The 223,943-nt window shown below is 65.3% G+C and carries 232 protein-coding genes and 1 tRNA gene (1 of these 233 running past the window's edge); 130 read left to right on the plus strand and 103 right to left on the minus strand.

Annotated features, from left to right (window positions below; genetic code table 11):
* Positions 1-157: 157 nt before the first annotated feature.
* From zupT to M2299_RS02060, 3 genes are all read right to left on the minus strand, one after another.
* Positions 158-967: a zinc transporter ZupT gene (gene zupT, locus M2299_RS02050; protein WP_099843057.1), complete on the minus strand. Its 810-nt coding sequence runs from the start codon at positions 965-967 to the stop codon at positions 158-160.
* Positions 968-1,064: 97 nt separating this feature from the next.
* Positions 1,065-1,481 carry an energy transducer TonB gene (locus M2299_RS02055; RefSeq protein WP_025876723.1) on the minus strand — a complete coding sequence of 139 codons (417 nt, stop codon included), beginning with the start codon at positions 1,479-1,481 and terminating at the stop codon, positions 1,065-1,067.
* On the minus strand, positions 1,478-1,828 hold the full coding sequence (locus M2299_RS02060) for a 4a-hydroxytetrahydrobiopterin dehydratase (RefSeq protein ID WP_025876725.1): 351 nt from the start codon (positions 1,826-1,828) through the stop codon (positions 1,478-1,480). The genes M2299_RS02055 and M2299_RS02060 overlap by 4 nt, the downstream gene beginning before the upstream one ends.
* Before the next feature lie 90 nt (positions 1,829-1,918).
* On the opposite strand from M2299_RS02060, the gene M2299_RS02065 reads away from it, so the two are divergent.
* Positions 1,919-2,518 (plus strand): NfuA family Fe-S biogenesis protein, encoded by a 600-nt coding sequence (locus tag M2299_RS02065; RefSeq protein ID WP_025876727.1) that lies wholly within the window; start codon positions 1,919-1,921, stop codon positions 2,516-2,518.
* A gap of 10 nt (positions 2,519-2,528) precedes the next feature.
* Positions 2,529-4,283: a hypothetical protein gene (locus M2299_RS02070; RefSeq protein ID WP_280883763.1), complete on the plus strand. Its 1,755-nt coding sequence runs from the start codon at positions 2,529-2,531 to the stop codon at positions 4,281-4,283.
* Positions 4,284-4,403: 120 nt separating this feature from the next.
* On the opposite strand, the gene M2299_RS02075 is transcribed toward M2299_RS02070, so the two are convergent.
* Together M2299_RS02075 and M2299_RS02080 are read right to left on the minus strand one after the other, a co-directional pair.
* On the minus strand, positions 4,404-4,817 hold the full coding sequence (locus M2299_RS02075) for a barstar family protein (RefSeq protein WP_032978803.1): 414 nt from the start codon (positions 4,815-4,817) through the stop codon (positions 4,404-4,406).
* The gene (locus M2299_RS02080; RefSeq protein WP_134832821.1) at positions 4,814-5,272 is read right to left on the minus strand and encodes a ribonuclease domain-containing protein; all 459 of its coding nucleotides are present in this window, start codon (positions 5,270-5,272) and stop codon (positions 4,814-4,816) included. Before M2299_RS02080 ends, M2299_RS02075 begins: the two co-directional genes overlap by 4 nt.
* A gap of 220 nt (positions 5,273-5,492) precedes the next feature.
* Between M2299_RS02080 and M2299_RS02085 the strand changes: the two genes are divergently transcribed.
* The gene (locus tag M2299_RS02085; protein WP_005410310.1) at positions 5,493-6,104 is read left to right on the plus strand and encodes a superoxide dismutase; all 612 of its coding nucleotides are present in this window, start codon (positions 5,493-5,495) and stop codon (positions 6,102-6,104) included.
* A gap of 112 nt (positions 6,105-6,216) precedes the next feature.
* Here M2299_RS02085 and M2299_RS02090 read toward each other — a convergent pair whose 3' ends face one another.
* Positions 6,217-7,053, minus strand: coding sequence for an endonuclease/exonuclease/phosphatase family protein (locus M2299_RS02090; protein ID WP_025876740.1), 837 nt, complete (start codon positions 7,051-7,053; stop codon positions 6,217-6,219).
* A 162-nt stretch (positions 7,054-7,215) separates the two neighbouring features.
* On the opposite strand from M2299_RS02090, the gene M2299_RS02095 reads away from it, so the two are divergent.
* Together M2299_RS02095 and M2299_RS02100 are read left to right on the plus strand one after the other, a co-directional pair.
* A complete protein-coding gene (locus tag M2299_RS02095; protein ID WP_025876741.1) occupies positions 7,216-8,781 on the plus strand; it encodes an oligopeptide:H+ symporter in 1,566 nt (521 codons plus the stop codon).
* Positions 8,782-8,788: 7 nt separating this feature from the next.
* Positions 8,789-9,415 (plus strand): rhomboid family intramembrane serine protease, encoded by a 627-nt coding sequence (locus tag M2299_RS02100; RefSeq protein ID WP_025876742.1) that lies wholly within the window; start codon positions 8,789-8,791, stop codon positions 9,413-9,415.
* A gap of 58 nt (positions 9,416-9,473) precedes the next feature.
* Here M2299_RS02100 and M2299_RS02105 read toward each other — a convergent pair whose 3' ends face one another.
* The gene (locus tag M2299_RS02105; protein WP_162887673.1) at positions 9,474-9,635 is read right to left on the minus strand and encodes a hypothetical protein; all 162 of its coding nucleotides are present in this window, start codon (positions 9,633-9,635) and stop codon (positions 9,474-9,476) included.
* Between the two features lie 208 nt (positions 9,636-9,843).
* Between M2299_RS02105 and M2299_RS02110 the strand changes: the two genes are divergently transcribed.
* From M2299_RS02110 to cfa, 3 genes are read left to right on the plus strand one after another with little or no spacing between them, the layout of a single operon-like run.
* The gene (locus M2299_RS02110; RefSeq protein ID WP_280883764.1) at positions 9,844-10,146 is read left to right on the plus strand and encodes a GNAT family N-acetyltransferase; all 303 of its coding nucleotides are present in this window, start codon (positions 9,844-9,846) and stop codon (positions 10,144-10,146) included.
* 36 nt (positions 10,147-10,182) lie between these two features.
* Complete coding sequence (locus M2299_RS02115; RefSeq protein ID WP_280883765.1) at positions 10,183-11,064, plus strand: DUF3298 and DUF4163 domain-containing protein; 882 nt, start codon at positions 10,183-10,185, stop codon at positions 11,062-11,064.
* Between the two features lie 19 nt (positions 11,065-11,083).
* Positions 11,084-12,199: a cyclopropane fatty acyl phospholipid synthase gene (gene cfa, locus M2299_RS02120; protein ID WP_280883766.1), complete on the plus strand. Its 1,116-nt coding sequence runs from the start codon at positions 11,084-11,086 to the stop codon at positions 12,197-12,199.
* Positions 12,200-12,340: 141 nt separating this feature from the next.
* Here the strand turns inward: cfa and M2299_RS02125 are convergent, their stop codons facing one another.
* Entirely contained in the window at positions 12,341-14,509 is a 2,169-nt protein-coding gene (locus tag M2299_RS02125) for a M3 family metallopeptidase (RefSeq protein ID WP_080148431.1), read from the minus strand.
* 160 nt (positions 14,510-14,669) lie between these two features.
* Here M2299_RS02125 and M2299_RS02130 point away from each other — a divergent pair, with 160 nt between their 5' ends.
* Positions 14,670-15,149, plus strand: coding sequence for a glutathione peroxidase (locus M2299_RS02130; RefSeq protein ID WP_032978822.1), 480 nt, complete (start codon positions 14,670-14,672; stop codon positions 15,147-15,149).
* Between the two features lie 67 nt (positions 15,150-15,216).
* Here the strand turns inward: M2299_RS02130 and M2299_RS02135 are convergent, their stop codons facing one another.
* The 4 genes from M2299_RS02135 to M2299_RS02150 all read right to left on the minus strand — a co-directional run bounded on the left by M2299_RS02135 (position 15,217) and on the right by M2299_RS02150 (position 19,538).
* Positions 15,217-15,996, minus strand: a complete 780-nt coding sequence (locus M2299_RS02135; RefSeq protein ID WP_025876750.1) for a ferredoxin--NADP reductase — start codon at positions 15,994-15,996, stop codon at positions 15,217-15,219.
* 79 nt (positions 15,997-16,075) lie between these two features.
* Complete coding sequence (locus M2299_RS02140) at positions 16,076-17,947, minus strand: ABC transporter ATP-binding protein (RefSeq protein WP_025876751.1); 1,872 nt, start codon at positions 17,945-17,947, stop codon at positions 16,076-16,078.
* 208 nt (positions 17,948-18,155) lie between these two features.
* Positions 18,156-18,605: a carboxymuconolactone decarboxylase family protein gene (locus M2299_RS02145; protein WP_032978827.1), complete on the minus strand. Its 450-nt coding sequence runs from the start codon at positions 18,603-18,605 to the stop codon at positions 18,156-18,158.
* A 36-nt stretch (positions 18,606-18,641) separates the two neighbouring features.
* Positions 18,642-19,538 carry an RNA polymerase sigma-70 factor gene (locus M2299_RS02150; RefSeq protein ID WP_280883767.1) on the minus strand — a complete coding sequence of 299 codons (897 nt, stop codon included), beginning with the start codon at positions 19,536-19,538 and terminating at the stop codon, positions 18,642-18,644.
* A gap of 146 nt (positions 19,539-19,684) precedes the next feature.
* Here M2299_RS02150 and M2299_RS02155 point away from each other — a divergent pair, with 146 nt between their 5' ends.
* From M2299_RS02155 to M2299_RS02170, 4 genes are all read left to right on the plus strand, one after another.
* Positions 19,685-21,202 carry a fumarate hydratase gene (locus M2299_RS02155; protein WP_025876754.1) on the plus strand — a complete coding sequence of 506 codons (1,518 nt, stop codon included), beginning with the start codon at positions 19,685-19,687 and terminating at the stop codon, positions 21,200-21,202.
* 289 nt (positions 21,203-21,491) lie between these two features.
* Entirely contained in the window at positions 21,492-21,728 is a 237-nt protein-coding gene (locus M2299_RS02160; protein ID WP_227417103.1) for a hypothetical protein, read from the plus strand.
* Positions 21,729-21,742: 14 nt separating this feature from the next.
* Positions 21,743-22,087, plus strand: coding sequence for a hypothetical protein (locus tag M2299_RS02165; RefSeq protein WP_280883768.1), 345 nt, complete (start codon positions 21,743-21,745; stop codon positions 22,085-22,087).
* A 53-nt stretch (positions 22,088-22,140) separates the two neighbouring features.
* A complete protein-coding gene (locus M2299_RS02170; RefSeq protein ID WP_280883769.1) occupies positions 22,141-22,776 on the plus strand; it encodes a glutathione S-transferase family protein in 636 nt (211 codons plus the stop codon).
* A 49-nt stretch (positions 22,777-22,825) separates the two neighbouring features.
* On the opposite strand, the gene arsC is transcribed toward M2299_RS02170, so the two are convergent.
* The 3 genes from arsC to M2299_RS02185 all read right to left on the minus strand — a co-directional run bounded on the left by arsC (position 22,826) and on the right by M2299_RS02185 (position 24,929).
* Positions 22,826-23,167 carry an arsenate reductase (glutaredoxin) gene (arsC, locus tag M2299_RS02175; RefSeq protein WP_088101706.1) on the minus strand — a complete coding sequence of 114 codons (342 nt, stop codon included), beginning with the start codon at positions 23,165-23,167 and terminating at the stop codon, positions 22,826-22,828.
* Positions 23,167-24,321, minus strand: coding sequence for a phospholipase A (locus M2299_RS02180; RefSeq protein ID WP_032978835.1), 1,155 nt, complete (start codon positions 24,319-24,321; stop codon positions 23,167-23,169). The genes arsC and M2299_RS02180 overlap by 1 nt, the downstream gene beginning before the upstream one ends.
* A 122-nt stretch (positions 24,322-24,443) precedes the next feature.
* Positions 24,444-24,929, minus strand: a complete 486-nt coding sequence (locus M2299_RS02185; RefSeq protein WP_033831531.1) for a DUF456 domain-containing protein — start codon at positions 24,927-24,929, stop codon at positions 24,444-24,446.
* Positions 24,930-25,166: 237 nt separating this feature from the next.
* On the opposite strand from M2299_RS02185, the gene M2299_RS02190 reads away from it, so the two are divergent.
* Positions 25,167-25,376, plus strand: coding sequence for a cold-shock protein (locus tag M2299_RS02190; RefSeq protein WP_025876765.1), 210 nt, complete (start codon positions 25,167-25,169; stop codon positions 25,374-25,376).
* 88 nt (positions 25,377-25,464) lie between these two features.
* Here M2299_RS02190 and M2299_RS02195 read toward each other — a convergent pair whose 3' ends face one another.
* Positions 25,465-25,959 carry a glycine zipper 2TM domain-containing protein gene (locus M2299_RS02195; RefSeq protein WP_032978839.1) on the minus strand — a complete coding sequence of 165 codons (495 nt, stop codon included), beginning with the start codon at positions 25,957-25,959 and terminating at the stop codon, positions 25,465-25,467.
* A gap of 130 nt (positions 25,960-26,089) precedes the next feature.
* Entirely contained in the window at positions 26,090-26,524 is a 435-nt protein-coding gene (locus M2299_RS02200) for a cytochrome c (protein ID WP_025876769.1), read from the minus strand.
* A gap of 79 nt (positions 26,525-26,603) precedes the next feature.
* Here M2299_RS02200 and M2299_RS02205 point away from each other — a divergent pair, with 79 nt between their 5' ends.
* A complete protein-coding gene (locus M2299_RS02205) occupies positions 26,604-27,431 on the plus strand; it encodes a tRNA threonylcarbamoyladenosine dehydratase (protein WP_223486065.1) in 828 nt (275 codons plus the stop codon).
* 78 nt (positions 27,432-27,509) lie between these two features.
* On the opposite strand, the gene M2299_RS02210 is transcribed toward M2299_RS02205, so the two are convergent.
* Both M2299_RS02210 and M2299_RS02215 read right to left on the minus strand, forming a co-directional pair.
* Positions 27,510-28,280, minus strand: a complete 771-nt coding sequence (locus tag M2299_RS02210) for a TatD family hydrolase (protein WP_099843040.1) — start codon at positions 28,278-28,280, stop codon at positions 27,510-27,512.
* Positions 28,277-28,492 carry a DUF6116 family protein gene (locus tag M2299_RS02215; RefSeq protein ID WP_080148438.1) on the minus strand — a complete coding sequence of 72 codons (216 nt, stop codon included), beginning with the start codon at positions 28,490-28,492 and terminating at the stop codon, positions 28,277-28,279. Before M2299_RS02215 ends, M2299_RS02210 begins: the two co-directional genes overlap by 4 nt.
* A gap of 163 nt (positions 28,493-28,655) precedes the next feature.
* Between M2299_RS02215 and M2299_RS02220 the strand changes: the two genes are divergently transcribed.
* From M2299_RS02220 to M2299_RS02260, 9 genes are all read left to right on the plus strand, one after another.
* A complete protein-coding gene (locus tag M2299_RS02220; protein WP_025876774.1) occupies positions 28,656-29,495 on the plus strand; it encodes a glycine zipper 2TM domain-containing protein in 840 nt (279 codons plus the stop codon).
* 98 nt (positions 29,496-29,593) lie between these two features.
* A complete protein-coding gene (locus M2299_RS02225; RefSeq protein ID WP_280883770.1) occupies positions 29,594-30,136 on the plus strand; it encodes a GNAT family N-acetyltransferase in 543 nt (180 codons plus the stop codon).
* 178 nt (positions 30,137-30,314) lie between these two features.
* A complete protein-coding gene (locus tag M2299_RS02230) occupies positions 30,315-30,974 on the plus strand; it encodes a glutathione S-transferase family protein (protein ID WP_025876778.1) in 660 nt (219 codons plus the stop codon).
* A gap of 89 nt (positions 30,975-31,063) precedes the next feature.
* A complete protein-coding gene (locus tag M2299_RS02235) occupies positions 31,064-33,343 on the plus strand; it encodes a thiamine pyrophosphate-dependent enzyme (protein ID WP_280883771.1) in 2,280 nt (759 codons plus the stop codon).
* A 3-nt stretch (positions 33,344-33,346) separates the two neighbouring features.
* Positions 33,347-35,290, plus strand: coding sequence for an asparagine synthase (glutamine-hydrolyzing) (asnB, locus tag M2299_RS02240; RefSeq protein WP_280883772.1), 1,944 nt, complete (start codon positions 33,347-33,349; stop codon positions 35,288-35,290).
* Between the two features lie 66 nt (positions 35,291-35,356).
* On the plus strand, positions 35,357-35,917 hold the full coding sequence (locus tag M2299_RS02245) for an NAD(P)H-dependent oxidoreductase (RefSeq protein ID WP_033831525.1): 561 nt from the start codon (positions 35,357-35,359) through the stop codon (positions 35,915-35,917).
* A gap of 213 nt (positions 35,918-36,130) precedes the next feature.
* Positions 36,131-37,561, plus strand: coding sequence for a replicative DNA helicase (locus tag M2299_RS02250; RefSeq protein WP_025876786.1), 1,431 nt, complete (start codon positions 36,131-36,133; stop codon positions 37,559-37,561).
* Between the two features lie 152 nt (positions 37,562-37,713).
* Complete coding sequence (locus tag M2299_RS02255) at positions 37,714-37,926, plus strand: hypothetical protein (protein WP_059064625.1); 213 nt, start codon at positions 37,714-37,716, stop codon at positions 37,924-37,926.
* Positions 37,923-38,183 (plus strand): hypothetical protein, encoded by a 261-nt coding sequence (locus M2299_RS02260; RefSeq protein ID WP_032951933.1) that lies wholly within the window; start codon positions 37,923-37,925, stop codon positions 38,181-38,183. The genes M2299_RS02255 and M2299_RS02260 overlap by 4 nt, the downstream gene beginning before the upstream one ends.
* Before the next feature lie 28 nt (positions 38,184-38,211).
* Here the strand turns inward: M2299_RS02260 and M2299_RS02265 are convergent, their stop codons facing one another.
* From M2299_RS02265 to purB, 7 genes are all read right to left on the minus strand, one after another.
* Complete coding sequence (locus M2299_RS02265) at positions 38,212-38,622, minus strand: hypothetical protein (protein WP_099843028.1); 411 nt, start codon at positions 38,620-38,622, stop codon at positions 38,212-38,214.
* 163 nt (positions 38,623-38,785) lie between these two features.
* Positions 38,786-40,222, minus strand: coding sequence for a dihydrolipoyl dehydrogenase (lpdA, locus tag M2299_RS02270; protein ID WP_032951934.1), 1,437 nt, complete (start codon positions 40,220-40,222; stop codon positions 38,786-38,788).
* Positions 40,223-40,285: 63 nt separating this feature from the next.
* Positions 40,286-41,485 (minus strand): dihydrolipoyllysine-residue succinyltransferase, encoded by a 1,200-nt coding sequence (sucB, locus tag M2299_RS02275; protein WP_280883773.1) that lies wholly within the window; start codon positions 41,483-41,485, stop codon positions 40,286-40,288.
* 39 nt (positions 41,486-41,524) lie between these two features.
* On the minus strand, positions 41,525-44,356 hold the full coding sequence (locus tag M2299_RS02280) for a 2-oxoglutarate dehydrogenase E1 component (RefSeq protein ID WP_032978870.1): 2,832 nt from the start codon (positions 44,354-44,356) through the stop codon (positions 41,525-41,527).
* A gap of 187 nt (positions 44,357-44,543) precedes the next feature.
* A complete protein-coding gene (locus M2299_RS02285) occupies positions 44,544-45,446 on the minus strand; it encodes a GNAT family N-acetyltransferase (RefSeq protein WP_099843026.1) in 903 nt (300 codons plus the stop codon).
* 3 nt (positions 45,447-45,449) lie between these two features.
* Entirely contained in the window at positions 45,450-46,847 is a 1,398-nt protein-coding gene (locus M2299_RS02290; RefSeq protein ID WP_099843024.1) for a cupin domain-containing protein, read from the minus strand.
* Positions 46,848-47,509: 662 nt separating this feature from the next.
* Complete coding sequence (purB, locus tag M2299_RS02295; protein ID WP_033831519.1) at positions 47,510-48,877, minus strand: adenylosuccinate lyase; 1,368 nt, start codon at positions 48,875-48,877, stop codon at positions 47,510-47,512.
* Between the two features lie 289 nt (positions 48,878-49,166).
* Between purB and M2299_RS02300 the strand changes: the two genes are divergently transcribed.
* Positions 49,167-50,606 (plus strand): class II fumarate hydratase, encoded by a 1,440-nt coding sequence (locus M2299_RS02300; RefSeq protein ID WP_080148444.1) that lies wholly within the window; start codon positions 49,167-49,169, stop codon positions 50,604-50,606.
* A gap of 81 nt (positions 50,607-50,687) precedes the next feature.
* Here the strand turns inward: M2299_RS02300 and M2299_RS02305 are convergent, their stop codons facing one another.
* The 6 genes from M2299_RS02305 to M2299_RS02330 all read right to left on the minus strand — a co-directional run bounded on the left by M2299_RS02305 (position 50,688) and on the right by M2299_RS02330 (position 55,033).
* Complete coding sequence (locus tag M2299_RS02305) at positions 50,688-51,113, minus strand: hypothetical protein (protein WP_032951937.1); 426 nt, start codon at positions 51,111-51,113, stop codon at positions 50,688-50,690.
* Positions 51,114-51,220: 107 nt separating this feature from the next.
* Positions 51,221-51,823 (minus strand): DUF2884 family protein, encoded by a 603-nt coding sequence (locus tag M2299_RS02310; RefSeq protein ID WP_099843022.1) that lies wholly within the window; start codon positions 51,821-51,823, stop codon positions 51,221-51,223.
* Between the two features lie 30 nt (positions 51,824-51,853).
* Positions 51,854-52,738: a DUF2807 domain-containing protein gene (locus M2299_RS02315; RefSeq protein WP_025876813.1), complete on the minus strand. Its 885-nt coding sequence runs from the start codon at positions 52,736-52,738 to the stop codon at positions 51,854-51,856.
* Positions 52,739-52,761: 23 nt separating this feature from the next.
* Positions 52,762-53,787, minus strand: coding sequence for a hypothetical protein (locus M2299_RS02320; protein ID WP_025876815.1), 1,026 nt, complete (start codon positions 53,785-53,787; stop codon positions 52,762-52,764).
* On the minus strand, positions 53,784-54,674 hold the full coding sequence (locus M2299_RS02325; protein WP_032976317.1) for an ABC transporter ATP-binding protein: 891 nt from the start codon (positions 54,672-54,674) through the stop codon (positions 53,784-53,786). The genes M2299_RS02320 and M2299_RS02325 overlap by 4 nt, the downstream gene beginning before the upstream one ends.
* A complete protein-coding gene (locus M2299_RS02330; protein ID WP_012511573.1) occupies positions 54,674-55,033 on the minus strand; it encodes a GntR family transcriptional regulator in 360 nt (119 codons plus the stop codon). Before M2299_RS02330 ends, M2299_RS02325 begins: the two co-directional genes overlap by 1 nt.
* Positions 55,034-55,656: 623 nt before the next feature.
* On the opposite strand from M2299_RS02330, the gene M2299_RS02335 reads away from it, so the two are divergent.
* The 5 genes from M2299_RS02335 (at position 55,657) to M2299_RS02355 (ending at position 59,617) form a co-directional block, all read left to right on the plus strand.
* Positions 55,657-56,244 carry a glutathione peroxidase gene (locus M2299_RS02335; protein ID WP_025876823.1) on the plus strand — a complete coding sequence of 196 codons (588 nt, stop codon included), beginning with the start codon at positions 55,657-55,659 and terminating at the stop codon, positions 56,242-56,244.
* 96 nt (positions 56,245-56,340) lie between these two features.
* Entirely contained in the window at positions 56,341-57,318 is a 978-nt protein-coding gene (locus tag M2299_RS02340) for an FKBP-type peptidyl-prolyl cis-trans isomerase (protein ID WP_025876825.1), read from the plus strand.
* Between the two features lie 23 nt (positions 57,319-57,341).
* Positions 57,342-58,691 carry a UDP-glucose/GDP-mannose dehydrogenase family protein gene (locus M2299_RS02345; RefSeq protein ID WP_025876827.1) on the plus strand — a complete coding sequence of 450 codons (1,350 nt, stop codon included), beginning with the start codon at positions 57,342-57,344 and terminating at the stop codon, positions 58,689-58,691.
* Entirely contained in the window at positions 58,684-58,923 is a 240-nt protein-coding gene (locus tag M2299_RS02350; protein WP_025876828.1) for a SlyX family protein, read from the plus strand. The genes M2299_RS02345 and M2299_RS02350 overlap by 8 nt, the downstream gene beginning before the upstream one ends.
* A 10-nt stretch (positions 58,924-58,933) precedes the next feature.
* On the plus strand, positions 58,934-59,617 hold the full coding sequence (locus tag M2299_RS02355) for a DUF2058 family protein (RefSeq protein ID WP_032976315.1): 684 nt from the start codon (positions 58,934-58,936) through the stop codon (positions 59,615-59,617).
* A gap of 75 nt (positions 59,618-59,692) precedes the next feature.
* Here M2299_RS02355 and metH read toward each other — a convergent pair whose 3' ends face one another.
* Genes metH through M2299_RS02370 form a run of 3 tightly spaced genes read right to left on the minus strand, consistent with a single transcriptional unit; the run spans position 59,693 to position 64,463 of the window.
* Positions 59,693-62,377, minus strand: a complete 2,685-nt coding sequence (gene metH / locus M2299_RS02360) for a methionine synthase (RefSeq protein WP_280883775.1) — start codon at positions 62,375-62,377, stop codon at positions 59,693-59,695.
* Positions 62,378-62,431: 54 nt separating this feature from the next.
* Positions 62,432-63,526: a homocysteine S-methyltransferase family protein gene (locus M2299_RS02365; RefSeq protein WP_059064614.1), complete on the minus strand. Its 1,095-nt coding sequence runs from the start codon at positions 63,524-63,526 to the stop codon at positions 62,432-62,434.
* Between the two features lie 7 nt (positions 63,527-63,533).
* Entirely contained in the window at positions 63,534-64,463 is a 930-nt protein-coding gene (locus tag M2299_RS02370) for a metalloregulator ArsR/SmtB family transcription factor (RefSeq protein WP_032976312.1), read from the minus strand.
* A gap of 135 nt (positions 64,464-64,598) precedes the next feature.
* Here M2299_RS02370 and M2299_RS02375 point away from each other — a divergent pair, with 135 nt between their 5' ends.
* Both M2299_RS02375 and M2299_RS02380 read left to right on the plus strand, forming a co-directional pair.
* Positions 64,599-65,747: an acyl-CoA dehydrogenase family protein gene (locus M2299_RS02375; RefSeq protein ID WP_032976311.1), complete on the plus strand. Its 1,149-nt coding sequence runs from the start codon at positions 64,599-64,601 to the stop codon at positions 65,745-65,747.
* A 150-nt stretch (positions 65,748-65,897) separates the two neighbouring features.
* Complete coding sequence (locus M2299_RS02380) at positions 65,898-66,185, plus strand: hypothetical protein (RefSeq protein ID WP_059064613.1); 288 nt, start codon at positions 65,898-65,900, stop codon at positions 66,183-66,185.
* A 156-nt stretch (positions 66,186-66,341) separates the two neighbouring features.
* Here the strand turns inward: M2299_RS02380 and M2299_RS02385 are convergent, their stop codons facing one another.
* Genes M2299_RS02385 through M2299_RS02395 form a run of 3 tightly spaced genes read right to left on the minus strand, consistent with a single transcriptional unit; the run spans position 66,342 to position 71,451 of the window.
* Complete coding sequence (locus M2299_RS02385) at positions 66,342-69,515, minus strand: multidrug efflux RND transporter permease subunit (RefSeq protein ID WP_025876842.1); 3,174 nt, start codon at positions 69,513-69,515, stop codon at positions 66,342-66,344.
* A 14-nt stretch (positions 69,516-69,529) separates the two neighbouring features.
* Positions 69,530-70,795, minus strand: coding sequence for an efflux RND transporter periplasmic adaptor subunit (locus tag M2299_RS02390; protein WP_025876844.1), 1,266 nt, complete (start codon positions 70,793-70,795; stop codon positions 69,530-69,532).
* Complete coding sequence (locus tag M2299_RS02395; protein ID WP_099784744.1) at positions 70,795-71,451, minus strand: TetR/AcrR family transcriptional regulator; 657 nt, start codon at positions 71,449-71,451, stop codon at positions 70,795-70,797. Before M2299_RS02395 ends, M2299_RS02390 begins: the two co-directional genes overlap by 1 nt.
* Before the next feature lie 250 nt (positions 71,452-71,701).
* Here M2299_RS02395 and M2299_RS02400 point away from each other — a divergent pair, with 250 nt between their 5' ends.
* The 3 genes from M2299_RS02400 to M2299_RS02410 all read left to right on the plus strand — a co-directional run bounded on the left by M2299_RS02400 (position 71,702) and on the right by M2299_RS02410 (position 78,642).
* Positions 71,702-76,678, plus strand: a complete 4,977-nt coding sequence (locus M2299_RS02400; protein ID WP_280883776.1) for an NAD-glutamate dehydrogenase domain-containing protein — start codon at positions 71,702-71,704, stop codon at positions 76,676-76,678.
* Between the two features lie 199 nt (positions 76,679-76,877).
* Positions 76,878-77,651, plus strand: coding sequence for an NAD kinase (locus tag M2299_RS02405; RefSeq protein WP_025876850.1), 774 nt, complete (start codon positions 76,878-76,880; stop codon positions 77,649-77,651).
* A 46-nt stretch (positions 77,652-77,697) separates the two neighbouring features.
* Positions 77,698-78,642: a 5'-nucleotidase gene (locus M2299_RS02410; RefSeq protein ID WP_025876852.1), complete on the plus strand. Its 945-nt coding sequence runs from the start codon at positions 77,698-77,700 to the stop codon at positions 78,640-78,642.
* Between the two features lie 75 nt (positions 78,643-78,717).
* On the opposite strand, the gene M2299_RS02415 is transcribed toward M2299_RS02410, so the two are convergent.
* The 11 genes from M2299_RS02415 to asnS form a co-directional block, all read right to left on the minus strand.
* Positions 78,718-79,269, minus strand: coding sequence for a DUF2939 domain-containing protein (locus M2299_RS02415; RefSeq protein ID WP_280883777.1), 552 nt, complete (start codon positions 79,267-79,269; stop codon positions 78,718-78,720).
* Between the two features lie 73 nt (positions 79,270-79,342).
* Positions 79,343-80,029: a DUF2461 domain-containing protein gene (locus tag M2299_RS02420; RefSeq protein WP_100436572.1), complete on the minus strand. Its 687-nt coding sequence runs from the start codon at positions 80,027-80,029 to the stop codon at positions 79,343-79,345.
* Positions 80,026-81,465, minus strand: a complete 1,440-nt coding sequence (gene sbcB, locus M2299_RS02425; protein WP_280883778.1) for an exodeoxyribonuclease I — start codon at positions 81,463-81,465, stop codon at positions 80,026-80,028. The genes M2299_RS02420 and sbcB overlap by 4 nt, the downstream gene beginning before the upstream one ends.
* Entirely contained in the window at positions 81,465-82,832 is a 1,368-nt protein-coding gene (locus M2299_RS02430; protein WP_032976306.1) for an NAD(P)/FAD-dependent oxidoreductase, read from the minus strand. The genes sbcB and M2299_RS02430 overlap by 1 nt, the downstream gene beginning before the upstream one ends.
* Before the next feature lie 29 nt (positions 82,833-82,861).
* Complete coding sequence (kynU, locus tag M2299_RS02435; RefSeq protein ID WP_280883779.1) at positions 82,862-84,136, minus strand: kynureninase; 1,275 nt, start codon at positions 84,134-84,136, stop codon at positions 82,862-82,864.
* A gap of 167 nt (positions 84,137-84,303) precedes the next feature.
* Entirely contained in the window at positions 84,304-84,825 is a 522-nt protein-coding gene (locus M2299_RS02440; RefSeq protein ID WP_025876865.1) for a 3-hydroxyanthranilate 3,4-dioxygenase, read from the minus strand.
* 21 nt (positions 84,826-84,846) lie between these two features.
* Complete coding sequence (can, locus tag M2299_RS02445; protein WP_006376530.1) at positions 84,847-85,509, minus strand: carbonate dehydratase; 663 nt, start codon at positions 85,507-85,509, stop codon at positions 84,847-84,849.
* Between the two features lie 73 nt (positions 85,510-85,582).
* Entirely contained in the window at positions 85,583-86,221 is a 639-nt protein-coding gene (locus M2299_RS02450) for an FMN-binding negative transcriptional regulator (protein WP_280883780.1), read from the minus strand.
* Between the two features lie 9 nt (positions 86,222-86,230).
* Positions 86,231-86,545 (minus strand): hypothetical protein, encoded by a 315-nt coding sequence (locus M2299_RS02455; protein WP_025876872.1) that lies wholly within the window; start codon positions 86,543-86,545, stop codon positions 86,231-86,233.
* 7 nt (positions 86,546-86,552) lie between these two features.
* Positions 86,553-86,852, minus strand: coding sequence for a hypothetical protein (locus tag M2299_RS02460; RefSeq protein ID WP_006376524.1), 300 nt, complete (start codon positions 86,850-86,852; stop codon positions 86,553-86,555).
* Between the two features lie 33 nt (positions 86,853-86,885).
* A complete protein-coding gene (asnS, locus tag M2299_RS02465; RefSeq protein ID WP_012511556.1) occupies positions 86,886-88,280 on the minus strand; it encodes an asparagine--tRNA ligase in 1,395 nt (464 codons plus the stop codon).
* Positions 88,281-88,410: 130 nt separating this feature from the next.
* Between asnS and M2299_RS02470 the strand changes: the two genes are divergently transcribed.
* From M2299_RS02470 to zipA, 7 genes are all read left to right on the plus strand, one after another.
* Positions 88,411-88,749 carry an iron-sulfur cluster assembly accessory protein gene (locus tag M2299_RS02470; RefSeq protein WP_033831500.1) on the plus strand — a complete coding sequence of 113 codons (339 nt, stop codon included), beginning with the start codon at positions 88,411-88,413 and terminating at the stop codon, positions 88,747-88,749.
* Between the two features lie 93 nt (positions 88,750-88,842).
* Complete coding sequence (locus M2299_RS02475; RefSeq protein WP_280883781.1) at positions 88,843-89,385, plus strand: CbrC family protein; 543 nt, start codon at positions 88,843-88,845, stop codon at positions 89,383-89,385.
* A 201-nt stretch (positions 89,386-89,586) separates the two neighbouring features.
* Entirely contained in the window at positions 89,587-90,024 is a 438-nt protein-coding gene (gene rpsF, locus M2299_RS02480) for a 30S ribosomal protein S6 (protein WP_025876882.1), read from the plus strand.
* A gap of 11 nt (positions 90,025-90,035) precedes the next feature.
* Positions 90,036-90,266 carry a 30S ribosomal protein S18 gene (gene rpsR / locus M2299_RS02485; protein WP_002804494.1) on the plus strand — a complete coding sequence of 77 codons (231 nt, stop codon included), beginning with the start codon at positions 90,036-90,038 and terminating at the stop codon, positions 90,264-90,266.
* A 105-nt stretch (positions 90,267-90,371) separates the two neighbouring features.
* Complete coding sequence (gene rplI, locus M2299_RS02490) at positions 90,372-90,824, plus strand: 50S ribosomal protein L9 (RefSeq protein WP_025876905.1); 453 nt, start codon at positions 90,372-90,374, stop codon at positions 90,822-90,824.
* A 400-nt stretch (positions 90,825-91,224) separates the two neighbouring features.
* Positions 91,225-94,728, plus strand: coding sequence for a chromosome segregation protein SMC (gene smc / locus M2299_RS02495; RefSeq protein ID WP_025876909.1), 3,504 nt, complete (start codon positions 91,225-91,227; stop codon positions 94,726-94,728).
* A gap of 46 nt (positions 94,729-94,774) precedes the next feature.
* The gene (gene zipA / locus M2299_RS02500) at positions 94,775-95,512 is read left to right on the plus strand and encodes a cell division protein ZipA (protein WP_025876911.1); all 738 of its coding nucleotides are present in this window, start codon (positions 94,775-94,777) and stop codon (positions 95,510-95,512) included.
* A gap of 129 nt (positions 95,513-95,641) precedes the next feature.
* Here the strand turns inward: zipA and M2299_RS02505 are convergent, their stop codons facing one another.
* Positions 95,642-96,766, minus strand: a complete 1,125-nt coding sequence (locus M2299_RS02505; protein ID WP_280883782.1) for a pyridoxal phosphate-dependent aminotransferase — start codon at positions 96,764-96,766, stop codon at positions 95,642-95,644.
* 180 nt (positions 96,767-96,946) lie between these two features.
* Here M2299_RS02505 and ligA point away from each other — a divergent pair, with 180 nt between their 5' ends.
* The 10 genes from ligA to M2299_RS02555 all read left to right on the plus strand — a co-directional run bounded on the left by ligA (position 96,947) and on the right by M2299_RS02555 (position 110,972).
* Positions 96,947-99,418 (plus strand): NAD-dependent DNA ligase LigA, encoded by a 2,472-nt coding sequence (gene ligA / locus M2299_RS02510; RefSeq protein WP_280883907.1) that lies wholly within the window; start codon positions 96,947-96,949, stop codon positions 99,416-99,418.
* A 51-nt stretch (positions 99,419-99,469) separates the two neighbouring features.
* Positions 99,470-99,955 (plus strand): GNAT family N-acetyltransferase, encoded by a 486-nt coding sequence (locus M2299_RS02515; protein WP_025876917.1) that lies wholly within the window; start codon positions 99,470-99,472, stop codon positions 99,953-99,955.
* Positions 99,952-100,908: an EF-P lysine aminoacylase EpmA gene (epmA, locus tag M2299_RS02520; protein ID WP_025876919.1), complete on the plus strand. Its 957-nt coding sequence runs from the start codon at positions 99,952-99,954 to the stop codon at positions 100,906-100,908. Before M2299_RS02515 ends, epmA begins: the two co-directional genes overlap by 4 nt.
* A 134-nt stretch (positions 100,909-101,042) precedes the next feature.
* Positions 101,043-101,774 (plus strand): DUF3011 domain-containing protein, encoded by a 732-nt coding sequence (locus M2299_RS02525; protein ID WP_099843002.1) that lies wholly within the window; start codon positions 101,043-101,045, stop codon positions 101,772-101,774.
* 47 nt (positions 101,775-101,821) lie between these two features.
* Positions 101,822-102,886, plus strand: a complete 1,065-nt coding sequence (gene mtnA / locus M2299_RS02530) for an S-methyl-5-thioribose-1-phosphate isomerase (protein ID WP_099843000.1) — start codon at positions 101,822-101,824, stop codon at positions 102,884-102,886.
* 233 nt (positions 102,887-103,119) lie between these two features.
* Entirely contained in the window at positions 103,120-105,834 is a 2,715-nt protein-coding gene (gene gyrA, locus M2299_RS02535) for a DNA gyrase subunit A (protein WP_025876925.1), read from the plus strand.
* 130 nt (positions 105,835-105,964) lie between these two features.
* Positions 105,965-108,490 carry a membrane-bound PQQ-dependent dehydrogenase, glucose/quinate/shikimate family gene (locus M2299_RS02540; RefSeq protein WP_280883783.1) on the plus strand — a complete coding sequence of 842 codons (2,526 nt, stop codon included), beginning with the start codon at positions 105,965-105,967 and terminating at the stop codon, positions 108,488-108,490.
* 13 nt (positions 108,491-108,503) lie between these two features.
* Positions 108,504-110,009 carry a serine hydrolase domain-containing protein gene (locus tag M2299_RS02545; protein ID WP_280883784.1) on the plus strand — a complete coding sequence of 502 codons (1,506 nt, stop codon included), beginning with the start codon at positions 108,504-108,506 and terminating at the stop codon, positions 110,007-110,009.
* Positions 110,010-110,086: 77 nt separating this feature from the next.
* A complete protein-coding gene (locus M2299_RS02550; RefSeq protein WP_099844358.1) occupies positions 110,087-110,542 on the plus strand; it encodes a DUF4952 domain-containing protein in 456 nt (151 codons plus the stop codon).
* A gap of 46 nt (positions 110,543-110,588) precedes the next feature.
* Positions 110,589-110,972, plus strand: coding sequence for an energy transducer TonB (locus M2299_RS02555; RefSeq protein ID WP_165780902.1), 384 nt, complete (start codon positions 110,589-110,591; stop codon positions 110,970-110,972).
* 4 nt (positions 110,973-110,976) lie between these two features.
* Here the strand turns inward: M2299_RS02555 and M2299_RS02560 are convergent, their stop codons facing one another.
* The 4 genes from M2299_RS02560 to M2299_RS02575 form a co-directional block, all read right to left on the minus strand.
* Positions 110,977-111,369: a DUF3037 domain-containing protein gene (locus M2299_RS02560; protein ID WP_280883785.1), complete on the minus strand. Its 393-nt coding sequence runs from the start codon at positions 111,367-111,369 to the stop codon at positions 110,977-110,979.
* Positions 111,347-112,123, minus strand: a complete 777-nt coding sequence (locus M2299_RS02565; RefSeq protein WP_280883786.1) for a HipA family kinase — start codon at positions 112,121-112,123, stop codon at positions 111,347-111,349. Before M2299_RS02565 ends, M2299_RS02560 begins: the two co-directional genes overlap by 23 nt.
* 64 nt (positions 112,124-112,187) lie before the next feature.
* A complete protein-coding gene (locus M2299_RS02570) occupies positions 112,188-113,618 on the minus strand; it encodes an XVIPCD domain-containing protein (protein ID WP_033831487.1) in 1,431 nt (476 codons plus the stop codon).
* Positions 113,619-113,631: 13 nt separating this feature from the next.
* Entirely contained in the window at positions 113,632-114,138 is a 507-nt protein-coding gene (locus M2299_RS02575; protein WP_223486038.1) for a hypothetical protein, read from the minus strand.
* A gap of 759 nt (positions 114,139-114,897) precedes the next feature.
* On the opposite strand from M2299_RS02575, the gene M2299_RS02580 reads away from it, so the two are divergent.
* The 3 genes from M2299_RS02580 (at position 114,898) to M2299_RS02590 (ending at position 118,330) form a co-directional block, all read left to right on the plus strand.
* The gene (locus M2299_RS02580) at positions 114,898-115,233 is read left to right on the plus strand and encodes a hypothetical protein (RefSeq protein ID WP_025876944.1); all 336 of its coding nucleotides are present in this window, start codon (positions 114,898-114,900) and stop codon (positions 115,231-115,233) included.
* A gap of 155 nt (positions 115,234-115,388) precedes the next feature.
* Positions 115,389-117,851 (plus strand): prolyl oligopeptidase family serine peptidase, encoded by a 2,463-nt coding sequence (locus M2299_RS02585; RefSeq protein WP_280883787.1) that lies wholly within the window; start codon positions 115,389-115,391, stop codon positions 117,849-117,851.
* A gap of 155 nt (positions 117,852-118,006) precedes the next feature.
* Positions 118,007-118,330: a hypothetical protein gene (locus M2299_RS02590; RefSeq protein ID WP_100436557.1), complete on the plus strand. Its 324-nt coding sequence runs from the start codon at positions 118,007-118,009 to the stop codon at positions 118,328-118,330.
* A 12-nt stretch (positions 118,331-118,342) separates the two neighbouring features.
* On the opposite strand, the gene M2299_RS02595 is transcribed toward M2299_RS02590, so the two are convergent.
* The gene (locus tag M2299_RS02595; protein ID WP_280883788.1) at positions 118,343-119,326 is read right to left on the minus strand and encodes a hypothetical protein; all 984 of its coding nucleotides are present in this window, start codon (positions 119,324-119,326) and stop codon (positions 118,343-118,345) included.
* Between the two features lie 140 nt (positions 119,327-119,466).
* On the opposite strand from M2299_RS02595, the gene M2299_RS02600 reads away from it, so the two are divergent.
* The 3 genes from M2299_RS02600 (at position 119,467) to M2299_RS02610 (ending at position 122,198) form a co-directional block, all read left to right on the plus strand.
* Positions 119,467-120,435, plus strand: a complete 969-nt coding sequence (locus M2299_RS02600) for a DUF2268 domain-containing putative Zn-dependent protease (RefSeq protein ID WP_280883789.1) — start codon at positions 119,467-119,469, stop codon at positions 120,433-120,435.
* Positions 120,436-120,529: 94 nt separating this feature from the next.
* The gene (locus M2299_RS02605) at positions 120,530-121,276 is read left to right on the plus strand and encodes an SGNH/GDSL hydrolase family protein (protein WP_280883908.1); all 747 of its coding nucleotides are present in this window, start codon (positions 120,530-120,532) and stop codon (positions 121,274-121,276) included.
* A gap of 202 nt (positions 121,277-121,478) precedes the next feature.
* Complete coding sequence (locus M2299_RS02610; RefSeq protein WP_280883790.1) at positions 121,479-122,198, plus strand: hypothetical protein; 720 nt, start codon at positions 121,479-121,481, stop codon at positions 122,196-122,198.
* A gap of 15 nt (positions 122,199-122,213) precedes the next feature.
* Here the strand turns inward: M2299_RS02610 and M2299_RS02615 are convergent, their stop codons facing one another.
* Positions 122,214-122,759 carry a thioesterase family protein gene (locus M2299_RS02615; protein WP_080148474.1) on the minus strand — a complete coding sequence of 182 codons (546 nt, stop codon included), beginning with the start codon at positions 122,757-122,759 and terminating at the stop codon, positions 122,214-122,216.
* A gap of 69 nt (positions 122,760-122,828) precedes the next feature.
* Here M2299_RS02615 and M2299_RS02620 point away from each other — a divergent pair, with 69 nt between their 5' ends.
* Positions 122,829-123,407 (plus strand): TetR/AcrR family transcriptional regulator, encoded by a 579-nt coding sequence (locus M2299_RS02620; RefSeq protein WP_099784701.1) that lies wholly within the window; start codon positions 122,829-122,831, stop codon positions 123,405-123,407.
* Between the two features lie 12 nt (positions 123,408-123,419).
* On the opposite strand, the gene M2299_RS02625 is transcribed toward M2299_RS02620, so the two are convergent.
* Entirely contained in the window at positions 123,420-123,896 is a 477-nt protein-coding gene (locus M2299_RS02625; protein ID WP_280883791.1) for a hypothetical protein, read from the minus strand.
* On the opposite strand from M2299_RS02625, the gene M2299_RS02630 reads away from it, so the two are divergent.
* The 3 genes from M2299_RS02630 to M2299_RS02640 are packed head-to-tail and all read left to right on the plus strand — an operon-like array spanning position 123,895 to position 125,582.
* A complete protein-coding gene (locus M2299_RS02630; RefSeq protein WP_080148476.1) occupies positions 123,895-124,272 on the plus strand; it encodes a VOC family protein in 378 nt (125 codons plus the stop codon). The genes M2299_RS02625 and M2299_RS02630 overlap by 2 nt on opposite strands.
* Positions 124,269-125,018, plus strand: coding sequence for a hypothetical protein (locus tag M2299_RS02635; RefSeq protein ID WP_280883792.1), 750 nt, complete (start codon positions 124,269-124,271; stop codon positions 125,016-125,018). The genes M2299_RS02630 and M2299_RS02635 overlap by 4 nt, the downstream gene beginning before the upstream one ends.
* Before the next feature lie 48 nt (positions 125,019-125,066).
* Positions 125,067-125,582: a hypothetical protein gene (locus tag M2299_RS02640; protein WP_099842970.1), complete on the plus strand. Its 516-nt coding sequence runs from the start codon at positions 125,067-125,069 to the stop codon at positions 125,580-125,582.
* Between the two features lie 41 nt (positions 125,583-125,623).
* Here M2299_RS02640 and M2299_RS02645 read toward each other — a convergent pair whose 3' ends face one another.
* The 7 genes from M2299_RS02645 to hutI form a co-directional block, all read right to left on the minus strand.
* Positions 125,624-127,732, minus strand: a complete 2,109-nt coding sequence (locus tag M2299_RS02645; RefSeq protein WP_280883793.1) for a TonB-dependent receptor — start codon at positions 127,730-127,732, stop codon at positions 125,624-125,626.
* Positions 127,733-127,790: 58 nt separating this feature from the next.
* On the minus strand, positions 127,791-128,591 hold the full coding sequence (locus tag M2299_RS02650) for a restriction endonuclease (RefSeq protein WP_223486020.1): 801 nt from the start codon (positions 128,589-128,591) through the stop codon (positions 127,791-127,793).
* Between the two features lie 96 nt (positions 128,592-128,687).
* Positions 128,688-130,124, minus strand: a complete 1,437-nt coding sequence (locus tag M2299_RS02655; RefSeq protein ID WP_100436550.1) for a serine hydrolase domain-containing protein — start codon at positions 130,122-130,124, stop codon at positions 128,688-128,690.
* Between the two features lie 151 nt (positions 130,125-130,275).
* Entirely contained in the window at positions 130,276-131,943 is a 1,668-nt protein-coding gene (gene hutU, locus M2299_RS02660) for a urocanate hydratase (RefSeq protein WP_280883794.1), read from the minus strand.
* Positions 131,940-132,794 carry an N-formylglutamate deformylase gene (gene hutG, locus M2299_RS02665; RefSeq protein ID WP_032976262.1) on the minus strand — a complete coding sequence of 285 codons (855 nt, stop codon included), beginning with the start codon at positions 132,792-132,794 and terminating at the stop codon, positions 131,940-131,942. Before hutG ends, hutU begins: the two co-directional genes overlap by 4 nt.
* Positions 132,791-134,332 carry a histidine ammonia-lyase gene (gene hutH / locus M2299_RS02670; protein WP_280883795.1) on the minus strand — a complete coding sequence of 514 codons (1,542 nt, stop codon included), beginning with the start codon at positions 134,330-134,332 and terminating at the stop codon, positions 132,791-132,793. Before hutH ends, hutG begins: the two co-directional genes overlap by 4 nt.
* Positions 134,329-135,552 carry an imidazolonepropionase gene (gene hutI, locus M2299_RS02675; RefSeq protein ID WP_080148874.1) on the minus strand — a complete coding sequence of 408 codons (1,224 nt, stop codon included), beginning with the start codon at positions 135,550-135,552 and terminating at the stop codon, positions 134,329-134,331. The genes hutH and hutI overlap by 4 nt, the downstream gene beginning before the upstream one ends.
* Positions 135,553-135,619: 67 nt before the next feature.
* On the opposite strand from hutI, the gene M2299_RS02680 reads away from it, so the two are divergent.
* From M2299_RS02680 to M2299_RS02695, 4 genes are all read left to right on the plus strand, one after another.
* Positions 135,620-136,990 (plus strand): formimidoylglutamate deiminase, encoded by a 1,371-nt coding sequence (locus M2299_RS02680; RefSeq protein ID WP_280883796.1) that lies wholly within the window; start codon positions 135,620-135,622, stop codon positions 136,988-136,990.
* A gap of 28 nt (positions 136,991-137,018) precedes the next feature.
* On the plus strand, positions 137,019-137,747 hold the full coding sequence (gene hutC, locus M2299_RS02685; protein WP_099842959.1) for a histidine utilization repressor: 729 nt from the start codon (positions 137,019-137,021) through the stop codon (positions 137,745-137,747).
* 86 nt (positions 137,748-137,833) lie between these two features.
* Positions 137,834-138,016 (plus strand): type II toxin-antitoxin system HicA family toxin, encoded by a 183-nt coding sequence (locus M2299_RS02690; protein ID WP_099784683.1) that lies wholly within the window; start codon positions 137,834-137,836, stop codon positions 138,014-138,016.
* Positions 138,017-138,025: 9 nt separating this feature from the next.
* Positions 138,026-138,418 carry a type II toxin-antitoxin system HicB family antitoxin gene (locus M2299_RS02695; RefSeq protein WP_100436547.1) on the plus strand — a complete coding sequence of 131 codons (393 nt, stop codon included), beginning with the start codon at positions 138,026-138,028 and terminating at the stop codon, positions 138,416-138,418.
* A gap of 46 nt (positions 138,419-138,464) precedes the next feature.
* Here M2299_RS02695 and M2299_RS02700 read toward each other — a convergent pair whose 3' ends face one another.
* The 3 genes from M2299_RS02700 to M2299_RS02710 form a co-directional block, all read right to left on the minus strand.
* Complete coding sequence (locus M2299_RS02700; protein ID WP_223486009.1) at positions 138,465-139,481, minus strand: restriction endonuclease; 1,017 nt, start codon at positions 139,479-139,481, stop codon at positions 138,465-138,467.
* A 238-nt stretch (positions 139,482-139,719) separates the two neighbouring features.
* Positions 139,720-140,211 (minus strand): phasin family protein, encoded by a 492-nt coding sequence (locus M2299_RS02705; protein ID WP_025876984.1) that lies wholly within the window; start codon positions 140,209-140,211, stop codon positions 139,720-139,722.
* Positions 140,212-140,292: 81 nt separating this feature from the next.
* Positions 140,293-140,568 (minus strand): polyhydroxyalkanoic acid system family protein, encoded by a 276-nt coding sequence (locus tag M2299_RS02710; protein WP_025876985.1) that lies wholly within the window; start codon positions 140,566-140,568, stop codon positions 140,293-140,295.
* 125 nt (positions 140,569-140,693) lie between these two features.
* Here M2299_RS02710 and M2299_RS02715 point away from each other — a divergent pair, with 125 nt between their 5' ends.
* The 4 genes from M2299_RS02715 to aroA all read left to right on the plus strand — a co-directional run bounded on the left by M2299_RS02715 (position 140,694) and on the right by aroA (position 145,448).
* On the plus strand, positions 140,694-141,503 hold the full coding sequence (locus M2299_RS02715) for an FHA domain-containing protein (protein ID WP_025876986.1): 810 nt from the start codon (positions 140,694-140,696) through the stop codon (positions 141,501-141,503).
* Between the two features lie 235 nt (positions 141,504-141,738).
* On the plus strand, positions 141,739-142,824 hold the full coding sequence (gene serC / locus M2299_RS02720; RefSeq protein WP_025878758.1) for a 3-phosphoserine/phosphohydroxythreonine transaminase: 1,086 nt from the start codon (positions 141,739-141,741) through the stop codon (positions 142,822-142,824).
* A 51-nt stretch (positions 142,825-142,875) separates the two neighbouring features.
* On the plus strand, positions 142,876-144,066 hold the full coding sequence (pheA, locus tag M2299_RS02725) for a prephenate dehydratase (RefSeq protein ID WP_025878757.1): 1,191 nt from the start codon (positions 142,876-142,878) through the stop codon (positions 144,064-144,066).
* 74 nt (positions 144,067-144,140) lie between these two features.
* Entirely contained in the window at positions 144,141-145,448 is a 1,308-nt protein-coding gene (gene aroA / locus M2299_RS02730; protein WP_088100318.1) for a 3-phosphoshikimate 1-carboxyvinyltransferase, read from the plus strand.
* A 157-nt stretch (positions 145,449-145,605) separates the two neighbouring features.
* Here aroA and M2299_RS02735 read toward each other — a convergent pair whose 3' ends face one another.
* Both M2299_RS02735 and M2299_RS02740 read right to left on the minus strand, forming a co-directional pair.
* Entirely contained in the window at positions 145,606-146,175 is a 570-nt protein-coding gene (locus tag M2299_RS02735; RefSeq protein ID WP_025878755.1) for an energy transducer TonB, read from the minus strand.
* A 118-nt stretch (positions 146,176-146,293) separates the two neighbouring features.
* Positions 146,294-146,938 carry an energy transducer TonB gene (locus M2299_RS02740; protein WP_025878754.1) on the minus strand — a complete coding sequence of 215 codons (645 nt, stop codon included), beginning with the start codon at positions 146,936-146,938 and terminating at the stop codon, positions 146,294-146,296.
* Positions 146,939-147,051: 113 nt separating this feature from the next.
* Between M2299_RS02740 and serS the strand changes: the two genes are divergently transcribed.
* On the plus strand, positions 147,052-148,332 hold the full coding sequence (gene serS / locus M2299_RS02745) for a serine--tRNA ligase (RefSeq protein WP_025878753.1): 1,281 nt from the start codon (positions 147,052-147,054) through the stop codon (positions 148,330-148,332).
* A 201-nt stretch (positions 148,333-148,533) separates the two neighbouring features.
* Here the strand turns inward: serS and M2299_RS02750 are convergent, their stop codons facing one another.
* Both M2299_RS02750 and M2299_RS02755 read right to left on the minus strand, forming a co-directional pair.
* Entirely contained in the window at positions 148,534-148,884 is a 351-nt protein-coding gene (locus tag M2299_RS02750) for a variant SH3 domain-containing protein (RefSeq protein WP_033831455.1), read from the minus strand.
* Positions 148,885-149,014: 130 nt separating this feature from the next.
* On the minus strand, positions 149,015-149,602 hold the full coding sequence (locus M2299_RS02755; protein WP_059064575.1) for an NAD(P)H-dependent oxidoreductase: 588 nt from the start codon (positions 149,600-149,602) through the stop codon (positions 149,015-149,017).
* A gap of 122 nt (positions 149,603-149,724) precedes the next feature.
* Here M2299_RS02755 and M2299_RS02760 point away from each other — a divergent pair, with 122 nt between their 5' ends.
* Positions 149,725-150,717: a LysR family transcriptional regulator gene (locus M2299_RS02760; protein ID WP_025878750.1), complete on the plus strand. Its 993-nt coding sequence runs from the start codon at positions 149,725-149,727 to the stop codon at positions 150,715-150,717.
* A gap of 85 nt (positions 150,718-150,802) precedes the next feature.
* A tRNA-Ser gene (locus M2299_RS02765) sits at positions 150,803-150,892 on the plus strand.
* Between the two features lie 65 nt (positions 150,893-150,957).
* Here the strand turns inward: M2299_RS02765 and M2299_RS02770 are convergent.
* From M2299_RS02770 to M2299_RS02780, 3 genes are read right to left on the minus strand one after another with little or no spacing between them, the layout of a single operon-like run.
* Positions 150,958-151,173, minus strand: a complete 216-nt coding sequence (locus M2299_RS02770) for an AlpA family phage regulatory protein (RefSeq protein WP_100436544.1) — start codon at positions 151,171-151,173, stop codon at positions 150,958-150,960.
* Positions 151,160-151,471 (minus strand): hypothetical protein, encoded by a 312-nt coding sequence (locus M2299_RS02775; RefSeq protein WP_280883797.1) that lies wholly within the window; start codon positions 151,469-151,471, stop codon positions 151,160-151,162. Before M2299_RS02775 ends, M2299_RS02770 begins: the two co-directional genes overlap by 14 nt.
* A complete protein-coding gene (locus tag M2299_RS02780; RefSeq protein WP_280883798.1) occupies positions 151,468-152,058 on the minus strand; it encodes a hypothetical protein in 591 nt (196 codons plus the stop codon). Before M2299_RS02780 ends, M2299_RS02775 begins: the two co-directional genes overlap by 4 nt.
* A 269-nt stretch (positions 152,059-152,327) precedes the next feature.
* Here M2299_RS02780 and M2299_RS02785 point away from each other — a divergent pair, with 269 nt between their 5' ends.
* Positions 152,328-152,816, plus strand: coding sequence for a hypothetical protein (locus M2299_RS02785; protein WP_280883799.1), 489 nt, complete (start codon positions 152,328-152,330; stop codon positions 152,814-152,816).
* Positions 152,817-152,919: 103 nt separating this feature from the next.
* On the opposite strand, the gene M2299_RS02790 is transcribed toward M2299_RS02785, so the two are convergent.
* The 6 genes from M2299_RS02790 to M2299_RS02815 all read right to left on the minus strand — a co-directional run bounded on the left by M2299_RS02790 (position 152,920) and on the right by M2299_RS02815 (position 155,023).
* A complete protein-coding gene (locus M2299_RS02790; protein WP_280883800.1) occupies positions 152,920-153,132 on the minus strand; it encodes a hypothetical protein in 213 nt (70 codons plus the stop codon).
* Positions 153,133-153,219: 87 nt separating this feature from the next.
* Positions 153,220-153,462 (minus strand): hypothetical protein, encoded by a 243-nt coding sequence (locus tag M2299_RS02795; protein WP_280883801.1) that lies wholly within the window; start codon positions 153,460-153,462, stop codon positions 153,220-153,222.
* Positions 153,462-153,740 (minus strand): hypothetical protein, encoded by a 279-nt coding sequence (locus tag M2299_RS02800; RefSeq protein WP_280883802.1) that lies wholly within the window; start codon positions 153,738-153,740, stop codon positions 153,462-153,464. The genes M2299_RS02795 and M2299_RS02800 overlap by 1 nt, the downstream gene beginning before the upstream one ends.
* Entirely contained in the window at positions 153,737-153,952 is a 216-nt protein-coding gene (locus M2299_RS02805; protein ID WP_280883803.1) for a hypothetical protein, read from the minus strand. The genes M2299_RS02800 and M2299_RS02805 overlap by 4 nt, the downstream gene beginning before the upstream one ends.
* Positions 153,949-154,140 carry a hypothetical protein gene (locus M2299_RS02810; RefSeq protein ID WP_280883804.1) on the minus strand — a complete coding sequence of 64 codons (192 nt, stop codon included), beginning with the start codon at positions 154,138-154,140 and terminating at the stop codon, positions 153,949-153,951. The genes M2299_RS02805 and M2299_RS02810 overlap by 4 nt, the downstream gene beginning before the upstream one ends.
* 208 nt (positions 154,141-154,348) lie before the next feature.
* A complete protein-coding gene (locus M2299_RS02815) occupies positions 154,349-155,023 on the minus strand; it encodes a helix-turn-helix transcriptional regulator (RefSeq protein WP_280883805.1) in 675 nt (224 codons plus the stop codon).
* Between the two features lie 121 nt (positions 155,024-155,144).
* Here M2299_RS02815 and M2299_RS02820 point away from each other — a divergent pair, with 121 nt between their 5' ends.
* On the plus strand, positions 155,145-155,549 hold the full coding sequence (locus tag M2299_RS02820) for a hypothetical protein (protein ID WP_280883806.1): 405 nt from the start codon (positions 155,145-155,147) through the stop codon (positions 155,547-155,549).
* A gap of 4 nt (positions 155,550-155,553) precedes the next feature.
* On the opposite strand, the gene M2299_RS02825 is transcribed toward M2299_RS02820, so the two are convergent.
* Positions 155,554-155,763 (minus strand): hypothetical protein, encoded by a 210-nt coding sequence (locus tag M2299_RS02825; protein WP_280883807.1) that lies wholly within the window; start codon positions 155,761-155,763, stop codon positions 155,554-155,556.
* Between the two features lie 11 nt (positions 155,764-155,774).
* On the opposite strand from M2299_RS02825, the gene M2299_RS02830 reads away from it, so the two are divergent.
* The 38 genes from M2299_RS02830 to M2299_RS03015 all read left to right on the plus strand — a co-directional run bounded on the left by M2299_RS02830 (position 155,775) and on the right by M2299_RS03015 (position 185,277).
* Positions 155,775-155,954, plus strand: coding sequence for a hypothetical protein (locus M2299_RS02830; RefSeq protein ID WP_059064554.1), 180 nt, complete (start codon positions 155,775-155,777; stop codon positions 155,952-155,954).
* 83 nt (positions 155,955-156,037) lie between these two features.
* Positions 156,038-156,568, plus strand: a complete 531-nt coding sequence (locus M2299_RS02835; protein ID WP_279209090.1) for a hypothetical protein — start codon at positions 156,038-156,040, stop codon at positions 156,566-156,568.
* Positions 156,565-156,876, plus strand: coding sequence for a winged helix-turn-helix domain-containing protein (locus M2299_RS02840; RefSeq protein ID WP_280883808.1), 312 nt, complete (start codon positions 156,565-156,567; stop codon positions 156,874-156,876). Before M2299_RS02835 ends, M2299_RS02840 begins: the two co-directional genes overlap by 4 nt.
* Before the next feature lies 1 nt (position 156,877).
* Positions 156,878-157,771, plus strand: a complete 894-nt coding sequence (locus tag M2299_RS02845; protein ID WP_280883809.1) for a helix-turn-helix domain-containing protein — start codon at positions 156,878-156,880, stop codon at positions 157,769-157,771.
* Positions 157,761-158,432, plus strand: coding sequence for a hypothetical protein (locus M2299_RS02850; protein ID WP_280883810.1), 672 nt, complete (start codon positions 157,761-157,763; stop codon positions 158,430-158,432). Before M2299_RS02845 ends, M2299_RS02850 begins: the two co-directional genes overlap by 11 nt.
* Complete coding sequence (locus M2299_RS02855; protein ID WP_140227322.1) at positions 158,429-158,623, plus strand: hypothetical protein; 195 nt, start codon at positions 158,429-158,431, stop codon at positions 158,621-158,623. The genes M2299_RS02850 and M2299_RS02855 overlap by 4 nt, the downstream gene beginning before the upstream one ends.
* Positions 158,623-159,015, plus strand: coding sequence for a Ref family recombination enhancement nuclease (locus M2299_RS02860; protein ID WP_280883811.1), 393 nt, complete (start codon positions 158,623-158,625; stop codon positions 159,013-159,015). The genes M2299_RS02855 and M2299_RS02860 overlap by 1 nt, the downstream gene beginning before the upstream one ends.
* Entirely contained in the window at positions 158,987-159,496 is a 510-nt protein-coding gene (locus M2299_RS02865) for a hypothetical protein (RefSeq protein WP_280883812.1), read from the plus strand. Before M2299_RS02860 ends, M2299_RS02865 begins: the two co-directional genes overlap by 29 nt.
* Positions 159,493-159,807 (plus strand): hypothetical protein, encoded by a 315-nt coding sequence (locus tag M2299_RS02870; protein WP_280883813.1) that lies wholly within the window; start codon positions 159,493-159,495, stop codon positions 159,805-159,807. The genes M2299_RS02865 and M2299_RS02870 overlap by 4 nt, the downstream gene beginning before the upstream one ends.
* Positions 159,807-160,016, plus strand: a complete 210-nt coding sequence (locus tag M2299_RS02875) for a hypothetical protein (RefSeq protein WP_280883814.1) — start codon at positions 159,807-159,809, stop codon at positions 160,014-160,016. The genes M2299_RS02870 and M2299_RS02875 overlap by 1 nt, the downstream gene beginning before the upstream one ends.
* 118 nt (positions 160,017-160,134) lie before the next feature.
* Positions 160,135-160,785 (plus strand): hypothetical protein, encoded by a 651-nt coding sequence (locus M2299_RS02880; RefSeq protein ID WP_280883815.1) that lies wholly within the window; start codon positions 160,135-160,137, stop codon positions 160,783-160,785.
* A gap of 188 nt (positions 160,786-160,973) precedes the next feature.
* Positions 160,974-161,171 (plus strand): hypothetical protein, encoded by a 198-nt coding sequence (locus M2299_RS02885; protein WP_117311878.1) that lies wholly within the window; start codon positions 160,974-160,976, stop codon positions 161,169-161,171.
* A complete protein-coding gene (locus M2299_RS02890; protein WP_280883816.1) occupies positions 161,168-161,632 on the plus strand; it encodes a lysozyme in 465 nt (154 codons plus the stop codon). Before M2299_RS02885 ends, M2299_RS02890 begins: the two co-directional genes overlap by 4 nt.
* A complete protein-coding gene (locus tag M2299_RS02895) occupies positions 161,629-162,105 on the plus strand; it encodes a lysis system i-spanin subunit Rz (protein WP_280883817.1) in 477 nt (158 codons plus the stop codon). The genes M2299_RS02890 and M2299_RS02895 overlap by 4 nt, the downstream gene beginning before the upstream one ends.
* Positions 162,106-162,113: 8 nt before the next feature.
* Positions 162,114-162,446, plus strand: a complete 333-nt coding sequence (locus M2299_RS02900) for a DUF1064 domain-containing protein (RefSeq protein WP_280883818.1) — start codon at positions 162,114-162,116, stop codon at positions 162,444-162,446.
* A 162-nt stretch (positions 162,447-162,608) separates the two neighbouring features.
* Positions 162,609-162,899 carry a hypothetical protein gene (locus M2299_RS02905; protein ID WP_280883819.1) on the plus strand — a complete coding sequence of 97 codons (291 nt, stop codon included), beginning with the start codon at positions 162,609-162,611 and terminating at the stop codon, positions 162,897-162,899.
* A complete protein-coding gene (locus tag M2299_RS02910) occupies positions 162,899-163,225 on the plus strand; it encodes an HNH endonuclease signature motif containing protein (RefSeq protein WP_280883820.1) in 327 nt (108 codons plus the stop codon). The genes M2299_RS02905 and M2299_RS02910 overlap by 1 nt, the downstream gene beginning before the upstream one ends.
* A 164-nt stretch (positions 163,226-163,389) precedes the next feature.
* Positions 163,390-163,770: a hypothetical protein gene (locus M2299_RS02915; protein WP_280883821.1), complete on the plus strand. Its 381-nt coding sequence runs from the start codon at positions 163,390-163,392 to the stop codon at positions 163,768-163,770.
* Between the two features lie 3 nt (positions 163,771-163,773).
* A complete protein-coding gene (locus tag M2299_RS02920) occupies positions 163,774-165,444 on the plus strand; it encodes a terminase TerL endonuclease subunit (protein ID WP_280883822.1) in 1,671 nt (556 codons plus the stop codon).
* Positions 165,444-166,748 carry a phage portal protein gene (locus M2299_RS02925; RefSeq protein ID WP_280883823.1) on the plus strand — a complete coding sequence of 435 codons (1,305 nt, stop codon included), beginning with the start codon at positions 165,444-165,446 and terminating at the stop codon, positions 166,746-166,748. The genes M2299_RS02920 and M2299_RS02925 overlap by 1 nt, the downstream gene beginning before the upstream one ends.
* Complete coding sequence (locus M2299_RS02930; protein WP_280883824.1) at positions 166,735-167,472, plus strand: head maturation protease, ClpP-related; 738 nt, start codon at positions 166,735-166,737, stop codon at positions 167,470-167,472. Before M2299_RS02925 ends, M2299_RS02930 begins: the two co-directional genes overlap by 14 nt.
* Positions 167,473-167,539: 67 nt before the next feature.
* Positions 167,540-168,787: a phage major capsid protein gene (locus M2299_RS02935; protein WP_280883825.1), complete on the plus strand. Its 1,248-nt coding sequence runs from the start codon at positions 167,540-167,542 to the stop codon at positions 168,785-168,787.
* Between the two features lie 56 nt (positions 168,788-168,843).
* Complete coding sequence (locus tag M2299_RS02940; RefSeq protein WP_280883826.1) at positions 168,844-169,431, plus strand: hypothetical protein; 588 nt, start codon at positions 168,844-168,846, stop codon at positions 169,429-169,431.
* Positions 169,432-169,434: 3 nt separating this feature from the next.
* Positions 169,435-169,857 (plus strand): head-tail connector protein, encoded by a 423-nt coding sequence (locus tag M2299_RS02945; protein ID WP_280883827.1) that lies wholly within the window; start codon positions 169,435-169,437, stop codon positions 169,855-169,857.
* Positions 169,854-170,186 carry a phage head closure protein gene (locus tag M2299_RS02950; protein WP_280883828.1) on the plus strand — a complete coding sequence of 111 codons (333 nt, stop codon included), beginning with the start codon at positions 169,854-169,856 and terminating at the stop codon, positions 170,184-170,186. Before M2299_RS02945 ends, M2299_RS02950 begins: the two co-directional genes overlap by 4 nt.
* Positions 170,179-170,682 carry an HK97-gp10 family putative phage morphogenesis protein gene (locus M2299_RS02955; RefSeq protein WP_280883829.1) on the plus strand — a complete coding sequence of 168 codons (504 nt, stop codon included), beginning with the start codon at positions 170,179-170,181 and terminating at the stop codon, positions 170,680-170,682. Before M2299_RS02950 ends, M2299_RS02955 begins: the two co-directional genes overlap by 8 nt.
* A complete protein-coding gene (locus M2299_RS02960; RefSeq protein ID WP_280883830.1) occupies positions 170,679-171,041 on the plus strand; it encodes a DUF3168 domain-containing protein in 363 nt (120 codons plus the stop codon). The genes M2299_RS02955 and M2299_RS02960 overlap by 4 nt, the downstream gene beginning before the upstream one ends.
* 78 nt (positions 171,042-171,119) lie before the next feature.
* Positions 171,120-171,593 (plus strand): hypothetical protein, encoded by a 474-nt coding sequence (locus M2299_RS02965; protein WP_280883831.1) that lies wholly within the window; start codon positions 171,120-171,122, stop codon positions 171,591-171,593.
* 126 nt (positions 171,594-171,719) lie between these two features.
* The gene (locus M2299_RS02970) at positions 171,720-172,091 is read left to right on the plus strand and encodes a hypothetical protein (protein ID WP_223484740.1); all 372 of its coding nucleotides are present in this window, start codon (positions 171,720-171,722) and stop codon (positions 172,089-172,091) included.
* Positions 172,092-172,168: 77 nt separating this feature from the next.
* Positions 172,169-172,384, plus strand: a complete 216-nt coding sequence (locus M2299_RS02975) for a hypothetical protein (RefSeq protein WP_263291353.1) — start codon at positions 172,169-172,171, stop codon at positions 172,382-172,384.
* A gap of 147 nt (positions 172,385-172,531) precedes the next feature.
* Positions 172,532-174,355 (plus strand): hypothetical protein, encoded by a 1,824-nt coding sequence (locus M2299_RS02980; RefSeq protein WP_280883832.1) that lies wholly within the window; start codon positions 172,532-172,534, stop codon positions 174,353-174,355.
* Positions 174,356-174,389: 34 nt separating this feature from the next.
* A complete protein-coding gene (locus tag M2299_RS02985) occupies positions 174,390-175,121 on the plus strand; it encodes a hypothetical protein (RefSeq protein ID WP_280883833.1) in 732 nt (243 codons plus the stop codon).
* A gap of 55 nt (positions 175,122-175,176) precedes the next feature.
* Positions 175,177-175,344 carry a hypothetical protein gene (locus M2299_RS02990; RefSeq protein ID WP_280883834.1) on the plus strand — a complete coding sequence of 56 codons (168 nt, stop codon included), beginning with the start codon at positions 175,177-175,179 and terminating at the stop codon, positions 175,342-175,344.
* A gap of 66 nt (positions 175,345-175,410) precedes the next feature.
* Complete coding sequence (locus M2299_RS02995; protein WP_280883835.1) at positions 175,411-179,133, plus strand: phage tail protein; 3,723 nt, start codon at positions 175,411-175,413, stop codon at positions 179,131-179,133.
* Positions 179,134-179,142: 9 nt separating this feature from the next.
* Complete coding sequence (locus M2299_RS03000) at positions 179,143-181,980, plus strand: hypothetical protein (protein ID WP_280883836.1); 2,838 nt, start codon at positions 179,143-179,145, stop codon at positions 181,978-181,980.
* Positions 181,981-182,048: 68 nt separating this feature from the next.
* Positions 182,049-183,365 (plus strand): hypothetical protein, encoded by a 1,317-nt coding sequence (locus M2299_RS03005; protein WP_280883837.1) that lies wholly within the window; start codon positions 182,049-182,051, stop codon positions 183,363-183,365.
* 48 nt (positions 183,366-183,413) lie between these two features.
* Positions 183,414-184,346 carry an SOS response-associated peptidase family protein gene (locus M2299_RS03010; protein WP_280883838.1) on the plus strand — a complete coding sequence of 311 codons (933 nt, stop codon included), beginning with the start codon at positions 183,414-183,416 and terminating at the stop codon, positions 184,344-184,346.
* Between the two features lie 481 nt (positions 184,347-184,827).
* Complete coding sequence (locus M2299_RS03015) at positions 184,828-185,277, plus strand: BLUF domain-containing protein (RefSeq protein WP_280883839.1); 450 nt, start codon at positions 184,828-184,830, stop codon at positions 185,275-185,277.
* A 530-nt stretch (positions 185,278-185,807) separates the two neighbouring features.
* Here M2299_RS03015 and M2299_RS03020 read toward each other — a convergent pair.
* Positions 185,808-186,293 (minus strand): hypothetical protein, encoded by a 486-nt coding sequence (locus M2299_RS03020; RefSeq protein WP_227417096.1) that lies wholly within the window; start codon positions 186,291-186,293, stop codon positions 185,808-185,810.
* 270 nt (positions 186,294-186,563) lie between these two features.
* Between M2299_RS03020 and M2299_RS03025 the strand changes: the two genes are divergently transcribed.
* Complete coding sequence (locus M2299_RS03025) at positions 186,564-187,073, plus strand: hypothetical protein (RefSeq protein ID WP_280883840.1); 510 nt, start codon at positions 186,564-186,566, stop codon at positions 187,071-187,073.
* Positions 187,074-187,321: 248 nt separating this feature from the next.
* Here M2299_RS03025 and M2299_RS03030 read toward each other — a convergent pair whose 3' ends face one another.
* The 4 genes from M2299_RS03030 to M2299_RS03045 all read right to left on the minus strand — a co-directional run bounded on the left by M2299_RS03030 (position 187,322) and on the right by M2299_RS03045 (position 191,868).
* Positions 187,322-188,173: a DNA adenine methylase gene (locus M2299_RS03030; protein WP_280883841.1), complete on the minus strand. Its 852-nt coding sequence runs from the start codon at positions 188,171-188,173 to the stop codon at positions 187,322-187,324.
* A gap of 14 nt (positions 188,174-188,187) precedes the next feature.
* Complete coding sequence (locus M2299_RS03035) at positions 188,188-189,762, minus strand: AAA family ATPase (RefSeq protein WP_345782452.1); 1,575 nt, start codon at positions 189,760-189,762, stop codon at positions 188,188-188,190.
* Between the two features lie 139 nt (positions 189,763-189,901).
* Positions 189,902-191,080, minus strand: a complete 1,179-nt coding sequence (locus tag M2299_RS03040) for a site-specific integrase (RefSeq protein WP_280883843.1) — start codon at positions 191,078-191,080, stop codon at positions 189,902-189,904.
* A 377-nt stretch (positions 191,081-191,457) separates the two neighbouring features.
* A complete protein-coding gene (locus M2299_RS03045) occupies positions 191,458-191,868 on the minus strand; it encodes a hypothetical protein (RefSeq protein WP_162292033.1) in 411 nt (136 codons plus the stop codon).
* 282 nt (positions 191,869-192,150) lie between these two features.
* Here M2299_RS03045 and M2299_RS03050 point away from each other — a divergent pair, with 282 nt between their 5' ends.
* Positions 192,151-193,695, plus strand: coding sequence for a hypothetical protein (locus M2299_RS03050; RefSeq protein ID WP_280883844.1), 1,545 nt, complete (start codon positions 192,151-192,153; stop codon positions 193,693-193,695).
* A 22-nt stretch (positions 193,696-193,717) separates the two neighbouring features.
* Here M2299_RS03050 and M2299_RS03055 read toward each other — a convergent pair whose 3' ends face one another.
* On the minus strand, positions 193,718-193,978 hold the full coding sequence (locus M2299_RS03055; protein WP_202908367.1) for a hypothetical protein: 261 nt from the start codon (positions 193,976-193,978) through the stop codon (positions 193,718-193,720).
* 1,298 nt (positions 193,979-195,276) lie between these two features.
* Here M2299_RS03055 and M2299_RS03060 point away from each other — a divergent pair.
* The gene (locus M2299_RS03060) at positions 195,277-195,822 is read left to right on the plus strand and encodes an Imm57 family immunity protein (protein WP_108723611.1); all 546 of its coding nucleotides are present in this window, start codon (positions 195,277-195,279) and stop codon (positions 195,820-195,822) included.
* A 73-nt stretch (positions 195,823-195,895) separates the two neighbouring features.
* On the opposite strand, the gene M2299_RS03065 is transcribed toward M2299_RS03060, so the two are convergent.
* The gene (locus M2299_RS03065) at positions 195,896-198,649 is read right to left on the minus strand and encodes a UvrD-helicase domain-containing protein (RefSeq protein ID WP_280883909.1); all 2,754 of its coding nucleotides are present in this window, start codon (positions 198,647-198,649) and stop codon (positions 195,896-195,898) included.
* Between the two features lie 192 nt (positions 198,650-198,841).
* Between M2299_RS03065 and M2299_RS03070 the strand changes: the two genes are divergently transcribed.
* From M2299_RS03070 to M2299_RS03095, 6 genes are all read left to right on the plus strand, one after another.
* A complete protein-coding gene (locus M2299_RS03070; protein ID WP_280883845.1) occupies positions 198,842-199,576 on the plus strand; it encodes a hypothetical protein in 735 nt (244 codons plus the stop codon).
* A gap of 489 nt (positions 199,577-200,065) precedes the next feature.
* Entirely contained in the window at positions 200,066-200,473 is a 408-nt protein-coding gene (locus M2299_RS03075; protein WP_280883846.1) for a hypothetical protein, read from the plus strand.
* 109 nt (positions 200,474-200,582) lie between these two features.
* On the plus strand, positions 200,583-201,008 hold the full coding sequence (locus M2299_RS03080; protein ID WP_025878744.1) for a hypothetical protein: 426 nt from the start codon (positions 200,583-200,585) through the stop codon (positions 201,006-201,008).
* A 78-nt stretch (positions 201,009-201,086) separates the two neighbouring features.
* Positions 201,087-201,671 carry a hypothetical protein gene (locus M2299_RS03085; protein ID WP_280883847.1) on the plus strand — a complete coding sequence of 195 codons (585 nt, stop codon included), beginning with the start codon at positions 201,087-201,089 and terminating at the stop codon, positions 201,669-201,671.
* 136 nt (positions 201,672-201,807) lie between these two features.
* A complete protein-coding gene (locus M2299_RS03090) occupies positions 201,808-202,671 on the plus strand; it encodes a hypothetical protein (RefSeq protein ID WP_280883848.1) in 864 nt (287 codons plus the stop codon).
* 26 nt (positions 202,672-202,697) lie between these two features.
* Positions 202,698-204,023: an XVIPCD domain-containing protein gene (locus M2299_RS03095; protein WP_280883849.1), complete on the plus strand. Its 1,326-nt coding sequence runs from the start codon at positions 202,698-202,700 to the stop codon at positions 204,021-204,023.
* A 45-nt stretch (positions 204,024-204,068) separates the two neighbouring features.
* On the opposite strand, the gene M2299_RS03100 is transcribed toward M2299_RS03095, so the two are convergent.
* The 7 genes from M2299_RS03100 to M2299_RS03130 form a co-directional block, all read right to left on the minus strand.
* Positions 204,069-204,446, minus strand: coding sequence for an EF-hand domain-containing protein (locus M2299_RS03100; RefSeq protein WP_280883850.1), 378 nt, complete (start codon positions 204,444-204,446; stop codon positions 204,069-204,071).
* Between the two features lie 31 nt (positions 204,447-204,477).
* Positions 204,478-204,876 carry a hypothetical protein gene (locus M2299_RS03105; protein ID WP_280883851.1) on the minus strand — a complete coding sequence of 133 codons (399 nt, stop codon included), beginning with the start codon at positions 204,874-204,876 and terminating at the stop codon, positions 204,478-204,480.
* A 90-nt stretch (positions 204,877-204,966) separates the two neighbouring features.
* Complete coding sequence (locus tag M2299_RS03110; RefSeq protein WP_280883852.1) at positions 204,967-206,931, minus strand: MacB family efflux pump subunit; 1,965 nt, start codon at positions 206,929-206,931, stop codon at positions 204,967-204,969.
* On the minus strand, positions 206,928-208,118 hold the full coding sequence (locus M2299_RS03115; protein ID WP_280883853.1) for an efflux RND transporter periplasmic adaptor subunit: 1,191 nt from the start codon (positions 208,116-208,118) through the stop codon (positions 206,928-206,930). Before M2299_RS03115 ends, M2299_RS03110 begins: the two co-directional genes overlap by 4 nt.
* Before the next feature lie 136 nt (positions 208,119-208,254).
* Positions 208,255-208,677 carry a hypothetical protein gene (locus tag M2299_RS03120; RefSeq protein WP_280883854.1) on the minus strand — a complete coding sequence of 141 codons (423 nt, stop codon included), beginning with the start codon at positions 208,675-208,677 and terminating at the stop codon, positions 208,255-208,257.
* A 321-nt stretch (positions 208,678-208,998) separates the two neighbouring features.
* On the minus strand, positions 208,999-210,348 hold the full coding sequence (locus tag M2299_RS03125; RefSeq protein ID WP_280883855.1) for a HAMP domain-containing sensor histidine kinase: 1,350 nt from the start codon (positions 210,346-210,348) through the stop codon (positions 208,999-209,001).
* Positions 210,348-211,022, minus strand: coding sequence for a response regulator transcription factor (locus M2299_RS03130; protein WP_280883856.1), 675 nt, complete (start codon positions 211,020-211,022; stop codon positions 210,348-210,350). Before M2299_RS03130 ends, M2299_RS03125 begins: the two co-directional genes overlap by 1 nt.
* Before the next feature lie 211 nt (positions 211,023-211,233).
* Between M2299_RS03130 and M2299_RS03135 the strand changes: the two genes are divergently transcribed.
* The gene (locus M2299_RS03135; RefSeq protein WP_059064492.1) at positions 211,234-211,515 is read left to right on the plus strand and encodes a hypothetical protein; all 282 of its coding nucleotides are present in this window, start codon (positions 211,234-211,236) and stop codon (positions 211,513-211,515) included.
* A 57-nt stretch (positions 211,516-211,572) separates the two neighbouring features.
* Here M2299_RS03135 and M2299_RS03140 read toward each other — a convergent pair whose 3' ends face one another.
* Positions 211,573-213,714: a TonB-dependent receptor gene (locus M2299_RS03140; protein WP_280883857.1), complete on the minus strand. Its 2,142-nt coding sequence runs from the start codon at positions 213,712-213,714 to the stop codon at positions 211,573-211,575.
* Positions 213,715-213,787: 73 nt separating this feature from the next.
* A complete protein-coding gene (locus M2299_RS03145) occupies positions 213,788-214,432 on the minus strand; it encodes a TetR/AcrR family transcriptional regulator (RefSeq protein ID WP_099784633.1) in 645 nt (214 codons plus the stop codon).
* Between the two features lie 82 nt (positions 214,433-214,514).
* On the opposite strand from M2299_RS03145, the gene M2299_RS03150 reads away from it, so the two are divergent.
* On the plus strand, positions 214,515-216,050 hold the full coding sequence (locus M2299_RS03150) for an FAD-dependent monooxygenase (protein WP_280883858.1): 1,536 nt from the start codon (positions 214,515-214,517) through the stop codon (positions 216,048-216,050).
* A gap of 47 nt (positions 216,051-216,097) precedes the next feature.
* Here the strand turns inward: M2299_RS03150 and M2299_RS03155 are convergent, their stop codons facing one another.
* The 4 genes from M2299_RS03155 to M2299_RS03170 all read right to left on the minus strand — a co-directional run bounded on the left by M2299_RS03155 (position 216,098) and on the right by M2299_RS03170 (position 217,323).
* On the minus strand, positions 216,098-216,346 hold the full coding sequence (locus M2299_RS03155; protein ID WP_263929228.1) for a hypothetical protein: 249 nt from the start codon (positions 216,344-216,346) through the stop codon (positions 216,098-216,100).
* Positions 216,347-216,474: 128 nt separating this feature from the next.
* Positions 216,475-216,744, minus strand: a complete 270-nt coding sequence (locus tag M2299_RS03160; protein WP_025878728.1) for a hypothetical protein — start codon at positions 216,742-216,744, stop codon at positions 216,475-216,477.
* 144 nt (positions 216,745-216,888) lie between these two features.
* A complete protein-coding gene (locus M2299_RS03165) occupies positions 216,889-217,065 on the minus strand; it encodes a hypothetical protein (RefSeq protein WP_165780900.1) in 177 nt (58 codons plus the stop codon).
* Between the two features lie 9 nt (positions 217,066-217,074).
* A complete protein-coding gene (locus M2299_RS03170) occupies positions 217,075-217,323 on the minus strand; it encodes a hypothetical protein (protein WP_025878727.1) in 249 nt (82 codons plus the stop codon).
* Between the two features lie 177 nt (positions 217,324-217,500).
* Here M2299_RS03170 and M2299_RS03175 point away from each other — a divergent pair, with 177 nt between their 5' ends.
* Positions 217,501-217,788, plus strand: coding sequence for a barstar family protein (locus tag M2299_RS03175; protein WP_032976222.1), 288 nt, complete (start codon positions 217,501-217,503; stop codon positions 217,786-217,788).
* Between the two features lie 91 nt (positions 217,789-217,879).
* On the opposite strand, the gene M2299_RS03180 is transcribed toward M2299_RS03175, so the two are convergent.
* On the minus strand, positions 217,880-219,088 hold the full coding sequence (locus M2299_RS03180) for an MFS transporter (protein ID WP_099784627.1): 1,209 nt from the start codon (positions 219,086-219,088) through the stop codon (positions 217,880-217,882).
* A 78-nt stretch (positions 219,089-219,166) separates the two neighbouring features.
* A complete protein-coding gene (locus tag M2299_RS03185) occupies positions 219,167-219,619 on the minus strand; it encodes a phosphohydrolase (RefSeq protein ID WP_099784625.1) in 453 nt (150 codons plus the stop codon).
* Positions 219,620-219,741: 122 nt separating this feature from the next.
* Here M2299_RS03185 and M2299_RS03190 point away from each other — a divergent pair, with 122 nt between their 5' ends.
* The 5 genes from M2299_RS03190 to M2299_RS03210 all read left to right on the plus strand — a co-directional run.
* Complete coding sequence (locus M2299_RS03190) at positions 219,742-219,999, plus strand: hypothetical protein (protein ID WP_025878723.1); 258 nt, start codon at positions 219,742-219,744, stop codon at positions 219,997-219,999.
* Positions 220,000-220,035: 36 nt separating this feature from the next.
* On the plus strand, positions 220,036-221,715 hold the full coding sequence (locus M2299_RS03195; protein ID WP_032976218.1) for a type IV secretory system conjugative DNA transfer family protein: 1,680 nt from the start codon (positions 220,036-220,038) through the stop codon (positions 221,713-221,715).
* A 416-nt stretch (positions 221,716-222,131) separates the two neighbouring features.
* Positions 222,132-222,578 carry a hypothetical protein gene (locus M2299_RS03200; protein WP_025878721.1) on the plus strand — a complete coding sequence of 149 codons (447 nt, stop codon included), beginning with the start codon at positions 222,132-222,134 and terminating at the stop codon, positions 222,576-222,578.
* A gap of 89 nt (positions 222,579-222,667) precedes the next feature.
* Positions 222,668-223,756, plus strand: a complete 1,089-nt coding sequence (locus M2299_RS03205) for a type IV secretion system protein (RefSeq protein WP_140227289.1) — start codon at positions 222,668-222,670, stop codon at positions 223,754-223,756.
* Positions 223,753-223,943, plus strand: the 5' portion of a protein-coding gene (locus M2299_RS03210) for a TrbG/VirB9 family P-type conjugative transfer protein (RefSeq protein ID WP_280883859.1). The gene runs 589 nt beyond the window's last position; only the first 191 of its 780 coding nucleotides appear in the window; the start codon lies at positions 223,753-223,755; its stop codon lies off the right edge, out of view. Before M2299_RS03205 ends, M2299_RS03210 begins: the two co-directional genes overlap by 4 nt.

The raw sequence follows: 223,943 nt of genomic DNA on the forward strand, positions 1-223,943 counted from the left end.
CGGGGTCAGTTCGCGGGGGTGTCCGCGGCATGGATGCCGCGGCCAAGCCTCCAGGGACGGATTAACGGCGTCCCCCGCGAACTGACCCCGCCCGGGACCATTCAGAAAGGTTCGGGTGCCAGCCGCGAGGGGGCTCAGCCCGTTGGCCGGAAATCCCTCACCACTTGAACAGCACCAGGCTGATCGCCAGCGTACCCATGCCGGCCACCAGGCCATACACGGTTTCGTGGCCCTTGGCGTAGCGCTTGGCCGCCGGCAGCAGCTCGTCCAGCGCCAGGAACACCATCACACCGGCAATCAGGCCGAACACCCAGCCGAACGTGGCGTGGGACAGCGAGCCGGACAGCAGTACATAGCCGATCGCCGCGCCGACCGGCTCGGCCAGGCCTGACAGCAGGCTGGCGGCGAACGCATAGAACTTGTTCTGCGTGGCGAAGTACACCGGTACCGCAATGGCGATGCCCTCGGGAATGTTGTGGATGGCGATGGCGAAGGCCAGCGGCATGCCCACCGACGGGCTCTCCAGCGTCGCGAAGAACGTCGCCAGCCCCTCCGGGAAGTTGTGCGCGGTGATCGCCACCGACGTCAGCAGGGCGACCCGCTTCAGGTATTCGCGGCTGTTCTCGCGGAAGGCCGGGTCCTGCTTGTCCAGGCTGTCATGCGGGTTGGGAATGAAGTGGTCGATCAGCACGATCACCACCACGCCCAGCAGGAAGGCGAGGGTGCCGTAGGTGAAGCCGGTGCGCTCACCATAGGCCAGCGCAAACGAGGCGATGGATTTGTTGAGGATCTCCGACAGCGAGACGTACACCATCGCGCCGCCGGCAAAGGCCAGGCCGAAGGCCAGCAGGCGCGGATTGGGGCGACGCGAGAACAGCACCAGCAGGCTGCCGATGGCGGTGGCAAGGCCCGCAGCGAGGGTGACCGCCAGGGCGATCCAGATGTTTTCGTGGGGAATCTGCAGCATGTACCGACGCGTTCCTTGTCATCAAGCAATCGCCCCGGCACGGGCCGGGGCGGCAAAGGCGAGGCGGGCGTCGGCTGGCCTCGTCACCGGCAGGCGATCAGCCGCCGCGGCGCAGGCTTTCTTCGATGGCGAAGCACTGGTCCGGCTTGGGCTGCGGCGGGTTGAAGCTGACCGGCACCTGGATCGTGGCCGGCACGGCCTCGCCATTGCGGGTGGCTGCCTTGAACTGCCAGCCCTGCACGGCGGTCTTGGCCAGATCGTCCAGCTGCGGGTTGCCCGCGCCGGTCAGCAGGGTGACCTCGCTGGGTTTGCCGTCGGTGCCGATCACCACCTTGAAGGTGCTGGTGCCGCCCACGCCGGTGCAGGCCAGTTCCAGCGGATACTGCGGCGGCGGGGTCTTCACCGCAGCCACTTCGGTGGGTGCGGCAGCCGGTGCTGCCGGCGGTTCGGAGGTGCCGCAGCCGGCCAGGCCGGTCACGGCAAGCAGGGACAGGCTCAGCAATCGCACGTTCATTTCAGTTGCTCCGTCAGGGCCGAAGTCTTCGCTGCGCAGATGAAGTCGTTCTCGCTCAGGCCGCCCACGTCGTGGGTGGAGTAGCGGACGACGGCACGGTCGTAGTGGACGCCGAGGTCCGGGTGATGGTCCTCGCCGTGGGCGATCCAGGCCAGCGCGTTCACGAAGGCCATGGTGGCGTAGTAATCCTTGAAGCGGAACGTGCGCACCAGCGCCTGGCCGGCCTCGGCCAGCTCCCAGCCGGGAACCTGCGGCAGCAGTTCGGCCAGCCGGGCCTCGCCCAGCTTGTGGTCGCTGCCTTTGCGCGGCACGCAACGGGCCTGTGCCAGCGGAATCAGGTCGGCCATGGGTTCCTCCACCTCGTGTTGACTGAACAATGCGCCGGCCGGTGTATAAAACGAATGAGCGGCTGACGCCTACTTGGCTAGAATAGCCTGATGATCCAGATCTCCGACACTGCCCAGACCCATTTCCGCAAGCTGATCGAACGCGAGGGCGTGCCCGGCATGGGCGTGCGCTTGAGTGCGGTCGATCCTGGCACCCCGCGTGCCGACGCCCGGCTGGAGTTCGCCGAGCCGACCGATCTGCTCGGCGACGAGTGGGCGGTGGACTGTGATGGCTTCACGCTCTATGTCGACGCAAGCAGCGTTGGCTGGCTCGATGGCGCGGAGATCGACATCGTGCCCGGTACCGCTGGTACCCAGCAGCTGACGATCAAGGCGCCGCGGATCAAGGGCGAAGCGCCCGGCGATGCCGCCTCGCTGGTCGAGCGCGTGCATTGGGTGGTGGAAAACGAAGTCAATCCGCAGCTCGCTTCGCACGGTGGCAAGGTCGCCGTGCAGGAAGTCTCGGCCGACGGCGTGGTGCTGCTGCGCTTCGGCGGTGGCTGCCAGGGTTGCGGCATGGCCGACGTCACCCTCAAGCAGGGCATCGAGAAGACCTTGATGGGCCGTGTGCCGGGGGTGACTGCGGTGCGTGATGCTACCGATCACGACAGCGGCCACGCTCCGTATATTCCGCGCGGCAACGCCGCCTGATCGCCAACGCGTGCCTCTGCCCAGAGCCGAGCAACTCATCGACCTGCTGCTGGCGCGCCAGCAGCGACCGCCCATCCTCGAGAAGAGCACTGGCCTGCCGTACGGCTGGGCGATCTGGCTGCGGACGCTGACGCCGCTGCCGCGTCCGTTCCACGCGCGCGAGGTGATCGCAGTGCTGCTGCCGCGGCCGCTGCCCGGGCCTCCGGGGCGCGTGCCGGGGCTGGGGCCATGGGCGTCCCTGCGCCGCCTGTTCTGGCAGGACTGGGATCCGGCGCCGCGCGACCAGCGCTGGATGCGCTGGACCTCGGCACTGCTCAGCGCGTTGCTGCATCTGTTGTTCTTCCTGCTGCTGCTCTGGGTGGCGGTGATCCGCACGTCTTCGCCGGACGAGCAGGGCAGCGAGGGTGAGCGCGTGCAGATTGAATTCGTCGGCCGTGCTGCACAGGAAGGCGGCGGCGACCAACCCGGTGCCGAGGCGGCTGCCGCCGCAGAGGCCGGTGCCGCAACCGCAGGCCAGGATGCCGGAGCGGCGACAGCGCCCCGGCCGCAACCGTCTGCACCTGCGCCGTCTTCCACTGCCGCTGCCACGGCACCGACCGCCAGCGTGCCGCCGCCGCCCGAGGTGGAGCCGGCGCCGGTGGCCGCACCGCCGCCCTCACCGGTACAGGCCACCGAAGTTGCAGAGGCGACCGCCGAATTCGTGGTGCCGCCGGTCGCACTGCCGCGCACCGAGGTCAGCATCGTGCCTCGCGAAACCATTCCGACCGTGCGCGAGCGCAGCGTGCAGCCGGTACAGGCTGCGCCGATAGCAACGCCGGTACGCACGCCCGAGGTGGCAGTGCAGGCTCCCCGCGTGCGCGATGTACAGGTGCAGGAGCGCGAAATCAGCACGGTTGAAGCGCCGGTGGCGCCGCAGCCGATGCGCACCACCGACATCCAGGTACGCGTGCCGCAGCGCGACGTGCAGGTGCGCGAGCGCGAAGTGCAGGCGATGACCGATCCGCAGGTGCGCATGGCCACCGTCGCAGGGCGCGAGCCCACGGTGCGTGCGCCTGCCGGGCGCGAGGTGCAGGTGCGCGAACGGGAGGTTGCTGCCGCTCCGCAACCTGCCGCGTCGACTGCGGCAGGCAGTGCGACCACGCCGACGCCGGCACCCGCCGGCAGTTCGGCCCAGAACAGCGCCAGCGTGGCGCGTCCTGCGACGACCAGTACCGCCGCCGCACAGGCGGGCGCCCGTCCGGCACCGGCCCCGGGCAACTGGGCAACGCCCGCCCGCGGTGACGACTGGGGCGCCTCCAGCCGCAATCGCGACGGTGCCAACCAAGGCGCCGCGCAAACCAGTGCGGGCAAGGGCGATGGTCTGTTCAACGCTGACGGCAGCGTACGCGTGGCCGGCCAGGACGGGGCCGGCAAGGCCGAGCGTGGCGCACCCGGTGGGGCCAACGACGGGTGGAGCAAGGAGCGCATCGCCGAGTCCGGCAAATGGCTGAAGCGGCCGCCGTACGACTACACGCCTACCTCGTTCGACAAGTATTGGGTGCCGCAGGAATCGCTGCTCGCCGAGTGGGTGCGCAAGGGCGTCAAGGCAATGGAGATTCCGTTGCCGGGTACCAGCACGAAGATTTCCTGCGTGATCTCGATCCTGCAGGCCGGTGGCGGCTGTGGCCTCACCGATCCGAACATGCAGGACCAGCCGGCAGTGGCACGTCCGCCGCCGGATATCCCGTTCAAGAAAGAGCTGCAGGAAGATAACGGCAGCCGGTAGGGTGCCGCATCCACGCATGGCGTGGATCTACCGTGCATCCAGCTGCGCCGGGTAGATCCACGCCATGCGTGGATGATCCATGGGCTTCACGTGCATGCCGACCGGCCGGCCTCTACCAGGTCATTCGCTCTGTGACAGGAACACCCAGAACGGGACGTCGCGACCTACCCAGTCACGGCTGGCTTCATCCAGGATGTCCAGCAGCGTGTCGAACTCCTTGCCTGCACCGGCGCGCAGGGCATCGACGTCGGCCAGGAACAGCGCATAGCCATGGGCCGGCAGCCATTGCAGGTCGCGCAGGTTGTCAGACAGGGCATCCCAGTTGCCGCCGAAGCCGGCAGGGAAATCAAGCTGGGCGGCCAGCCGCGCCAGCAGGGTGCGCTTGTCGCCCACGCCCTCCAGGTCGATCCGGATCACCTTCAGGTCGGCATCGCGCATCGCTGCCGACAGCGCGCTGATATCGGAGCTGTCGATCGCGTAGACGCCGGCATTGTTGATGTCATGCAGGCCGAGGCCGAAATCATCGTGGCTCATGGGCGTTCTCCGGAGGCCGGTACGGTGAAGCTGCGGAACGACTCGTAGTGATCATCGGTGTAGTACCAGGCATCGGGCGGGTTGCCACCGGTGACGATGCGCCGCGCGCCGCGGTTGCCTGCACCGGGCGTGTCGACGGTGTACTCGCGGTAGTAGCCACGCGGGCGCTGTGGCAGCTGTTGTTCGCGGTTGCCGAAGGTGCTGCCGTCCTGCCGATGCGGGAACGGGCCGCCGCGCTGGATCAGCGCGATGGTCTGGCGGGCCTCGGCCGGAAGGAAGCCGGGCAGGCCGCTGTCGCTGTCGCTGTTGCTGCGCAGCGCCGGTGCGTTGGCCGCCGGAGTGCCCTGCAGGTCGGGCGCGAACTGCGGCGGCGGCGGCCGCTGCAGGAAATGATTGACGACCAGGCCGAGCAGCAGCAGGACGATGGCAGTGATCAACAGCCGGGGGTTGCGCATGGGCAGGAGCAGGCAAGGGTGGTGCGCCCACTGTAGCGCCTGCGCGCTGCACCCTGCATGAGGGCGCGCGCCGCGTCACCGCTGCGTAACAATTGCCGGCATGCTCACCTGCAGGACGCAATTTCCTTTACATCCCCCTTGGTAATCTGGAGGCCTGTCCCCATCATTCACCGCGCAACGCCCGACACCGTCGGGTGCCCTCGCAATCAGGAGATGCATCATGGCCTACACCCTGCCCAAGCTGTCCTACGCCTACGACGCGCTGGAACCGCATATCGATGCGGCGACGATGGAAATCCATCACACCAAGCATCACCAGACCTACATCAACAACGTCAACGCGGCGCTGGAAGGCACCGAGTACGCTGACCTGCCGGTCGAAGAACTGGTGAAGAAGCTGAAGTCGCTGCCCGAGAACCTGCAGGGTCCGGTGCGCAACAACGGTGGCGGCCATGCCAACCACTCGCTGTTCTGGACCGTGATGGCTCCGAATGCTGGCGGCAACCCGGTGGGCGACGTGGCCAAGGCCATCGACAAGGACCTGGGCGGCTTCGACAAGTTCAAGGACGCCTTCACCAAGGCTGCGCTGACCCGTTTCGGCAGCGGCTGGGCATGGCTGAGCGTGACCCCGGACAAGAAGGTCGTGGTCGAGAGCACCGGCAACCAGGACAGCCCGCTGATGGAAGGCAACACCCCCATCCTCGGCCTGGACGTGTGGGAACACGCGTACTACCTGAAGTACCAGAACCGTCGTCCGGAATACATCGGCGCGTTCTTCAACGTCATCGACTGGAACGAAGTCGAGCGCCGTTACCAGGAAGCGATCGCCTGAGAACGGTAGCGCCGGGCCATGCCCGGCGGCTTCAACAGAAGGCCGGGGGAGACCCCGGCCTTTTTTTTTGCGCATCGGTAGTGCCGGCCGCTGGCCGGCAACCTCATGGTTCTCATTCGGTGGTGGCAGCCACGTCCTGCAGCCGCAGCGTCGCCATCACGCCCAGGCGCAGGCCGGGCAGGTCGCCATCGGCGGGCAGCATGATCGCCTGCTGGCGGATGCCGCCGAAATGCTTGACCTGGAACAGCACATCCAGCCCATGGCCACTGGCGCCGCCGCCGCTGGCCGCCGGTGCGCCGGGATTGCGCCGGGCCGGCTGGAAGCCGGGCGTGCTGCGCACCAGCTCGACGGTGCTTGCGGAAAAATCCCCGGCGATCAGGCTCGGCATGCCCTCGGCCGTGGCGCCGATCCAGGTCATCAGGTCGCTGGTCTGATGCTGTCGGGCCGTGGCCTCATCCGGCTCCGGCCGCAGGCGCGCGACGTAGACGTTGACGTCGTTGTCGCCCAGCCGCAGGCGCATCATGCCGGCGGCACTGAAGGTGCCCGGCGGATGCAGCAGGGTGACGCCGTCCTCGCTGACCGGCAGCCGGCTGAGCATCGCGTTGCCATGCCGGACCGGCTGGCTCGGCGGGTCTGCGGTGACGAAATCGCAGCTGTAGCGCAGCCGGCTGGCCAACCAGCAGGCCGGGTTGCGCCCTTGCTGCTGCAGGACCTGCTGCACCGAGATCACATCCGGCTGCAGATCGGTCAGCAGCTGCAGCACCTGTTCGCGGCGCTGCTTCCATTGCCCTTCATCACGGCTGGGCAGTTCCAGCGCGGCGACGGTCAATTGCCGCACCTCCGTGGCAAGGCCGGCGGCCGGCGGCGCCTGCGGTCGTGCCAATGCAGGCACGGCCAGCATGAGGGCAAGGCAGCTGGACAGGATGCGGGCAAAGGGGAGGGGGCGCATAACGATAAGTTTACGCTTTTGCCGTGCAGGTTCCGTGACTTCCGGCAGGGCCGCACATGCCTGCCATGCTTTGGCGCGCCTGTCATGCAGCCCTGCAGCGTGCTTCGCACGCACAGGTTCCGGTACTCTTGCGCCTTTCGTTTTGCAGGAATGCCTTACAGGATGAGCCACGACGCAGTCGCCCCCATCGCCGGCCAGGGAAAGATGCCGCGCCAGATCCCGTACATCATCGGCAATGAGGCCTGCGAGCGGTTCAGTTTCTACGGGATGCGCAACATCCTGGTGCAGTTCCTGATCACCTCCCTGCTGCTGCAGGAAATCACGGCCGAAGGCCGTGCCGGTGAAGCCAAGGACATCATGCACAGCTTCATGATCGGCGTGTATTTCTTCCCGCTGCTCGGTGGCTGGCTGGCCGACAAGTTCTTCGGCAAGTACCACACCATCCTGTGGTTCAGCCTGGTCTACTGCATGGGCCATCTGTGCCTTGCGCTGTTCGAGGGCAGCCGTGGCGGCTTCTTCCTCGGGCTGGGCCTGATCGCGCTGGGCGCCGGTGGCATCAAGCCGCTGGTGGCCTCGTTCATGGGCGACCAGTTCGACCAGAGCAACAAGCACCTGGCCAAGATCGTCTTCGACGCCTTCTACTGGATCATCAATTTCGGCTCGTTGTTCGCCTCGCTGCTGATCCCGCTGGTGCTGAAGAACTGGGGCCCGCAGTGGGCGTTCGGTATTCCGGGCATCCTGATGTTCATCGCCACCTTCGTGTTCTGGCTGGGCCGCAAGCGCTACGTGCTGGTGCCGTTGCCGCCGAAGGACCCGCATTCGTTCGCCAATGTGGTGCGCACCGCGCTGACCACGCGGGTGGCCGGCCAGGGCCGTCCGGGCCTGGTGATCGCCGTGCTCGGCCTGGTGCTGGCGGTGGCCTCGTTCGGCCTGGTCGGCTCGCTCGGCATCGTGATCTGCCTGTGCCTGGCGCTGGTCTCGATCCTGGCAGGCATCGGTGGTGGCACCTGGCTGCAGCTGGACCGCGCGCGCGGCCAGCATCCGGCCGAAGCCGTGGAAGGCGTGCGCTCGGTGCTGCGCGTGCTGGTGATCTTCGCCCTGACCACGCCGTTCTTCTCGCTGTTCGACCAGAAAGCCTCGACCTGGGTGCTGCAGGGCCAGCAGATGCAGATGCCGAGCTGGTTCACCGCCTCGCAGATGCAGGCGCTGAACCCGCTGCTGGTGATGATCCTGATTCCGTTCAACAACCTGGTGCTGTACCCGGCCCTGCGCCGCTTCGGTTTCGAGCCCACTGCGCTGCGCCGGATGACCGCCGGCATCGCTTTCAGCGGCCTGGCCTGGATCGTGGTGGGTGGCATCCAGGTGGTGATGGATGGCGGCAATGCGATGTCGATCTTCTGGCAGATGCTGCCGTACGCGCTGCTGACCTTCGGTGAGGTGCTGGTCTCGGCCACCGGCCTGGAGTTCGCCTACAGCCAGGCCCCGCAGGCGATGAAGGGCGTGGTGATGAGCTTCTGGAACCTGACCACCACCATCGGCAACCTGTGGGTGCTGCTGTCCAATGCGGCCGTACGCAACGAGACGGTGACCCACCAGATCGCGGGGACCGGGTTGAGCGAGGCGGCATTCCTGATGTTCTTCTTCGCCGGCTTCGCCTTCATCGCGGCGTTGGCCTTTGGTTGGTATGCACGACGCTATCGTATGGTCGACAACTACCGCACCGCCTGAGCCTGACATGACCCCCGTCAATCTGCTGTTGATCGCCATCACCGCCATCCTGTCGTGGATGGCGTTCAACAACCGCAAGCTGGCCGACCGCCTGATCCTGTGGCCGCCGGCGGTGGATCGCCACCGCCAGTACGACCGCCTGATCACCTACGGCTTCATCCATGCCGACTGGTCGCACCTGATCTTCAACATGATCACCCTGTTCTTCTTCGGGGGGTTCATCGAGAGCGTGATGGTGCAGCTGACCGGCAGCTACCTGGTCTATCCGGCGTTCTACGTCGGTGCGTTGCTGGTCTCGATCCTGCCCAGCTACCTGAAGAACCAGAAGAACCCGAACTACCTCAGCCTCGGTGCGTCCGGGGCGGTGTCGGCGGTGCTGTTCGCCTTCATCCTGATCAAGCCGTGGTCGATCATCCTGGTGTTCTTCATCCCGGCGCCGGCGATCGTCTATGCCGCGTTCTACGTCGGCTACAGCATCTGGATGGACAAGCGCGGTGGCGATCGCATCAACCACAGCGCGCACCTGGCCGGTGCGGCGTTCGGCGTGATCTTCATGCTGGCCATGCAGCCGAGCATCTTCAGTCACTTCCTGCGCGAACTGTCCAACCCGACCTTCCGCCTCGGCGGCGGCTGAGGGTGGCCGGGGTCGGATCCACTGGATCCGACCCCCGGGGCTGCGGCCCCGCTCCGGGTCAGGCCCGGGTCTGCTGACCGTAGGTATCGAGCAGGCGGGAGAACACTTCCTCGCCGATGCTCTGGAACGCCTGGTCTTCGGTCTGTCCCTCCACGGCCAGTTGCAGCAGGCCCTCCAGCAGGGCGTGATCGGTATCGGATTGGGAATCGCTGGGGTGCATCACGGGCCTCCACGGCAGATCGCTTGGTCAACTGTCGCAAGGGGCATGCCAGGCTGGCGCACCCCTGCAGAGGGGTTAGCGGCCGGTTGGTCTGAAGCTTGAGGGCAACAACTGACGCAACGGGCGCAGACTTGTCCCTGTTCAGACTTCACGCGATCATGGCGCCCGCGTGCGCACCATCCACGCAGTCGCCGCAGGAGACAGTCCCATGGCTTCGGTCACGCCCCCCGGTCTGGCTTACGAGGTCGAACACGATCAGGTCAACCACCGTTTCACCGCCCGTGTGCGTGGGCAGGTGGCACTGTTGGAGTACCAGATCAAGCGCAGGCGGATGTTCATCACCCATACCGAAGTGCCCGAGCCGATCGCTGGCCGCGGCATTGCCGGTGAGTTGACCCGGGTCGCACTGCGTTTCGCCCGTGAGCAGAAGTACAAGGTGGTGCCGGCATGTGCCTATGCCGAGGCCTTCCTGCAGCGGCACGAGGAGTACCACGATCTGCTTGTGGGCTGAATCCAGCGGGCCACCCTTCAGCCAGGGCAGGCGATGATGCATGAACATGAACAGGGGATCCCGATGAAGATTGGAAACAACCGGCCACTGCACGCCAGCGTGCTGGCCGGCGCTATGGGCGTGCTGTTGCTGGCCGGTTGCCAGCGCGAGAACGAGGCGGCTCCGGCCACCGATGCCGCACCTGCGGCCGAAGCCACCGGCACCGCCGAGGCACCCGCGGCGGAGGCGCCGTTGGATCTGCGCGATGTGATCGAGAACAACGAACGTGAAGTGGTTGGCATCAGCTACCCGGCGGGCATCGATCGTTATCCGGGCCTGGCACGCGCGCTGCAGGCCTATGCCACCTCCGCCCGCAGCGATCTGCAGCAGGCGCTGGACGGGCTGGGCAACGACAAGCCGACCATGCCCTATGAGCTGTCGCTGAGCTTCGAGAAGCTGCTGGAGACGCCGCAGCTGGTGGTGGTCAGTGCCGACGGCAGCCGCTACACCGGCGGCGCCCATGGCGAACCGCTGGTTGCTCGTTTCGTGTGGCTGCCGGCGCAGCAGCAGATGCTGAGCGCCGAGAAGCTGGTGGCCGATGCCAAGGGCTGGAAAGCGATCAGCGATTTCGTCGCCGACCAGCTGCGCGAGCGTGTGGCCACCCGCCTCAGCGGCGAGGACATGGACCCGTCGCAGCTGCAGGAATCGCTGCGCAATGCCTCGCGGATGATCGCCGACGGCACCGGTCCGCAGGCCGACAACTTCAGCCAGTTCCAGCCGCTGACCGACGACAAGGGACAGATCACCGCGCTGCGCTTCGTGTTCCCGCCCTACCAGGTGGGTCCATACTCGGACGGCACCCAGACCGCCGATGTGCCGGCTTCGGTGTTGTTGCCACACGTGGCCAAGGACTACGTGGAGCTGTTCGCACGCGGGTAACCGTAGACGAGGAGGTGACGTGGATACAGGGTTGCAGGAGCGGGTCACCGGCCTGCTCCACGAGGCCGGGGTCCATATCGATGGAACCCGGCCGCAGGATATCCAGGTGCATGACCCGCGCTTCTTCGCGCGGGTCATCGCGCACGGGTCACTCGGCCTGGGCGAGAGCTACATGGACGGCTGGTGGGATGCCAACGTCCTCGACGAGTTCCTGTACCACCTGATGCAGGCGCACCTGGACGAACGGGTGCACGGCTGGCGCGAGGTGGCCGACGCCTTGAAGGCGCGCCTGTTCAACCTGCAGTCCGGGGCGGGCAGCTACGAAGTCGGCCGCCGCCACTATGACCTTGGCAATGACCTGTACCAGGCGATGCTCGGCCAGCGCCTGGTCTACAGCTGTGGTTACTGGCGCAATGCCGACGATCTGGATGGCGCGCAGGAAGCCAAGCTGGACCTGGTGTGCCGCAAGCTGGCGCTGCGTCGCGGGCAACGCGTGCTGGACATCGGCTGCGGTTGGGGTGAGGCGCTGAAGTTCGCCGCCGAGCGATACGGTGTCAGTGGCGTGGGCATCACCATCTCGCAGGAGCAGGCCGACTTCGCCCGCGAGCTGTGCGCTGGCCTGCCGATCGAGATCCGGCTGCAGGACTATCGCGAACTTGACGAACCTTTCGATGCGATCTTCTCGATCGGCATGTTCGAACACGTTGGCGACAAGAACTACCGCCGCTTTTTCGACGTGGCCCGGCGCTGTCTCTCGCCGCGGGGACTGCTGCTGTTGCATACCATCGGCAGCAACATTTCGCGTCACCGCACCGATCCGTGGATCGCCCGCTACATCTTCCCCAATTCAATGCTGCCGTCGGCGGTGCAGATCAGCCGGGCGTTCGAAGGGCGTTTCGTGCTGGAGGACTGGCACAACTTCGGTACCGACTACGACCTGACGCTGCAAGCCTGGCGGCGCAACGTGGAAGCGGCGTGGCCACGGCTGGACGCACGCTATGACGAGCATTTCCGGCGCATGTGGCGGTTCTATCTGGCCGGATCGATGGCCAGCTTCCGCTGCCGGCATGCGCAGCTGTGGCAGCTGGTGCTGTCGCCGGAGGGCGTGCCCGGGGGATATGTGGCGCCGCGGTGATCGCCAGGAATATCCATGCATGGCGTGGATCTACTGGGATCACGCAACCCTGCGGTAGATCCACGCCATGCGTGGATGGCGTACAAAAAAACCGCCCGGTCTCCCGGGCGGTTTTCGTTTCACGCTATGCGGTGCCGTCGATCAGTTGCCGGTGCCGGTCAGGCCACGCTTTTCCAGCAGCGGTTCGATCTGCGGCTCGTGGCCGGCAAAATCGCGGAACAGCTGCATCGCATCCACGCTGCCACCCTTGGACAGCAGGGTCGCGCGGAAGTGGTCGCCGTTCTTGCGGCTCAGGCCGCCGTTGTCGCGGAACCACTTCTGGGTGTTGGCGTCGAGCACTTCCGACCAGATGTAGGCGTAGTAGCCGGCCGAGTAGCCGCCCATGATGTGGCTGAAATACGGGGTCTTGTAGCGCGGCGGCACCGGCGCGTAGTAGATGCCGTCCTTCTCCAGCGCGGCGCGCTCGAAGGCCATCACGTCCTTGGCGGCCGGCACCTGGTCCGGGCCAATCTGGTGCCAGCGCTGGTCGAGCATGGCGGCACCGAGGTACTCGGTGGTGGCAAAGCCCTGGTTGAACTTGGCCGCGGCCAGCACCTTGTCCAGCAGTGCCTGCGGCATTGCCGAGCCGTTCTGGTAGTGCTTGGCGTAGTTCTTCAGGATGGCCGGATTGTCGGCCCACATCTCGTTGACCTGCGAGGGGAACTCGACGAAGTCGCGCGGCACCGCGGTGCCCGAGAAGTACGGATACTTCACGTTCGAGAACATGCCGTGCAGGGCATGGCCGAACTCGTGGAAGGTGGTGCTCACTTCATCCCAGGTCAGCAGGGTCGGCTGGCCGGCCGGCGGCTTGGGAATGTTCAGGTGATTGGCCACCACCGGCTTGAAACCGGTCAGCTTGGACTGCGAGACGTACGAGTTCATCCACGCACCGCCGCGCTTGGAGGCGCGTGCGTACGGGTCGAAGATGAAGATCGCCAGCTGGCTGCCGTCGGCATCGAACACGTCATAGACGGTGACGTCATCGTGGTAGACCGGCAGGTCGGTGCGCTGCTTGAACGTCAGGCCGAATTCCTGGTTGGCGGCGAAGAACACGCCGTTCTCCAGCACGTTCTTCATCTCGAAGTACGGCTTCAGCTGCGATTCGTCGAAGTTGTACTTGGCCTGGCGCACCTTCTCGCTGTAGAAGGCCCAGTCCCACGGCTCCAGCTTGAAGGTCGGCTTGCCGGCGGCCTTCTGTTCCTGGTCGATCATTGCCTGCAGGTCGGCGGCTTCGCGCTTGGCGTTGGCCACCGCTGCCGGGGCCAGCTTGCCGAGCATCGCATTGACCGCTTCAGGGGTCTTGGCGGTCTGGTTGGTCAGGTTGTAGGCGGCGAAGTTGGCAAAGCCCATCAGCTTGGCCTTGTCGGCGCGCAGCTGCATGATGCGCGCGACCAGCGCGGTGTTGTCGAACTCACCGCCGCGGCTGCCGCGGGTGGTGGACGCTTCGTAGATCTTCTGGCGCAGGGCACGGTTGGCCAGGTTGGTCAGCGGCGGCTGGCCGGTGGTGTTGAGCAGGGTGATCACGTACTTGCCGTCCAGGCCACGGGCCTTGGCGGCTTCGGCGGCAGCGGCGATCTGCTCCTTGGACAGGCCGTCCAGTTCCTTGACGTCGTTGACGGTGATCGCCGAAGCGTTCACTTCCGACTGCACGTTCTGGCTGAACTTGGTGCCGAGGTTGGCCAGCTCGGCGTTCATTTCCTTCAGCTTGGTCTTGTCGGCCTCGGACAGCTTGGCGCCGGCGCGCACGTAGTTGTCGTAGTACTTCTCGACCAGGCGCACGCCTTCAGCGTCCAGGCCCAGGGTGGTGCGGCTGTCATACAGCGCCTGGATGCGTGCGAACAGCTTGCCGTTCAGCGCGATCGCATCGCTGTGCGCGGCGAACTTCGCCGAATAGTCGGCCTGCAGCTTCTTGCGGGTGTCGTTGGTGTCGGCGCCGACCAGGCTGAAGAACACGGTGGTCGCGCGGTCCAGGGTGTCACCGCTCTTTTCCAGGGCGATGATGGTGTTGTCGAAGGTCGGCTTGGCCTTGGTGTTGGCGATCGCCTCCACTTCCTTCAGCTGCTGCGCCATGCCGGCGTCGAAGGCCGGGGCGAAGTCGCTGTCCTTGATCTTGTCGAACTGCGGGAAATGCAGCGGCAGCGGGCTGTCGGCGAAGAACGGATTGGCCTGCTGGGCATTGGCAGCGGCGGCCGGGGCGGCGGCGCTGGCCGAATAGGCGGGCAGGGCAAGGCCGAGGGTCATGGCCACGGCAAGGGCAAGGCGGGTGGTCAAGGTCGATACTCCGGTAAGGCAAACAAGGGCCCGAGGGTAACCCGGCCCGGCGCGCCCGCACTTGTGTCAAAAGGCATGTTGGCAAAGCCGCCCCGCAGCAGGGCCACCCCCCTGGGTGGCTGCCCGGGTACCATGCAATCACCGCCCACGGCCATCCGCCATGACCACTGCCTACGATTTCAGCTTCCGTGACCTTGAAGGCCAGCCGCAGGCGTTGGCGCAGTACCAGGGCCGTCCGCTGCTGCTGGTCAACGTGGCCAGCCGCTGTGGCTTTACCCCGCAGTACACCGGGTTGGAACAGCTGTGGCAGGACTATCGTGATCGCGGCCTGGTGGTGATCGGATTTCCCTGCAACCAGTTCGGCGCGCAGGAGCCGGGCGATGCCGCGCAGATCCGCCAGTTCTGTTCGATCGATTACCCGGTCAGCTTCCCGCTGTCGCAGAAGATCGAGGTCAATGGCGAGGGTGCCGACCCGCTGTGGGCATGGCTGTCGCAGCAGAAGCGCGGGCTGCTGGGTATCGCCCGCATCAAGTGGAACTTCAGCAAGTTCCTGGTCGATCGCCAGGGCCAGGTGGTGGATCGCTATGCGCCGACCACCAAGCCGGAGCAGCTGCGCGGCGGCATCGAGGCGCTGCTCTGACCGGTAGCGCCGGGCCATGCCCGGCGACCGATATCCGCCGGGCATGGCCCGGCGCTAACGAGGCGGCTTATTTCTCGACGAACGCGCGCTCGAACACGTAGTGCCCGGGCGTACCGATGCGCGGCGAAGTCTGGAAGCCACGGCTGTCCAGCACGGTGCGCAGGTCGGCCAGCATCTGCGGGCTGCCGCAGATCATCGCGCGGTCGTTTTCCGGGCTCAGCTCGGGCAGGCCGAGCGTGCGCTGCATCTCGCCGCTTTCCATCAGCGAGGTCAGGCGGCCCTGGTTCGGGAACGGCTCGCGGGTCACCGCCGGGTAGTACAGCAGCTTGTCGCCGACCATTTCGCCCAGGAACTCATGCTCGCGCAGTTCCTTCTCGAAATAATCGCGATAGGCCAGGTCCTTTTCGTAGCGCACACCGTGGCACAGGATCACCTTGTCGAAGCGCTCGTAGGTCTCCGGGTCCTTGATCACCGACAGCCACGGCGCCAGGCCGGTGCCGGTGCCCAGCAGGTACAGGTGCTTGCCCGGGTGCAGGTCGCTGATCAGCAGGGTGCCGGTGGGCTTCCTGCCGACCAGCACCTTGTCGCCTGGCTTGATGTGCTGCAGGCGCGAGGTCAGCGGACCGTCCTGCACCTTGATGCTGAAGAATTCCAGCTGTTCTTCCCAGTTGGCACTGGCGATGGAGTACGCGCGCAGCAGCGGCCGCGCATCGGTCTCCAGGCCGATCATCACGAACTGGCCGTTCTCGAAGCGGAAACCGCTGTCACGGGTGAGGGTGAAGCTGAAGTAGGCGTCGGTCCAGTGGCGGACCTCAAGCACCGTTTCGGCGCCGAAAGCGGAGGACATGGGCGTATCTATCGGAAGTCGTCGGGACAATTCTATCTCAAATGAGACAGGTTCTCATTAGGCGGAACGAGAGGCGTTCTCAGCGATAACCGGCCGCTTGCAGTTCGAACAGTTCGGCATAGCGGCCGCCCTGTGCCATCAGCTGCTCGTGTGTGCCGCTGGCTTCGATCCGGCCATCGGCCAGCACCAGGATGCGGTCGGCCATGCGTACTGAAGAGAAGCGGTGGGAGATCAGCACTGCCGTACGATTATCCGCCAATTCCCTGAACCGCTGGAACACCTCGAACTCGGCGCGGGCGTCCAGTGCCGCGGTGGGCTCGTCCAGAATCATCACCTGTGCATCGCGCATCCACGCACGGGCAATGGCGATCTTCTGCCACTGCCCACCAGACAGGTCCACGCCCTGCTGGAAGCGGCGGCCGATCTGCTGGTCATAGCCGCCGGGCAGGGCAGCGATCACTTCCTCGGCCATGCCGCGGCGGGCGGCATCGGAGATCCGCGCGCGGTCGTCCATCGCTTCGACCTGGCCGACACCGATGTTCTCGCCGGCGCTGAGGTTGTAGCGCACGAAATCCTGGAAGATCACGCCCAGATTGGCGCGCAGGTCGTCCAGGTCGTAGTCGCGCAGGTCGCGCCCATCCAGCAGGATGCGGCCTTCGTCCGGTTCGTACAGGCGTGCCAGCAGCTTGACCAGGGTGGTCTTGCCCGCGCCGTTCTCGCCGACCAGCGCCAGTACTTCGCCCGCGTGCAGGTGGAAATCCAGGTGGCGCACGGCCCATTGCTCGGCATCGGGGTAGCGGAAGCCCACGTCCTCGAACACGAAGCCCTCGCGGATCGGCTGCGGCACGCGCACCGCGTCCTTTCGCGAATGGATTTCCGGTTCGATCTGGAAGAACGAATACAGGTCGTCCAGGTACAGCGCCTGGCTGGCTACCTGCGAGAACCCGATCAGCAGGCCTTCCAGCAACTGGCGCAGGCGCAGGAAGCTGCCGGCGAGAAAGGTCAGGTCACCGATCGAGAAATCGCCACGCACCGTGCGCCAGGCGATATACGCATACGCGGTGTAGTAGCCCAGCGTGCCCAGCGCGGCCAGCAACGTGCCCCAGAACGCCCGCCGCCGGGCAAGCGCGCGGTTGGCCAGGAACAGTGCCGCCGACAGGCTGCGGTAGCGGTCGACCAGGAACCGGTGCAGGTTGAAGATCTTTACTTCCTTGGCCGTCTCCACGCTGGCACCGAGCTGGCGCAGGTAGTCCAGCTGGCGGCGCTCCGGCGTCCACAGGAAGTTGAGGCTGTAGCCGGCCGCATTGAAGTGCGACTCGCCGATGAAGGCCGGCACCAGCGCCAGCGCCAGCAGCAGGATCAGCCACGGTGCGTAGACCAGCAGGCCGACGGCCAGGCTGGCAACGGTGATCGCATCCTGCACCTGGCCGAACAGCTGGCTCATCAGGTTCATCCGGCCCATGGTCTGCCGCCGTGCGCGGTCCAGCTTGTCCTGCAGGTCCGGGTCCTCGAAATCCTCCAGGTCCAAGGTCGCCGCATGTTCCATCAGGCGCACGCTGGTGGCGTTGGCGAACAGCTCCGACAACAGCGCATCGGCGTAGCTGACCAGCCGACCGAGCAGGTCCGAGGCGATCGCCAGGCCGAATTCCAGTGCCAGCAGGCCGAGCAGTGGATTGAGCAGGCCGCTGGACAGCGCCTCGCCCATCGGCGGAAAACCGGCTCCGTGTTGGCTCAGGTGCAGGGCGGTATCGATGATCAGCTTGCCGACGTACAACATCGCCACCGGCAGCAGCGCACGGATCAGGCGCAGGCCGAGGCTGGCCAGGGTCAGCGCGCGGCTGGTCTGCCACACCTGGCGCAGGAACGGTGGCAGGTTGCGCATCGCCTTGAAGCGTTGGCGCAGGCTGGGTTTCTTGGCGCCGGCAGCGCCGGCAATGGGAGAGGCGGGCATGCCGCCATTGTGCGCGCCTGATACGTGCAGGTGGGGTCAGGGCAGCCGTGTGGCCGCACGGGGTCGGATCCCTTTGCTGTGCAAAGGGCTCTGACCCCATCGGCCCGAATCGGGTCAGAGCCCTTCGCAATGCGAAGGGCTGGACCCACCCGCATCCACGCATGGCGTGGATCTACCGAGGCCAGCGCGAGACTGGCCCCGCCGAGAATCACGGCAGCGGCGGGAGCAGCCCAGCCCCCAGCCGGTTCCAGGCATTGATCACTGCAATGCCCATGCTCAGGTCACTGATGCCTTTTTCATCAAAGTGAGGTGCCAGCGCATCGAACGCCGCCTGCGACGGTGCGCCATCGGTCAACCGGGTCAGCGCCTCGGCCCAGCCCAGCGCCGCGCGCTCGCGGTCGTCGAAGAACCGGCTTTCGTGCCAGGCGGGCAGCGTATCCAGCTTGCGCGGCTCGATGCCGCCCTTGCGCAGCGCCGTGCCGTGCATGTCCATGCAGTAGCCGCAGCCGTTGAGCTGCGAAACGCGCAGGAACACCAGTTCCATCAACGTCGGATCGATCGAACTGTCATGCACCGCCTTGCTGGTGGCCAGCAGGCCCTTGAAGGCCTCGGCGGCCAGGCGGGTGTAGGGAACGCGGGGAGAGGCGTGGTCGGACATTTTCGGCTCCACGGCGGCCACGGTGGCCGCCTTTCACTACAAGGACGCCGGGGTATCGCGGCGCGTGACAACCGCAGGCAGTTTTTCTGGATTGAGCACGCTGTAGAGATTGGCGATGCGGCCATCGACCACCTCGATGGTGGTGATCGAGTGCAGGTGGTCGCCTTCGAAACGCAGGATCGCCGGTTCGCCATTGACGTAGCCGAGCTGTGCCGGATGCGCCGCGCCGCGACGGGCGATGGCCCAGTACAGGCGGCCGATACGCTCGGCACCCCGCAGTGGTCGCACCGCTGCGGTGACCACGCCACCGCCATCGGAAACCAGCAGCGCGTTGGCATGCAGCAGCGCCTGGATGGCCTCGCTGTCGCCACGCTGGGAAGCGTCCATGAAACGCGCCAGCAGCTGCCGGTGCTGGCTGGCATCGGCATTGAAGCGCGGCCGACCAGACTGCAGGCGCTGCCGGGCCCGGTGCACCAGCTGGCGGCAATTGGCCTCGCTGTGGCCGATCAGCTCGGCAATCTCGCGGTAGTCGTGGTCGAAGGCTTCCTTCAGCAGGAAGGCGGCGCGCTCCTCCGGTCCGAGCTGTTCGAGCAGGGTCAGGAAGGCCACGGAGACGTCGTCGGCCAGCGCGTGCAGCTGCGCGGGGCCGGGCGCCGGGTCGGGTTCGAGGGTGATCGCCAGCGGTTCGGCCAGCCACGGCCCGACATAGTGGGTGCGTTCACGCTTGGCTGCCCGCAGCCGGTCCAGCCCCAGCCGGGTGGTGGTGGTCACCAGCCAGGCCTCGGGGTCGACGATGGCGGCCGCATCGCTGCCGGCCCAGCGCAGCCAGGCGTCCTGGACCACGTCCTCGGCGTCGCTGCGGCTGCCAAGAAGGCGGTAGGCCAGCGCCATCAGGCGTGGGCGGTGGGTCTGGAAGGCGGTTTCGGCGTTCATGTGGGCAAGGACGCGCCAGCGGGGCGCAGCGTGACAGAGGGCAGGTCAGATCTTGCCGGCCAGCGGCCGGCACCACCACCCCACGGTCGAGGGAGGGGGTAAAATGGGCGGATTACCCCCGCCAGCCTTCAGCAAGCGAGCAATCCGTGACATCGATCAAGCAGGAAGACCTCATCCAGTCCGTCGCCGACGCGCTGCAGTACATCTCGTACTACCACCCGGTCGACTACATCAAGAACCTTGCCGCCGCCTATGAGCGCGAGGAGTCGCCGGCAGCGAAGGAGGCGATCGCGCAGATCCTGATCAACTCGCGGATGTGCGCCGAAGGCCATCGGCCGATCTGCCAGGACACCGGCATCGTCACCGTGTTCCTGGAAATCGGCATGGACGTGCGCTGGGATGACGCCACCATGGGCGTGGAGGACATGGCCAACGAAGGCATCCGCCGCGCCTACCTGTACCCGGACAACAAGCTGCGCGCTTCGGTGCTGGCCGATCCGGCCGGCAAGCGCATCAATACCAAGGACAACACCCCGGGCGTGGTCAACGTCAAGGTGGTGCCGGGCAACACCGTGGAGGTGATCGTTGCCGCCAAGGGCGGTGGCTCGGAAGCCAAGACCAAGTTCGCCATGCTCAACCCGTCCGACTCGATCGTCGACTGGGTGCTGAAGACCGTGCCGACCATGGGCGCGGGCTGGTGCCCGCCGGGCATGCTCGGCATCGGCATCGGCGGCACTGCCGAGAAGGCGATGCTGCTGGCCAAGGAAGCGCTGATGGAGCCGATCGACATCACCGAGCTGCAGGCCCGTGGTGCGTCCAACCGCATCGAGGAACTGCGTCTGGAGCTGTACGAGAAGGTCAACGCACTGGGTATCGGTGCGCAGGGCCTGGGTGGCCTGACCACCGTGCTCGACATCAAGATCAACGACTACCCGACCCACGCGGCCAACCTGCCGGTGGCGATGATCCCGAACTGCGCCGCCACCCGCCATGCGCACTTCACCCTGGATGGCAGCGGCCCGGTGATGCTGGATCCGCCGTCGCTGGAAGACTGGCCGAAGCTGACCTACGACGCGTCCAAGGGCACCCGCGTGGACCTGGACACGATCACCCCGGAAGACGTGGCCAGCTGGAAGCCGGGCCAGACCCTGCTGCTCAACGGCAAGCTGCTGACCGGCCGCGACGCCGCGCACAAGCGCATGGTCGACATGCTCAACAAGGGCGAGGAACTGCCGGTCGATCTGAAGGGGCGCTTCATCTACTACGTCGGCCCGGTCGATCCGGTGCGCGACGAAGTGGTAGGCCCGGCCGGTCCGACCACCGCCACCCGCATGGACAAGTTCACCGAGCAGGTGCTGGCACAGACCGGCCTGCTGGGCATGGTCGGCAAGGCCGAGCGCGGTCCGGCCGCGATCGAGGCCATCAAGAAGCACAAGTCGGCCTACCTGATGGCCGTCGGTGGTTCGGCCTATCTGGTGTCCAAGGCGATCAAGGCGGCCAAGGTCGTCGGCTTTGCGGACCTGGGCATGGAAGCGATCTACGAGTTCACCGTGGAAGACATGCCGGTGACCGTGGCCGTCGATTCCACCGGCGAGTCGGTGCACAAGACCGGCCCGCGCGAGTGGCAGGCCCGCATCGGCAAGATTCCTGTCGTGGTGGAGTGATCGGCGCGGCGTCGACCACGCCCGTCCGATTTCAGAACGGCGCCCGGGTGGCGCCGTTCTTCGTTTAACGATTGCAACCGCGCGGCTTTGCTAGGGTGTGCACGTTGCCAGGCAAGGGAAGCTGTTTGTGCGTCAAGGAATACGCAATGTTTTCGCCGCAGTCGCCCTTGCCTTGATGGTGGGCTGCGCGCCGCAGTATTACGTCAAGCAACCCACCAGCGAGGCCGGCCGCGTGTGTGCAGCGGGGTGTACGCAGCGGCACATGCAGTGCGCGGGTCAGGCACGTTCGATGGCCGAGATGGCGCAGCAGAGCTGTCAGTCGGACAAGGAGCGCGTCATCGACAGATGCAGTGACATCGCTGACGAGAAGATGCGGCATCGTTGCGAGGGCGCACGTGGCGCCGGCGCATACTGCGCCACCGCAGCCAACACGCGCGCCTGCGATGCGACCCGGGCGCAGTGTGTACTCGACTGCGGCGGATCGGTGAGCGAAACCCGTTCTTCTGGCAGTCTTCCGGTCTATTGAACAAGGAGCGTCCTGTGAACCTGTTGCGTAGCCTTTCCCTTGTCACCCTGCTGGTCATGGCCGGCTGCAGTACGTCGTCCTCGTCGTATGGCGGTGGGGGCGGCTTCAGCGCCGGTGCCCAGTGCCAGATGCAGTGCCAGGCCAGCTATCGCAGCTGCATGGCCGAAGGCCAGGGGATCGGCAGCCGCCAGTCCAGCTGCGAGCAGCAGGTGGCACCGACGCCGGACCAGCGCTGCAAGGACATCGAGCATCCGGAACTGCGCCGTTCCTGCGAGTTGAAGGCGCGCGACTGCACGCTGCGCGCACCGATGATGGGCTGCGGCGAGCGTCGTGATACCTGCATGAGCACCTGCGGCTGACCACGCCGGGGACAGCGCGCATAATCAGCCGTTCCCCGCCCAGGACAGGTCCTATGCGCACCACCTTGTATGGTTCCACCAGCACCGCCTCGCTGGTGGTGCATTGGCTGCTGATCGAGCTCGGCATCGAGCACGAACTGGTGCTGCTCGATTTCGAAACGCGCGAGCACAAATCAGCTGCCTACCTGGCGCTCAATCCGGCGGGCAGGGTGCCGACCCTGTTGATCGACGGCCAGGTACTGACCGAGGCGGCCGCGATCGCGCTGTATCTGGCAGACCGTCATCCGCAGGCAGGGTTGTTGCCTGCCGTCGGCACGCCGGCACGCGGCGAGGCCTATCGCTGGATGTTCTGGTGCGCCAACACCGTGCAGCCGGCCTACCGCGCCTGGTTCTATCCGCATGAAGCAGCGGGTGGCGAGTGCATCGAGGCCGTGCGTACGATGGCCCGGCAGCAGTTGGAGGCGGCGTGGCAGCACGTTGCCGCACACCTGCAGGACGGCGGTCCCTACCTGCTCGGCGATGCGCCGGGCGTGGTCGATTTCATGCTGGTGATGTTGATGCGCTGGTCACGCAACATGCCCACGCCCAGCGACCACTGGCCGGTATTGAAGGCGTATGCGGATCGCTTGAAGGCGCGCCCGGCGTTCGCCGAGGTCTATCGCCGCGAAGGCATCACCGACTGGCGGTAACCCGTTCTGTAGAGCCGAGCATGGCTCGGCTCTACCAAAGCGGGGCGGGTTACAGGATCTCCAGCACCGTTTCCGGGGGCCGGCACAGGCGGGTGCCCTTCGCGGTGCGTACCACCGGGCGGTTGATCAGCCGTGGGTGGGTGGCCATCGCGGCCAGCAGGGCGTCGTCATCGCTTCCCTGCAGGCCCAGTGCGGCAAACTCGGGTTCCTTGCTGCGCACCAGCCCGGTCGCGGCCAGGCCGGATTCGGCCAGTACCTGGCGCAGCGTGGCCACGTCGGGCGGGCTGCCGAGATAGTCGATCACCACCGGTTCGAAACCGGCGTCGCGGATCAGCTTAAGCGCCCCGCGCGAGTTGCTGCACGCGGGGTTGTGCCAGATCGTCACATCCATCAGAACCACTCCAGCAGGGACACGCCCACGCCGACGTAGGTCGCCTTGTGGTTGTAATCGATCAGGCTCTCGCCATAGCCGTCGAAGATCTGCACATGGCCGCGCAGCAGGTTGCTGATCGGGAAGCCGTAGTCCAGCTGCAGCGCGCCGTGCGAGCGGTCACCGGTGCGCAGCGAATGACGTGCCATCAACGAGACCTCATGACCCTTGTGGTTCCAGGTCAGGGTCGCGTCGCCGCGGCCCATGTAGTCCTCGATGTCCGGGTTGTTGTCGTCGCTGCGGGTCTCGGGAATGCGGTACCAGGGACGCAGCACCAGTGCCCAGTTCTCGCGGTCGAGGCCGACGTTGAGGATCACCCGGTTCCAGCTGCGCGACAGCGGATCGGCACGGCCGTTGGACTGGTGGTTGAGGCTGATGCCGGTCATCCGCCCACGCCAGCCACCGATCGAGTAGCCGTTGCGGAACACCATCATCACTTCCGGCTCGTAGTTGGTCTCGCGGAACGGGCGCGAGTCCTCGCCGTTGTAGGCCTGCCAGCGCGAACTCTGGGTGTAGCCCGCCCAGATATCGCCGTTGTCGCCGAACAGGTTCTCGGCGATCTTGGTCTTGAAGCTGATCTGGAACTTCAGCTCAGCGCTGTCCAGCACCTGCGGGGTGGTCACGCTGTTGGCCGGGTTCGGCGAGTGCGGCATGGTGTTGCGGTCGCTGGTCCAGAATGCCGGCAGCAGGTAGACAGGCTTGTACGCGCGCAGCTGGAACGGGCCCAGCTTGGAGTCCTCGGCCAGTTCCCAGCGGCTGTCCAGCAGCGAACCGCGGCCGGCATTGGCAAGTGCGCTGTCCGGCGCTTCGGACCGGAACAGATCGCTGACACGCTCGCGCAGCTTCTCCTCGCCCTGGCTCACCCGCGTGGTGTCGCGCTGCTCGCGACGTGCCTGTGCGGCGGCTTCGGCGGCCGCATCAGCTTCGGCGGTGGCCTGAGGCGTGCGCCCGAACTGGCGGTCGTAGCAGGCCAGACGGGCAGCATCGGTCGTGATGGCCGCGCAGGCGGCCGGCGAGGCTTCGGCGCTGGGCGCGAATTCCTGCGCTGCCAGTGGCGCGCTGGCCAGGGCCAACGCCAGCGGTGCAAGGCGGGGAAACAACGGAGAGAGGGTCATTGCAGCAGGCCCTTCGGAATGAATGCGGAAAGAGGGACAGTGTGGCGGCTGCATCCGGTAACGGCCAGCCCCACGGGTTTATGCCCGGCGTGTGCGTGCGCGCTGCGTGAAGGCCGCATGCCTCACAGGAACCAGGCGAAGGCGAACAGGCCCAGCATCGCGATCACCAGCGCCAGCTTCAGCGCCAGGCCCAGCAGGATGCCAAGCCAGGTGGCCAGCCCGACCTTGGTCGAGCGGCCGAGCTCGCGGGTATGCCAGTACTCGCCCAGCAGCGCGCCCAGCAACGGCCCGGCGAACAATCCGATCGGCATGAAGAACAGGCCGACGATGCTGCCGATGAAGGTGCCCCAGAGCGCTTTGCGGCTGGCGCCCACGCGCTTGGCGCCAACCACGGTCGCCAGCACGTCGACCAGCAGCGACAGCGCGGTCAGCACGCCGAGGATCAGCAGAGTGGGCCAGCCGACATGGACGAAGCCGTCTGCCCAGGCCGCCAGCACCAGCCCGATGAAGACCAGCGGGATGCCCGGCAGGGCCGGCAGGACGATGCCGGCGATGCCGATGAGGACAAAAATGACCGCTAGCAGATACAAGATGAATGAGAGGTCCATGCTGTCCAGTATGGTTGTCTTTTTGGGGTTGACAGTGAAAGGTTTTTGCCAGTTGCTTTTTCGTTTTGGTCGGGTTAAGTTGCAGTCGCTGAGCTTGGCAAGGTCACCGTGGATCGTGGCCTGATGAAGCAAGATCGTTCCGATCCGCTGCATCGATGCACCTCGCTTCCCCCTTGCTTGTCAGCCGCCCAACAGGCGTATCCAACAACAAGTAGAGAGTCAAAGGGAGTTAGTGAGATGGCTGATCGCGAGAACGGTACCGTGAAGTGGTTCAATGATGCCAAGGGCTTCGGCTTCATCAGCCGGCAGAATGGCGAGGACGTGTTCGTGCACTTCCGTGCCATCGAGACCCAGGGCTTCAAGAGCCTCAAGGAAGGCCAGGCTGTGAGCTTTGAAGTGGTGCAGGGCCAGAAGGGCCTGCAGGCTGACAAGGTCCAGCCGGCGTAATACCTGCCGCTTGCCGGCATGAAAAAGGCCCGCGCAAGCGGGCCTTTTTTTGTTGCTCCGGTTCTGATCGGCCGGGGCCCGCTGCGGTTCAGCGCAGGATGACCTTGCCGTTGACCACGCGGACATAGGTGTTTTCGCGGATGCCGCCGAGGTCGCGCTGGTTGACCACGATGGTGCGGCCGTCATCCATGCGCACGCTGATGTCATACGTATCGCTGGTGACGTTCTTCTGGATCTGGTTGCCCGCCAATGCGCCACCCACGGCGCCGGCGGCGGCGGCGATGTTCTTGTTGCCGCGGCTGCCGCCGGTGTGGTCGGAGATCTCATGGCCGGCAACCGCGCCGACGATGCCGCCGAGGATCGCGCCGGTGGCGGAGGGCGCGGTACGGCCGGACTGCACGGCATTGATGCGGGTGACGATGCCGCAGTCGGCGCAGCGGCCCTGGTTGTAACCGGAGTTGTTGCCGTAGCCACCGTTGTTGTAACCGTTGTTGTAACCACCACCGCCGTAGCCCGGCGAGGTGGCACAGCCGGCCAGGCCGACGGTTGCAATGACACTGGCGGCGATGAGCTGGATCTTCATGGGGCATCTCCTGGCCGTGAAGGCGGGTGCGTTGGGTGGTACTGCGTCATGCAGCAGGGTGAGCGAATCCTCCTCTTTCCAACGTGAACAAGGCGCCAACCACCTCGGCCTTTGCCCACTCGAAGATGAATCAGCGGAAGTCCTGATGACAGGCCCGGCAATCGTCCTGCAGTGCCTGGACCTGCTGCGCCAACGCGTTGCAGTCGATGGGCGGGCTGGCCAATGCCGCATTGAGATCGGCCCGGTACTGGCTGGCGTGCTGCTGGAACTGCCGGCTGTCCTTCAATCCGGGGAAGGCCTGGTCCAGATCGTTGGACAGCAGGCGCAGCACCTGCAGGCGCGGGACGCTGTCGGCCAGGCTGCAGCGGTTCTGCTGCTGAGCCTGCTGCAGCAGATCCGCCTGCCGCTGCATCACCTGCATCAGGCTGTCCGGGAACGGATCGCGGCGTGCCTGCAGTGCGCGGCCGACCATCACCGTGGCAATCAGGCCGATCAGCAGGCCCAGGCCGAGCACGAACAGATAGCGGTAGGCGGTGGACGGGCGGCGGGGTGGGCTGGCACTCATGGCGGGCGCTCCGGGCGTGCAACGGTGGGTTCGGCGTCGTCGTGCTGTAGTCAGGGGACCTGCACGTTAAAATAGCCCGATGAACGAACAGGTCAAACAACGCTTCGCCGGTATTGAACGGCTGTATGGCGTCGGCGCGCTCGAGCGCCTGCAGGGCAGCCGTGTTGCCGTGGTCGGCATGGGCGGCGTAGGCTCGTGGGTGGTGGAGGCGCTGGCGCGCTCGGCGGTGGGCCATCTGGCCCTGATCGATGCCGATGACATCTGCGTATCCAATACCAACCGCCAGCTGCCGGCGCTGGAAGGCAACTACGGCCGCAACAAGGCCGAGGCCATGGCCGAGCGCTGCCGGGCGATCAATCCGCAGATCGAGGTCGACGCCGTGCAGGCGTTCCTGACCCCGGCCAACATGGCCGAACTGCTGGACCGCGGTTTCGACCTGGTGATCGATGCCTGCGACAGCTTCCGGGTGAAGGTGGAAACCATCGCCTGGTGCCGCCGCCGCAAGCTGCCGTTGCTGACCGTCGGCGCGGCCGGCGGTCGTACCGATCCCACCCTGGTGCGCATCCGCGACGTCTCGCGCACCGAGCATGACGCGATGCTGGCGCTGATCCGCAAGAAGCTGCGCAGCGAATTCAACTTCCCGAAGAATGCCAAGCGCTATTTCGGCGTGCCGGCGGTGTATTCGCTGGAAAACGTGAAATATCCGCAGGCCGATGGCAGCGTCTGTGGCCTGCGGCCGAACCTGGGCGCGGATGCGGCCCTGAAGCTCGATTGCGGCGCCGGCCTGGGCGCGGCCACCCACATCACCGGTGCATTTGCATTCGCGGCCGTGGGCAAGGCGCTGGAGATGCTGCTGGAGCCGAAGAAGGTGAAGGCCGAAGGGGCCGAGGATCACGCCGACGCGTGATCGGTAGCGCCGGGCCATGTCCGGCGAGCGTACAGCGCGACCAGCACAATGCCGCCGGGCATGGCCCGGCGCTACCGGTCAGGCGGGCAGGTTGAACAGCCGCCGGGCGTTGTCCGTGGTGGCCCGCGCCACGTCTTCAATGTCCATTCCGCGCAGTGCGGCGATGTGGCGGGCGATGACCGCCAGCCGCGCCGGCTCGTTGCGCTGGCCACGGATACCCGCGTCGGGCTGGTCCGGCGCATCGGTCTCCAGCAGCAACTGTTCCAGTGGCATCGTGCGGACAAGCCGCTGCAGGCGCTGCGCTCGCTCGTAGGTCAACGGTCCGCCCAGGCCAAGCAGGAATCCCAGCTTGTGCAATTGTGCGGCCTGTTCCGGGCTGCCGGAAAAACTGTGCACCACCCCGCGCAGGCCACCGATGTGGCGGATCGCGGTGATCACCGCATCCACTGCACGGCGGGCATGCACGATCACCGGCAGGTCAAACTCGCGCGCCAGCGTCAGCTGGCCGAGGAAATACTCATGCTGGACCTCGGCATCCAGGCCCTCGACGAAGAAATCCAGCCCGCATTCGCCGATCGCGCAGGGCCGCTCCTGGTCGATCCATTCACGCAGCTGCGGCAGGTGTTCGGGCCGGTGCTGGTCAAGGAACATCGGGTGCAGGCCATAGGCGGGGTAGAGGCCCGTCGCCTGCTGGCAGACCTCGCGCAGCTTTGGCCAGCTGGCCGCAGTGACCGCCGGAACCACCTGCATCTGCACGCCGGCAGCGCGCGCGCGCTCGATGACCGCCGCGCGGTCGCCATCGAATTCGCTGGCATCCAGATGGCAGTGGCTGTCGACCAGCAGGTTCAACGCTGCTCCAGGGGCGGTGGCGTGGTCGCGCTGCGATTCTTCCAGTTGGCCAGCAGCAGGGTGCCCAAGCCCAGCATCAGTTCGTCGACGAACGGAATCGGGTCGGGGATGAACAGGGTCAGCGCGAACAGGCCCGCGGTCAGCTTGAACAGGGTGGGGTAGCGCAGCCGGCGTGCCCATTGCAGGACCGGCAGCAGCATCGGGTTGGCCATGGCGGAGGTCCTCCTGGGGAATGTGCAAACGCTACCACGGGCCCAGCATTTCCAGATGCTGAATGGGTTACGGCGGTGAGCAGGAAATGTGGAGATTCCGTTCAGGCACCGCATGCTGCAATCTGGCCTGAGAACGTTGCGGACGGTCCGCAAGGAGCAGGTCATGAAAAGCACAACTACAACTGTCCTGGTCGCAGCGGGCGCGCTGCTGGTCGGTGGTATCGCCACCGCCGCCTTCATGAAGAGCGGCGACAAGTCGCCGGAGCAGCTGAGCGCCGGAAACCCGAGTGAATCGCGCCTGGTCGATGGCAATGCCACCGACGATGGCGCACGTGGCGACGCAGTGGACGCCAGTGCGCCGCGTGGCCTGGAATACGCCGATGTGCTGAAGGTCGATCCGATCACCGAGAAGCAGAAGGCCTATGCCACCGTGATCGGCACCGATCCGGTACGCGAGACGTCCACCACCCAGACCCCGCATGAGGTCTGCCAGGACGTGGTGGTGCAGGAACGCCTGCCCGAGCGTGACGGCAACGTCGGTGGCACCGTGGTCGGTGCCGTGGTCGGTGGCCTGCTGGGCAACCAGGTGGGCGGCGGCAATGGCAAGAAGGCCGCGACCGCTGCCGGTGCCGTGGCCGGTGGCTTCATCGGCAACCAGGTCGACAAGCGCCATGTGGGTGGCCGTGTGGTCAACCGCACCGAGCGCCAGTGCCACACCGAAACGGCGACCTCCGAGTCGAGCCGTGTCACCGGCTACAACGTGACCTACCGCAATGAAGACGGCACCACCGGCACCATGCGCATGGGCAGCAAGCCGGGCAACCGCATTGCCATGGGCACCAGTGACGTGGTCAAGGGCTACAACGTGACCTACCGCTACGACGGCGCAGAGAAGACCGTGCGTATGGACAACAAGCCGGCCAGCGATCGCCTGCCGGTGGTGGATGGGCAGCTGGTCACCCAGACGGCTGCAGCCGGCGACGCGACCGCGAACCGTCAGTAATCCTCCGGCAACATCGGTAACGAACAGGCCAGCCGCTGCTGGCCTGTTTTTTTATGGGTGGGGTTCATCCACGCGTGGTGTGGCTCTACCATGACGCCATGAGCATCTTTGACCTGCGCATCGAAACCGAACGCCTGATCCTGCGTCCGCCGCAGCGGCAGGACTACGCCCCCTATCTGGCGTTCTGCGCTGATGAGGAGGTGATGCGCACGCTGGGCGGTGTGCAGGCACCCTCGGTGGCATGGCGCAGCTTCTGCAGCCTGGCCGGCGCATGGCAGCTGTTCGGCTTCTCGATGTTCAGCGTGATCGAGAAATCCAGCGGTGAATGGATCGGTCGCATGGGGCCGTGGCAGCCGCAGGACTGGCCCGGCACCGAGGTCGGCTGGAGCATCCGACGGGCCAGCTGGGGCAAGGGCTACGCACCGGAGGCGGCGATCGCGGCCATCGACTGGGCGTTCGATACGCTGGGCTGGGACGAGGTGATCCACACCATCGCCGAAGACAACGAGAACTCGAAAGTGGTTGCGCGCAAGCTGGGCAGCACGTTGCTGCGCATGGGGCAGTTGCCATCGCCCTATGAAGGCAAGCCGCTGGAAATCTGGGGGCAATCGCGCGCGCAGTGGCAGCAGCGCGCACGCTGAGCACTGCCCGGGAGTGTCGGCCGCTGGCCGGCAATCGCACGAATCCAGCTGCATCAAGGTTGCCGGCCAGCGGCCGGCACTACCGAATCGCCATGCTGCACCCGCGCTTGGCAATCGCCAAGCTGCTTGCCAGACTGCGGACAGCCGGCTGCAGGCCGGGACCTCCCTGGAGCAGGCAATGGTGGAAGAACGCATTGCGTTGACGGTGCATGGCATGTCGGTCTCGGGCAATTGCCACAAGGTGCGCCTGCTGCTGGAACAGCTTGGCAGCCGCTACCGCTGGGTGGAGGTGGACAGTGCCCACGGCCAGACCCATACCGCGGAATTTCTCGCTCTCAACCCCAATGCCAAGGTGCCGTTGATCGTGCGCGACGATGGCCGCGTGCTGACCGAGTCCAATGCGATCCTGTTCTGGCTGGCCGAGGGGACGCCGTATCTTCCCGCCGACGGTTGGCAGCGTGCGCAGGCATTGAGCTGGATGTTCTTCGAGCAGTACACGCATGAACCCTGCGTGGCGGTGGCACGCTTCATCCGCGGTTGGACACCGGCCGACTCGCCACGCCGTGCTGAACTGCCGCGCCTGCATGAGCGCGCTGCCAGCGCGCTGGCGGTGATGGAGCAACATCTGCGCCAGGCGCAGTGGTTCACCGGCGATGACTACGGCATCGCCGATATCGCCTTGTTTGCCTATTCCGATGTCGCCGCCGACGGTGGCATCGCACTGGATCCATTCCCGCAGGTGCGGGCCTGGTTGCAGCGGGTGCGAGCGCAGCCTCGCTTCGTGCCCATGCCTGCGGTGACCGCCGAGGTGCGCGCGCGGTTCAACGCACCGGATTGATTCCCCTGCAGCGTCGGGCGTGCTCGACCAGCGGAAGGGTCGGGCAGCCTTGGCGTTGCGGTCTGCAACAACGACACGGAGGGTGTTCGATGTTCGCTGTGGTTCCTGATCCCATTCCCGCACGCATGCGCGGTCTCAATCGCGCCGAGGTCTGTGACGTCAATTTCCTCGAGGCCGTACGCGCCTGGCGCGGCATCCCGCGTCCGCGTCCGGCGCCGGATGCGCCGATCCTGCCGGGCAGCACCCTCACCGCCGCCGCCTTCGGCGAACTGTTCGAATCGCAGCTGCTCAGTCGCCAGCTGGACCTGATGGCGCGCGTGCTGCGCGTGCAGAACAAGGTCTTCTACACCATCGGCTCGTCCGGTCATGAAGGCAATGCGCTGCTTGCGCGCGCCTGCCGCCACACCGACCCCGCCTTCCTGCACTACCGTTCCGGCGCGTTCATGGCCGAGCGTGCGCGGCTGGTGCCCGGCATGGATCCGGTGCGCGACGCCGCGTTGTCCTTCGCCGCCAGTGCCGAGGATCCGGCCAGCGGCGGCCGTCACAAAGTGTGGGGCAGCAAGCCGCTGTGGGTGCTGCCGCAGACCTCGACCATCGCCTCGCACCTGCCCAAGGCGGTGGGTACCGCGCTGGCGATCGAGAGTGGCAGGCGCCTGAGCCAGCCGCTGCCGATTCCCGCCGACAGCATCGTGATGTGCTCTTTCGGCGACGCTTCGGCCAACCATGCCACCGCGCAGACCGCGTTCAATACCGCGATGTGGTCGGCCTACCAGAAACTGCCGGTGCCGATCCTGTTCGTCTGCGAGGACAACGGCCTGGGTATTTCGGTGAAGACCCCTAAAGGATGGATCGCAGAGCGCTTCAGCCGGCAACCGGGCCTGGACTATTTCTTTGCCGATGGCCTGGACCTGGCGGCCGGACACGCGCAGGTGCAGGCGGCGGTCGAGCATTGCCGGCGCATGCGTCGGCCCACCTTCCTGCACCTGCGCACCACGCGGTTGATGGGCCACGCCGGTACCGACTTCGAAGTGGAATGGCGCGCATTGGCCGAGCTGTGCGCGGCCGAGGCGCAGGACCCGCTGCTGCGCTCGGCGCAGATCGCGCTGGAATCGGGCTGGATGGATGCGGCGGGCGTCGAGGCCGCCTATGAAACCCTGCGCGCGCGCTGCATGGCCGCCGCCATCGATGCTGATACGCGGCCGAAGCTGCAGACATTGCAGGAAGTGGTCACGCCGTTGGCACCCTATACGCCCGCAGCGGTGCAGGCCGAGGCCGAGCGCGTGGCGCCCATCGAGGCCCGGCAGGCGCTGTACGGTGGCGCCGATGCGCTGCCCGAACGGCAACCACCGCGGCATCTGGCGATACAGATCAACCATGCGCTGCAGGAGCTGCTGGGCAAGTACCCGCAGGCGCTGTTGTTTGGCGAGGACGTGGCGCAGAAAGGCGGCGTCTACACGGTGACGCGCGACCTGCTGCGCCGTTTCGGCCCGCGCCGGGTGTTCAACACGCTGCTGGACGAGACCATGATCCTGGGCATGGCCCAGGGGCTGGCCAACATGGGTATGCTGCCGATTCCGGAAATCCAGTACCTGGCCTACCTGCACAACGCCATCGACCAGGTACGTGGCGAGGCCTGCTCTCTGCAGTTCTTCTCCAACGACCAGTTCCGCAACCCGATGCTGGTACGGGTGGCCGGGCTGGGCTACCAGAAGGGGTTCGGCGGCCATTTCCACAACGACAATTCGATCACGGCGCTGCGTGACATCCCGGGGCTGGTGGTGGGCTGTCCGTCGCGTGGCGATGATGCGGTGATGATGCTGCGCACATTGGCTGCATTGGCCCGCGTGGATGGCCGGGTAGCGGTGTTCCTTGAACCGATCGCCCTCTACATGACCAAGGATCTGCACGCGGCCGGCGACGGCCAGTGGTTGTTCGACTACCCCGCACCCGGGCACGCGCTGGTGCTGGGCGAGGGCAGGGTGTACGCGCCGGATGCCAGCGATCTGGTGATCTTCACCTATGGCAACGGTGTGCCGATGGCGCTGCGCGCAGCGGTCGCCATCGAGCAGCAGCTGGGCTGGCAGGTGCGTGTGGTCGACCTGCGCTGGCTGGTGCCGTTGAATGCGGCCTTCATCGGCGCCCAGGCCGCCACCGCGCAACGGGTGCTGGTGCTGGATGAGGGGCGCCAGAGCGGCGGCGTGGGTGAGGGCGTGATCACCGCGCTGGTCGAGGCCGGCCATGGCCATCTGCCCGTGCGCCGGGTCTGCGGTGCCGATACCTATACGCCGCTGGCGGGGGCAGCAATGTTCGGGCTTCCAAGCGACAATGCGGTGATTGGCGCCGCCCTCGACCTGGCGCAGGAACCCTGATGCATGTGTGGATTGGCAGGTATGTTGTTGCCGGCGGCACAGACGCCGGCCGAGGTCCTGCAGGCGCAGGCGCTGGCCATGGGCCAGGCGCTGCACCATCGCGGGCCGGATGACGGCGGTACCTGGATCGATGCCGCCGCTGGCATTGCCCTGGCCCACCGGCGCCTGAGCATCCTCGATCTTTCACCGCTGGGCCACCAGCCGATGGCCTCGGCCGACGGCCGCTATGTGATGGCCTACAACGGCGAGGTCTACAACTTCGCCACGCTGCGCGCCGAACTGGAGCCGCTGGGGCATGCGTTCCGTGGCCATTCCGATACCGAGGTGCTGTTGGCCGCGATCCTGCAGTGGGGCGTCGAGGACACCCTGCAGCGCGCCAACGGCATGTTCGCCATCGCCCTGTGGGACCGCCAGGAACAGTGCCTGTGGCTGGCCCGTGACCGGGTCGGCAAGAAGCCGCTGTACTACGGCTGGGCCGGTGATGCCCTGGTGTTCGGCTCGGAGCTGAAGGCGCTGTGGCAGCACCCGGATTTCGACAACGACATCGACCGCGATGCGCTGACGCTGCTGCTGCGGCTGGATTACATCCCGGCACCGCACAGCATCCACCAGCGCTGCTACAAGCTGATGCCCGGGCGCGTGCTGCGTCTGGATGCGGCGGCGGTGGCGGCTGGAGCCAGCGCACATCGCCCTGAGCAGGCGCAGCGTCCGTACTGGGACGCGCGCGCGCGCATGCAGGCGGCACTGGCCGCACCGTTCCAGGGCCGCATCGAGGAGGCCGAAGAGCAGCTGGATGGCCTGCTGCGCGATGCCGTCGCACTGCGCATGGTTGCCGATGTGCCGGTGGGCGTGTTCCTGTCCGGCGGCACCGATTCGTCGCTGGTGGCGGCGCTGATGCAGGCGCAGAGCGGGCAGCCGGTGCACAGCTTCAGCATCGGCTTCAGCGGCTCGCACCACGACGAGGCACCGTTGGCCAGGGAACTGGCTACCCACCTTGGCTGCGATCACACCGAGCTGTATGTCAGTGGCGCCGATGCGCTGGCGGTGGTGCCGCAGCTGCCGGCGATGTTCGACGAACCCTTTGCCGATGCCTCGCAGGTGCCGACCGCGCTGGTCGCCCGCCTCGCCCGCCAGGGCGTGACCGTCGCACTGTCCGGCGATGGCGGCGATGAGCTGTTCTTCGGCTATACCCGCTATGTACGCGCGCTGCGCAACTGGCAGATGCTGGGACGGGTGCCCGCGCCGCTGCGGCGCTGGATGGGCGCGCGTGCGCACCAGCAGGGCGAGGCGTCGCGCACCGGTGGGCTGGCCGCGTTGCTGGCCGAAACCGGCGCACGTGGCATCGGCGATGTGTATCGCAACCGCATCTCGCGCTGGCGCGATCCGGCGGCGGCGGTGATCGGTGCACGCGAGGCGGGCAGCTTCTACGATCTGGCCGATCCGCTGCATGGTGCCGGTACGCCGGCCGACGCGATGATGCTGGCCGACTTCGTCAGCTATCTGCCCGACGATCTGCTGTGCAAGGTCGACCGCACCTCGATGGCGGTCAGCCTGGAGGCACGTGCGCCCTTGCTGGACTGGCGCGTGGCCGAGTTCGCCTGGTCGCTGCCGCTGGGCTTCAAGCGCAGTGAGTCGACCAGCAAGGTGCTGCTCAAGCGCGTGCTGGGGCGGTACGTGCCGCAGTCGATGGTGCACCGGCCCAAGCGTGGATTCGGCGCACCGGTCAGTGATTGGCTGAAGGGCGATCTGAAGCCCTGGGCGGACGAACTGTTGCAGCCGGCGCGACTGGAGCGCGAAGGCGTGCTGTCGGCCGCCGCCGTGCAGCCACTGTGGCAGCAGTTCCTGGGCGGCCAGCGCAAGTGGCACACGCACCTGTGGAACGTGCTGATGTTCCAGGCCTGGCAGGACCACTGGCGGCAGGTGCGTGCAGGCGTGAAGCGCGCTTGATCTTCACCGGCGGGGAAGGGCGCGGCGGCTAGGCTGGCCCTCCCGCACCGTGAGGAGTATGTCCTGATGTCCGTCCCCACCATTGCTGTATTCGTCGGCAGCCTGCGCAAGGACTCATGCAACCGCAAGCTGGCCCGCGCGCTGGAGAAACTTGCGGGTGACAAGGCGCGCTTCCAGTACGTGCAGATCGGCGACCTGCCGCTGTACGACCAGGATTTCGACGCCAGCTACCCCGCGCAGGGCACGCGCCTGAAGGACCAGGTACGCGCGGCTGACGCCGTGCTGTTCGTGACCCCCGAGTACAACCGTTCCGTGCCGGGCGTGTTGAAGAATGCCATCGACATCGGCTCGCGCCCCTACGGCGACAGCGCTTTTGCGGGCAAGCCAGCGGCGGTGATCGGCGCTTCCATCGGCCAGATCGGCACGGCGGTGGCCCAGCAGCACCTGCGCAACAGCCTGGCCTTCCTGGACATGCACGTGCTTGGCCAGCCCGAGGCGTTCATCCACTTCAAGGATGGCCTGATCGATGCCGACGGCACGATCCACAACGAGGGCACGCAGACGTTCCTGCAGGGCTATGTGGACCGGTTCCTGGCCCTGATCGCGGTACATGCCAAGGGCGATTGACGCCAGCAGCGGCGGTTCCCATCTGCGATAATGGTCCGCTTCGGGCGTCGCAACGACGCCCGTCGCAGGCAATGCGACGCCCTCGCGCCAGTCTGGACAGGCTCAGGCGGATATCCCCCGTTCTTCCACGGCTTATCCACAGGTTTGTCCATGGCCGCCAGGCTCGGCGCATGCCTACACTCGTCTGGCCCCTTTTGCAGGAAACACCGCAGCATGTCCGCCCGTTCCGGCTTCCGTTCCAACCGCAGAGAGCGCGGCGATGGCTTCGATCGCGATCGCGATGAATCGCGAATCGACCAGTTGCGCGTGCCGCCGCACTCGGTGGAGGCCGAACAGGCAGTGCTGGGCGGCCTGATGCTGGCACCGGAGGCCTACGACCGGGTCAACGACCAGTTGACCGAGGGCGACTTCTACCGCCGCGACCACCAGATGATCTACCGGGCGATCCGCGAGTTGTCCGAGCGCGAGCGCCCCTTCGATGCGGTGACCCTGGGCGAGTGGTTCGAATCGCAGGGCAAGATGGAGCTGGTGGGCGATGGCGCCTATCTGATCGAACTGGCCAGCACCACGCCGTCGGCGGCCAACATCGTGGCCTATGCCGAGATCGTGCGCGACAAGGCGGTGCTGCGGCAGCTGATCCAGGTCGGCACCGACATCGTCAACGATGGTTTCCAGCCCGAGGGCCGCGACAGCAGCGAGCTGCTGTCCGCTGCGGAAAAGAGCGTATTTGCCATCGCCGAGCAGGGCGCGCGCGGCCGTACCGACTTCGTGGCCATGCCCGGTGCGTTGAAGGACGCATTCGAAGAGCTGCGCAACCGCTTCGAGAATGGCGGCAACATCACCGGCCTGCCGACCGGCTATACCGATTTCGATGCGATGACCGCCGGCCTGCAGCCGACCGACCTGATCATCCTTGCCGCGCGTCCTGCGATGGGCAAGACCACCTTCGCCCTGAACATCGCCGAGTACGCGGCGATCAAGTCGAAGAAGGGCGTGGCGGTGTTCTCGATGGAAATGTCCGCATCGCAGCTGGCGATGCGCCTGATCTCGTCCAATGGCCGCATCAACGCGCAGCGCCTGCGTACCGGCCAGCTGGAGGACGAGGACTGGAGCCGGGTAACCGGTGCGATCAAGATGTTGAAGGAAACCAAGATCTTCATCGACGATACGCCCGGCGTGTCGCCGGAGATCCTGCGTTCCAAGTGCCGCCGCCTCAAGCGCGAGCACGACCTGGGCCTGATCGTGATCGACTACCTGCAGCTGATGAGCGTGCCGGGCAACAGCGAGAACCGCGCGACCGAAATTTCCGAGATCTCGCGTTCGCTGAAGGGCCTGGCCAAGGAACTGCACGTGCCGGTCATTGCACTGTCCCAGCTCAACCGCTCGCTGGAAACACGTACCGACAAGCGCCCGGTGATGGCCGACCTTCGCGAATCGGGCGCAATCGAGCAGGATGCGGACATGATCGTCTTCATCTACCGCGACGATTACTACAACAAGGAAAATTCGCCGGACAAGGGCCTGGCCGAGATCATCATCGGCAAGCACCGCGGTGGCCCCACCGGCTCGTGCAAGCTGAAGTTCTTCGGCGAATACACCCGTTTCGACAACCTGGCCCACGACTCGGTCGGTTCGTTCGAATAGCGCCGACGGCGTTACGGTAGCGCCGGGCCATGCCCGGCGGATTTTCCGGTTTCATCGCCCCCCAACCGGGTTTCGTCGCAAACCGTTTGCGGGCGACAGGGCGGGGCAGCAACGTGGTTGCAGGCGGCGGGGTGCCGCCGAGGGAGCCTCTGATGAAGACCTTGTTTGCGCTTGGTGTCTGGTGCCTGCTGTTCGTGCTGTGCTGGCCGTTGGCGATCCTGGCGCTGGTCGCCTGGCCGTTCGTGTGGCTGCTGAGCCTGCCGTTCCGCCTGCTCGGCGTCACCTTCTCGGCACTGTTCGCCTTCCTGCGCGCGCTGTTCATGCTGCCGGCACGCCTGCTGGGCGGCGGCCCAGTGACCGCATGAGGCCGCGCGTCATTGCGATGGTGGCGCTGCTGGTGGCGGCGCCCGCGTCCGCCAAGGAGCCGCCGTCGGCCTACCTGGAGCGCGGGCATGATCCTGCTTTGGCCGCCACCGCCGCGACTGCAGAGGATGCGCCCAAGGAATCCTGCCGGGTGGTGAAGGAGTGGAAGGCGGGGGAAATGGTCGTCCAGCACCGCATCTGTGACGATCCGCCGAAGAGGGCTGCCGCCAAGCCGGCACCGCGGCCGGTGCAGCGTTGATCCGCCATCTGCCGGTACGGCGGTGGTTTCAGGATGAGGGCGCCGCGGCCGCCGGCGGTGCCGGGAACACCTGTTCGCGCAGATCGCGGTAGACCATGATGATGCGGCCACGCGGGCGCACTACGAATTCAACCTGCAGCGGCGCGCCAGCGGTGGCTGCCGCCGGATGGGTCACCGTGCAGGGCTGCCTGATCCCACAGCGCCGCAGGGATACTTCCAGGCTGCCATCGCTGGCCGTGCGCACATCCGCGCCGGGTGAGTGGAAGAGCGTCTCGGCAGGCACGTGGTAGCGGATCAGCACGTCGCCATCGCGTTGCGGCATCACTTCGACCGGCTGCACCTCGGCTGCGCGGTAGTCGGTTCTGGCTGGGGTGGCAGTGCACCCGGCCAAGGCGAAGCCGAGCAGCAATGGCAGGCGGTAGAAGCGGGACAGGTGCATGATCGTACGGCTCCATGGAAATCGGCGGCGGCCACAGCATTCCCTGGCCGGTTGCATTGGGCCGGGTTGCAGGCGGGCGGTCAAGCGGCCAACAAAAAACCCCGCCGAGGCGGGGTTTTTTGTATCCAGCAACGCGGGCCAGTGGCCGACACTACCCGATGGCTCAGTTCGCCTTGTGGATCGCGCGCTTGCTCACGGCCATCGCCGCGTCGTGCACCACTTCCGACAGCGACGGGTGAGCGTGGCAGATCCGCGCCAGGTCGTCGGCCGAACCGCTGAACTCCATGGTCAGCACGCCTTCGTGCACCAGCTCGGACACGTTGGCGCCCACCAGGTGCATGCCCAGGATGCGATCGGTTTCGGCGTGGGCCAGAACCTTCACGAAGCCTGCCGGCTCGATCATCGCCACGGCACGGCCGTTGGCGGCGAACGGGAAGCTGCCGGCCTTGTACGGGATGCCCTCGGCCTTCAGCTGCTGCTCGGTCTTGCCGACCCAGGCCAGCTCCGGCTCGGTGTAGATGACCCACGGAATGGTGTCGAAGTTGACGTGGCCCGGCAGGCCGGCGATCAGTTCGGCAACCGCGATGCCTTCCTCGAAGCCCTTGTGCGCCAGCATCGGGCCGCGCACGCAGTCACCGACCGCCCAGACGCCATTGACGCCGGTGTGGCAGTGCGCGTCGACTTCGATCTGGCCACGCTCGTTGATCTTGACGCCGGTACCTTCGGCCAGCAGGCCCTTGGTGGCGGCGCGACGGCCGACGGCCACCAGCAGCTTGTCCACGACCAGCGACTTCTCGCCTTCGGCGTCGGTGTAGGTCAGGGCGACTTCCTTCTTCTTGCCCTTGCCGGTCACTTCGGCCTTGGAGACCTTGGCACCCAGGCGGATGTCCAGGCCCTGCTTCTTGAATTCCTTGGCGGCGGTCTTGGCCACTTCGGTATCGGCCGCAGCCAGGAAGTCCGGCAGCGCTTCCAGGATGGTCACTTCCGAACCCAGGCGCTTCCACACGCTGCCCAGTTCCAGGCCGATCACACCGGCGCCGATCACGGCCAGGCGCGCCGGCACTTCGGTGAAGTCCAGGCCGCCGACGTTGTCGACGATGGTCTCGCCGTCGAACTTGGCGAACGGCAGTTCGATCGAATCCGAGCCGGCGGCGATGATGACGTTGGTGCCCTTCAGCTCGACGACCGAGCCGTCATGCTGGGTGACCTTGACCACGTTGCCCGGCTGCAGTTCGCCGAAGCCGTAATAGGCGGCGACCTTGTTGGCCTTGAACAGCATGGCGATGCCGCCGGTGAACTGCTTGACGATCTTGTCCTTGCGGCCAACCATCGCTTCGACGTCCATCTTGGCATCCTTGAAGCTGATGCCGTGGTCGCCAAAGATGTGGCCCATGTTCCAGAACTGGCGCGAGGAATCCAGCAGCGCCTTGGACGGGATGCAGCCCACGCGCAGGCAGGTGCCACCCAGGGCCGGCTTGCCGTCCTTGCCCAGCGCTGCGTCGATGCAGGCGGTCTTCAGGCCAAGCTGGGCCGCGCGGATGGCAGCGTGGTAACCGGCCGGGCCGGCACCGATGACGACGACGTCGAATTGTTCAGCCATTGAAATAGTCCTTGTTGCATTACCAGAACCCCTCCGCGCAGGCGCGGAGGGGCGGGAGGTCTCTTACAGGCCGAACAGCATGCGGCCCGGGTTTTCCAGCTGGTTCTTGATGTCCACCAGGAACTGCACCGAGTCCTTGCCGTCGATGATGCGGTGATCGTAGGACAGCGCCAGGTACATCATCGGCGCGATCACGACCTGGCCGTTCTGGGCGATCGGGCGCTCCTTGATGGCGTGCATGCCGAGGATGGCGCTCTGCGGCGGGTTGATGATCGGGGTCGACAGCAGCGAACCGAAGGTGCCGCCGTTGGTCACGGTGAAGGTGCCGCCCTGCAGTTCTTCCAGGCTCAGCTTGCCGTCACGGGCCTTCTTGGCGTAGTCGGCGATGGTCTTTTCGATGTCGGCGAACGACATGCGCTCGACGTTGCGCAGCACCGGCGTGACCAGGCCCTTCTCGGTCGACACGGCGATCGAGATGTCCGAGTAGCCGTGGTAGATGATGTCGTCGCCGTCGATGGAGGCATTGACCAGCGGGAAGCGCTGCAGCGCGTTGGCGGCGGCCTTCACGAAGAAGCTCATGAAGCCGAGCTTGATGCCGTGCGCCTTGACGAACTCGTCCTGCAGTTCCTTGCGCGCCGCCGACACCTTGGACAGGTCGACTTCGTTGAAGGTGGTCAGCATGGCGGTGGAGTTCTTCGACTCCATCAGGCGCTCGGCGATGCGCTTGCGGATGCGGGTCATCGGCACGCGTTCTTCCGGACGTGCGCCACCGGCCTTGCCGACGCCGCCGTTGCGGGCGAAGTTGACGATGTCTTCCTTGGTGACGGCGCCACGACGGCCGGTGCCGTCGACGTCGGCCGGGTTCACGCCTTCGGTGATGGCGGTGAAGCGGGCGCCCGGCGGCAGCGCGTCGGCAGCCGACTTGGCAGCCGGGGCCGGGGCAGCGGCTGCGGTCGGAGCAGCAGCGGCCGGAGCGGCCTCAGCCTTCTTCTCTTCGGCAGCCGGGGCCGGTGCAGCAGCCACGGCGCCTTCTTCGATGATCGCCACGACCTGGCTGGAAGTGACGGTGTCGCCTTCCTTGAACTTGATTTCCTTGATCACGCCATCGACCGGCGACGGCACTTCCAGGACGACCTTGTCGGTTTCCAGGTCAAGCAGGTTTTCGTCGCGCTTGACGGCGTCGCCCACCTTCTTGTGCCAGGTGGCGATGGTGCCGTCGGCGACGGATTCGGGCAGTACCGGGGCTTTGACTTCGGTGGCCATGCGGGAGCTTCCTGGTTTGTCTTCTAAATAGGGGGAGAGTTATTCAGCGAACGAGTCGTTGAACGGGTTGACCAGTGCATCGGCGACCAGCTGCTGCTGTTCGCGGACATGGTCAGCCATGTGACCGGCAGCCGGCGAAGCCGAACGTGCGCGACCGGCGTAGTGCAGGCTCTGGCCATCGGCCAGGCAGAACTGCAGGTGGTGGCGGATCTGGTACCACGCGCCCTGGTTCTGCGGTTCTTCCTGCGTCCACACCACGTCGGTGGCCTTGCCGTACTTCTTCAGTTCGGCAGCCAGCAGCGCACGCGGGAACGGGTACAGCTGCTCCACGCGGATGATCGCCACGTCGTCCTGGCCACGCTTGGTCTGGTCTTCCAGCAGGTCGTAGTAGACCTTGCCCGAGCACAGCACCACGCGCTTGACCTTCTTGGCATCTGCATTGGCATCGCCGATCAGGTGCTGGAACTCGCCATTGGCCAGCTCGTCCAGGGTCGACACGGCCAGCTTGTGGCGCAGCAGCGACTTGGGCGACATCACCACCAGCGGCTTGCGGGTGGTCAGGTGCTGCTGGCGACGCAGCATGTGGAAGGCCTGCGCCGGGGTCGACGGCACCACCACCAGCATGTTCTCCAGCGCGCACAGCTGCAGGAAGCGCTCCAGGCGCGCCGAGCTGTGTTCCGGGCCCTGACCTTCATAGCCATGCGGCAGCAGCAGGGTCAGGCCGGAGATGCGGCCCCACTTTGCTTCGCCGGCGGCGATGAACTGATCGATCACCACCTGGGCGCCGTTGGCGAAGTCGCCGAACTGGCCTTCCCAGATGCACAGGGTGTTCGGATCGGTGGTCGAGAAACCGTACTCGTAGGCCATCACTGCTTCTTCGCTGAGCAGCGAATCGATGACGGTGGCCTTCTCCGGCGAATCCACCAGCTGCCGCAGCGGCAGGTAGTAGTTGTCGGTCTTCTGGTCGTGCAGGATCGCGTGGCGGTGAGTGAACGTGCCTCGGCCGACGTCCTGGCCGACCAGGCGCAGCGCACTGCCTTCATCCAGCAGGGTGGCGTAGGCCAGGTTCTCGGCAAAGCCCCAGTCGCCCGGGATCTCGCCGGCAGCCATCTTGCGGCGGTCGTCGTATACCTTGGACACGCGCGAGTGCAGCTGCACTTCTTCGGGCACGGTGTTGATCAGCTTGGCCAGCGCGACCAGCTTGTCCTTGTCGACCTTCGTCGACACCGGATCGGACAGCTTGCCTTCCAGCAGCTTCGGCCAATCAACGAACAGCGGGCTGGTCGGCGGGGTCTTTTCGACCTTGGCCAGCTCGGTGGTCACTTCACCGGCATCGAGCTTCTCGCGGTACGCATCGACCATCGCCTTGCCGGCGCCGGCGGCGATCACGCCTGCCTTTTCCAGCTGCTCGGCGTACATCTCGCGGGTGGTAGCGTGCTTGCGGATCACCTGGTACATCAGCGGCTGGGTGATCGCCGGCTCGTCGGCCTCGTTGTGGCCCCAACGGCGGTAGCACATCAGGTCGATGACCACGTCCTTGGCGAACTTCTGGCGGAACTCGAACGCCAGCTGCGCGGCGAACACCACCGCTTCCGGATCATCGCCGTTCACGTGCAGCACCGGGGCGGCGATCATCTTCGCCACGTCGGTGGCATAGCGCGTGGAGCGCGTGTCCTGCGGATTGGAGGTGGTGAAGCCGACCTGGTTGTTGACCACGATGTGCACGGTGCCGCCAACGGCGAAGCCGCGGGCCTGCGACATCTGGAACAGCTCCATGACCACGCCCTGGCCGGAGAAGGCCGCGTCGCCGTGGATCAGGATCGGCATCACCTGCTTGCGCGCGGTGTCCTTGCGGCGCTCCTGGCGCGAACGCACCGAGCCGGCAACCACCGGGTCGGCGATTTCCAGGTGCGACGGGTTGAACGCCAGGGCCAGATGCACCGGGCCACCCTCGGTGGCCACGTCGGCGGAGAAGCCCATGTGGTATTTCACATCGCCGGCCGAAGCGTGCTCGTCGTGCTCGAACTTGCCTTCGAATTCGTCGAACAGCTTGCGCGGGTTCTTGCCGAGGGTGTTGACCAGCACGTTCAGGCGGCCGCGGTGGGCCATGCCGATCACCACGTCCTTGACGCCATCCTTGCCGGCGCTGCGGATGATGGTGTCCATCATCGGGATCAGCGAGTCGCCGCCTTCCAGCGAGAAGCGCTTCTGGCCGACGTACTTGGTGTGCAGGTAGCGCTCGAGGCCTTCGGCGGCGGTCAGGCGCTCCAGCGTGCGGCGCTGGGTGTCAGCGTCCAGCTGGTAGTTGCCACCGGCCAGTTCCAGCTTCTTGTAGATCCACTGGCGCTGCTCGACCTCGGAGATGTGCATGAACTCCGCACCGATCGAACCGGTGTAGGTCGCCTTCAGGCGCGCCAGCAGGTCACGCAGCTTCATGCGCGGCTGGCCACCCACGCCGCCGGTGCTGAACTCGCTGTTGAGGTCAGCATCGGACAGGTTGTGGAAGGGCAGGCCGAGGTCCGGGGTGTTGACCGGAGAGGCCAGGCCCAGCGGGTCCAGGCGGGCGTCCAGATGACCACGCGAACGGTAGGCGGTGATCAGACGACCGACATTGCGCTCGCGCTCATCGCCTGCACCGGTGCCGGTGCCTGCTTTCAGCGCATCCTTGGCCGCGTCCGCGATGTGGGAAATGACGGCCGAGTGCGGAATGTCGCCCGCTTCGCGGCCCTTGAAGCCGTCGAAGTAGGTTTTCCATTTGGGATCGACACTATCCGGGGAGACCAGGTACTGCTCGTACAGGTCCTCGACATAGGAGGCGTTGCCGCCGGCGAGTTGCGAAGATTGCGCAAACTGCTTCAGTTGATTGTCCACGATGGAGGGTGCTGATTCGCTTTGTGGGGTATGGCTTCAGAAGGACCCGGCACGAAGATGAATAGCCATGCACGGGCGCGTTCAAACGGCCAAATTGTACCCCCATCCGGACACGAAGGGGCAGCGACGAGGGCATCGGGCGTCCCCCGGTGTCGGTCCCAGACAGGTTGAGCGCACCCCGTCGCGGTCAGATGCCGAGTGCGCGCAATTCGCTGCATTCGCGCGAACGGTCCCAGACACGCTGCAATTGCTGCTCGAACGGCTGCGAACGTGCCGGCAGCGCGATTGCCGATTCGCCGTCGAGGCGATGGCCGATGAGACGAAAGTAGAAGTCGCCTGCATCGTTGAGCAGGCAGGCCGAGGCCAGGGCGCGATCGATCGGATCGGCGACCTCGCGGAACTGGATCACACTGGGAAGGCGCTGGAACAGCGCCAGCAGCGGCGCACCGGCACTGGCGATGGCTGCGGCGTCATGCACGATCACCCGCAGCTGCTTGTCGTGGCGGGCGGTGACGAAGCGGCGCAGGGCCGCCTGTACCGGTGGCGCATCCAGCAGGCCGGGGTCCAGCTGCCGGCTGTGCAGCCACAATCGACGGCGGGCGCGGTGGATGATCGCCGTGGTGATCGCCACCGCTTCAGCGCGGCTGTCGATGGCGGAAACGGCCTGCAGGCGGCGCCGCATCTGCTGGTGGCCAATGCCAGCTTCTTCGAATTCGGGGCCTTCCGGAAGGAAGCCCTGGCGGGCGTAGAAGTCGCGTGCCGGCAGCTGCGCATGCAGGTGCAGCTCGGCCAGGCCGAGCTGGCGCCCGGCCTGCACCAGTGCCTCAAGCAGGGCCTCGCCAATGCCGTGGCCGCGATACGCCGCCAGCACCGCCATGCGGCCGATGCGGCCATCCGGCGACAGCCGCCCGGTGCCGACCGGATGCCCGTCGGCATCCAGCGCCAGCACGTGGGCACAGACCGGATCCAGGGCATCGCGCTCCAGGGCGGCGTCGATGCCCTGTTCCTGCACGAACACCCGCTGGCGCACGTCGTGGATGGCGACGTGGGCCTCGGCGTGACTGACCTGCTGGACCCGCAGCGGGCTCATGGCTCAGCCGCGGCCGGCGTCGCTGTCGTCTTCGTCGTGGTCATCGAAGTTGACGATCACTTCAATACCGTCGTCGTGCACGGTCACCAGATGGACGTCATCGGACATCGAGTCAGCCTCGATCACCTCGACCTGCTCGTGGCCCTCGATCACTTCACCCAGCACCTCTTCCTCCTCGTCGGAGTACACCTCGTTCGGATCGATCAGCTGGAACACGCCGCCGACCAGCAACTGCTGGACCACCGCACGGCCCTTGTCGGACAGGCCGCGGTAGGCGGCGGCGTCGAGCTGCTCGGCACCTGCCAGGCGCTGCGCGTCCTTGACCGGCAGGGCGAAGTCCTGGCCACTGACATACAGGCTGGCACCGCGCTTGGCCCGGCGCCAGGCCAGGCGCGACCACGGGTGACGCTGCAGCAGCAGGCCCGACTGCAGGGCCTCCAGCACTTCTTCCTGCGGCGGCGCGGCCTGGTGGGCCATCACCTCGCCGGCGGCGCGGTAGGTGGTGATGAAGCGGCCGAACCAGTCACCCAGCTTGTCCGGATCGTTCATGCGGATGGCGTTGAGCGCGGTGATCACCCGCGCCATCGCCACGGTGTCGATCTCGTTCGGGTCGGCCGGTGCCTTCAGGTCGGCGTCCTGGTAGCGGATGTTCTCGTCGGCGTCGGCGATCAACGTGTCCAGATAGTCACTGATCAGCTCGGCCGAAGACGGTGCGCGCATGCCGAACGAGAACGTCAGGCACGGGTCTTCGGCAACGCCGTGATGCGGCACGTTCGGCGGCAGGTACAGCATGTCGCCCGGCGCCAGCACCCAGTCGTGGGTCGGCTTGAACACTTCCAGCAGCTTCAGTTCCACGTCGGGGCGGAAGCCCAGCGGCGGGCGCTTGCCCTTGATCGATTCACTGGCATCGATCTGCCAGCGGCGGTGGCCGTGGGCCTGCAGCAGGAACACGTCGTACTGGTCGACATGGGCACCGACCGAGCCACCGGTAGCGGCGAAGCTGATCATCACATCGTCCATGCGCCAGCGCGGCAGGAAGCTGAAGTGTTCGATCAGGGCGCGCACGTCCTTGTCCCATTTGTCCACGTCCTGCACCAGCAGGGTCCAGTCGTGGTCGGGCAGGGCGGGGAAGATGTCTTCCTGGAACGGGCCGCTGCGCACGCGCCAGCTGTCCTGGGCCTTGTCATGCTCGATCAGGCGGGCCAGCACGCCCTCTTCGCAGGCCAGGCCGGCCAGGTCTTCCGGCTGTACCGGGGTCTGGAAATCCGGGAAGGCATTGCGGATCAGCAGCGGGCGTTTCTGCCAGAAGTCACGCAGGAAGGTGGCCGGTGCCATGCCCAGCGGCTGGCCGCGGCGGGCGGTGACTTCGATCAGGGGGGAGGAGGACTTGCGGGCGGCCATGGGGGAGTTCCTTGCAGCGGAAAGCGGGAGGGGCGGCGTGGCGGGCCGCCAAGGGCTCCATTGTCCGACGTTCGATGGGATTGCGCACGTGTGCTGGTTTGTCGCGGGGTGTCCGGCCAACGGCGGAGCCCCTCGTGGCGGTCAGGCTCACAAGCAAAAGCCGAGCTTGGCCGGGCGGGTGGGCCATGCAGGGGACGCTGCAAGTACGTCCCTGTAAGCTCGATGGCGCCATCCATGGCGCCAACGCCCCTGCATGGCCCACCCCCCCGGCCCCTGACAGTTTCCTGCGGGGTCCGCCACGGAATGGAAGAAGAAAATCAAAGGCAACAGCGGGTCGCGCGCTGCGCTTGCTCCAACTGCCTTCGCCATAAACAAAGAGGGACGCGGCGAAGCCGCGTCCCTCTCTCAATTCCGTCCCGACAACCCAACGCTCTTCGATCCGTCACCGGGAATCTGTCAGAGGTGGGGCGGGATGGGCCAGCGGGACCGTTGGCGCCATGGATGGCGCCATCGAGCCCCCATGGATGGGTTCACGGCGTGTCCCGCTGGCCCATCCCGACCCGCCCAGCTAGCAGTAATCCAGAGCCGCTTTTGACGTTGCTGTTGCCGTTGCTGTTGCCTGCCGCAGGCAGCGCCCGCGGCCGCCGCCGCAAGGAAAACCCTTAAATCTTCTTCGCCAGCGACTCGGCCAGGCCGGTGTAGCTGCCCGGGGTCATCTCCAGCAGGCGCTGCTTGGCATCGGCCGGCAGCTCCAGCCCCTGCACGAAGGTGCGCATCGACTCGGCCGTGATGCCCTGGCCACGGGTGAGCGCCTTCAGCTGCTCGTACGGGTTCGGCAGCCCATGGCGGCGCATCACCGTCTGCACGGCCTCGGCCAGCACTTCCCACGCCGCATCCAGATCGGCGTCCAGGCGCTGCGGGTTCACCTCCAGCTTGCCCAGGCCCTTGGCCAGCGAATCCAGCGCCACCTGGCTGTGACCGAACGCGGTGCCCAGCGCGCGCAGCACGGTGGAATCGGTCAGGTCACGCTGCCAGCGGCTGATCGGCAGCTTCGCGCTGAAATGCTCGAATAGCGCGTTGGCAATGCCGAAGTTGCCTTCGGCGTTCTCGAAATCGATCGGGTTGACCTTGTGCGGCATCGTCGACGAACCGACTTCGCCTTCCTTCAGGCGCTGCTTGAAATAGCCCAGCGAGACGTAGCCCCAGATGTCGCGGGCCAGGTCGATCAGGATGATGTTGGCGCGGCGGGCGGCATCACCGATCTCGGCGATGTTGTCGTGCGGCTCGATCTGGGTGGTGTACGGGTTGAACACCAGCCCCAGCCCGGTCACGAAGCGCTCGGCGAAGGCCGGCCAGTCCACATCCGGGTAGCTGGCGATGTGCGCGTTGTAGTTGCCGACGGCGCCGTTGATCTTGCCGGTCAGTTCAACCGCGGCGATCTGCCGGCGCTGGCGCTCCAGGCGGGCGACCACGTTGGCCAGCTCCTTGCCCAGCGTGGTCGGCGAGGCGGTCTGGCCGTGGGTGCGCGACAGCATCGGCTGGCCGGCCTGGGCATGGGCCAGCGTGCGCAGTGCAGTGGCGATGCCGTCCAGGGTCGGCAGCAGCACCTCGCGACGGGCCTGTTCCAGCATCAGGCCGTAGCTGAGGTTGTTGATGTCTTCGCTGGTGCAGGCGAAATGCACGAACTCCAGCGCCGGCGCCAGCTCGGCATCGTCCTTCAGCTGTTCCTTGATGAAGTACTCCACCGCCTTGACGTCATGGTTGGTGGTGCGCTCGATCTCCTTCACGCGCGCGGCCTGGGCCGGGCTGAAGCCGTTGGCCAGTGCACGCAGGCGGACGATGGCAGCGTCGGAGAACGCGGCCAGCTCGACGATGCCCGGCTCGGCGGCCAGGGCCAACAGCCACTCCACTTCGACCGTGACACGGGCCTTGATCAGGCCGTACTCGGAGAAGATCGGGCGCAGGGCGTCGACCTTGCCGGCATAGCGGCCATCGAGCGGGGACAGGGCGAGCAGGGCGGATTCGGACATGTCGGCAGGGCTGGGACGAGCGGCGGGGCCGATATTCTACGACGCGTGGCCTTCGCATGCTCGGTAGCGCCGGGCCATGCCCGGCGGATGGTGGCCGCGCTGCGCGCTCGCCGGGCGCGGCCCGGCGCTACCCGTTCAATCGGCCCTGCGGATGAAACGATCTGGCCCGTCCTCGCCATCCCACGCTGCGGACAAGGGAGTATCGTTGTCGCAGCCGCCAGCCCGGGAAGCGACACCCTGCCAGCCGCCGCTTTCCTTTCCCCAACTGAAGTAGTGCGGAGTTGATGCAATGAGCAAAGCTGCAAGCAAGAGTGCCCCCAAGGGATTCCGGATCGAGCACGACAGCATGGGCGAGCTGCAGGTGCCTGCCGACGCCCTGTGGGGCGCGCAGACCCAGCGCGCTGTACAGAATTTCCCGGTGTCGGGCCAGCGCATGCCGCGCGGTTTCATCCGTGCGCTGGGCCTGGTCAAGGGCGCTGCCGCCGGCGTCAATGCCGAGCTGGGCCATCTGCCGAAGACCGTGGCCAAGGCCATCCAGTCTGCCGCGGCTGAAGTGGCGGACGGCACGTGGGACGCGCAGTTCCCGATCGACGTCTACCAGACCGGCTCGGGTACGTCCTCGAACATGAATGCCAACGAGGTCATCGCCACCCTGGCCAATCGCGCCGGCAAGGCCGGCAAGACCACGGTGCACCCGAACGATCACGTCAACCAGGGGCAGAGCTCCAACGACGTGATTCCAACGGCGCTGCGCGTGTCGGCCGTGCTGGCCACCCATGAGCAGCTGCTGCCGGCGCTGGTGCACCTGCGCAGGACGCTGGACAAGAAGGGCCGCAGCCTGCGCAAGGTGGTCAAGACCGGCCGCACCCATCTGATGGATGCGATGCCGCTGACCTTCGAACAGGAATTCGGTGCATGGTCGGCGCAGCTGGCCTCGGCCCAGGAGCGCATCGAGGACAGCCTCAAGCGCGTGCGCCGCCTGCCGCTCGGCGGTACCGCCATCGGCACCGGCATCAATGCCGACCCGCGCTTTGGTGCACAGGTTGCCAAGGCGCTGAAGCAGCAGACCGGCTTCAAGTTCGACAGCGCCGAGAACAAGTTCGAAGGCCTGGCCGCGCAGGACGATGCAGTGGAGCTGTCGGGCCAGCTCAATGCACTGGCGGTAGCCCTGATCAAGATCGCCAACGACCTGCGCTGGATGAACGCCGGCCCGCTGGCGGGCCTGGGCGAGATCGAACTGCCGGCACTGCAGCCGGGGTCCTCGATCATGCCGGGCAAGGTCAATCCGGTGATCCCGGAGGCGACGGTGATGGCCTGCGCGCAGGTGATCGGCCACCACACGGCGATCACCGTGGCCGGCCAGACCGGCAACTTCCAGCTCAACGTGACGCTGCCGCTGATCGCGGTGAACCTGCTCGATGGCATCGGCCTGCTGGCCAATGTGTCGACCCTGCTGGCCGACAGCGCCATTGCCGGCCTGAAGGTGCGCGAGGACCGTGTGGCCGAGGCGCTGGCGCGCAATCCGATCCTGGTGACCGCGCTGAACCCGATCATCGGTTACGAGAAGGCCGCAGCGATTGCCAAGCGTGCCTACAAGGAGCAGCGCCCGGTGCTGGACGTGGCGCTGGAAGACAGTGGCCTGGCCGAAGCCGAGCTGCGCCGCCTGCTGGATCCGGCCGCGTTGACGGCCGGTGGCATCCAGGCCGGTGGCGGTGGTGCCGGCGGCTGATCGAGCGGTGTGCGGGCCGAGGTCCGCACCCACTACAGGCGAGAAAGAAGAACGCCGCCCGGGAGGGCGGCGTTGTTCGTTTCAGCGACGGTCGGCGACGATGTTGCCGAAGGTCTCGGTGTAATCCTTGAACTCGGGAATGGTCTGCACCAGGTCCGGCGGAATCACCTGCATGCCCTCCGGCGGCACGATCTTCACCGGCTGCATGTTGGGGTCGGCCGGTGCGGCCACCAGCGTGTTCTGGCGCAGCACCTGCAGCTTGCCGAACATCGTCTGCAGCATCTGCTTCTGTTCGGCGTTGAGCGGGATCAGGATCTCGTCGATCTTCATCTGCCCGTCGGGCAGGATGATGATGTTCGGTGCCGGCTGGCGGCGCACGGTCACGATGCTCTCGCTGACGGAAATCTTGGGTTTGCCACGCTCGGCGCGGTGGTTGCGGTAGTCCTGGTCACAGCCGACCAGGCCCAGGCAGAGCAGGGCGGCCAACAGCAGAAACAGCTTTTTCATGGCGGTTCGATGAAGTGCATCCGGGGCTGCCATTGTAAGCCCGCCGGGGCGCAGCGGCCGGCAACGCAGGTGCGCGGCCGGCCGGGTGCGCTGATCTGTCACAGGGGTCAGCGGTTGACGACGGTGTCCTTGCCGCAGTCGTCCACATCGCTCTGGTCCATCGTGGCGTAGGGCTTGAACGCCGGCAGCGAAGCAGCCAGGGCCTGCTGGCTGGCCAGCATGGCCGGCATGCGGTCGCAGATGCGCTTGGCCTGCGCTTCGATCTTGGCGGCCTCGGCGTTGATCCGTTTCTCGATGCCTTCGCTGTCACCGCTGAAGATGCCCTTCAGTGCTTCACCGGCGGCGTTGGCGCCGAGCTTGGCGCCTGCCAGGCCGACATCCATGCCGTCCATCGCCACCGCCACCACGTGGCCGCGGTAATCAAGCAGCTGGCGACGCTGGCCATCGTCCAGCGCCACCGGCTTGCCACCGATCAGCAGCTGTCCCTGCGGGGTGATCTCCGCGCGTGGCTGGTTGTCGGCCGAGATATTGATGTTGCCTTCGGCGATTTCCCTGCGGGCGTCATCCATCGCCTCCTTGACGGTCTGGCCGGCGCCGCCCGCGGTCTCGGCCACCGCCTTGCCGGCGGTCTTGTCGGGGCTGGACGTGTCGCCACAGGCGATCAGCGGCAGGCACAGCAGGGCAGCAGGCAGCAGGCGCAGCAGACTCATGGCATTCCCCTCGGATCGGATGGTTGGACGTTACTTGCCGCGCGGCAGGGTGATGGTGCCGGACACGTTGCGATGCTGGACATCGCCGCTGCCGCTGTGCTCGACGGTGAGGTTGCCGCGCACGCCGTCGACATCGATGTCGCCCGAGCCGTGGCTGCGCACGCGGACGTTGCCGCCGACCTGCTCGATATCGACGTTGCCGGAGCCGACCACGCCGACCTCGACGTTGCCCTGCACCTGCTTGAAGCCGATGTCGCCCGAACCGACGGTATCCAGCCGCGCGTTGCCACGCACGTCGGTCACCTTCAGGTCACCGGAGCCGACGGTGCCGACGCTGGCATCACCGCCGATGTTGCGCGCGTTGACGTCGCCCGAACCCAGCGAGAGCAGGTTGAACGACGCGGCGCCATCAACGTCCAGGTCGCCCGAACCCACGGCGGCATGCACGCTGCCACGGGTGCCGCGGGCGATGCCATCACCGGAGCCCACGTCCATGCTCAGCGACTGCGCGTTCTCGATGCTGCCATCGCCCGAGCCGATCTTGAACTGCAGCGGCAGGTTGTCCGGCACGCTGCCACGGATGTCCAGCCAGGCGTAGCTGTTACCCATCGACAGCGCGTCGCGGCTGTCGCGGCGCAGGCTCACCACCAGCTTGTCGCCCACGCGGCGCTGGTCCAGCACCAGCTGGTCCAGCCAGTCCTTGTTGGACGCGCACGCGCGGCCTTCGAGCTGGCCGCCACCGGTGCTGGCGACCACCTTCAGGTCATGCTGGTTGATCTCGAACACCACCGCTTTGGCACCGGCCGCGTCGATCTTCAACGCGCGCGGCGCGGAGAACTTGCAGTTCGGTGCATCGGCGGCCAGCGCCGACAGCGGCAACAGCAACAGTGCAGTACAGGCAATCAAGGAACGCATGGATGGTGCCTCCAGGTTGACGATCAGATTTCGCCAGCGCGCTTGCGCAGGCGGATGGCGATGAAGATGAAGGCCACGCCGAAGGCCGCGCCGATCCACAGGTCGGGCATCGCCAGCGACTTGAGCTGGGCAGAGGGCGCCATCAGCGCCACGATCGAGTCCAGATCCTGCCTGGATTCACCGCCACCGGCGCGGTACAGCAGATCCATTCCCGGCATCGCACCCAGCAGCAGACGGCCGACGATGTGTTGCCAGAACCAGCCGGTGGTCAGGTCGAACAGGTGCATCAGCTTGGTGGTGCTGACGATGATGCCGGCGAACAGCGGCAGCATCACTGCCCAAAGGAACGGCTTGCTCCGTGCCCAGGCCGAGCACAGCAGCAGCCAGCCGGCAGTGGGCAGCGCCCACAGGGCGTACACCGGGATGGACACGAACATGCCCATGACCAGGCTCATCGGATTGGCAGGTCCCACGATCAACTGCATCGCATCGCCGCCGTGGGAGACCACCACCAGGCACAGTATCAGCATGAAAACGAGCAGGGTCAGGCTGGAAGCGATGATGGCGATGAGCGGTGCGACGATCAGTGCACTGAGCACCTTGGACAGTACGGTCTGGGTGTCCGACAGCGGCAGCGACTTCCAGAACAGGATGCTGCGGTCGCGGCGATCGTCATACAGGGCGCCCAGGCAATAGAAGAACACCACAAAGGCAAGCACGATCAGTGGCCAGGACGAGGTCAATACCATCGCCAGGTCCAGGCCGTTGCCCAGGTCGGCCATGTCCTTGGCGCTGATGTCGCGGGTCAGCACGGCCAGATCCAGGCCGTTGATGTTCACGCTCTCGCCGTCGATGTGCAGGCCGCCGTCGCGGGCGGCACGATGCAGGGCGAACAGGCCCAGGCCGATGCCGATGCCGCTCATCAGCAGCGAGACGATGCCGGCGATCACCGGGGCGTACAGGAAACCACCGCGGTTTTCCCAGTATTCGCGCTTGAGCAGCCAGCGCAGGGTGCCTGCGGGACTGACAGGATGGTTGACGGCATTCATGCGTAGGTCCCCTTCATGACAGCGACGAACAGATCGGCAAGGCCGGCGTTGCGGGTTTCACCCAGGCTGGCCAGCTGGCTGCGTGGCACCCCGTCGAACAGCAGGACGGTCTTGCCGAAGGCCTGGCTGCGCTCGTCGATGGGCTTCAGTGCGCGGGCGGTTTCAAGCTGGTCGGCACCGACCAGCAGTTCGGTATAGCGGTCGCCGACTTCGTCCATTTCCGCATTGAGGACGATGCGACCATCGCGGATGAACATCACGTCGGTGAGGATGTGCTCGATCTCTTCCACCTGGTGGGTGGTGACGATGATCGTCTTCTGCTCGTCGAAGTAGTCTTCCAGCAGGCGCTGGTAGAACTCCTTGCGGTACAGGATGTCCAGGCCGAGCGTGGGTTCGTCCAGCACCAGCACCTTGGCGTCGATGGCCATCACCAGGGCCAGGTGCAGCTGCACGATCATGCCCTTGGACAGTTCGCGCACGCGCTGCTTCGGCTGCAGCTTGGTGTTGGCCAGGAAGCGTTCGCAACGGGCGCGATCGAAGCGGGGGTGCACGCCGGCGACGAAGTCGATCGCCTCACGCACCTTCAGCCAGCGCGGCAGCACGGCGACATCGGCGATGAAGCAGATGTCGTTCATCAGATCGTCGCGGTGCACGCGCGGGTCGCGGCCGAGCACGCTCAGCTCGCCTTCCACCGAGGTCAGGCCGAGCACCGCCTTCAGCGCGGTGGTCTTGCCGGCACCATTGGGGCCGATCAGGCCGATGATGCGGCCTGCCGGAATGGAGAAGCTGGCGTTGTCGAGCGCGAGCGTGTTCTTGTAAGCCTTGCGAAGGCCACGGGCGGTAATGACAGCGTCGCTTGGCACAGCGGTAGTGGGACTGGCATTCATCAGAATTTCCCCTGGGGCAACAATTCGTCGAGACTCAGGCCCAGTCGCTGGATGCGTTCCAGTACGGCCGGCCATTCTTCATTGAGGAAGCGTTCGCGCTCGCTGCTGCGCAGCTGCGTGGCCGCCTGTTCGGTCATGAACATGCCCAGCCCGCGGCGCTTCTCGACCAGGCCTTCATCGGCCAGCTCCTGGTAGGCGCGCGAAACGGTGATGGGGTTGAGCTGGTAATCGGCGGCCACCTGGCGCACCGAAGGAAGGGCATCGCCCGGCTTGAGGATTCCGTCAAGCATCATGGCGATCACGCGTTCCTTCAGCTGGCGGTAGATGGGAGCGCCGTCGCTCCACTGGATGTCGCTCATATTCAGCTCCGTGGGGTCAGCGGCTGTGCGAACGAGAAATACGGCATGGACAGGGAGCTGTGCAGCCGACGCGGGGGGGAGGGGGAGGGAGCGGCATTCCCTGCCGTGGGTGCTGCTGCGTCCTGCGTACTGTCTTCGGAGAGGGTGGGGGAGGACGCGGCCGGCGGTGCCGGCATGGCCAGCCAGACCAGCACGAACAGGGTTGATACCGCGGTGACCGCGGGGGCGGCAAGGCTGCGACGCATCCGGCTGTTCATGGTTCCCCCTGTCTCAGGTGACTGGTGTTGTATGCAACTATAACACCGGCACGCCTGTGTGCAAGTCCTGCCCCCACCCAACTGATGGCAGGGGTGGTCACGGCACCGCAATGTTCGTTCAACCGCTTGATATGCATCGAAAAAGAGAAACTGCGGAGGCGCGTTTTCAGTCCGCCTCCCATTCAGCCATGTCCATGCTATGTCATCAGCAGCGGGCTGGGACGCGCGGCAGACTGCTTCCGCCACGCCGTGCAAAGCGCGACAACGCATGCGCTCCAGAGACGTGCAGACCCCGGTGCTATAGTTCGGCCGATTCCCGGCCGGTCACGGCCGGACCCCTGGAATGGCTACCGCGGACCGTCTCCCATGCCTTTGTCGACTGCCTCCTCGCGCCGCCTTCGCGGCCTGTCCCTGTTGACCCTGCTGGCCGCAGGCCTGGCCACGTCGGCCGCCGCTTCGGCCGCCGATCTGCTGGATCTGTCGTACCGGCCGCTGGCGGGCAAGCAGCAGGTCAACCTGCAGCAGCGTTACCACGGGCAGGTGCTGCTGGTGGTCAATACGGCAAGCAAGTGCGGCTATACCCCGCAGTACGAGGGTCTGGAAGCGCTGCAGAAGCAGTACGCCGGCAAGGGGTTTGCCGTGCTCGGCTTCCCGTCCAACGATTTCAAGGGGCAGGAGCCGGGTGATGAAAAGCAGATCCAGGATTTCTGCACGCTTACCTATGGTGTGAAGTTCCCGATGTTCGAAAAGGTGCACGTGACCGGCGCGCAGGCCACGCCGCTGTATCAGCGCTTGACCGCCGCCACCGGCGTGGCGCCGGCCTGGAATTTCCACAAGTATCTGGTCGGACGCGATGGCACGGTCATTGCCCAGTTCGCCAGCAAGGTCACCCCGGATGATCCGCAGCTGAAAGCGGCCATCGACAAGGCGCTGGCGGCACCGGCCGCACATTGAATGCCGGCACGGATGCCTCGACATCGACGGCATGCGTGCGACAATACGTGTTTTCGCGCCGACGTCGGCGTCCAGTCACTTCCAGGAATGCAGCGAATGAAAATGGGAATGCGCGGCGCCGCGGCGTCGGTTCTGATTCTGGCGATGGGCACCTCCGGTGTCGCCCTGTCGCAACAACCGGCCGCTCCTTCGGCCGCCAAGGAGACCGCACCCTTGAATTCCCCCAAGCAGAAGCTCGGCTACGCCATTGGTCTGGATGTGGCCAAGTCGTTCGCGCCGATCGCCGATGAAATCGATGCAGCCGCGCTGCGCACTGCCGTGGAGCGTTCCTTCGAAGGCCTGCAGCCGCAGATCACCCAGGAACAGGCCAAGGCGACCGATGCCGCCCTGCGCCAGGTGGTGATGGCCCGCAGCGGCCAGCAGGTGCCGGGCGTCGCGCCGGGCTCGCAGCCGGCGAAGGTTGATCGGGTCAAGGTCGCGCAGATGATCGGTGCTTATTCGGTGGGTCCGTCGCTGGCACAGCTGAAGGACGATATCGATACCGCTTCGCTGTTTGACGCAATCAACACTGGCCTGAGCAAGGGCCAGCCGAAGATGAGCGAAGCCGATGCCACTGCCACCATCCAGTCGTTCATGGGTGCCAAGCAGGCCGAGATGCAGGCAAAGGCCGCACAGGCAGCGCAGACCAACCGTCAGGAAGGCAACGCGTTCCTGGCCAAGAACAAGACCCAGCCGGGCGTGGTGACCACCCCGTCGGGCCTGCAGTACCAGGTGATCCGTCCGGGCAGTGGCGAGCGTCCGTTGCCCTCCAGCAAGGTGCGCGTGAACTACGAAGGCAAGCTGCTCAACGGCACGGTGTTCGACAGTTCCGCGGGCCGTGGCCCGGCCGAATTCGGTCTGGACCAGGTCATCAAGGGCTGGACCGAGGGCGTGGCCCTGATGCCGGTCGGCTCGAAGTACCGCTTCTGGATCCCGGGTGAACTGGCATACGGCGAGAACGGCACCCCGGGTGGTCCGATCGGTCCGAACTCCACCCTGACCTTCGACGTCGAGCTGCTGGGCGTTCTGCCGTAAGCCAACACGGAGTCAGCACGGATATGCGCGTTGCGATTTTTGGTACCGGCTACGTAGGTCTGGTGACCGGCACCTGCCTGGCCGACGTTGGCCACCAGGTGGTCTGCGTCGATATCGACCAGGCCAAGGTGGATGGCCTCAACCGGGGCATCATCCCGATCTACGAGCCCGGCCTGGAGCCGATGGTGAAGGCCAACCACGCCGCGTCGCGGTTGGTGTTCACCACCGACGCGGCGACCGCCATCGGCCACGGCCAGGTGGTGTTCATCGCCGTGGGCACGCCGCCGGACGAGGATGGCAGCGCCGATCTGCAGTACGTGCTGGCCGTGGCCCGCACCATCGGTCGGTACATTTCGGTGCCGACCGTGGTGGTCAACAAGTCGACGGTGCCGGTAGGCACCGCCGACAAAGTGCGTGCGGCCATTGCCGAGGAGCTGGCGGCGCGTGGGGCGGATATCGCCTTCGATGTGGTGTCCAACCCCGAATTCCTGAAGGAAGGCGACGCCGTTGCCGACTGCATGCGGCCTGACCGCATCATCATCGGTGCGACCAGCGCCGAGTCGGTCGCCGTGATGCGTCGCCTGTACGCACCGTTCAATCGCAACCACGATCGCGTGGTGGAGATGGACGTGCGTTCGGCCGAGCTGACCAAGTACGCCGCCAATGCAATGCTGGCAACCAAGATTTCGTTCATGAATGAAATCGCCAACATCGCCGAGCGCGTGGGCGCCGACGTCGAGCAGGTCCGCCAGGGCATCGGTTCGGATCCGCGTATTGGCTGGCACTTCATCTATCCGGGTGCCGGTTATGGCGGTTCGTGTTTCCCCAAGGACGTGCAGGCACTGGCGCGCACCGCGCAGCAGGCCGGCCTGGAGCCGAAGCTGCTGAACGCGGTGGAGGCGGTCAATGAATCGCAGAAGGGGCACCTGTTTGCCCTGATCCAGCGCCACTACGACAAGGGCGAAGACGAAGGCGTGCGCGGCAGGACGTTCGCCGTGTGGGGCCTGGCGTTCAAGCCGAACACCGATGACATGCGCGAGGCCTCCAGCCGCCGCCTGCTGGCCCAGTTGTGGGAAGGCGGTGCGACAGTGCGCGCCTACGATCCGGAGGCGATGCATGAATCGCAGCGGATCTTCGGCGAGCGCGACGATCTGGTGTTCTGTGACAGCGCCGACGATGCGCTGCAGGGCGCCGATGCACTGGTCGTGGTGACCGAGTGGAAGCAGTTCCGCAGCCCCGATTTCCAGATGCTGCGCGAGCGGCTGAAGGATGCGGTGGTGTTCGACGGCCGCAATCTGTACGAGCCGGCTGAAGTCGAGGCCGCCGGCCTTGCGTATTACGGCATTGGCCGGGGGCGTTCGCTGCATGTCTGAAGTACCGACCGAACGCGAGCAGGCGCTGGAAGCGCGCCTGGTCGAGCTGGAGATGCGCGTGTCCTTCCAGGAGCACGCGCTGGCCGAACTGAGCGATGCACTTGCAGACGCGCGCATGGAAGGCAGCCGCAATGCCGGCATCCTGCGCGTGCTGCTGGAAGACCTGGGCAAGGTCCGCAATGCATTGAATTCTTCTGATCCGGCGAGCGAACCGCCGCCGCCGCACTACTGATCCATATCCTATGAGCGATACCCTCCGCGACCAGCTGATGGGCCTGGGCTTCAAGCCCGCGCCCAAGCCCGAGCGCAAGAATGATGCCCCCCGCCGTGATGGCCGCCCGCAGGGCAAGGGTGGCGCTGGCAATGGAAAGCCGCAGCACGCTGGCAAGGGCGAACACAAACCCGGCGAGCGGCGGGCGCATGGCAATGGCGGCCCGGGCAAGCCTGGCCAGCAGCGTGGCCAGGGCCACGGGCAGGGGCCGCGCAAGCCGCGTACCGCCGAGGAAATGGATCTGGCCAAGGCTTACGCGATCCGTGCGCAGCGGGAGAAGGAAGAGCGCATCGAGACCGAGCGCCTGAAGCAGGAAGAAGCCCGCCAGCGCCGCGAGGCCAAGGTGAAGCTGGAAGAACTGCTGAAGGACAAGAGCCTGAATGCCGAAGCGGCCGATATCGCGCGCCACTTCCCGTACGGCGGCAAGATCAAGCGCATCTACGTCACCGCCGAGCAGCTCAAGGCACTCAATGCAGGTGAACTGGGCGTGGTCCAGCTCAACGGTCGCTACCTGCTGGTGACGGCTGAAGTCCTCGCCCAGTCTGAGGCGGTGTTCGCCGCTTCGGTGGCGTTGAAGGTCGACCCGAATGCACCGGCCGAGGACGATCCGTACGCCGACCCGCAGTACCAGGTGCCCGACGACCTGGTCTGGTAAGCACCGACAAAAAGGGGACGGAGGGGATTAAGTCGTTTGTGCCAAGAACGACTTAATCCCCTCCGTCCCCTTTTTTCATTCCGGATCGTAGTCGAGGTTGGACGCCAGCCAGCGTTCGGCCTGGGCACGATCCACGCCCTTGCGGCGAGCGTAGTCGGCGACCTGCTCGCGACCGAGGCGGCCGACCACGAAATACTGGCTCTGCGGGTGGCTGAAGTAGTAGCCCGACACCGCCGCGGTCGGCAGCATCGCGAAGCTCTCGGTCAGTTGCATGCCGGCGTTGGTTTCCGCGCCCAGCAGATCGAACAACCGGCGTTTTTCGCTGTGCTCGGGGCAGGCGGGGTAACCGGGCGCGGGGCGGATGCCGCGGTACTTTTCGTCGATCAGCGCTTCGTTGTCGAGCGTTTCGGCGTGGTCGTACCCCCAGAATCCGGTACGTACCCGCTGGTGCAGGCGTTCGGCCAGGGCTTCGGCAAAGCGGTCGGCGAGGGCCTTCAGCAGGATTGCGTTGTAGTCGTCGTGGTCGGCCTCGAAACGGGCCACGTGCGCGTCGATGCCGATCCCGGCGGTCACTGCGAAGGCGCCGATCCAGTCCTGCTTGCCGCTGTCGGCCGGGGCGATGAAATCGGCCAGGCAGAAATCCGGGCGTTCGGCCGGCTTGTCCACCTGTTGCCGCAGGAAGTGCAGGGTGGCCTCGCCATCAGGATGCTGCACACGTACGTCGTCGCCGATGCTGTTGGCAGGCCACAGGCCGAACACGGCCTTGGCCCGCAGCCACTTCTCGTTGACGATGCGGTCGAGCATCGCGCGCGCGTCCTGGTACAGCTCGCTGGCCTGGGTGCCGACGATCTCATCGGTGAGGATCGCCGGATATTTGCCGGCCAGCTCCCACGCCTGGAAGAACGGCGTCCAGTCGATGTAGGGGACCAGCTCGGCGAGTGGGTAGTCATCGAATACATGCAGGCCCGGCTGCTTCGGTGCGGGTGGCGTGTACGCCTGCCAGTCGCACTGGAACTTCTGGCCACGTGCATGTTCCAGCGACACCAGGCGCTTGGCGTCACCGCGGTTGCGGTGGCGGGTGCGGATCTCAGCGTAGTCCGCCTCGTTGGCGGCGACGAACGCATCCCGCAGCTCGCGCGAGATCAGCGACTGCGCCACGCCCACGGCGCGCGAGGCGTCCTTCACCCAGACCGTCGGGGCTTTGTAGTGCGGGTCGATCTTCAGCGCGGTGTGCGCACGCGAGGTGGTCGCGCCGCCGATCATCAGTGGCAGGTCAAAGCCCTGCCGCTGCATTTCACGGGCGACATGGCTCATTTCTTCCAGTGACGGCGTGATCAGGCCGGACAGGCCGATGATGTCGGCCTGGTGCTCGCGGGCGGCATCGAGGATCTTCTGCGCCGGCACCATCACGCCCAGATCGATCACTTCGAAGTTGTTGCAGGCCAGCACCACGCCCACGATGTTCTTGCCGATGTCGTGCACATCGCCCTTCACCGTGGCCATGATGATCTTGCCGTTGCTCTTGGCGGTGTCGCCGCTGCGGGCCTTTTCGGCTTCGATGTAGGGCAGCAGGTAGGCCACTGCCTTCTTCATCACACGTGCCGATTTCACCACCTGCGGCAGGAACATCTTGCCGGCACCGAACAGGTCTCCGACCACGTTCATGCCGGCCATCAGCGGGCCTTCAATGACGTCCAGCGGGCGGCTGGAACGTTGCCGGGCTTCTTCGGTATCGGCGTCGACCCAGGCATCCAGGCCATGCACCAGCGCATGCGCCAACCGTGCGTCCACCGGCTTCTCGCGCCAGGCCAGGTCTTCGGTCTTCGCCGCGCCCTTGCTGCCCTTGTAGCGCTCGGCGATTTCAAGCAGGCGCTCGGTGGCATCAGAGCGGCGGTTGAGGATCACGTCCTCCACGCACTCGCGCAGTTCCGGCTCCAGCTCGTCGTAGATCGGCATGGCGCCGGCGTTGACGATGCCCATGTCCATGCCCGCGGCGATCGCGTGGTACAGGAACACCGAGTGGATCGCCTGGCGCACGGTTTCGTTGCCGCGGAACGAGAACGAAACGTTGGACACGCCGCCGGACACATGGCAGTGCGGCAGCGTCTGCTTGATGATGCGGGTGGCTTCGATGAAGTCGACCGCGTAGTTGTCATGCTCCTCAATGCCGGTGGCGACGGCGAAGATGTTCGGGTCGAAGATGATGTCCTGTGGCGGAAAGCCGATTTCATCGACCAGCAGGCGATAGGCGCGGGTGCAGATTTCAACCTTGCGTGCGCAGGTGTCGGCCTGCCCGCTCTCATCGAAGGCCATCACCACTGCCGCCGCACCGTAGCGCAGCACTTTGCGCGCATGCTCGCGGAACAGCTCCTCGCCTTCCTTCAGCGAAATCGAATTGACCACGCTCTTGCCCTGCAGGCACTTCAGGCCAGCCTCGATCACGCTCCACTTGGAGGAATCGACCATTACCGGGATGCGGGCGATGTCCGGCTCGGACATGATCAGGTTGAGGTAGCGGGTCATCGCCGCTTCCGAATCGATCAGGCCCTCGTCCATGTTGACGTCGAGTATCTGTGCGCCGCTGGCCACCTGCTGCCGGGCCACGTCCACCGCTTCTTCGTAACGGCCTTCCTTGATCAGCTTGCGGAACTGCGCGCTGCCGGTGACGTTGGTGCGTTCGCCGACATTGACGAACAGCAGATCCGGGGTGATGACCAGCGGTTCCAGGCCGGACAGGCGGGTAGGGCGGACAGGCGTCATGATCGGCGGCAACTCAACGGCAACAGGGGGACGTGCGGGAGGGGGCGGAGGTGTTCATGCCGCCTGCACCTGGGCGGCAGGCAGGGCGCGGGGCGGCAGCCCGGCCACCGCCAGCGCGATCGCGCGGATGTGGTCCGGTGTGGAGCCACAGCAGCCGCCGACCAGGTTGAGCAGGCCATCTTCGGCAAAGCCACGCAGGGTGGCGGCCATTTCCTCGGGTGTTTCGTCGTACTCACCGAATGCATTGGGCAGGCCGGCGTTGGGATGGGCACTGACGTAGCAGTCCGACACCTGCGACAGGGTTTCCACGTGCGGACGCATGGCATCGGCGCCGAGTGCGCAGTTCAGGCCGATCGACAACGGCCGTGCATGCGCGAGTGACGCCTGGAACGCCTCGGCGGTCTGTCCGGACAGGGTGCGCCCGGAAGCATCGGTGATGGTGCCGGAAATCATGATCGGCAGCCGCGCGCCACGTGCATCGAAGGCCTCCTCGATGGCGTACAGCGCAGCCTTGGCGTTGAGCGTATCGAAGATGGTCTCGACCATGATCGTGTCGGCGCCACCATCGATCAGGCCATCGATGGCTTCGCGGTAGGTGCCGCGCAGCTCATCGAAACTGGTGTTGCGGAAGCCGGGATCGTTGACGTCCGGGCTGATCGAAGCGGTGCGGCTGGTCGGGCCGAGAACGCCGATGACGAAGCGCGGCTTGTCCGGTGTGGTGGCCGCCACCGCATCGCAGCAGGCACGTGCGACGGCCGCACCTGCCTTGTTCAGCTCGTACACCAGGTGTTCGAGGTGGTAGTCGGCCTGGCTGACCGAGGTGGCGTTGAAGGTGTTGGTTTCCACCAGGTCCGCGCCCGCTTCCAGGTAGGCGGTGTGGATGCCGGCGATGACCTCCGGCCGGGTCAGCAGCAACAGGTCGTTGTTGCCCTTCAGGTCGTGGCCTTCGGGTGTGCCGCCGTGGTCGCAGCCGGGCCCATGGGCGTGGTCGTAACCGCCGGCGAAGCGCTCGCCCCGGTAATCCTCTTCCTGCAGGCCGTGGCGCTGGATCATCGTGCCCATCGCGCCGTCGATGATCAGGATCCGATCACGCAGGGCAGCGAGCAGCGATTCCACGCGTTCCGGGTGCAGCCAGGGCAATGCGGGCATATCGACCTCAGGGTTTGTTGGCGATCAGCGAGATCACTTCGAAATGCGGCGGGCGTTTTTCGCGGGTGACCGTTTCCAGGTTGGAGACCTGCAGGCCGGCCTTGTCGACGAACTTCTTCAGCTCCTTGTCGCTGAAGCCGAGGTTGACATGGCCATAAGCATCGACCGCGGCTTTGTGCTCGTGGCGGGCCAGGCTGCACAGCAGCAGGCGACCGCCCGGGCGCAGCACGCGCGCGGCTTCGGTGACCGCCTGCGCCGGCTTGCTGGCGTAGGTCAGGGCGTGCATCAGCACCACAAGGTCGAAGCTGCGGTCCTTGAAGGGCAGGGCATGCATGTCGCCCTCGCGGACTTCCACGTTCGGCAGGCGGCGCAGGCGTTCGCTGGCGGCGGCCACCACGCGCGCACTGGTATCGATGCAGATGTAGCGCCTGGCGTGCGGGGCGACCAGTTCGGCCAGCACACCGTCGCCGGAGGCGATATCCAGCACGTCGCCGGTTTCCAGCAATGGCAGCGCGGTGCGCGCCAGCGCTTCCCAGGTGCGGCCCGGGGAGTAGTGGCGCTCCATGTCGCCGGCCACGCTGTCGGCCCAGTTCTGGTCGGCAGCGCGGTGGGCGAGCACCGCCGCTACCCGTTCAGCATCCTGGCGCAGCAACGGGTCGTCGCTTCCGTTGCTCAGGGCATGCCACAATGCACGCTGCGCCGGGTCCAGCTGGGCCTCGTCGAAGCGGTAGTAGGCCGACACGCCCGCACGGCGGTCGCGCACAAGGCCGGCTTCCTTCAGGCGCGCCAGATGAGTCGATACCCGCGGTTGCGCCAACCGGGTGATGGCCGAAAGCTCGGCCACGGTCAGCTCTTCCTGCTCCAGCAGCGCCAGCAGGCGCACGCGGGTAGCATCGGCGAACACCTTCAGGCGGGTCGACCAGTCTTCCAGATCCATAAACATCTACCTATCGCGATATAGAGATATATTCGCTGACGGCGCCCCTTCCGGTCAAGTCGCAGCTCCCCACGAGTCAGCCGCCGATGTCCGGCCCCCGGTACAATCGGCGAACCATTTTCCCGGGAGGGTGTTGTGGATTTCAGCTTTACCGAAGAGCAGTTGATGCTGCAGGACGTTGCGCGCCGGATCGCGCAGGAGAAGATCGCCCCGAGCGCGGAGCACCATGACCGTACCGGTGAGTTCCCGCTGGACAACATCCGCCTGCTGGGCGAGAACGGCCTGATGGGCATCGAAGTGCCGACCGAATACGGTGGCGCGGGCATGGACCCGATCGCGTACGTGCTGGCGATGGTGGAGGTCGCCGCCGGTGATGCTGCGCATTCGACCATCATGTCGGTCAACAATTCGCTGTTCTGCAATGGCATCCTGACCCATGGCAGCGAAGCGCAGAAGCAGAAGTACGTGCGCGCCATCGCCGAAGGCGAGGCCATCGGTGCATTCGCGCTGACCGAGCCACAGTCGGGCTCGGACGCCACTGCCATGCGTTGCCGCGCGGTCAAGCAGGCCGACGGCAGCTATGTCATCAATGGCAAGAAGAGCTGGATCACTTCCGGCCCGGTGGCCAAGTACATCGTGCTGTTCGCGATGAGCGAGCCGGACAAGGGCGCACGTGGCATCACCGCGTTCATGATCGACACCGACAAGGCCGGTTTCGGCCGCGGCAAGACCGAACCGAAGCTGGGCATCCGTGCCTCGGCCACCTGCGAGATCGAGTTCAACGATTACGTGGCGCAGCCCGAAGACGTGCTGGGGCAGGAAGGGGAGGGCTTCAAGATCGCCATGGGCGTGCTTGACGCCGGCCGCATCGGCATTGCCTCGCAGGCGATCGGCATCGCGCGCGCCGCCTATGAAGCGACCCTGGAGTATGTGAAGGACCGCAAGGCCTTCGGTGCGGCCATCGGTACCTTCCAGATGACCCAGGCGAAAATTGCCGACATGAAGTGCAAGCTGGATGCGGCGCTGCTGCTGACCCTGCGTGCGGCATGGGTGAAGGGCGAGGGCAAGCGCTTCAGCAACGAGGCCGCCATCGCCAAGCTGACTGCTTCGGAAGCGGCAATGTGGATCACCCACCAGGCCGTACAGATCCATGGTGGCATGGGCTACTCCAAGGAAATGCCGCTGGAGCGCTACTTCCGTGATGCCAAGATCACCGAGATCTACGAAGGCACTTCGGAAATCCAGCGCCTGGTGATTGCCCGCAACGAAACCGGGCTGCGTTGATTTTCCCGTGCCGCGCCGCTGCAATGGCGGCGCGGCAGCGGCAGTAGATCCACGCCATGCGTGGATGGCGTTGTGCCCAGATGGCATGCCCCTCTGGCTTTCCAGGATGCATGCTGCTGCAATGCGGATCGTTTTTTCTGGAGATACCGCATGATCTACCGCGGCTGGGGCTTCATGACGCTGGTGACGCCGATTGCAGGCATCCTGTTGCTGGCTTACTTCTTCCCGCACGACGGCGCCAAGGGCAACATCCCGCTGCAGCAGGTGCTGCTGGGTGGTGGCATCGGTGCGGCAGTGAACGTGCTGCTGGGGCTGTGGCTCAACCGTGCGCCGCGGCTGAAGGGGGAGGCCGCGCCCCATCATTTCTTCTTCGTGCCCATGCAATGGGTCGCATTGGTGATCGTTGCAGTGTGCGTGATGATCTCGCTGCTGCGCTGACACGTCGCCTTGGAGAGCGCCAACCGAGGTTGGCGGCTACCTGGCATGCCGCTGCTTTTGAATCCATGCCAACCTTGGTTGGCATGGATTCAAAAGCAGCAAAGAAAAAGGCCCCGGATCGCTCCGGGGCCTTTCTCGTTTCAATTTACCGCCGGATCAACGATCCGGGCGGTGGGCGCTTTCCGCATCACGCTGGCGGCCGAGGAATTCCTTCGACGGTTCATCCAGCTTGTCGCCCAGCATGCGGCGCACGACCACGAAGAACACCGGGATCATCAGCAGGCCGAGCAGGGTGGCGAACAGCATGCCGCCGATCACGCCGGTACCGATGGCGTGGCGCGAGTTGGCGCCGGCACCGGTGGAGATCGCCATCGGGATGACGCCCATGATGAACGCGAAGGACGTCATCAGGATCGGGCGGAATCGCAGGCGCGCCGCTTCGATGGTGGCATCGCGCAGGGTCTTGCCCGCCGCACGCTGCTCCACCGCGAACTCCACGATCAGGATCGCGTTCTTCGCGGCCAGGCCGATCACCGTGATCAGGCCGATCTTGAAGAACAGATCGTTCGGCAGGCCACGCATCATCGACAGGGCGAGTGCGCCCAGAACGCCAAGCGGTACCACCAGCAGCACCGCCACCGGGATCGACCAGCTTTCATACAGCGCGGCCAGGCACAGGAACACCACCACGATGGACAGCACCAGCAGCAGCGTCGCGGCGTTGCCTGCCAGGATTTCCTGGTAGGACAGGCCGGACCAGTCGTAGCCAAAGCCTGCCGGCAGGTCGTCGTTGACGATGCCTTCCATGGTCTGCATCGCTTCACCCGAGCTGGTGCCCGGTGCCTGCGAGCCGACGATGTTGATCGCCGAGTAGCCGTTGTAGCGGCTCAGCGACGGCGGTGCCGAGACCCATTCGGACTTGACCACCGTGCTCAACGGAATCATAGCGTTGGTGCCATCGGCATTGGTGGTCAGGCTGGACGGGCTGTAGAAGCTCTTCAGCGATTCCTGGCCAGTGCGGTACGGACCATCAGCCTGCATGGTCACGCGCTTGATGCGGCCTTCGTAGAAGAAGTCGTTGACGTACACCGGGGCCAGCATCAGCTGGATGGTGCTGTACACGTCCGACACCGACATGCCCATCGACTGCGCCTGCACGCGGTCCACGTGCAGCTGCAGCTGCGGGGCGTTTTCCAGGCCGTTCGGGCGCACGCCCACCAGGTGGTCCGGCTTCTGCGCGGCCTGGCCGAGCAGGATGTTGCGGGCCTGGGTCAGCTGCTCGTAACCGGCACCGCTGCGGTCCTGCAGCCACATGTCGAAGCCACCGAACTGGCCAAGGCCCTGCACGGTCGGCAGGTTGACCACGAAGATCTGCGCTTCCTTGATGCCGTAGAACGCGCCGTTCATGTTCTGGATGAATTCCGGAGCAGTGAACTTGCGCTCTTCCCACGGCTTCAGGCGGATGAAGCCCATGCCCACGTTCTCGCCGGAGCCGACGAAGCTGAAGCCGGCCACCTGCAGCATGCCTTCATAGCCATCCTGCTTTTCCAGGATGCCGCGCATCTGTGCGAACGCTTCGTTGGTCTGGCTCTTGGTCGAGCCGGGCGGCAACTGCACGATCGCCAGTGCATAGCCCTGGTCTTCCTCAGGCAGGAAGCTGCCCGGCATGCGGGTGAACAGGAAACCGCACAGCGCGGTCAGCACCACGAACAGGATCATCCAGCGTGGTGCATGGCGCACCGCGGAGGTGATGTGGCCCACATAGGTGTGGCTGATCTTGTCGTAGTACTTGTTGAAGGTGCGGTAGACGATGTTCGGGTTGTCGTTGTGCGTCGGCTTGAGGAACGTGGCGCACAGCGCGGGGGTGAAGCCCAGTGCGAGGAACGCCGAGAACGCCATCGAGATGGCGATGGTCAGGGCGAACTGCTTGTAGATCTCACCGGCCGCACCGCCCTGCAGGGCGGAGGGGATGAACACCGCCGCCAGCACGACGGTGATGGCCACCACCGCACCGGTGATCTGGGTCATCGCCTTCTGCGTGGCCGGCTTCGGCGCCAGGCCTTCCTCGGTCATGATGCGTTCGACGTTCTCGATCACCACGATCGCGTCATCGACCACGATGCCGATCGCCAGCACCATCGCAAACAGGGTCAGCTGGTTGATCGTGAAGCCGATCATCCACATGCCCAGGAACGTACCCAGCAGGGCCACCGGGATGACCAGGGTCGGGATCAGGGTGGCGCGGAAGTTCTGCAGGAAGATCAGCATCACCAGGAACACCAGCAACACCGCTTCGAACAGGGTCTTGACCACTTCCTGGATCGAGATCTTGACGAAGGTGGTGCTGTCGTACGGCGAGAACCAGGTGACGCCGGCCGGGAAGCTGGGCTGCAGCTCGTCCATCTTGCCGCGCACCGCCTCGGCCACGTTCAGGGCGTTGGCGCCCGGCAGCAGCTGGATGGCGAAGGCACCGGTGGGCTTGCCGTTGTACTGGGTATCAAAGCCGTAGTTGTTGGCACCGAAGGCGACGCGGGCGATGTCCTTCAGCAGCACGCGCGAGCCATCGGCATTGGCGCGCAGGATGATGTTCTCGAACTCCTGCGGCGAGCTGAAGCGGCCTTCGGCCGACACCGTGGCGGTGAAGTGCTGGCCTTCCGGCGACGGGTCGGAGCCCAGCGCACCGGCGGCGAACTGCACGTTCTGCGCGCGTACTGCCGCCAGCACCTGGCTGGCCGACAGGCCATAGCCCTGCATCTTTTCCGGGTTGAGCCAGATGTTCATGGCGTACTCGGAACCGAACTGCTGGGTGCTGCCGACGCCGGGGATGCGCGAGACCTGGTCGAGCACGCGCGAACCGACGATGTCGTTCAGTGCGTCACGGTTGATCGTCGGCGTATCGGACTGCAGCGCCACCACCATCAGGAAGCCGGCGTTGGCCTTGGCCACCACCACACCCTGCTGGGTGACTTCCGAAGGCAGTCGCGGCGTGGCCAGCGAGACCTTGTTCTGCACCTGCACCTGGGCGATGTCCGGATCGGTACCGGTCTCGAAGGTCAGGGTGATCGAGGCGCGGCCGTTGGAGGCCGATGAGGAGCTGAAGTACAGCAGGTGATCGATGCCGGTCAGCTGCTGCTCGATCACCTGGGTGACCGATTTCTCCGTGGTATCCGCACTTGCGCCCGGGTAGGTGGCCGAGACGGTCACCTGCGGCGGGGCGATGTTGGGGTAGGACTCCACGCCGAGGTTGAGGATCGCGATCACGCCGCTGAGCGAGATCAGGATCGCCACCACCCAGGCGAAGACTGGATGTTCGATGAAAAATTTAGGCATGACGGAAGGTCCCGTTACTGCTTGTTCGATTCGGTGGCGGCCGGCTCGGCCTTGTCGGCCTGGTCAGCCTTGGCCGGTGCCTTGGCGTCGGCCGGAGCTGCGGCAGGCGCGCCCGGAGCAGCGCCGCCGGCGGCAGGCTTGCCGTTGGCGTCCTGGCCCGGGGTCCACGGCTTGGCCGTGGCCGGCGTGCCTTCCTTGACCTTCTGCACGCCGGCGACGACCACCTTGTCACCCGCGGCCAGGCCCTCGCTGACCAGCCAGTTGCCGTTCTGCGCGCCGTCGGTCTTGACGTTCTTGCGGACGACCTTGCCGTCGGCACCCACCACCATCACATAGCCGCCGTTGGTGTCACGCAGCAGGGCCTGCTGCGGCACCAGGTAGGCATTGTTGCGCTCGCCCAGGTTGGCCTGGAAGCTGACGAAGGCGCCCGGCAGCAGGATCTTCTGCGGGTTCGGCAGCACCGCGCGCAGCGACACCGCGCCGGTGGCCGGGTCGACCGTGGTCGAAGAGAAGTCCAGCGTGCCCGGCTCGCTGTAGGTGCTGCCGTCGGCCAGTTTGACGTTGACCGTGGCCTTGCCGTCGCCGGACAGGGCCAGGGTGCCCTTGGCCTGCTGCGCACGCAGCTGGGTCAGTTCATCCACGCTCAGCGAGAAGTTCACATACAGCGGGTCGAGCTGGTCCACGGTGGTCAGCAGGGTCACATCGCCCTGGCCCACCAGCGCGCCTTCGGTGACCTGCTGCTTGTTGGCCACGCCACTGATCGGGGCGGTGACTTCGGTGTAGCCCAGGCTGATGCGCGAGGACGTAACGGTGGCTTCGGCCTGCTTGACCGCGGCCAGCGCGGTGCGCTCGGCCGACTCGGCATTGTCCAGGTCGGCCTTGGACACGAACTTCTGCGGCGCCAGCGAACGGGCGCGGTCAGCGGCGACCTTGGCGTTGGCGTAGGTCGCGCGGGCCGAAGCCAGCTGGGCCTCGGAGGCGTTGAGCGAGGCGCGCAGGGGCGCCGGGTCGATCAGGAACAGGGTCTGGCCCTGCTTGACCTCGCTGCCTTCCTGATAGACGCGCTTGAGCAGCACGCCGGGCACGCGGGCGCGCACATCGGCGCTGCGGAACGGCGACAGGCGACCGACCAGCTCGCGCTGCAGCGGCAGGGTCTGCGGCTTGGCGTCGATCACGCCCACCTCCGGCGGTGGGGGCGTCGGCTGTTCCGGCTTCTTGCAGGCAGCTACGGCGACAGCAACGGCGCACGTCAAGGCAAGGGTGCGGAGTGGGGCGGTCATCAGGAGGAACTCCGGGGTTGGTTTGAAGACGGGGCCGGCGAGGGCTGCGGCGCGAACGCGCGCAGGAAGCCATCGACGGAGAACTCTGCCCAGCGCCGACGCAATGCAGCGTCATCACGATGGGGGGTATGGAAGCGCTGTTTGTCGAAATCCTGACCGGCAATCATGCTCAGCAGCAGTTCGGCCATGAAGTGCGGGTCGTCATGCCGCAGCAGCCCGCGACTGCAAACGGTTTCAATCCATTCAGCAAGATGAAGTGTCAGCGCGCCGGCGCCATGCCGGTACAGCGTACGCGCCTCTTCGGGAAACTGTGCTGCATCGGCGGCGATCAGGCGGCAGGCCTGGCCGACGTGGGGCTGGTTGAAGTGCTCCAGGAAGTCGGTGGCGAACTGCAGCAGGCTGCCACGCAGGTCGTCACCGCGGAGTGCACGCAGCATGGCCCCGGTGGCGTGACCGACGTGGCGTTGCATGACCCGCCGCAGCAGGGCCTGCTTGTTGCCGTAGCGCGAATACAGGGTCTGCTTCGAGCAGCCTGCATGCTGGGCGACCGCGTCCATGCTCATCTGCATGCCCTGTCGGGCAAGCAGTTCGCGCACGGCGTCGAACACGCGCTCATCACGCGCGTCGAGGGCGACAGGAAGGTAGGCCGGATTCACGCGGTGGACTATACCGTCCAGTTCAGGATTGTGGAATCGCGCCGATGTTGCCGCATGTGTCTTCCGGTAACACGTTTTGCCGATCCTGTCGGCAACGCTGTGCGACTGCGATGCCCATACCGGTGCGAACTGAATAGGGCGTCTAAACCGCAGCAAACCCGAATCTGGTTATTCCGTCCTGCAGCAAGGCCTTTTCGTGCGGTAGGGCTACAATTTCATTTTCCCAACTGAGCAAGCGCGCCGCTCTGCCATGAAACCGCAAAAAACCGCAGCCAAGACCGTGAAAAACAAAAGCAAACCAGTTGAGTCGGAGGTCGCAGTGACCGCTGGTTTCTCCCTGGAGCCGGTGTACACGGCCTTGCGCAAGCGTTACCCCGCGGCCGCCCAGGCCGAGGCAGTGGCATTCGCAGCCGATTTCTACAAGCGCATGGAGGCCGACGAGTTCCCCCATCACAGCGCTGAGGAGTGGGCCGCGCTCGCAGCCGAAACGCTGGAATTCGCCCGTGCCCGCAAGGCCGGCAAGGCCAATGTCCGCGTGTTCAATCCGACGGCGAAGGCCAACGGTTGGGAATCGCCGCACACCGTGCTGCAGATCATCAACGACGACATGCCGTTCCTGGTCGACACCGTGACCATGTCGCTGGCCGAGCATGGCGTGGGCGTGCATGTGCTGGGCCACCCGGTGCTGCATTTCACCCGTGACAAGGCCGGCAAGCTGACCAAGGTCGGCGAGGGCCAGCTGGAATCGGTGATGCTGCTGGAGATCGACCGCCAGCCGGCCGAAGCCATGGCAGACATCGAGCAGGCCATCAACAAGGCGCTGGATGAAGTGCGCGCCATCGTGCGCGACTGGCAGCCGATGCAGGACAAGGCGCTGGCGCTGGCCGACGACCTTGGCAGCCGCCAGCTGCCGGTCGACGCTGCCTCGCGCAAGGAAGCACAGGAATTCCTGCGCTGGGCCGCCGACAACCACTTCACCTTCTTCGGCTACCGCGAGTACCGCGTCGAGAAGCAGGGCAAGGAAGACGTGCTGGCGCCGCTGAACGACACCGGCCTGGGCCTGATGCGCGGCAAGGACAAGTCCGCTGCACGTCCGGTCAAGACCCTTGCCGCGCAGGGCCTGAACACCACGTCCGGGCTGAAGGACGCGCTGATCCTGACCAAGACCAATGCCCGTTCGCGCGTGCATCGTGCCGGTTACATGGATTACATCGGCGTGCTGGAATTCGACGCCAAGGGCAGGATCATCGGCGAACAGCGCTTCCTCGGCCTGTTCACCTCCAGCGCCTACAACCGCCGCCCGTGGGAAATCCCGCTGGTGCGCCAGCGCTACGAACACGTGATGAAGCAGTCCGGCCTGGCCGGCTCCAGCCATAGCGGCAAGGCCCTGCGCCACATCCTGGAAACCCTGCCGCGCGAAGAACTGTTCCAGTCCAGCGAGGACGAACTGTTCCGCACCGCGATGGGCGTGCTGGGCCTGCAGGAGCGCGTGCGCAGCCGCCTGTTCCTGCGTCGCGACAAGTACAGCCGTTTCATTTCCGCGCTGGTCTACCTGCCGCGCGAGCGTTTCAACACCGACGTGCGCCTGCGCATCGAAGCGATGCTCAAGGAAGCGCTGCACGGCGAGTACGTGGACAGCTCGGTGGTGCTGGGTGAATCGCCGCTGGCCCAGGTGCACCTGATCGTGCGTCCGAAGCCGGGCGAAATGCTCGATGTCGACACCGCCGAACTGGAACTGAAGCTGGCCCAGGTGCTGCGCAACTGGCAGGACGACCTGCGCGAAGCGCTGGTCACCCGCCATGGCGAAGCCGAAGGCCTGCGCATCGCTGCGCGTATCGGCAAGGCGCTGCCGGCCGGTTACATCGAAGACAACAGCACCGCCGTTGCCGCCAACGATGTCAGCCAGCTCGATGCGCTGACCGGTCCGGACGACCTGCGCCTGAGCCTGCAGGCCGTGCCGCGCGAATCCGGCGATGGCCTGCGCCTGAAGCTGTATCGCCAGCTGGATGACATCCCGCTGTCGGACGCGCTGCCGATGATGGAAAACATGGGCCTGCGCGTGATCGCCGAGCGTCCGTACCGCCTGTCGGTGGACAACGCGCCGGTGTACGTGCAGGACTTCGAGGTCGAGTCGACCGCTGGTGCGATCGATGCGGCCAGCGTCGATGAAGCCTTCGGTGAGACCTTTGCCCGCGTCTGGCACGGCGATGCCGAGAACGATGGCTTCAACCGCCTGGTGCTGGCTGCCGGCCTGCACTGGCGCCAGGTCGCCATGCTGCGTGGCTACTGCAAGTACCTGCTGCAGACCGGCGTGCCGTTCTCGCAGGCTTACGTCGAAGGCACCTTCACCCGCTACCCGTTGCTGGCACGCCTGCTGGTGGAACTGTTCGAAGCCCGCTTCGATCCGGCCACCGGCCATGAAAGCAAGGAAGACATCGCCGCCGGCCAGGCGCAGCTGAAAGCCCACCTCGAGGTGCTGGCTGCCGGCGACGAGGCCACCCTGAAGGTGCTCAAGACCGTGGTCGACGCCCGCAAGGGTGACCGCGATGCGCAGATGCAGGCCGCGCGCGAAGCGCTGCTGAAGCTGATGGACCGCGTGTCGAGCCTGGACGAGGACCGCATCCTGCGTTCCTTCATGGGCGTGATCGATGCGACCCTGCGCACCAGCTACTACCAGACCGATGCCAATGGCCAGCACGGCCATGTCATCAGCTTCAAGTTCGATTCGGCCCTGGTGCCGGACCTGCCCAAGCCGCGCCCGTACCGCGAAATCTTCGTGTATGGCCCGCGCGTGGAAGGTACCCACCTGCGCTTCGGTGCCGTCGCCCGTGGCGGCCTGCGCTGGTCGGATCGCCGCGAAGACTTCCGTACCGAAGTGCTGGGCCTGGTCAAGGCGCAGATGGTCAAGAACACCGTCATCGTGCCGGTCGGCGCGAAGGGCGGCTTCTTCGCCAAGATGCCGCCGGTGAACGGCGATCGCGATGCGATCTTCGCCAACGGCGTGGCCTGCTACAAGCTGTTCATCCAGGGCCTGCTGGACATCACCGACAACATCGTCAACAACAAGATCGTGCCGCCGGTGGATGTCGTGCGCCATGACATGGACGATCCGTACCTGGTGGTGGCCGCCGACAAGGGCACCGCGACCTTCTCCGACATCGCCAACGGCCTGGCCATCGCGCACGGCTTCTGGATGGGCGATGCGTTCGCCTCCGGCGGTTCGGTTGGTTACGACCACAAGGGCATGGGCATCACCGCGCGCGGCGCATGGGAGTCGGTCAAGCGCCACTTCCGTGCACTGGGCCGTGACAGCCAGACCCAGGACTTCACCGCGGTTGGCGTCGGCGACATGTCCGGCGACGTGTTCGGCAACGGCATGCTGCTGTCGCGCCACATCCGCCTGGTCGCTGCGTTCGACCACCGCCACATCTTCCTGGACCCGAACCCGGATGCAGCGACCACGTTCGTCGAACGTGAGCGTCTGTTCACCGTGCCGCGTTCGAGCTGGGCGGACTACGATGCCAAGCTGATCAGCAAGGGCGGCGGCGTGTATCCGCGCAGCCTGAAGTCGATCGAGATCACCCCGCAGGTGCGTGAAGCGCTGGGCCTGGACGAGAACGTCAAGGCGCTGTCGCCGAACGATCTGATGAGCGCGATCCTGAAGGCACCGGTCGACCTGCTGTGGAACGGCGGCATCGGTACCTACGTCAAGGCCGCCAGCGAGCAGCACAGCGATGTCGGCGACCGCGCCAACAACGCCCTGCGCGTGAATGGTGGCGAGCTGCGCTGCAAGGTGGTGGGCGAGGGCGGCAACCTGGGCATGACCCAGCTGGGCCGCATCGAAGCTGCCCAGGCCGGCGTGCTGCTCAACACCGACTTCATCGACAACTCGGCCGGTGTGGATACCTCCGACCACGAAGTCAACATCAAGATCCTGCTCAACGATGTGGTGCGGGCCAAGAAGCTGACCGTCGAGCAGCGCAACAAGCTGCTGGCGTCGATGACGGACGAAGTCGCCGCGCTGGTGCTCAACGACAACTACCGCCAGAACCAGGCCCTGAGCCTGATGGAGCGGATGGCGGTCAAGCGCCTGGGGTCCAAGCAGCACTTCATCCGTACCCTGGAACAGCAGGGCCTGCTGGATCGCCAGATCGAGTTCCTGCCGTCCGACGCCGAGCTGTCCCAGCGCAAGGCGCGCGGCCAAGGCCTGACCCGCCCGGAACTGTCGGTTCTGCTGTCCTATTCCAAGCTGGTGGCGTTCGCGCAGCTGCTGGATTCGGACATCCCGGAAGATCCGTACCTGTCCAAGGAACTGCAGCGCTACTTCCCGACGCCGTTGCAGAAGAAGTACGCCGACGCGATGGAGCGTCACCGCCTGAAGCGCGAAATCATCGCCACGGCCGTGACCAACCAGACCATCAACCGCATGGGCGCCACCTTCCTGATGCGCATGCAGGAAGACACCGGCCGCTCCATTGCCGAGGTCGCCAAGGCCTACACCATCAGCCGCGAAACGCTGGATGCACGCGCGCTGTGGGCGCAGATCGATGCCCTCGACGGCACGCTGCCGGAGTCGGTGCAGATCGACGCGCTGGAAGTGATCTGGAAGCTGCAGCGTTCGTTCGTACGCTGGCTGCTGTCGCGCCCGGGCCCGATGCCGGGCATCACCGAGGCGGTCAACCGCTACCAGGGTCCGTTCAACGACATCCGTGTTGCTTCGGGTGTGCTGCCGGATTCGCAGCGTCCGACCTACGAAGCCCTGGTGGCCGAGTGGAAGGAAAAGGGCCTGCCGTCGGCGCTGGCACAGCAGCTGGCCGAACTGCACTTCCTGGAGCCGGCGTTCGACATCATCGAACTGGCCCGTACCCGCAAGCTGAAGCCGGTGGATGTCTCCAAGATCCACTTCCGCCTGGGCGACGCCCTGCAGCTGCCGTGGCTGTTCGAGCAGATCGACGCGCTGGAGGTCAACGGCCGCTGGCACGCGGTGGCACGTGGCGTGCTGCGCGACGAACTGGCCGCACACCACCGCAGCCTGGCCGGCCAGGTGCTGGCCACCAAGGGCAGCACCGCTGAAGCCAAGGTGGCCGCGTGGATCGGTCGAGACGACAGCAGCCTGCGCTTCACCCTGGCGATGCTGGCCGAACTGGCCGAGCAGAAGACCCTGGACTACCCGACCGTTTCGGTCGCGGTGCAGCGCCTGGGTCAGCTCGCTGCCCACGGCGTGTAAGTGATGTAGTGCCAGGCCACGCCTGGCATGCGTGAACCGGAACGGCCCCGCGAAAGCGGGGCCGTTTTTTCTTGCGGACGACCGCCGGGCATGGCCCGGCGCTACCGATGTACGGCGGAGCAGGTAGCGCCAGGCCATGCCCGGCGAGCGCAGCGGCGCTCGGTTATGCTCTCCACCAAGCCTTCCCCCGGATCCACCGATGAGCGACACCCCCCGCATCGCTTTCCTGGCCAGTACCACCGAACCTGCACAGATGGCCCGCGCAGCGATGGTCTCGCGCTATGGCGACCACGCCCCGGACCAGGCCGACGTGCTGTGCCCGCTCGGCGGCGATGGCTTCATGCTGCAGACCCTGCATCGTCACGGACACCTGGGCAGGCCGGTATTCGGGATGAAGCTGGGCACGGTGGGTTTCCTGATGAACCAGTACCGCGGCGACGACGACGTGCATGCGCGTATCGCCCGTGCCGAGCCGGCCCACCTGCGCCCGCTGGAAATGATGGCGCTGACCGAATCGGGTACCACCACCGGGTCGCTGGCCTACAACGACGTCTCGCTGCTGCGCCAGACCCGGCAGGCGGCGCATATCGGCATCGACCTCAATGGCCAGGAGCGGGTGGGTGAACTGATCGGTGATGGCGTGCTGGTGGCCACCCCGGCCGGAAGCACCGCCTACAACTATTCCGCACATGGGCCGGTACTGCCGTTGGGCTCGCACACCATCGCCCTGACGCCGCTGGCCCCGTATCGCCCGCGGCGCTGGCGCGGCGCCATCCTCAAGGCCGACACCGAAGTGCGCTTCCGCGTGCTCGATCCCTACAAGCGTCCGGTCAGCGTCACTGCCGATTCGCACGAGACCCGCGATGTGGTCGAAGTGACGATCCGTGAGTCGCGCGAGCACCGGGTGACCCTGCTGTTCGACCCGGAGCACAACCTCGAAGACCGGATCCTGAGCGAACAGTTCGTTTTTTGACGACAATAGGCGGCCGGCACTGCCGACCGCTTGAAGGACCCCACCGATGGGCGACAACTCCCCCCGTTTGCTGACCGTCGCGGTGACCTCGCGTGCGTTGTTCGACCTGGAAGAAAGCCATGCGCTGTTCGAGAGCGATGGCGTGGCTGCCTATGCCGAGTACCAGCGCCAGCACGAGGACGACGTCCTCGGGCCGGGCGTGGCCTTCCCGGTGGTGCGCAAGCTGTTGGCGCTGAACCAGGGCGCCAGTCCCGAGAACCCGCGCGTGGAAGTGATCCTGCTGTCACGCAACTCGGCCGATACCGGCCTGCGCATCTTCAATTCCATCCAGCACTACGGGCTGGGCATCATCCGCGCGACCTTCACCGCCGGTGAGCCGACCTGGCCGTACGTGAAGCCGTTCGGTACCGACCTGTTCCTGTCGGCCAATCCGGAATCGGTGCGCAGCGCGCTTCGCCATGGCATCGCCGCGGCGACCATCCTGCCCAAGCCGCCGGGTGAGACCGCTGCCGCTGCCGCCGACCAGATCGACATCACCCGCCCGGCCGGGCAGCTGCGCATCGCCTTCGATGGTGATGCGGTGATCTTCGGGGACGAGAGCGAGCGCATTTCGCGCGAGCAGGGCGTGGAAGCCTTTGGCCGGCACGAACGCGAGCGTGCACGCGAGCCACTCAGTGGCGGTCCATTCCGCGGTTTCCTCTCTGCGCTGCACACGCTGCAGGAAGTGTTCCCGGCCGGCGACAGCGCGCCTATCCGCACGGCGCTGGTGACCGCGCGTTCTGCACCGGCGCATGAGCGGGTGATCCGTACCCTGCGCGAATGGGGCGTGCGCCTGGACGAGGCGCTGTTCCTTGGGGGGCGGCACAAGGGCCCGTTCCTGCAGGCATTCGGTGCCGACATCTTCTTTGACGATTCGCAGCACAACATCGACAGTGCGCGTGAACACGTAGCCGCCGGCCACGTGCCGCATGGTGTCGCCAACGAAGGGTGAGGTGGTAGCGCCGGGCCATGCCCGGCGAGCGCAGCGGCGCCCATGGAAACGCCGGGCATGGCCCGGCGCTACCGGTTACGGGCTGCCTGACATCCCCAGCTGCAGGTCCACCACCTTCCAGCGCAGGCCCTGCGGTTCCAGCACTACCTTCAACGGTGGCTGGCCGGGACCGCGATCGACGTCGACCACGAAGCGGTCCAGGGCTTCGAAGTGGTGTTCGGCGTTCTTCAGCGGTCGCGCCGGCTCGGTTGCACCCAAGGCCTCGCCGCCCTGCAGTTCATTGCGGCCGCGCTTCCACAGCACGTGGCCCTGCATCATCGCACCGATGCCGGTGGGGGTGACCATCGTGTCCACCGCGGCGCCACCCAACTGATCACCCAGCCCGTACAGCAGGGCGCCGAAGGGACTGGCAGCCACCTCGGGGCCGGCCTGGCGCACCAGGTAGTCATTGAGCTGGGCGCGCAGGCTGGTACGCACGCGTGGGAAATCCACGTAGCGCTCCAGACGGGCGGTGTCCCGTTGTTCGATGGCCTTGGACAGGCCATGCACGGTCAGGTAGGGGCCGCCGAACCACCAGGCGGCCACCACAGCGATCAGCAGAACGAGGATGCCAATGAGCTTCTTCATGCTGCACAGCCTGCCGCAAGTACGGTTGCCGGTGGTGAACGGCGGGTGATCCCAGCGATGCCACCGGCGCCGTTCAGAACTCCAGATCCAGTGCAGCGCACAGGTAGTCCACGAACGGGCCGAGCGCCGCCAGGTCCTTGCCGAGCGTGGACAGCAGGCGCGGGCCGGTCATCGTGGCATCGTCCAGCGAACGCCACATCACCCAGTTGCGGTGCTTGAGGTCATCGATGAACTCGAAGTCGGCCGGGAAGCCGCGCGGTGGGCGCACCAGCTTCTCGGTTTCCTCGAAGTCGAAACGCCTGCGCAGCGCCGGTGCGTGCGCAGCCGCCTTCCAGCTGCCCGGGTTGTCGAGGATGAAGTGGCGGACGCGGCGCTGGGTTTCCGGTTCGGGATGCCACAGCCCGGCGCCGACGAAGCTCTCGCCCGGTTGCAGGTGCACGTAGAACGAGGGTGCGGCCACTTCACGGCGGCGCTCATGGAACAGGCGCGCACCCTGCCAGGTCTTGTACGGCGATTTATCGTTGGAGAACCGCGCGTCGCGGTGGATGCGGAACAACGAGCCGCCCACACCACGCGTGTCTGCGCGGAAGTGTCCGCTGACCTCGGCCAGGGCCGGCTGCAGGTCGCCCAGCAGGCGCAGGAACGGCTGCCGCACGTGGTCTTCGTACTGATGGCGATGGTCGTTGAACCAGGTCTTGTCGTTGTGCAGCGCCAGGCTGCGCAGGAACTTGAAACTGGCATCGGAGAAATAGGTGCTCACAGGTCCTCCTGCAGGTGCTGGCCCCAGTCACGCAGCGATTGCAGCAGCGCGGCGCGGCGGGCATCGTCGGGCGCCTCGGCTGCCAGCGCGTCGAGCTGCTGCTGGAACTGGGCCAGGTTGAGTTCGCCCATGCCTTCCTCACCGAACAGGCGCTGGCGGCGATAGGCTTTCCAGCGCTCGCGTTCTTCCGGTGCGAGGCTGTCGGGATGATTGCGGGCGCGATAGCGGAACAGCAGTTCCGGCAGGCGCGGATCGCGGAAGCGGCCTTCCAGTGCGGCCAGCTGCTCGGCGGGCGTGGTCCGTGCCAGTGCCAGCAGCGGCTTGTCGCCGGCGCCGAGGAAGCCGTCGTACAGCGATGCATCCACATCGGAAACGCTCGCCGCGCGCGGCTGGTTGTAGACCTGGCGCGCCTTCTCGGCCAACTGCGGCGCGAACGCGCGCAGGCGTTCGGCCTTGGCTTCGATCGCCGCCACGTCCAGCCCGAGTCGTGCGTGGTCATCAGCGCGCAGGTGGTTCCAGGCCACCAGCGCCGGCACCTTGTTCAGGTGCACTTCCTTCAACGGCACCCGGGCCACGCCTTCAGGCAGTTCGCTGGCGCGCAGGTACAGGCGCTGGGCGATCACTTCGGCGGGCAGTTCCAGCAGGTCATCGATGTCGCCGTCGAGATCGAACACGATCACCCGGTTGTTGATGGTCGGATGTACCGCCAGAGGCAACACAGGTGCCGCGCACAGGCGGCTGGCCGGGTAGCGCATCGAGATATGCAGCACCGGCTTCAATGCAGTGATGTCGAGCAGGCTGCCGACGAAACGCTTGTCGCGCAGCTTCAGCGCGTAGTCCCACAGGCGCGGCTGCGACTGCTTGAACAGGCGCGCCATGCCGATCGTCGCGCGCACGTCCGACAGCGCTTCGTGGGCATCGCCCTCGCGCACGCCGTTGGCCTCGGCCAGATGCTCCAGCTTGAACGAGGTGGCGCCGTCCTCGCGCTTGGGCCAGTGGATGCCGTCCGGGCGGACGGCGTGCATCAGCCGCAGCATGTCCAGCAGGTCCCAGCGCGAGTTGCCGTTGCGCCACTCGCGTTCGTACGGGTCGTGGAAGTTGCGGAACAGGCCGTAGCGGATGAACTCGTCGTCGAAGCGCAGGGTGTTGTAGCCCAGTGCGCAGGTACCGGGGCGCGAGAGCTGCTCGTTGATCCGATCGAACGCCTCGGCTTCGCTGATGCCTTCGGCCAGCGCCTGCTGCGGCGTGATGCCGGTGACCATCGTCGCCATCGGCGAGGGCAGCAGATCATCGGCCGGGCGAACGAAGAAGCTGACCGGCGTGTCGATCTCATTGAGGTCGCTGTCGGTACGGATTGCCGCGTACTGGGAGATACGGGTACGACGTGGATCCTGGCCGAAGGTTTCCAGGTCGTAGAACAGGAAGCTGTCGGCCATCAGTGCGCGCCCTCCAGCACCGGCAGCTGCGCATGGATCTGCGCCTCCAGTGCGTTCCAGTCGATGTTGTCCAGGGTGTCGTGGCCTGCGGTGGCGGCGATCAGCATCGCGCGCTGGAGGTCGGTGCGGCGCAGTGCCTCGGCATAGGGCGTGTGCAGGAACGTCACCATCGTGTAGTGCGGGACGAAACGCGTGGGCCAGCGCCGCTGCAGTTCCTGTTCCAGCTCACGCTGCAGCAGGAAGGCCGGATCGGCCACCCTGTCACGCATCTCCAGATAGTTTTCCAGCGCCATCTGCTGGATCGCACGCGCGTTCGGCTTGCGCTCGGCTTCGAATGCGGCGAACGCACTCTGCAGGTCGTCCGCCTCCATCAGATGGCGGGCCAGCGCCACGCAGTCCTCGAACGCGCAGTTCATGCCCTGGCCGTGGAACGGCACCATCGCATGCGCGGCGTCACCGATCAGCACGGCACGTGCCTGCTGGTGCCAGCGTTGCAGGGTGAGGGTGCCGAGCAGGCCGGGCGGATGCTGCTCCCAGTCTGCACGCAGGTTGGGAATCAGCGGCAGGGTATCGGCGAACTCACGCGCGAACAGCGCTTCGGCCTGGGCGCCGGTGGTGACCGTGGCGAAGCTCGGATCGCCATCGTTGGGCAGGAACAGGGTGACGGTGAAGGTGCCCTCGTGGTTGGGCAGGGCGATGCACATGTAGTGGCCACGCGGCCAGATATGCAGGGCATTGCGCTCGATGCGGAAGCCGCCATCGTCGCTCGGCGGAATCTCCAGTTCCTTGTAGGAATGGTCGAGGAAGGCAATGTCCTCGCCCAGCGGTTCGCGCCGGTTCATCGCCGCACGCAGCGCCGAGCCGGCGCCATCGGCACCCACCAGCGTATCGAAGCGGATATCGTGCGGGCTGTCGTCACGATCATCGATGAAGCGTGCGTAGCCGGCATCGAAATCGACGGTGTGCAGGCGGCGGTGGAAATGCACGGTGGCGCCGGCCTGCTCGGCCAGTTCCAGCAGCGTGGTATTCAGGTCGCTGCGATGGATCGACCAGATCACTTCGCTGTCGTCGCGACCATAACGCTGCAACTGCGGCTCGCCCTCGCGCGGATGCACCATGCGCCCGCGCATCATCACCGCCCGCGCCATCACTTCGTCTTCCACGCCGGCCTGGCGCAACGCGTTGCGCCCGCGCTCGGCCAGGGCCAGGTTGATCGAACGGCCGCTTTCGTAATCGGCGATGCGCGGATCGCCACGGCGTTCGTACAGGGTGATGCGCCAGCCCTGCCGTGACAGCAGGATGGCCAGCAGGGATCCGGCCAGGCCGGCGCCGACAATGCTCAGCGAGCGGGATGCATGTGCGATCAACGAACTGTCCAGCAGTAGGGGAGGGCGGCTTACAGGCCAGCCCAGGCTTCCACTTCCTCGACGAAGTGGTGCACGTCGAGGTAGCGGTTGTAGAGCGGGGTGGGCGAGATGCGGATCACGTCCGGTTCGCGCCAGTCACCCAGCACGCCGATGGCGCGCAGGTGTTCGAACAGGGCGCGTCCACGCTCGCGGCCACCGATCACCCGCAGCGACAGCTGGCAGCCGCGGCGCTCCGGCTCGGCCGGGGTGACGATCTCCAGCACCTGCGGCAGGCGCGCGCGTACCAGTGCGTCGAGCATGCCGGTCAGTGCCAGCGACTTGCTGCGCAGCGATTCCATGCCAGCGCGTTCGAACAGGTCCAGCGATGCCCGCAGTGGCGCCAGGCCGAGGATCGGCGGGTTGCTCAGCTGCCAGCCCTCGGCACCCACCGCCGGCGTGAACTGCGGTGCCATCTGGAAGCGGGTGGCTTCGTCGTGGCCCCACCAGCCGGCAAAGCGCGGCAGCGTGGTGTCGCGATGATGGCGCTCGTGCACGAAGGCACCGGCCACTGCGCCGGGGCCGCTGTTGAGGTACTTGTAGTGGCACCACACGGCAAAATCCGGCGCGATGTCATGCAGGCGCAGCGGCAGGTTGCCGACCGAGTGCGCCAAGTCGAAGCCGATGCGCGCACCCTGCAGGCGTGCGGCGCGGGTGATCGCATCGAGGTCGAAGGCCTGGCCGCTGCGGTACTGCACGCCGGGCCACAACACCAGCGCCAGGCGCGGACCGTGCGTGGCGATCGCACGCTCGATCGCAGCCATCGAGATCGTGCCGTTGGCTTCATCCGGCTGCACTTCCACCAGGCAGTCGGCCGGGTCGAAGCCATGGAAGCGGATCTGTGCCTCCACTGCATGGCGGTCGGTCGGGAACGCGCCGGCTTCCATCAGGATCACCGGGCGTTCGGCCGTGGGCCGGTAGAAGCTGACCATCATCAGGTGCAGGTTCACGCTCAGCGTGTTCATTGCCACCACTTCGCTGGGCAGCGCACCGACCACGCGGGCCAGCTGTGCGCTGACCAGGCGGTGGTATGACAGCCATTGGGTCGGCCCGGTGAAGTGGCCTTCCACCGCCAGTTCGCCCCACTGCTTCATCACTTCCTGCACTGCAGCCTGTGCGCCGCGTGGCTGCAGGCCCAACGAGTTGCCGACGAAGTAGGTCTGCTCACCGCCACCGTGGCGCGGAATCAGGAATTCCTGCCGCAGCGGCCGCAGCGGATCGGCGGCATCAAGGGCAATGGCGTGTGTGCGGCTGAGCAGGTCGGACATGGTCGGGCAACAGGCTGCAACGGGGTTGCCAGTGTAGCGCCTGGGGCATCACCCGGTAGCTGCGCACCCAGCGCCAGCGCCGCATGATCCGATAGTGGCCAACCTTGGTTGGCGCACGTGCGAACAAGTGCCCACCAAGGTGGGCATCTACCGGGGGCGGAGCGCCGTCAGGCCGCCACTGGCGCCGGCAACGGATCCACGTGGCCGCACGCGCTGCAGGTGCGCAGTTCCAGGCTGGCCTGGTAGTGCGCGAACACCTTCGGCAGGTCGGTCTCGATGTTCTGCAGCGTGAAGTACTCTTCGTGCAGCTTGTGGTTGCAGCGTTCGCAATGCCAGATCACGCCGTCGCGTTCATGCGGCAGGCGCTTGCGCTCGACCACCAGGCCGATGCCACCGGGCGGGCGCCGCGGTGAGTGCGGCACCTTGCCCGGCAGCAGGAAGATTTCGCCGGCACGGATCGGGATATCGCGCACCGCGCCATCCTCCTGCACCTTCAGCACCATCTCGCCTTCCAGCTGGTAGAACCACTCCGGGCCTTCGTCGTAGTGGAAATCGGTGCGGCTGTTCGGCCCGCCGACCACCATCACGATGAAATCGCCGTTGTCGATCATCTTGTTGCCGACCGGCGGCTTCAACAGATGCCGGTTTTCCTCGATCCAGCCCAGCAGGTTGATGGGGGAGGCAAGCATGGGGGTGTCCGTAAGGGAGTGTCAGTCGCGCCGGCCGCGGCGCGGAACGTAGGACAGGGCCTTCTCGTAGGCCGGCTGCAGTTCTTCCGGTGCGCCCACGTCGATGCCCATTTCGCGCACGCGGCCGTCCTTCAGGCTGTACACCCAGCCGTGCACCATCAGCTTCTGGCCGCGGGCCCAGGCGTCCTGCACGATCGTCGAGCGGCAGGCGTTGACCACCTGCTCGATCACGTTCAGTTCGCACAGGCGGGCATGCTTCAGCTCCGGCTCCTCGATCGCATCCATGATCGCCGCGTGCTTCTGTGCCACGTCACCGACATGGCGCAGCCAGTTGTCGGCCAGGCCCACCCGCGTGTTGTTCAGGCTGGCGTGCACGCCGCCGCAGCCGTAATGGCCAACGATCAGGATGTGCTTCACCTTCAGCTGGTCCACGGCGTACTGGATCACGCTGAGGCAGTTCAGGTCGGTATGCACCACCACGTTGGCCACGTTGCGATGCACGAACACCTCACCCGGGGCCATGCCGATGATCTGGTTGGCCGGCACGCGCGAATCGGAACAGCCGATCCACAGGTATTCCGGATGCTGCTGCTTGGCCAGCTGATGGAAGAAGTCAGGATCTTCCTTCTCGATCCGGTCAGCCCATTCGCGGTTGTTCTGCAGCAGCTTGTGGATGTCTTTCATGTTCGGGGTCCCTGACGTCGGGTGGGGGCAAGGCGCGGCCGTTCTGGTCGCGTCGTCGCGGGAAACAGAGCGCTCAGCTGCCTGCGGCGGCTTCGTCGCGATACCGGCGCATCCACTGCGCCAGTTCGGTGGAATGGGGATTGTCCAGGCGTTCCAGTTCGGCCATCACCGCCTGCTGGTTGGCCTCGGGGTGGTTCTGGCTCAGCTTCAGCGTCAGCTGCACCTGTTCGACGGTAAAACGGAAGCCGACGATGCCGCGCAGCTGGCGGCGGTGGTCGTCACGCTCGGGTTCGAACCGCCAGTCCTGGCCGACGCTGGCTTCGAAGTGGTCGCCGGTATCGCTGACCAGCTGGGCCAGGGCATCGGTATCGTCGAAGGGCTGCAACTGGCCGCGCAGCTCGGCGGCGGCGTAGTTCCAGGTGGGCACCCGTGCCATCGGTTCCTTGTCCGGGTACCAGCTGGCCGATACATAGCCATGCGGCCCGTCCACCAGCACCTTGGCCGCACCGCTGTGGCGTGCCTGCGGGTTGGCACGGGCCCAGTGGCCACGCAGCTCGATGTGGTCGCCGTCGCGCTGGTACAGCACCGGCAGCCGGGTCAGTTCCGGCAGGCCATCGCCACCGGCGGTCAGCACGGTGACGAACGGATCACGCGCCAGCAGGCGATCCAGCCACAGCAGGTCGGTCTCGGCGAAAGCGCGCGGGGTGAACATCGGTTGGCCTCAGGCGCGGCTGCCAAGCGACTGCACCATGCGCCCGCGCAGGCCTTCGTCGCTGCCTGCCTGCGGTGGCTGCACTTCATGCAGCGAGAAACCGCGCACCAGCGCATCTTCTTCATCCAGGCCGTCGTACTCGACGAACTCGGCATCGAACAGCTGCGAGCGTGCAGTGTCTTCGCTGTCGTAGCTCAGCGTATTGCCATCGCTGTCCAGCACTTCGGCAGTGCCGGCCTCGCGGATGCGCAGGCGTGCCCAGATCAGGGTGTTGCCGAGGCTGGCCAGCCACCAGCTGTCGCGGACGTGGGAAAGGTCGTTCATGTGTGTCTTACCAGAGCGAGGCCAGCCAGAGCAGGGCAGCCATGCCCAGTCCGGCCAGCAGGGTCAGCAGCGATACCCAGGCGGGCGTCGCCAGCCCGGACAGCGAGCGGTCCGGCTGGGTGCGGTATTCGCGCCGCAGCAGCCAGCCCAGCGCATCGGGCTTGAGGAAGGCGCCACTGCCGAAGCGCTGCGCCAGCGCCGGATGGCGATCGCGCACATGCACCAGGGTCAGCGGCCAGAAAATCACGAAGGCACTGAACCCGGCCACTGCAACGCCGACGAAACACAGGGCGAAGAACAGGGTCATGGGGGCAGTACCTCCGTGGTCGTGCGTGTGGGCTTAGAAGTCCGCGCTGCCCGGGGCGCGCGGGTAGGGGATCGCATCGCGGATGTTGGACAGACCGCAGACGTACACCACCAGGCGCTCGAAGCCCAGGCCGAAGCCGGCGTGCGGTACCGAGCCGTAGCGGCGGAAATCGCGGTACCAGCTGTAGTGCTCGCGATCCAGGCCGAACTGCGCCATGCGTGCATCCAGCACGTCCAGGCGCTCTTCGCGCTGGCTGCCACCGATGATCTCGCCGATGCCCGGGGCCAGCACGTCCATCGCCGCGACGGTCTTGCCGTCATCGTTCAGGCGCATGTAGAAGGCCTTGATGTGCTCGGGGTAGTTGGTCACCACCACCGGGCGACCGACGTGTTCCTCGGTCAGCCAGCGCTCGTGCTCGGTCTGCAGGTCCAGGCCCCATTCGACCGGGAAGTCGAACTTCTTTCCGGACTTCTGCAGCAGGCTGACCGCATCGGTGTAATCGATGCGTTCGAACGGCGCGTTGATGAAGTCTTCCAGCTTGGTGATCGCGTTCTTGTCCACGCGCTCGGCGATGAAGGCCAGGTCGTCGCCGCGCTCGTTGAGCACCGCGCGGAACAGGTACTTCAGGAATTCCTCGGCCAGGCGTGCGTCTTCGGCCAGGTCGGCGAAGGCGATTTCCGGCTCGATCATCCAGAACTCCGCCAGGTGGCGGGTGGTGTGGCTGTTCTCGGCGCGGAAGGTCGGGCCGAAGGTGTATACCTTGCTCAGCGCCAGGCAGTAGGCCTCGACGTTCAGCTGGCCGGACACGGTCAGGAAGGTTTCCTTGCCGAAGAAGTCGCGGCTGAAGTCGATCCCGCCCTGGGCGTCACGCGGCAGGTTCACCATGTCCAGGGTGGACACGCGGAACATCTGGCCGGCGCCTTCGGCGTCGGAGGTGGTGATGATCGGGGTGCTGATCCAGTTGAAGCCGTTCTCGTGGAAGAAGCGGTGCACGGCCTGGGCCAGGCAGTTGCGGATGCGGGTGACCGCGCCGAACAGGTTGGTGCGCGGGCGCAGGTGCGCCACTTCACGCAGGAACTCCGGCGTCATCGGCTTGGGCTGGATCGGGTAGGTGAGCGGGTCTTCGACCCAGCCGACCACCTCGACCGCGCTGGCCTGGATCTCGAACGACTGGCCCTTGCCCTGCGACTTCACCAGCGTGCCGGTGGCCACCAGCGAGCAGCCGGTGGTCAGGCGCTTGATCTCGTCGAAGTTGGCCAGCGCGTCGCCGGCCACGACCTGGATCGGGGCGAAGCAGGAGCCGTCGGTCACATTCACGAAAGCCAGATTTGCTGAACCGCGCACCGTGCGCACCCAACCGCGTACCGTGACTTCGCCACCTTCCGGGATCTTCCCGGCAAGCGCATGTTCAACGCTGACCACCGTCATGACTTGAATCCTCTGCTGATCGACTCGATCTATGAACACGGGAGTTTACCGGTTGCAGCGTTCTGCTTGCGAGGCATTTCTGCGGTCATCGGCTCCCTATAATGTCCCGGTACCTCTGGAGTGATCCACCATGGCTGTCAGCCTGACCCCTATTGCCTTCGAGCGCGTGCAGCGCTTCGTCGCCCAGACCCCCGGCGCGCTGGGCCTGCGTTTTGGCGTGACCAAGACCGGCTGCTCGGGCTGGGGCCACATCACCGACCTGGCCCGCGACGAGCGCGCGGACGACACCGTGTTCGACCAGGACGGGGTGAAGATCTATGTCGACGCCAAAAGCCTGGCCCTGGTGGACGGCACCGTGATCGACTTCGGCAAGCACGGCCTGAGCGAGACCTTCACGTTCAGCAACCCGAATGCCACCGCCGAGTGCGGCTGCGGCGAGAGCTTCACCACCGACGCCGACAAGGCCTGACGGCCGGTTCTGGCGCCCGCCGGACGTGGTCCGGCGCTATCGGAACCTGCTCTGGTAGATGCCGACCTTGGTCGGCAGGGAGGGGATCCACGGATGGAACGACCGCTTTTCATTTATCACCCCAACGCCTACGCCCTCTCCTTCGAAGAGGTCGACGGGATCTGTGACTGCTGCGGTCAGTCGCGGACGCTTCGTTACCGGGGGCCGTTCTACACACCTCTGCGTCCCGATTACCTGTGCCCCTGGTGTATTGCCGATGGCAGGGCAGCGGCCAGTTACGAGGGTGAATTCACCGGCTGGAGTGACATCGAGGGGGTGTCGCCGGACCCGGCCGATCCGTCACCGACCATCGCCCGTGAGCTGCTGCTGGAGATCTGCGAGCGCACCCCGGGCTACTCGTCCTGGCAGCAATCGGTCTGGCTGAGCCATTGTGAACGGCCCTGCGCCTTCCTCGGCTATGCCGGCAGCGAGGACCTCCTGCCCATCCTCGATCAGGTCCGGCCGGACGTGGCCGAGGTCAACCCGCGCGACGCCGACTGGTTGCTGGAACACCTGAGCCGGGACGGGGAGATGGTGGGGTGTCTGTTCCAGTGCCTGCAATGCGGCCAGCACCGCCTGCATGTGGACCTGGGGTAGCCCGGGGCGGTTTCCGCGTTCGCTGGGCATGGCCCGGCGCTACCAGGTTCAGGTCGCTCTGCGGCTCGCCGGTTGCCCGGCAGCCCCATCTGCGCCATAATGCGCGGCTTCCTGCCTCCCTGGCAGGATCCCTTGCCCCACCGCGGTATCAACGGCGGGGGGCTGTCCGGCCGCAAGGCCACATCCGAAAGGTAGAAAAACATGAGTCGTCATTACGAAATCGTGTTCATGGTCCACCCGGACCAGAGCGAGCAGGTCCCGGCCATGATCGAGCGCTACAAGTCGCTGGTCGAGAACGGCAACGGCACCATCCACCGTCTGGAAGACTGGGGCCGCCGCCAGCTGGCGTACCCGATCCAGAACCTGGTGAAGGCGCACTACGTGCTGCTGAACATCGAAGTCGACCAGGCCGTGCTGACCGAGCTGACCGAAAGCTTCCGCTTCAACGACGCCGTCCTGCGCAACCTGGTCATCAAGCGTGACGAGGCTGACACCGAGCAGTCGCTGATCATGAAGAGCAAGGACGAGAAGGGCGACAAGCCCGAGCGTGGTGAGCGTCGTCGTCGTGATGACGAAGAAGGCGAAACCACCCCCGCCGCTGACAACGATGCCGGCGACGACGCCGCTTCGGCCGCCTAAGGAGCACTGACATGTCCAAGTTCTTCCGTCGCCGCAAGTTCTGCAAGTTCACGGCCGAAGGTGTCAAGGAGATCGACTACAAGGATCTCAACACCCTTCGCCAGTACCTGACCGAGAACGGCAAGATCGTGCCGAGCCGCGTCACCGGTACCAAGTCGAAGTACCAGCGTCAGCTGGCGACCGCCGTCAAGCGCGCTCGCTTCCTGGCCCTGATTCCGTACACCGACAACCACGACGTCTGATGCCGGCGGGGCAGCTTCGCGCTGCCCCCGCTGTGCCAGCTATTCGGACAGCCTTTGTTGCGGGGCCCGCGCCTCGCTAACGAATAACTTATCTGGAGCAATACCATGCAGCTGATCCTCCTGCAGAAAGTCACCAACCTCGGCAACCTGGGCGACCTGGTCGACGTGAAGCCGGGCTACGGCCGTAACTTCCTCGTGCCGCAGGGCAAGGCCGTTCCGGCCACCGAGAGCAACAAGGCCGAGTTCGAAGCCAAGCGCGCTGATTACGAAGCCAAGGCCCAGTCCATCCACGCTGAAGCCGAAGCCCGCAAGGCCAAGCTGGAAGGCGCGAGCGTGACCGTCGCCGCCAACGCTTCGACCGAAGGCAAGCTGTACGGCTCGGTCGGCGCCCGCGAAATCGCCGATGCCTTCACCGCTGCCGGCCTGGCGCTGAGCAAGAGCGAAGTAATCCTGGGCGAAGGCGCCTTCCGCAACATTGGCGAGTACGAAGTCCTGGTGCACCTGCACGCGGACGTCGAGACCACCGTCAAGGTCGTGGTTGAAGCCGAAAAGGCCTGATCCCACGCCGCAAGGCCTGGTATCACCAGAACGGGCGCCCGCAAGGGTGCCCGTTTTGTTTTGGGGCGGCCTGTCCGGCCGGGTCGGTGCTTGGCGTGCGACGCCCGTGCCGATAGATCCTGGATGAATCCATGAAGATCAATGCGTTGGCCTCATTTTCCGGACCCGGGTCGGTTTACGGGGCGGCCTCCGGCAGAGCCTGGAAGCACGAGCGGGCGTGAGCGCTGAGCCTCCTCCCACGGTCATCCCGCCCGTGGAACATTGGCCCCGCTATACTCATTCCATTGCGTCACCCTTGGCCTTGTTGAATTCTTTTGAAATCAAGGGCTTGAGGTGCTGGCTGACCTGACATCCACTATGGTGGCGGCCGTAAGGCCCTTGCCCGGAACCCAATCACGCCATGCGTCTTTCCACGATCAAGCTGTCCGGCTTCAAGTCCTTCGTCGATCCGACCACCCTGCACCTGCCGACCAACATGACCGGCGTGGTGGGACCCAATGGCTGCGGCAAGTCGAACATCATCGACGCGGTGCGTTGGGTCATGGGCGAAAGTTCGGCCAGCCGCTTGCGTGGTGACTCGCTCACCGACGTGATCTTCTCCGGTTCCAATGCCCGCAAGCCGGTCTCGCAGGCCACCGTCGAGCTGATCTTCGACAACTCCGACCACACGATCTCCGGCGAGTACGCCTCGTTCAACGAGATCTCGGTCAAGCGTACCGTCAGCCGTGACGGCAGCAGCAATTATTACCTCAACGGCACCAAGTGCCGCCGTCGCGACATCACCGACCTGTTCCTCGGCACCGGCCTGGGCCCGCGCAGCTACTCGATCATCGAGCAGGGCATGATCAGCCAGATCATCGAAGCGCGCCCGGAAGACCTGCGCGTGTACCTGGAAGAGGCCGCCGGCATCTCCAAGTACAAGGAGCGCCGCAAGGAAACCGAGACCCGCATCCGCCACACCCGCGAGAACCTGGACCGCCTTGGCGACCTGCGCGAGGAAATCACCAAGCAGCTCGAGCACCTCAAGCGGCAGGCCAAGCAGGCCGAGCAGTACCAGGCGTTGCAGGAAGAACGCCGGGTCAAGGATGCGGAGTGGAAGGCGCTGGAATACCGTGGCCTGGATGGTCGCCTGTCCAAGCTGCGCGAAGGGCTGTCGCAGGAAGAAACCAAGCTGCAGCAGCTGATTGCCGACCAGCGCGACGCTGAGGCGCGGATCGAGACTTCCCGCGTGCGCCGCGAGGAGGCTGCCGACGCGCTCAATGCCGCGCAGGCCGAGGTCTACCAGGTGGGCAGCACGCTGGCCCGCCTCGAACAGCAGATCCAGCACCAGCGCGAACTGTCGCAGCGCCTGCACAAGGCGCGCGATGAAACCCGCCAGGCATTGGCCGAACTGGGCCAGCACATCAGCGGCGACGAGGCCAAGCTGATGGTGCTGCGCGAAGCGGTCGATGCGGCTACCCCGCAGCTGGAAGCGCTGCAGGAAGAAAACGAGATCAAGCAGGAAGGCCTGCGTGAGGCCGAAGCGCGGTTGTCCGATTGGCAGCAGCGTTGGGAGCAGCACACCTCGCAGAGCTCGGAAGCCTCGCGCGCCGGCGAGGTCGAGCGCACCCGCGTGGACTACCTGGACAAGCAGATCCTTGATGCCGATCGTCGCCGCGAAGCGCTGGCGGCCGAACGTGCCGGGCTGGACGTGGATGCACTGGATGAAGTCTTCGAGCAGCTGCACCTGCAGCACGATACGCAGAAGACCGCGCTGGATGAGCTGACCGAGCAGGTCGAGGAGCGCAAGCACGGTGTCGCCGCCGTGCAGGAGCAGCAGCGCAACGGGCAGAACGAGCTGGCCGAGCTGCGCAAGCAGGTCAATGGCCTGCGCGGGCGCCTGTCTTCGCTGGAAACCCTGCAGCAGGCTGCACTCGGCCAGGAGCAGGGCGCGGCGGTGGCGTGGCTGAAGTCGCGTGGGCTGGATTCGGCCGCGCGCGTGGGTGAGCGCCTGGATGTTGATGCGGGTTGGGAAAACGCAGTGGAAAGCGCGCTCGGTCAATTGATCGAAGGCGTGCTGGTCGACGATCCGGCCAGCCTGGTCGATGCGTTGGGTGAGCTGGGCGAAGGCCGCATCGCGCTGGTTGCCAATGACGGTGCGGACCTGAAGGTTGCGCCGACCTCGCTGGCTGCACGCGTGCGGGGCCCGGCGCCGATCCGGCGCCTGCTTGCGCGCCTGCACGGCGCGCGTGACCTTGCCGAAGCCAATGCACTGCAGGCCAGCCTGCCCGAGGGAGATTCCATCATCACCCAGGGCGGCGAACGCCTGGGCGAAGGCTGGGTGCGCGTGTCGCGCTCCGGCGCCGCCAAGCAGGGCGCGCTGCTGCGCGAACGCGAAATCAACGAACTGCGCGAGCAGATCGAGCAGCTGCAATCGCGCGAAGCCGAACTGGAAGAACAGCTGGCCGGTTTCCGCGAGCACCTGTTGGCCGCCGAACAGCAGCGCGAAGATGCGCAGCGTGCGCTGTACCTGGCGCACCGCGCGGTGTCCGAACTGGCCGGCCAGCTGCAGGGCCAGCAGGGCAAGGTGGAGGCGGCACGTACGCGCATCGACCGTATCGAAGGCGAGCTCAGCCAGTTGCTGGAGACTCTGGACATCAATCGCGAGCAGGCGCGTGAAGCGCGTGCGCGGTTGGAGAATGCGGTCAACAGCATGGGTGACCTGGAGTCGAACCGGCAGGGCCTGGAGGGCGAACGCCGTCAGTTGACCGAGGCGCGTGATCTGGCCCGCGACGCCGCCCGTGCGGTGCGCGAGCGGTCGCACGCGTTGGCCCTGACCCTGGAATCACAGCGCGCCCAGGTGGCGTCGTTGAGCCAGGCGCTGGAACGCATGAGTACGCAGCGTGGCCAGCTTGATGCACGCCTGGGCGAACTGCATTCGCAGCTGGACGAAGGCGATACCCCGGTCGAATCGCTGCAGGCCGAGCACCAGAACGCGCTGGAAGAGCGTGTCCGTGCCGATCGCGTGCTGACCGAAGCGCGCACGTTGCTGGATGGCATCGATGCCGAACTGCGCAACTACGAGCAGACCCGCCACCAGCGCGACGAGCAGGCGTTGTCCCAGCGCGAGCGCATCTCGCAGCGCAAGCTGGACCAGCAGGCGCTGGTACTCAGTGCCGAAACCCTGCAGGGCGCGGTGGAGAAGGCCGGTTTCGTGCTGCAGGATGTGATCAACGCGCTGCCCGAAGAGGCCCGCCTGGGCGACTGGGAGCAGGCGGTGCACCAGATCGACGGTCGCATGCGCCGGCTGGAGCCGGTCAACCTGGCCGCGATCCACGAGTATGGCGAAGCCTCGCAGCGCTCGGAGTATCTGGATGCCCAGCACGTGGATCTGACCACCGCGCTGGAGACCCTGGAAGATGCGATCCGCAAGATCGACCGCGAAACCCGGGGCCGCTTCAAGGACACCTTTGACCGTGTCAACGCCGGTGTGCAGGCGCTGTATCCGCGCCTGTTCGGTGGCGGTCACGCCTACCTGGAGCTGACCGGCGAAGACCTTCTCGATACCGGCGTGACCATCATGGCGCGTCCCCCGGGCAAGCGCGTGTCGAGCATCTCGCTGCTGTCCGGCGGCGAAAAGGCGATGACCGCCGTGGCGCTGGTGTTTGCGATCTTCCAGCTCAACCCGGCACCGTTCTGCCTGCTGGACGAGGTGGACGCGCCGCTGGATGAAGCCAACGTCGGCCGCCTGGCCAACATGGTCAAGGAAATGAGCGAGAAGGTGCAGTTCCTGTTCGTCAGCCACAACAAGGCCACGATGGAAGCGGCGCACCAGTTGTCGGGCGTGACGATGCGCGAGCCGGGAGTCAGCCGCCTGGTCAGCGTGGACCTGGAAGAAGCCGCGCGATTGGCGGGCGCGGCCTGACGTGCCATCCTAGTTACCTGAATGAACTAGCCGGAGAACCTAACGAATGTCCGACACGGCACTGTTGCGCATCGGCATCCTGGCCGCCGGCCTGCTGTTGGTCGCTGCGATCTTCCTGTTTGGCCGCCCGAAAAAGAAGCCCCAGGGCCGTCGCCTCGATAGCGCCGAACCGACCAGCGGCGAGCGTCGCGAGCCGGTGCTGGGCGAGGATGGCGTGCCTGTGGCCGGCGACCGCGTCGAGCCGGGCATGGGCGAGACGGTCGAGCAGGCCGAACTGGGGCTGCCCGATGTCGATGGCGCGGCCAGCGACCTGGGCAAGCGTGCGACGCAGGATTTCGACAAGATCGTTTCGCTGTTCGTGGCCGCCCGCGCCGGTGAGCAGCTGCGCGGCGAAGACATCGTCGTGGCAGCGGAGAAGACCGGCCTGGTGTTTGGCCACATGAATGTCTTCCACCGGCTGGTGGAGGGGCATCCCGAGCGGGGCCCGATTTTCTCGATGGCCAGCATCATGAAGCCGGGCAGCTTCGACATGGGCAACATCCGCGCCATGGAAACCCCGGCCATCGCCTTCTTCCTGACCCTGCCGGCACCGCTGACCGCGCTGGACGCCTGGGAGAAGATGCTGCCGACCGTGCAGCGCATGGCTGAACTGCTCGATGGCGTGGTGCTGGATGACAGCCGCAACGCGCTCGGCCGCCAGCGCATCGCCCACATCCGTGATGAGCTGCGCGCCTATGATCGCCAGCACCAGGCGCCGCCGCTGACCAAGACCCCGCGCTGGTAAGCGCGGCAGGTCCTGGCGTGCCGACCAACGGTCGGCACCCACAACAGTAGATCCACGCCATGCGTGGATGCGGCGAACCAGGGTTCGCCCCCCACCAGACCAGTAGATCCACGCCATGCGTGGATAGGGTCAGACCGGTACCCCAGCCACTTTCGCGAACGCGTTGCGGAATGCGGCCATTTCCTCTTCGGTGCCCACGGTCACGCGCACGCGCTGCGGCCAGATCGGCCAGCTGCGGCCGATCACCACGCCGTTGTCCGCCATCGCCTTGGCAAAGGCCGCGCCGTCGCGCTGCACATCCACCACGAAGCAGTTCGCTTCGGTCGGCAGGCAGTCAAAGCCACGCTTGCCCAGCCAGGCGATGGTGGCCTGCCGGACCTTGGCGTTCTGCAGACGTCGTCGCGGGATCAACTGCGGGTCGCGCAGGCTGGCCAGTGCCGCTGCAAGGGCGGGCACCGGCAGCGGGTTCTCGCCCAGGCTCGCCAGCTCGCGCAGGCGCTCCGGATGCGCTGCAGCCACGCCAAGACGCAGGCCGGCCATGCCGTACAGCTTGGAGAAGGTGCGCAGCACGATCAGGTCATCGCGCTGGGCCACCTTTGCAATCAGGCTGGGCTGTTCGCTGTACTGCAGATAGGCCTCGTCCAGCAGCACCCGGGTACCTGCGGGCTTGTTGGCCAGCAGCCAGGCCAGCTCGTTGGCCGGACTGATCGAGCCGGTGGGGTTGTTGGGATTGCACACGTACAGCAGGCCGGTCGGTCGCGCGTGCGCGGCGGCCGCCATCGCGCGCAGGTCGTGCGCGCCATCGCCGCGCAGCGGTACCGTCTGCACATGGGCGCCGCGCGCAGCTGCCATCTCGCCCAGCGTCTCGAAGGTCGGGTCGGCCACCACCAGGCCCGCCTGCGGGCCGGTCCACAGTGTCGCCGCACGGTTCAGCGGTTCGCTGGAGCCCGGATACAGGCGCACGTGGTCGGCGGGAATGCCGGCCTGGGCGATGAATGCGTCGCGCACCTCACCGGCCAGGGCGAAGCGGTAACGGCCGCAGCTGGCGATGCTGTCGCGCGCCGCCTGCTGTGCGGCCGGCGAGGGGCCATAGGGGCATTCGTTGAAGTTCAGCAGCACCGCGCCCGCATCGGCGGGTGGCGGCGCAACGGTCGCCGGCTGGGCCTGGGCCGACCGGGGCAGGCCGCTGCTGGCGAGGGCGAGACCGGCACCGGCCATCTGCAGGAAGTGGCGACGGGAGGCAGGCAAGGTCACAGGGGACGGTTCCGGAAGGGCGACCGACGCACGCTAGCGCTGGTGGTCAGCGCGGGCAAGGGGCTGTGCAGCGTCTCCAACCATGGGCGACCGTTGCTCGCCGCCAGTCCCGCATGGCCCAGCTCTACAAGGTGCTGCGCGCAGGCGCGGTAGAATTCACGGCCATCCCAGAACCCGCGGATTCCGATGAGCCCCAGCCCCGCCGAACGTGCCGAAGACCTGCGCCGGCAGATCGCCCAGGCCAATCGCGCCTATCACGAGCTGGATGCGCCGGAGATCCCCGACGTCGACTACGACCGCCTGGTACGTGAGCTGGAGGCGCTGGAGCGCGAGCATCCGGAGCTCGCCCGTGCCGACAGCCCGACCCAGCAGGTCGGGGCACGCCCGTCCGGCCGCTTCGCCGAAGTCACCCATGCGGTACCGATGCTGTCGCTGTCCAATGCCTTCAGTGATGAGGAAGTGGCCGACTTCGTGCGCCGCATCGATGAGCGCCTGCGCCGCGGCACCCTGCGTTTTTCCGCCGAACCGAAGATGGACGGCCTTGCGATCAGCCTGCGTTATGAGGACGGTCATTTCGTGCTGGGCGCCACCCGGGGCGATGGCAGCACCGGTGAGGACGTGACCGCCAACCTGCGCGAGATCGGCGACATTCCCAAGCGCCTGAAAGGCAGGGACTGGCCGGATGTGCTGGAAGTGCGCGGTGAGGTCTACATGGCCCGCGCCGACTTCGAGGCCTACAACGAGCGCGCGCGCCTGCACGGTGGCAAGGTGCTGGCCAATCCGCGCAATGCCGCGGCCGGTTCGCTGCGCCAGCTTGACCCCAAGATCAGCGCGCAGCGCAGGCTCAGTTTCTTCACCTACGGTACCGGTGAAGTGCAGGGCGGTGAGTTGCCCGATACCCACTCGGGCACGCTGGCACAGCTGCGCGACTGGGGTTTCCCGGTCAGCGACCTGTGCAAGGTGGTGGAAGGCAGCGACGGCCTGCTGGCGTACTACCGTGACATCGGCGAGCGTCGCGACGGCCTGGCATTCGACATTGATGGCGTGGTCTACAAGCTTGATGACCGCGCCGGCCAGCAGGCCATGGGCTTCGTGTCGCGCGCACCGCGCTGGGCCATCGCGCACAAGTTCCCGGCGCAGGAACAGAGCACTACGCTGGAGGCCATCGAAATCCAGATCGGCCGCACCGGTGCTGCCACCCCGGTGGCGCGCCTTGCGCCGGTCGCGGTGGCCGGTGTGATCGTCTCCAATGCCACCCTGCACAACGCCGACCAGATCGCGCGCCTGGATGTGCGCGTGGGCGACAGCGTGATCGTGCGCCGTGCCGGCGATGTGATTCCGGAAGTGGTCAGCGTCATTCTCGACCGTCGTCCCGCCGGCACCACGCCCTGGCAGATGCCGACCACCTGCCCGGTGTGCGGCTCGGAGATCGTGCGCGAGGAAGGGGCTGCTGCCTGGCGTTGTTCGGGCGAGCTGTCCTGCCCGGCGCAGCGCAAGGAGGCCATCGCCCACTTCGCCTCGCGACGGGCGATGGATATCGACGGTCTTGGCGACAAGTACATCGAAACCCTGGTGGACGCCGGCATCGTCAGGAGCGTGGCTGATCTGTACCGCCTCACCCGCGACCAGCTGCTGCACCTGAAGCTGGTGTTGGACGCAGAAGATCCTTCCGCGCTCGCGGCCAGCCTGAAACTGCACTTGCCGGCAGAAGGCAGTGGCGCGGTGCTCAACGCTGTGTTGAAACTGGATGGCAACGATGCGGGGTGGCGCGCGCAGGCATTGGCGCAGCCGGCAGCCTTCGAATGGAACACAAAGAAGATCGCGACCAAATGGGCTGACAACCTGATCGCTGCGATCGATGCCAGCCGTGATGCGACGCTGGAGCGACTGCTGTTCGCACTGGGCATCGAGCACGTCGGCGAGAGCACCGCCAAGGCACTGGCACAGTGGTTTGGCGATCTGGCGTTGATCCGCCGTCTGCCGTGGCCGTTGTTCAAGCGCGTGCCGGATATCGGTGGCGAAGTGGCGCGCTCGCTGGGCCACTTCTTCGAACAGGAAGGCAACCAGCAGGCCATCGACGCGCTGCTGCAGGTGGGGCAGGTGCGCATCAGCGACGTGCACCCGCCAAGTGCGAAGCTGCGCGAGGGGCTGGATCTTGCCCAGCTGCTGGTCGAAGCGGAGATTCCCGGCATTACCCGCCTGCGCGCCGAAAAACTGGTCGCAGTACTGCCCAGCGCGCAGGCGGTGCTGGACGCCGAGCACGGCCAGTTCGTCAACGCCGGCCTGCCCGATGACACCGCGCGCGGCGTCGCTGACTGGCTGGACAGCGAGGGCCATGGCGCGATGTTGCTGGCCGCCGAAGTGGAGATGAAGCACATCCTGACCAGCGCACCGGCCCTGGCCGAAGTGGTGGCCGGCCCGCTGGACGGGCAGACGGTGGTGCTTACCGGCACGCTGGCCCAGCTCAATCGCGATACCGCCAAGGAGCGCCTGGAGGCGCTGGGCGCAAAGGTGTCGGGCAGCGTGTCGAAGAAGACCAGTTTCGTGGTGGCAGGCACCGAGGCGGGTTCAAAGCTGGACAAGGCGCAATCGCTGGGCGTTCCAGTGTGGGATGAAGAGCGCCTGCTGGCCTACCTGGCCGAACACGAGTGATGAACCGGCCGGGTGCGCAGGCACCCGGCACGCAACCGCAAAGGAACACTGATGCAGACCGCTCCGCTGGATTTCCGCCTGGCCACCCGTGCCGACGAGGAACTGCTGATCGCGCTGATGCGCGATTTCTACGCCGAAGACAAGATCGAATTCGACGATGCGCGCGTGCGCCGTGGTGTCGATGCGCTGCTGGCCGATCCGCGCAACGGGGAAGTGCTGCTGTGGCTGGACGAGGCCGCGGCCGTCGTTGGCTATGCGGTCATCGCGATGGGCTTCAGCCTGGAGCAGGGCGGCCATTTCATGCTGCTCGACGAGCTCTACCTCAGCCACCGCGCGCGTGGCCGTGGCCGTGGCAAGCGGGCACTGGCCATCTGCGAACAACGCGCACGCGGGCGCGGGGTCAGCCGGCTGCGGCTGGAGGTCAACCATCACAACGAACTGGCGCGCCGCCTGTACCTGGCCAGTGGCTACATCGATGACACGCGCGATCTGCTGACCCTGCCGCTGGACCATCCGCGTCCGGAGGGCATCCTGTGAGCGAGGCACTGCTGCGCAGCCTGCAACAGCGTGCCAGCCTCAATGCGCTGGTGCGACGCTTCTTTGCCGAGCGTGGCGTGCTGGAAGTGGAAACGCCGATCCTTTCCGTGGCCGGCAACACCGAGCCGAACATCGACAGCTTCCACACCGATTTCAGCGGCCACGTCGATGCGGGCGGACGCCGCCGCTGGCTGCGCACGTCGCCGGAGTTCCCGCTCAAGCGCCTGCTCGCTGCCGGCGTGGGCGACTGCTATGAGCTGGGCCGGGTGTTCCGCAATGGCGAAGCCGGTGGCCGCCACAATCCCGAGTTCACCATGCTGGAGTGGTATCGGGTTGGCTGGGACCACCATCGGTTGCTGCAGGAAACCGCGGAATTGGTGGGGCAGGCGTTGGCGCTGGTTGGCCGCAGCGCGACGCTGCGCGTGCTGAGCTATCGCGAACTGTTCCAGCAACAGGCCGGCGTGGACCCGTTCGATGCCGATGAGGGCCAACTGCGCGCTGCGCTGGGCGAGGTGCACATCGATCCGGTAGGCCTGACCCGCGATGATTGGCTGGATCTGTTGATGACCCACCGTATCCAACCGCACTTCGATGACACGGTCATGACCGTGGTCCACGACTGGCCCGCCAGCCAGGCGGCACTGGCGCGCATCCGCCCCGGCACACCGCCGCTGGCCGAGCGTTTCGAGCTGTACCTGGGCGCGGTGGAGCTGGCCAATGGCTATAACGAACTGAACGATGCGGCTGAACAGCGCGCGCGTTTCCAGCATGACCTGCAGCGTCGCCATGCACGGGGGCAGGTACAGCCCGCGCTGGATGAAGCGTTGTTGCATGCACTGCCTGCAATGCCCGCCTGTGCCGGTGTTGCCGTTGGCATTGATCGCCTGCTGATGGCGATGCACCGCACACCGCGCATCGCCGACGTGCTTGCATTCGATTTCGCCCACGCATGAGCCGATTTCCCCTGCACCTGGCAGGCTGAACGAAAACACGCGTCTGCGCGCTTGATTCAGCAAGCACGATGATGCTCTTATCACAGCCGATACCGCACACTTGCGTCGTGGTTCATCCATTCATGGGGAAGGCTTTGGTCAAGTGGTTTGCGGTCGTAGCGGCACCGATGTACTCCGTGGCGATATGGGGTGGCCTGCTTCCGTCGACCGCATCGGCGCAGTCGCTTGGCTATGACAGCGAAGTGGTGACCTGCGAATCCCGCGACATGGGTTGGGTGCATTGCGACATCGATGTCAGCAACGGCGTTGACCTGATCCGCCAGTTGTCCAGCAACAGCTGCATCCGTGGCAGCGAGTGGGGCACCGACCGCAGTGGCGTGTGGGTGACGCTGGGCTGCCGCGCCGAGTTCCGCGCGCGCCGCGCAGAGAATGATGCCGTGCCCTCGGCCGAGGGCCGCAAGCGACTGGTGCGGCGGGTAGTGCGCTGTGAGTCCAATGGCCGCCCGCAGAGCTGCCCGGTACGCCTGGACGGTGCGCCGGTACGGTTGCTGCGGCAGCTGTCGGTGCTGCCGTGCCGGGAAGGGCAGGGCTGGGGCTACAAGCGCAATGAGGTGTGGACCACCCGCGGTTGCCAGGGTGATTTCGAGGTGGCCGACGAGCAGGGCCGTTTCGTCGACATGCCGCGCCGGCTGACCTGCGAATCCAAGTCCAAGAAGCGCCGCTTCTGTGGCGCCAGCATCTCCACCAGCGCCACCCTCTCCAACCAGCTTTCCAGCACCCCGTGCGAGGAAGGCAGCACCTGGGGCTGGAACCGCAACGGCATCTGGGTCGATGGCGGCTGCCGCGCCGAATTCTCGGTGAACTGACCCCGGACGGGGTCCATCCGTGCGTGGCGTGGCCCTACAATGGGGCCATGAATACCGCCACCGACCTCGACTACGCCCGCTACGACCACATCCGCCCGATCCTGTGGACCGGCGATGCCCTGCAACTGCTCGACCAGCGCAAGCTGCCGTTCGTGGTCGAGCATGTGGCCTGCCATGACAGCGATGAGGTGGCTGCCGCCATCCACGCCCTGACCGTGCGCGGTGCGCCGGCCATCGGCATCGCCGCCGCCTGGGGTGTGGTGCTGGCCGCACGTGATGTGCAGGCGGCCGATGGCGCGCATGCCCTGCAGCAGCTGGAACCGGCGCTGCAGCGGCTGAATGCCTCGCGCCCGACCGCGGTCAACCTGGCCTGGGCGCTGGCACGCATGCGACGTTGCCTGAACGCTGCCGGTGCCGACTGGAAGGCGCTGCTGGAGGCTGAAGCGCAAGCGATCGCCGAAGAAGACCTCGCCGCGAACCGCCACATGGGCGCACTCGGTGCCGGCCTGATCGAGGCCGGCAGCGGCGTGTTGACCCATTGCAATACCGGCTCGCTGGCCACCGCCGGCTTCGGTACGGCGCTGGGCGTGATCCGCGCCGGCATGGCCCAGGACCGCATCGCCCGTGTGTTTGCAGGTGAGACCCGGCCGTGGTTGCAGGGTGCGCGCCTGACCGTGTGGGAGCTGCAGCAGGACGGCATCGACGCGACGCTGATCGCCGACTCGGCCGCCTCGCACCTGATGAAGACCGGTGCGGTGCAGTGGGTGATCGTGGGCGCCGATCGCATCTGCGCCAATGGCGATACGGCCAACAAGATCGGCACCTACCAGCTGGCCATCGCGGCCCGCCACCACGGGGTGAAGTTCATGGTCGTGGCGCCGTCCTCGACGGTGGACATGGATACCGTGGACGGCAGCCAGATCGAGATCGAGCAGCGCGACCCGGGCGAACTGTACGGCGTGGGCGGCACCCGCACCGTGGCCGAGGGCATCGCCGCCTGGAACCCGGTGTTCGATGTCACCCCGGGCGAGCTGATCGATGCCATTGTGACCGAGCGGGGGGTGATCCTGAACCCGACCGCGGAGAACATGCGTACCGCCTTCGGCGGTTGACGCGGGCAGGGGCGGGTGCCTTTCCGCTGGAAAGGGCTCCGACCCCGGCGTCCGGTAGTGCCGGCCGCTGGCCGGCAACCCCCTAAGTTCCTGATTTGTGCCGGTAAAATCACCGTAAAGGCAGGCGGAAAACGGCCCCGTGTGGTAGAATCCAGCGGTTGAATCGAGGTTCCGGCACGACCACCCCCGGGTGGATGCGCCGGACTGGACCGCTACCAGACAACGGAACCCGAATGGCAGAAACCGCCAAGGAAATCATCCAGGTCAACCTGGAAGACGAGATGCGCAAGAGCTACCTCGATTACGCCATGAGCGTGATCGTGGGGCGCGCGCTGCCAGATGCGCGCGATGGCCTCAAGCCGGTGCATCGTCGTGTGCTGTTTGCGATGAATGAACTCAACGCGCACAGCAACAAGCCCTACTTCAAGTCGGCACGTATCGTCGGTGACGTCATCGGTAAGTACCACCCGCATGGCGACCAGTCGGTGTACGACACGCTGGTGCGATTGGCACAGCCGTTCTCGCTGCGCTACATGCTGGTCGATGGCCAGGGTAACTTCGGTTCGGTCGACGGCGACTCCGCCGCGGCGATGCGATACACCGAGGCGCGCATGTCGCGGCTCGCGCATGAGCTGATGGCGGACATCGACAAGGAAACCGTCGATTTCCAGCCCAACTACGACGAAAAGGAACTGGAGCCGACGGTCATGCCGACCCGGTTCCCGAACCTGCTGGTCAATGGTTCGGCCGGTATCGCGGTGGGCATGGCGACCAACATTCCGCCGCACAACCTCACCGAATCGATCAATGCCTGCATCGCGCTGATCGACAATCCGGAAATCGATATCGACGGCCTGATGGAGTTCATCCCGGGCCCGGATTTCCCGACTGCGGGCATCATCAACGGCACCGCCGGCATCATCGCCGGTTACCGCACCGGCCGTGGCCGCGTGCGCATCCGTGCCAAGGCGGATGTCGAAGTGGCCGACAACGGCCGCGAATCGATCATCGTCACTGAAATTCCTTACCAGGTGAACAAGGCGCGTCTGATCGAGAAGATCGCCGAGCTGGTCAAGGAAAAGAAGATCGAAGGCATCAGCGAGCTGCGCGATGAGTCCGACAAGGACGGCATGCGCATCTACATCGAAATCAAGCGCGGCGAGTCGGCCGAGGTTGTGCTCAACAACCTCTACCAGCAGACCCAGATGGAGTCGGTGTTCGGCATCAACATGGTGGCGCTGGTCGACGGCCGCCCGCAGTTGATGAACCTCAAGCAGATGCTGGAGGCCTTCGTCCGCCACCGTCGCGAAGTGGTTACCCGCCGCACCGTGTTCGAGCTGCGCAAGGCGCGCGCCCGTGCCCACGTGCTGGAAGGTCTGACCGTTGCGCTGGCCAACATCGACGAGATGATCGAACTGATCAAGACCTCGCCGAACCCCACCGAGGCACGCGAGCGCATGCTTGCGCGCCTGTGGGAACCGGGCCTGGTCGGTTCGATGCTCGGCGCCGCCGGTGCCGAAGCCTCGCGTCCCGATGACCTGCCCAAGGGCGTGGGCCTGATCGAAGGCGGCTACCAGCTGACCGAGATCCAGGCGACGCAGATCCTGGAAATGCGCCTGCACCGCCTGACCGGGCTGGAGCAGGACCGCCTGACCGAGGAATACAAGCAGCTGCTGGAAGTGATCGCCGGGCTCATCCATATCCTGGAAGATCCCGATCGCCTGCTGCAGGTGATCCGCGAAGAGCTGATCAACGTGCGCGCAGAGTTCGGTGACGAGCGCCGTACCGAGATCCGCCACAGCGAAGAAGACCTGGACATCCTCGACCTGATCGCCCCGGAAGACGTGGTGGTCACCCTGTCGCATGCCGGTTACGTGAAGCGCCAGCCGGTCAGCGCCTATCGCGCCCAGCGTCGAGGCGGCCGTGGCCGCAGCGCGGCGTCGACCAAGGAAGAGGATTTCATCGAGCAGCTGTGGCTGGTCAACACGCACGACACGCTGCTGACCTTCACCAGTTCGGGCAAGGTGTTCTGGCTGCCGGTCTACCAGCTGCCTGAAGCCGGTTCCAATGCCCGCGGTCGCCCGATCATCAACTGGATCCCGCTGGAGCCGGGCGAACGCGTGCAGGCCGTGCTGCCGGTGCGCGAGTACGCCGATGGCCAGTTCGTGTTCTTCGCCACCAAGAACGGTACGGTCAAGAAGACCCCGCTGGGCGAGTTCGCCTTCCGTCTGGCCCGCGGCAAGATCGCGATCAACCTCGACGAGGGCGATGCCCTGGTCGGCGTCGGCCTGACCGATGGCGAGCGCGACATCCTGCTGTTCGCCTCCAACGGCAAGACCGTGCGCTTCGGTGAAGACAAGGTCCGCTCGATGGGTCGTACCGCTACCGGCGTGCGCGGCATCAGGATGCCGGCCGGCGAGGAAGTGGTCAGCCTGATCGTGGCCGAGAGTGCTGGCGGCATCGAGGACGAGAACGAGGACGACAACGGTGTCGAGGAGGCCGTCGCCAATGGCGATGCGCTGATCGAAGGTGCCGACGACGCCAACCTGCGTTACATCCTCACCGCCACCGAAAACGGCTACGGCAAGCGCACCCCGCTGCCGGACTACCCGCGCAAGGGGCGTGGCACGCAGGGCGTCATCGGCATCCAGACCACCGAGCGCAATGGCAAGCTGGTTGCCGCGGTGCTGATGGGTACCGACGATGAGGTCCTGCTGATCTCCGACGGCGGCACCCTGGTGCGTACCCGTGGCTCGGAAATCAGCCGCGTCGGCCGCAACACCCAGGGCGTGACCCTGATCCGCCTGTCCAAGGACGAGAAGCTGCAGGCGGTGGAGCGCATGGATGCCTCGATCGACGAGGACGAGGACGAGGTGGCCGCCGCCGCCCCGGCCGCGACCGACGGCGCACCGGCTGCTGCCAGCAGCGAGGACGCCGCGCAGGAGTGATCCTGCCGCGATGCTGAGGTACCCGACGACGCCGGCCTTGTGCCGGCGTCGTCGTGTCTGCAGTCGAAAATACGCACGCACTTCACGGTGACGGTGGCATAAGGGCGCATGCTGCCCCCGGAGATCGACGATGTCCGCCACGCCGCAGTCTGCTTCCGCGCCTCCGCCCCGCCATCCTCTCGTTACCGTGCTGGCCCTGTTGCTGATCGTGCTCGGCCTGGTCATCGGCAGCCTTGGTGCGTGGCTGCTCAGCCTCGGTGGCTCCTGGTACTACGCCATCGCCGGCTTGGGCCTGCTGGTCTGCGGCATCCTGTTGTGGGGCAATCGGCGTAGCGGTGCACTGCTGTACGCACTGGTGTTCATCGGCAGCCTGCTGTGGACCTGGTGGGAGTCGGGCAGCGATTACTGGCGCTGGGTACCACGGCTGGGCCTGGTGACCGCCCTCGGCATCGTCCTGGCATTGCTGGCGCCGACCCTGCAGGCGCCGGTGCCCAGGCGGCTGTCGCGCAGCGTGGCCGCTGTACTGATGCTGGTCTTCGTGGCCGCCTTCGGCCTCGCGTTCACCCCGCATGGCGTGGTCGACGGGCATCAGCCGTTCCCGGAGCCGGCGGTCAGCGCCGGGCTTGATCCCACCCGTGACACCACCGGCCTGCAGCCTGCCGACCAGCCGGCCGAGGGTGACTGGCCGGCATGGGGGCGCAGCAATGCCGCCACCCGTTATTCGCCGCTGCAGCAGGTCACCCCGGAAAACGTGGGAACCCTGCAACTGGCGTGGCAGTTCCGCACGGGCGACCTGCCGAAGAAGCGCTGGGGTGCGGAAACCACGCCACTGAAGATCGGTGATCGGTTGTACCTGTGCACCGCACGCAATCAGTTGATCGCCCTCGATGCCGGCAGCGGCAAGGAGCTATGGCGTTTCGACCCGAAGGTGAAAGATGCGTCGATCCCGTACACGGCCGCCTGCCGTGGCGTGTCCTATTACGAGCTGCCCAGCGCGCCGACCCTCGCCGATGCCGCACTGGCTGACGTGGCTGCCGATCTCGCGCTGCCCGCACCGCCGCCGACCCGCACCCACCAGAGCGCGGCGCCAGGGAGCCGCTCAGCCTGCAGCGCACGCATCATCGAAGGCACGCTGGACGGCCGCCTGATCGCGGTGGACGCCGACAGCGGTCGCCCCTGCGCGAATTTCGGCAACAACGGCCAGGTCGACATCACCCTGGGCATGGGCGAGGTGCCGCCGGGTTACGTATCGATCACCTCGCCGCCGGCGATCGTCCGCGGTGTCATCGTCACCGGCCACCAGGTACTGGACGGTCAGCGCCGCGACGCGCCCTCCGGCGTCATCCAGGCCTACGACGCGATCAGCGGCAAGCTGCGTTGGGCGTGGGACATGGACCAGCCCGAGCGCAGCGGCCTGCCACCGCGCGAGCAGACCTATACACGTGGTACACCGAACATGTGGACCACCGCTACCGGCGATGAAGCACTGGGCCTGGTGTACCTGCCGATGGGCAATTCCGCAGGCGACTACTGGAGTGGCTCGCGCACCGAAAACCAGAACAGGTACGCGACCTCGCTGGTCGCCATCGATGTGGCTACCGGCAAGCCGGTCTGGCATTTCCAGGCCGTGCGCAAGGATGTCTGGGACTACGACCTGGGTTCGCAGGCCAGCCTGATCGACTACCCGACGGCATCGGGCAAGGTGCCGGCGATCCTGCTGCCCACCAAGCAGGGCGACATGTACATCCTCGACCGCCGCAACGGCCAGCTGCTGACCCCGGCCGAGGAGCGCAAGGTGCCACAGGGCGGCGTGGAGCCCGAGCAGCGCGCCGCCACCCAGCTGTTCTCGCTGTATCACACGCTGCGGCGCGACGACGCGCTGACCGAGCGCGACATGTGGGGCATCACCCCCATCGACCAGCTGGTCTGCCGAATCCAGTTCCGCAAGGCACATTACGAAGGGTTCTACACACCGCCCAGCAGCGATCACCACTCCATCGAATACCCCGGCTACAACGGTGGCTCGGACTGGGGCAGCGTGGCCATCGATACGCGGCGTGGCGTGATCGTGGCCAACTACAACGACATGCCCAACTACAACCGGCTGGTGCCGCGCGCCGAAGCCGACCGCAAGGGCTGGCTGCCGCGCGAGCAGATGCGCGCCGACAAGGGCGGTGCCGAAGGCGCAGGGGATCCGCAGGTCGGCACGCCCTATGGCATCGACGTCAACGCTGGCTGGCGGCTGCCGTTCACTGGCCTGCTGTGCAAGCAGCCGCCCTATGGCGGTATCCGTGCGATCGACCTGCGCAGCGGCAAGCTGCTGTGGGACCGGCCGTTCGGCAGCGCGCGTGGCAACGGCCCCTTCGGCATCCGCTCCGGCCTGCCCATTGAAATCGGCACGCCGAACAATGGCGGTTCGGTGGTGACCGCCAGCGGCCTGATCTTCATCGCCGCAGCGACCGACGACCTGCTGCGTGCCATCGACCTGAAGACCGGCAAGGAGCTGTGGCACACCAAACTGCCAGCCGGTGGCCAGGCCAACCCGATGGTGTACGAGCAGGGCGGGCGGCAGTACGTGGTCATCATGGCTGGCGGGCACCATTTCATGGAGACGCCGGCCGGGGATTACGTGATGGCGTATGCGTTGCCGGAATAGCCCAAGGGTGTGAGTGCGGCTGCAGTGCATGGACTCTGTGCGATTGTCCTCTAGGATGGCGCTACGTTCTGCCTGCGAAGGATTCGCCATGTCCGTGTACCGTCAACGCTTCTGTGCCTTGCTGTTGGCTTTCGCCTTGCTGCCGGCATTGTCATCCAGTGTTGGTGCGGCCGAAGTACCTGCCGGATCGAGCGGTCCGCGCGCACAGGATGCCGTGGATGAATGGTTGGCTGCCTTCAATGCGGGCAGCCTCGATGGATTGCAGGCGTTCGCCGACAGGTACGCAAAGAAGGCGGGCAGCGGCCCGCAGGATTACCTGGAGTTCCGTGCGTCCAGTGGGCCGATGAAGGTGCTCGACGTCCGCTCGAGCACGCCGGAGAAGGTCGAAGTGCTGGTGCTGGGCGAGAACAGTGAACGGGCGATGCTGTTGACTGCGGAAATGGACCCTGCCGCTCCACGCCACGTGAAGCTGTTCCAGTTGGAAGGTGTGCCGACGCCGCAACAGTTCCAGCCCGCACGAATGGAGCTGCCGGCACTTCTGGGCGAAATCACGGCACGGCTCAACGCGCTGCAGGCGGCCGACGCACTCTCTGGCGCCGTGCTGGTCGCGCACGATGGCAAGGTGCTGATGCAGTGGCAGGGAGGGCTCGCCAACCGTGAGCAGCGCGTGCCCGTCGATGCGCAGACGCAGTTCCGCCTTGCCTCTTCCAACAAGATGTTCACCGCAGTGGCGATCCTGCAACTGGCTGAGGCCGGCCGTCTTACCCTGGATGACACCATCGGCAAGCGCCTGGCGGACTATCCCAACGAAGGGGTGGCAGGTACGGTCACGATCCGGCAACTGCTCAACCATACCAGTGGGCTCGGTGATTTCTTCGGTGATGATTTCGAGCACTACGCCGCGTCACTGAGAACGCACGACGATTATGTGCAGCACTTCGCCAAGGATCCCCCGCAGTTTTCCGCAGGCAGCCAGGACGGCTATTCCAACTACGGGTTCATTGTGCTCGGCCGGATCATCGAGGTGGTGTCCGGGCAGACGTACTACCACTACGTCAACGACCATATTCTCCGCGCAGCGGGCATGACGGCAACCGGCTTTGAGCCGGAATCGGTGGACGTTCCACATCGTACACCCGGCTATACCCGGGTGAAAGGACAGTGGCTCAGCGAAACCAGATCCCTGCCATGGCGCGGGACTGCGGCCGGTGGCGGTTACAGCACCGTGGGTGACATGTTGAAGTTCGCCGAGGCCCTGCGTGCCGGCACCCTGGTTTCGCCGGCGTGGCTACAGCAGGCCACGCGTCCGCAGAACAACAAGGGCTGGTACGGCTACGGGTTCATGGTGCAGGGAGAGGGCAGGCAGCGCCAGTTCGGCCATGAGGGCGGGGCGCCCGGCTCGAACAGCGCCATTGTGGTGATGCCTGAGCAGGGATATGTACTGATCGGCCTGGCCAACGTCGATCCGGATGCAATGGGCAATGTGATCAACTACATCGCCCGCCGCGTGCCCCTGTGATGCACGGCGCCGGCAGCAACGACCGACAGCAGAGCGGCAAGAGGGGCCTGATTGGACTGCAATGGTCATCGCTGTGCATGGCTTTACTTCTTGCCGGCACGGCACAGGCACAGCGTCCCGACGCCGCGCTTGCAGAGTGGGAACTGCACGGCCGCTCCGAAGGCCTGGCTCGCCCCGACACCGTCTGCCAGGATTTCCTGCAGGCGATGGGACGCAAACCAGCCGAGCTGGAATACCTAGGCTGCACGCAGGACGACGATTCCTACATCCAGCCGATGGAAGCGCGGTATCGCGTCAGCGGTGCCTCGGCGGCGAAGATCGAAGCCTATCTGCAGCAGACCTTTGGCATGCCGTCATTGACGTATGTATGTTGTGGCTGGAGCAGCGGCGCGCCTTATTTCTGGCATGAGCAGCCGGGCAGCGTGAAGTACCAGATCGGCATGGGCGTGGAATCGCTGCATCATCCGCGCACGCAGTGGAGCGCGATTCCCTACTTCACGGTAACCGTTGCGGTGAACCGCAAAGGCCCTTGATGGCGTACGCTTGCAACCAACCACTGGCGTACAAGGAATGACAACCATGCCCCCGATGCTGCTCCGCGTTGCTGCCATCACGCTTGCCCTGGCACTGAGCCAGGTCGCCGCCGCCGCATCTCCCGAGCCGCTGCAGCTGCCGCAGGCCGAAGCGCTGACGTACTGGAAGCCGGTGGAGGGCACCTTCCGCCCACAACTCAATGTCGACCCCGGCCGTGTGCCGTTTGCGGAGGAGGTGACCGTGGCCTATTCGGTCAACAAGCGCGGCCGTACGTATGACGTAAAGGTGGTGGAGGCCAAGCCGTCGACGGCCTTCAGTGGCTGGGCGTTGAATGCGGTCAAGGCGATGCGCTTCACGGCAACGGACAGCAATACCGAGCGCACGCCGATCCGCAGCGAAATGACTGCACGCTGGGGCAGTGGCAAGTAGTGCGCTAGGCAGGTACCCGAACCATCTTTGCCATCAGGTGTTCGACCACGCCCGCCGGGTCCGCCGTGCGGCCTACGTGTGTGCTGGACATCTGCACCACCGAGCTGCGCTTGGCGGTCAGGAAATGGAAGCGCGCGCGCGCAGGCAGCTGCGCGATCGGGCCGGCGCCGGCATCGCCCCGGCAGATCGCCACGATGGCATCCAGCCACGGCTGCAGCGCTTCAATATCCAGCGCCGGCGCGAAGGCGTGCAGGCGCGCGGCATCGATCTCGATTGCCGCTTCCAGGTGCCGTGCACCCGGGCAGGATACGATCACGCCGACGTTGATGAACTCCTCGCGCTCCACCCGCGGTACCACGCGGATGACGGCATAGTCATACGTCTGCAGCGTGGGCACGGATGGCCTCCTGCACGAACACCGCACGCACCTTCAGGCGATGCTTCAGGTAGTTGATGTAGCCCTGCCGGTAAGCCTGGGGGCTGTCGAAGGCCGGCTCATCGACCAGCCAGCTGTCCGGCACCAGGCCGACGATGCGCTCGATCTCCGTATCCGGCAGGCGCGCGGCCAGCTCGGCATCCACCTCGGCGATGCGGCTGGCGAATGACAGCAGCACGTGGTCACGGATCAACACGAACGGCTTCTCGCAGGCATCGCCGGCGTTGGCCCAGTCGTGATGGAAGTACATCGCCGCACCGTGGTCGATCAGGTACAGCTTGCGGTGCCAGACCATCAGGTTCGGATTGCGCGTGGTGCGATCGACGTTGCTGGTGAATGCATCAAACCAGACGATGCGCGAGGCCAGGTCGGCGTCCACCGGCATCGCCGCCGGATCGTAATTGATCGCGCCGGGCAGGTAATCCAGGCCCAGGTTCAGGCCTTCGCTGGCGCGGATCAGGTCCTGGATCTCCGGGTCCGGCTCGGTCCGCGCGAACTCGCTGTCCAGCTCGACGAACAGGATCTCCGGAATCGGCAGGCCCACCGCGCGTGCCATCTCGCCTGCGATCAGCTCGGCGATCAGCGCCTTGGGCCCCTGGCCAGCGCCACGGAACTTGAGCACCGCCATACCGTCGTCGTCGGTCTCGACCACGGCAGGCAGCGAGCCACCTTCCCGCAAGGGGGTTATATAGCGGAGGGCATGGACGGTACGCATGGGGGCATTCTAGCGTGGCCCATGCTTGGGTTGCGCCGGGTGGTGCCCGGCGCTGTCCCTGACCTCAGTGCGACAACGCGCTGCGCTGCTGTTCCTGCACCTGCTGGCGCGTCTGTTCCTGCGAGGCGTGGTCGGCCTGGCGCTGGTTGACGATAGCGAGGCTGTCCAGGCTTTCCTGCACCGGCCGCTGCGCGGCTTCGGCCGTGGCTGCCGATGCACGCAGCGACGCAGGATCATCCAGCGCGCCCTTCACCACGAACACGTTCTGCGCCGCAGCGACATCGCCTGCCTGCCGGCTGAGCACCACATGATCCACGCGGTCCAGGCCGTTCTCGCGGGCCAGTACCAGCAGGCTTGCGCTCAGTCGTTCACTGGAGGCGTCGAAGCTGCGGCCGTTGGCAGCATCCAGCTCTGCCACCTTGCCGCGAATCTGATCGTGCAGGGCACGGTCGTTGCCACCCGCCAACGGCGCAGCCTGCGCTTCGGTCGGCACGGGTGTGGTTGCCTGTGCAGTGATGGGCACGTGGGCGTAGGTGCCCTCGGTGTGGTCGAAATAGTGCAGCGTGGACGGCGAGGTGCTGGTATCGAAGTAGGGCTGCCGTGGTGGCGTGCCTTTACCCAGAGAGAGACCGTTCTGTTCCAGCAGGCTTTCCTGCAGGCCGAGCTGTGCCATGTTCACCGACATCCGGCTGATGCCATCGGGTGCGGGGTTCTTGGCTTCTTCCTTGCAGGCGCGGCCGATGGCATCGGTGGCGTAGTAGTTCTGGTAATCCGAATTGCCGTTGGGACCCAGCCGCGACGACACACCTTCGTCGTAGTAGTGCTTGCCCATGCCCTCGATGTTGGCGGCAGTGGCGGTCATGCTCAGGTCTGCATTGAGCGTCAGGTCCGGATGCGCGGCATAGGTCATCGGCGGGCCGGGCTGCACGCGCACGAACTCCTCTGCACGGGTACTTGCTTTGTAGAGATCTTCCAGCGTGGCGTCCGGTTTGGCGGTCTTGACCATGCCGACCAGCGCATTCCAGCCCTCGATGTTCGCCGATGCCTCGTCGCGCCGGTTGGCTGCGAGCAGGGTGCCGATGGCCTGGGTGTAGTCGTGAGTCGAATCGCGTGCAGCAATGTCTGCAATATCGGAATCAAACTGCTTATAGGCCCGTTCGGTCGCTGCATCATTGAACCCATGCTGCAGCTCATGGCCCAGTACGAAGGTCAGCTCTGCAGCGTCGTGCCTGTCCCCCGCTGGTGTGGACAGACTGGATGCCGGCAGGCTGATCGTCTTTGCGCCGCCGTCGTACTCGCCGCCCACACTGCTGTCGGCAGGCAGCAGCTCAAAGCGCTGCAGATGACCGGCGGCGATGGCCGAGTCGACCTGGGCTGCCAGCGCGGGAGAGTTGGCAATGGCCTTGCGAAGGTTGTCGACCTGATCGGTCGTTACATCGGGTTTTCCTGCAAATTCGGTCAGCAGGCGTTCCGTATCCGCTGAAAGCGTAGGCATGGTGCGCTGCTCCTTACTGCACGGTGACAAGGCGGACGCAGGCATGCGCCGGCTCGCCAGACGGGGTCGGATTCTCAGCCATCGTGTCGACCTTGATGCTCAGGTTCGGGCGATCGAAACGGTCATGGATGACGCGGCCGTGCTCGCCTCGGATGGTTTCACGCTTGAAGCCCGCAGCCTGCAGACCCGAGGCGAACTGATCGAAGTCGACCTGGCAGATCGCCGATGCGTTGGCTTTGCGCTCGGCGGTGGTGTCGATGAAATTGAGATCCAGGCGCGTATCGGCGGTGCCAGCCGTCTTGATTTCCAGGCCGTAGCTCCATTCCGGCGTCAGCGTGCCGCCGTAGCCGAAGTGCCCCGGGCCGAAATTCTGCGCGGGCGCCTGCATGGCCTGCGATACCCGTTCAAGGGTCAGTTCACGGGTGGAGGTGGTGTCCTTGATCAGATCCAGCAGACGTAACAGGAGTTGGTCTGCGGTGAGCGCAGACGGCGTTGCGGCGTCGGAGGCAGTCGATGCCATGGTAGCGGGTCCTTGAGAAGTCGACGAATGGTCAGTCGCGTGTGCGCAGGCGCAGAGCGAGGCCGCACTTAGGACGATTGTCCACGGCCGTGTGAATGCGTACCCAAGCATAAGCGTTCCCTGCATGTTGAGCGCTGACCCTAAAGTGGGCCAGGTGAATCACAGGTTAAATGGGATTGACGATTGCTGGCACCGGGACCGGGCGCTTCGGACCTCAGGTGTTTGCTGCAAGCGGAGTTGCCAGCGCCGGGCTCTCCCTGGCGGCGCGCAGTGGGCTCTGCATGCCATGGAATTTTCTTCACTTCCTCATTCCGTGAGAGGTGGCAGCATCCAGCCGTGAGTCGATCAAGCACTGGCGTGGCCTTGAATTGCAGGCCTCCCTGCCGTTTTCCCGCGACCGACACCCGCCAGCTTGTTTCCGGCACATTTGCGCAGCGTTGAACGTGGTCCTGCGAGGCCACTCCCCTCGGCAAGGAGGCCCGCGATGCACAGTCCTGTTCACGCGTATACCTACCGCATCAGCAACCAGCCTGTCGCGCAGGCAGCGTGCGCTGGTGTTGGCAGACATGCTGAAGACGTTGCTGCGGTTCATGCAGCCTCAGACAGAATTCTTCCGTGAGTTGAGCACCGATGGTGGCTCTGCATCCCGCAGTGCGCAGAGCCACTACATGCATGCGAGTCGCCCCATGGCGCTGCTTCGTTCGCAGCACTGGGCGCGCATCTCGTCCACGATGTCCACGCAGGCTTCCGAGGTGCACGATGAGCAACGAATCGAGAGGAGCCCTGCCGCCCCTGGATCTGGATGATGCCAAGGCCGCGCAGATGATTGGCAAGCTGGTGCTGGTGGGCGTTACCCGTTTTGGTGGCGATGGCCAGGTGCAGGGGCTGGAGCAGTTTGCCGGCACCGTGCTGCGGGTCAGTGCCGAAGAAGGGCTGGTGCTGGCCGATGGCGATGACGGCCATGAGCGCTACCTACCGCCCATGCTGGACCAGTACCTGCCGGCCGCACCGGGCGAGTACCAGTTGCGGTCCAGCGGGGTGACGGTGATCGATCCCGATTATCTGTCCACCTGGGAACTGCACGCGCGGCAGTAGGCGAAGGGCATCCAGAGAGGGGCCGGGCCAGGCAGGGCCACGCTTTGCAGGATGGGGCGACTAGCCCTTCCGGCCCATTTCCCGGTGGGCAGGGGGTGTTAGATTCGGCCCATGCCCGCCGTGCGGGTACCCAACTCACACCCCAGGGGAAAAGGATGCTCATCCGTCGTACCTCTCTGGCGGCGGCCGTTGCCGTTGCCACGCTCGGCCTGCTGGCCGCCGGCCCGGCCTTTGCCGACTACGCCAAGCCGCCGGAACACCTGCTCAAGGTGCTCAAGGCGCCGCCGCCGCCGGCACCGAACATCGACCCCAGCGGCCAGCGCCTGCTGCTGACCACCGCACAGACCTATCCGTCCATCACCCGTGTGGCCCAGCCGTACCTGAAGCTGGCTGGCGTGCGCTTGGAACCTAAGAACCGCAGCCGCCACGACACCCCGGGCGGCTATGGCATTCCGGCCTGTGTGGCCGACTTCACCCTGGTCGAGATCGTCAGCGGCAAGAGCACCAAGGTGAACCTGCCGCAGGGGTGCGCAGGTGGCGCACAGTGGTCGGCCGATGGCAGCCGTTTCGCCTTCCAGAATGCCGTCGATACCAGCGTGCAGCTGTGGGTCGGCGACGCCGCCACCGGCCAGGTGAAGCAGGTGCCGAACGTGCAGTTGAACCCCATCTTCGGCAGCACGGTGCAGTGGCTGGGCGGCAGCCAGAACCTGCTGGTGAAGCTGGTGCCGGCCAACCAGGGGCCGGCGCCGTCCAACGGTGGTACGCCCACTGGTCCGGACGCGCAGGAGTCGCTGGGCAGCAGTGGCGAGAGCAGCACCTATGAAGCGCGTGACACGCTGACCAGCGTGCACGATGAAAAGCTGTTCGCCTATTACGGTGCCTCGCAGCTGGCGGTGGTCGATGCCGCTGCCGGCAGCGTGCGCCCGGTTGGCCAGCCGGCGCTGTACAACGACGTCAACGCCGCGCCCGATGGCGTGCATGTGCTGACCGAAACCCTGAAGGCGCCGTTCTCGCATGCGGTGACCTACCAGCGTTTCGCCAATGATGTGGCGGTGCTGGACCTGGCCAATGGCCGCAATACGGCTCTGGCCAGCCTGCCGCTGGCCGATCGCGTGCCGGTACACGGTGTGCCGGAAGGCCCGCGGGGTTACGACTGGCGCTCCACCGATCCGGCCACCCTGGTCTATGCCGAAGCGCTGGACAAGGGCGACTGGAAGGTGAGCGTGCCGCATCGCGATCGCGTGCTGATGCTGAAGGCCCCGTTCACCGGCAAGCCGGTGGAAATCGCCCGCACTGCACAGCGCTTCGAGGGCTTTGCGTGGTCGGCCGACCCGGCCGTGTCGTTCCAGTTCGAGAACGACGAGAACCGCCACTGGATGCAGGCCCGCATCGTCGATGTGGACCAGCCGAAGAAGGAAGGTCGCCTGCTGTGGGACATGTCCAGCGATGAGCTGTACGGCAACCCGGGCAACCTGGTGTTCAAGCGCCTGCCCAGCGGTGCGCCGGTGGTGCGCCAAGAGGGCAACACCGTGTTCCTGCGCGGGCAGGGGGCGTCGCCGCAGGGCGACCGTCCGTTCCTGGATGCGCTCGATCTGGCTACGTTGAAGAGCGAACGCCTGTTCCGCAGTGATGCCGATGCGTACGAACAGTTCCTGGGGTTCAGCAATACACCGGGTCGCTTCCTGACCTGGCACCAGTCGGTGATGGACCCGCCGAACGCGTTCGTGCGTCTGCTCGGTGAGCGCATCAACGATGCCAAGGCCGGCGAGGCACAGTTCCAGTCCAAGCCTGCTGCGTTGACCAAGCTGGTCGACCCGAGCCCGGAAGTGCGGCAGATCCAGAAGCGCCTGGTGACCTACAAGCGCGCCGATGGCGTGGACCTGTCGTTCACCCTGTACACGCCGCCGGGCTACAAGGAAGGCCAGCGCGTGCCGGCGATCCTGTATGCCTACCCGGCCGACTTCGCCAATGCCGCGCAGGCCGGCCAGGTCTCCGGTTCGCAGCAGACGTTCACCCGTCTGCAGCCGTACCGCCTGATGCTGCTGGCCGGCTACGCGATCATCGACAACGCCTCGTTCCCGATCGTGGGTGACCCGAAGAACGCCTACGACACCTATCTGGAACAGCTGGAAGCCGACGCCAAGGCGGCGGTGGACAAGGCCGTGGAGCTGGGCGTGGTCGACCGCAACCGTATCGGCGTGACCGGCCACAGCCATGGTGGCCTGATGACCGCCAACCTGATCGCCCACACCAACCTGTTCAAGGCCGGCGTGGCGACCAGTGGCTCGTACAACAAGACCTTCACCCCGTTCGGCTTCCAGAACGAGCGTCGCTCGGTATGGCAGGCGCAGGATGTGTACCTGAAGGCCTCGCCGTTCTTCTACGCCGACAAGATCAAGCTGCCGCTGCTGCTGGTCCACGGCGAGGACGACGCCAACCCGGGCACCGAGCCGTTCCAGTCGCGCAAGCTGTACCAGGCGATCCGCGGCAATGGTGGTACCACCCGCCTGGTGATGCTGCCCAACGAGCCGCACTGGTACACCGCGCTGGAATCGAACGAGCAGCTGGTGTCGGAAATGCTGAATTGGTTCGACACCTACGTGAAGAACGCGAAGTAATCCGGCAAGGCCGCCCTCCGGGGCGGCCTTTCTGCTTCAGGCGTCCAGTCCAGGTATCCCCCCGTGGGTGTTGCGTAACCATCTGTGATGCAGGCATGGATCGGCCACAAAGCTGCGGTACGCTGCGCATCTGATGTCCGCTACGGGTTCGCTCCATGAAGGCCTTCATCCTCGCCGTATCGCTGTCGATGTCCGTTGTCCCGGGCACTGCATTCGCCCAGCCGCTGCCGGCCGAGCTGGCAGCGTTGGGCATCACTGCCGGCATGCCCTACAGCAAGGCCAAGCGCCTTCTTGATGCCGCAGGATGGCAGGCCAGCCCGCCACGCGATGCGCCCGAAGTGTTGGACGGTTTCCCGGAAGTGGGCTGCCAGAAGGGCGGCAACAATTGCAGCAGCACTTTCGCCAAGGATGGGCAGCAGGTCGCTCTGCAGGTGGGAACCACGCTGGCGGGCCAACCCTTCGTGCAGGGCGGCCGCTGAGCACGACGGCACTCAGCCCAGCGGCAGGTTCTCCAGCGCACGCGACATTCGATCATGCAGGTCGCGCACGCGTTCGGCCTTGGCATCCACGCGGCGCTCATCTCCGAAACTGCGGACATAGGCGCATGCCGCGAAGCCGGCGCTTTCTCTTTCGTACTCGGCGATCCACGCCAGGCGGTCGGGGTTGCTGGCCTGCTCGGCCGACCAGGCCGCCACCGGCGGACGGATGTGCGCGATGATGCCAAGCCGCCACGGTTTGGGTGTCAGCCGCGCACGGAAGCAATGCTGCAGCGTGCACATGCGTGCATACAACGTGTCGGTGCCCAATGCCTTGAAGAAGGCATGCACCTGCGCATCCTGTGGTTCGAACGTGGCATGCATCGCCAGTATGCGCAGCCCGGCCGGGGTGCGGTAAGCGCGCAGGTGCCAGTCGGGGTGGTGCTCGACGAATGCCTGCACGCGCTGCAGTGCGATGCCCTCGACGCCGCCGGACCGGGCCAGCCGTCGATTGCGCCGCCACGACAGGACCTGGTTGACCACCACCATCGCGATGCCGCCGGCCGTCAGGCCGATGTTGAAGTTGCCCAGCGCACCGCCGATCAGCGCACCGGCCGCCAGCAGCCCCAGCGCACCGAGCAGCGGCAATGCGCAGCCTGACGGAGTGGACACGTGGTCGATATCCGCAAACAGTACGTCCGGGGTGTTCAGGCACAGCGCGCCGTAGCTGTTGCGGGTAACGATGACGTCATCGCTGCGCTGCACGATCTGCTCGCGGATCGGGATGCCTTCCACACCGTAGTTGGTCCGTCGCTCGCGACGCGGCACGGACTGGCCACTGAGGATGGCATCGAGCGCTTCGCGCGCACGAGCATCGGCATGGGCCTGCGCGGCATCCTGGTCGTCGTCGGACCAGCCGAACCGGCGTACCACCAGCGGGCGGCCCCTGTACCTGTCCTGCAAACGGGCTTCGGCCCAGTACGCTGGAACGATCATCATCCTGTATTCCCCTCGCTTCCCTGGCAGCCGGTCGGCACGAGTCTGGCACAGCCGCAGAGTGCGTTGCACGATACGGCAGCGCATGCGCCGACGCGGTGGTAGATTGCGCGCTTCGCGTGCACTCCACCAAGGACGGAGCCATGTTCGTGTCATTGCGTTGCCTGCTTGTCCTGGCCCTCGGCGGGGTGATCGGCACTGCCCAGGCGGCCGCGCCGGGACCGGAAATCCTGACCGCTGATGCCACCCGTTTCTACGCGCTGTACGAGGCCGCTGGCGGCAAGCCCAGCGTGGCCCAGCTTGAGCAGTACCTGGCACAGGGCACGCCGAGCCTGGCCCAGTTCGCCAAGCTGCGCCGGGTGACCGCCCAGCGCATGGCCGAAGCGATGGCGCGCGACCCTGCGCTGTACGCCAATGGACGGGCCTGCCTGGCGGAGTTGCCGGCGGTGCGGCAGCGACTGGTGCAGGTGTTCGCCAATCTGCAGGCGATCTATCCGCAGGCGAAGTTTCCGCCGGTGGCGATCGTGGTGGGGCGCGGCAAGCCGGTGGGCATGACGTACCCCGATGGCGTGGTGATCGGCCTGGAAGCACTGTGCGCGGCCGATTTCATGAACGCCAACGCGCAGGACCGCTTCGTGCACGTGATCGCGCATGAGTACGTGCATATCCAGCAGACCGGCGTGAGCGAGTACGAAGCAGGCGACCCGCGGGCGACGGTGCTCCGCGAGTCGCTGGGCGAGGGGATCGCCGAGTTCATCGCCGAGCTGATTTCCGGCAACGTTGGCAACGGGCGGCATGCCGGTTGGACGCGGGGCAGGGAAGTGCATATCGAAAGTGCCTTCGCGCTGGACGTGGACAGCACCGATCTGACGCCCTGGCTGTACAACTACACGCCGGGTTCGCAGGAGCCCTACGATCTGGGTTACTGGGTGGGCTACCGCATCGCCAAGGCGTATTACCTGCAGGCCGGCAACAAGCGCGATGCCGTGCGCGCGCTGATCCAGCAGAAGGACGCCAAAGCGATCCTGCAGGCCAGTGGCTGGACGCCGGGCATGTGGATGCCGGCGAAGGTGACGGGTGTGGCGGCAAGGGCGGCTGCATCGGCCAAGTGACCATTGGCAGGCCGCGCTAGACTGCCCCGGTCGACAACGGAGGATGCTCATGCGCAGGAGGACTTCACTGGCCTGGCTGCTGGCCGGATCGCTCATGGCGGGGCTGGCCACGCCAGTGTTGGTGCAGGCGGCCAGCAATCCATTGCTGACCAAGCCAGTGGAGCAGGTGCAGCCAGACGAAGTGCGCTTCATGCAGCAGCGTCTGTCCGATTGGCCGCAGCTGCAGAAGTACCGCGCAGCCAATGCTGCTTTGCCCGCGCCACGGGCCGGCCAGTCACATGTGGTGTTCTTCGGCGATTCGATCACCGAAGGTTGGGGCAAGGAAGGCAGCAGCACGTTCTTCCCCGGCAAGGGTTACCTCAATCGCGGCATCAGCGGGCAGACCACCGCACAGATGCTGGTGCGCTTTTCGCAGGATGTGCTGGCGCTGCGCCCGAATGTGGTGGTGATCCTGGCCGGCACCAATGACATCGCCGGGAACACCGGCCCGACCACGCAGGCGATGATCGAGGACAACCTGCGGGCCATGCTGGATCTGGCCAAAGCGCATGGCATTGCGGTGGTGCTGGCGTCGGTGTTGCCGGTTAGCGAGTACCCGTGGATCCCGGGCATAGCACCTGCGCCCAAGGTGCGTGCATTGAATGCTGCGTTGAAGCGGCAGGCCGATGCGCGCGGGCTGGTCTATCTGGACTACCACACGCCGATGGCCAACCGTGCCGGCGGACTGGATGCGCAGTTGGCAACCGATGGCGTGCATCCGACGGCGAAGGGTTATGCGCTGATGGCACCGCTGGCCGAGGCGGCGATCAAGCGCGCGCAGGCGAACGCGCCCAAGCGCTGAGATTGGAGTAGTGCCGGCCGCTGGCCGGCAACCTCGATCTGCGTGCCGAACGGATTGCCGGCCAGCGGCCGGCACTACCCTATCGCCAGTTCCGCCAGAAGCCACTCACAGAAGCGCATCACCAACGGACGCGGCGCCGCTGCGATAGAGTGTCCACCGAGCCGGCCGCGCACGGTGGCCGCCAGGGACGACGAGGCAGGGAATGCAGAACGGAATCGGCAGCAGGCTGCGCTTGGCCGGCGTGGCCACGGTACTGATGTTTGCAGGTCAGGCGAGCGCCCTTGCCGCGCCTGCAGCGTCTCCGGTCACACGTGAGGCGGTGGCCGGCATTTCCCTGAGCGAATGGACCGCGCGTTGGTGGCGCTGGGCTGACGAGCAGAGGGTTGCGCCTTACCTGGATCCCGATGGTCGCCTGTGCGAACTGGGCCAGGAGGGACCGGTCTGGAACCTGGCAGGAACCAATGGCCGCTTCCAGCCACGCAGGCAGTGCGTGGTGCCCGAAGGCAGGCACCTGTTGCTGCCCATCATCAACATGGCCAGCTACCAGACCGGAGAAGACGTCTCCTGCGAGGAGCTGCAGGCCGGCGCGGCGATCAACAACGACCATCTTGTCAGCGCTGTGGTGCTGCTGGACGGGCAGCCGTTGGGTGACATGCGCCTGCACCGGGTGAAGAGCGAAGGTTGCTTCCGCATGGATCCGGATGACGACGACTCGAGATTGGCTGCGGCCGACGGCTACTGGCTGATGCTCAAGCCACTGACGCCAGGTCGGCACACCGTGAGCGTCGGCGCCAACTATGGCGCGCCCGAAGGTGGCGCGTACAGCCAGATGCGGCAGACCTTCGAGTATGTGCTGCATGTGGGTGGCCGCACGCAGATCACCTTCGTGACCCCCATGATGGTGGAGGCGTCTGCCCCCTGATCCGCGTGGCAGGGGTCAATCATGGTCCTGCTTCAACGCCAGATCGGCTGCCAGCAGCGCCTCGGCTGCCGCACTCAGGGCCGGCGAGGGCGGAGCAACCACGCCGATCGATTCCATCATCTGTGGCATGCCGACGAACTGACGTGCGCGGCGGTCGTAGATGCCGGTGATCAGCAGTGCACGTGTGGCGGTTTTCTGCTCCGGGCCGATCAGTACGCGCTGCTCCATGATGCCGCGTGTGCCGACCCAGCCGACCAGTCGCGTTTCCAGGGTGAAGCGCTGGAACGGCTTCAGCTCGCGCCGGAACTGGATGGTGCCGGCGCCAACAATCGGCGCCCACTTCTCACGCAGCGCCACCTTGCCCAGGCCCATGCGCAGGATCAGGTCCAGCCGGCCCAGGTCGAAGATGTTCCAGTAGCGGCCGTTGGTCATGTGCAGGTTGCTGTCCAGGTCGTTGGGCAGCACCCGGAACTGCAGGCGGGAGACGCCGAACGGGGCCTCCAGCTTCGGCCGGAACAGGCTGCACAGCAGCAGGTGGAGCAGGCGGAACCAGAGATTCATGATTATGACGACTGTTATAGAACGGGCGATACGCTAATCTATGACGACTGTCTTAGCAAGGAGCCGGCCGTGAGCCCGCGATCGTCCGATGCCCCCCAGCGTGTGATCGATGCCGCAGCGCAGATGCTCGCGCGGGTGGGCCTCAACGCGACCAGCATCCGCGAAGTGACCAAACTGGCTGATGCGCCGCTGGGGTCCACGTATCACCACTTCCCGGGCGGCAAGCAGGAGTTGTTGGCACGGGCCACCACGATGGCCGGCGACAAGGTGGAGGCGCTGCTGATCGAACTGCTGAAGGGCGGCGCGGTGCAGGGGTTGCAGCAGTTCCTGGCGCTGTGGCGCGAGCGCCTGCTGCGCACCGGTTTTCGTGCCGGCTGCCCGGTGCTGGCGGCAGCCGTCGAGGAGCCGGTGGAGGCCCTGCCGAGCCAGCCACGTGCGGCGGCCGCCGAGGTGTTTGCCCGCTGGCAGGGGCACCTGGCTGAGGCGTTCGTCGCCGATGGGCACGCGCCTGCCGAGGCGACCGGCCTGGCCAGCCTGGTGATTGCCAGTGTGGAAGGCGCAGTGGCGATGAGCCGCGCACTGCAGGACATCGCCCCGTTCGACCAGGTGGCTGCGCAGCTGTTGAAGGCAGCCGCACCGCCTGCCTGAGCGGCGCGCGGACTACTTGAAGAACATGTAGACCCACCCGGCAAACATGGGCACCATCACAGCGATACTGGATGCCACCAGCCAGCGTACATAGCGGCTGGCCGCATCGGCCCCTTGCCGTTTCAGTGCCCAGGCATGCAGAGGCAAGACCAGCAGGGCCTGCAGGAACAAGGCCGCCATTGCGCCAAGCCAAAGCGCAAACACGCCCAGGCAGCCGTCACTCATGCAGTAGGTCGCGAACCACGACCCCCAGCCTGCCAGGCCGATCATCGGCAGGAACATGACGATGGCAACAGGGCGGGTGAACTGGGACGCTTGCATGCAGGAGCCGATCCGTTCCGTGACTGCCCAGAATATAGGATCCACACCGGACTGCGGTTGCCGTGGATCCGGCGGGAACTGGACGGGACGTGACCTGTAGACGCGGCGCCACGGCAGGGTAGAATCCGGCCAGCGCAGCCCGCGCGTGCCTGGCAAGGATGTCTGCATGCTGCACCACCTCTCGTTGGGTGTCCGCGATCTCGAGCGTGCAGGTCGCTTTTACGATGCCGTTCTTGCAGCACTCGGTTACCGCCGCGTTTTCGAAGACGACACTGCGATCGGTTATGGCCTGGTCGAGGATGAAGACCTGTTGTGCCTGAAGCTGCGCGACGATGCGGTTGCGCCGGGACCTGGCTTCCATCTGGCGCTGGCGGCAACCTCGCGCGACGCCGTTGATCGGTTCCATCATGCGGCCTTGGCAACCGGAGGCCAGGACAACGGACCTGCCGGTCTGCGCCCGGACTACGGCGAGCGTTACTACGCTGCGTTCGTGATCGATCCAGATGGTCATCGCATCGAGGCGGTGACCAAGGCGGCGGCATGAAGCACGGACGCCAGCCTTTTTCAATGCCGGGCAGCCGCAGCAGCGAAGCGATGCGTGCACGTCGGCAGCTGCAGCATCGTGGCTGGCCGCGGCTGCAGATGGCCGTGATTGTCGTGCTGACCGGTGCCGCCGGGTTCCTCGCCTCGCACGTGCTGCGCCTGGCAGGCATGGACGCGATGCTGCTGCGCTATCCGCTGGCCGTGCTGATCGCCTATGGCGTGTTCCTGCTGCTGATGTGGGTCTGGATCCGGTGGCGCTGGGATGCAGTGGCCGATGGGTTGGGCTCCGCGCCCGGCGGCGGTGACAGCCAGGCATCGCCGTGGACCGGCAGCGGCGGGCATTCCGGCGGTGGTGGCACGTCCGCTTCCTGGGGTGAAGCCGCAGCGTCCTCCAGCGCGAGCGCCGACAGCGCATCGTTGCTGGACGTGGCCGACGGCGACGCAGGCCTGCCGTTGCTGGCCATTCTCGGCGTCATCGCGCTGGTGGCTACAGTGCTCGTGGCCAGTGCCTGGGTGGTCTGGTCGGCGCCGGTGCTGATGGCCGAGCTGCTGGTGGATGCGGCCATCGCCGGGGGTCTGTACAAGCGGATGCAGGGCATGCAGGTGCAGGGGTGGTGGCGGCTGTGCCTGTCCCATACGATCTGGCCGCTGCTGGGCCTGCTGGTGTTTTTCGCCGGGCTGGGCTGGCTTGCGCAGCAGTTGGAGCCGGATGCGGTCAGCCTGATGCAGGTATTCAAGGCGTTGTAACAGGATCTGCCACGACGTTTAATATCAATCACACGCAAGGAGAAGCGCATGGATGTCGCTGCACGCAGGAACAGGAAGTTCGTTCGTTGGCTGATGGTGGCGATGTTCGCCCTGCTGATGCCCTTCGCGGTGCTGGCCCAGTCCGGGCCTACGGCCACCCCGCCTACAACAGATGCGGCCGCCGAAGAAGCCCAGTGCCGCGCCTGCACCTATGAACGCATCGGGCACAAGGTCGACATCGGCCTGGTGGCCTTGGTGTCGCTGCTGGTGGTCGGCCTGCTGGTGGCCATTTCCCGCGAATGGGGGACGACTTCGCAGCGCTGGACCTGCCGCACGATGGCCCTGCTGCTGGTGGGCATCGGGGTGGCCCTGCTGTGGTGGGCGGGCAGCATCATCTACCTGGGCTATAACCCGTGGCAGGAGGACGCCGCTCCGCTGGATGCCGCGTTGGCCTCTACACTGCTCAGCACGTCGCCGAAGTGGCTGGCAGGGCTGTTGATGATGGGTTTCGCGCCCACTGTCTGGCGGCGCAGCGAGCGCCTGCCGTCCTGGCGCATTGCATGATCCATGGGGCGCCGGGCGATGCCCGGCGCTCCCCTTGTGAATCAGTCGAAGCGCCAGCGCACGCCTGCATACACGCCGCGGCCTTCGCCGGGCGTCGAGCGCGCCACGTCCTTGCCGGCATCGTTGTAACCTGGGGTGACGGTGGCGGCGTAATGGCGGTCAGCGATGTTGCGCATCTCCGCCCACAGCTGCCAGCGGCCGCCCGGTGCGTCGTAACCAATGCGACTACCGAAGATGACGTGGCTGTCCGCCCAATAGCTGTTGGCGTAGTCCACCGCGATGCGTGAGGCGTACTCGGTGTTCAGTGCGGCATACAGGCCCGAGGCGTGGTCGAAGCGCAGTTCGGCCTGGTAAGCGTGGCGCGGCAGGCCGGGCAGGCGGTTGCTGCCAAAACGTGCATCGTGGCGGTAGCGGAAGTCGCTGAAGGTATACGCCTGGCGCAACGACAGACGGCCCGGTGCAGCCTGCCACAAGGTGCTGTCCAACCCGGCCTCGATGCCACGGTGCACGGTGGGGCTGGCGTTGTTCTCAGCGATGAACAGGTTCGGCACCGGCTGCAGTTCCACGCTCAGCAGCTCGTGGTTCACGTGCGCGTAGTAGCCGGTCAGTTCCCAGCGGCCCAGGGCCGCTTCACCGCGTGCACCCAGTTCCAGCGTGGTGGCGGTCTGGTTCTGCATCGGCACCGGCGCACGCTGGCGGCCGGTGGAAGGACCATTGCCCGCGCCGAAGTACTGGTTCGAGCCCCAGATCATCGACCACGGGTGCGGCGCTTCCACTGAGCGGCTGAGGTTGCCGAACCACTGCGTCTGCGGCGTCTGCTGCCAAGTGAAGCCCAGCCGCGGCGCGTAGTCCCAGTCGTGGTCGCGCAGGCGGCCGCCGCTGCTCGGCCACGTGACCTGCACATCGCGGCGGGTGTTGATCAGCGCAAAACCGGTCTGTACGCGCAGGCGATCATTCACGGCCAGGTTGTTGCCGATGTGCAGCGTGCTGTCGGTGCCGTGGTGGCGGAAGTCGCGCGTGCGGGTGCCGGCGGCATAACCGTTGTTGGCAAAGCGCAGCGACTCGCGCACATCGGCATCCAGGTCGTGGGTAATGCGCAGCCCGATGGTGGTCTCGCTGTCCAAACCGAACAGCGTGTGCCGGCGACGGTAGTCCAGCGTGGCATTGAGGTTGGCGTAGTCCAGCTGCTGGCGGTACAGGCTCTCGTTCAAGTCCATCGGGTATTTGTGATAGACCAGCCCGGCCTGCAGTGAGGAATCCTCGTCGATCTGCAGGGTTGTGAGATTGCCCACCCAGGTGCTGCCCGGCTGCGGACGGCGCGCATCGATGGCCAGGTTGGCCGCGTTCGCCGTGCGCGGATCATTGCGGATCTGCTCGCGGGTCAGGCGCCCGGGTGTCTCGTGGTTGGTTTCGCGGTAGCGCACGAAGAAGCGGGTCTGCAGATCGGGGGTGATCTGCCAGCCGATGTTGGCCATCGCGCCCTTGCCATCGCCGGCCGCATGGCGCTGGTAGCCATCGAATTCGGTATCGGTATAGGCCAGGAAGTAATCGACATCGCCGCTGACGCCGCCCCAGCTGATCCCGCGCTTCTGGTAGCCGCGGCTGCCGGCTTCGTAGTGCAGCTGCACGCCCGCCGAGTCGCGACCGCTGCGGCTGATGTAGTCGATGGCTCCGCCCAGTGCCAGCGCGCCGCGTTCGAAGCCGTTGGCACCGCGCAGCACTTCCACGCGCGACAGCCACAACGGTTCCAGCAGTTCGTAAGGTGTGCCGCCCGGGCCGGTCAGTGGAAGGCCGTCGATCGACACCGCGATGCCGGAAGCGTGTGCACCCGGGCCGCGGTTGATGCCCGAGCCGCGGATCGACACCTTGGTGCCTTCGTTGCCCGGCGACTGCGCGCTGATGCCGGGCTGGTAGGCCAACACGTCGGCGCTGCTGGACAGGCGGCTGTCCGCCTTGGCCACGTCGATCACGTTGCTGGCGCCCGGCACGCGCTTCAGCGCCTCGCGCGCCTGCGCGCTGGCATCGGCGGCAGTGACCTGCACCGCGTCCAGCGTGGTGGCCTGTGGGGCGGCGTGGGCGGTGGTGGAAAGGCCAAGCAGGATGGCCAGCGACAGCAAGGAGGGGGCGGGGCGATACGGCAGGAAGGGCATGCGGAGAGTCTGTAAACCACAAAACAGGCGCGAAAGTTAACAGGTCAGACGCGGTACGTCATCCCCGGCAGGCCGGGAATCGGCTACATCCCATGAACAACTCGCCGGTAGTCCGGTTCTTGCGCTCAACCAGCGGCGCAGCGCACTTCCGGCAGGTTGCGGCAGTTGCGGCTTCCGTGGGCGTTGCCAGGGTTGGCTCCAGCCGTTCCAACGGTTCGGTGATCGGCCGAGTCTGCACTTCGCGGATCATCCGCAGTAGCTCGGCGCCGGGCACCAATGCGACGGGTTTGCCCGCCACGAAGGCTTGGGCATCACGGCTGAACCTGCCCGAGCTGACAACCATTGCGGCGTCCGCCTTGTGGTGCGCGAGCAGCCCGTAAAGCTCGCGCACGACCGTCACGCCTACCTGCTGCCGTCGCCATTGCTTGCATTGCACCAGCGTGCGCTTGCCGTTGCGTCGCAGGATCAGGTCGATGCCACCGTCCGCGCCGCCCAGTCCGGTTTCTTCGACTGCATAGCCTTGGCGCCGGAAGGCTTCGCCGACAAGAAGCTCGAAGTTGCGCCAGCCCGTCGTGGCCAGGCTTTCCAACCCGGTTCGGGTATCCAGCAGCTGGCGTCGCTTATAGGCGCCAGCCAAGGAAAGCAAGGTGGCAAGCATGCAGATCGCCAACCAGGCCCAGGCAAATACCGGTTGGGCAAGAATCTGAAGGAGGATGTCGCCAGTGGCGGCAGTGACAGGTTGGCGCCACGCCGGTAACAACCAGCGCAGAGTGGCGAAGCCGAGCCCGCCCACCGCTGCGTTGATGTACCACGGCCATGCGGCCATGACATCCAGAAGACTGTTGCGCCTGCGTCCCATGCATTTTTCTCCGACGTGCTCGCCATTGTTCAGTCGAGCCTTCCGATTGGTTTTCCGGTGTGCCTCACAGCAAATTCCAGTAGAAGAGGCTCGACTCTACAAAGCGGATTTCACCAGTGCTTTTGATTTGGCGTATAGCGTTTTGGCCATCTCAGCGTTACCGAGCGCAGCATGGCATTCGGCAAGGCTGTCCCAGGCATTGGCCGAGGTGGGATACAGGGCCGTATTGAGGGCGAAGACCTTGAGCGCGGGCCGGTTGCCCAGATTGTTGCGGATCGCGTAGCCGGTTGCATTGATGGCCCGCTCCAGTTCGTTGGATGCAATGCCACTGTTCTCGCTCAGCCACGCACGCAGGCTGCTTTCACTGCCGCTGTCACCGGTCAAGGCATAGCCGATCAAACGTTCGGAGAGTGCTGCATGCGGAAAATCTCCTGGCGCAGCCACTGCCATCGTGCTTTCCACCAGCGTGCTCGACCAGGCATTGCGGGCGCTGCCATTGGTCAGGTACACGAACACCCAGTAGCCGCTGGCCAGCGTGCCCTTGTAGGCCAGCCGCGCACGCACGCGGGTGCCACCGTCGTGGCCGACCTGTGTGTAGCCATCGCTGCGGGTCGTATCCCAGCCGGTGGAGAAGAAGTTGCTGCCGCCGCCGGTCAGTGTCTGTGGCTGCCACAGCGCTTCCAGCGTGGCCGTGCGCACCAGCTTGCCGGTCGCCAGCGCCTGCAGGAAACGGTTCATGTCGCCCACGGTGGTCTGCAGATCGGCATGGCCCCAACCGTAGTGCGGCCATGGATCTTCATTGGCCGGCTGCAGCTGGCCGTCCTTGCCGATGTACGGCACTGCCGCGCGCTGTGCCGGCACGCTGGCTGCTCCCCACGAGGTGCTGGTCATCCTCAGCGGCTGCAGGATGCGTTCGCGTGCAATGGCCGGATAGGGCTTGCCGTAATGGGTTTCCAGCAATGCGGTGAGCACCAGGTAGTTCGCCTGCGTGTACTGCACGCGGCTACCGGTGGCGAACTGCATCGGTGCCGAACCAGCGACCTTCAGTGCGGCGGCAAGGTCCGGTGCTACGCCGGTGTAGCCCTTGCTCACCCAGCGGTTGTCCACGCGGTCGTAGTATTCGCCGATGCCAGAGCTGTGGTTGAGGAAGTCACGCACGTGGATGGCGTGCCACGTGGACGGCAGCGCCGGCACATAACGACTGGCGGGGGCATCCAGATCCACCTTGCCTTGGTCCACCAGCTGCATCACCAGCGTGCTGGTCAGCAGCTTGGCCATCGACTGCGCGGCGAAGATGGTATCGACGGTGGCGGGCGCGTGGGTGGCCGGGTCGCGTTCACCACTGGCGCCCTCGTACAGCACGTTGCCGTTGTGTGCGACCAATACCACCTGGCCGGCGATGCCGTAGCGTTCGCGGTTGCTCTGCAATTGGGTGTCGAGCCGGGAAGAAAGGCCGGCAGGGACGTCACGCGCCGAGGCGAACGGGGTGGCAAACAGGGCGCAGAGCAATGCAGCAGCGAGCGTGCGGTACATCGCGGTGATCCGTCAGCGGCGATGGCGCATCTTGGTCACGGCGGGGGATAGGGTCAAGCCAGGAGGGTTGTGCCGACCAAGGTCGGCATCTACCAGAGCCAAAGCGCATCGGGCGGTGCCGGCCAGCGGCCGGCACTACCCGGGTGCTGGGTCAGCCGAGGATTCCCGGCAGATCCAGACCCTTTTCCTTCGCGCACTCAATCGCGATCTCATACCCCGCATCGGCATGGCGCATCACGCCGGTGGCCGGGTCGTTCCACAGCACGCGTGCAATGCGCTTGGCCGCCGCTTCAGTGCCATCGCAGACGATCACCATGCCGGCGTGCTGCGAGAAGCCCATGCCCACGCCGCCGCCATGGTGCAGTGACACCCACGTCGCGCCACTGGCGGTGTTGAGCAGGGCATTCAGCAGCGGCCAGTCGGACACAGCATCGGAGCCGTCGGCCATCGCTTCGGTTTCGCGGTTCGGCGAGGCCACGCTGCCGCTGTCCAGATGGTCGCGGCCGATCACCACCGGCGCCTTCAGTTCACCGTTGGCCACCATCTCGTTGAACGCCAGGCCCAGTCGATCACGATCGCCCAGACCGACCCAGCAGATGCGCGCCGGCAGGCCCTGGAACTTGATCTTCTCGGCGGCCATGTCCAGCCAGCGGTGCAGGTGCGGGTTGTCCGGAATCAGCTCCTTCACCTTGGCATCGGTCTTGGCGATGTCTTCCGGGTCGCCGCTCAGCGCCGCCCAACGGAACGGGCCGATGCCACGGCAGAACAGCGGCCGGATGTAGGCCGGCACGAAACCCGGGAAATCGAACGCATCCTCGACACCTTCTTCCAGCGCCATCTGCCGCAGGTTGTTGCCGTAATCCACGGTAGGCACGCCCAGCGAGTGGAAACCGAGCATGGCGCGGATGTGGTTGGCCATCGACTCACGCGCGGCCTTTTCCACTTCCTTCGGGGCGGTCACGCGCTTGGCATCCCATTCTTCCACCGTCCAGCCCTGCGGCAGGTAACCGTTCACCGGGTCGTGGGCGGAGGTCTGGTCGGTCAGCAGGTCCGGCTTCACGCCGCGGATCAGCAGTTCGTCCAGCACGTCGGCAACGTTACCGAGCAGGCCCACCGACAGCGGCTTTTTGGCGGTGCACGATGCTTCGATCAGGCGCAGGGCCTCGTCCAGATCGTCGGTCCAGGTATCCAGGTAGCCGGTGCGCAGGCGCATCTCGATGCTGCTCTTGCGGCATTCCACCGCCAGGCAGGAGGCGCCGGCCATCACCGCGGCCAGCGGCTGCGCGCCACCCATGCCGCCCAGCCCGCCGGTGAACAGCCACTTGCCGGCCAGGCTGCCGTTGTAATGCTGGCGGCCCATTTCCACGAAGGTTTCGTAGGTGCCCTGGACGATGCCCTGTGCGCCGATGTAGATCCAGCTGCCGGCGGTCATCTGGCCATACATCGCCAGGCCCTTCTTATCCAGCTCGTTGAAGTGATCCCAGTTGGCCCAGCGCGGCACCAGGTTGGAGTTGGCGATCAGCACGCGCGGTGCATCGGCATGGGTGCGGAACACGCCCACCGGCTTGCCCGACTGCACCAGCAGGGTCTGGTCGTCGTCCAGGCGCTTGAGGGTTTCGACGATGGCGTCGAAGCTCTCCCAATCGCGTGCGGCACGGCCGATGCCGCCGTAGACCACCAGCTCCTGCGGCCGCTCGGCCACGTCCGGGTGCAGGTTGTTCATGAGCATGCGCAGCGGCGCTTCGGTGAGCCAACTCTTGGCGGTGAGCGTGGTGCCGGTCGGTGCGGCAATGGTGCGGGACGGGTCGTTGCGGGTCATGCGGCGCTCCGGTTCGTAGCGAATTCAAGGCAGGCATTGAGCACCTGCGCCAGGGTGTGGCGCAGCGGTGCGGCGTGTTCGGGGTCGAGCGGGGTGGGCCAGCTGTGCTCGTCCACCTGGTCGGGTAGTGGTTCGTGCATGTAGCCGCGGCAGGCCAGTTCCATCTGCAGGCTGTGCACACCACCGGCAATGCTGCTGTAGTGGCGGGTGATCCAGCCGCCCTTGAAGCGGCCGTTGCGCACCTGGCTCATGCCGCTGAGCGCCAGCAGGTTCTCCACCACATCGCTCAGTGCGTTGTCGCAGGAGGTGTCCGGTGCACCGGACGGCCCGGCGGTGCCGAGATTGAACTGCGGCAACTCGCCCTCGAACAGGTGCGGGATGTGCGAACGGATCGAATGCGCGTCGTACACCACCACGGTGCCGTGACGTGCACGCAGGCGTGCGATCTGCGTGGCCAGTGCGTTGTGGTACGGCGCGAAATACGTGTCGCGGCGCCGGGCAATCTCGGCGTCATCCGGCTCGCGGCCGGCGTGGTACAGCGGCTGGTTGTCGAAGGTGGTCAGCGGGCACAGGCCGGTGGTGTTTTGCCCCGGGTACAGCGACACGCCGCTGGGATCACGGTTGAGGTCGATCACCGAACGCGAGATTGCCGAGCGCACGGTGGTCGCGCCCATGCCGCGTGCAAAGTCGTACAGCTCATGCACCCACCAGTCGGCATCGCGGCGCGCCAGCCACGGCGAGTGGAAATCGCCGATCAGATCATGCGGCAGCTCGCTGCCGGTGTGCGGGAAGCTGACGATCAGCGGCGCATCGCCTTCGTGCACGGTCAGCCATTCGGGATGGCCGTTCATGCCTGCGGTTCCACCGTGGGCAACAGCTCGGCCAGGCCCTTGGCCAATGCGCCGCTGCGGACCAGGTCGGTTGCGATCACCATGTCCGGGTGGAAATAGCGATCGTCCTGTAGCATCGGCACCTGTGCACGCAGCGTGGCGCGCACGTTTTCCAGTGCCTTGCTGGAGCGCAGCGGCGCATGGAAGTCGCAGCCCTGCGCAGCGGCCAGCAGCTCGATACCGATTACGTTGGCTGCGTTCTCGGCCATCTGCATCAGGCGGCGTGCACCGTGCGCGGCCATCGACACGTGGTCTTCCTGGTTGGCCGAGGTGGGAATCGAATCGACGCTGGCGGGGTAGGCGCGCTGCTTGTTTTCCGAGACCAGCGCAGCGGCGGTCACCTGCGGAATCATGAAGCCGGAGTTCAAGCCCGGGCGCGGGGTCAGGAAGGCTGGCAGACCGGACAGCGCAGGGTCGACCAGCATCGCCAGGCGGCGCTCGCTGATCGAACCGATTTCGCACACGGCCATCGCCAGCATGTCGGCGGCGAAGGCCACCGGCTCGGCGTGGAAGTTGCCGCCGGACAGCGCCTCACCGGTATCGGTGAACACCAGCGGGTTGTCGGACACGCCGTTGGCTTCGATTTCCAGCGTGGTCGCAGCCTGGCGCAGGATGTCCAGCGCCGCGCCCATCACCTGTGGCTGGCAGCGCAGGCAGTACGGGTCCTGCACCCGCACGTCGTTGTCACGATGCGATTCGCGGATGCCCGAATCCTGCATCAGCGTGCGCAGGGTGGTGGCGGTGGCGATCTGCCCACGCTGGCCACGCAGCGCATGGATACGCGGATCGAACGGCGTATCCGAGCCCTTGGCCGCTTCCACAGACAGCGCGCCGGTGACCAGTGCGGCCTGGAACACGGTTTCGATCTCAAACAGGCCGGCCAGTGCGTACGCGGTGGAGAACTGGGTGCCGTTGAGCAGGGCCAGGCCTTCCTTCGCGCCCAGTTCCACCGGCTGCAGGCCGGCGCGTGCCAGTGCGTCCACGGCGGGCAGGCGTTCATCGCCGACGAAGGCCTCGCCGACGCCGATCATCACGCTGGCCAGATGCGAGAGCGGTGCCAGGTCGCCCGAGGCACCGACCGAGCCCTGCGCCGGCACCACCGGCAGTACGCCCTTCACCAGCATTGCTTCCAGCAGCAGCAGCGTTTCCTCGCGCACGCCGGAAGCACCCTGGGCCAGGCTGACCAGCTTCAACGCCATCATCAGCCGCACCACATTCGCCGGCATCGGCTCGCCCACGCCCGCGGCATGCGAGAGCACGATGTTCCGCTGCAGGGTGGCCAGGTCCTCGCGCTCGATGCGCACGCTGGCCAGCTTGCCGAAACCGGTGTTGATGCCATACACCGGTGCGCCCTTGGCGACGATGGCAGCCACCGTTGCGGCACTGGCACGCACCGCCGGCAACGCGGCCGGGTCAAGCGACAGCGGCGCACCGCGATACGCCTGCCGCCACTGGGCGAGGGTGACATGGCCGGGGCGAAGAACCAGGGTGTTGCTCATGTGTTGCTCCAGGAGGCAGGCAGGTCGGGCTGTCCGCGCACCACGCGCGCGTGCAGCGGGTTGAATCCAATGCGATAGACCAGGTCGGCGGGGGCGTCGATGTCCCAGATCGCCAGGTCGCAGTCCATGCCGACGGCCAGGCGGCCGATGCGCTCGCCATGGCCCAGCGCACGCGCCGCTTCACGGGTGAAGCCGGCGATGCACTCGTCCACGGTCAGGCGGAACAGGGTGGCGCCCATGTTCATTGCCAGCAGCGGGCTGGTCAGCGGCGAGGTGCCGGGGTTGCTGTCGGTGGCCAGTGCCAGCGGCACGCCGGCCGCACGCAGCGCGGCGATTGGCGGCAGGGTGGTATCGCGGGTGAAGTAGAACGCGCCCGGCAGCAGCACGGCGACGGTACCGGCGGCGGCCATCGCGGCGATGCCGGCGTCGTCCAGGTGTTCGATGTGGTCGGCCGACAGCGCGCCGAAACCGGCCGCCAGTTCGGCGCCATGCTGGTTGCTCAGTTGTTCGGCGTGGATCTTGATCGCCAGACCATGCGCACGCGCAGCGTCGAATACCTGGCGGGCCTGCGCCGGCGAGAACGCGATGTTCTCGCAGAAGATGTCCACGGCCTCGGCCAGGCCTTCTGCAGCGATGGCCGGAATCATCACCTCGCACACCTCATCGGTGTATTCCTGCGCCTCGCGACCGGGCGGCACCGCGTGCGCACCGAGGAAGGTCGGCACCACGTTCACCCGGCATTCCTCGCCCAGCGCTCGTGCCACCTGCAACTGCTTGCGCTCGTCCTGCAGGGTCAGGCCGTAGCCGGACTTGATCTCGATGGTGGTTACGCCTTCGGCGCGCATCGCCAGCAGGCGCGGGCGGCTCTCGCGTGCCAACTGCTCTGGCGAGGCAGCACGGGTGGCGCGCACCGTAGAGACGATACCGCCACCGGCACGGGCGATCTCGGCATAGCTCACGCCCTGCAGGCGCTGCTCGAATTCGTTGGCGCGGTTGCCGGCGTAGACCAGGTGGGTGTGGCAATCGATCAGACCAGGCGAGATCCATCGGCCTTCGCCGTCGATGCGGGTGGTCGGCTGCAGGTCGGCATCGCTGCCGGCGGGGCCGACGTGCACGATGCGGCCATCGGTGGCGGCCAGTACTCCATCGCGCAGGACACCCAGGCCCTCGCCATCGAGGGTCATCAGGTGGACGTTGGACCAGAGGGTATCGACGTGCATGGCATCCAGAACGCGGCTGTGCTTATATGTCTATACAATATAGGCGTCCAATTCGGGTTGTCCAGCCATGTCCGATTCGCGTTCCGCGCACTCCTTCCATGCCGCCCACGCCCTGCTGGCCGACGGCTGGGCCGCCGACGTCCGCCTGCAGGTGCAGGACGGGCGCATCGCCGAGGTCACGCGTGGGCAGGCTGCGCAGCAGGGCGATACCCGCGTGGGCATTCTGGTACCGGGCCTGCCGAACCTGCACAGCCACGCCTTCCAGCGCGGCATGGCCGGCCTGACCGAGATCGGTGGCGGCGACGGCGACAGTTTCTGGAGCTGGCGCGAACTGATGTACCGCTTCCTGGCCCGTCTGCGCCCGGATGCAGTGCAGGCCATCGCCGCCCAGGCCTACATGGAGATGCTGGAAAGCGGCTTCACCCGTGTCGGCGAATTCCACTACCTGCACCACGATGCCGATGGCCGCCCCTACGCCAATCGCGCCGAGATGAGTGTGCAGATCGCTGCTGCGGCCGCGCAGACCGGCATCGGCCTGACCCTGCTGCCGGTGTTCTACGCCCACGCCGATTTCGGTGGGGCGCCGCCGAACCCGGCGCAGCGCCGCCTCATCCATGATGTAGACGGGTTCGCGCAGCTGCTTGATGGCGCCCGCACCGCGCTGGCCACGCTGCCCGATGCGGTGCTCGGCATCGCCCCGCACAGCCTGCGCGCGGTGACGGGCGAGGAGCTGAGCGCACTGCTGCCGCTTACCGATGGCCCGATACACATCCATATCGCCGAGCAGGTGCGCGAGGTCGAGGCCTGCCTGGCGTGGAGTGGCCGGCGACCGGTGCAGTGGCTGTACGAGCATGCCCCGGTCGATGCGCGCTGGTGCCTGGTGCACGCCACCCACATCACCGACGACGAGCGCGCGCAGATGGTCGCCAGCAACGCCGTGGCCGGGCTGTGCCCGATCACCGAGGCCAACCTGGGCGACGGCCTGTTCCCGATGCAGGCCTTCGCGCGCGAGGGCGGGCGCTTCGGCGTGGGCTCCGATTCCAACGTGCTGATCGATGCCGCAGAAGAGTTGCGCCTGCTGGAATACGGCCAGCGCCTGACCCTGCGGGGTCGCAATGTGTTGGCTCCGGATGCCGGCCGCAGCACTGGGCGTTTCCTGTTCGAGGGTGCGCTGCAGGGCGGTGCCCAGGCGCTGGGTGTGGCCGCCGGCCTGCAGGTGGGTGCCAGCGCAGACATGGTTGAACTGGATGTCGCGCACCCGGCGTTGCAGGCGCGACACGGTGACGCATGGCTTGACAGCTGGGTGTTCGCCGCACGTAATGGCGCGCTGCGATCGGTCTGGCGCCATGGCCGCCAGTGCGTGGCCGAGGGCCGCCACCTGCAGCGCGAGGCCATCACCAGCGCCTTCGCCGCTGCCCTGCGTGGCGTGCTGGGCTGATCGCCTCCCACCATCGAGACTCCACCCCGTGAAGGCCAGCAAGTCCGCCACGCTCAACCAGCGCATCCGCAGCGACCTGGAAAGCCGCATCCTCAGCGGAGAGTGGGCGCCGGGCTTCCGTATTCCGTACGAGCACGAACTGATGGAGCAGTACGGTTGCTCGCGGATGACGGTGAACAAGGTGCTGACGGCGCTGGCCGAGAGCGGCATGATCGAGCGCCGCCGCCGAGCGGGCTCCTTCGTGGCTCGACAGCCACCGCATCTGGAGCAGGTGGCGCTGGAGATCCCTGACATCGCAATGGAGGTCGGATCGCGCGGACATCAGTACGGCTACCGGCTGCTGCAGCGTGAACTGCGCCTGGCCGAGGCAGCCAATGCCGGCGAAGTGGAACTGGCCGGCAGTGAGCAGTTGCTGGCGATGCGCTGCCTGCATCTGGCCGATGGCCGGCCGCTGGCGCTGGAGCATCGCCTGATCAGCCCGGTCGGCGTGCCCGAGGTGCTGGAGGTGGATTTCAGCACCACCGCGCCGGGCAGCTGGCTGCTGCAGAACGTGTCGTGGACGCGCGCCCAGCACCGCATCAGCGCCTGGGGCGCCGATGCGTCCACCGCCAGGCTGCTGGACGTGAAGCCCGGTACCGCCTGCCTGGTGATCGAGCGCCTGACCTGGCGCGGCGAACAGCCGATCACCCGCGTGCGCCAGATGTTCCTGGGCGATGCCTGGGACCTGGTCGCCCGTTTCGCACCCGGGGCGCGATAGCGGCGGACATTCCCTTCGCCGTGGCGTTGCCGGCTCTGTCGTCTTGCGCTCTGTCGGTGCGTGTGTACGATGTGTATGGTTCCTGCATGAAAAGCAGGGACCTCATCCGGGAGCTGGAAGCGGCGGGCTGGTACTGCAACCGGATCCGCGGATCCCATCATGTATTCGTGCATCCGTACCGGCCTCACATCATCACCGTTCCTCATCCCAAAAAGGATCTGGGAAAAGGGTTGGTGCAGGCACTGCGGAAGCTTGCGGGACTGACGTAGGAGGCCCTCATGCGATATCCAGTCTTGATCGAGGCCGGTGATGAACGCACCGCGTGGAGCGTGATCGTGCCGGACCTGCCTGGCTGCTTCTCGGCTGCCGACACACTCGACGATGCATTGACGTCTGCCGAAGAGGCGGCACTGGCATGGATCGACGCCGCGCTGGATGCCGGCCGCTCGATTCCACGCCCTTCATCGCCACAGAAGGTGGTAGCCGAGGCCGGAGCTGCAGCAGGATGGATCCTCGCTTACATCTGCATCGACCCTTCGTTGCTGGATGACACCATTGAGCGCGTCAACATCAGCTTGCCGCGCCGTGTCCTTGCGCGCCTGGATGCGCAGGCCAAGGCGGCCGGCGAGTCGCGCTCCAGTTACATCGCGCACCTGGCGTCACGGGGCTGACGATACGGCGACCGGGCACGCGCCCGGCGCTACACCCGGCAGCCCATCAATACGTCGCGCACTGCCGCCAGCGCACCGGCTCATCCACACCGGGGCGGGCGTTGAGCTGCACGCGCACGTTGCGCAGGGCGGGGTAGCGCAGCACTTCCTGGCACACGCGTGGCCACACCGTTTCCAGTTCACCGGTGCGGTTGATGGCCAGCGTCTGCCGGGTCAGCCAGACACCGCTGGCGATGCCGGATTGCCCCGCCAGCGCGCGGGCCAGTTCGGCCTGGTAGCGGTCCAGCGTGGCGGCGTCCGGGTTGGGATTGCTGCGCGCATCGTCGGCATTCTGCGGCGCGGCTGCGGCGACCATGGGAGCGGGCGCATTGGCGGCGCTTTCCGGCGCGACGGGCGTCGGCAAAGGACGTGCGGCCGGCGGCGCGACAGGTGCAACGGCGGGTGCCGGGATCGGGTCCGCCTGTTCCGGGCGCAGGCCCTGCAGGCCAAGCCCGACCAGCAGGCCCAGCGTCACTGAAGCCAGTGCGGCGATGGCAATGCGGCGCAGCGCCTCATGGCGGGCGATCGCGCGCACGCGGGTGTCAACATCGACCGGCAGGTAGGGCTGCAGCAGTGGCCACAGGCGCGGACCATCGATTACTTCCACTGCCTGCTTTTCCGCCGCGCCCAGGCCATCGCGTTCAATCCGGCCTTCGGTGATCAGCATGCCGCCCTTGGCGCCTGCCAGCCGCGCGGCAGCACCCAGTTCGTTCACCGCAGCGGTGCCGATGCGATAGGCCAGGCCGTGCTTGCACGACACCCGCCAGGTGTTCGGTCCATCGCTGAGCAGGAAATCGCTGCTCGGCTCGCGGCTTTCCTCGCTCGGATCCTGCAGTTCACGCAGGCCGCGCTGCTCGCGCAGCATGCGCTTGATCAGCGTGGAAAACTCACGCCAGTGCATGCCCGCCAAGGCCCGCAGGCCCAGTTGCATTTCGGTACGTCGACGCTTGAACCACCACAGGTACACGGTGGCCAGGGTGCAGGTAAGCAGGGCCGACAGCAGGGCCAGAATCCAGGGAAGCATGCAGGGCGACGACGGAAGGGGCGAAAACGGAAGCCCACAGTGTAAAGGGCCGACCGGTTGATTGCGTCAGGGTGTTCCCGACAACAACCGTGATGCAGCCCGCAGATCCGCACGTGCCAGACACGAAAAAACCCGCCAATCCTGAAGCCGTGAGGGGAGGGAACAAACGGCAGCCGAAGCGATTGGCGGGTTCTACGCGATTGTCAACGAAAATTTATTGCGTTGCAACAAAGGCGGTTCAGGGCGTGCTTCCCGGCGACTGGTGGCTGCCCGGCGAGGGAGCATCCACGTCGGTGGAGGCACGGTGTTCGAGCTTGGCCAGGCGCGCGGTCAGGGCATCGATGCGGGCTTCCAGCGCGGTCACCTGATCGGCGGTCGGCACGTGCAGTCGCTTGAGTACGCCCTGCACCTGGTCATCGAAGGCCTTGTTGACCTTGTCCCAGGTTCCGGACGCCTTCTCGCGGGCTTCGTCCAGCGAGTGCTCGACGTTGTCGCGCCAGCCCGGTTCCTGCTCGCCGCTGCGTTCACGGCGGCGGGCTTCCCAGGCTTCGCCTTCCTTCACCAGGCCATCGAAGAAACGGCCTCCCTCTGCCTGCGCGCGCCCCAGGGCGCCCAGACCGGCCAGCCAGACCTGCTGTGCCGAATCGCTCAGCTTGCGCGAAAAGCGCTCTGCCTGGTCGCCGAAGCCGGCATCGTCGTCGCGGCGATCGTCATTCTCGTAACGGTTCATTGCATTCCCCGTGGGAGTTGGGCCTATCCCCGAGAGTAGCGCGGCGCGCCGTTGCTGGGCCGTGATGGCCGCAGCGCAGGTTCAGCCCAGCTTTTCCTTCAACACGCGCTGGATCTCGCTTTCGACCATGCCCTTCATTGCCGACAGCAGGAAGCCCAGCTTGGCCGTGACCCGCACCGCGCCCGGCTGCAGTTCGATCGCACCGTCCACGCCACTGCCGGAGAAATTCAGCACGTCGGCGGCCCACGACGACTTCAGGCCGAAGCGTTCGCCCAGCTTGGCGGCAACCTGCTCGATCGCTTCACGTGCCTGGGTGTCGGGCAGGGTGTGGGCGTGGCGGACATCGATGGTGGACATGCAGGCTCCTGGCGCAGGGCGGGGATCAATTGAGAGGGCGAGCATTGTGCGCATCGACGGCGCCCACGCCAAGCGCTCATCGCAGGTTCTTCTTCGTGGGCGGCCAACCTGCTAGTCTGCGCCGCGTGCAGAACCTGCTAGTTCACTTCAGTCAACAACAACAGCCCGACCAGCCGCTGCGGCCCGGGGTGCAGCGCATCGTGCGCCAGGCAAACGGCAGCGTGCGCCTCGGTGATGCCGGCAACGGCGCGCTGCTGCTTGCGCAGTTCTGCATGGACGACCGCGGCCTCTGGCTGCAGGTCGGCAACGGTATCCGTGGCATCCATGTGAATGGTCGCCCGGTGCGGCGCATGGCCCTGCTGAGGGCGGGCGACGCGGTCTACGTCGATGGCGTGGAAATGGTCCTGCAGGGCGAGGTCGACACCCTGCTGCAGGCACCGGCGCCGGCAGCCAGCGTCGAAGGCAGCGGTGACGAGCAGCGCCTGCTGCGCGGTGTGGGCGGCCTGCACCACGGCCGCAGCTACCCCCTGTCGCGCGCGCGGGTGATCGGCCGTGGAAGCGATGTCGACATCGAGATCGATGAACCCGCCTTCGCCGAACAGCACGCGCGGGTGGAAGTCCATGGCGAGCGGGTACTGCTGCGCGACCTGGGCAGTGCCGATGGCACCCGGGTCAACGGCGTTGCGGTGCGCCACTGCTGGCTGCAGGCCGGCGACCAGGTGGTGTTCGACGGCCAGCACCGGTTCGTGCTGGAAGTGCCGCACGACCCGCGCCGGCGACCGCCACTGGCCGATGACGAAGGCAGCGACGAAGCCGAACAGGCACCGGTGGTACCGGTCGCTCCGCGTCGGGTGCGGCGCTGGCCGTGGCTGCTGGGCAGTGCGTTGCTGCTGGCAGCCGTGCTCAGCCTGCTGCTCTGGTTCGGCGCGCGCTGAATTGGTTCCGCCGGGCATGGCCCGGCGCTACCGCCCGGACCAACCCGCTTTGGGTAGTGCCGGCCGCTGGCCGGCAACCTCGGTGAACCAAGGTGATTGCAGTTGCCGGCCAGCGGCCGGCACTACCAGTGCAGCCGCGGCAATGGATACGGATGCAACCAAATTTCCCTTGCGCCACAAGGCCGCAAGGCTGATGCAGTGCGGCATACTAGGGGTCTTGCCCCACAGGTGTGCCATGACGCGCGCGTTCAACTTCAGTGCCGGCCCTGCAACGTTGCCGGAATCGGTCCTGCGCCAGGCGCAGGCGGAAATGCTGGACTGGCACGGTAGCGGTGCCTCCATCGTGGAAATGAGCCATCGCGGTCCGGAGTTCATGTCCGTGGCCGCCGAGGCCGAGGCCGACCTGCGTCGCCTGCTCGACATTCCCGAGGACTATGCGGTGCTGTTCCTGCCCGGTGGCGCCACCACCCAGCAGGCGTTGATCCCGCTCAACTTCGCCAGCCCCGGCCAGCGTGCCGACTACGTGGTCACCGGCCACTGGGGCAAGACCGCAGTCAAGCAGGCCAGCCCCTACGTGGACGTCAACATCGCCGCCAGCAGCGAGGCCGAAGGGTATCGCCAGCTGCCCGAGCGCGCCGGTTGGCAGCTCTCTCCCGACGCCGCGTACGTGCACATCACTGCCAACGAGACCATCCACGGCGTCGAGTTCCGTGATGTGCCCGAGACCGGCAACGTGCCGCTGGTGGCCGACTTCAGTTCATCCATCGCCAGCGAGCCGCTGGATGTGCGCCGCTACGGTGTCATCTATGCCGGTGCGCAGAAGAACCTGGGCCCGGTCGGCATCGCGGTGATGATCATCCGTCGCGACCTGCTGGAGCGTAGTGGCCAGCCACGCGCGGACATCTTCGATTACCGCTCGCACGTCGCCCGCGATTCCATGCTCAACACCCCGCCCACCTGGAACTGGTACCTGGCCGGTCTGGTGTTCAAGTGGATGCTGGCCGAAGGTGGCGTGGTCGAGTTCGCCAAACGCAACGCCGCCAAGGCCGCGCTGGTGTACGGCGCCATCGATGCCTCCGGCGGCTTCTATCGCAACGAGGTCGCCCATTCGGCGCGCTCGCGGATGAACATCCCGTTCTTCCTGCCCAACACCGACCTCGATGCCCGTTTCGTCGCCGATGCCAAGGCCGCCGGCCTGCTGGCGCTGAAGGGTCACAAGGTGGTCGGTGGCATCCGCGCCTCGCTTTACAACGCCATGCCGCTGGCCGGGGCCGAGGCGCTGGTCGCCTTCATGGCCGATTTCCAGCAGCGTCACGGCTGAGCAATGAACGGCGCGCATCGTCGGGTGCGCGCCCCGCAACAAGGAATTCCGATGGCAAGCAAACCCAGCAAGAAGGCGTCGAAGAAGGCCGAGCCGGCCAAGGACAGCGCCACTTCCAAGCCCAAGGGCAAGTCGAAGGCAACCGCGGTGCCGACCCTGGCGCCACTGGCACTGGCCGATGTGCGTTCGAAGATCGACCAGATCGACCGTGACATCCAGAGCCTGATCGCCGAACGCGCACAGTTCGCCCACCAGGTCGGCAAGGCCAAGGGCAAGCTCGCCGCCGCCGTCGACTACTACCGCCCCGAGCGCGAGGCGCAGGTCCTGCGCATGGTGGTGGATCGCAACGAAGGCCCGCTCAGCGATGAGCTGCTGGTGCACGTCTACCGCGAAATCATGTCGGCCTGCCTGGCCCAGCAGGAGCCGTTGAAGATCGGCTACCTCGGTCCGGAAGGTACCTTCAGCCAGCAGGCCGTGCTCAAGCACTTCGGCCGCTCGGCGCTGGGCCTGCCGATGGCCAGCATCGAAGAAGTGTTCCAGGAAGTGGAAGCGGGCAACGCCGATTTCGGCGTGGTGCCGGTGGAAAACTCGGGGCAGGGCACCATCCAGATCACCCTGGACATGTTCCTCACCTCCAACCTGAAGATCTGCGGCGAAGTGGAACTGCGCGTGCAGCAGTACCTGATGTCGCGCAGTGGCCGCATCGAGGACATCGAGCGCGTCTACGGCCATCCGCAGTCGTTCATGCAGACCTCGGCATGGATGCGCGCCAACCTGCCGAAGGCCGAGAAGATCCCGGTGGCCAGCAACGCCGAAGGCGCGCGACGCGCGCGCAACGCCGACGATGCCGCGGCCATTGGCGGCGAGAGCGCCGGCCATGTGTACGGCCTGAAGAAGGTCGTCACCAAGCCGATCCAGAACGATGCCGACAACACCACCCGTTTCCTGGTGGTGGGGCGCAACATCTTCCCGACCTCCGGCCATGACCGCACCTCGGTGCTGGTGTTCATCCATGACAAGCCCGGCGCGCTGTTCGATGTGCTCAGCCCGTTCGCGCGCCATGGCATCAGCATGAACCGCATCGAGTCGCGTCCCTCGCACCACGGCAAGTGGGAATACGGCTTCTTCATCGACCTGGCCGGTCACATCGACGACGCGCCGATGCAGGCCGCACTGGCCGAACTGGAAGCGCACTCGGCGCAGATCAAGGTGCTTGGCTCCTATCCGGTAGCCGTGCCCTGATCCCTGCTGCGGCGGCTGCGGCCGCCGCCCCTGATGCACCGCCGGCGAGCCGGCGTTTACGGAACCATTCAACGATGAGCAATGCGCAGCACTGGATCGCCCGCAAGGGCCAGCCCCTGCAGGGCAGCCTGACCATTCCCGGCGACAAGTCGGTCTCGCACCGCTCGGTGATGTTCGCCGCGCTGGCCGATGGCACCTCGCATATCGAAGGCTTCCTGGAAGGCGAAGACACCCGCGCCACCGCGCGCATCTTCAGCCAGCTGGGCGTGCGCATCGAAACCCCCAGTGCGTCGCAGCGCGTCGTGCACGGCGTCGGCATCGATGGCCTGCAGGCACCCAGCGCACCGCTCGACTGTGGCAATGCCGGCACCGGCATGCGCCTGCTGGCCGGCCTGCTGGCCGGTCAGGCATTCGACTGCACGCTGGTCGGCGACGAATCGCTATCCGGCCGTCCGATGCGCCGAGTCACCGGTCCGCTGTCGCAGATGGGCGCGAAGATCGACACCGAGGAAGACGGCACGCCGCCGCTGCACGTGCACGGCGGACAGACGCTGCACGGCATCGACTTTGCCTCGCCGGTGGCCAGTGCGCAGATCAAGTCCGCCGTGCTGCTGGCCGGCCTGTACGCGCACGGCGAAACCAGCGTGACCGAACCGCACCCGACCCGCGACTACACCGAGCGCATGCTGTCCGCGTTCGGCGTGGACATCGCGTTCTCGCCGGGCAAGGCCCGCCTGCGTGGTGGCCAGCGCCTGCGCGCGACCGATATCGTCGTGCCGGCCGACTTCTCCTCGGCCGCGTTCTTCCTGGTCGCGGCCAGCATCATTCCCGGCTCCGAACTGCGCCTGAAGCAGGTCGGCCTCAATCCGCGCCGTACCGGCCTGCTGCACGCGCTGCGCCTGATGGGCGCGGACATCACCGAACAGAACCCGGCAGAGCAGGGCGGCGAACCGGTGGCCGATCTGCTGGTGCGCTATGCGCCGCTGAAGGGTGCGCGCATTCCCGAGGAGCTGGTGCCGGACATGATCGACGAGTTCCCGGCATTGTTCGTGGCCGCTGCTGCCGCCGAAGGCCAGACCGTGGTGACCGGCGCCGCCGAACTGCGGGTGAAGGAATCCGATCGCCTGGCCGCGATGGCGACCGGCCTGCGCGCGCTGGGCATGCAGGTGGACGAAACCGAAGATGGCGCCACCCTGCACGGCGGCGTATCGCTGGGCAGTGGCACCATCGAAAGCCACGGTGATCATCGCATCGCGATGGCCTTCGCCATTGCCGGCCAGATCAGCCATGGCGAAGTGCGCATCAACGACATCGCCAACGTCGCAACGTCCTTCCCGGATTTCGACGGACTCGCACGCAGCGCCGGCTTCAACCTGGCCTGAGGTAGTCCCGGCGCCGCTGCGCTGGCCGGGCATGGCCCGGCGCTACCCTTCGGCGCCTGTTCCGGTAGCGCCGGGCCATGCCCGCCGGAATCCCAATGCGCGCGCAAAAAAAACGGAGGCCGAGGCCTCCGTTTTCATTTCAGGCGTCAGCCGGCGATCAACGCTGTTCGGTACGGAAATCCACCGGCACGCGTACCACGCTCGCCACCGCACGGCCCTGGTGCATGGCCGGCTCGAACTTCCAACCCTGCACGGTGTTCAGCACGGCACGGTCCAGGTCGCGGCTGCGCTCACCACTGCGCGACACGATCGCAGCGTCGGTCACGTTGCCACGCGTATCCACGTTCAAGCTGGCAACCACGCTGCCCTGCACGCCACTGCGCAGCGCGGCGGCCGGATAGCTGGGCTTGCTGTTGCTCGCCAGCGGACGCGCCTCACGGTTACGTACGGCCGGGGCTGCCTTGCGCTCGCTCTGCGCGGGCACGGCCTGTCGCGCAGCCGGGGCGGGCGTGGCGGCGACCGGCGTTTCCGTGGCCGGCAGCATGCGCTCGCTTACCGGCGCAGGCGCAACGTCGTCATGGCTGGAGAAACGCAGCCAGACCAGTGCCGCGGCGAACATCGCCACGATCAGGGCCAGCCACAGCCAAGGGGAGGTCGAGCGCGGCTCGAGCGCGCCATCCTGCTGCAGTTGCGGCGAATGAAGGTTCTCGTGGGTGGTGGCAGTCATCGCAAACTCCTCACGTCAGTAACGACGCCCAGAGTGTTGCCCGAGGCGGCGTCGAAGCGTGTCAGCATTGCGTCAACGCAACCTGCAAGGTTCAGCTTTTCTGCGGGGAAGCGTTCAGTTACTGCGGCTTGAAGTCGAACGGCACTTCAATGCTGCCGGGTACCGGCTGGCCATTGCTGACTGCCGGGCTGAAGCGCCAGCGACGCACCGCGTCCGTCGCTGCACGGTCCAGCTCGCGCGAACCGCTGCGCTGGATCACCGTCACGTTGTTCGGGTAGCCGGTGGCGTCCACCTCCACCCGCACCACCACGCTGCCCGCTTCACCGCGTCGCAGGGCGGCGGCCGGGTAGGCCGGCGGCGGCGACTGGCCGGCAATCGGCATCGGCTGCGCATTGGCGGTTGCCGGTGCCGCAGTACCCGGCGCGGCCGGAGCGGGTTCAACCGTGGCCGGTGGCGGGGGCGGGGCGGTTTCCACCAGCTTCGGCGCATCTTCCTCGTCCGGCACCGGGGCCGGCTTGGCGTCTGGCATGTCGCTGGAACCGGCCGCCGCGGCCAGTGGTTCGGGCAGCGGTTCCACCTGGGCGGTTTCCTGCGGCGTCTGCGCGGCCGGGTCGGCACGGAAGAATTCCTTGTCGCGTCCGGTCAGCCAGACCAGCACGAACAGCAGGATGCCCACGCCGAAGGCGATGCCGGCGATCTTCAGGGCGTTGCGCGGGATATGCACGGTGAACGACTTGGCAGGCGACGGACGGGGAGCAGACATGGACCAGACCAGTACGGAATGCCTCGATTCTGCCACGGCCGGAATGAACCGGGCGGCAGAATTCCGTATAACAGGCGATAATCCCGTTCCTGTTACCCACCACGACGCCTGCCATGCTTGATCCAGCCCTGCTCCGCCACCAGCCCGCCGACCTCGCCGAACGCCTGCGCACCAGCCGCGGCTTCGAGCTCGACGTGTCTGCCCTGGAGTCACTGGAGGCCGATCGCAAGCGCATCCAGGTGCGTACCCAGGAGCTGCAGAGCCTGCGCAACAGCCGTTCCAAGGCCATCGGCCAGGCCAAGGCCAAGGGCGAGGACGTTTCGGCCATCATGGCCGAGGTTGCCGCGTTCGCCGATGAGCTGAAGGCCTCGGAAGTGGCCCTGGACGAGCTGCGCGAGAAGATCGACACGATCTCCATGGGCATCCCGAACATTCCCGCCGATGACGTGCCGGCCGGCGCCGACGAGAGCGAGAACGTCGAGCAGTCGCGCTGGGGTACCCCGCGCCAGTTCGATTTCAAGGTGCTCGACCACGTCGAACTGGGCGCCCGCAACAAGTGGCTGGACGGCGAGACCGCCGCCAAGCTGTCCGGTTCGCGCTTCACCGTGCTGCGTGGCCCGATTGCCCGCCTGCATCGCGCCCTGGCCCAGTTCATGCTCGACCTGCACAGCGGCGAGCATGAGTATCAGGAAACCAACGTGCCGGTGATCGTCAACGCCGACAGCCTGTACGGCACCGGCCAGCTGCCCAAGTTCGAAGAGGACATGTTCATCACCCAGCTGGGTGAGCAGAAGCGTTACCTCATCTCGACCTCGGAAATCTCGCTGACCAACATCGCCCGCGACGAGATCCTCGACGCCGAGCGCTTGCCGCTGCGCATGACCGCCCATTCGCTGTGCTTCCGTTCCGAAGCCGGCAGCGGTGGCCGCGATGTGCGCGGCATGATCCGCCAGCATCAGTTCGAGAAGGTCGAGCTGGTTTCGATCTGCCGCCCGGAAGACAGCGACGCCGAGCACCAGCGCATGACCCGCTGCGCCGAAGTGGTGCTGGAGAAGCTGGGCCTGCCGTACCGCAAGGTGCTGCTGTGCACCGGCGACATGGGCTTCTCGGCCATCAAGACCTACGACCTGGAAGTCTGGCTGCCGTCGCAGGAGACCTACCGCGAGATTTCCTCGTGCTCGAACTGTGGTGACTTCCAGGCCCGCCGCATGCAGGCCCGCTGGCGCAACCCGGCCACCGGCAAGCCGGAGCTGGCGCACACCCTGAACGGCTCGGGCGTGGCCGTCGGCCGCGCGATGATCGCAGTGATGGAGAACTACCAGAACGCCGACGGCAGCATCACCGTGCCCGAAGCCTTGCGGCCGTACATGGGCGGCATCGAAACCATCGGCTGATCAGCCGGTAGCGCCGGGCCATGCCCGGCGGCATTTTGATGGGTGCCGGCCATGTCGGCACCGCATCCACGCATGGCGTGGATCTACTGAGGCGGTGTGGCATCCACGCATGGCGTGGATCTACTGACGCGGTGTGGCATCCACGCGCTGGAGGTTTGGGCTTTGCAGTAGATCCACGCCATGCGTGGATGACGCAATCCATCAACCTGCTACGCGCAACTTCTCCAGCGGTACCCAACCGGCCTCGCCAGCCGCCGGCACACACCACGCCCACCCATTGAGCGTGCGCACGCCGCGCAGGTGCTGCCCCGGGTCCACATCAAGCTCCCGCGCGCAGTAATCCTCCGTGGCAAACGCGCCACCCTGGGAATCGCGACCGATCACCGGCGCCGGTACGAACCCCGGCTGCTGTCCCTCGGCCTCGCACAGAAACCAGTCCTCCCAACCCTCGGGCCCCTCATAACGTTCGCCCACCACCAATGCCTGGCCACGGTGCAGGGTGATCGGGTGCGGAAATTCGCTGCGGTGCGCAGCCATCACGATGTAGTCCATCGCCCCATGGTGGCAAAAAAAAGCGGCCCCGCAAAAGCAGGACCGCCAGGGTGGGCCGGGATGGGGGAGGGAATCCCGGCCCGCGTTCAGCGCCCAGACGAGGGAGAGAGGCGCCGAACGCTGGAACGCGTTACGCCGCTGCCACTTCCGCCGGCTCATGCGACGGCAGCGCTGCCAGTGCACCGGCAATCGCGTCTTCGCGGTGCTGCGGCGAATAGGCGATGCCCTCGGCACGCACGAACTCGATGTCGTTGATGCCCCAGAAGGCAAACGTCTGGCGCAGGAAGGGCTCCTGGAAGTCCGCCGGCGAATCGGTGTAGATGCCGCCACGGCTGCTGACCACGATCACCCGCTTGCCACCGGCCAGGCCCACCGGGCCGTTCTCGGTGTACTTGAACGTGCGCCCGGCCACCGCCACGCGGTCGATCCAGGCCTTCAGGGTGGAGGGCACGCTGAAGTTGTACATCGGCGCACCGATCACCACGATGTCTGCGGCCAGGAACTGCTCGAGCACCTGTTCAGCATCAGCGGCCTCGGCCGGGTCGGTCTTGGCCAGCGACCCGCTGCGCAGATGCGGTACCGGATTGGCGTCAAGATCGCGATAATCAACCTGCAGGCCGTCGATCTGCTGCTTGAACTGGGCCACCACGGCGGCGGTCAGGTGGCGGGAGACGGAGTTGTCGCCAAGCACGCTGGCGTCGATGTGCAGAAGCTTCATGGCAGTACCTATGTTCGGGAGAGGTGGCGGGCTTGCCGCCGACGGAGAGAACGATAGGTTGTTGCATCGACGGGATAAAGGTGGTTGAATGCCACGTATTGTTCTATCAATGGAACTCGGGTATGCATGACCTGAATGATCTGTACTACTTCGCGATGGTGGTCGACCACGGCGGTTTCGCCGCCGCCGAGCGCGCACTGGGCATCCCCAAGTCGCGCTTGAGCCGCCGTATCAGCCAGCTGGAAACCGACCTGGGCGTGCGCCTGCTGCAGCGCTCCACGCGCCGCTTCGCCGTTACCGACGTCGGTACCAGCGTGCACCGCCACGCCCAGACCATGCTGGCCGAGGCGCAGGCCGCGCGCGAGGTGGTGGACCGCCTCAGCGCCGAGCCGCGCGGCCTGGTGCGCGCCAGCGTGCCGGTGTCGCTGGCGCAGATGCAGCTGCCCAAGCTGCTGCCCAAGTTCCTCGAGCAGTACCCGAAGGTGCGGCTGCAGCTGAACATCAGCAACCGCCGCGTGGATATCATCAACGAAGGCTATGACGTGGCCCTGCGCGTGCGTTCGCGGCTGGATGACGATGGCAGTCTGGTGATGCGCAGCTTCGGCCAGGTGCAGGAACTGCTGGTGGCCAGCCCGAAATACCTGGACCGTGCGGGCCGCCCGAAGGACCCGGAAGAGCTGGCCAACCATGTCACCTTGAGCATCAGTGAAGACGAGGCGCGCCAGCGCTGGGAACTGCACGGACCGGAGGGCGCGGTGCGCCGGGTGGACCTGCAGCCGCGCGTGGCTGGCTTCGATTTCCCGCTGCTGCAGAGCATGGTGAAAGACGGCTTCGGCATCACCATGCTGCCGGAAACCGTCTGCGCCGATGCCGTGCGCAACGGCGAGCTGGAAGTGGTGCTGCCGGACTGGTCGCTGCCCCAGGGCGTGTGCCATGCCGTGTTCGCCTCGCGTCGCGGTCTGCTGCCGGCGGTGCGGGTATTCATCGACTTCCTGGCCGAGCACCTGCCACCGCAGCTGGAGGCCTCGCGCCTGGATTGCGGTGGCGCCTGCGAGAAGGCCAAGGAGCGGATCAAGGCCAGTGCACTGGGTGCGTTGGCGGTGGACGCGGGCTGAGGCCAGCCTCCGATGGAACAACGGTCTTGGGCAAATCGCCCGGCCGTGCGAGAATACGTGCCCGGCCAGCAGGCTGGGCCGATACGGAGAGATGGCCGAGCGGTTTAAGGCACCGGTCTTGAAAACCGGCGAAGGGTTAAACCTTCCGTGGGTTCGAATCCCACTCTCTCCGCCAGAATTTTCGAAAAGCCCCTAGAAATAGGGGCTTTTTCTTTGTCTCAGCTATTGCCACCCGCCCGCTTACCCATCCACCTGCACAGGCCGATTCAGGGCGATCTGCTGCCGAACCCAGCCTTGCACCTCGGATTGTATCCAGAGTGCGCGCCTTCCGATGCGGATTGATCGCGGAAAGCGGCCGGCCTTGATCTCGCCGTATATGAAGGTGGTGCCCATGCCGGTCATCTGCCGCACGCGGTCCAGTGACAGCAACTCTTCCAGCTTTTCAGCCGCGCCCATGTCTGCCTCCCGTCGCGCGCTCCGGTTTTTGTGATTGCTCGGCCAAGCTGAGCTTGAACTGCACAACGTTACCGGCCCCGATCGGCGCAGCACGCGGGCTCCGCGCCGGCCTGTTGATCCGACGCCACTCGGCCAACGCCGCATCGGCGTCTGCCTTCTTGCTGGTCGACCTACAGCAGCATTCGACCAGGTGACCCCCACCCGCGCTCGCTCGCCGCTCGTCGTGGATGTGGCGCGCGCGGTGGCCGGCGGCGCAGTTGGCCAGGCCTTCGGGATGGCTGATCTGCTTCTGAGTCATGGCTTTTCGCACTCCTTGATGAAGGCTTCCAGCTGCTCGAACAGGAAGGCAGCTTCTCTGGACCGGTGTTCCCGGTCGAAACGGTTGAGGGCAATGGGGCCAGCGTCACGCAGCCACTGCAGCGGCTGCAGCATCCAGCGCGGGTCGAACGGAAGCCGACTGCGCGGATCTACCGGCGGCGCCGGCGGCATGCAGTCAGGGCCGGCCCAGTCTTCGGGGTCGCCACACACGGTGCAGGTGCGGTTCTGGAACACGTGCTCCTTCTCCGGCTGCGGCACGCGTGGCTTTTCGAACAGAGCGCGAATGACCAGGCCACGTTGCGGGCCGTAGTAGACCTGTTCGGCGTTCGCTTCGGCCCAGCAGCCCGGCGCGAAGTCGTCCGCGTGACGGTACTCCCAGCGGGCAACGTGAGCCGAGTAAAGCTCGGCCATCAGGGTGTTGGCCCAGGCGCGGACCTGGTCGGCGGAGACAGGGCCGCCAGCCGGATCGATCCGACGCATGGCGGCGACCACCGCGGCCGCCAGCGACGATGCCTTGGTGGCGTCGACCACTGCGGCCGGGTTGGCGGGGAAGCGGGGCGTGTTCATAGGAGCTCCGGGTGGCAATCCATGTAGGCGCCGATCACTTCCGCCGCGACTTCCGGGACGATGGCATTGCCGGTATCCGGCGAGGTCTGATGGTTGAACATCGATGATGCTCCTGGTGTCGACGTGGCCGGGCGGGATCAGCCCGGCATCGATGAGGTTGCGGATTCACTGCGCGGCGTATCAATCCCATTCGCTGTAGTAATTCACCCGACTATCGCTCACCGGCAGAACATGTGAGCATCGGCCGAATCTCAAGCAAGGAATGCGGTATGAACCCACAGCAAGAAGAGGCGCAGCGTGCGAAGGCATACAAGCGGATAAAGACTATTTGCGACGGACTCCTCGCGGTAATGTCCCTCGCTGGTGGTCCGGCGATTGTCTTGCTTGCATTCGACCCCGCGACAAGATTTGTGCCGCACGCCTCGTCTGCGGTCGTGCTTTTCACGCTGATAGTGGCGGGCGGGGTTCTGCCGATGATCCCAGTGGTATCTTTCGCAGTGAGCGCTTTTCCAAAAGCACTTGGAAAAGGGGATGGTGTGTGGCGCACCATTTTTATCTTCGTGATGGGCATCGTTTGTTTCTCTGTGAACGATTTTGCGTATGACTGGCACACAAAACGGACTGAAGACGCTATTGCCACTACCCAAAGAATCGAAGATGGGAAACGCGCCCAGTCGGCTGCGGATAAGGAAGAGCTTCGTGCATTGATCGAAGGGGCAGTAGCGGAGAAATGCGGACCTTCAAGAACAGCGCCGTAGCCAAGGTCGCAGCCAGGAAAGCGAGCGGGCTGGGGCGCATCTCCAAATCGCACGCATCTGCCGCGCTTCGCGATCTTCGGGGCGGCGTGGGTCTTGTCGGCGGTCATGCATGCTGCTCCTTGCGTTCGGTGATGGCGCGCGCGCTGTGCGCGGCAAGGTTTTCCCAGCGTTCGGCCTCGCCGAGGTAGTGAGCGGCGCGGGCCTGCCGCTCGGTCTCGGTGAACTGCACGTCGTGCAGTGCGTGGTCAGCAGCGGCGCGATTGGCTGCTGCCATGCGGGCTGGGTCGTGATCGAAGATGTCGAGCTGGTTACGCACGCTGGACTCCTGGGATGGGTTGCCGGCTCGTGGAACCCGGCCGGCGCGGGCTCCCTGCGCTACAGGGGGAGAGCGCAGGGCAGGGGATCATTGGGTGTCGTCTGCGAGCATCGGCGCCCGCTGTCGCTCTGCCGCTCGCTGCCGCGTTTCATCGCGGAACGCTGGCCAGTTCCGCACCAGGTCGCGCACACCGCACCAGGCGAAGAAGACGACGCCTGCAGCGAAGGGCAGGAGGAACGAGGCGGCGCCGGTGTAGATGGCGCGGGCAAGCAGCGCCAGCAGCAGCCCGACGATGACGGCGCAGTAGAAGGGCAGTGCCAGGTGGCGCATTACTGGCCCTCCACTTCAGTGATGAAGGCACGCAGCTTTCTGCTGGAGGTGGCGGGTAGCGCCACATAGGCGCGGTCCACGATGACGTGATGCTGGCCGGCGTTCTCGCTGAAGGTGGGCGCACCATCGGCGGAAGCAAACATGACCATGACCCTGGCGCCCTTTGTGCGGCGCCAGCCAGACACGCTCCAGCCAGCCGGATCGCGCATTGCACGCAACCGCATGCCGCAGCCGGGGACTTCTATCACGGCGAATTCTGGAATGGTGGTGGCGCTCATGCTGCACCGCCTTGGGCGCGCGCTGCGCTGCGGACGGCAGCGACGGCGCCAGCAGCGCTCTGGCCGTGCCGCAGGACGGCATTGGCGGCGATGCTTGCTGCGACGACGACCTGATAGGGGAGCAGGCCCCAGCGCTTACCGGCGCGGGCGACGATGCCTGCGGCTGCTGCCGCGCGCTGTGCCTGGGAGTGGTTGGCGATGACGGCGCTCATGCGGCGGCATCCTGGCTTTCGCCCCGCAGCTGCTTGGCAGCGGCGATCAGGGCGCGCGCTGCGGCGGTTGCCTCGTCGGCGGTGTAGTAGATCCGGGCGGCGCCGAAGTTCTGGACGACCTTCCCGCTGACCGTGTCAGCCTTGGCGGTGCCGGGGGCGGTTTCGGTATTGAGGGCCAGAGTGGGCATGGTTGATCTCCTGCGCCGCGCCCCGGGATGGGGCGGTGTCGGCGGCAGGGAGAGACTACGGAATTCCGTATCATCCTGTCAAACGGAATTCCGTAGATGATTCTGAATGTACGGAATTAGGTTCATCTTCGGTCTTTGGGGCGCGGCCTTTGAAACGAAAAAGCCCCGCAAAGCGGGGCTTGGTCTATGTCCCAATTTGGGACGCTACTTAGAACTTTCGCAGACCTGCGTGGATCAATGCCTTGCCGAGAATGCTCACGTCGCCAGGATCTGGCCGATAGGCAGGGAAGTCCGTGTTGACACTGACCACGTAGAGCCCATCGCCACGCTTCTGCAGCATCTTGATCTGCGTTTCGCCACCTATGTTGATGAGGTAGTAGTCGTCGCCGTCGAAGTAATTGCAGCTCGTGTCGATCCAGACGATATCGCCGTCTTCGAGCTTGGGGCGCATAGACGGCCCTCGGCCAGTGATGATCTGGATACGGCCAGGCTGGGGCAGATAGCCGAGCTTCCTGCGCACTTCCCATTCGGCGACCTCGATGGTCTTCACTACCTCTGGGTAGTCCTGATTGACCATCCCCACGCCCATACCCGCACCCCCTTCGAACAAGTCGAAGCGAACATAGCCCGGGTGCGTCTCAGTCTCCGAGAACGTTGCGACTGAACGATCCTCAGCGGCCTTTGAACCCTTGCCGGTTTCCAGCCAATCCGTGTGGACCCCCAGGCGGGCGGCGATCTTGTGCAACGCCGTGCTGGACTTTGACAGTCCGAGTTCAAGGTTGGAAAGGGTGGTAGAGGCAATGCCGGCGAACTTTGCCAGTTCGTTACGGCTGATCCCCTGCGCCTCGCGCTCGGCGCGAATTCTGCTGCCAATGGTTTCCATTTTGGTATTGGAACGGAATGCCGTAACGGAATGCCGTTGACTGGATGCTACGGAATACCGTAGTGTGGCCGGTATGGACAAATCATGGGCGTGCATCATCGGGGAGCTTCAGTCGGGGGGCATGACGTATGCCCAGATCGGCGAGGCAATTGGCTCGGCCGGATCGACGGTGGGTGATCTAGCGTCTGGGCGCTCACAGTCGCCCCGCGCGGCCGCTGCTCTGGCGCTGTTGAAGCTGTACGCGAAACGAGTCGAGGCTGAGTGCTCGGCCCCAGCGACGCTGCCGGCTGCCGGCCGGATCAGCAAGCGCGCGCTGCGCGCGAAGCTGGGCCTGAGCACCGACAAGCAGTTGGCCAAGGTTCTGGACCTGCCGGTGGAGCAGGTGAGCGGTTGGGCGGATGACGAGATGGTCCCGGCCTTGCCGCAGGTAATGAGGCTGCTTGGACACCCCGTGCAGCTGGAGCCGGCCAAGCCGGCCAACGACGACCCCGATGCAGGCCGCATAGCCCCGATTGAGGTGGCGTGATGGGCTACAGCCGAACGAGGCGCTCGCCAGTCGCAACCACCTCAAATCCGTCTGCGTCGGCATTGACGGCGCTGCCGTCTCCGAGCGTGTGCCTTGCCATCCCCTCGACCCAGCTTGGCCCGTCCAGGTCCGAAGTGTCGATGCGGGTGAAGTGCTTGATGACCCAAACCTTGCGGCCGTCCGCGCCGCGAGTCTCGATTTGTTCCGTCTCCATGGAGAACCCCAATGTCTGACCAAACCCCCGAGCAGGCGCGGGAGCACCACCTGTCGCGCATCCGCGAATACGCGGTGCAGCACGACCTCGCTGGCGAGGATATCGCACTGATCTTCAACGCGGGGCTGGCCGCCGCCCGGACCTTGCGGCCCTCGCTTTTCGAACAGGTGGCCACTGGCCGTCTTCCCTGAATTGTTGATCTCCATGGCGCCCATCGTGCGCCACCCGAGCACAGCCCGAAACCTTGAAAAACCGTCCCTCCCAAGGTGACCTCATGACCTGCCGCACATCCCCCCTTAGCTGGCTCGACACCCTCTACAACGCTGTGCGCGAGACGCCGGGCGGTGTGCAGGCTGCAGCCGCGTACCTGGCACAGCGCCGGGGCAAGTCGATGCACCCCGAGACGCTGCGCGCGAAGCTGCGCGGCCTTGAAGGCGAATCGGTAACCATTGAAATCGCCGAACTGCTCACCGAGTGGATGCAGGAACAGGTGGGTGGTGCGGACCGCGCCCTGGGTTGGATGCAGGCCCTGGCCGGCCAGTTCGGCATGGCTGTGGATGTGGTGCCGCCGGCACCGGAGGGCGGCTGGTCGGACGAGATCGCAGCGCTGCAGACCAAGCTGCTGGAGATCCAGCGCAGCATGGGTGCCCTGTCTGGCACCGCATTGGAGGCGATTGCGGACCAGCAGATCGACAGCGACGAAGCACGGCTGATGCTGGCCGAGGTCCGTTCGCTGCGCACGATGGCGCACCGCCTGGAGCGCAACATCGCGCGCGCTGCGGCGAAGGGGAGGGCTGTGCGATGAACCATCCCGCTCGCTCCACCGATCCCAGCACCAGCCACGAGGCAGCCAACTACATCGTTGCCAGTGGCGTCCAAGGTGACCAACAAGCCGCAGCAGCTTCCGCTGTGCGTCGCTTCCCGGGCCTGACAAGCCTCGAACTGGCGAACGAGACGGGCATCTGCCGATACGTGCTCGCTCGACGCCTTCCCGAACTGGCCGAAACCGGCCGCGTGTGGCGGGGCCCGAAGAAGCCTTGTCCAATGTCTGGCCGCAGTGCCTGCACCTGGTGGCCGGTGGCCCGGGGCCAGAACATGACGCTGGGGCTCTGACATGTCGACCATCATCATGTCGCAGTGCTGGCCGCTGCAGGGCCTGAGCGTCACGCAGAAGGCTGTGTTGATCTCGCTGGCTGACCAAGCCAACGACGACGGCGTGTGCTGGCCGGCGGTGGGCACCATCGCCGCGCGCTGCTGCATGTCGCCGCGCGCTGTCCGCACCGCCATGGATCATCTGGAAGTCGTGGGCCTACTGACCCGCGACCGCAGGTTCAACAGCAGCACTGTCTACAACGTCACCCCGGCCAAGTTCGACAAGGCCGCAGCGCCGTCGAAGGGCACCCGCAAGGCCGGAAAATCCGGTACTGCATCGGGCGCAGGTGCTGCGCCCCGTGCAGGGGGTGCGCCCGATGCAGGTGGGGATGCGCCCCGTGCAGGTGGGGATGCAGCGGGCGCAGGTCTGGAGGTGCGCCCCGTGCCGCCTAACCATCATATAACCACCAATGAACCGTCAGAAGAACCGTCATCTCCGGCGGGCCTGTCGGCCGCGCCGCCGGTGGTGGATTCGGAAACGGAGTTGCAGGCCGCATGCAGGGCGACATGGGCGGCATACGCCAGCGCCTACCGCATCCGCCACGGCGTGGCACCGGTCCGGAACGCGAAGGTCAACGCCAACGTGAAGCAGCTGGTGCAGCGGCTCGGGCATGCCGAAGCACCAGCCGTCGCCGGGTGGTTCCTGACCGTCAACGAGCGCTACGTGGTGCAGAACATGCACGACCTGGGCTCGCTGCTGGCGAAGTGCGAGGCCTACCGCACGCAGTGGGTCACCGGCAGGCAGATGACCGCGACCAGCGCCCAGCAGCAGGACCAGACCCAGAGCAACGCCAACGCCGCAGACGAGGCCAAGGCCAAGCTGCGCCAGCTGAGGGAGGCGACCAATGCTCACTGACGCCGAGCAGGATCAGCTGGTGGACATGCTGGCCTCTACTGCCGAGGTCATGGGCGAGAAGATCAGCCCCAACGCGGCGACGTACATGGTGCTGGATCTGGCCACCTATCCGCTGCGCGTGCTGGCTGAGGCGCTGACCGCCTGCCGCCGCGAGGTAAAGGGCCGGCTGAGCCTGGCCGCGATCATGGAGCGCATTGACGACGGGCACCCGGCACCGAACGAAGCGTGGGCTGTGGCGATCCGGGCCGCTGACGAGGCGGTGACCGTGGTATGGACCGAGCAGACCAGGGACGCGTGGACGGCGGCGCTGCCGCTGGTCGAGGAGGGCGACAAGATCGCAGCCCGGCAGGCGTTTCTGGAGGTGTACGCCCGGTTGGTGAAGAGCGCGCGCGCTGTGGGTGGTTGCGCCGTCTATCAGCCGTCGCTGGGCCACGACGCGAGTGCCCGCGCCGCAGCGCTGCAGCTGGCGGTGGATGCTGGACGCTTGGCGCACGAGCAGGCAGCCGATCACCTGGCGCTGCCGCCGGCCACACCTGCGTTCAATCCGCTTGCCCTGCTGGCTGGCCGAGTGGAGGCGAGCCCAGAAGCGAACGAGCGCACCCGGAAGCACCTGGCCGAAATCGCCGAGTTGTTCGGCCCCGCTCAGGACGCAGCGGCATGAGGCAGGACCACGTCGAACTGGAGGTGCGCCCTGTGTCCGAGCCGGTGGCGGTGGCCGGCTGGTATCTGGCCTATGGCTACGGGATCAAGCCGCTGGTGCTGTACGCCACCCGCGGGGCGACCGTCTGGCGCGATGGTTGCCGGCAGATCCCGATCACCCGGTATGCCGGGCCGATTCCGGAACTGCGCTGATGTGGTCAAACGCACCGGCACCAACACGCGCTGAGGCAGAACGCATACGGGTGGCGAAGAGGGGGCCTTGCATGGTTTGCCTGTTGCTCTTCATGCGGAACCTGCTGCCAGAACACCGAGTGATACGGGGATGCGAATACCACCACTGCAAGTCCGGAAACATCCGCCGTGGCCACGCCTTCGGCTTCGCTATGTGCGAATGGCACCACGAGCGCAAGCCGCTGCAGGGGAAGTCTTTCCAGTGGATGAGCCGGGTTTACGGCTGGAGCTTGAAGGAAGGATCCAGAACCTTCCACGACCTTTACGGCTCGGATGACGAGCTGATTGACCAACAGACCTACATCAACGAACTGAGGTTGAAGCATGACCGAATCCAAGCAATCTATGGCTGACCGGGCCCGCGCGCTGTTCGCTTCCAACCCAGGCATTGAGGTCACTGCCGTGCAGGCGAGCGATGCCGCTGGTGTCCAGGGCTGGAAGAATCGGCAGGCCATGCGCCGCACGCTGCACGACCTGGTCGACGCGGGCTACCTGACCAAGTCGATTGGCGTGGCGCCGACGTTCAAGGCGACAGGCCAAGGTATGCGGCGTAAGGCGATGGCGCCGGAAGAGCGAGCCGAGCGGCGGAGGGAAATCAGCCGTGCGTCGAAGGCGAAGACGCGCGCTGCCAAGGCCGCAGCACAAGCAGCCTCGCCTCGTGTGGACAGGATGACCATCAACCGGTCGCGTGTGGCGCAGTTGTCCGGCTTGGCCCCGGCTAAGCCATGGGGCAAGGAGAAGGGGAAGGAACGCGCGGCCGAGACCGTGGAGGAATTCAAGGCGCGCGGCGGCCATGTGCAGCGCCTTCCGGCCAGCTGGGAGCAGGCAGCATGAGTGCGCTCGAGTTCACCGCGCGAAGCCTGTTGTGTGGCGCCATGAGGCTGCCACCGGACGGCGTTACTGCCGAGTTGATGATGGATCTCTCAATCCCACAACTGGGCATCGTCCCAAGCGCCGCCGCTCTCAGTGCGATCCGCACTGCCTTGGTCACGCACTGGAGGCCGATTGCCGAAGCACCGCAGGACGGCCGGCGGCTGATGCTGTGGGACTCGGTGAGCAAGCGGCCGGTGTTCGGCAGCTGGCGCGGTGACAACCCGGAGATCACGCACTATGCAGTCGAGCCGACTGGCCCGGAGGTTGCCTAATGGATACCAGATTCCATGTTGGCCAGTTGGTCATGGTGAAAGAGGATCCCGACGTGTTCCCGTTCTGCGGCGAGATTGCGCGCGTGGCTGCTCTCGACGTTCCGTGTATGGACGGCCTCGGCATGGAAGTGGTCAGCGACCACCTTGGGCCGTTCAAGGGCACCTACGCACAGTTTGAGCCAGTCCCTGAAATGGGAGGGAGGCACTGATGGGTGCGATCAAGAAGCCGGCGCGAGCGCGCGCTGCACAAGCAAACCACCAAGGGGAAGGCGCATGCGAATGAGTAGTGCACGGGAACTGCTGTCCAGCCGGACGGGCCCAAAGACCATGAGTTTCGATGGCAGCGCGGGCGGCCCGACCACCCAGGAGGTCGTGGCTGCGCTCGCGTACGTGCCGCACGGGCTGGGGCATGAGCTGCTGCAGGCAATGTGGTGGCCCGAGAGTGGTCAGCGCCGCCGCGAACAGCTGCGCCAGGCCGTCATCGCTTTGGTGGCACCGGAGTTCACCCGCCAGATGCACGAACTAGCCGACGCTCGCACGCACTTCGGCATCGCCAAGGCCAGCATGGGCTGGTGTGGCGGGACGGTCACCGATGCACAGCGACGCGAGCTGCGCCGAGCAGAGAAGGCGCTGGATGACGCGCGCGCTGCGGCATGGCCGAACAACACGATGGAGCAGCTTGGGGTTCTGGCTGGCGCTGTGATCGCGGAGATGGTCGGGGCATGCGAGTGCGATCGATGCGGCGGCAGGAAGGTTGTTCCAGATCCGGCGGGCGCAGGCGTAGTGAACTGCGGAGACTGTGGCGGAAGTGGCTGCGAGCCTCTGAGTGGCCGAAAGCGCGCCGGCGCCATCGGTGCGGATTGGTCGGCCTACAGCCGGTTCTGGCGGCCGGTCTATGAGTGGATGCTTGCCAACTTCCGCGCGGCCGAGGCGCGCGCTGCAAGGCAGTTCAGCAAGGCGCTCACGACGACAGCGTAACGATGACTTCCTAGGTCATCGAAATAGGCGGCAATCTTGCCACCATCCAATCGCAAGCCCCGGCCCAGCCGGGGCTTTTTCTTTGCCCGCGTCCCAGCCGGACAAACTCTCGTGCCCAGCCGGCGCTAGGGGCGGGCACCATTAACCGGGAGGGGCTTATGCCGAACCGGACAAGTCACGGGGCCACCATGAAGGACGAGATCATCAGCACTGCGGCCGGTGCCGTGGCCAAAGCCGCACCGCCGGTAACCGTCGCCGGCGCCGTCGCTGCGGGCGCGGATCTAGACCGCGTGGTGGTGGTGTTGACCATCGTCTATCTCGTTGGCCAGATCGCTTACCTGGGGTGGCGCTGGGTCCGCGAGTGGCGGCAGAGGGCGCAGGCATGAAGGCGAAAATCATCGGCGGAACTGCCGCAGCCGTTATTGCCCTGTCCGCCGCTGTGCTGGTCAAGCCGCGCGAGGGCTATGCACCGACGCCCTACATCGACATGGTCGGTGTTGCGACGTACTGCTACGGCGATACGGACAAGCCGGACCAGGCGTACTACACCGAGGCGGAGTGTGCTGCGCGGCTCAACAGCCGCCTGGGCGAGTACCTCACCGGCATACAGGCCTGCATCCATGTCCCGCTGGACCAGCACGAGTGGGCAGCACTGCTGAGCTGGTCCTACAACGTGGGGACCACCGCAGCCTGTGGCTCTTCGCTGGTGCGCAAGATCAACAGCGGGCGACCGGCCTCAGCCTGGTGCACAGAGCTGGACCGGTGGGTCTATGCAGGTGGGAAGCGCGTGCAGGGCCTGGTGGACCGTCGAGCGGCTGAGCGTCGGATGTGCGAGGGGCGGTCGTGAATCGCATCGTCATCGCCATCGTCGCATTCGTCGTTTGGTCCGCAGCCATGTTCGGCGCTGGCTGGTCATGGCGCGGTGACCGAGCTGAGGGTGTAGCGGCCCAGCAACGCGCGGCCGGCGCTGAGGCAATCGCCGACCAGGTGAATAAGACCCGCGCCACCGAGCAGAGCAAAGCCCTGCAGCTGGCCGACATTGGAGCCAAGCATGAAGAAGACCGGACTGCGGCCGAGGCCGTCCCTGCTGCTGTTGTGGCTGGCCTGCGCAGCGGCAATCTCCGCCTGCGCGACGACCTCGCCACCTGCCACACCGCTCGCCTGTCCGAAGCTGCCGCCGGCGCCGTCGAACGTGATGCGCGCGCCGAACTACGTCCAGAGGTTGTCGGAGCTGCTGTTCGAATCGTCACCGACGCCGAAGACCATGTCCGAGCCTGCCAAGCGGTGATCGCTGCTGACCGGCAGCCGGTGACGCAATGAACGGCCGGATGCTGGCGCTGGGCCGGTTGAAGGCCGGCGAGATGAACAAGACCGAGGCGGCGTATGCCTCGCGGCTGACCGCGTTGCAGGCTGCCGGCGAAATCCAATGGCACCGCTTCGAGGGCCTGAAGCTACGTCTGGCGGACAACACGTTCTACACCCCGGACTTTGCGGTCATGGCAGCCGACGGCGTCATGGAGTGCCACGAGGTGAAGGGCCATTGGCAGGACGATGCAAGGGCCAAGATCAAGATCGCCGCGTCCATGTATCCGTTCCGCTTCATCGCGGTGAAGGTCAAGGCCAAGCGGGACGGCGGCGGCTGGGCAGTGGAGGAGTTCTGATGGCTGGAGCAGTGACGGCTACCGTCCGCATGCGCTGGTGGCTGCGGTGCTACTTGGCCGCGGTGGTGTGGTTTGCCAGGACGACGGGCATGGAACCGGACTGGGAACGGGTTGAGGGATGGATACGCCGTGGCTTGGTACTGCGAACGACGAGGGTTGCTGATGGACGTTCCACAGATTGAAGAGCTGGCGGCAGCACTGGCCGCTGAGCAGGCTGCGCGCGCTGCAGCAGTCACCGCCTTGGCCGGGCGCATCGATGGCAGCACAGACGCTCGCATTGACCGTCTGGTCGGGGTCATCGAGCAGCAGGGCGAGCAGATCGCGGAGCTGGCGGCGCATGTCGGCATGCTGGTCCAATCTGTCGCGCAGCTGTTGGGGGAGGAGGCTGGCACACCGGTTCCGGACGAAGGTGCCGAGCCTCCGCGCGCGGACTTGGACGGGAACCCGTACTGATGCCTGTCAGGCCACCGCAGCACCGAGCGGCAGGTTGGCGTCCCTACAAAGAAACCAGCGCCCAGGTGCGCAAGAGGCAGGCCCGCCGCGCGCTGCCAACGAACTCAGCGCTCTGGAGGCGGATCCGAGCGGTGGTGCTGGCCCGTGAGCCGCTGTGCAGGTGCTGCGCGGAGCAGGGAAGGGTGCGGGCAGCCACTGAGGTCGACCACATCGACGGGGACGATGCCAACAACGCCGACAGCAACCTGCAGCCCCTGTGCCGGCCGTGCCACAGCACGAAAACAGCGCTGGAGAACGGCGGATTCGGCCGAGGAGCGCGGGATTGATGGTTCCACGAGCGTGGAACGTCCACAATCACGCAAATTAACGAAATATTAACATTTGAACGGGGGGGAGGGTCAAAGTTCGGCGCCTTCTCGCGACGATACGCGCGCCCCCCTTTCTTCGCGCGTCCACAGAATTTGAATTTCAGATTTGGAGCTGACCGGCGATGGCCAGGCACAAGCAGCCCGCCGAGCTGGCCAAGCTCAAGGGGGCGGATAAGCGCAACCCACAGCGCTACAAGACCGAGGCGCCAAAGACGGGGAAGTCGCTGGGCAAGGTGCCCGGCCATCTGCCCGAAGAGGTCTCAGTGGTCTGGAAGGAGCTGGAGAAGTGCGCCCTGCCGGGCGTCCTCACCAGCGCAGACCGTTTCATCATGGAAGTGGCGTCATCGCTGCTTTCCGAGTTCCGCGCCAATCGCGGCGAGTTCGTCGCGGCCAAGTACTCCCACCTGATCGGCTGCCTGGCGCGCTTGGGCCTGACCCCGGCGGACCGTCAGAAGCTGGGGACCGAGAAGACCCCGGAGGGCAACCCATTCGACGAGTTCTGATCCATGACCCCCACCGATTCAGCCAAGGCCTACGCCAAGGGCGTCACGGCGGGAAAGATCATTGCCAACGAGTTCATCCGGTTGGCCTGCCAGCGGTTCCTCGATGACCTGAAGCGAAAGGGGGCCGACTGGCCCTACAAGTACGACGCCGAGAAGGCAGACCGTGCGGTGCGCTTCATGGAGAAGATGCCGCACACCAAGGGAAAGTGGGCGGCGCAGAAACGGCTGCTGGTGCTTGAGCCATGGCAGCGCTTCATTGAGTGCAATTTGTTCGGCTGGGTCCACAAGAAGACGGGGCATCGGCGGTTCCGCCGTGCCTACGAGGAGATCCCGCGCAAGAACGGCAAGTCGCTTCGCCTGGCTGCCCGTGGCCTGTACTTGTTCTGCGCAGACGGCGAGGCAGGTGCCGAGGTCTACTCAGGCGCCACCAGCGAGAAACAGGCCTTCGAGGTGTTTCGGCCGGCCTGGCAGATGGTCCAGAAACTGCCGGCGCTGCGCTCGCGCTTCGGCATTGAGCAGGCCGGCAACCCGAAGAACCCCGGCCCGCTCTTCGTCATTGAGGACATGTCGAAGTTCGAGACGATGATCGGCAAGCCGGGCGACGGTTCGAGCCCGCATGCTGCGCTCGTGGACGAGTACCACGAGCACGACGACGACCACATGGTCGATGCGATGGAAACTGGTATGGGCGCGCGCGAGCAGCCCCTGCTGTCGATCATCACCACAGCCGGCACCAATCTATCCGGCCCTTGCTTCGAAATGCGGGGCGATGCGATACGCATCCTGCGCGGCGAGGTCACCGACGAAACGGTTTTCGCCGCGATCTACTGCATCGATGAGGGCGACCGTTGGGACGACCCGGCGAGCCTGCGCAAAGCTAACCCCAACTACGGCGTGTCTGTATTCGAGCAGTTCCTGCTCGATCAGCTGGCCAAGGCAAAGCGGTCAGCGAGCAAGCAGAGCGCTTTCCGCACCAAGCACTTGAACGACTGGGTGGGCGCCAAGCTCGCGTGGATGAACATGCTGGCGTGGCAGCGGCAGAAGCGGGCGTTTGAGATTGACGACTTCGCCGGGTGCCCGTGCTGGGTCGGCGTTGACCTGGCTTCGAAGCTGGACGTGGCCGCGGTCGTGATGCTGTTCGAGAAGGACGACAGCTACTACGTTATCCCAAGGTTCTACGTGCCGGAGTCGGCCGTGGAGGATAACGAGAAGTACCAGCATTTCCTGCTGGACGAGCTGATCGTGTCCACCCCCGGCAACATGACCGATTACGCCTTCATCGAAGAAGAGCTGAAGGAGCTTGCCGCGCGGGGTATCGACGTTCGGGATATCGCGTTCGATCCGGCCCAGGCGGCGTACCTCATGACGAGGCTGGAGCAGGAAAGCCTGCCGGTGGTCGAGATGGCACAGTCCGTGCGCAATCTGTCAGAGCCGATGAAGGAAGTGGAAGCGCTGATCCTCTCACGTCGCTTGTGGCACGACGGCAACGCGGCGATGACATGGATGATGGGCAACGTGGTTGCGCGCCTGGACGCGAAGGAGCACGTCTACCCGCGCAAGGAAAAGATGGAGAGCAAGATCGACGGCGCGGTGGCGCTAATCATGGCCATGGGCCGCGCCATGCAGGCGCGGGACACCGGCACAACCCAACAAGGCTTCGTGGTGATCGACTGATGTTCGGACTATTCGAGAAGAACCGGCGGGCTGATGCCCGCGACCGTATCGAGCCGACGATCAGCAACCTGGTCGACGGCGAGGTGATCCAATCCTCCAGCCCGGCAATGTTCGAGGTGTTCGGGAACCCGACGACCGCCTCTGGAGCGGTGGTCAGCCCGGAATCTGCGATGCGGGTCTCTGCGGTGTTCGCCGCCGTTTCGTTGCTGGCAGGTGCGATAGCGCAGCTACCGCTGCCCGTCTTCGAGCGGGTGGATGGGCACCGCAAGCGGGCTGAGCACGACTACTGGTGGCTGCTGAACGAACAGTTTTCCTCCGGTTGGTCGAGCGCTACCGGCTGGGAGTTCATCGTCGGCCAAATGCTGCTGCGCGGTGATGGCGTCGCGTATATGACGCGTAACCGCGCCGGCGTGGCGACGGGGTTGATTCCCTGGCCCCGCGACAGAGTGATGATTCTCAAGCAGGACAAGACCAGCCCACGTGAACCGACGCGCCTGCAGTACACGTTCCACGACGTGGACGGGTACTTCACCGTTGACCAGGACGACGTGCTCCATTTCCCCGGCTTCGGATTCAACGGCGTGCACGGGATGTCGGTGATCCAGTGGGGTGCTCGGAACGGCATCGGCATTGCCATCCAAGGGGATGAGCATGCCGGCAAGTTCTTCAGCGAGGGCGGTAAACCGGAGGTGGCCATCACGGCGACCAACAAAATGAACCAGGCGATGCAGGATGACTTCCGCGATGCCTGGGTCAAGAAGTACGGAGGCACGCAGGGCAACCGCCGCATACCTCTGATCCTGACGGAAGGGCTCGATATCAAGGAGCTGACCATGTCCGCCGTCGACCAGCAGTTGCTGGAGTCCCGGCAATGGCAGGTCATCGACGTGGCTCGCGCATTCGGTGTTCCACCTCACATGATCGGCGAGACGACCAAGTCCACCAGCTGGGGCAGCGGCATCGAGAGCATGGGCATCGGCTTCGTGAAGTACACGCTGGGTCCGCACCTGAAACGGATCAAGGACGAGCTGAACCGCAAGCTGTTCCGCACGCCGCGCTACTTCGTTGAGCACAACGTTGACATGTTCATGGCCGGTGACTCGAAAACGCAGGCTGAGTACTTCAGCAAGGCGCTGGGCGGCCCCGGAACGACAGGCTGGATGGTCGTGAACGAAGTCCGCCGCCTCAAGAACCTGCCTCCCATCGAGGGTGGCGACGAGCTTTACAAACCGAAAGATCCCGCGCCACCGGCGAAGCCCAGCGGCGACGACCCTGAAAGGAACCCTGACGATGCCGATTCCTAAGCTGCTGCAGCTGGCCAAGAACAATGCAGGCCAGTCCCGGCCGATCCGCGCCGAGGCGGACGGCAAAGAGGCCACCATCTACCTGCACGGCGTTATCGGTGGGTGGTGGGGCGACATTGACGAAACGATGTTCGCCCAGGCCATGGCGGGCATTGACGCGGACGTGATCCACCTGCGCATTGACTCGCCCGGCGGCGACGTGTTCGCGGCACGTTCGATGATGACCGCCATTGCCCAGCACAAGGCAACGGTTATTGCCCACATCGATGGCTTGGCCGCCTCGGCTATGACGGGGGTTTGCATGGCATGCGACAAGGTCGAGATCAGCCAAGGCGCCGGGTTCATGATCCACAACGCGTGGACAATCACAGTCGGCAACAAGGCAGACATGACCAAGACTGGCGAGCTGCTGGCCAAGATCGATGCCGGCCTGGCTGGTGACTACACCCGCCGCACCGGCAAGGATCAGGCGCAGATCGTCCAGTGGATGGACGAAGAGACCTGGTTCACGGCTGACGAGGCCAAGGAACACGGCTTCGCAGACGAGGTGGTGGAGATCGTGGGCAAGAAGAAGGCATCCAATACCTGGGATCTTTCCGCATACGACAACGCTCCGGCCGCGCTGGCCAATCGCAAGACCGAACCCGACGACGGCGCAGCCGCCGCGGCCCACAAAGCCAACCTGTCGCGCCGTCTGGCGCTGCTGGAACGCTCCGCTGCGTAAGCGACTCCCGCCCGCAGTTACTCCGACCGCCGAAAGGCGGTTTTTTTTCGACCAGAGGAAATAGCTAATGCCCTTCAACATTCAGGCCGAGCGGGAGCGCCGTACCGCGCTGGCAAAGGAAACCCGCAACCTGCTGGACACCAGCACCGGTGACGGCAACAAGTGGACCCCGGAAAACCAGAAGAAGTACGACGAGAACGTCGGCGAGATCGAGCGAATCGATGCGGCTATCGAGCGCCACCAGAAGGTCATGGACCTGACGGCCGACGAGGCACTGCGCGAACAGGGCGTGCGCGAGCACTCCACCTCGGCGACCCGTGGTGGCCGGGAGCTGTCCAACGAAATGCGGCTGTTCGACCGCTGGGCACGCGGTGGTGACGGCGCCCTGAACGCAGAGGACTGGAAGCAGGTCAACGCGGCAATGTCGGGCAACCCGGCCGTCAACCCGGAACAGGGCGGCTACACCGTGCCCACCACGCTGGCCGAGCAGATCCTGGAATCGCTCAAGGCCTACGGCGGCATGCGCCAGGTGGCCGACGTGTTCAGCACCGCCGGCGGCGAGCCGATGCAGTACCCGACCAGCGACGGCACCTCGGAAGAGGGCGAGCTGGTGGCCGAGAATCAGTCGGCGACCGACCAGGATGTGGCTTTCGGCACCAAGGGCCTGCAGGTCTACAAGTACAGCTCCAAGGTGGTGACCGTGCCGTGGGAGCTGCTGCAGGACAGCACCGCCGATATTGCCGGCTTCATCGAGAAGCGGCTGCAGACCCGCCTGGGCCGCATCACCAATCGCAACTACACCGTCGGCAGCGGCGTCGGTCAGCCGATGGGTGCTTTCACTGCGGCCTCGGTTGGCAAGATCGGTTCCGCGTCGGCTCTCCCGATCATCACCTATGACGACCTGGTGGATCTGGAGCACAGCGTCGACCCGGCCTATCGCGCGCTGGCGAAGTGGATGTTCCACGACGACATGCTCAAGCTGATTCGCAAGGTGAAGGACGACCAGGGCCGGCCGATCTTCGTACCGGGCTACGAGCAGGGCAACCCGGGCGGTGCGCCGGATCGCCTGCTCAACCGCGATATCCAGATCAACCAGCACGCGCCGGCGCCGGCAGCCGGGGCAACTTCCATCGCGTTCGGCGACTTCAGCTACTACAAGATCCGCGACGTGATGGCGGTGACCCTGTTCCGCTTCAACGACTCGGCCTACGTCAAGAAGGGACAGGTGGGCTTCATGGCGTGGATGCGCTCCGGCGGCAACCTGGTTGATGTGGGTGGAGCGCTGAAGACCTTCAAGCACGGCGCCGCGGCCTAAGCGCCCGGACCACGAACGGAGGGGCGCCCCGCGTGGGGCGTCCCTCGGAGACGATCATGGCAAAGCAGAAGAACACCGCAACGCGGGTTGCGCCAGTTGTCGCGGCCGAGGCTGGCGCGCCCGTCACGGCCCCGGTAGTCGTTGATGCTGGCGCGGCCACCGGTGAGAAGCCCGAAGAACTGACCGGCGATGCTGAACTGCCGGTTGCCGGGGGCGCCGAGGTGGTCACCGGTGAGCCCGGCCAGGTGGCCGACGGCGTAGATGAAGACGGCGCGGCGGTCACAGTACCGGCAGTCGTTGATGCCGGTGCGGCTACCGGTGAAGAAACCGCAGAACTTACCGGCGATGCTGAACTGCCGATTGTCGGCGGCGCCGAGGTGGTCGCCCGTGAGCCCGGACAGATTGCCGACGGCGGGGGCGAAGACAACGGCGCGGCCGAAGCAGAGAGCGCCGCGTCGCCGCCGCAACAGCCGCCGCAGCCATCGGAGCGTGAGACAGTGCCGGCTCTGGTGCTCAGCGACAACCACTTGGGCAAGGTCGGCCAGGTAATCCAAGTCGATGCGGCCCACGCCGAGGCGCTGCGCCTGGGCGGGCTGATCGACACCCATCCCAACGCGATCAAGGCGGCAACGCCGGAGGAGTAGCCCATGCTGCGCACGGTGAGCCCGGCGACCGAGGAGCCTGTGTCGCTGAGTGAAGCGAAGGCGCATCTTGTCGTGATCCATGACGCCGACGACGCCCTGATCGGGGCGTTCATTGCCGCTGCTCGCGAGTCCGTGGAGCGCAATACCGGCTATGCGTTGGTGGAGGCTTCCTACGAATGGACGCCAGTGGGACAGCGGCAATCGCCTCTCCCCATTGAGCCGGCGACGGTGACGAGCGCTGCCGGCGAGTATCCGGTTCTCTTCACCACCACCCCCGGACCAATGCCAGGGCCGTTGCGGGCCGCGATCTTGCTGACGCTTGGCGACCTCTACGCCAATCGCGAAGGATTGGTGGTGGGTGCGACCTGTGTCGAGAATCCAACCGTGGATCGCCTGATGTTCCCATACCGTCGGGTGCTGCCATGAGGCGGGCAGGAAAGTATCGCCATCGCATTGCCTTGCAGATTCAAGAACCCGTGCGGGATCCGCTTGGAGGCGATGAGTTGGAATGGGTGGGCTGGCAGGCAGATGTGCCGGCCGAGGTGGTCCCGCTTTCAGGGCGTGAATTCGTTGCTGCATCGGCTGAGCACGGCCAAGTCACAGCGCGCATGGAAATTCCGTATCTGCCTGGTGTTCTGAACACAATGCGCGCGGTGTTTGACGGCCAGCACTACGCGATCCGCGCCGTCCTGCCTGATCCCACGGCGCGGGGGCATATCACCTTGATGGTAGACGCGGGGCTCTCCGATGGCTGAGCAGATCGAGGTCCATGGCCTTGACGGGCTCTTGTCGTCGCTGAAGGCGCTGCCGGTTGAGCTGCAGGGAAAGCCTCTGCAGACCGCGCTGCGTCGGGGCGGCAATCTGATTCGCGATGCGGCCCGCGCTCGTGTGCCGCGTGCCAGCGGCTTCTTGGCCACGCAGATCGTGGTGCGCAGGGCCAATGCGCGCAATCGGAACAAGGCCGGCGTTGGGCCGGGTGGCGAGTATTTCACCGTTGGCGTCAAAACTGGCAAACGCGCCAAGTATGCCAACACCAAGAGGAACCGTCGGCAGCGCCGGGTTGGCAAGGTCTACGTGCAGGCAGGCTGGGCCAGCTACTGGCGGTATCTGGAATTTGGCACGAAGAAGATGGCGGCAAAGCCGTTCCTGACGCCAGCCGCCGAGGCAAACGGGCCCCAGGCGGCGCAGCTGATTGTGGACCAGACCCGCGCGTCTATCGACCGGGTAATGAAGGCAAGGGGGTGGAAATGATGGTGCCGCTTATCCAACAGCTGCTGCAGGGCGACGAGGCCGTGCGGACTCTGTTTGGTGATCCCGTCCGTGTTTTCCCCTCTATGGCGCCGCAGGACACCGCATTGCCTTACGCCACGTGGGATGTTGTGGGCGGCTCACCAACCAACCTGCTTTCCGAGCGACCGCCCGCCGATGGCTGGCGCGTCCGGTTGACGGTGTGGGGGAAATCGACGTCCAAAGCCAACGCTGCTGCGGTGGCAGTTCGCGACGCTGTGGAGACAGTCGGAAGCATCGAGTCCTACAACCCTCCTCCCGATGACGACGATACAGGGGCGTTTGGCATCTCCTTCGACGCTCGACTGCTGCAGCTTCGCTGACCAACTCAACGGCAATCCATCGGCCCCGCAAGGGGCTTTTTTCATACCCGGCGACGGGCACAACGCAAGGAAAACCCTATGGGACAGGTACTGAAGTCCAAGCACACCCAGCTGTTCATCGCCATCGGCGCGGCGGAGGTCATCAAGGTGACCCGTGTCCGTTCGGTCGGCTTCCCTGACGGCCAGGCCTCGGAAATCGATATCTCGGACTTCGATGACGACTGGGATCAGTTCGTCGCTGGTCGCAAGGCGACCGGCAGCACGAGCATCGAGGTGATCTATGACTCGGTCGATTCCGAGGCGCTGGAGGAACTGCACCGCACTGGCGCGGTGGTCAACTTCCTGGTCACCGCGCCGGCCAGCGAAACGGCGGGCGCGGATAAGCCTGCGGCGGTAAATGGCGTCATCACCCCGCCGACGGCGGTTGTGTCGAAGCAGTTCAATGGCTTCGTGCAGAACTTCGCGGTGACGGTGGCCGACAACGATGTGTGGAAGGCCACGATGACCATCCGTGGCTCCGGCGCAGTCGAAACGCACCGCCCGGCGCCCTGACCGCAACAACGGCGCTCTCTCTTTCGGCCCACTTCGGTGGGCCTTCTCTTTGGCAGGGCGCGCGGATCCTCCGCGTGTTAGCCGTGCGCGGCCCGCGCGCCCTGTCGCCATTCAAGGAAACGGCCAATGAGCAAGACCAACGACAGCAACGAAGCCCTGGCAGGAACGGTGAGCATCCTTCAGGCGTTCACCAGCGCCGGCATGTTCGCCGCAAAGGACGTGCAGCCGGACACAATCGAACTGCCGGACGGCACCAAGGCGGAGTTCTTCGTGCGCGCGCTGCCGGATACCGAGTTCCGCCAGCTGTGGAGCACCGCCGACCGCGCCAAGCTGATCGCGGCCACGATCTGCGATGAGAGCGGCAAGCGTGTACTCACTGAAAAGCAGGCGGGCGAGCTGAAGCCGAAGGTGGCGGCAAGTCTGCAGACGATTGCGCTCAAGCACGCAGGCTTCGGCAGTGACGCTGACGCCCTGCGGGAAGAAGCGGGAAACGGCTAAGGCAGCGCGGCGAGGATTGGTTCTGGCATGTCCTCGCTGGCCATCTGCATCGCACGGTGGCGGAGCTGCGATCCACCATGTCGCGCCGGGAGTTCCTGTGGTGGTGGGAGTTCCACAAGCGCAACCCCATCGACCCGGTCAGCATCCACCAGAAGCCTGCGGCATTCATCGCGTACATCACAGCTGCACACAGCCAAGGCGGAACTAAGCGCGGCATGCAGCATTTCCTAGACGCCCTGGTGCCTCGCTCTGACGACGACGAGGCGCAGGACTGGTTCGATTCCCTTGGATGACCCATGGCTGACACCTTCGGGCGCTTCGCAGCGCTCCCCATTGGACCCCTGCTCGCAGCTCGCGACGGAGGGCTTACTCTCGCAACTACCGCAGCCGCCGACGCGCGGAGGTGCGCGCGGTCCGACTTCGCGCTCACGAACGGAACCGTGGGCGTCGAGTTCGCCGCGTGGGGTGATGACGATCTGGCGGCAGTAGTCGGGTTTGTGAACGATGCCGCGCCGCTCAACGAGTCGTTAGGCTCCAACGGTGCCGGTATCGGGTGGGATCTGGCGACCGGTCGGCTAGTGCAAGGGATCGGCGCGATTGCCACTGGCCTGCCGACGGTGGCCAAGGGCGATATTGTCGGGCTACGTGTGGTGTTTGGTGGCCCGTCTCGCCTGCAGCTCTACCTAAATGGGGCGATGGTTCATCAGCGGGATTTGCTGCTGGCGGGGCCGCTCCACTTTGCGGCGTCTCTCGCGGCCACGAAAGCGGGTGGCCTGTGCCTAGCGGTCAACGCCGGGCAGTGGGGGGCGCGCAGTGATGCAGCGATTGCCGGTTGGCGGCTGGATCAGGCACAAGCCGCTGCCACTCGCCTTGCCGATGCCGACTGGCTTTCGGCACCGGGCGATAGCCCCGCAAATGCCCGCTACGAAGGGTTGGTGGCCGAGGGCGTGAACCTGGTGCAGGAATTGAGTTTCTGGCCGTGGGGAGGTGACCCCGTATCGCAAACGGCAGCTGCTGAGTGCGTGGTGGCTGATGCCGACGGCATGCTTGACGGTCTCGCGCCCTCGGGCGGCTCGGGTGCCTCGGTACAGATCCTGCTGGTTGATGAAACCGCCATGCTCGCCGACGCGGCGCCGGTGTTCCGTTGCGCGATCGATCAGATCGAGATCAACGACGACGGCAGCAAGACCCTCCATCTGCGGGACGCGCACGACTATCTGGCCCAGCCCATCAACCGCGGCGTCTTCCTGCCCAATGTCGCGTCACTGGCATGGAAGCCGCAGCCGGTCGTGATCGGCGCCGTGGCGAGCGTGCCGGCCGCCGGCGGCAATTCCGATGCCACGTCCATGTTCCTGGCAGATGGTCCGGTCTACGTCGACGCCGTCATGGATCGCGGCGACCTGATGGAGCCGGAAACGTTCGAGGTGGCCCCGGATCAGCAGCAGCTTCTGATGAAGTCTCCCCCGGTGACGCCAGTTGTGGTGGACCTGTCCAGCGTGGGGGCCGGCATGGCCCCCGCAACGCTGTCTGTGGCCGTCGCGGAGATCATGGGGCGTCTCAGCATGGGAGCCTGGTCTGCAGCGGATTGCGCGGCCGTGGATGCGGCCTCGGGCTATGCTGGGGTCGGGTACTACGCGGGAACCTCGATCACCGGCCGCGACGCGCTCAATGCGATCCTGCCCAGCTACGGAACGGGGTGCTATCAGGACGCGACGGGGGTGCTTCGGTTCGCTCGGGTGGTTGCGCCGGAAAGCTACGTGGGCGCACCGGCGTTCGAGCTGAGCGAAGACGACATGGCCAGCGACCTGGTGGGCGTGCCGGATGACGCACCCAACCTGACGCGACGCATGGCCTACAGGCCGAATGCCCAGGCCCTCGGCGCGTCGGATCTCGTCACCGATGTGGTCGACGTTCCGCAGGCGCGGCGCGACGAGTTGACGGCCCTCTATCGCGGCCAGGTATTCGCGGCGGGCCCGCTGAACGCTCACTACCGCCGGGCAGACGCAGCAGATCCGGTGATCTCGCTGTTCTGGCGGGCAGTCGATGCCCAGGCCGAAATCGACCGGGTGGTGGCGATCTATGAGCGGCAGCGCTTCTTCTATCAGGTCACCGTCCGCGGCGATCAGCAGCTGGCGCCGCTGCCCGGGCAAATTGGCCGGCTGTCCTACGGCCGTTACGGCCTGGCCGACGGGAAGCCGGTGATGGTGCGCCGAGTCGAGCGAAACCCAGCCACGGGTGATGTGGTGCTGACCTTGTGGGGATGAGAACGTGCTTATCGGATTTGGAATGCCGGCTGCGGTGACCGTGGCGCTGGCCGGCGGGACGTGGCTCAGTAGCGATCAGGGCTCGGCCCTTTTCGACGGCAAGCCTGGTCGCGCCAGTCGGATCCGCAGGACGGGGCCGCTTTCGGTCACGGTCACGCTTGCTCAGGCTGTGGTGCCAGGGATCGTGGCAGTGCTGGGTCTGAATGTCCCTCCTGGCGTTGAGGTTCGTGCTGCAGGCGCAGTGGGCACAGCCACGCGCCTCCCTGACGGCAGCGTGTGCGCGTGGCTATTTCCACAGGTGCAGATGCCTGTTGCGACCGTCTCGGTGGAGATCGACACAACCGTGACGAACGTCGATATCGGCGAGATTGCCATCTTCCAGGCTGTCGATGTCGGTATCAGCGACGGATGGGGTGTTGCCCCAATCGACACCAGCGCTCACACGCGAACGAAGGGCGGTCAGGTCAACACTGTTCCCGGGGCGGTGTACCGCCGCCTGACCTGCACCTTCTCGGGTCGGGCTACCGACGTTGTTCGTGGCGGCGGGCTGGCCGGTGTCGATTGGGAGACCGTCGCTGCGGCGCTGGCTGGGCGACACCGTTCCTGCGTGGTCCCCCAGTACAGGGACATGGCAACAAAGGAGCTGGACCCCAGGTTGGCGGCGCGATCCGCGCTGTATGGCTACCCGACTCAGCTGCCGAGCGCGGAGAACATCAGCCGGCAGTACTTCACGGGATACATGGAGTTCGAAGAGGTGCCCGCCTGACCGCACGCATCCAATAGTGGCATCATCCAGGGACAATCAAAGCAGAGGGGGAACGATGTATATCCTGCTGGCCGTTCTTGGACTCCTGGCCGCGTTGGCCGGAGCATTGATGCTCACCAAGGCAACCATGGGTGTCGGCGTAATCGCGTTCGGCATTTTCTTGGTCGCGCTGGCTCGCGTCATTCAGGCTGAGCGCCATCAATCGCAGATCATGGGTAGATAGGCCGGAGTCACCGGCGCCCACCTAAAGCCCCGCCATGAGCGGGGCTTCTTCGTTTCTGGAGCCGCAATGTCTCTTTACACACTCACCGTCGATCTGTTGATGAAGACCGGTTCCTTTGTAAAGGACGCCGGTCAAGCCGCTCGGCAGTTCGAGCAATCGATGAACCGCATGCAGGCTATTGCCAAGAAGGCTGGCACAGCGATTGGTTTGGCTCTCTCGGCAGGCATCACGAGCACAAGCGCTGCGGCAGTGGCGTGGACACGTGAAGTGGCTGAACTTGGAGTTCAGTACGAGCGCTTGGCATCGCTCTCGGGCAGTAGTTCAGAGACCTTCCAGCGCATGGCTGCTGGTGCCAATGTGGTCGGAATCAGTCATGAGAAGTTGGCAGACATTTTCAAAGATGTGCAGGACAAGATCGGCGACTACGTTCAGACGGGCGGCGGTGCGATGGCCGACTTCTTCGAAAACATTGCCAAGCGCACGGGGGTAACGGCCGAGCAGTTCCGAACGCTCTCCGGTCCCGATGCCCTCGGATTGTTCTTCAATAGCTTGGAGCGTGCGAACCTTTCGCAATCGGAAATGGTCACCTACATGGAGGCCATCGCCAGTGACTCTGCTCACCTGATTCCCCTTCTGCGGAACAGCAGTGCGGGGTTCAAGCAGTGGGGCGATGCCGCCGCAGCAGCGGGGGCGATTATTGATGGCAACACGTCGAAAGCGACAGTTCGCCTCCGCGAGATCACGCAGGAAGCGGACCTTGCGATGAAGGGGCTTAAGGTCAGTGTCGCGGAAGAGCTTCTGCCCGAGCTGAACAACTTGACAGAATTCATGGCTTCGCAGCAGACGCGGAATGCTTTCGCGAGCGTCACCCGCTGGGTCGCAGAGCTTACGGGCGAGATGGCAAGCGGTGCAGTTCAGATCGTGAATTTGATTGGCCGCATGGCGGAGCTTCACGCTCTGGAGGGTGCCGCTCCAGGCGCTCTCAGTAGCGCCACAGAAGATGCACTCAATGAACAGATGGGCGACCTTGGCGCAAGGCGCCGGCTGTTGCTCGCGGTGGAGGCTCCGTCTCCCCAGCGCGACAAGGAAGCTGAGCGGCTCTTGGCAGAGCGCCTTCGCATCCAGCGCGAGTTGACGCGTCGATATGGGCCGCAAGTCACCTTGATTGACAACGGGCAGATGCTGCCGGAGTCCGCCCTCAAGTCGAATTCCGTTGGCTACAAGCCTACGGGGAACATTGGGAAGTCTGCTCGGGAAAAGTCGGACAACGAGGCGAAGCATCGCGCCGAGGAGATCGCGCGCTACAGGCAGCAAGCACAAGAAGCCGCCGGCGCCATGGAGGGGCCGCTGGCCGAGGCCATGGCCAAACACCTTGGCAACATGGCTGAGTACAACGATCTGCTGGCCAAGGGCAACATTGCGCAGGCCGACGCCAACGTGCTCATGGGCCAGAGCGCCATGGAGTACGCCAAGGTTGCGGCGGAAGTGGAGAAGGCCATGGCTGGGCCTGAGCAGTTGCTGGCAACCTTCGATACCGAGCTGGTCATGCTGGGTAAGGTAGGGCGAGCCCGTGAGCTGTATCGCCGGCAGCTTGTGAACGAGAAGGACATGCGCGACGAACTGCAAAAGGCAGTCGAGGCAGCCGGTAGCAAGGAGGCACTGGCGCTGGCCAAGGGGGCAGCCAGTTACGAGGAGTACGAGCGGTCCGTGCTGGCGGCGGCGGCAGCTGCTGCGGAACTGTCTCTGCAGGTTGAGGAATCCGCAGCGCACGTCGAGGCGCTGGCCAACATAGTCGTCTCTGGCTTGGCCGACGGTGTCGATGCGTTTGCCGACTTTGCCGTGGATGGGTTGCGCAAGTTCGATGATCTGTGGGATGGCTTGAAGAACGCGGCGAAGCGCGGGCTGCGCGACATGATTGCTGAGATCGCGAAGCAGAAGCTGATTATTCCGATCCAGACGCAGATCATGAGCGGAATCAGTGGACAGGGTGGAGGCTTCAGCCTGGACAGCCTCATGGGTCTGTTTGGCGGAAACGGATCGGCCGCAGGTGGCAAGAACCTGAGCAACATCGCCGGCCTCCTGTCGAAGGGGCAGGGGTTGTTCAGCGCTGGCGCGGGTGCGGCCAGCAGCGGGATCAGTGCCGGCAGCCTCGCAGGATTCGGCAACAACGTGGCTGCGTTCGCCGGCGGTGGCGCCTCCGCAGCGAGCGGAACGGCGGCAGCTGGCGCCGGTGCCGCATCGACGGCGGCGGCAGCGGTGCCGATCATCGGCTGGATCGTCGCCGGCATGATGAAAAATGCCGAGTTGTTCGATCAGGGCTGGGACATTGCCAACGGTGAGAGCTGGGCCGGCAAGATCGCCACGGCCGGCGCCGTGGGTCTCGCTGATAAGGGGTTCCGTGGACTGGGCTTCAACGACAAGACGGCATCCATCCTGTCGGGCTCCAGCATCCACGCCAAGCTATTCGGCCGCAGCGCGCCCAAGGTGACCGGGCAAGGCATCACCGGCGATTACGGGTTCGGTGGCTTCAACGGCCAGTCCTACGCCGATATCAAGGCCAAGGGCGGCCTGTTCCGCAGCGACAAGAAGTGGACGCAGTACGGGGCGCTGGATCCGGGCATCGATCGCACGTTCGACATGGCGGCTCGCCAGGTGCGTGGCGCGGCCACTGACCTGGCCAAGCAGCTGGGCGTTGATCTCTCCGGGCAACTGGCCGGGGTGAAGGTGTCGCTGGGAAAGATGCAGCTGTCGGCGGATTCGGCAGAGGCGAAGGCGCAGTTGGAGGCCTACCTGGCCGACATGACGGATCGCCTGTTTTCCGAGGCAGTACGTGCGGCAGGGTTCGGCGGCCAGCTGGATGGCTACTTCGAAGCGTCGGATGTGTTCTCGGCCCTCAGTGCTTCCATTGCACTGGCGGTGGGCAACGCCGACGAGTTGGGCCGCGCCCTCAGCGGCATGGAAGTGGAGAAGGTCAACAAGGCCGTTGACTACTTCCAGGACCTGGCCAGCGTTGCCGGCACCGACTTGGCCACACAGGTCCAGAAGGTGACGGGGCTGCTGGGGAACTACGCCACGCTGATGGCGGACGTTTCCACGCAGCTGATGACCGGCGACCTGTCGAGCTACCAGCAGCAGGCGCTGACCATCGAGCGCACCTACCGCCAGCAGGTGAAGTCGGCCAACGACTACGCCAAGGCACTGGGCCTGTCCGGTGCTCGCGCTGAGGACTTGGCCAAGATCGAAGCCCTGCGGGCGATGAACATGGGCAAGTTGCAGGCGCAGATCGACAAGGACAAGAAGGCCATGCAGTACGGCCTGTCGATCAGCGACCTGTCGCCGCTGACGGACCAGGAGAAGCTGGGCGAGGCGATGAAGGAGCTGCAGCGGGCAGTGGCCGGTGGCGACACCAGCGCTGCTCAGTCAGCGGCCCAGGCTGCACTGGGCTTCGGTCGAAACCTGTATGCCAGCGGCAAGGACTACAACGGCCTGTACGACCAGGTAACCGGGCTCATCGACGGCATGAAGGTGGGCGACCTGGATAAGGAGGACGGCACGAGCATGGGCCAACTGGCCGATGCAATCGAAGCGCTGCCGGACAACTTCAGCCGTGCCGTGTTCGACCTGGTGGTGAACAAGGACGCGCAATCGCAGACCACCACAGCAGTGCAGCAGGGCAATGCGCTGCTCACCGAGCAGAACCAGCTGCTGCGGGATCTGCTGGCCACCACCACCCAGGGCGTCCGCAAGTCCAGTAGTGCCGACCTGCGCAAAGCGCTCAACGCGATCTGAGGTATTGCCATGCTGCAAAGGAAACTCACGCTGGTGGAAATCGGCGTGGGCGCGCTGCCGTCCCCGTCTCCGCCGGCACCGCGCTACTCGACCTGGTTCCCGGTGGCCTATCGGCCGCCGGAGGTGCCGACGGTGGACGGGGTTGTCCCCAACCCCGTGGCCGATGGTGTGCTGATCGAATGGAACCCGGTCGACCAGGCCGGGGTGATCTACGTGATCGAGCGCGGGCCGAGCCCGCAGGGGCCGTGGACGGAGATTTACCGGACCGTCGAAACCCGCTACCTCTACAGTGACGGCAGCGGCACGAAGTGGTGGTTTCGGATCACCCCGACCGTGCGCGGAAAGCCGGGCTCGGGCTCGGTGGTGGAGGCTACGCCGTCGCCGACGACGAGCGACCTGATCGAGCAGCAGCAGCGGTTGGCCAAGGAGATTGCCGACCGCATCGAGGGGGACGCAGTCGAGGCCGCTGCCCGGGCCGACGGGCTGGCCGATGCTGCACGCGATCTGCTGGCCGAGGCGGCGCTGCGGCAGCAGGGCGTGTCGGACGCCATGGAAGCAATCACCCAGGAGGCGCAGCACCGAGCAGACGGCGACCTCAACGAGCGACTGGCGCGCGAGGCCGCCATTACGCTGGAGGCCGAAACCCGCCAGAGCGACGTTGAATCGCTGTCGCGCGCGCTGTCGGAGATCGTGGCCGGCAGCGGCACGCAGTTCGACAGCCGGAAAATCTGGTACTTCGACACAACGGCCGAGGGCTGGACCGGCAACGGGTCAGATCCCACTGTGATCGACGGCTGGCTGCGGCCGGTCAATGGCACCGAGGCACCATGGGTGCAGTCGCCGCCGGCGTTGGAGATCGACGGCAGCGCCTATCGGTTCGCCAAGCTGCGCGTGAAGCGAGTGGGCACGCCGGTGTGGAACGGCTACCTGCAGTGGATCACGGCCGAGGACCAGAACTGGGACGTGGACAAGCGGGCGCCGATCCCCCAGCCCCTGTGGGATGACCATGGTGTGGCCACGGTCGACGTGGTGGACATTGCTTGGTGGCCGGGCGAGGTGGATGCAGTCCGCCTGCAGTTCGGCGATGAGCAGGCGGTGGCCAACTACTTCATGGTGGACTGGGTGGCCATCGGCCGGCCGACGCCGGGTGCAGGCGTGGCGTTGGTGCAGGAGGAAGCACGGGCGCGGGTGGCGGGTGACGTTGCCGAGGCGAGCAAGCGGGAAACGTTGGCCGCCCAGCTGCGTGGCGACTACGAAGGGACGGACCTGTCCCAGGTCGCAACCGGGTTGTTCGCGGCAGAGCGGGACGCACGCGTCAGTGCCGATGAGGCTTCGGCTACGGCAATCGAGATCCTGCAGGCGCGCATGCCGGTGGGCGACGGGCCGCTGGCCACCGAGGCGAGCGTGACGGAAGAACGCCAAGCGCGCGCTGATGGCGATAGCGCCAACGCTGAGGCCATCGGGCGGGTGTCCGCAAGGATGCCCGCAGGAGATGGCGCTGTGGCCTCTGCGGAGGCGCTGGACGCCGTCTCAGCACGGGTCGAGGAAACGGAGGACGGTGTCCGGGCAGTCGGCGATAGAACCTCGTCGCTCGAAGCCCAGATGACGTACAAGCACGCCGGCGACCGCGACTGGAACGCGGGGGATCGGAACGTATACGCAGGCGTCAAGACCTGGCAGTCGGTCATCGTGCAGGGCGATAAGGCCACCGCCAAGCAGGTGGAATCGGTGCGCGCCGAGTTGGGCGAGTTCGAGGCCAGTGCGACCAGGTCAATCGAGGTCATCGCCACGGAGCAGGCGGCCCAGGCGGTACAGGTCCAGCACCTCGGGGTCGAGCTGGACGGCAAGGCCTCAGCCGATTACGTCGAGGAGATCAGCGCCAGGGTTGAGGTAACCGAGCAGGGCATCGAAGCGGTCACCGGCCAGCTCACGTCGGTCAAGGCCGAGGTGGACGGCAAGGCAAGCGCGCAAGTCGTTCAGGGCATGGAAGCCCGGGTGGTGCAGACCGAGGGTGGCCTGGCGCAAGTGATGGCCAAGGCGTTCCTGCATCTGATCGCTGATGCCGGCAACGGCCCGTTGGTCGGCGGCATGGAGCTGGGTAACGACGGCAACGTGGTCAGTCTGCGATTCCTGACCAACAGCATGGAGATCGTCGCGCCCAACGGCGCTTCCGAGGGCATGGAGTGGCGTAACGGATACCTGCGCATCTGGAAAGGGGCGGCACAGCGAATCATCGGGCCTGGCTTCGGTGCCAACGGTGACAACCTGATCGACTACTTCGGCCCAAACGTCGGCGCCGCCGCCGCATCGAAGACCAACGCCATGATGTGGATGGACGCGAACGGCAGTGCGTACTTCGGCGGCCAGTTGTCGGCCGGCATTCTGCGCAATGCGGTTCAGACCACGACCACGCAGACCATCGGTACGGAGCTGGTCAACGGTCCATTCGCAACCAACGGCCGCGTGCGCACAGTGACGGTCAGCTTCACCCGGCGTCACGAGCGGGTTCAGACCACGCTGGGTCCATCTGGCTTCGTTGCCGGTGCCGGGCAAAACACAGCACGCGTCGATATCTACCGCAAGATCGGCAACAACGCCGAATCGCTGTGGCAGGTGCTCAACGTTGGGGGCTCGGTGAACATCATGAATGAGCCGGACGGGGCGGATCGCGCCGTGTCCAACTGGGGCGGATCGTTCACCGTGAACGACACCAGCCCTAGCTCTGAAACGATGCAGTACCGCGCAGTTATCTCTGGCTTCACTGCCCAGGACGTGACCCACACATCCGGCACCTTCCAGCAGCAGACCATCACGCAAAGTCTCGCGGTGATCTCGGTCGAAAACTGAAACAGCCCATAGCGCAGGCCGACAAGTTCGGCCTGCTTTGCCGTGGGCAATTCCAACAGGGAACACACATGCCGCAGAAATTCATCGATCAAACGACCATCCAGCCAGATGGCAAGCCCGGGGACGACGCTTTCACCGCGTTTGCGATCTGCAACGACAACTTCCAAGATGCCGAGGCGCGGCTGGTGGCGTTGGAGGCCGGCGGTGGAGAGACGGGCGACCGCTTGGACAACGAGATCTCCGCGCGCACAGCAGCAGACGCTGCACTCGGTGCCCGCATCGATGCCGCAAATGACCGCATCACTGCAGTTGATGCAACGGCCGCTACTGCACAAGCCACTGCAGAGGGAAAGGTCAGCAAAGCAGGCGATACGATCAGTGGCGACCTCTATGTCAAGAGTGCGCTGGTAACCGGGACGCCAGGGAACGCGCAGCTTACCGTCGCCAGCGACTTGACGACCACCTACATTGAAAGCATCCGCCGAGACGTGAGCCCTGGGCAGCGGCGAAATCTGAATTTGTATGGGCAGGACATGGGGTTTACCGGCAACACCATCAATTTCCAACCCAACACGAACACCAACCGAACCCGTTTCATCACCGATGGAGCGAACATGCAGCTGCAGGCGATCAATGCCTCAGCGAACGCCTTTTCACCGATGTTGATTAAGGGCAATGAAGTCCAATTGCATCACAGCGATGGCATTGGCTTGAAGGTCATGCCAGGAGTGGTCGAAGGGCAGGATTTTCACCAGTTCCGCCAGTATCGCAGCAACATGAATCCTGGTAATGGCTCTTACAGCTTCTCGTTCATGTCGTCTGGCAACTTTGGCGGTGGCTACGCAATTCAGGACGGCAACACATCTGGTGGCATGTGGATGGCTGGAGGTGCGCTCCAATGGGGTGCCGCCAACGGGCTCGGCAGCATCGAAGGGAAGATGACGCTGGGGCAAGATGGCGTGTTGTCGGCGCGTGGCTTCAACAACACTTCTTCGGCTGACGTAAAGGACTACATCGAAGGTCACGTGGGCGATGCTGACATTCTCCTTGATCGTCTGGTAGTGATCGACTATCGCTATCGCCCTGAGTATTCCAAGGATGACAAAAGGTATGTTGGCCTGCTTGCGGAGAACGTTCGGGACGTTCTGTCGTCAGCGGTAGGGGGTGGGTATACGTACGAAACCAAGACACCCGTGGTCGATGAAGATGGTGAAGTTTCTTCCTACTTGACTGAGGAATGTGCAGTTCCGCTCAACATCGACCCGATGCAGATTCTGGCAATCAGCGTGCGCTCCCACCAGCAGAAGAACCGGCGCATCAAACAGTTGGAAGAGCAGATGGTTGCGTTGCTGGCCCGGCTGGCGGCGCTGGAAGCCGGGGCATAACCGCGGCCCTCACGCCGCCGCAACGCGTGCTGCGGCCAGATTGCGGCCATGTGCTATTCCGCCCAAATCGAAGCCGCCTACCAGAAGCTGGTCCGCATGACCGGTGCCACCGTGTCGCTGCAGGAATTCGCCGCGCTCTACGCCCATGACCCGGGCAAGAAGCGGCCCAAGACCCCGAAGGCGATGGACGACGCATTCCGGGCCGGCACCAGCGCGGCAGAGCGGGCCGTGTGGGCGGAGATCCAGCAGTGGAACCAGGCCGAGGCCGCCATTCTGGAGCAGGAGCTTTTCGCCAACCGCAAGCGGCTGGCCGATGCGGAGCGATCGCTGCAGGTCAAGGAGACGAAGAAGGCCCGGGAAGACGTGCGCATCGCTGGGAACAAGATCGAGCGCGCGATGGGCAAGCTGGCCGACCTCAAGCGCGCCGAGGGCACGGACCGGGACAGCCGAATCTTCCCCGGGGTCTACGCCCCGGTGATCGTCTCGGAGGGCAGCAAGCTGACGATCAAGCCGATGCGCTATCAGTGCCGACTGGCCGGCAAGCCGGCCAACTACGACCAGCGTTTCCCCGGCACCTACAACGCCCGCCGCGACAGCCTGGAGAAGTTCTGGTCGCCGGCCTTCGGCCACACCCACGGCTTGATGGTGGTCGATACCTTCTACGAGAACGTGGAGGGGCCGGACGGCAAGAACCAGGTAGTGCAGTTCACCCCGCGCACGCGCGAGCCGATGCTGGTGGCCTGCCTGTGGTCGCATTGGGTGGACCCGGCCGGCAAGGAGCCGGATCTACTCTCGTTTGCCGCGATCACCGACGACCCGGAACCCGAGGTGGCCGCCGCTGGCCACGACCGGACGATCATCAACATCAAGCCCGAGCACGTCGACGCCTGGCTGAACCCTGATCCTGCCGACCTGGCGGCGCTGTACCGGATCTTTGACGACAAGCGACACCCGTTCTACGAGCACCGGCTGGCCGCCTAGGGGGCTTCATCTACTGGCGCATTGGCGCACTGCTCGTTCGTCAGGCGCTCTGTTGTTCGGAATGGGGCGTACCCAGGATGTGGTCGCATTCGACCAGTCGCGCGTTACTGACCGCTTGGCGTCCGCCGCATTTGGCGCAAGCGAGTAGCGTACCGCCCGGTATGGATTGAAGGTTCGGGCCTGTCGAGTGGGTGACGTGCTGGCAGCTGTTACATCGCACGCTGATGGCGATGACGCTTTCGATCTTCCCCTGGTGATTGCGCATCGGGTCGATGTTGAGAACGTAGAAAAGACCTGTGTCTGGCATGGCCGTGTACCGAGGAGTCAATTGCATGCTGCGGGGTGGGGCGGGTAGATCTTGTGACGGGAGTCCGAATTCAGCAAGAGTTTGAAGCTGAAGCGTTATGGATTCTGCCTATACATCTACACCAATTTGCGCCCTTGGCTGTTAGGGTCTTGCCTCTCAGCGAGGAGGTGCGCCATGCCCATCAGGGCCATTGTGTATGCGAGCGAGGTCAGTCCGGCGATCGCGCAGGGGCGACTAGGGCAGTCTGATGGTAAGTTGGATGCGATCGTAGATGACGCATGCCGGTTCAATCGAGATGCCGGGGTGACGGGAGTTCTGCTCTTCGACGGAGAGCGGTTTCTTCAGTATCTCGAAGGACCAGAGGATGGGCTGTCGGTAGCCTATTCCCGAGTCCTGAGCGCAAGGAGCCATTCCGCTCTGGTTGAATTGCAGCGGGGCCGGGCGGGCTACCGGCGTCTTCCGTTTTGGCCGATGCGCTGGCTCCCCGTCGAGCGTGCGGAGCTGCGAAGCCTTGCTCATGCGGATTGGACTGGCTTCAAGCAGCGTAGCGATTCCGATGCCGCGAGCGCGACCGGGATGGACCTGCTGAGAGCGCTTGTCGAACCGTACGCAATCGCCGCTTGAGCGGCGATGCCAGCCGAATTTACGAGCGTTTGAGGTTCAAGCGCTCTTCTGCAAGAAGTCGGCGAATCTGGCCAGGCTGATAGCCTGCCGATTTGGGCACTTGGGGCAGCTGAGAATTGCGCCACCGGGGAGATCGAAGAGCCCTTCATTGGGCCGTCCGGTGAACCGGGACGAGCACTGCAGACAGCGGCACACGACTTGGGTTACCTGCAGCAGCCGACCACTGTCGTCTTCTTGCCCCAGAACGTCGCTGAGGAGGAACAACCCTGTGTCGGCCATGCTCGTTTCCTTAGCATCCTTTTGATGGTGCCGCAGTCTACAGCCTCCGTTGTGCTGGAGCTTTGCGCTATGCGCCGGCTCGCCCGAGTGTAGAGCCCTTGTTGATTACGGCACCCCTGATTGGGCTTCGACGGCATCCTTGCTCCGGCTGCACTGTCTTCGGTCTCTGGTCGGGGCGGTTCTTACTTGGTGGAAGCGTGAGCTGTCCCCGCTCGCGCGGGGACAGTACAACTGGGTGCCAGGAGGGCCGACTACTGACAGACGTACTCGGTCGAGCTTTGGAAGTACCTGTCGTAGTAGTCGTTGGGATTATCGCCAGAGCCGAAGTACACAAGCTCTGTACGGTAGTAGTTGCCGACGCCATAGACTCCCGGCGAGCTACAGGTCGCCGGCATCGGGCCTGGGTAAGATTGACCGCTGAAGGTGTAGTGGTACTCCTCACAGGAATAGCCGCCGCCAACGGCTTCGGGATCTGGTCTACAGGAGCCGACAGTGCCCTTCATATTTTGAAAGCCTGTGTACGCGTCGGTCGGGCACGAGCCCAGCCCTTCCGGCCCCCAGTCGCCGTACGTGTAGACGCCGCTGGGCCCGTCCACGCCGCCCTGACAGAAATTGGTATAGGCCACCGGATAAGGCTGGATGGTCTCTGAATCCACCCACAGCAGGCGGCCCGTTGGCACCCACTGACCAGCGAACGCGCTCTGGGCGAAGCCGACCGACAACAGGGCAAGTGACATGCCCAACATCAGGCGGCGAGTGGACGAGCGGGCAGTCCTGCAATTGTTATGCGTTGAGTTCACTTCCATCTCTCCATGAGTAGGGTAGTGCTGCACTGCCGCTGCACCGTCGCAACACCTGTGCATAGGTGCAATCAGAAAACCGCCCGGGCCGGTGTAGGTAAAGCCCCACGCTGGCCAGCGATGTGACACCTGTCGAAGTGTGAGCGCTTCAGGCTGGGGCCTTGCCGATTCGCAGGCTGTGCGACGCCCAGCCGTATCCTTCCGTCCATGCTCCCGATGCACGGCTACCAAGGCTTCCGCTCAGCACCACCACCCTCTGGCTGGGTCCAGCTGAGGGACACATGGGTGCTGTGGTGGAGTGGCCGGCAGATTGCCCAGGTTTCGCCGGCGAAGGAGCGCGGGGTACGCGTGCACCTCGATGCTCGGAAGATGTGGCAGACCAAGGATGTATGGGCGGCGAGCGTCGACCAGGGCAAGCGCTACGCCGAGCGGTGGTGCGCGGCCAGGCTCTACCCAGAGATGCGGCTGCGAGCCGCTGTGGCTCGGATGGTGGACGACTCCCCGAGGGAACCCCTACCGCCGCTGCCTGGCCTGCCGCCGACACCCGAACAGCTGCAGCAGGCCCGGCGTCTGGCCGAGGCGGGGGCGAAGGAGCTGGAGCGGGTCAAGGAAGCGCTGGCGCCAATCCGTCCGCCAGCGGTGACGAAGCCCAGGGCGAAGGACCCCCTGAAGGCTTGGGTGAGGGCGGGGCGCCACCAGATGGGCCGCACCGTCTGAGTGCAGAGCCTCCAGAAAACTCGCCATCGAGCCCTTGCGCTGCAATGGCCCCGGGGCCCCTGCTCCAGAAATGAAGTCAAAGCAAGTCTTTGATTCGCATCCAGAGTCAGGCAGACTTCTAAGCCGTCGTCCTCAAAATGCCTCACTTGCCGGAGCCTTGCTGCAGTAAGGCGCTGTTGGCAGCGGTAGAAAGTTAGATCGCTGCATCTTGATAGAGTAGCCGCTACGCGGCCTCGCCGTCGGCGTGATTAGCCAGACGGCACGTGCGAAAGTTCGCTGCTAAAGAACATGACCTCGTCGCCGACATATCGGCGCTGGGCGGTGTAGTTCAAACCATAAGTGACGCTGTTCTCGGCAGCGTACATTTCCCGAATTTCCGCTGCATTGTCATAAGACGTAATCCACGGTAGGCCAAGTTCTCCCGACTGGAGAAAATCTGCGATTTCCGTGTGATCTTCGTGCTTGTAGGAGTTTCGATAAAGCCCTGCGCCCTTTACGTAATATGGTGGATCCAAATAAACAAGGGATTTGGCTGGTACAAGAGTATTGCATCTCTTAAGAAGACTGATCGCATCCTCTTCATAGACGTGAATGAACTTACTGTTGTCCCTAATCAGCTGAAGCCGGCTACAAATTTTTTCGCGCATGAAGCGAGCATCGAGCTTGTAGGCTCCTGCTTGAAGCTTTCCCCCGATTACGCCACCCTTGAGGATGCCTGACCGATTCGTCCTGTTCATAAAAAGCGTGGCGAACCCGCGCTCCAGCGCTGAAGCAGGCGTTTTACCCTGCATCACGGATCGCCAGTGGTGCCAAGCATCCATTGTCACTTCAGCGGTCGAGACGAGATTGATCAAGCGATCACTGCCGTCTGTAGCCGCACGCCAAAATGACGCGACCGCCGGATCGAGGTCGTTAATATGGATGTGCTCCACGACCTTATCCATAAGTAGGATTAAGGCCAGCCCCGCACCTCCCGCGTAGGGCTCCAGATAATGGCCGCCGTTGAGGCCATTCTTCTGAATGATCTCGGTCACCAGAGGGGCGAATCTCGCTTTGCCCCCAGGATACCTTAGCGGTGTGTATAGCTTGTTCGAGTACATAGACCCTTGGGAGGCTATTGAAGGCGAGTCGCTGTGCGGATAACCGCCGATTCAAACTCGCTCACGAAGGCGGAAACTTGAGCGGAATGGTGCTCCATCCAGAGGTCGATGATCTTCCAAGACTTGAGTGTCGGCCAATGCTTGTTCCACCATTTTTTGGTTGAAACTCTGTCGCCCAGCTTGACATCCTCCGAAAAGAACTCTGCTCTGATTTTATCGCTTGACGGATTGGAGACCTTGATGCGCAACATCAGATTGTAATATGGGCCAGTGTTGGCGTCCATCAGCTGCCTTACAAAGTTGATGATCATGTTCTCTGGAGACCGGTCCGTCCCTTGCGCGCCGGGGGGACAAGGCAACTTTGCGGTGTTGCCTCGATCCTTGGACTTCTTTGGGACAGTAGTGTCAGCATCGACGACTAGGATTCGATCTCGGAAGATGGGATCGTGATCAGGGAGCTGAAGTAGGTTCGAACCTCCAACACCTAGTGCTATTGGCTGAATGGAAACGCCCGCACGCTTGGAAATAGATATTTTCTTTCCTCTTCCGAACAGTTCGTCGAAAAGCTGCCGACCTTCTTCGTCTTCAAAATAGACGCCCAGCTTGGGCTTCACCGTCGGGACAGGGATGTCCTGCCTCAATGACATGTCCTGAAGAATCGATTTAAGTGACTGATCCTCGGCGATGCGAGGAGTGTTCGTGTCGAGCAAATAGACTACCGAATCGGGAGATTTTGCATTTCCGCCTCCCGACGGGTGTATACATTCGATCAGCGCTGGGGAATGAGTCGTGGCAACAACCTGCACATCGAACTTTCGCGCATATTTTGTAATCGCTTTGGCCAAGCGCTCAAGCGCATGCGGGTGGAAGCCGACATCAATTTCATCGATTACGAGCAGGCCGCCAGGGTAGGATTCACCAAGCTCACGTTGCAGCTTGCTGAAGGAGGCGAATGCAGTGGCGATGCTACCAAGGCTATCCTGTCCGACCGAGATCGCCATTGCCCCGTGGGCGTCAAAGCCAGGTTGAACAGAAACAACGCCATTTGCTTTCACGGGTGTTTGAGTGACCTGGTCATTTACGGATATTCCAAGAATGACAGACTTCACAAACTCCACAATGACCTTTCGGTCCGCATCCTCCATGCTCAGCAGCGAGCTGGCCAAATCAATGTCACCAGACTCGCCTATCGATGCAAGGCGACGCATGCCGAGATAAATCGTGGGCAACGGTATCTTGGCCGAGTGGCCAACCGGGTCGTTCGGATCCGGATCCACTGTGCGTGGCACCACTCGAGCGCGATTCCATTGCTTGCGCTCAATAACACTGCAGCGTTTGCGGATAGTAATATCGCCGAGCTTTGCCGAGACAATCGGATTGGACTTTGGGTTGGCCTTGGAACCTACAGCTTCCTCCTTTGCAATGAAAACTATTCTCTCAATGTTCTTGAAGTAGCTTTCGCCGAAGTAAGTCTTGTGCTCTGATCCGGTTAGGCCAAATGTATTTGTTAGTAGCCCCAGAATTGTCGACTTGCCGATTCCGTTGTGGCCAGCAATAAGAGTTACCCGATCTGCGAACTCGATCTTCATCGCCCCCAGCTTTCTAAAGGGAGGCTGGCCGAACTCAATCGAACGAACAAGGATCCTTCCAGTTTCAAGAGCCACAACGTCGTCTCCAAGGCGCCAAGTGGCGCGATAGAGCAATCTATACCCGATCTTAACAATCGTGTCATTCCCTGCCGCCATTGGCGAACTTCGCCCACTCGTCCATGAGTGATCTGCGCTTGGCCAACATAGTGCCTCTTTTGTAGGCGGCCTTAGCCTTGTCCCTGATCTGATGAGCCAGGGCAGCCTCGGATAGATCATCAGGAAAATCAGTGGTTTCACTCGCCCAATCCTTGAAAGTGGACCTGAAGCCGTGAACGGTGACGTGTCCGAATCCCATTCGCTTCAGGACCGCCAGCATCGCGTTTTCGCTTAGTGGCTCGGCCGTCAGATCGTTAGGGAACAACAAGGGACGGCCCATACGCTGCCGCGCAAGCGCCATTGCAGGCGGCGACAGGGGGACCGTGTGCTCCACCTTCGCCTTCATCCTGTCCCATGCAACGGTCCACGTGCCGGCGGCAAGATCCACCTCTCTTGGCACTGCTCCAAGGGTCATTCCGGTCCGGGCGGCCGTGTAGATCGTGAACTCAAGTGCGCGCGCTGCCTCGCCGTGGCGGGATCGCAACGCTGCCATGAAGCGAGGAAGTTCTGCGTACGGCAGGGCAGCGAAGTTCTCGACCTTGGTGACGGCGGTGGGTTTCGGAAGGATCACGGCCAAGTGCCCACGCCAGCGAGCAGGGTTGTCGCCAGCTCGTTTCTTCTGGACGGTGGCCGAGTCTAGTACGGCTTCCACTCGCTGCCGGACCCGGCTGGCTGTCTCCGTCTTGGTTGCCCAGATAGGCCTGAGTACGGCCAGAACGTGGTCTGTCTCGATTCGATCAACCCGCAGGTCTCCCAGCACCGGCCTGGCGTAGGTCTCCAGCGTGCTTATCCACTGGCCCGCATGCTTCGGGTTCGTCCAACCCGCTTGGCGTTCAGCTATGTACGCGACAGCCGCCTCCCAGAAGGTCGGAATGGATGACGTGGCCACCGCGGCGGCGCGCCTCCCGGCAAGAGGGTCCTGGCCCGCCTGGATCAACTTTCTCGCGGCGTCAGCCGCCACCCGCGCATCAGCGAGGCCGATCACATGCAGCGGGCCAAGTCCCATCTCTGGGCGTCTCCCCTCAAAGCGATATCGAAACACCCAGCTCTTCGCCCCGGAAGCGGTGACCTGTAGGTAGAGGCCACCACCGTCCGCGTGGTAGCCCGGCTCCGTGACCGTGGCCACCCGTCTCGCCGTCAAGCGATTGATCTTCAGACCCATTCCTACCCATCCATGTACCCGCCCAGTTGACGCGGTTTCCCGCGAAGGCGTGCGAACCAGTCCGGATGGTGAAAGATAGCTGGCGCAAGAGCTGAGACTGGTTCCACGGAAGCGCACGGAAGCTAGGGAAGCCCCTAGAATCAGACACTCTCTCCGCCAGCCCCCGCCGATTGCCCTCTACAGCGCAATATTGCCGCCGATCACCTCCGATGGCCGCAACGTCACCAAGTAGAATACGCACCGTCGATCACCGCCGTTTTTGTGCTACAGCCCGACACATCAGCGTCTACAGCGATGATGATCTCGATGGACTGTTCGTGATTCGAAGCGCTCGATGTTAGACCAGAGGTCGACGACCTTGAAGAATATGGAGTGGATCAGGCGACGGCCTGCGATCTGAAACTCCTCATCGACCCGAGGAACATCACATTGACGCCTCGGACGGATACCCCTGAAAAGCCGACACCGTCCTCCAGCACTAGGAATGAGAGGCGATAGCGGCCGTCTGAGGAACGGACACGCTCGGTGCCGACCAATATGGCGCCGAGCTGGCCTATTTTCAGCAGCGCTATTACGTCAACGGCGGCTTCACGCACCACTTTCCGCACCTCCATCTGCGCCCCGCAGACCAGCCCGGTATCGTCCAGTCGGTCCTCGATGGAAGCAACGCCGATCAGCGCGATCGGCTCCTCACGGTGATGATGATTGTCTGGCGATTCCGAAACAATCTTTTCCATGGCGAGAAGTGGGCGTACCAGCTTCAGGGTCAGCTCTCGAACTTTACGCATACCAATGCTGTCCTAATGCGGCTTCTTGAGCAACATGGGCAGTTGGCAAACTGACGGCACAAATTCCACGCGGCTTCCGCTAGAACGGATCGCATAGACCCGTCGCTTGTCTGCCTACCGATGACTACATCCTAAGTAATGCCGTCAAGCTAAGCTGAACGTGCTGCCCAGAAACCGCTTAGGGTTTTTGCTTGTTAGGGCTGGGACGGCTTCAGTACGATATGGTGCCGCACTTGCTTCTGACTTAGCCTAATCTGTGGATATGAATTTGAGGGACACTCGTTGACGGTTACGCTCGAAGAGGAGCTCCTCACCCATCTCGATTCCGCCATCCCGGAAGGCGAGACCAAGACCCGCAACATCGACGTCGTGGCCTTCTTCAACGGCTTCGGCTCGTCGACCTGGCCGACGCTCGAGGAGACCGGTCAGCATTTCGGCGGCATCACCCGCGAACGCACCCGTCAGATTATCGCTGCGAACTACCGCGATTGTGTCGGTGCCGAGGACCTGCCTGAGCTGCGCGCCTGCGCCGAACGGATCTCGGCCTTCGGCATCTGGTTCGCCTCCGATCTCGCGAAACTTCTGGTCGACGAAGGCTGGGCCGACGAGGACGCTAACATCCTGGGCGTGCTGAACATGATGCAGGGCCTTGGCCTGTGCACCGAGTACGGCCTCTACGACGGCCGCATCACTTCCCTGACCCGTTCCAAGCTCGACGAGGTCGAGGACTATCTGATCCTCGACGGCGAGAGCGTCAAGCTCCTCAAGGCCGCGGTCAAGGAGACGCGGCGCATCCCGGGCCTCGTCGGCTTGGCGGACGTCGCGCATCTCTCGCAAATCGATGTCGAGCTCAAGACGCTGCTTGCAGTCATCCGCCTCCATCCCGAGGCTTGGGTCGGCGAATCGGGCGGCATCACGCGCTACTGCTTCGAGGATCGCGAGAACGTCCTCGTCAACATGTCCGAGAAGGTCTTCTCCGTCTTCGACAAGGTCGAGATCTCCCGCCTCGCAGCGACACTCGCCAATGCGCTGCGCCGTCGTTCGACAAACCTGTCCTATCCGGACCAAGCAGCCATCGAGCAATACATCCGCGGCTCAAAATTCTTCCAGTGCGGCAAGCGCATGGCCAGATTCGAGGGCGAGACCACCGAACTGACAGATATCGAGACCGACATCGTCGACTTCCTCGACGAGAACGGCCCGTCCGATTTCGTCACGGTACGCGCGCATCTTGTGTCGCTCGGATACGGCATCCCTCTGTTCACGAAGACGATCGGCGCGAACGCGTTGGTGAACGTCGACCGGTCCGCCGGACGCAAGCAGTTCGTCTACAGCCTCGTTGGCCGACCCCGGCCGTTGGAGCGCCAGCCCGTGGACGACGCGCTCACCGACGACGACCGCTATTCCCGCTTCGCGGCGCGCCTCCAGAGAATCGGCGCAATCGGCAGCACGGATGCCGACGTGCAGAGCACGCACCGCCGCGAACAATCGATCCTGTCCAAATACCTCTTCGAAGGCCGCAAGACGCACCTCTGCGCCATCTGCGGTGAGGAGCACGACGTTGCCTCCCTCGTCACGGCGCACAAGAAGAAGCGATCCCTCTGCAACGAGCGCGAACGTCTCGACCCGCATATCGTCATGCCGCTCTGCGTGTTCGGCTGCGACCATCTCTACGAACGCGGCTTGCTTCAAATCTTTGGCGGGCGAGTGACCGGCGATGCGTCAAAGGCAACAGGTGCGGCGACCAAGGCATTCATCGACAGGATTGCCGGGAAGTGTGTTTCGAAGGAATGGCTCCAAGGCGGCGACAGCTACTTCCAGCGGTAGGGCTCTATTCCAGACCGGGCACTTAGCCGTGCTGCCATAGCACTTCGGGCTCGCCGAATTCGCCCTCGTCCGGGTTGGCCGGCATCTTCCATGCGATGACGCCGGCATAGCCCCGCGACATCAGCTTTGCCCGGGCGACGGCATCATCCTTGCTCGGCATCTGCTGCGCTTCGAATGCTGGCCTCAGGTCGCCGTCCTCGCCCCGCTTGAACGCGGCGAGAACGATGAGCGTGGTGTTCTTGCTCCGTTGCTGCTGCTCCATCGGCTGTTGAACGCGGCGCATCGTGATCGCTCCAATCAGGACTCCTGTGTGATCCTGGGATCAGAACACAGAGGGAACGCTGAGCAATGTCTATGCCCCGCGTTGACCCAAAGACCATCACGCTAGGCTTATTTTGGAGGGTTATAGAGGGCTATGGAGTAGATATAGTTCTCATCGCTATCCCGCATGGCCCGCCAGAACCATGAAAGGCCCCTGTCTTTGAAGGGACTTTTTTTATGGCGGGGATGCCGCGGGCAGGGCCCAGGCAGAATCTCGATCTCGATGGCACTTTCGCACCTGCTCGTGTCATTCAACTCCGGCAGACTGGGTGCTCTTGAATGGACACCCATGGCCTGCAATACGCCTAACCTTGAGGGCGTGGATCAGGTACTTGGTCGCCTGCGAATCCCTTCTAAAGCAGGCCGTTTCCCCAGTACCGCGGCTGCAGTGGTGTCACCCGCAGACGCCTTCAGTTGCAGTACGTCGAGCGACTCTGAACGCAGGTGCTCGAGCTCAGCTTGTGAAGGATACTTGTGGCGGATCAGCCACTCAGCTTCTTCTTGTGATCCTGCTTGCAAGGGGGGGCGGCTTCATTGCAGTCTCCGGTGCATATCCGCTGTGCAACTGCATTCGCCTTGAAGCCCGATGGACTGCCGGCAATTGAGCGTTGCGGCGTGTTCTCGGCCGGGGTTTGGCCCGATTGACTGGGCGACGACGCAGGTCCTTCTGCCGCCGATGATGCTGCGCTCCGGCTTGTGGAAGGTTGTCCCGAGCAGGCAGTGGCAGTGGCAGTGGCAGTGGCAGTCGCCGCCAGGATGGCCGTAAACAGGATCGATCTCATGTGCATCACTGTACTCCACACATATTGTTCTGGACCTGAGTCCGCCACGCAGAGCATGACGCATGCATGCAGCATCCCAGAGGGTGGACTCAATATCGGAAAGCGGCGTCATTTCTGGCCAAAACGGGTGCCAGGCCGAGGCCATCATCGGCGCACTGCTTCGGCGCCGAAAAGTAGGGGGCGCCGTGCTGATACGCATCTGCGGTAGATGTGACAAGAGGTGGCGAATATTCCACCGAATGGCGCAATCTACCTGTAAGAAGCTTCGTAAGCGGGCCCCGGGCCCGGCTGCGGTGACAGGCCAAGAGTGACAAGGCCAACTGCTTCAGGAAGTACTCTTGATGCCTCGGTAGGCTTCGCCCCGCGCGCTCAGCGATGGCGGTGCCGCAACCAAAAGTTCCCGCGAGTCTTCTTCTCTCGCAGATCCGCATTGAACCAGGGAGTACTCTGTGGGCTCTTCCTCGCTTCTGGTAGGCCAATGAAGATCGCTGCACTCATCTCGTGCCTTGTGCTCTGTGCTTCCTTCGCATCTCCAGCATCAGCCCGGCCGCTGGCAGAGAAACTTGAAGCAGACATGGAAATGGCCGAGCACTCCATTCTCGCCTCCTTGGCCGTACACAAGAGTTCTGGAAGCATGTCACTGTGCTCCCAGGTCCCCTATGCCTGTGCAGGGGCTGATGGTGCCGAGCTGGGTCTTGCCTTGATCGGCGGCAGTAGAAGTCCAGCCGCGCCCCGGCACCTTGCAGGATTGACACGTTTTCGCATGGACGGAGCATTTTCTGAGGACTACAAGTGCTACGTCGCCGCGCAGGGATATTCAATCGTTCAGGCTGCGGCGAAGCTGGATGCCAAGCGTCTGGCAGGGCAATGCCTGTCCGAATTTTCTGCCTTCAAGCGACGGGCTGGCGGTGTGAGCTTCGACGTGGCGCCTGAGAACATCTGCAGTTCAGTCGCGGACATCCAGAAATCGCTGCGTGAAGTCGCCGGACTGGCCAAGGCCGGTGCTGGCTGTGACGGCGTCTGATCCGCCCATGCGTTCCATGGAGAATTGAAGCAGGGCGTCCGCGCTTTTCCAAAGGCTGTTGCCATGAAGATTCTTAGTAGCGTCGCCCATCCTTCGGTTTGTTATGGCACAACGGATAACTAGAGCACGACCGGAACGCCCCGTGCGGCCCATTCCGCTCCACAAACACGCCCAACTTGCACACCGGGCAGCGCTCCTCATTGATGGCCGCGCCTGAAATCCCGGACACCTCCACAACCCCTTCCGCCACCAGCTCGTCCAGGAACGGTGAGTGCTTCCCCTGCAGAGTGAACATCGCAACCGACCGTCGTGCACGCGTCAGCGCGACATAGAACAACCGTCGTTCTTCGCTCAGTGGATAGGTATCACCATCCGGCATTGCCAGCGAAAGCACCGGGTCATCCGAGCGTAGGCTCGGGAAGCTGCGATTGATCATGCCCGGCAGGATCACGTAGTCCGCCTCGCGCCCCTTCGATCGATGTGCTGTGAGGAACTCGACATCCATCGTGCTGCCGAAGGTCGTCTTCCAATCCGAAGGCACTACACCGCGATCCGCGCGGTAGCGCCCCAGAACAAAAACGCTAACGCGCCCGTCGCGTCCCTGCGGAACCGCACCTGACAAGAGCTGCTGGTGCAGCTTGGCAAGGTACTGGCGAACACCATCCTGCAGCTCCTCACGCCGGTTCGTCTGGAACGCCTGCAGCACCGGGCCCATTGCCGGCGTAGCAGAACGAACTTCTTTGGCGATCTGCGCCGGATTGCGGCTGATGAAGCGGCTGGAAACATCACACAGTGCCTGTGGGCAGCGGAACGTCTGCTCCAGTTTCAGCACTTGCCCGTGCCCCACCCATTCGCGGAAACCGGTCATCACTGAAACATCGGCGCCGGCGAAGCGGTTGATCGACTGCCAGTCGTCGCCCACGGCAAACAGATAGCGGCCCGGGCGGTTGACCAGAGCGCGGCACAAGCGGGCGCGGGCGCGCGAGGCGTCCTGGAATTCGTCGGCCATCACCAGCTCGTAGGGCGATTCATAGTGGCCCTGTTCCAGCAGCCCGGCGGCCATGTTCAACATGTCTTCGAAGTCGATGCTGCGTTCGTCCGCCAGCGCGTCATCCCACGCCTGGAACACAGGCCCCGCGATTTCAAGGAAGCGCCGGTAACGTTCCTTGAACTGATCCTCGGGCATCTGCCGCAGACGCTCGGCCATGTCTTCCAGGCTCAGGCAGTTGCTCTTGGCGTGTGCAATGAAAGTGCGCATCAGCCCGATCAGATCGGCATCGGGCATGGGCTTGGCGCCGGTATCGGGCAGTTCGCGGTCCGGGTTGGGGTCCAGTTCGATGCGTGATTCGCCCAGCCGTTCCGATAGGTGGTGCAGGGCCTCGCCACTGCGTAGCCCGAACGAGGTGGTCTCGACCAGCGCGGTACCGCGTGCGGCATGCTGCTCGCGTTTCCAGCGCACGCCATCGGCGTAGTTGTCGAAATGCTTCGGCGGCTGGCCGTCGGCATCCAGCGCGAAGTGCTCGTGATACAGCTTGGCGTCCGGATAATAGAAGTCCGGGCGATATTGACGATGGGTATCGGTGGCGGTATCGAATTCGTAGCGCCGCTCGTAGTTGTAGGCCACGCCGTTGTAGAACAGCCAATCGGCAATCACGCACTCTTCCAGGCTCTTCACCCGTTCGCCCTGCAGGGTGCGGATGTAGGGGGTGCCATCTCGGTTGTAGCCATCGGCCAGCATCTGCGCGCCCAGTGGCGGCAGATCGCGCCCGAACACCAGCCGGAACATGTCCCACTGGGTGCGGAAGTGGGTCGAACGGTCCTTCAGGTCGTCTACCAGCTCGGCCAGCTTGTTGAACCCCAGCGTTGCTTCGACGGCCCATTCGGGAATATCGGGCTTGCGCCCCGTCGCCTTGGCGATGATGGACAGGCCAAGTGCATGGAAAGTGCGCGCCTCCACCACGGTATCGCCCATGCCTAGCCGCTCGAAGGATCGCTGTGCCCGATCTTCCAGCTCTTTGGCGGCATCCTTGTTGAAGGCCAGCATCACGATGCGCTCGGGGGCCACAAAGCCACGGTCGATAGCGTAAGCAGCCTTGGCCACCATAGTGGAGGTCTTGCCGGAGCCGGCTGAGGCGACCACCTGCACGCGGTTGTCGAAACAGATGACCGCGCGGGCTTGTTCTTCGGTAAGCGGCTTGCTCTCCACCCGTTGCAGGAAGTTCCTGGCCAGCACCAGCTCGCGCGTTGCCATGGACGCGTTGGCCTCGGCCCAGACGGATGGCCAATCCAGTTCCCAGTCGCGCAGGGCGTCCAGCGCGGCACGGTGGCTGTGCGCGTGCAGGTCTTCGTGTACGGCGTCGTCGAGGAACAGCTGCTGCAGCTCGGACGGCTGCAGGGGCAGGGCGGGGCGCTCGGCCAGCAGTGCTTGCTGCTGTTCGTGGGTGATCCATCGGCGGTCGGCGCTGGCGCGGTCGGTCAGGGCGTCTGCCTCGGCCAGCCAGCAGTAGATCTGCGCGAGGATGTCTGCAAAGAGCGCTTTGCGACCGCGGGTCGTGCAGGTAAACAGGACCTGCTGCACGGCGGCCGAAAGCTGGGATGCTTGGCGGTTGGGCAGGCCATCGACGGACACCGTGTGATGGTCTTCAGTCTGCAGCTCGACCCGGGCCCAGAACAGGCCTGGAATGATCCGCACGCGCGCATCATCGTCAACGTGCTGGCGGTAGTGCTTGCCACCCATGCGAATCTCGATGTATTCGCCTTCCAGCCGCAGCAACCAGTGTGCTGAACGGGTCAAACGCTGGCCCCAGCCCGAGGGGCGCCATTCCATAGACATCCTGAAACTGCCTTGCATACGTCAATGGGCGTAAAGTGCCCTTACGAGCCAATGATAAGCGGGCTTGGTGTCGCTTGCGGCTTGTACCGCCTCCGTCTGGGCGAACGCAGGCTTGCACCGGGTTACCATGGGGCCCGCAACCCGAGCTCGCCGTCGTTCAATGGTTGCAATCCAGGAAGGATTCCCATGTCGAAGCTGATGCAGCATTTCCCGCGCCGAATCCGTGTGTTGGCCGTCGCGCTGTTGGCCGCAGCACTGCCCGCCGCTGCGCAAGCAGCCGTCCAATCATTGGCGTGTGGTCTCTGGTCGGAAGAGGCTGACGGGACCTGGGACGCCCTGCGCTATGTGGATGGAGCCACCGGGGCTACGGAATCGCGCGACACCTATCAATGGACATCGAAGCAGGTCTCTTTCGGCACCGGTGCCTCGTTCAGTTGGAATCTGATCTACCACTGGCCGCGTGATGCGACCCGTCAGAAGACCGTTCCCGAGCGCGACGTGGTTGTGGGCATGGAGTTCCGGTTCAATGCAAAGGAGATCGGCCAGCCACTGAAAGACCCGGGGCATACGTGGATTCATCTGTACCGCTTCGCCGATCCGGCCAGACGGTTCTCGGTTCACTCCACCAGCCTGACCAACACCATGGACTGGACGCGCCTGCAGGATGGAAGCCTGTATGGACGAGCGTTGTTGTCGCTGGACACGGTGCTGGCATTTGGCACGAACCTGGACGCCCTTGTCTGGAACATCCGTCGTGGTCCCGATCCGCTGGGAGTGACCCAGTCCGAGTTTGCGGGCGCGCTGCCCGTGTCAGCGATGCGCGGCAAGATGGCGCGGGTTCCGCAACTGCGCGTAGCGCTGGACCGCAAGGCGGCGAACTTCCGCAGTGAATGCAAGGCGCCCATCATGATGGGGCAGTAGTGACCGTGGCCATGCCCCATGCGCGCCCGTAGCAGTCTGTGGCGGAACGCGTCGAACCTGTAGGCGGGTCGTGATCTGCATGATGGCGGCGCTTTGGGTAATTCGATCGTCGTGATCGGCCATGCCGCGGGCGACGGTCGGCTGCTCCGGTGCGTGCTCTTCGTCACGGCTCCAGCACGCAGAAGGCCCTGGCTGTCGCAGGCTGCACGCAATGCTGTTTCTGCCTCTTTTCAGCGCCGGACGGCGCGCGAATCATGGCTCCGCCAAGGCACCCGCCCTGGCCGGGATTGGCGTCCCGAACTTACGTACCGCTACCGGTCGTGCTTGCAGCCACAACTGCAATCACGACAATGCACCGTCGGCCAGTCCATGGCGGACGGTGCGTGGGGATCTCTCGATCCGCCGGCTTTAGCGGTACGTATCCGGCACGCCAACCCGCACCGTCCGCCACCTTGCATCTGCAGGTGGCCATACTGCGAGGTTGCCACCATGCTTGACCTGCTTCCCGACTATCCTCGTCTGCACGCGCTGTTCGGCGATGCCGTGCGCGATCTTCCCAATGCTCTCGCCGAAAAGATGGAAGACGCACTCAGCGATGCAGCCGAGTCCGCGCCTCCCTCTGCGTTCTTCACGTTCCTGCAAGGCCACGGCAAAGGCCATCGTGCGGACGGCACACCGTGGTCCGAAAACCGCCTCACGCCCGGTCGCGCTTTCGACTTGGCCTTGGCCACCCGCAGTGCCTCGGGCATCACCGCGCTCACCGCCATGTTGCACGCCGCACACATAGCCCGGGAGAACGACGATCCGGGCTCCTATCCGTCGGCAGCGCTGGTCGATGGTCTGTTCGACGCCTGCGAAGCACTGTCGCTGCAGGTAGAGCGCTGTCTTGTCCCTTGACTTGCCGGCGCATTGCCACGGACAGGATGAGGGCGGTGAACCCGTGCTTCCCGCCCTCTGATCCGCTGGACTCTCAAGTAAACTCCGGGAAAACGATCTGGGGAAATGGATGAGGAACGTCGTAGCGCTGACCTTTGCAGCCGCTCTTTTCTCGCTGGCCGGATGCTCCACGGTGCCAGTGACGGAGGCCCAGGCCAAACCGATCCCTTCCGAGCGGGTCTACCTGCCGCAGTACTTGCAGAAGTCTGCTGAGCGCTCGGCGACGATCTATATCAGCCGTGACAAAGGTTACTTTGGCTCCGGTTGCTCGCATGACATCTCTCTCAACAACGAGAAGGTGATGGCAATCAGGCAGGGCGAGGCAGCCACGCTTCATGTTGTTCCGGGAGCCTACTTCCTCAAACTGGAAACGGGCGGTGGTCTCTGCCCGAACATTTCCACCTCGCAGAATCTGACGCTGGGCGCTGGCGAGCGTCAGGTGTACCGCGTGCTGCTTCCCTCCGACGGTAATCTTCGCCTGACCCGAGACCAGTAAGCTGCGGGGCATTTTCCCGGCAAAGCCGACGCGCTGCCTCTTGTAGCCCTTGCACGGATCGCAGAGGAACATTCCCCGATGGAATTCGAGCACCGGATAACCTGGTCAACTGGATGTTTCGAAGCCACTGCCCTTAGGCAGGGATGGCGTTTCGATGCCAGTCAAGGACTTTGGCGGATCGACATCAACCGGGTAGAAGCGCACCTGCAGAAGGATCTGGCCGCCCAGGAGTTCGGTACCGCCGTTACCCGTTTCATTTTCGGATTTGAGATGCATCGCATGGGCGGTGTGCTGGACGATGAAGCCGTTCTGCAATCCATGGCGGCGACACGCGATCTAACGCGCTATTACCGATCCAGACACGCGTTCCTGGCGGTTGGTCAGCTTGAATGGACGCAGGTCTGCCATCTCGATGCAGTCGCTCAATGGGGTGCCTATAGCTCCACTCTACTGTACGCGGTCGACAACTGGAGTCGCCAGTCACGCAAGCCGAAGGACTTTGACGTCTCCTCATTCCGTACAGCGATTCAGCAGAGCCTGCAGGCGCTGACAGAGGATCAATACGCTGTCGATCCGGAATCAATGGACCTTTCACCGCCCGAGTGGGATGAAGCTGGTCGATTCATTCATCGGAACCTGGATCCCGGGTCGCTCGATCGTTGAGCAGTCTGTGAACCGGAGGACCGAGGTCACGCCGACTTCGGAAGTGTTCGAAATGCCTGAAGAGATATTCCGGGGGCCTGTTCCACCGATCTCAATCTTTCTATAGTGGAGCCAAACCCTGCAATGGAATGGCCCGATGCACCCGATGTCCTCCGGCCGGTGCCTGGCACTCGCAATCGCCGTCGCTGTGAGCGCCAGTGCCTGCGCACGACCGCCATCCACCGAACACGAAAGGAATCCCGCCATGCCTGGCGCAACGCAGACCGGTCGTACCCTCAACGGCCACACCTACACCGACGCGCCCGTGGATGTGAAGCTGGGGCCGAATACCTTCCGCATCCCTGCCAATTATCTGGACAGCCAGATTGCGCCTTGGCCGGGGGAGGGGGTGACGCTGGTTATCGAATGGCCTGACATGAAGCCGACCGCGCCGGGCGCACGGGCGAATCCGAGGACCAATGATTTCCGCAAGGAGATCGCGGTGGCGGTGAACTACATCGACAGGATTCCAATCGAAACGTCGCTTGCGCGACTGTCGTCCAACGAGGCCATCACCGAGGAGGGATCGGTGGAACGTGGTGATCCACGGGCACGCCTGGACCTGCGGATTGCCCGGCCAGCGACGCTGGGGCTGGTCCCTTATGCCATCGATGAAGAGAGGATGGCCCGCTATTCAAAGGACTACGAGGCCCGCTACGGCAAGCCTCCTGTTCGAAACCCGGCCTATGAAGATGACTGGTATGTTGCGCGCAACGAAGATGGTCAGCTCACCACATTCATAAAGTGCGAGACCACCTCGTTCCGGGGTGATGGCGTGCGCCTGGAAGGCGATCAGGTCATCGACCTCGACGACCCGGTGGCGGCAGGATGTACGCACTATTTCGTGGATGTCGAGAACAAGCTCTCGATCACCTTGAACTACAAGCGGGCATTCCTGAAGGACTGGAAGCGCATGGAAGACGCGGTACGGAATGCCTTTGCACGCACCAAGGCCAGGTGATCCGAAGACAATTCAAGGAGTAAGTCATGGGTGGACTGACCCAGAAGGACATCAGGATCCTCACTGCCTACGCGGATTCGGGCAACCGGGAGCTCTACTGGAACTATCTCTCGCAGCTTCCCGGTGCAGACGGTTATGGAACGCTGGCGTTGGGTGTTGTGCGCAACGACAGCCTGCCCGGGCGGGTGGCAAACAGCTACGCTCAGGAACATGCGAGAACGCAGCACGACGATGGTTCACGCTTCCCCAATGCGGTGTTGAGTGAACGGCAATGGGAAGCCTTCGGACAGAGTCTGCTCAAGCAGGACCTCGTGTTGCGGCAGTACTGGTCGCAGCAGCAGCGCCCGGATCTTGCCTTGAACCTGCCCGGCAAGGATGTGATGACCGCGCACGACCGTGCGTTCGAGCAGCATCGCCTGGATCCCAATTGCTGGACACCCCGCGTGCTGCTTCAGGCCGCACTGGAAAAGAGTGGCCCGCAGAAGCTGGAGCAGATCTGGACCAACATGCTCGACAACGATGGGGCCGGACTCCCGCGGGTGGGAAGTACCAGTCGCGATGCGATCACCCAGATGGGATTGAGCAAGGGGAGCCAGTACCTCGGCACGCTGACGTTCCATGAAGTCACCCAGGCCCTGGGTGGCCGCTCCTCGGTCGACCCCAACGTCATCGGCGGCCTCAATTCCTACGCGTTGTACTTTGAAAAGGACAGCAAGTGGGTCAGTGTGACCTCCGGCGGTGGGCACAGTTCGCTGCGCGAGATCACCGATCCGGCCCGCATCGCCGAACTCAACGACGCGCGCGAAGTCCGCCTTGAGCGCCAGCAGAAGGCCACCCACTTCCACCCGGAAGATCCCTACCGCTCCATCACCCGCAGCCCGCTCACTGCATCGGTCGATGGCATGCCAGGCCCCCAGCGTTCGCCAACGCGTCTGGCGGACATCGGCCCGGGCCACGCCGAGTACAGTCTGCTGCAGCAGGTCAGCGGGCATGTCGCCGGCATCGACGCCAGAGCAGGACGCACGCCGGATGAAAGCAGTGAACGTCTGACCGCCAGCGTGATGGTCCTGGCCCGGCAGAACAACCTGGACCGTGCCGACCATGTGCTGCTCAGCGCGCAGACGGCGGACAGCCCAGCTGGCCGCAACGTGTTCGTGGTGCAGGGCGAGATGAACGACCCGGCACACCTGAGGGCTTCCATGCCCACCGATGTGGCTGTGCAGACGCCGGTAGAGCAGTCGTTGCAGCGTCTGGAGCTGGCCAGTGCAGAACGGCAACACGCCCAGTCCCAGCGTCAGCAGCAGGAACTGGACAACCAGGTGCGCGAGCAGCCGGCAACGCGCCTGGCATAGTGCACAGCAAGGGGCAGTGGGGTATTCCCATTACCCCCGCACCCGTTACTTCCCCGGTGCGTCGGCAGTCTGCGCCGCCACCATCGCCTGCTGCATTTCCTTCAGCGACAGGTAGCCATCGCCGTCGGTATCCAGCCCCGTGAAGTACTTCGCAATTTCCGGCACCACGGCCGCTTCTTCCTTGCTGATCTTTCCGTCCTTGTTCTTGTCCATCGCAGCGAACGCGGCATCGATCGAGTCAGCCTGCTTGCTGAAGCGTGCCTGCTGATACGTGGCAAACTCGGCCTTGTCGACGCGACCGTCCTTGTTGCTGTCCATCGCGGTGAAGGTGGAATCGATATAGGCCTGTTTCGGGTCGGCGGGCGCGGCGTGTGCAAGGAGCGGGGCGGCGCACAGCGCGATCAGCAGGGCGGTCTTGTTCATATGCATTGCATGTAGTCCTTGAGCGAGGGAGTCAGCGGCAGGGGTAGGTGTAGCCATCGCGGTCGCGATAGCTGTCGGTACGCCGGTCGTAGTTGCCGTAGCGGTTCATGCAGTAGCCGGCGCGCTCGCGAGTTTCCCGCTCGCGCTTCGCCGCTGCCGCGATCACGCCCGCCACCACAGCCGCGCCCACGACGCCCACCACCACGCCTGTGGTCTTGGCGTCGTGTCGGCGCTCACGTTCGCGGTCACGCTCCCGCTCCCGTTCTCGGCGCTGCCAGTCATCGCGCTCGCGGTCACGATAGTCCTGGTTCCACTGCGGGTTGTGGCGGTCGCCACGCTGCGCATGGGCATCGCCCGAGTAGGGCAGCAGCACCAGCAGTTGTGCGGCTGCTACAAGCAGCAGCACAGTCCTTCCTGTTTTCAGAAACATCGTCCAGCTCCTGTGCGGACATCGTCGGTAGCTGCAGTACACACCGCAGACATTGCGCGAACCTGCCGTCACCGCAGGCAATTGCGGTGATTACCGGACCAGCGCTTCCACTGGGTCCAGCTGCGCCGCGCGACGTGCCGGCAGGAAGCCGAAGCCGATGCCGATCAGGCTGGAACACGCGAATGCCGCAATGATCGAACTTGCCGAGAACACCAGGCTGAAGCCTACGTCGGCCAGTGCCAGCACCGCGCCCAGCAGCAACGCCACGCCAATGCCCAGTACGCCGCCAAGCAGGCACACCAGCACCGACTCGATCAGGAACTGCTGCAGGATGTCGCTGCGCCGCGCGCCCACGGCCATGCGCACGCCAATCTCGCGGGTGCGCTCGGTTACCGACACCAGCATGATGTTCATCACTCCGATGCCGCCGACTACCAGTGCAATGGCTGCAATGGAGCTGATCATCATGGTGAGGATGCCGGTGGTCTGTTCAATCGAGTGGCGGATCTGCGCGTTGTTGCTCATGTAGAAGTCGGTACTGCCGTGGCGGCGGGTCAGCAATCGTGCGATGGCCTGCTCGGCCGCTTCCATGCTGATCGCATCGGATACGCGCACGGTGATGCTGGATGCATGGCTCTGGCCCAACACCCGCGCCATGGCGGTGGTGTAGGGCATCCATACCCGTAGCAGCGAGGCGTCGCCGGCGGCGCCGGCATCTTTCTTCACTACACCCACCACGCGCACCGGCACGGTGCCCAGCAGCAGGGTCTGCCCGATGGGGTTCTCGGCTGCGGCGAAGAAGCGCGCGCGGGTGTTGGCGTCGATGATCGCCACCTGCTGGTAGCCAGCCACACCCTGCGCGCCGAAGAAGGCGCCTTCGCCCAGCTTCAATCCATGCACGCGGAAGTACTGTTCGCTGACGCCCTGCACCTGCACGCTGGCGGAGCGGTTGCCGCGCATCGCGGTACCCGTGGTGGCTACGCCAGGGGTGGCACTGTCCACGAACGGTTGCCCTGCCAGGGCCACGCTGTCACCCGGGGTAAGGGTCTCCACCCGCGCCGCGTGCAGGTCGCCAAAGCCGGAGCCTGGATAGATCTCGATGGTGCTGGTACCCAGCGAAGAGATGTTGGACAGGATGGCCTGACGCGCACCCGTACCCAGCGCGACCACCGACACCACCGAGGCGATGCCGATGATGATGCCGAGCATGGTCAGGAAGGTACGCATGCGGTGTGCGTTCATGGCGCGCAGGGCCATGCGGAAGGCCTCGGAGAAGCGATCACGCACGGCCTGCCAGCCGATGCCATCGTTGCGTTGCGGCATCGCGGTCGGCGCCATGCCCGCTGCCGAGCCAGCACCCGTGGCACGATCATCGACAATCCGACCATCGCGGATCTCGATGATGCGCTGGGCGTGCTCGGCCACCGCCATGTCATGGGTCACCAGCACCACGGTGTGGCCTTCGGCATGCAGCTCGCCGAGGATCTTCATCACTTCCTTGCCCGACTGTGTATCCAGGGCGCCGGTCGGTTCGTCGGCGAAAATCACCGCACCGCCATTCATCAGTGCGCGGGCAATCGACACGCGTTGCTGCTGGCCCCCCGACAGCTCGCCGGGCAGATGTTGCATGCGTTCCCCCAGGCCCAGCCGCGCCAGCAGTTCGGCGGCCCGCGCGTGGCGCGCGGGGGAGGGCATGCCGGCATAGATCGCCGGCACTTCCACGTTGCCCAGCGCGGTCAGGTCGGCCAGCAGGTGGTAACGCTGGAAGATGAAGCCGAAGTGTTCGCGGCGCAGTTCGGCCAGTTCGTCGGGCGACATCTGCGCGGTCTGGCGTCCTGCAATCTGGTATTCGCCGGCAGAGGGCCGATCGAGGCAGCCGAGGATGTTCATCAGCGTCGACTTGCCCGAGCCGGACTGGCCGACAATGGCCACCAGTTCACCGGCATGGATGTCCAGGTCCACACCGTCCAGTACCACCAGCGCCTGCTCGCCGGCGGCGAATTCACGGCGCAGCCCACGTACGCTCAGCAGAGGCTCGCTCATGGGGGCGCTCATCGGGGCTGCGCGGGTGCGGCGGCGTCTTCGTCGCCGGCTTGAGCCAGAACCACCTGCTCGCCTTGCTTCAAGCCGCTGCGTACTTCCACCTGGATCTGGTCATCCAGCCCGATGGCGATGCGCCGCGCCACGGCGCGCCCGTCTGCACCGCGAACCTGCACGCTGTAGCTGCCATCGCCGGCCCGCGCACCCAGCGCGGCGGAGGGGATGGTCAGCACGTTGTTGGCACGGCCGAGCACGATGCGTACCTGGGCGGTCATGTAGCTGCGCAGGCGCCCATCACTGTTGTCCACGTCGAACTGGCCGTTGTAGTACATGGCGGTGCGGCTGCCGGTGGACAACGCCGGTGACGTGAGGCTGGATGCATCTTCGTTGGTGATCGATTCGGGCGCTGGCGCAATGTCGCGCAGCGTGCTGCTGTAGCGGCGGCCCGCATCGCCAAGGATGGTGAAGAAGGCTTCCTGGCCGACCGTGGTGTGCACAACGTCGGCCTCGGAGATTTCGGCATAGACGGTCATCACGTCCTGGTTGCCCAGCATGACGATGGTGGGTGCGCTCTGTACCGCGTTCACCGTCTGCCCCTGACGGGCGACCACCGCCAGCACCGTGCCATCGGTAGGCGCGGTGATGCGGGTGTATTCCAGATTGGTCTGCGCGATGTCCACCTCGGTCTGCCGCTGCACGATCTCCCCATCCAGCGCTTTGATCTGTTCGCGGGTTGCCTCCACCTTGGCGTTGGCCGCGTCGAAGTCGGCGCGGGCAACCAGCTGCGATGCGACCAGTCGTTGCTGCCGCCGCAGGGTCAGTTCGAACTGGCGTAGATCGGTGGCCAGTGCATCACGGTTGGCGCGTGCGGTGCGCTGTGCTGCCTGCGCACTCAGCAGTGCATTGCGCTGGGTACGGGAGTCGATGTCGGCAATCGGGTCACCTGCCTTCACCTTGTCGCCCAGCTTCACGTACAGGGTTTCGATGCGCCCGGAAACCTGCGCGCCCACGCTCACCAGTCGCGATGGCTTCAGGGTGCCGGTGGCTTCCACCACCTGCTCGATGTTCCCACGCACCACGGGCGCGAGCTGCAGTGGTGGTGGCGGTGCCGGTCGGAGCCAGAACCAGGAGGCAATGGCAGTGCACAGTACGGCACCGGCGGTCATCAGCAGTCGGCGGTGTTTACGCGGTGCCGTGCTCATTCGCACAGCATCCAGAAGGGGCAGGTCATCGGTGGTCCTCGCGGCAGGAGAGATGCACGCGCCGGGTGCCGGGCGTGGATGGCCGTCGAGTCTCAAGGTGATGGATTGCGTGAACCTTGCGGCGCTGTCGTGGTTGTCAGGTCACTTCCATGGCGATGACCAGCGCCACGGCGACGAACTGCAAGGCACTGCCCAGCACCAGCAACCCGCTGCGCAGACGGTCGGATGTCATGCGCAGGCTGCAGAGCTGGCACAGCGTGCCGATCACCAGCCCTGCGGCAGCGAGTGTGCTGGTCGGCTGCGCGTGCACGCGATGTATCACCAGCGGGACCCAAGCGCTGGCCAGCATCATCCACGCTGCATGCCTGTCTACGTTGCGCAGAGCAGCAGGGAGGGTTCGCGCTGTAGTTGATCGCCATGCGGACAGCGCGTGCAGCACGGCATGTGCGACGACGAAGAGCAGCACTGCGCTGGTCAGTGCTGCGTGTGCATGGCGGTGCGTTGAAACCACCAGTGCACTGCCGGGCAGCAGCAGGAACAGCGCGGCAAAAAGGCGCATCAGCACGTTCGGACGCTTCGCCGCAGGTATCGCGCGCAGCCACTGTGGCCAATGCGGCAGTCCGCGCGCGCGATCGGCATGCGAGCGTCTATTCCACGCAGCCGCGGTCAAACCGGATGTAGCTGGTGTCGCGCGGGATCGGCTAGAGGAGGAGGGTGGAGGAACTCCTTCGGTCACGTGCAGGCTTCCTGTCAGGATGGAACGCGATGGCACCGCAGATGCCATCGATTCGATGCTGCGCAGCGAACATTGCCGCAACCTTGCGTGTCATCGCTGTCTGCAGCGCACGGACAGGCGGCAGTCACCGATGTGCGGACGTCCTCAGTGCTCTAGCGATGGCGCAGAGGCAACGCCCGGGTGCTGTGGGAATTCGACGCGGATCAGCGCGCCGCCACCGGGGGCATCCAGAATAGTGACACGGCCACCGTGACGGTCGATCACCTGCCGCACCAGGTTCAGTCCCAGGCCCGCACCGGTCTGCCGTGGGCGCAGTCGCTGGAACGGCTCGAACACACGTTCGCGCTGGTCCACCGGAATGCCGGGGCCATCGTCTTCCACTTCCAGGCAGCTGCCCTGCACCCGCACGATGATCTGGCGGCCACCGTGCTCGGCGGCATTCAACACCAGGTTGGAGATCACCCGTTCGACCGCGCCAGCCTCACCCAGCACCGGGAAGTGTGGTTCCACCGCCACCGCCACCGTCTTGTCCGACTGGATCAGCAGGGGCGCAAGATCGGCGGCCACCCGTTTGGCCGCCCGGGCCAGGTTGAGGGTTTCCTTTGGACCGTCCTCTTCCATGCGGTGAAGGTCCAGCAGCTGCTCGGCCAGGGTCGCCAGACGCGCGACTTCCACGGCAAGGCTGCGCGAAGTCGAATCATCAGCGGCATCGATCTTTACCCGCAGGATCGCGATCGGCGTGCGCAACTCATGCGCCGCTGCGGCGATGAAACGGCGTTGCCGCTCGTGTCCTTCATCCAACCGGTCCAATGCATCGTTGACGGCGGTTACCAGCGGCGCGATCTCCACCGGCACCGCAGTTTCGGTCAGGCGGATGCCACGACGGCTGGCCGAGATGTTGCGGGCTTCCTGCGCGATGCGCTCGACACCGGCCAGTGCCCGCCGCACGATGATCGGCGTCAGGATGATGGTGGCCAGCGCCAGCAGCAGGAAGATCGGCAGGGTGATGATGTGCGCGGCCAACGCCATCTGCATGGTCAGCGAATCGGTTTCGCCATGGGCCATGATGGTCAGCTTGCCGGCCGGTCCGCTGTGCTGGCGTACCACCACGGCCAGGCCATCTCTGCGATCACGCCCGCGCAGGTCGCCATAGGGGATGCCATCGAGGGCACCGACCAGCGAGGCATAGGCCGGTGGCACATGACCGAAGGTGACGTGGTGCCCATGCTCGTCCTCGGCGATGAACCAGGCACCGGGGACGATCTTCAGCAGTTCGGCCAGCTCCGGCGTGTGCTGCACGTACAGTTCGCCGTTGCGGTCGCGGTGCACCGCCTCGGCCGCCACCGGTGCGAAGGTCTGGATGGTGTAGTAGCCACCGCTGTCGGCACGCACCAGCACCATCAGCAGGGCGAAGAAGGCCACCAGCAGTGCGAGCAACTGGTAGATCAGCGTCTTGACGATCAGTGGGCGCTTCAACGACGGGCGACGCGCCATCACTTGCTTTCCCGCATCAGATAGCCAACCCCGCGAATGGCGTGGATCTCCACGCCCGCATCGGCGTCAGCGAGTTTTCGGCGCAGGCGCGAGACGTGCGAATCCAGGGTGTTGGAATGGATGCCGTCGTCGAAGCCATACACCGCCATCTCGATGGATTCGCGCAGCACGGTGCGGCCCAGGCGCCGTGCGAGGGCGGCCAGCACCCGGATCTCGCGCCGCGGCAGCTCCAGCCGCTGGCCGCCCACATTGGCCTCGCCCGAGGCAGGGTCGAACACCAATCGGCCGATGCTGATGGACTCCACCTGCAATCCGCTTGGGCGACGGCCCGCAGCACGGATCCGCGCGAACAGCTCCTCCAGCGCGAAGGGTTTGGCCAGGTAGTCATCGGCGCCTTCATCCAGGCCGGCAATCCGGTCCGGCAACTGGCCCAGCGCGCTCAGCACGATGATCGGCACCCCGGGGTTGCGCTCGCGCAGCAGGGAAATCAACGCCAGGCCATCGCCATCGGGCAGGGTGCGGTCCAGCAGCACCAGATCGTGCAGGCCGCACAGGGCCGCCTCCCGCGCCAGTGCCAGGGTATTGGCCACGTCCACCACATAGCGCTCGCGCTGCAGGGCGGACTTGAGGGTGGCGGCCAGTTCGGCTTCGTCTTCGATCAGCAGGATGTGCATCAGCAGGGCTTGGGCAGGGTGGGGCCGCAGAAGGGCGGTTCGGCACGCGCCGGCACCGTATTACAGGAACATTGCGTGAACATGGCGTGCCTGCACAGCCGCCGGGAGGTCATGCAGGGATGCGATGACGCCGCGGGGACGGCGCAAGGTTCACGCAATCCAGGCGCTCCAGCCTTGGCGCCCATTCGCAGTTCCCATCCCTGGAGTCACCATGAAGTTGTTCGTTCCGCTGCTGTTGCTCGCCACGCTGACCGGCTGCACCACCGCCAAGATGACCGTCACCCCGGATGGCCGCCGCGGCGTTTCCATCGACTGCAGCGGCTCCAGTTCCTGGAGCGGTTGCTACGAGAAGGCCGGGCAGATGTGCCCTGGCGGCTACGTGGTCTTCAGCAAGGATGGCGATGAGGGCAATGCCATCGCGGTCGGCAACAAGAACGGCTTCACCTCCACCCAGATGGCCACCCGCTCGATGCTGGTGTCCTGCTCGGGCTGACGCCGGTCGGGGAGGTGGCCATTCCACCTCCCTGAGGCGTTGCTCAATAGCGCTGGCCTAGAAGCTGTAACCGGCCTGCACATACACCCGACGCGGCTCGCCCGGGAAATGGCCGTTGCGCTCGATGAATCCGCTGGCGGCATACACCTTGTCGAACAGGTTCTTGACGTTGGCCTGGAACTGCCACTGCTTCCACGTGGTTTTCCAGCTCATGTCGAACACGGTGTACGGCTTCACGGGCTGGCCATCCAGGCTGATGCGCTCATCCACGTAGTCGGCACCGAAGCCAATGGCCGAGTTGATCGCCGGCAGGTCGTAGCGCGTCCACAGGCCCAGCTTGTTGCGCGGTGCATTGGCGAAGCGATCGCCGGAGGCATTGGTGATGCCATTGGGGCCCGCGTCCTTCACCCGCGCGTCGTTGTAGGCGTAGGTCAGGTTCAGCACCCAGCGCTCGGTCACGTCGGCCAACAGATCCATCTCCATGCCGGTGCTGCGCACCAGGCCCAGCGCCGCCAGTTGGTTCACACCATTGATGACCTCGCCAGTGGCCTGCACGATGTTGCTGCGGTCGATACGGTAGGCCGCCAGGTTCAGGCTCAGGCGCTCGGCAAGCAGCGATTTCATGCCCACTTCCCACTGCCTGCTGCGCTCGGCATCGAACGGGCCGCCTGCGGCGGAATTCTGGTTGGCCGCCGACTGCGGCACGAAGCCGCTGGCCACGTTGGCATACAGGTTCAGTCCATCGCGAACGGTGAACGTACTGCCCAGGCGCCAGCTGATGTCGTTGCCATCCACGCTGCTGCCGGCAAGGCGGTCGTCGTCCTTGAAACCGTCCCAGCGCAGGCCGGCCAGCACGTGCCAGCGCGGGGTCAGGGCCAGCTCGTCCTGCAGGTAACCGCCATAACGCCTGCTGCGCGTGCTGGTGCTGCGCCAGGGCAGGGAGGACAGGTTGTAATCGTGCCAGGTGCTGGCGCCATACACCGGATTGAACAGGTCGATGCCACGCACCGGGCCGGCGCCGCGCGCGAGGTCGGCGCTGTTTGCGGTCTGCGCGGTGAAGTCCGCATCCAGCTGGTACACGTCCGCACCGAACAGCACCTTGTGGTCCACCGGACCGGTGCTTACCCGCCACACCGCATTGGCGTTGGCGGTGAACGCCTCGTTGTCGCGGATCTGGTTGCGCAGCTGCCGGGTCATCCATTCGGCCACACCATCGCGGTCGCGGTCGATCAGGCCCATCGGCTCGTGGTACATCTGGTGTTCGTTGTTGCTGAACCAGCGCGCGGCAATATCCACGTCCAGGTTGTCGCGCGGCGCGAAACGGTACTGTGCCAGCGCCACCTTGGCCCGCATGTCCAGGAAGTCGCTGGCCTCGTTGTGGTTCCAGCGGCGGTCGGTCAGGAAATTGCCCCTGTCATCGACCGGAACACCGCGCAGGCGATTGCCGCCCAGGTTCTGGGCAATGTCGGTGAACTGCAGCACCAGCTCGCCGGTGTCGCCCACGTCGAAGGCCAGCGAGGCATCGCCGATCACGCTTTCACTGTCGGTGTTCCAGCGCACGCCCTGCTCGTTGTCGCCATACAGGCCGGCGCGGTAGCGCACCGTGCCGGCTGCATTCAAGGGCCCGGTACCTTCGATCGAGCCGGCGCGGAAATCCTTGTTTCCCATCTGCAGTTCAACGCGGCGTTCGGCAGTGGCTTTCGGCTTGCGGGTCACATAGTTGATGACGCCACCAGCGTCGCCGCCCCCGTACAGCGCGCCGGCCGGTCCCTTCAGCACCTCCACCCGCTCGATGTTGAACAACTGCGGTACCGAGAATCCCGCATAGGGGTCGCCCCGCAGGCCGTCATACAGCACGTTCTCCTGGCGGAAGCCACGTAGGGTCACCCCGGCATAGCTGAAGTAGCTGATGCCGCTGATGCTGCGATAGAGATCGGTCACCTGGCGTGCAGCCTGGTCGTCGATCAGCTCGCGCGGCAGTACCTGGATGGACTGCGGCACCAGTTCCAGCGGTGTATCGGTGCGGGTGCCGACAGCCGCGTCATCCACCCGGTACAACGTCTGTGCGCGGCCACGCACCTCCACCTTGTCCAGCTCCTGAACGCGGCTGGGCGGGGCGTCGGCGGCGTATCCGGGGGTGGCAAAAGGCAGTGTCGTCGCCAGGCACAGAATGCTGCGGCGGGGCAGGAAGTGGGGCATGGGCGTATCAGGCTTGTATGCAAATGAGAAAGATTAGCATTTGCAATGAGCGGGTGCCCATCCCCCGATTGCGTCATGGACGCGCGGACGGATCCGTATACGGCGTACCGGCCAATGCCACCAGCGTCCCCGTCGCGCCGCGCACGATCAGCGGCACCATCGCCTGCCGCGGATCGCCGCCGAACGACAGGGCGCGCAGCCCCTGTTCGTAGGCGGCCACCATCGACGCCATCAGCATCGAGGCGCCCAGTCGTGCGTCGGCGTCGCCGACGGGTCGCCCCGCTGACTCAGCCATCAACTGCGCCAGGTCATCGGTCAGCAGCGCCTGCAGCTGCCGCGCATGGGCCACCAGTACGGCGCTTTGGGCCACGGTTTTCCAGAACGACGCCGCACCGGCGTTGATCCGCAGCAGCGGATGGCCGGTGTCCAGCAGTTCCCGCACCAGTCCTTGGAAGGCGGCCAGCGGCGTCATCGACGTGCGCGCGGCCATGCCCTCGCGCAGCAGCTGGCGCGCTTCCTCGTCACGGTCGAACACCAGCTGTTCCTTGCTGGCGAAGTAGTTGAACACCGTCTTGCGCGAAACCCCGGCGGCGTCGGCGATCTCGGTCATAGACACCGCCTCGAAGCCGCGCTCGATGATCAGCCGGGTGGCGACGTCGGAAATCGCCTGTCGGGTCTCGGCTTTGCGCTGCTCACGGCGACCGGGTGGCGGGGGCATCGGCGGGTCACTTGTAGAAAAGTACACCGAGTGTAACATTGAAGCCGCCAGAGCATCGACCCGGTGCTCACGAGGATTTCCAATGCGGTACGACGTCGTCATTGCCGGGGCTGGCCCGGTGGGACTGCTGCTGGCCTGTGAACTGTGTCAGGCAGGAAGCGCGGTGCTGGTACTGGAGCAGGCGGCCTCGCCGGATTCGCCGCTCAAGCGCCTGCCGTTCGGGCTGCGCGGTTTGAATGCCCCGACGCTGGAGGCGCTCGACCGGCGCGGTCTGCTGGACGCGGTGGCAGCCGGCCAGGTGCTGAAGCCGGAGAAGGGCCCGCCGCTGCCGGGAACGGCGCACTGGCTCTCGCAGCCACGCAAGCTGGGTGGTCACTTCGCGGGTATTCCGTTTGCACTGGACAATGTCGACAGCGGTCGCTGGCCGTGGCGCCTGCGCAGCCCGGTCGGCACGCAGATGGCGGTGGAACTGCAGGCGCTGGAGGCCGTGCTGGCCGAGCGCGCGCAGGCGCTGGGCGCAGTGATCCTGCGTGGTGCGGGCGTGCAGAGCGTGCAGATGGGGGCCGACGAGGTCCAGGTCGAGGCGGGCGGACAGGCCTTCCGCGGGCGCTGGCTGGTCGGCTGCGATGGAGGCCGCAGCACCGTGCGCAAGCAGTGCGGTTTCAGCTTTGCCGGCACCGACCCGGAGTTCACCGGCCACTCGCTCAGTGTTGAACTGGAAGATCCGACGGCACTCAGCCCGGGGCGTCACACCACCGCGCAGGGCATGTGCAACTTCAATCCGCCGGGCACGATCGCCCTGGCCGACTTCGACGGCGGCGCGGGCCACCGCCAGCCACTTGATCGCGAATCGGCACAGGCGCTGCTGCGCCGCATCTCCGGCCGCGAAGCAACGATCACCGCACTGCATCTGGCCACCACCTGGACCGACGGCGCACGGCAGGCCACCGCCTATCGTCGTGGCCGCGTGCTGCTGGCCGGCGATGCCGCACATGTGCATTCGCCGCTGGGTGGGCAGGGTCTGAATCTGGGCCTGGGCGATGCGATGAACCTTGGCTGGAAGCTCGCCGCCGTCGTGCGCGGCGAGGCAGCTGATGCGCTGTTGGATACCTATCAGGCCGAACGCCATCCGATCGGCGCGCGCGTGCTGGAGTGGTCGCGCGCGCAGGTCGCACTGATGCGCCCCAGCGCAGGCTCGCGTGCACTGGCTGCCATCGTCGCCGATCTGGCAGAAACACGTGATGGCGCCACCTATCTCGCCGAGCGCGTGTGGGGTGTGGGCCAGCAGCTGGACCTCGGCCATACCCATCCGCTGGTGGGCCGCAGCACGCCGGATTTCCTGCTGGTCGATGGTCGCCGCATGGGTGAACTACTGCGGGCAGGGCAGGCGGTGCTGCTGGTGTTCGATGCTGCTGCCTCGTTGTGCGAGGAGGTTGATGTCGAACGGGCCGGCATCCTGTCCATCGCGCAGCCCGCTATCGATTCGCTGGGCCTGTCGGCGCTGCTGGTTCGTCCGGACGGCATTGTCGCCTGGGCCAGTGATGGCGCCGAAGTGGCAGGACTGGCGCGGGCGGTACAGGAATGGACGGGCTCAGCTGGCAGGGAAGCGATTGCCTGAGTTCCGGCGCAGCCCGCGCAGCCCGCGCAGGGCTGCGCCGCCATCTTTCAGAGATCCTTCTTCTTGCCGCTCAGGTCCAGCGGCTGGTCACTGCCTTTGCGCTCGCTCGACCAGACCTCAACGCTCTTGCTGCATCGGCTTTCGCGGGCGGCAACCTCAGGCGGCAGGTCCCTCACATGCGGCGACTCCTGGCAGGCTGCGTGCATGGCCGAATCGTCATAGGTGGCACAGGCGCTGATGGAAGCGAGAGCAAGGACACAGAGAGCGGAGCGGAGCAGGGGCTGCAGCAGGCGCATGGGGGGAATCTCAAAAGGGCCGGTCTGGCCATCGAATTCAATCCGTGACTTGGCTCACGCGCAATCCGACTGGCAGCACTTGTTATTGAATAACAATTGTGGGAGTGCTTGAGGCCGCTGACTGCCTATCAGGCGATGCAGATCAGGAACACCGTCGACAGCGCGAGCATCAGCACGAACACGCGCCGGCTCAAGGCCAGGCAGGTCAGGCAGGCCGCCAACGCCCAAGCCGCCAGCAGTGCACATCCCAGCAGCCACAGCCCGACCGTCATCATCGAGCCTGCCGCTGCGGCAGACAGCGCAAAGACCTTGAACAGCGCCACGCCCAGGACGCTGCCCAGCGCGCCGGCCCGCAGGGCAATCGCATCGTGGCAGGTGGGGGAAAGCTGGCGGTGCATGAGGGCTGTGTCGCGCTTTGGGAGCTGGCGTGCGCAACTCTGCAGCAAGGCGGATCTACGCCGCGTGTTCGTCGCACCGCCAGCGCGCAAATGCCGTGATGAGCTCACCACGGCATGTGCATGCTGCATGCCAGTGCTGCCCGGTCAGCGCGCCGGTTGGGAGGCCAGCATGTCGCGCCCGTGTGGGGTCAGATCGATATCCGCATCTTCCGCCTGCACGGCCAGGCCTTCCTTCACGGCCCACGTCGCCGCATCGCTTCCCACAGGGCGCGCATCGGCAATGGCGCGCAGGATGGTGAACTGTTCTTCAGTCAACGGCATGGTACGTCCTCATACGCCCAGCAGGGGCGGCAGTTGCCAGTCCGAAAGGCGCGCATTGCTGATGGCCTGATGGCAGCCACAGGCATCACAACGGAACAGCGTACCGCCCGGCAGGTGCAACAGGTTTGCATCCTGGGCGCAGGTGATTTCCGCACAATGACGGCATGACACGGTAAGCGAAATAATGCGCTCCACGTCGCCGGAAATATTGAACGCGGCCTCGAAGGCATGGATGGCGAAGTGGCCGGTGTCCGGCATGGTGTTCTCGGTTGCAGACAGGTGTCTCCATCCTCGTTTTCCCACCGTGATGAGGCTGTCAGGCCAGCGCGGTGGCGAAGTCAACGAGGTCCGCTGCTACGCTTCAGGACTGCGCATGCGGCTGGGATAGCATGCAGGTTGAATTTCCACTCGCCGCTGGCAACGGAGTAGCCCGCAATGGACATCGAACTGGACGGCAACCGCATCCACAGCGAGCGGGCATTCCACGAGACGCTGGCGCTCGCACTGGGTGTCGAGCGCGGTTATGGGAACAATCTCGACGCCCTCTGGGATCTGCTGAGTGCCAGCGTCGAGCGCCCGCTGCAGCTGACCTGGAACGGCCATCAGGTTTCCAGAGAGGCGCTGGGGCCTCGCTTCCAGCAGATCGTCGACGTGCTTGAGCGGGTGCAGCGCCAGGATGAGGCCATGGCACTGGACGAACGCTTCAGCTATTGCCTGCGGTAGGTGCGGTGTGCAGCCGCTGCCAGCGCGGTGCTGCCTGTTGCCTCCAGGGCAACACCGTCGCCTGGGCGACGGCTGACGGACCGTGCGCAGTTCAGCGGCTGCCGGCGATGGCAATCCTGCGCTTCTCCAGCATCACCGACACGCACCACAGCAGCAGGCCGCCGACCGCCGTCGCCGCACCGACGTAACCGGTGGTGGCCGGGCTGAAGCCGGCGCTGATCGCCATGCCGCCCAGCCACGGGCCGAGCGCATTGGCGGTATTGAACGCCGCATGGTTGGAGGCGGCGGCCAGGGTCTGCGCCTCGCCGGCCACGTCCATCAGGCGCGTCTGCAGTACCGCAGCCAGGGCGCCCATCGTACCCACGGTAATGATCATCGGGCCGATGGTCCACACCGATTCGGCGGCCAGCGGGTACAGCAGCAGCATCACGATCGACCACACCAGCACCACTGCAGCGGCCTTGAAGTGGAACTTGTCGACCAGCCAGCCACCAGCAATGTTGCCGATGATCGCGCCGATGCCGAACACGCCCACCGCCAGCGGCATCCACGACTCGGCCACGCCGGTCACCTGCACCAGGGTCGGTGCCAGGTAGGTGAACACGCAGAACATGCCGGCAAAGCCCACCGCGCCGATCGACAGCGCAAGCCATACCTGGGTGGTGTTGAATGCGCGCAGCTCGCGCATCGGCGAGGTCCGCACCTCATCCGGATCGGGCAGCAGGAAGCGCGCGATCATCGCCACCGTGGCGATGGCCAGCACGCTGACCAGGGCGAAGGCGGTGCGCCAGCTCAGCTGCTGGCCCAGCCAGGTGGTCAGCGGATTGCCGATCAGGATCGCCACCGACAGCCCCAACAGCACGCGCGACATTGCTTGGCCGCGCTGCCCGGCCGGGCTGATCGCTGCGGCCACCAGCATCGCCACGCCGAAGTAGGCGCCATGCGGCAGGCCAGCGACGAAGCGCGCCACCAGCATCGTGCCGTAGTTCGGCGCCAACGCGCTGGCCAGATTGCCGACGGCATAGAACCCCATCAGTGCCAGCAGCAGCTTACGGCGCGGGAAGCTGGCGCCGACGAAGGCCAGGATCGGTGCGCCCACCACCACGCCGATGGCGTATGCGCTGATCAGGTGGCCGACCTGCGTCTCGCTGATCGACAGGCCGCGGCTGATCTCCAGCATCAGGCCCATGCTGGCGAATTCACTGGTGCCGATGGCGAAGCCGCCCAACGACAGGGCGAGGATGATCAGGGTGCGCTGGCGCGGCGTCAGCCGAGCGGCCAGGGGGGAGTTGGGGCTCATTCGGGGGCGCAAAGGGGCGGGGGAAGCGCCCCATTGTACTGCTGCACCGCAACAGGCATCAGCCGGGCTGGGGGTAAATCAGTGTTCGATGGGTGGTGCTGCCGGCGTGGCCTGCTGGCCAAGCGCCGCCAAGGCCCGTCGGTATTTGTCACGCAGGCGCTCAGCGGTGGCGGCATCCAGCGATGCCAGCCGCGCTTCATCGGCATTGTCGGCGATGTCGGCCAGCTTGACCTTCAGTGCCAGCGGATCCGCCGAAATTCGTGCGTAGTACGTGTTGGCATCCGCCGCAGACGTCCGGCTCAGCAGCCGGACCGCGTCCTGCAACGGGGCGGGAAAGGCCTGCACCTGCCCAGCGAAGGCCGGGCAGTCCTCGATCACATCATGCAGCCAGGCCACCGCCTCGGCTTCATCATCGCCGCGCACGGCAGCGGCCACCCGGCCAACGTGGCCGATGTAGGGGTGTCCCGCCTTGTCGACCTGGCCGGCATGGGCCTCCAGCGCCAGCGTGCGTGCACGTGCTACCCAGTCCATTGCGATCTCCCCGGTGCAAGCGTGTATTGTCGTACGGACTGTCTGCATGCCGCCACCACGGCCGTGCAGGCATCATCGGACGCTGCAGGAATGGCATCTGGATTCCATCAGGGAGATGAGACATGCAGGAATACACCCATCAGCTGGAACTACGCGGCCGCTTCCGTCTGGTAGCGGTGACCCACGAGCCGGTGTACGCTCCCGGCGATGTGGTCGGCCATGCGGTCATCGTCGACGGTGGGGAACGTCTGACCGACCTGATGTCGTTGGCCGATGCGCGCCGGTACCTAGAGGAACTGGTGCGGGAAGAGGGCGTGGAGCCCGGGCTGGAGAATGAAGTCAACCTGCGGAGGAAGGCGTCGCAGCGACGCCGCCGCTAAGCCGTCGCGCCCTCGGGCGCATCATGGAGGATTAGGGTGTTGTCCAGTAAGAAGTATCTGCTCATCGCCATCATCACGCTGGCGACCCTGCTGCTTGGGTTCGTGCTTTCCGGTTACCTGACGCTGCTGCTGCTTGGTCTGGATACCAAGCTGCTCACCTGGAATACCTATTACCAGTATTTCCACGCCCTCGGCCAGCCGCAGGTTGCCCCGTTCGTGGGCAAGATCAAATGGGCCGGCTACCTCGGCTTCGGCCTGCCGCTGCTGGTGCTGGCCATTGTCGGCCTGGTCGTGCTGCTGAAGAAGGACAAGCGCTCGCTGCATGGTGATGCGCGCTTTGCCACCGGCGCCGATCTGGCCAAGCACGGCATGTTCAAGAAGAGCGGCCAGAGCATCGTGGTCGGCAGCCATGGCGGCAAGCTGGTGCGGCTGGACGGCCAGCAATTCGTGATCCTGGCGGCCCCGACCCGTTCGGGCAAGGGCGTCGGCGTGGTCATCCCGAACCTGCTGGAGTACGGCGAATCGCTGGTGGTGCTGGACATCAAGCAGGAAAACTTCGACCTGACCAGTGGTTGGCGCGCCAGCCAGGGGCAGGAGATCTACCTGTTCAACCCCTTCGCCGAAGATCGCCGCACCCATCGCTGGAACCCGCTCAGCTATGTCTCCGACGACCCGGCGTTCCGTGTCTCGGACCTGATGAGCATCGGCGCGATGCTGTATCCCGATGGCTCGGAAGACCAGAAGTTCTGGATCAGCCAGGCGCGCAATGCCTTCATTGCCTTCACCCTGTACCTGTTCGAGAACTGGGATGACGAGCGCAGCAGCGGCTTCCCGGGCGGGCAGGGCACGCCGACCCTGGGCGCGGTGTACCGCCTGTCCTCCGGCGATGGCAGCGACCTGAAGAAGTTCCTCAAGGGCCTGTCCGAGCGCCCATTCCTGAGCAGCAACGCGCGCTCGGCGTTTGCCAACATGCTGTCCCAGGCCGACGAGACCTTCGCCTCGATCCTGGGTACCTTCAAGGAACCGCTGAACCCCTGGATCAACCCGGTCCTGGACAAGGCCACCAGCACCAACGACTTCCTGCTCACCGACGTGCGCAAGAAGAAGATGACCATCTACATCGGCATCCAGCCCAACAAGCTGGCCGAAAGCCGATTGATCATCAACCTGTTCTTCAGCCAGCTGATCAACCTCAACACCAAGGAACTGCCCAAGTCCAATCCGGACCTGAAGTACCAGTGCCTGCTGTTGATGGACGAATTCACCTCGATCGGCAAGGTCGAAATCATCGCCTCGGCGGTGTCCTACATGGCCGGTTACAACGTGCGCCTGCTGCCCATCATCCAGAGCATGTCGCAGCTGGATGCCACCTATGGCCGCGAAGTCTCGCGCACGATCATCACCAACCACGCGCTGCAGATCCTGTACGCCCCGCGCGAGCAGCAGGACGCCAACGACTATTCGGACATGCTGGGTTACACCACCATCCGCAAGAAGAACGTCACCCACGCGCGCGAAAAGACCCACAGCTTCACCGAGGAGCGTCGCGCGCTGATGCTGCCGCAGGAACTGAAGGCGATGGGGCCGGACAAGGAAGTGTTCCTGTACGAAGGCATCCCGCATCCGGTCAAGTGCGACAAGATTCGCTATTACAAGGACCGCTATTTCACGTCACGTCTACTGCCAAAGGTTGACGTGCCTATGCTTGATGTCTAAGTTGCAGACTTGAAAGTGTGATGGGTGCACGCATTCATTGATGTGAATTAGTGAGACGCGTCAAAGAAACGCCATACGTTGGTCAAAATTCAGATTTGTCTGACATCGAATTGACGCGTAGTTGTGCGACTCTATGCGTGGCTTGCGAATCTGTGTGATTCGTCATGCTTTCAGAGTGGCCAGGAGTTTCAGCCATGGGAACAGGGATGGTTCCGACGTTGGTGAGGGTGCGTGAGAGGGGCCTCGGATGAGGTTGCTTCACGCGACTTGGTTGGCAGCTTTCGAGCTGCAGGGGAACCGTGCCCATGTGCTGTTAAGCAGTGCATTCGTTACGTTTTCGGCGTGCATCGCGCAGTGCCGGACGACCAAGGGACCAACATCGGGACTGCTTTTTCGTACGTCAAAGTGAAGCCCGTATGAATCAGGCGTTTATTGCAAAAATGTCCATCGCCGCAGTGGCGGCGTTGATGGTGGCAGGTTGTGCTACCAAGCCCGCACCCGACTTTGGAGGGCGTTGGAAGCCGGTCAACCGTTTCGCGACGGCTCCGACCGAGATTCCGCTGTACTCCAGCTACGTCTATCAGGCGTCGCCGATGGATCGCACGCTGAAGGCCATGCTCGAGCGCTGGGCCAAGGATTCCGGCCGCACGCTGGACTATCGCCTCAGTTCGGATTTCACCCTGTATGGCGCGGTGTCGGAGATCGACACCACCAACGCACAGCAGGCCGTGATCGATCTCACGGCGGCCTATGCGGCGCAGGGCGTTTCCGTCTCCATCGTCGGCAACCAGATCGTCGTGCAGAGCGCTGGATCGACGCCGACCGCGTCGGCCCAGGATCCTGAAGCCAGCAGCGGCAGCTGAGACCGCGTCGAAATCATCGAACGTGCCGCACCCCGCGCCTGGCGCAGGGGCGTCGCGCCCATTGATGTTTCAGCAGTACGGAAGAACCCATGTTCCGCAAGAAGGATGCAGGCAACAGCCCCAAGGTCGAGCAGTCGGTCGCCAAGGCAGTCAGCTACGAGATCACCGTGGCCGACATGGCCCGGCGCAGCGAGCGTCGTGCCTGGTGGGTCGCCACCGGTTCGTTGCTGATGTCGCTGGCGCTGGCCGGTGGCTACTACTACATGTTGCCGTTGAAGGAGAAGGTGCCGTTCCTGGTGATGGCTGATGCCTATACGGGTACGGCGACGGTTGCGCGCTTGACCGGCAATTTCGAAGGGCAGTCGATCACCGCGAGCGATGCGATCAATCGCAGCAACGTAGCCCAGTACGTCATGGCGCGCGAATCCTACGATTTCGCTGTCATGGGCCTGCGCGACTGGGCGCTGGTGCACGTCATGTCCGACACGCGCACCAGTGCCGCCATCCGTGCCTTCTATTCCCCGAACAACCCACAGAGCCCGGTGACCCTGTATGGCAAGGATCGTGCCATCCGGGTGAAGATTCTCAGCATTACGCCGTTGGAGGCTCAGGTTAACGGTGGTTTCCGCGGGGCCTCGGTACGAATCCAGCGCAGCGTCTACGACAAGAACAAGGCGACGACGTCCTACCTGGACAATCAGTTGATCACGTTGCGGTTCCGCTATGACTCGAATCTGGCGCTGAACGAGCAGCAGCGCATTCTCAATCCTTTGGGCATGCAGGTCTTCGAGTATCGCCGCGACAATGATTACTCGCGCGGTGTGCCGGGTCCGGATGATGCGCAGTTGCAGCAGCAGGCAGAACAGCAGGCCACGCAAGCACAACAAGGCGTGTATGACCCGAACAACCCGGCAGCGGCCACCATGATCGACCCGGCAACGGGGCAGCCGCTCGCCGTGCCGGGCGATGTCCAGATCACCCCGCCGATGTCCGGCCAGTCGATGCAGGGACAGCCTATGCAAGGACAGCCCGTGCAGGGGCAGCCCGTGCAGGGGCAGCCGATGCAGCAGCCGATGCAGGGCCAAGCCGCGCCAGGGCAGACCATGCCCGGTCAACCGGCCATGAGGCCGGTACAGAACAATTCCACCGGAAATGCTGATGGAGCAAGCAACCGATGAGTAGTCGAAAAGTCAGGGGGAGCGCATTGGCGCTGCTGTCGTTGTTGTCGCTGGTGTTCTCCACCGCGGCGATGGCGCAGGCGGTAGACCATTACGAGTATGAGAAGGATCGCATCTATCCGGTTCGCACCGGCCTGGGTCTCACTACCCAGATCGAGCTGAGCCCGAGCGAGAAGATCCTCGACTA

The organism is Stenotrophomonas sp. 1278 (assembly GCF_029892765.1).
Taxonomy (GTDB): domain Bacteria; phylum Pseudomonadota; class Gammaproteobacteria; order Xanthomonadales; family Xanthomonadaceae; genus Stenotrophomonas; species Stenotrophomonas indicatrix.

Coding starts and splice junctions, on each gene's coding strand:
- zupT (WP_099843057.1), bottom strand. CDS start 967: ATGCTGCAGATTCCCCACGAAAACATCTGGATCGCCCTGGCGGTCACC.
- M2299_RS02055 (WP_025876723.1), bottom strand. CDS start 1,481: ATGAACGTGCGATTGCTGAGCCTGTCCCTGCTTGCCGTGACCGGCCTG.
- M2299_RS02060 (WP_025876725.1), bottom strand. CDS start 1,828: ATGGCCGACCTGATTCCGCTGGCACAGGCCCGTTGCGTGCCGCGCAAA.
- M2299_RS02065 (WP_025876727.1), top strand. CDS start 1,919: ATGATCCAGATCTCCGACACTGCCCAGACCCATTTCCGCAAGCTGATC.
- M2299_RS02075 (WP_032978803.1), bottom strand. CDS start 4,817: ATGAGCCACGATGATTTCGGCCTCGGCCTGCATGACATCAACAATGCC.
- M2299_RS02080 (WP_134832821.1), bottom strand. CDS start 5,272: ATGCGCAACCCCCGGCTGTTGATCACTGCCATCGTCCTGCTGCTGCTC.
- M2299_RS02085 (WP_005410310.1), top strand. CDS start 5,493: ATGGCCTACACCCTGCCCAAGCTGTCCTACGCCTACGACGCGCTGGAA.
- M2299_RS02090 (WP_025876740.1), bottom strand. CDS start 7,053: ATGCGCCCCCTCCCCTTTGCCCGCATCCTGTCCAGCTGCCTTGCCCTC.
- M2299_RS02095 (WP_025876741.1), top strand. CDS start 7,216: ATGAGCCACGACGCAGTCGCCCCCATCGCCGGCCAGGGAAAGATGCCG.
- M2299_RS02100 (WP_025876742.1), top strand. CDS start 8,789: ATGACCCCCGTCAATCTGCTGTTGATCGCCATCACCGCCATCCTGTCG.
- M2299_RS02105 (WP_162887673.1), bottom strand. CDS start 9,635: ATGCACCCCAGCGATTCCCAATCCGATACCGATCACGCCCTGCTGGAG.
- M2299_RS02110 (WP_280883764.1), top strand. CDS start 9,844: ATGGCTTCGGTCACGCCCCCCGGTCTGGCTTACGAGGTCGAACACGAT.
- M2299_RS02115 (WP_280883765.1), top strand. CDS start 10,183: ATGCATGAACATGAACAGGGGATCCCGATGAAGATTGGAAACAACCGG.
- M2299_RS02130 (WP_032978822.1), top strand. CDS start 14,670: ATGACCACTGCCTACGATTTCAGCTTCCGTGACCTTGAAGGCCAGCCG.
- M2299_RS02135 (WP_025876750.1), bottom strand. CDS start 15,996: ATGTCCTCCGCTTTCGGCGCCGAAACGGTGCTTGAGGTCCGCCACTGG.
- M2299_RS02140 (WP_025876751.1), bottom strand. CDS start 17,947: ATGCCCGCCTCTCCCATTGCCGGCGCTGCCGGCGCCAAGAAACCCAGC.
- M2299_RS02145 (WP_032978827.1), bottom strand. CDS start 18,605: ATGTCCGACCACGCCTCTCCCCGCGTTCCCTACACCCGCCTGGCCGCC.
- M2299_RS02150 (WP_280883767.1), bottom strand. CDS start 19,538: ATGAACGCCGAAACCGCCTTCCAGACCCACCGCCCACGCCTGATGGCG.
- M2299_RS02160 (WP_227417103.1), top strand. CDS start 21,492: ATGGCCGAGATGGCGCAGCAGAGCTGTCAGTCGGACAAGGAGCGCGTC.
- M2299_RS02170 (WP_280883769.1), top strand. CDS start 22,141: ATGCGCACCACCTTGTATGGTTCCACCAGCACCGCCTCGCTGGTGGTG.
- arsC (WP_088101706.1), bottom strand. CDS start 23,167: ATGGATGTGACGATCTGGCACAACCCCGCGTGCAGCAACTCGCGCGGG.
- M2299_RS02180 (WP_032978835.1), bottom strand. CDS start 24,321: ATGACCCTCTCTCCGTTGTTTCCCCGCCTTGCACCGCTGGCGTTGGCC.
- M2299_RS02185 (WP_033831531.1), bottom strand. CDS start 24,929: ATGGACCTCTCATTCATCTTGTATCTGCTAGCGGTCATTTTTGTCCTC.
- M2299_RS02190 (WP_025876765.1), top strand. CDS start 25,167: ATGGCTGATCGCGAGAACGGTACCGTGAAGTGGTTCAATGATGCCAAG.
- M2299_RS02195 (WP_032978839.1), bottom strand. CDS start 25,959: ATGAAGATCCAGCTCATCGCCGCCAGTGTCATTGCAACCGTCGGCCTG.
- M2299_RS02200 (WP_025876769.1), bottom strand. CDS start 26,524: ATGAGTGCCAGCCCACCCCGCCGCCCGTCCACCGCCTACCGCTATCTG.
- M2299_RS02205 (WP_223486065.1), top strand. CDS start 26,604: ATGAACGAACAGGTCAAACAACGCTTCGCCGGTATTGAACGGCTGTAT.
- M2299_RS02215 (WP_080148438.1), bottom strand. CDS start 28,492: ATGGCCAACCCGATGCTGCTGCCGGTCCTGCAATGGGCACGCCGGCTG.
- M2299_RS02220 (WP_025876774.1), top strand. CDS start 28,656: ATGAAAAGCACAACTACAACTGTCCTGGTCGCAGCGGGCGCGCTGCTG.
- M2299_RS02225 (WP_280883770.1), top strand. CDS start 29,594: ATGAGCATCTTTGACCTGCGCATCGAAACCGAACGCCTGATCCTGCGT.
- M2299_RS02230 (WP_025876778.1), top strand. CDS start 30,315: ATGGTGGAAGAACGCATTGCGTTGACGGTGCATGGCATGTCGGTCTCG.
- M2299_RS02235 (WP_280883771.1), top strand. CDS start 31,064: ATGTTCGCTGTGGTTCCTGATCCCATTCCCGCACGCATGCGCGGTCTC.
- asnB (WP_280883772.1), top strand. CDS start 33,347: ATGTGTGGATTGGCAGGTATGTTGTTGCCGGCGGCACAGACGCCGGCC.
- M2299_RS02245 (WP_033831525.1), top strand. CDS start 35,357: ATGTCCGTCCCCACCATTGCTGTATTCGTCGGCAGCCTGCGCAAGGAC.
- M2299_RS02250 (WP_025876786.1), top strand. CDS start 36,131: ATGTCCGCCCGTTCCGGCTTCCGTTCCAACCGCAGAGAGCGCGGCGAT.
- M2299_RS02255 (WP_059064625.1), top strand. CDS start 37,714: ATGAAGACCTTGTTTGCGCTTGGTGTCTGGTGCCTGCTGTTCGTGCTG.
- M2299_RS02260 (WP_032951933.1), top strand. CDS start 37,923: ATGAGGCCGCGCGTCATTGCGATGGTGGCGCTGCTGGTGGCGGCGCCC.
- M2299_RS02265 (WP_099843028.1), bottom strand. CDS start 38,622: ATGCACCTGTCCCGCTTCTACCGCCTGCCATTGCTGCTCGGCTTCGCC.
- lpdA (WP_032951934.1), bottom strand. CDS start 40,222: ATGGCTGAACAATTCGACGTCGTCGTCATCGGTGCCGGCCCGGCCGGT.
- sucB (WP_280883773.1), bottom strand. CDS start 41,485: ATGGCCACCGAAGTCAAAGCCCCGGTACTGCCCGAATCCGTCGCCGAC.
- M2299_RS02285 (WP_099843026.1), bottom strand. CDS start 45,446: ATGAGCCCGCTGCGGGTCCAGCAGGTCAGTCACGCCGAGGCCCACGTC.
- M2299_RS02290 (WP_099843024.1), bottom strand. CDS start 46,847: ATGGCCGCCCGCAAGTCCTCCTCCCCCCTGATCGAAGTCACCGCCCGC.
- purB (WP_033831519.1), bottom strand. CDS start 48,877: ATGTCCGAATCCGCCCTGCTCGCCCTGTCCCCGCTCGATGGCCGCTAT.
- M2299_RS02300 (WP_080148444.1), top strand. CDS start 49,167: ATGAGCAAAGCTGCAAGCAAGAGTGCCCCCAAGGGATTCCGGATCGAG.
- M2299_RS02305 (WP_032951937.1), bottom strand. CDS start 51,113: ATGAAAAAGCTGTTTCTGCTGTTGGCCGCCCTGCTCTGCCTGGGCCTG.
- M2299_RS02310 (WP_099843022.1), bottom strand. CDS start 51,823: ATGAGTCTGCTGCGCCTGCTGCCTGCTGCCCTGCTGTGCCTGCCGCTG.
- M2299_RS02315 (WP_025876813.1), bottom strand. CDS start 52,738: ATGCGTTCCTTGATTGCCTGTACTGCACTGTTGCTGTTGCCGCTGTCG.
- M2299_RS02320 (WP_025876815.1), bottom strand. CDS start 53,787: ATGAATGCCGTCAACCATCCTGTCAGTCCCGCAGGCACCCTGCGCTGG.
- M2299_RS02325 (WP_032976317.1), bottom strand. CDS start 54,674: ATGAATGCCAGTCCCACTACCGCTGTGCCAAGCGACGCTGTCATTACC.
- M2299_RS02330 (WP_012511573.1), bottom strand. CDS start 55,033: ATGAGCGACATCCAGTGGAGCGACGGCGCTCCCATCTACCGCCAGCTG.
- M2299_RS02335 (WP_025876823.1), top strand. CDS start 55,657: ATGCCTTTGTCGACTGCCTCCTCGCGCCGCCTTCGCGGCCTGTCCCTG.
- M2299_RS02340 (WP_025876825.1), top strand. CDS start 56,341: ATGAAAATGGGAATGCGCGGCGCCGCGGCGTCGGTTCTGATTCTGGCG.
- M2299_RS02345 (WP_025876827.1), top strand. CDS start 57,342: ATGCGCGTTGCGATTTTTGGTACCGGCTACGTAGGTCTGGTGACCGGC.
- M2299_RS02350 (WP_025876828.1), top strand. CDS start 58,684: ATGTCTGAAGTACCGACCGAACGCGAGCAGGCGCTGGAAGCGCGCCTG.
- M2299_RS02355 (WP_032976315.1), top strand. CDS start 58,934: ATGAGCGATACCCTCCGCGACCAGCTGATGGGCCTGGGCTTCAAGCCC.
- metH (WP_280883775.1), bottom strand. CDS start 62,377: ATGACGCCTGTCCGCCCTACCCGCCTGTCCGGCCTGGAACCGCTGGTC.
- M2299_RS02365 (WP_059064614.1), bottom strand. CDS start 63,526: ATGCCCGCATTGCCCTGGCTGCACCCGGAACGCGTGGAATCGCTGCTC.
- M2299_RS02370 (WP_032976312.1), bottom strand. CDS start 64,463: ATGGATCTGGAAGACTGGTCGACCCGCCTGAAGGTGTTCGCCGATGCT.
- M2299_RS02380 (WP_059064613.1), top strand. CDS start 65,898: ATGATCTACCGCGGCTGGGGCTTCATGACGCTGGTGACGCCGATTGCA.
- M2299_RS02385 (WP_025876842.1), bottom strand. CDS start 69,515: ATGCCTAAATTTTTCATCGAACATCCAGTCTTCGCCTGGGTGGTGGCG.
- M2299_RS02390 (WP_025876844.1), bottom strand. CDS start 70,795: ATGACCGCCCCACTCCGCACCCTTGCCTTGACGTGCGCCGTTGCTGTC.
- M2299_RS02400 (WP_280883776.1), top strand. CDS start 71,702: ATGAAACCGCAAAAAACCGCAGCCAAGACCGTGAAAAACAAAAGCAAA.
- M2299_RS02405 (WP_025876850.1), top strand. CDS start 76,878: ATGAGCGACACCCCCCGCATCGCTTTCCTGGCCAGTACCACCGAACCT.
- M2299_RS02410 (WP_025876852.1), top strand. CDS start 77,698: ATGGGCGACAACTCCCCCCGTTTGCTGACCGTCGCGGTGACCTCGCGT.
- M2299_RS02415 (WP_280883777.1), bottom strand. CDS start 79,269: ATGAAGAAGCTCATTGGCATCCTCGTTCTGCTGATCGCTGTGGTGGCC.
- sbcB (WP_280883778.1), bottom strand. CDS start 81,465: ATGGCCGACAGCTTCCTGTTCTACGACCTGGAAACCTTCGGCCAGGAT.
- kynU (WP_280883779.1), bottom strand. CDS start 84,136: ATGTCCGACCTGCTCAGCCGCACACACGCCATTGCCCTTGATGCCGCC.
- M2299_RS02440 (WP_025876865.1), bottom strand. CDS start 84,825: ATGCTTGCCTCCCCCATCAACCTGCTGGGCTGGATCGAGGAAAACCGG.
- can (WP_006376530.1), bottom strand. CDS start 85,509: ATGAAAGACATCCACAAGCTGCTGCAGAACAACCGCGAATGGGCTGAC.
- M2299_RS02450 (WP_280883780.1), bottom strand. CDS start 86,221: ATGTTCACCCCGCGCGCTTTCGCCGAGACCGACCTGCTGTGGCTGGAT.
- M2299_RS02455 (WP_025876872.1), bottom strand. CDS start 86,545: ATGAACGACCTTTCCCACGTCCGCGACAGCTGGTGGCTGGCCAGCCTC.
- M2299_RS02460 (WP_006376524.1), bottom strand. CDS start 86,852: ATGACCCTGTTCTTCGCCCTGTGTTTCGTCGGCGTTGCAGTGGCCGGG.
- asnS (WP_012511556.1), bottom strand. CDS start 88,280: ATGACGGTGGTCAGCGTTGAACATGCGCTTGCCGGGAAGATCCCGGAA.
- M2299_RS02470 (WP_033831500.1), top strand. CDS start 88,411: ATGGCTGTCAGCCTGACCCCTATTGCCTTCGAGCGCGTGCAGCGCTTC.
- M2299_RS02475 (WP_280883781.1), top strand. CDS start 88,843: ATGGAACGACCGCTTTTCATTTATCACCCCAACGCCTACGCCCTCTCC.
- rpsF (WP_025876882.1), top strand. CDS start 89,587: ATGAGTCGTCATTACGAAATCGTGTTCATGGTCCACCCGGACCAGAGC.
- rpsR (WP_002804494.1), top strand. CDS start 90,036: ATGTCCAAGTTCTTCCGTCGCCGCAAGTTCTGCAAGTTCACGGCCGAA.
- rplI (WP_025876905.1), top strand. CDS start 90,372: ATGCAGCTGATCCTCCTGCAGAAAGTCACCAACCTCGGCAACCTGGGC.
- smc (WP_025876909.1), top strand. CDS start 91,225: ATGCGTCTTTCCACGATCAAGCTGTCCGGCTTCAAGTCCTTCGTCGAT.
- zipA (WP_025876911.1), top strand. CDS start 94,775: ATGTCCGACACGGCACTGTTGCGCATCGGCATCCTGGCCGCCGGCCTG.
- M2299_RS02515 (WP_025876917.1), top strand. CDS start 99,470: ATGCAGACCGCTCCGCTGGATTTCCGCCTGGCCACCCGTGCCGACGAG.
- mtnA (WP_099843000.1), top strand. CDS start 101,822: ATGAATACCGCCACCGACCTCGACTACGCCCGCTACGACCACATCCGC.
- gyrA (WP_025876925.1), top strand. CDS start 103,120: ATGGCAGAAACCGCCAAGGAAATCATCCAGGTCAACCTGGAAGACGAG.
- M2299_RS02540 (WP_280883783.1), top strand. CDS start 105,965: ATGTCCGCCACGCCGCAGTCTGCTTCCGCGCCTCCGCCCCGCCATCCT.
- M2299_RS02550 (WP_099844358.1), top strand. CDS start 110,087: ATGGCTTTACTTCTTGCCGGCACGGCACAGGCACAGCGTCCCGACGCC.
- M2299_RS02555 (WP_165780902.1), top strand. CDS start 110,589: ATGCCCCCGATGCTGCTCCGCGTTGCTGCCATCACGCTTGCCCTGGCA.
- M2299_RS02565 (WP_280883786.1), bottom strand. CDS start 112,123: ATGCGTACCGTCCATGCCCTCCGCTATATAACCCCCTTGCGGGAAGGT.
- M2299_RS02570 (WP_033831487.1), bottom strand. CDS start 113,618: ATGCCTACGCTTTCAGCGGATACGGAACGCCTGCTGACCGAATTTGCA.
- M2299_RS02575 (WP_223486038.1), bottom strand. CDS start 114,138: ATGGCATCGACTGCCTCCGACGCCGCAACGCCGTCTGCGCTCACCGCA.
- M2299_RS02580 (WP_025876944.1), top strand. CDS start 114,898: ATGAGCAACGAATCGAGAGGAGCCCTGCCGCCCCTGGATCTGGATGAT.
- M2299_RS02585 (WP_280883787.1), top strand. CDS start 115,389: ATGCTCATCCGTCGTACCTCTCTGGCGGCGGCCGTTGCCGTTGCCACG.
- M2299_RS02590 (WP_100436557.1), top strand. CDS start 118,007: ATGAAGGCCTTCATCCTCGCCGTATCGCTGTCGATGTCCGTTGTCCCG.
- M2299_RS02595 (WP_280883788.1), bottom strand. CDS start 119,326: ATGATGATCGTTCCAGCGTACTGGGCCGAAGCCCGTTTGCAGGACAGG.
- M2299_RS02600 (WP_280883789.1), top strand. CDS start 119,467: ATGTTCGTGTCATTGCGTTGCCTGCTTGTCCTGGCCCTCGGCGGGGTG.
- M2299_RS02605 (WP_280883908.1), top strand. CDS start 120,530: ATGGCGGGGCTGGCCACGCCAGTGTTGGTGCAGGCGGCCAGCAATCCA.
- M2299_RS02610 (WP_280883790.1), top strand. CDS start 121,479: ATGCAGAACGGAATCGGCAGCAGGCTGCGCTTGGCCGGCGTGGCCACG.
- M2299_RS02615 (WP_080148474.1), bottom strand. CDS start 122,759: ATGAATCTCTGGTTCCGCCTGCTCCACCTGCTGCTGTGCAGCCTGTTC.
- M2299_RS02630 (WP_080148476.1), top strand. CDS start 123,895: ATGCTGCACCACCTCTCGTTGGGTGTCCGCGATCTCGAGCGTGCAGGT.
- M2299_RS02625 (WP_280883791.1), bottom strand. CDS start 123,896: ATGCAGACATCCTTGCCAGGCACGCGCGGGCTGCGCTGGCCGGATTCT.
- M2299_RS02635 (WP_280883792.1), top strand. CDS start 124,269: ATGAAGCACGGACGCCAGCCTTTTTCAATGCCGGGCAGCCGCAGCAGC.
- M2299_RS02640 (WP_099842970.1), top strand. CDS start 125,067: ATGGATGTCGCTGCACGCAGGAACAGGAAGTTCGTTCGTTGGCTGATG.
- M2299_RS02645 (WP_280883793.1), bottom strand. CDS start 127,732: ATGCCCTTCCTGCCGTATCGCCCCGCCCCCTCCTTGCTGTCGCTGGCC.
- M2299_RS02650 (WP_223486020.1), bottom strand. CDS start 128,591: ATGGGACGCAGGCGCAACAGTCTTCTGGATGTCATGGCCGCATGGCCG.
- M2299_RS02655 (WP_100436550.1), bottom strand. CDS start 130,124: ATGTACCGCACGCTCGCTGCTGCATTGCTCTGCGCCCTGTTTGCCACC.
- hutU (WP_280883794.1), bottom strand. CDS start 131,943: ATGACCCGCAACGACCCGTCCCGCACCATTGCCGCACCGACCGGCACC.
- hutG (WP_032976262.1), bottom strand. CDS start 132,794: ATGAACGGCCATCCCGAATGGCTGACCGTGCACGAAGGCGATGCGCCG.
- hutH (WP_280883795.1), bottom strand. CDS start 134,332: ATGAGCAACACCCTGGTTCTTCGCCCCGGCCATGTCACCCTCGCCCAG.
- hutI (WP_080148874.1), bottom strand. CDS start 135,552: ATGCACGTCGATACCCTCTGGTCCAACGTCCACCTGATGACCCTCGAT.
- M2299_RS02680 (WP_280883796.1), top strand. CDS start 135,620: ATGTCCGATTCGCGTTCCGCGCACTCCTTCCATGCCGCCCACGCCCTG.
- M2299_RS02690 (WP_099784683.1), top strand. CDS start 137,834: ATGAAAAGCAGGGACCTCATCCGGGAGCTGGAAGCGGCGGGCTGGTAC.
- M2299_RS02695 (WP_100436547.1), top strand. CDS start 138,026: ATGCGATATCCAGTCTTGATCGAGGCCGGTGATGAACGCACCGCGTGG.
- M2299_RS02700 (WP_223486009.1), bottom strand. CDS start 139,481: ATGCTTCCCTGGATTCTGGCCCTGCTGTCGGCCCTGCTTACCTGCACC.
- M2299_RS02705 (WP_025876984.1), bottom strand. CDS start 140,211: ATGAACCGTTACGAGAATGACGATCGCCGCGACGACGATGCCGGCTTC.
- M2299_RS02710 (WP_025876985.1), bottom strand. CDS start 140,568: ATGTCCACCATCGATGTCCGCCACGCCCACACCCTGCCCGACACCCAG.
- serC (WP_025878758.1), top strand. CDS start 141,739: ATGACGCGCGCGTTCAACTTCAGTGCCGGCCCTGCAACGTTGCCGGAA.
- pheA (WP_025878757.1), top strand. CDS start 142,876: ATGGCAAGCAAACCCAGCAAGAAGGCGTCGAAGAAGGCCGAGCCGGCC.
- aroA (WP_088100318.1), top strand. CDS start 144,141: ATGAGCAATGCGCAGCACTGGATCGCCCGCAAGGGCCAGCCCCTGCAG.
- M2299_RS02735 (WP_025878755.1), bottom strand. CDS start 146,175: ATGACTGCCACCACCCACGAGAACCTTCATTCGCCGCAACTGCAGCAG.
- M2299_RS02740 (WP_025878754.1), bottom strand. CDS start 146,938: ATGTCTGCTCCCCGTCCGTCGCCTGCCAAGTCGTTCACCGTGCATATC.
- serS (WP_025878753.1), top strand. CDS start 147,052: ATGCTTGATCCAGCCCTGCTCCGCCACCAGCCCGCCGACCTCGCCGAA.
- M2299_RS02750 (WP_033831455.1), bottom strand. CDS start 148,884: ATGGACTACATCGTGATGGCTGCGCACCGCAGCGAATTTCCGCACCCG.
- M2299_RS02755 (WP_059064575.1), bottom strand. CDS start 149,602: ATGAAGCTTCTGCACATCGACGCCAGCGTGCTTGGCGACAACTCCGTC.
- M2299_RS02760 (WP_025878750.1), top strand. CDS start 149,725: ATGCATGACCTGAATGATCTGTACTACTTCGCGATGGTGGTCGACCAC.
- M2299_RS02770 (WP_100436544.1), bottom strand. CDS start 151,173: ATGGGCGCGGCTGAAAAGCTGGAAGAGTTGCTGTCACTGGACCGCGTG.
- M2299_RS02775 (WP_280883797.1), bottom strand. CDS start 151,471: ATGACTCAGAAGCAGATCAGCCATCCCGAAGGCCTGGCCAACTGCGCC.
- M2299_RS02780 (WP_280883798.1), bottom strand. CDS start 152,058: ATGAACACGCCCCGCTTCCCCGCCAACCCGGCCGCAGTGGTCGACGCC.
- M2299_RS02785 (WP_280883799.1), top strand. CDS start 152,328: ATGAACCCACAGCAAGAAGAGGCGCAGCGTGCGAAGGCATACAAGCGG.
- M2299_RS02795 (WP_280883801.1), bottom strand. CDS start 153,462: ATGCGCCACCTGGCACTGCCCTTCTACTGCGCCGTCATCGTCGGGCTG.
- M2299_RS02800 (WP_280883802.1), bottom strand. CDS start 153,740: ATGAGCGCCACCACCATTCCAGAATTCGCCGTGATAGAAGTCCCCGGC.
- M2299_RS02805 (WP_280883803.1), bottom strand. CDS start 153,952: ATGAGCGCCGTCATCGCCAACCACTCCCAGGCACAGCGCGCGGCAGCA.
- M2299_RS02810 (WP_280883804.1), bottom strand. CDS start 154,140: ATGCCCACTCTGGCCCTCAATACCGAAACCGCCCCCGGCACCGCCAAG.
- M2299_RS02815 (WP_280883805.1), bottom strand. CDS start 155,023: ATGGAAACCATTGGCAGCAGAATTCGCGCCGAGCGCGAGGCGCAGGGG.
- M2299_RS02820 (WP_280883806.1), top strand. CDS start 155,145: ATGACGTATGCCCAGATCGGCGAGGCAATTGGCTCGGCCGGATCGACG.
- M2299_RS02825 (WP_280883807.1), bottom strand. CDS start 155,763: ATGGAGACGGAACAAATCGAGACTCGCGGCGCGGACGGCCGCAAGGTT.
- M2299_RS02830 (WP_059064554.1), top strand. CDS start 155,775: ATGTCTGACCAAACCCCCGAGCAGGCGCGGGAGCACCACCTGTCGCGC.
- M2299_RS02835 (WP_279209090.1), top strand. CDS start 156,038: ATGACCTGCCGCACATCCCCCCTTAGCTGGCTCGACACCCTCTACAAC.
- M2299_RS02840 (WP_280883808.1), top strand. CDS start 156,565: ATGAACCATCCCGCTCGCTCCACCGATCCCAGCACCAGCCACGAGGCA.
- M2299_RS02845 (WP_280883809.1), top strand. CDS start 156,878: ATGTCGACCATCATCATGTCGCAGTGCTGGCCGCTGCAGGGCCTGAGC.
- M2299_RS02850 (WP_280883810.1), top strand. CDS start 157,761: ATGCTCACTGACGCCGAGCAGGATCAGCTGGTGGACATGCTGGCCTCT.
- M2299_RS02855 (WP_140227322.1), top strand. CDS start 158,429: ATGAGGCAGGACCACGTCGAACTGGAGGTGCGCCCTGTGTCCGAGCCG.
- M2299_RS02860 (WP_280883811.1), top strand. CDS start 158,623: ATGTGGTCAAACGCACCGGCACCAACACGCGCTGAGGCAGAACGCATA.
- M2299_RS02865 (WP_280883812.1), top strand. CDS start 158,987: ATGACCGAATCCAAGCAATCTATGGCTGACCGGGCCCGCGCGCTGTTC.
- M2299_RS02870 (WP_280883813.1), top strand. CDS start 159,493: ATGAGTGCGCTCGAGTTCACCGCGCGAAGCCTGTTGTGTGGCGCCATG.
- M2299_RS02875 (WP_280883814.1), top strand. CDS start 159,807: ATGGATACCAGATTCCATGTTGGCCAGTTGGTCATGGTGAAAGAGGAT.
- M2299_RS02880 (WP_280883815.1), top strand. CDS start 160,135: ATGAGTTTCGATGGCAGCGCGGGCGGCCCGACCACCCAGGAGGTCGTG.
- M2299_RS02885 (WP_117311878.1), top strand. CDS start 160,974: ATGAAGGACGAGATCATCAGCACTGCGGCCGGTGCCGTGGCCAAAGCC.
- M2299_RS02890 (WP_280883816.1), top strand. CDS start 161,168: ATGAAGGCGAAAATCATCGGCGGAACTGCCGCAGCCGTTATTGCCCTG.
- M2299_RS02900 (WP_280883818.1), top strand. CDS start 162,114: ATGCTGGCGCTGGGCCGGTTGAAGGCCGGCGAGATGAACAAGACCGAG.
- M2299_RS02905 (WP_280883819.1), top strand. CDS start 162,609: ATGGACGTTCCACAGATTGAAGAGCTGGCGGCAGCACTGGCCGCTGAG.
- M2299_RS02910 (WP_280883820.1), top strand. CDS start 162,899: ATGCCTGTCAGGCCACCGCAGCACCGAGCGGCAGGTTGGCGTCCCTAC.
- M2299_RS02915 (WP_280883821.1), top strand. CDS start 163,390: ATGGCCAGGCACAAGCAGCCCGCCGAGCTGGCCAAGCTCAAGGGGGCG.
- M2299_RS02920 (WP_280883822.1), top strand. CDS start 163,774: ATGACCCCCACCGATTCAGCCAAGGCCTACGCCAAGGGCGTCACGGCG.
- M2299_RS02925 (WP_280883823.1), top strand. CDS start 165,444: ATGTTCGGACTATTCGAGAAGAACCGGCGGGCTGATGCCCGCGACCGT.
- M2299_RS02930 (WP_280883824.1), top strand. CDS start 166,735: ATGCCGATTCCTAAGCTGCTGCAGCTGGCCAAGAACAATGCAGGCCAG.
- M2299_RS02935 (WP_280883825.1), top strand. CDS start 167,540: ATGCCCTTCAACATTCAGGCCGAGCGGGAGCGCCGTACCGCGCTGGCA.
- M2299_RS02940 (WP_280883826.1), top strand. CDS start 168,844: ATGGCAAAGCAGAAGAACACCGCAACGCGGGTTGCGCCAGTTGTCGCG.
- M2299_RS02945 (WP_280883827.1), top strand. CDS start 169,435: ATGCTGCGCACGGTGAGCCCGGCGACCGAGGAGCCTGTGTCGCTGAGT.
- M2299_RS02950 (WP_280883828.1), top strand. CDS start 169,854: ATGAGGCGGGCAGGAAAGTATCGCCATCGCATTGCCTTGCAGATTCAA.
- M2299_RS02955 (WP_280883829.1), top strand. CDS start 170,179: ATGGCTGAGCAGATCGAGGTCCATGGCCTTGACGGGCTCTTGTCGTCG.
- M2299_RS02960 (WP_280883830.1), top strand. CDS start 170,679: ATGATGGTGCCGCTTATCCAACAGCTGCTGCAGGGCGACGAGGCCGTG.
- M2299_RS02965 (WP_280883831.1), top strand. CDS start 171,120: ATGGGACAGGTACTGAAGTCCAAGCACACCCAGCTGTTCATCGCCATC.
- M2299_RS02970 (WP_223484740.1), top strand. CDS start 171,720: ATGAGCAAGACCAACGACAGCAACGAAGCCCTGGCAGGAACGGTGAGC.
- M2299_RS02975 (WP_263291353.1), top strand. CDS start 172,169: ATGTCGCGCCGGGAGTTCCTGTGGTGGTGGGAGTTCCACAAGCGCAAC.
- M2299_RS02990 (WP_280883834.1), top strand. CDS start 175,177: ATGTATATCCTGCTGGCCGTTCTTGGACTCCTGGCCGCGTTGGCCGGA.
- M2299_RS02995 (WP_280883835.1), top strand. CDS start 175,411: ATGTCTCTTTACACACTCACCGTCGATCTGTTGATGAAGACCGGTTCC.
- M2299_RS03000 (WP_280883836.1), top strand. CDS start 179,143: ATGCTGCAAAGGAAACTCACGCTGGTGGAAATCGGCGTGGGCGCGCTG.
- M2299_RS03005 (WP_280883837.1), top strand. CDS start 182,049: ATGCCGCAGAAATTCATCGATCAAACGACCATCCAGCCAGATGGCAAG.
- M2299_RS03010 (WP_280883838.1), top strand. CDS start 183,414: ATGTGCTATTCCGCCCAAATCGAAGCCGCCTACCAGAAGCTGGTCCGC.
- M2299_RS03015 (WP_280883839.1), top strand. CDS start 184,828: ATGCCCATCAGGGCCATTGTGTATGCGAGCGAGGTCAGTCCGGCGATC.
- M2299_RS03020 (WP_227417096.1), bottom strand. CDS start 186,293: ATGTCACTTGCCCTGTTGTCGGTCGGCTTCGCCCAGAGCGCGTTCGCT.
- M2299_RS03025 (WP_280883840.1), top strand. CDS start 186,564: ATGCTCCCGATGCACGGCTACCAAGGCTTCCGCTCAGCACCACCACCC.
- M2299_RS03030 (WP_280883841.1), bottom strand. CDS start 188,173: ATGTACTCGAACAAGCTATACACACCGCTAAGGTATCCTGGGGGCAAA.
- M2299_RS03035 (WP_345782452.1), bottom strand. CDS start 189,762: ATGAAGATCGAGTTCGCAGATCGGGTAACTCTTATTGCTGGCCACAAC.
- M2299_RS03040 (WP_280883843.1), bottom strand. CDS start 191,080: ATGGGTCTGAAGATCAATCGCTTGACGGCGAGACGGGTGGCCACGGTC.
- M2299_RS03045 (WP_162292033.1), bottom strand. CDS start 191,868: ATGCGTAAAGTTCGAGAGCTGACCCTGAAGCTGGTACGCCCACTTCTC.
- M2299_RS03055 (WP_202908367.1), bottom strand. CDS start 193,978: ATGCGCCGCGTTCAACAGCCGATGGAGCAGCAGCAACGGAGCAAGAAC.
- M2299_RS03060 (WP_108723611.1), top strand. CDS start 195,277: ATGAAGATCGCTGCACTCATCTCGTGCCTTGTGCTCTGTGCTTCCTTC.
- M2299_RS03065 (WP_280883909.1), bottom strand. CDS start 198,649: ATGGAATGGCGCCCCTCGGGCTGGGGCCAGCGTTTGACCCGTTCAGCA.
- M2299_RS03070 (WP_280883845.1), top strand. CDS start 198,842: ATGTCGAAGCTGATGCAGCATTTCCCGCGCCGAATCCGTGTGTTGGCC.
- M2299_RS03075 (WP_280883846.1), top strand. CDS start 200,066: ATGCTTGACCTGCTTCCCGACTATCCTCGTCTGCACGCGCTGTTCGGC.
- M2299_RS03080 (WP_025878744.1), top strand. CDS start 200,583: ATGAGGAACGTCGTAGCGCTGACCTTTGCAGCCGCTCTTTTCTCGCTG.
- M2299_RS03085 (WP_280883847.1), top strand. CDS start 201,087: ATGGAATTCGAGCACCGGATAACCTGGTCAACTGGATGTTTCGAAGCC.
- M2299_RS03090 (WP_280883848.1), top strand. CDS start 201,808: ATGCACCCGATGTCCTCCGGCCGGTGCCTGGCACTCGCAATCGCCGTC.
- M2299_RS03095 (WP_280883849.1), top strand. CDS start 202,698: ATGGGTGGACTGACCCAGAAGGACATCAGGATCCTCACTGCCTACGCG.
- M2299_RS03100 (WP_280883850.1), bottom strand. CDS start 204,446: ATGAACAAGACCGCCCTGCTGATCGCGCTGTGCGCCGCCCCGCTCCTT.
- M2299_RS03105 (WP_280883851.1), bottom strand. CDS start 204,876: ATGTTTCTGAAAACAGGAAGGACTGTGCTGCTGCTTGTAGCAGCCGCA.
- M2299_RS03110 (WP_280883852.1), bottom strand. CDS start 206,931: ATGAGCGCCCCCATGAGCGAGCCTCTGCTGAGCGTACGTGGGCTGCGC.
- M2299_RS03115 (WP_280883853.1), bottom strand. CDS start 208,118: ATGAGCACGGCACCGCGTAAACACCGCCGACTGCTGATGACCGCCGGT.
- M2299_RS03120 (WP_280883854.1), bottom strand. CDS start 208,677: ATGCGCCTTTTTGCCGCGCTGTTCCTGCTGCTGCCCGGCAGTGCACTG.
- M2299_RS03125 (WP_280883855.1), bottom strand. CDS start 210,348: ATGGCGCGTCGCCCGTCGTTGAAGCGCCCACTGATCGTCAAGACGCTG.
- M2299_RS03130 (WP_280883856.1), bottom strand. CDS start 211,022: ATGCACATCCTGCTGATCGAAGACGAAGCCGAACTGGCCGCCACCCTC.
- M2299_RS03135 (WP_059064492.1), top strand. CDS start 211,234: ATGAAGTTGTTCGTTCCGCTGCTGTTGCTCGCCACGCTGACCGGCTGC.
- M2299_RS03140 (WP_280883857.1), bottom strand. CDS start 213,714: ATGCCCCACTTCCTGCCCCGCCGCAGCATTCTGTGCCTGGCGACGACA.
- M2299_RS03145 (WP_099784633.1), bottom strand. CDS start 214,432: ATGCCCCCGCCACCCGGTCGCCGTGAGCAGCGCAAAGCCGAGACCCGA.
- M2299_RS03150 (WP_280883858.1), top strand. CDS start 214,515: ATGCGGTACGACGTCGTCATTGCCGGGGCTGGCCCGGTGGGACTGCTG.
- M2299_RS03155 (WP_263929228.1), bottom strand. CDS start 216,346: ATGCGCCTGCTGCAGCCCCTGCTCCGCTCCGCTCTCTGTGTCCTTGCT.
- M2299_RS03160 (WP_025878728.1), bottom strand. CDS start 216,744: ATGCACCGCCAGCTTTCCCCCACCTGCCACGATGCGATTGCCCTGCGG.
- M2299_RS03165 (WP_165780900.1), bottom strand. CDS start 217,065: ATGCCGTTGACTGAAGAACAGTTCACCATCCTGCGCGCCATTGCCGAT.
- M2299_RS03170 (WP_025878727.1), bottom strand. CDS start 217,323: ATGCCGGACACCGGCCACTTCGCCATCCATGCCTTCGAGGCCGCGTTC.
- M2299_RS03175 (WP_032976222.1), top strand. CDS start 217,501: ATGGACATCGAACTGGACGGCAACCGCATCCACAGCGAGCGGGCATTC.
- M2299_RS03180 (WP_099784627.1), bottom strand. CDS start 219,088: ATGAGCCCCAACTCCCCCCTGGCCGCTCGGCTGACGCCGCGCCAGCGC.
- M2299_RS03185 (WP_099784625.1), bottom strand. CDS start 219,619: ATGGACTGGGTAGCACGTGCACGCACGCTGGCGCTGGAGGCCCATGCC.
- M2299_RS03190 (WP_025878723.1), top strand. CDS start 219,742: ATGCAGGAATACACCCATCAGCTGGAACTACGCGGCCGCTTCCGTCTG.
- M2299_RS03200 (WP_025878721.1), top strand. CDS start 222,132: ATGAATCAGGCGTTTATTGCAAAAATGTCCATCGCCGCAGTGGCGGCG.
- M2299_RS03205 (WP_140227289.1), top strand. CDS start 222,668: ATGTTCCGCAAGAAGGATGCAGGCAACAGCCCCAAGGTCGAGCAGTCG.